Annotated in this window: 208 protein-coding genes and 5 pseudogenes (2 of these 213 only partly in view); 98 read left to right on the top strand and 115 right to left on the bottom strand. The window is 73.0% G+C overall.

Going from position 1 to position 227,957, the window contains the following annotated elements; translation table 11 throughout:
• On the top strand, positions 1–720 hold the 3' portion of the coding sequence (locus IO40_RS0107395) for a hypothetical protein (RefSeq protein ID WP_030409835.1). It extends 183 nt beyond the left edge of the window; the window shows 720 of its 903 coding nt (coding positions 184–903); the start codon falls outside the window, past its left edge; it ends in the stop codon at positions 718–720.
• Between the two features lie 340 nt (positions 721–1,060).
• Here the strand turns inward: IO40_RS0107395 and IO40_RS0107390 are convergent, their stop codons facing one another.
• Positions 1,061–1,720: a hypothetical protein gene (locus IO40_RS0107390; RefSeq protein WP_030409836.1), complete on the bottom strand. Its 660-nt coding sequence runs from the start codon at positions 1,718–1,720 to the stop codon at positions 1,061–1,063.
• A 670-nt stretch (positions 1,721–2,390) separates the two neighbouring features.
• On the opposite strand from IO40_RS0107390, the gene IO40_RS37540 reads away from it, so the two are divergent.
• The 3 genes from IO40_RS37540 to IO40_RS0107375 all read left to right on the top strand — a co-directional run bounded on the left by IO40_RS37540 (position 2,391) and on the right by IO40_RS0107375 (position 3,254).
• A complete protein-coding gene (locus IO40_RS37540; RefSeq protein WP_157846431.1) occupies positions 2,391–2,543 on the top strand; it encodes a hypothetical protein in 153 nt (50 codons plus the stop codon).
• Between the two features lie 82 nt (positions 2,544–2,625).
• Positions 2,626–2,871: a hypothetical protein gene (locus tag IO40_RS0107380; RefSeq protein ID WP_030409837.1), complete on the top strand. Its 246-nt coding sequence runs from the start codon at positions 2,626–2,628 to the stop codon at positions 2,869–2,871.
• 5 nt (positions 2,872–2,876) lie between these two features.
• Positions 2,877–3,254 (top strand): hypothetical protein, encoded by a 378-nt coding sequence (locus tag IO40_RS0107375; protein WP_031175088.1) that lies wholly within the window; start codon positions 2,877–2,879, stop codon positions 3,252–3,254.
• Between the two features lie 317 nt (positions 3,255–3,571).
• On the opposite strand, the gene IO40_RS0107370 is transcribed toward IO40_RS0107375, so the two are convergent.
• Positions 3,572–6,175: a DEAD/DEAH box helicase gene (locus IO40_RS0107370; protein WP_031175087.1), complete on the bottom strand. Its 2,604-nt coding sequence runs from the start codon at positions 6,173–6,175 to the stop codon at positions 3,572–3,574.
• Between the two features lie 394 nt (positions 6,176–6,569).
• On the opposite strand from IO40_RS0107370, the gene IO40_RS0107365 reads away from it, so the two are divergent.
• On the top strand, positions 6,570–6,968 hold the full coding sequence (locus tag IO40_RS0107365; protein ID WP_016471745.1) for a nuclear transport factor 2 family protein: 399 nt from the start codon (positions 6,570–6,572) through the stop codon (positions 6,966–6,968).
• Between the two features lie 61 nt (positions 6,969–7,029).
• Here the strand turns inward: IO40_RS0107365 and IO40_RS0107360 are convergent, their stop codons facing one another.
• Both IO40_RS0107360 and IO40_RS34755 read right to left on the bottom strand, forming a co-directional pair.
• On the bottom strand, positions 7,030–7,620 hold the full coding sequence (locus IO40_RS0107360; protein WP_031175086.1) for a hypothetical protein: 591 nt from the start codon (positions 7,618–7,620) through the stop codon (positions 7,030–7,032).
• Between the two features lies 1 nt (position 7,621).
• Entirely contained in the window at positions 7,622–9,928 is a 2,307-nt protein-coding gene (locus tag IO40_RS34755; protein ID WP_016471743.1) for a DnaB-like helicase C-terminal domain-containing protein, read from the bottom strand.
• A 359-nt stretch (positions 9,929–10,287) separates the two neighbouring features.
• Here IO40_RS34755 and IO40_RS0107350 point away from each other — a divergent pair, with 359 nt between their 5' ends.
• Together IO40_RS0107350 and IO40_RS0107345 are read left to right on the top strand one after the other, a co-directional pair.
• Positions 10,288–10,722, top strand: a complete 435-nt coding sequence (locus IO40_RS0107350) for a hypothetical protein (RefSeq protein WP_031175084.1) — start codon at positions 10,288–10,290, stop codon at positions 10,720–10,722.
• A gap of 111 nt (positions 10,723–10,833) precedes the next feature.
• Positions 10,834–11,805 carry an L-threonylcarbamoyladenylate synthase gene (locus tag IO40_RS0107345; protein ID WP_106963867.1) on the top strand — a complete coding sequence of 324 codons (972 nt, stop codon included), beginning with the start codon at positions 10,834–10,836 and terminating at the stop codon, positions 11,803–11,805.
• 99 nt (positions 11,806–11,904) lie between these two features.
• Here the strand turns inward: IO40_RS0107345 and IO40_RS0107340 are convergent, their stop codons facing one another.
• Positions 11,905–12,546, bottom strand: coding sequence for a carbonic anhydrase (locus IO40_RS0107340; protein ID WP_016471740.1), 642 nt, complete (start codon positions 12,544–12,546; stop codon positions 11,905–11,907).
• A gap of 224 nt (positions 12,547–12,770) precedes the next feature.
• Between IO40_RS0107340 and IO40_RS0107335 the strand changes: the two genes are divergently transcribed.
• The 4 genes from IO40_RS0107335 (at position 12,771) to IO40_RS0107320 (ending at position 15,358) form a co-directional block, all read left to right on the top strand.
• Positions 12,771–13,463, top strand: a complete 693-nt coding sequence (locus IO40_RS0107335) for an HAD family hydrolase (RefSeq protein ID WP_016471739.1) — start codon at positions 12,771–12,773, stop codon at positions 13,461–13,463.
• 25 nt (positions 13,464–13,488) lie between these two features.
• Positions 13,489–13,971, top strand: coding sequence for a GNAT family N-acetyltransferase (locus tag IO40_RS0107330; protein WP_016471738.1), 483 nt, complete (start codon positions 13,489–13,491; stop codon positions 13,969–13,971).
• A gap of 176 nt (positions 13,972–14,147) precedes the next feature.
• Entirely contained in the window at positions 14,148–14,519 is a 372-nt protein-coding gene (locus tag IO40_RS0107325; RefSeq protein WP_051719274.1) for an OsmC family protein, read from the top strand.
• A 119-nt stretch (positions 14,520–14,638) separates the two neighbouring features.
• Entirely contained in the window at positions 14,639–15,358 is a 720-nt protein-coding gene (locus IO40_RS0107320; RefSeq protein ID WP_030407266.1) for an SDR family oxidoreductase, read from the top strand.
• 104 nt (positions 15,359–15,462) lie between these two features.
• On the opposite strand, the gene IO40_RS0107315 is transcribed toward IO40_RS0107320, so the two are convergent.
• From IO40_RS0107315 to IO40_RS0107290, 6 genes are all read right to left on the bottom strand, one after another.
• Positions 15,463–17,094, bottom strand: coding sequence for a gamma-glutamyltransferase (locus tag IO40_RS0107315; protein ID WP_031175082.1), 1,632 nt, complete (start codon positions 17,092–17,094; stop codon positions 15,463–15,465).
• A complete protein-coding gene (locus IO40_RS0107310; protein WP_016471734.1) occupies positions 17,091–18,542 on the bottom strand; it encodes an MFS transporter in 1,452 nt (483 codons plus the stop codon). Before IO40_RS0107310 ends, IO40_RS0107315 begins: the two co-directional genes overlap by 4 nt.
• A gap of 97 nt (positions 18,543–18,639) precedes the next feature.
• Positions 18,640–20,379: a hydantoinase B/oxoprolinase family protein gene (locus IO40_RS0107305; protein ID WP_016471733.1), complete on the bottom strand. Its 1,740-nt coding sequence runs from the start codon at positions 20,377–20,379 to the stop codon at positions 18,640–18,642.
• A 191-nt stretch (positions 20,380–20,570) separates the two neighbouring features.
• A complete protein-coding gene (locus IO40_RS0107300) occupies positions 20,571–22,631 on the bottom strand; it encodes a hydantoinase/oxoprolinase family protein (RefSeq protein WP_016471732.1) in 2,061 nt (686 codons plus the stop codon).
• The gene (locus tag IO40_RS33275; protein WP_016471731.1) at positions 22,628–23,653 is read right to left on the bottom strand and encodes a PfkB family carbohydrate kinase; all 1,026 of its coding nucleotides are present in this window, start codon (positions 23,651–23,653) and stop codon (positions 22,628–22,630) included. Before IO40_RS33275 ends, IO40_RS0107300 begins: the two co-directional genes overlap by 4 nt.
• The gene (locus IO40_RS0107290) at positions 23,653–24,696 is read right to left on the bottom strand and encodes an SIS domain-containing protein (RefSeq protein ID WP_016471730.1); all 1,044 of its coding nucleotides are present in this window, start codon (positions 24,694–24,696) and stop codon (positions 23,653–23,655) included. Before IO40_RS0107290 ends, IO40_RS33275 begins: the two co-directional genes overlap by 1 nt.
• Before the next feature lie 189 nt (positions 24,697–24,885).
• On the opposite strand from IO40_RS0107290, the gene IO40_RS0107285 reads away from it, so the two are divergent.
• The 3 genes from IO40_RS0107285 to IO40_RS33270 all read left to right on the top strand — a co-directional run bounded on the left by IO40_RS0107285 (position 24,886) and on the right by IO40_RS33270 (position 29,973).
• The gene (locus tag IO40_RS0107285; RefSeq protein WP_016471729.1) at positions 24,886–26,508 is read left to right on the top strand and encodes a substrate-binding domain-containing protein; all 1,623 of its coding nucleotides are present in this window, start codon (positions 24,886–24,888) and stop codon (positions 26,506–26,508) included.
• On the top strand, positions 26,505–27,806 hold the full coding sequence (locus IO40_RS0107280) for an NAD(P)/FAD-dependent oxidoreductase (RefSeq protein WP_016471728.1): 1,302 nt from the start codon (positions 26,505–26,507) through the stop codon (positions 27,804–27,806). Before IO40_RS0107285 ends, IO40_RS0107280 begins: the two co-directional genes overlap by 4 nt.
• A gap of 196 nt (positions 27,807–28,002) precedes the next feature.
• Complete coding sequence (locus tag IO40_RS33270) at positions 28,003–29,973, top strand: endo-beta-N-acetylglucosaminidase (RefSeq protein WP_051719273.1); 1,971 nt, start codon at positions 28,003–28,005, stop codon at positions 29,971–29,973.
• A 36-nt stretch (positions 29,974–30,009) separates the two neighbouring features.
• Here the strand turns inward: IO40_RS33270 and IO40_RS0107270 are convergent, their stop codons facing one another.
• The gene (locus tag IO40_RS0107270) at positions 30,010–31,461 is read right to left on the bottom strand and encodes an amidase (protein WP_016471726.1); all 1,452 of its coding nucleotides are present in this window, start codon (positions 31,459–31,461) and stop codon (positions 30,010–30,012) included.
• A 119-nt stretch (positions 31,462–31,580) separates the two neighbouring features.
• On the opposite strand from IO40_RS0107270, the gene IO40_RS0107265 reads away from it, so the two are divergent.
• Positions 31,581–32,207: a TetR/AcrR family transcriptional regulator gene (locus IO40_RS0107265; RefSeq protein ID WP_016471725.1), complete on the top strand. Its 627-nt coding sequence runs from the start codon at positions 31,581–31,583 to the stop codon at positions 32,205–32,207.
• 82 nt (positions 32,208–32,289) lie between these two features.
• On the opposite strand, the gene IO40_RS0107260 is transcribed toward IO40_RS0107265, so the two are convergent.
• Complete coding sequence (locus IO40_RS0107260; protein ID WP_030407274.1) at positions 32,290–33,048, bottom strand: AraC family transcriptional regulator; 759 nt, start codon at positions 33,046–33,048, stop codon at positions 32,290–32,292.
• Between the two features lie 84 nt (positions 33,049–33,132).
• On the opposite strand from IO40_RS0107260, the gene IO40_RS0107255 reads away from it, so the two are divergent.
• Positions 33,133–33,939: a sulfite exporter TauE/SafE family protein gene (locus IO40_RS0107255; protein ID WP_199813903.1), complete on the top strand. Its 807-nt coding sequence runs from the start codon at positions 33,133–33,135 to the stop codon at positions 33,937–33,939.
• A gap of 30 nt (positions 33,940–33,969) precedes the next feature.
• Here the strand turns inward: IO40_RS0107255 and IO40_RS0107250 are convergent, their stop codons facing one another.
• Entirely contained in the window at positions 33,970–34,272 is a 303-nt protein-coding gene (locus IO40_RS0107250; protein ID WP_031175080.1) for a helix-turn-helix transcriptional regulator, read from the bottom strand.
• A 69-nt stretch (positions 34,273–34,341) separates the two neighbouring features.
• On the opposite strand from IO40_RS0107250, the gene map reads away from it, so the two are divergent.
• The gene (map, locus tag IO40_RS0107245) at positions 34,342–35,124 is read left to right on the top strand and encodes a type I methionyl aminopeptidase (protein WP_030407277.1); all 783 of its coding nucleotides are present in this window, start codon (positions 34,342–34,344) and stop codon (positions 35,122–35,124) included.
• Positions 35,125–35,211: 87 nt separating this feature from the next.
• Here the strand turns inward: map and IO40_RS33265 are convergent.
• Positions 35,212–35,975, bottom strand: a pseudogene (locus IO40_RS33265) (SDR family oxidoreductase).
• 148 nt (positions 35,976–36,123) lie between these two features.
• Between IO40_RS33265 and IO40_RS33260 the strand changes: the two are divergent.
• Positions 36,124–36,924, top strand: a pseudogene (locus tag IO40_RS33260) (helix-turn-helix transcriptional regulator).
• 58 nt (positions 36,925–36,982) lie between these two features.
• Here the strand turns inward: IO40_RS33260 and IO40_RS0107230 are convergent.
• From IO40_RS0107230 to IO40_RS0107200, 7 genes are all read right to left on the bottom strand, one after another.
• Positions 36,983–37,558: a hypothetical protein gene (locus IO40_RS0107230; protein ID WP_031175079.1), complete on the bottom strand. Its 576-nt coding sequence runs from the start codon at positions 37,556–37,558 to the stop codon at positions 36,983–36,985.
• The gene (locus IO40_RS0107225; protein ID WP_031175078.1) at positions 37,555–38,934 is read right to left on the bottom strand and encodes a hypothetical protein; all 1,380 of its coding nucleotides are present in this window, start codon (positions 38,932–38,934) and stop codon (positions 37,555–37,557) included. The genes IO40_RS0107230 and IO40_RS0107225 overlap by 4 nt, the downstream gene beginning before the upstream one ends.
• Positions 38,931–39,764, bottom strand: a complete 834-nt coding sequence (locus tag IO40_RS0107220; RefSeq protein ID WP_030407280.1) for an ATP-binding cassette domain-containing protein — start codon at positions 39,762–39,764, stop codon at positions 38,931–38,933. The genes IO40_RS0107225 and IO40_RS0107220 overlap by 4 nt, the downstream gene beginning before the upstream one ends.
• Positions 39,761–40,579, bottom strand: a complete 819-nt coding sequence (locus tag IO40_RS0107215; protein WP_030407281.1) for a zf-HC2 domain-containing protein — start codon at positions 40,577–40,579, stop codon at positions 39,761–39,763. The genes IO40_RS0107220 and IO40_RS0107215 overlap by 4 nt, the downstream gene beginning before the upstream one ends.
• Positions 40,576–41,079, bottom strand: coding sequence for an RNA polymerase sigma factor (locus IO40_RS0107210; protein WP_041968721.1), 504 nt, complete (start codon positions 41,077–41,079; stop codon positions 40,576–40,578). Before IO40_RS0107210 ends, IO40_RS0107215 begins: the two co-directional genes overlap by 4 nt.
• Positions 41,080–41,308: 229 nt before the next feature.
• Positions 41,309–42,238 carry an LLM class F420-dependent oxidoreductase gene (locus tag IO40_RS0107205; protein ID WP_031175077.1) on the bottom strand — a complete coding sequence of 310 codons (930 nt, stop codon included), beginning with the start codon at positions 42,236–42,238 and terminating at the stop codon, positions 41,309–41,311.
• Between the two features lie 107 nt (positions 42,239–42,345).
• Positions 42,346–43,074, bottom strand: coding sequence for an SDR family oxidoreductase (locus IO40_RS0107200; RefSeq protein WP_016471712.1), 729 nt, complete (start codon positions 43,072–43,074; stop codon positions 42,346–42,348).
• Between the two features lie 217 nt (positions 43,075–43,291).
• On the opposite strand from IO40_RS0107200, the gene IO40_RS0107195 reads away from it, so the two are divergent.
• Together IO40_RS0107195 and IO40_RS0107190 are read left to right on the top strand one after the other, a co-directional pair.
• Positions 43,292–43,765: a MarR family winged helix-turn-helix transcriptional regulator gene (locus IO40_RS0107195; protein WP_016471711.1), complete on the top strand. Its 474-nt coding sequence runs from the start codon at positions 43,292–43,294 to the stop codon at positions 43,763–43,765.
• A gap of 372 nt (positions 43,766–44,137) precedes the next feature.
• The gene (locus IO40_RS0107190) at positions 44,138–44,989 is read left to right on the top strand and encodes a CPBP family intramembrane glutamic endopeptidase (protein ID WP_016471710.1); all 852 of its coding nucleotides are present in this window, start codon (positions 44,138–44,140) and stop codon (positions 44,987–44,989) included.
• A gap of 31 nt (positions 44,990–45,020) precedes the next feature.
• On the opposite strand, the pseudogene IO40_RS33255 reads toward IO40_RS0107190, so the two are convergent.
• The 4 genes and pseudogenes from IO40_RS33255 to IO40_RS0107170 form a co-directional block, all read right to left on the bottom strand.
• Positions 45,021–45,622: pseudogene (locus tag IO40_RS33255) on the bottom strand (TetR/AcrR family transcriptional regulator).
• Positions 45,623–45,693: 71 nt separating this feature from the next.
• Complete coding sequence (locus tag IO40_RS0107180) at positions 45,694–46,791, bottom strand: C45 family autoproteolytic acyltransferase/hydrolase (protein ID WP_031175076.1); 1,098 nt, start codon at positions 46,789–46,791, stop codon at positions 45,694–45,696.
• A complete protein-coding gene (locus IO40_RS0107175; RefSeq protein ID WP_016471707.1) occupies positions 46,791–47,006 on the bottom strand; it encodes a hypothetical protein in 216 nt (71 codons plus the stop codon). The genes IO40_RS0107180 and IO40_RS0107175 overlap by 1 nt, the downstream gene beginning before the upstream one ends.
• Positions 46,985–48,427: a purine-cytosine permease family protein gene (locus IO40_RS0107170; RefSeq protein ID WP_016471706.1), complete on the bottom strand. Its 1,443-nt coding sequence runs from the start codon at positions 48,425–48,427 to the stop codon at positions 46,985–46,987. The genes IO40_RS0107175 and IO40_RS0107170 overlap by 22 nt, the downstream gene beginning before the upstream one ends.
• An 86-nt stretch (positions 48,428–48,513) precedes the next feature.
• Here IO40_RS0107170 and IO40_RS0107165 point away from each other — a divergent pair, with 86 nt between their 5' ends.
• Positions 48,514–49,197, top strand: coding sequence for a TetR/AcrR family transcriptional regulator (locus tag IO40_RS0107165; RefSeq protein WP_016471705.1), 684 nt, complete (start codon positions 48,514–48,516; stop codon positions 49,195–49,197).
• A 109-nt stretch (positions 49,198–49,306) separates the two neighbouring features.
• Here IO40_RS0107165 and IO40_RS0107160 read toward each other — a convergent pair whose 3' ends face one another.
• From IO40_RS0107160 to IO40_RS0107130, 7 genes are all read right to left on the bottom strand, one after another.
• The gene (locus IO40_RS0107160; protein WP_031175074.1) at positions 49,307–50,518 is read right to left on the bottom strand and encodes an ATP-grasp domain-containing protein; all 1,212 of its coding nucleotides are present in this window, start codon (positions 50,516–50,518) and stop codon (positions 49,307–49,309) included.
• A complete protein-coding gene (locus IO40_RS0107155) occupies positions 50,515–53,379 on the bottom strand; it encodes an amino acid adenylation domain-containing protein (protein ID WP_031175073.1) in 2,865 nt (954 codons plus the stop codon). The genes IO40_RS0107160 and IO40_RS0107155 overlap by 4 nt, the downstream gene beginning before the upstream one ends.
• Before the next feature lie 59 nt (positions 53,380–53,438).
• On the bottom strand, positions 53,439–54,293 hold the full coding sequence (locus tag IO40_RS0107150; RefSeq protein ID WP_031175072.1) for an SDR family oxidoreductase: 855 nt from the start codon (positions 54,291–54,293) through the stop codon (positions 53,439–53,441).
• Positions 54,290–55,003, bottom strand: a complete 714-nt coding sequence (locus tag IO40_RS0107145) for a thioesterase II family protein (protein ID WP_031175071.1) — start codon at positions 55,001–55,003, stop codon at positions 54,290–54,292. The genes IO40_RS0107150 and IO40_RS0107145 overlap by 4 nt, the downstream gene beginning before the upstream one ends.
• 1 nt (position 55,004) lies before the next feature.
• Positions 55,005–60,026 carry a non-ribosomal peptide synthetase gene (locus IO40_RS34750; RefSeq protein ID WP_051719272.1) on the bottom strand — a complete coding sequence of 1,674 codons (5,022 nt, stop codon included), beginning with the start codon at positions 60,024–60,026 and terminating at the stop codon, positions 55,005–55,007.
• Between the two features lie 236 nt (positions 60,027–60,262).
• Positions 60,263–64,129: a non-ribosomal peptide synthetase gene (locus IO40_RS0107135; protein ID WP_031175069.1), complete on the bottom strand. Its 3,867-nt coding sequence runs from the start codon at positions 64,127–64,129 to the stop codon at positions 60,263–60,265.
• Complete coding sequence (locus tag IO40_RS0107130; RefSeq protein WP_033229114.1) at positions 64,101–65,396, bottom strand: MFS transporter; 1,296 nt, start codon at positions 65,394–65,396, stop codon at positions 64,101–64,103. Before IO40_RS0107130 ends, IO40_RS0107135 begins: the two co-directional genes overlap by 29 nt.
• Positions 65,397–66,686: 1,290 nt before the next feature.
• On the opposite strand from IO40_RS0107130, the gene IO40_RS0107125 reads away from it, so the two are divergent.
• The 4 genes from IO40_RS0107125 to IO40_RS0107110 all read left to right on the top strand — a co-directional run bounded on the left by IO40_RS0107125 (position 66,687) and on the right by IO40_RS0107110 (position 69,703).
• Positions 66,687–67,223, top strand: coding sequence for a hypothetical protein (locus IO40_RS0107125; protein ID WP_016471696.1), 537 nt, complete (start codon positions 66,687–66,689; stop codon positions 67,221–67,223).
• Between the two features lie 246 nt (positions 67,224–67,469).
• Positions 67,470–67,823, top strand: coding sequence for a beta/gamma crystallin domain-containing protein (locus IO40_RS0107120; protein WP_016471695.1), 354 nt, complete (start codon positions 67,470–67,472; stop codon positions 67,821–67,823).
• Positions 67,824–68,017: 194 nt separating this feature from the next.
• Entirely contained in the window at positions 68,018–68,692 is a 675-nt protein-coding gene (locus tag IO40_RS0107115) for a HEAT repeat domain-containing protein (protein WP_031175066.1), read from the top strand.
• Between the two features lie 6 nt (positions 68,693–68,698).
• On the top strand, positions 68,699–69,703 hold the full coding sequence (locus IO40_RS0107110) for a MerR family transcriptional regulator (protein WP_016471693.1): 1,005 nt from the start codon (positions 68,699–68,701) through the stop codon (positions 69,701–69,703).
• A gap of 192 nt (positions 69,704–69,895) precedes the next feature.
• Here IO40_RS0107110 and IO40_RS0107105 read toward each other — a convergent pair whose 3' ends face one another.
• The 5 genes from IO40_RS0107105 to IO40_RS0107085 form a co-directional block, all read right to left on the bottom strand.
• Positions 69,896–70,294 (bottom strand): nitroreductase family protein, encoded by a 399-nt coding sequence (locus IO40_RS0107105; RefSeq protein ID WP_078659731.1) that lies wholly within the window; start codon positions 70,292–70,294, stop codon positions 69,896–69,898.
• Between the two features lie 94 nt (positions 70,295–70,388).
• Positions 70,389–71,195: a YqjF family protein gene (locus tag IO40_RS0107100; RefSeq protein ID WP_041968707.1), complete on the bottom strand. Its 807-nt coding sequence runs from the start codon at positions 71,193–71,195 to the stop codon at positions 70,389–70,391.
• A gap of 357 nt (positions 71,196–71,552) precedes the next feature.
• Positions 71,553–72,320: a DUF732 domain-containing protein gene (locus IO40_RS34745; RefSeq protein WP_016471688.1), complete on the bottom strand. Its 768-nt coding sequence runs from the start codon at positions 72,318–72,320 to the stop codon at positions 71,553–71,555.
• 163 nt (positions 72,321–72,483) lie between these two features.
• On the bottom strand, positions 72,484–73,014 hold the full coding sequence (locus IO40_RS0107090; protein ID WP_016471687.1) for a GNAT family N-acetyltransferase: 531 nt from the start codon (positions 73,012–73,014) through the stop codon (positions 72,484–72,486).
• Between the two features lie 70 nt (positions 73,015–73,084).
• Positions 73,085–73,348, bottom strand: a complete 264-nt coding sequence (locus tag IO40_RS0107085; protein WP_031175062.1) for a HEAT repeat domain-containing protein — start codon at positions 73,346–73,348, stop codon at positions 73,085–73,087.
• A 932-nt stretch (positions 73,349–74,280) separates the two neighbouring features.
• On the opposite strand from IO40_RS0107085, the gene IO40_RS0107080 reads away from it, so the two are divergent.
• The 4 genes from IO40_RS0107080 (at position 74,281) to IO40_RS0107065 (ending at position 80,255) form a co-directional block, all read left to right on the top strand.
• The gene (locus IO40_RS0107080) at positions 74,281–74,655 is read left to right on the top strand and encodes a peptidase inhibitor family I36 protein (protein ID WP_016471685.1); all 375 of its coding nucleotides are present in this window, start codon (positions 74,281–74,283) and stop codon (positions 74,653–74,655) included.
• A 715-nt stretch (positions 74,656–75,370) separates the two neighbouring features.
• Positions 75,371–77,173, top strand: a complete 1,803-nt coding sequence (locus tag IO40_RS0107075) for a thiamine pyrophosphate-dependent enzyme (RefSeq protein WP_016471684.1) — start codon at positions 75,371–75,373, stop codon at positions 77,171–77,173.
• A gap of 246 nt (positions 77,174–77,419) precedes the next feature.
• A complete protein-coding gene (locus IO40_RS0107070) occupies positions 77,420–78,619 on the top strand; it encodes an AAA family ATPase (protein ID WP_016471683.1) in 1,200 nt (399 codons plus the stop codon).
• Positions 78,620–78,638: 19 nt separating this feature from the next.
• On the top strand, positions 78,639–80,255 hold the full coding sequence (locus IO40_RS0107065) for a VWA domain-containing protein (protein ID WP_016471682.1): 1,617 nt from the start codon (positions 78,639–78,641) through the stop codon (positions 80,253–80,255).
• Between the two features lie 270 nt (positions 80,256–80,525).
• Here IO40_RS0107065 and IO40_RS0107060 read toward each other — a convergent pair whose 3' ends face one another.
• The 4 genes from IO40_RS0107060 to IO40_RS0107045 form a co-directional block, all read right to left on the bottom strand.
• The gene (locus IO40_RS0107060) at positions 80,526–81,521 is read right to left on the bottom strand and encodes a hypothetical protein (RefSeq protein WP_031175061.1); all 996 of its coding nucleotides are present in this window, start codon (positions 81,519–81,521) and stop codon (positions 80,526–80,528) included.
• Positions 81,522–81,564: 43 nt separating this feature from the next.
• Positions 81,565–82,530, bottom strand: a complete 966-nt coding sequence (locus tag IO40_RS0107055) for an alpha/beta hydrolase (RefSeq protein WP_016471680.1) — start codon at positions 82,528–82,530, stop codon at positions 81,565–81,567.
• 192 nt (positions 82,531–82,722) lie between these two features.
• Positions 82,723–83,775, bottom strand: coding sequence for an alcohol dehydrogenase catalytic domain-containing protein (locus IO40_RS0107050; protein ID WP_016471679.1), 1,053 nt, complete (start codon positions 83,773–83,775; stop codon positions 82,723–82,725).
• 136 nt (positions 83,776–83,911) lie between these two features.
• A complete protein-coding gene (locus IO40_RS0107045; protein WP_016471678.1) occupies positions 83,912–84,898 on the bottom strand; it encodes an alpha/beta hydrolase in 987 nt (328 codons plus the stop codon).
• Between the two features lie 303 nt (positions 84,899–85,201).
• Here IO40_RS0107045 and IO40_RS0107040 point away from each other — a divergent pair, with 303 nt between their 5' ends.
• Positions 85,202–86,077, top strand: a complete 876-nt coding sequence (locus IO40_RS0107040) for an SDR family oxidoreductase (RefSeq protein WP_031175060.1) — start codon at positions 85,202–85,204, stop codon at positions 86,075–86,077.
• Positions 86,078–86,158: 81 nt separating this feature from the next.
• On the opposite strand, the gene IO40_RS0107035 is transcribed toward IO40_RS0107040, so the two are convergent.
• The 5 genes from IO40_RS0107035 to IO40_RS0107015 all read right to left on the bottom strand — a co-directional run bounded on the left by IO40_RS0107035 (position 86,159) and on the right by IO40_RS0107015 (position 90,881).
• The gene (locus IO40_RS0107035) at positions 86,159–87,373 is read right to left on the bottom strand and encodes an NAD(P)/FAD-dependent oxidoreductase (RefSeq protein WP_031175059.1); all 1,215 of its coding nucleotides are present in this window, start codon (positions 87,371–87,373) and stop codon (positions 86,159–86,161) included.
• The gene (locus IO40_RS0107030; protein WP_031175058.1) at positions 87,370–87,564 is read right to left on the bottom strand and encodes a ferredoxin; all 195 of its coding nucleotides are present in this window, start codon (positions 87,562–87,564) and stop codon (positions 87,370–87,372) included. The genes IO40_RS0107035 and IO40_RS0107030 overlap by 4 nt, the downstream gene beginning before the upstream one ends.
• A gap of 41 nt (positions 87,565–87,605) precedes the next feature.
• Positions 87,606–88,835 carry a cytochrome P450 gene (locus IO40_RS0107025; protein ID WP_016471674.1) on the bottom strand — a complete coding sequence of 410 codons (1,230 nt, stop codon included), beginning with the start codon at positions 88,833–88,835 and terminating at the stop codon, positions 87,606–87,608.
• 98 nt (positions 88,836–88,933) lie between these two features.
• On the bottom strand, positions 88,934–89,590 hold the full coding sequence (locus IO40_RS0107020; RefSeq protein WP_106963866.1) for a TetR/AcrR family transcriptional regulator: 657 nt from the start codon (positions 89,588–89,590) through the stop codon (positions 88,934–88,936).
• A 151-nt stretch (positions 89,591–89,741) separates the two neighbouring features.
• A complete protein-coding gene (locus IO40_RS0107015; protein ID WP_031175057.1) occupies positions 89,742–90,881 on the bottom strand; it encodes an aminopeptidase P family protein in 1,140 nt (379 codons plus the stop codon).
• Positions 90,882–91,238: 357 nt separating this feature from the next.
• On the opposite strand from IO40_RS0107015, the gene IO40_RS37535 reads away from it, so the two are divergent.
• Complete coding sequence (locus IO40_RS37535; protein ID WP_016471671.1) at positions 91,239–91,412, top strand: hypothetical protein; 174 nt, start codon at positions 91,239–91,241, stop codon at positions 91,410–91,412.
• Between the two features lie 142 nt (positions 91,413–91,554).
• Here the strand turns inward: IO40_RS37535 and IO40_RS0107005 are convergent, their stop codons facing one another.
• On the bottom strand, positions 91,555–92,460 hold the full coding sequence (locus tag IO40_RS0107005; RefSeq protein ID WP_031175056.1) for a LysR family transcriptional regulator: 906 nt from the start codon (positions 92,458–92,460) through the stop codon (positions 91,555–91,557).
• Positions 92,461–92,546: 86 nt separating this feature from the next.
• Here IO40_RS0107005 and IO40_RS0107000 point away from each other — a divergent pair, with 86 nt between their 5' ends.
• The gene (locus tag IO40_RS0107000; protein ID WP_016471669.1) at positions 92,547–93,875 is read left to right on the top strand and encodes an aspartate aminotransferase family protein; all 1,329 of its coding nucleotides are present in this window, start codon (positions 92,547–92,549) and stop codon (positions 93,873–93,875) included.
• A 133-nt stretch (positions 93,876–94,008) separates the two neighbouring features.
• Here the strand turns inward: IO40_RS0107000 and IO40_RS33250 are convergent, their stop codons facing one another.
• Positions 94,009–94,782, bottom strand: coding sequence for a methyltransferase domain-containing protein (locus tag IO40_RS33250; RefSeq protein ID WP_051719270.1), 774 nt, complete (start codon positions 94,780–94,782; stop codon positions 94,009–94,011).
• Between the two features lie 122 nt (positions 94,783–94,904).
• The gene (locus IO40_RS0106990; RefSeq protein WP_016471667.1) at positions 94,905–95,291 is read right to left on the bottom strand and encodes a nuclear transport factor 2 family protein; all 387 of its coding nucleotides are present in this window, start codon (positions 95,289–95,291) and stop codon (positions 94,905–94,907) included.
• Positions 95,292–95,606: 315 nt separating this feature from the next.
• Here IO40_RS0106990 and IO40_RS0106985 point away from each other — a divergent pair, with 315 nt between their 5' ends.
• Positions 95,607–95,867 carry a hypothetical protein gene (locus tag IO40_RS0106985; RefSeq protein ID WP_016471666.1) on the top strand — a complete coding sequence of 87 codons (261 nt, stop codon included), beginning with the start codon at positions 95,607–95,609 and terminating at the stop codon, positions 95,865–95,867.
• A 39-nt stretch (positions 95,868–95,906) separates the two neighbouring features.
• Here IO40_RS0106985 and IO40_RS0106980 read toward each other — a convergent pair whose 3' ends face one another.
• Positions 95,907–97,064, bottom strand: a complete 1,158-nt coding sequence (locus IO40_RS0106980) for an FAD-dependent monooxygenase (RefSeq protein WP_031175054.1) — start codon at positions 97,062–97,064, stop codon at positions 95,907–95,909.
• 74 nt (positions 97,065–97,138) lie between these two features.
• Between IO40_RS0106980 and IO40_RS0106975 the strand changes: the two genes are divergently transcribed.
• Positions 97,139–97,696, top strand: coding sequence for a TetR/AcrR family transcriptional regulator (locus IO40_RS0106975; protein WP_031175053.1), 558 nt, complete (start codon positions 97,139–97,141; stop codon positions 97,694–97,696).
• Between the two features lie 124 nt (positions 97,697–97,820).
• Here the strand turns inward: IO40_RS0106975 and IO40_RS0106970 are convergent, their stop codons facing one another.
• Together IO40_RS0106970 and IO40_RS34740 are read right to left on the bottom strand one after the other, a co-directional pair.
• Positions 97,821–98,756, bottom strand: coding sequence for an alpha/beta fold hydrolase (locus tag IO40_RS0106970; RefSeq protein WP_031175052.1), 936 nt, complete (start codon positions 98,754–98,756; stop codon positions 97,821–97,823).
• Positions 98,757–99,008: 252 nt separating this feature from the next.
• On the bottom strand, positions 99,009–100,532 hold the full coding sequence (locus tag IO40_RS34740) for an endonuclease/exonuclease/phosphatase family protein (protein WP_051719269.1): 1,524 nt from the start codon (positions 100,530–100,532) through the stop codon (positions 99,009–99,011).
• A gap of 567 nt (positions 100,533–101,099) precedes the next feature.
• On the opposite strand from IO40_RS34740, the gene IO40_RS0106960 reads away from it, so the two are divergent.
• From IO40_RS0106960 to IO40_RS0106945, 4 genes are all read left to right on the top strand, one after another.
• Positions 101,100–102,374 carry an APC family permease gene (locus IO40_RS0106960; RefSeq protein ID WP_031175050.1) on the top strand — a complete coding sequence of 425 codons (1,275 nt, stop codon included), beginning with the start codon at positions 101,100–101,102 and terminating at the stop codon, positions 102,372–102,374.
• Positions 102,375–102,474: 100 nt separating this feature from the next.
• Entirely contained in the window at positions 102,475–103,305 is an 831-nt protein-coding gene (locus IO40_RS0106955) for an alpha/beta fold hydrolase (protein WP_031175049.1), read from the top strand.
• A 16-nt stretch (positions 103,306–103,321) separates the two neighbouring features.
• Complete coding sequence (locus tag IO40_RS0106950; protein WP_030407330.1) at positions 103,322–104,203, top strand: helix-turn-helix domain-containing protein; 882 nt, start codon at positions 103,322–103,324, stop codon at positions 104,201–104,203.
• A 133-nt stretch (positions 104,204–104,336) separates the two neighbouring features.
• Positions 104,337–105,083, top strand: coding sequence for a class I SAM-dependent methyltransferase (locus IO40_RS0106945; protein WP_031175048.1), 747 nt, complete (start codon positions 104,337–104,339; stop codon positions 105,081–105,083).
• 28 nt (positions 105,084–105,111) lie between these two features.
• Here the strand turns inward: IO40_RS0106945 and IO40_RS33245 are convergent, their stop codons facing one another.
• From IO40_RS33245 to IO40_RS0106925, 4 genes are all read right to left on the bottom strand, one after another.
• On the bottom strand, positions 105,112–105,369 hold the full coding sequence (locus tag IO40_RS33245) for a hypothetical protein (RefSeq protein WP_033229106.1): 258 nt from the start codon (positions 105,367–105,369) through the stop codon (positions 105,112–105,114).
• Between the two features lie 213 nt (positions 105,370–105,582).
• A complete protein-coding gene (locus IO40_RS0106935) occupies positions 105,583–106,458 on the bottom strand; it encodes a LysR family transcriptional regulator (protein WP_016471656.1) in 876 nt (291 codons plus the stop codon).
• Position 106,459: 1 nt separating this feature from the next.
• Positions 106,460–107,659: a low temperature requirement protein A gene (locus tag IO40_RS0106930; RefSeq protein ID WP_030407333.1), complete on the bottom strand. Its 1,200-nt coding sequence runs from the start codon at positions 107,657–107,659 to the stop codon at positions 106,460–106,462.
• A 371-nt stretch (positions 107,660–108,030) separates the two neighbouring features.
• Positions 108,031–108,780, bottom strand: a complete 750-nt coding sequence (locus tag IO40_RS0106925) for an SDR family oxidoreductase (protein ID WP_031175046.1) — start codon at positions 108,778–108,780, stop codon at positions 108,031–108,033.
• Positions 108,781–109,343: 563 nt separating this feature from the next.
• On the opposite strand from IO40_RS0106925, the gene IO40_RS37925 reads away from it, so the two are divergent.
• The 3 genes from IO40_RS37925 (at position 109,344) to IO40_RS0106910 (ending at position 111,978) form a co-directional block, all read left to right on the top strand.
• Positions 109,344–109,517: a hypothetical protein gene (locus IO40_RS37925; protein ID WP_016471653.1), complete on the top strand. Its 174-nt coding sequence runs from the start codon at positions 109,344–109,346 to the stop codon at positions 109,515–109,517.
• 246 nt (positions 109,518–109,763) lie between these two features.
• A complete protein-coding gene (locus tag IO40_RS0106915; protein WP_031175045.1) occupies positions 109,764–110,600 on the top strand; it encodes a restriction endonuclease in 837 nt (278 codons plus the stop codon).
• A gap of 604 nt (positions 110,601–111,204) precedes the next feature.
• Positions 111,205–111,978 (top strand): hypothetical protein, encoded by a 774-nt coding sequence (locus IO40_RS0106910; protein WP_041968709.1) that lies wholly within the window; start codon positions 111,205–111,207, stop codon positions 111,976–111,978.
• A 68-nt stretch (positions 111,979–112,046) separates the two neighbouring features.
• On the opposite strand, the gene IO40_RS0106905 is transcribed toward IO40_RS0106910, so the two are convergent.
• Complete coding sequence (locus tag IO40_RS0106905) at positions 112,047–113,609, bottom strand: FAD-dependent oxidoreductase (RefSeq protein WP_016471649.1); 1,563 nt, start codon at positions 113,607–113,609, stop codon at positions 112,047–112,049.
• Positions 113,610–113,763: 154 nt separating this feature from the next.
• Complete coding sequence (locus IO40_RS0106900; RefSeq protein WP_033229104.1) at positions 113,764–114,966, bottom strand: lycopene cyclase family protein; 1,203 nt, start codon at positions 114,964–114,966, stop codon at positions 113,764–113,766.
• A gap of 710 nt (positions 114,967–115,676) precedes the next feature.
• Here IO40_RS0106900 and crtI point away from each other — a divergent pair.
• The 3 genes from crtI to IO40_RS0106880 are packed head-to-tail and all read left to right on the top strand — an operon-like array spanning position 115,677 to position 119,226.
• Positions 115,677–117,218, top strand: coding sequence for a phytoene desaturase family protein (crtI, locus tag IO40_RS0106890; RefSeq protein WP_016471646.1), 1,542 nt, complete (start codon positions 115,677–115,679; stop codon positions 117,216–117,218).
• Positions 117,215–118,228: a phytoene/squalene synthase family protein gene (locus IO40_RS0106885; protein WP_031175041.1), complete on the top strand. Its 1,014-nt coding sequence runs from the start codon at positions 117,215–117,217 to the stop codon at positions 118,226–118,228. Before crtI ends, IO40_RS0106885 begins: the two co-directional genes overlap by 4 nt.
• Positions 118,225–119,226, top strand: coding sequence for a Rieske (2Fe-2S) protein (locus IO40_RS0106880; RefSeq protein WP_016471644.1), 1,002 nt, complete (start codon positions 118,225–118,227; stop codon positions 119,224–119,226). Before IO40_RS0106885 ends, IO40_RS0106880 begins: the two co-directional genes overlap by 4 nt.
• A gap of 206 nt (positions 119,227–119,432) precedes the next feature.
• Here the strand turns inward: IO40_RS0106880 and IO40_RS0106875 are convergent, their stop codons facing one another.
• The gene (locus IO40_RS0106875) at positions 119,433–121,934 is read right to left on the bottom strand and encodes an ABC transporter permease (protein WP_031175040.1); all 2,502 of its coding nucleotides are present in this window, start codon (positions 121,932–121,934) and stop codon (positions 119,433–119,435) included.
• 401 nt (positions 121,935–122,335) lie between these two features.
• Here IO40_RS0106875 and IO40_RS0106870 point away from each other — a divergent pair, with 401 nt between their 5' ends.
• Both IO40_RS0106870 and IO40_RS0106865 read left to right on the top strand, forming a co-directional pair.
• A complete protein-coding gene (locus IO40_RS0106870) occupies positions 122,336–123,520 on the top strand; it encodes a sensor histidine kinase (protein WP_016471642.1) in 1,185 nt (394 codons plus the stop codon).
• A 34-nt stretch (positions 123,521–123,554) separates the two neighbouring features.
• Positions 123,555–124,337, top strand: coding sequence for a response regulator transcription factor (locus IO40_RS0106865; protein WP_041968685.1), 783 nt, complete (start codon positions 123,555–123,557; stop codon positions 124,335–124,337).
• Here IO40_RS0106865 and IO40_RS0106860 read toward each other — a convergent pair.
• The gene (locus tag IO40_RS0106860) at positions 124,334–125,029 is read right to left on the bottom strand and encodes an ABC transporter ATP-binding protein (RefSeq protein ID WP_016471640.1); all 696 of its coding nucleotides are present in this window, start codon (positions 125,027–125,029) and stop codon (positions 124,334–124,336) included. The genes IO40_RS0106865 and IO40_RS0106860 overlap by 4 nt on opposite strands.
• Positions 125,026–126,153, bottom strand: a complete 1,128-nt coding sequence (locus IO40_RS0106855) for an ABC transporter permease (protein ID WP_031175038.1) — start codon at positions 126,151–126,153, stop codon at positions 125,026–125,028. The genes IO40_RS0106860 and IO40_RS0106855 overlap by 4 nt, the downstream gene beginning before the upstream one ends.
• Before the next feature lie 159 nt (positions 126,154–126,312).
• Between IO40_RS0106855 and IO40_RS0106850 the strand changes: the two genes are divergently transcribed.
• Positions 126,313–126,915, top strand: a complete 603-nt coding sequence (locus tag IO40_RS0106850) for a TetR/AcrR family transcriptional regulator (protein WP_016471638.1) — start codon at positions 126,313–126,315, stop codon at positions 126,913–126,915.
• Positions 126,916–127,043: 128 nt separating this feature from the next.
• On the opposite strand, the gene IO40_RS0106845 is transcribed toward IO40_RS0106850, so the two are convergent.
• Entirely contained in the window at positions 127,044–127,715 is a 672-nt protein-coding gene (locus IO40_RS0106845; RefSeq protein WP_394298477.1) for a chitinase, read from the bottom strand.
• A gap of 314 nt (positions 127,716–128,029) precedes the next feature.
• Between IO40_RS0106845 and IO40_RS0106840 the strand changes: the two genes are divergently transcribed.
• Positions 128,030–129,061 (top strand): LLM class flavin-dependent oxidoreductase, encoded by a 1,032-nt coding sequence (locus IO40_RS0106840; RefSeq protein ID WP_031175037.1) that lies wholly within the window; start codon positions 128,030–128,032, stop codon positions 129,059–129,061.
• Between the two features lie 95 nt (positions 129,062–129,156).
• Here IO40_RS0106840 and IO40_RS0106835 read toward each other — a convergent pair whose 3' ends face one another.
• The 10 genes from IO40_RS0106835 to IO40_RS0106790 all read right to left on the bottom strand — a co-directional run bounded on the left by IO40_RS0106835 (position 129,157) and on the right by IO40_RS0106790 (position 138,661).
• On the bottom strand, positions 129,157–129,876 hold the full coding sequence (locus IO40_RS0106835) for a DUF5701 family protein (protein WP_394298476.1): 720 nt from the start codon (positions 129,874–129,876) through the stop codon (positions 129,157–129,159).
• 324 nt (positions 129,877–130,200) lie between these two features.
• Positions 130,201–131,379, bottom strand: a complete 1,179-nt coding sequence (locus IO40_RS34735) for an RICIN domain-containing protein (protein ID WP_051803433.1) — start codon at positions 131,377–131,379, stop codon at positions 130,201–130,203.
• A gap of 950 nt (positions 131,380–132,329) precedes the next feature.
• Complete coding sequence (locus tag IO40_RS0106825; RefSeq protein ID WP_016471633.1) at positions 132,330–133,676, bottom strand: MFS transporter; 1,347 nt, start codon at positions 133,674–133,676, stop codon at positions 132,330–132,332.
• A 157-nt stretch (positions 133,677–133,833) separates the two neighbouring features.
• A complete protein-coding gene (locus IO40_RS37530) occupies positions 133,834–133,995 on the bottom strand; it encodes a hypothetical protein (RefSeq protein ID WP_157846430.1) in 162 nt (53 codons plus the stop codon).
• Between the two features lie 30 nt (positions 133,996–134,025).
• Complete coding sequence (locus IO40_RS0106815; RefSeq protein WP_016471632.1) at positions 134,026–134,400, bottom strand: hypothetical protein; 375 nt, start codon at positions 134,398–134,400, stop codon at positions 134,026–134,028.
• Positions 134,401–134,553: 153 nt separating this feature from the next.
• Positions 134,554–134,859: an SCO5918 family protein gene (locus IO40_RS0106810; protein ID WP_016471631.1), complete on the bottom strand. Its 306-nt coding sequence runs from the start codon at positions 134,857–134,859 to the stop codon at positions 134,554–134,556.
• Between the two features lie 29 nt (positions 134,860–134,888).
• The gene (locus IO40_RS0106805) at positions 134,889–135,278 is read right to left on the bottom strand and encodes a CBS domain-containing protein (RefSeq protein ID WP_016471630.1); all 390 of its coding nucleotides are present in this window, start codon (positions 135,276–135,278) and stop codon (positions 134,889–134,891) included.
• An 86-nt stretch (positions 135,279–135,364) separates the two neighbouring features.
• Positions 135,365–136,864 carry a DEAD/DEAH box helicase gene (locus IO40_RS0106800; protein ID WP_031175035.1) on the bottom strand — a complete coding sequence of 500 codons (1,500 nt, stop codon included), beginning with the start codon at positions 136,862–136,864 and terminating at the stop codon, positions 135,365–135,367.
• Between the two features lie 368 nt (positions 136,865–137,232).
• On the bottom strand, positions 137,233–137,436 hold the full coding sequence (locus IO40_RS0106795) for a cold-shock protein (RefSeq protein WP_016471628.1): 204 nt from the start codon (positions 137,434–137,436) through the stop codon (positions 137,233–137,235).
• Positions 137,437–137,764: 328 nt separating this feature from the next.
• Entirely contained in the window at positions 137,765–138,661 is an 897-nt protein-coding gene (locus IO40_RS0106790; protein WP_016471627.1) for an MBL fold metallo-hydrolase, read from the bottom strand.
• Positions 138,662–138,950: 289 nt separating this feature from the next.
• Here IO40_RS0106790 and IO40_RS0106785 point away from each other — a divergent pair, with 289 nt between their 5' ends.
• From IO40_RS0106785 to IO40_RS33235, 4 genes are all read left to right on the top strand, one after another.
• Positions 138,951–139,160: a hypothetical protein gene (locus IO40_RS0106785; protein WP_016471626.1), complete on the top strand. Its 210-nt coding sequence runs from the start codon at positions 138,951–138,953 to the stop codon at positions 139,158–139,160.
• On the top strand, positions 139,147–140,538 hold the full coding sequence (locus IO40_RS0106780) for an amidase (RefSeq protein WP_016471625.1): 1,392 nt from the start codon (positions 139,147–139,149) through the stop codon (positions 140,536–140,538). Before IO40_RS0106785 ends, IO40_RS0106780 begins: the two co-directional genes overlap by 14 nt.
• Before the next feature lie 141 nt (positions 140,539–140,679).
• The gene (locus IO40_RS0106775; RefSeq protein WP_016471624.1) at positions 140,680–141,231 is read left to right on the top strand and encodes a TetR/AcrR family transcriptional regulator; all 552 of its coding nucleotides are present in this window, start codon (positions 140,680–140,682) and stop codon (positions 141,229–141,231) included.
• 301 nt (positions 141,232–141,532) lie between these two features.
• Positions 141,533–141,886, top strand: coding sequence for a dihydrofolate reductase family protein (locus IO40_RS33235; protein ID WP_262070656.1), 354 nt, complete (start codon positions 141,533–141,535; stop codon positions 141,884–141,886).
• A 202-nt stretch (positions 141,887–142,088) separates the two neighbouring features.
• Here the strand turns inward: IO40_RS33235 and IO40_RS0106765 are convergent, their stop codons facing one another.
• Positions 142,089–142,589, bottom strand: a complete 501-nt coding sequence (locus tag IO40_RS0106765) for a MarR family winged helix-turn-helix transcriptional regulator (protein ID WP_016471622.1) — start codon at positions 142,587–142,589, stop codon at positions 142,089–142,091.
• 93 nt (positions 142,590–142,682) lie between these two features.
• Between IO40_RS0106765 and IO40_RS0106760 the strand changes: the two genes are divergently transcribed.
• A complete protein-coding gene (locus tag IO40_RS0106760; protein ID WP_016471621.1) occupies positions 142,683–143,132 on the top strand; it encodes an SgcJ/EcaC family oxidoreductase in 450 nt (149 codons plus the stop codon).
• Between the two features lie 199 nt (positions 143,133–143,331).
• Here the strand turns inward: IO40_RS0106760 and IO40_RS0106755 are convergent, their stop codons facing one another.
• Entirely contained in the window at positions 143,332–144,135 is an 804-nt protein-coding gene (locus IO40_RS0106755; RefSeq protein WP_031032217.1) for a sulfite exporter TauE/SafE family protein, read from the bottom strand.
• A gap of 6 nt (positions 144,136–144,141) precedes the next feature.
• Positions 144,142–145,200, bottom strand: a complete 1,059-nt coding sequence (locus IO40_RS0106750; RefSeq protein WP_031032219.1) for a threonine aldolase family protein — start codon at positions 145,198–145,200, stop codon at positions 144,142–144,144.
• A 417-nt stretch (positions 145,201–145,617) separates the two neighbouring features.
• Between IO40_RS0106750 and IO40_RS0106740 the strand changes: the two genes are divergently transcribed.
• Positions 145,618–145,971, top strand: coding sequence for a PadR family transcriptional regulator (locus IO40_RS0106740; RefSeq protein WP_016471617.1), 354 nt, complete (start codon positions 145,618–145,620; stop codon positions 145,969–145,971).
• A complete protein-coding gene (locus tag IO40_RS34730; protein WP_016471616.1) occupies positions 145,968–146,798 on the top strand; it encodes a hypothetical protein in 831 nt (276 codons plus the stop codon). The genes IO40_RS0106740 and IO40_RS34730 overlap by 4 nt, the downstream gene beginning before the upstream one ends.
• A 71-nt stretch (positions 146,799–146,869) precedes the next feature.
• Here IO40_RS34730 and IO40_RS0106730 read toward each other — a convergent pair whose 3' ends face one another.
• The gene (locus IO40_RS0106730) at positions 146,870–147,808 is read right to left on the bottom strand and encodes an alpha/beta hydrolase (protein WP_016471615.1); all 939 of its coding nucleotides are present in this window, start codon (positions 147,806–147,808) and stop codon (positions 146,870–146,872) included.
• 132 nt (positions 147,809–147,940) lie between these two features.
• Between IO40_RS0106730 and IO40_RS0106725 the strand changes: the two genes are divergently transcribed.
• Complete coding sequence (locus tag IO40_RS0106725) at positions 147,941–148,969, top strand: GlxA family transcriptional regulator (protein WP_106963768.1); 1,029 nt, start codon at positions 147,941–147,943, stop codon at positions 148,967–148,969.
• A gap of 69 nt (positions 148,970–149,038) precedes the next feature.
• Here IO40_RS0106725 and IO40_RS0106720 read toward each other — a convergent pair whose 3' ends face one another.
• Entirely contained in the window at positions 149,039–150,148 is a 1,110-nt protein-coding gene (locus IO40_RS0106720) for a helix-turn-helix domain-containing protein (protein ID WP_016471613.1), read from the bottom strand.
• 52 nt (positions 150,149–150,200) lie between these two features.
• Between IO40_RS0106720 and IO40_RS0106715 the strand changes: the two genes are divergently transcribed.
• On the top strand, positions 150,201–150,605 hold the full coding sequence (locus tag IO40_RS0106715; RefSeq protein ID WP_016471612.1) for a cupin domain-containing protein: 405 nt from the start codon (positions 150,201–150,203) through the stop codon (positions 150,603–150,605).
• Between the two features lie 84 nt (positions 150,606–150,689).
• On the top strand, positions 150,690–151,100 hold the full coding sequence (locus IO40_RS0106710) for a GNAT family N-acetyltransferase (protein WP_016471611.1): 411 nt from the start codon (positions 150,690–150,692) through the stop codon (positions 151,098–151,100).
• 31 nt (positions 151,101–151,131) lie between these two features.
• On the opposite strand, the gene IO40_RS0106705 is transcribed toward IO40_RS0106710, so the two are convergent.
• From IO40_RS0106705 to IO40_RS0106690, 4 genes are all read right to left on the bottom strand, one after another.
• Positions 151,132–151,596, bottom strand: a complete 465-nt coding sequence (locus tag IO40_RS0106705; RefSeq protein WP_016471610.1) for a hypothetical protein — start codon at positions 151,594–151,596, stop codon at positions 151,132–151,134.
• On the bottom strand, positions 151,593–152,132 hold the full coding sequence (locus IO40_RS33230; protein ID WP_016471609.1) for a DUF6973 domain-containing protein: 540 nt from the start codon (positions 152,130–152,132) through the stop codon (positions 151,593–151,595). Before IO40_RS33230 ends, IO40_RS0106705 begins: the two co-directional genes overlap by 4 nt.
• Positions 152,133–152,204: 72 nt before the next feature.
• Positions 152,205–153,113, bottom strand: a complete 909-nt coding sequence (gene rbsK / locus IO40_RS0106695) for a ribokinase (RefSeq protein WP_016471608.1) — start codon at positions 153,111–153,113, stop codon at positions 152,205–152,207.
• The gene (locus IO40_RS0106690) at positions 153,110–154,318 is read right to left on the bottom strand and encodes a LacI family DNA-binding transcriptional regulator (RefSeq protein ID WP_234029846.1); all 1,209 of its coding nucleotides are present in this window, start codon (positions 154,316–154,318) and stop codon (positions 153,110–153,112) included. The genes rbsK and IO40_RS0106690 overlap by 4 nt, the downstream gene beginning before the upstream one ends.
• Before the next feature lie 288 nt (positions 154,319–154,606).
• Here IO40_RS0106690 and uriH point away from each other — a divergent pair, with 288 nt between their 5' ends.
• Positions 154,607–155,668, top strand: coding sequence for a uridine-preferring nucleoside hydrolase UriH (gene uriH, locus IO40_RS0106685; RefSeq protein ID WP_016471606.1), 1,062 nt, complete (start codon positions 154,607–154,609; stop codon positions 155,666–155,668).
• A gap of 5 nt (positions 155,669–155,673) precedes the next feature.
• The gene (gene uriT / locus IO40_RS0106680) at positions 155,674–157,110 is read left to right on the top strand and encodes a uridine transporter UriT (protein WP_016471605.1); all 1,437 of its coding nucleotides are present in this window, start codon (positions 155,674–155,676) and stop codon (positions 157,108–157,110) included.
• Positions 157,111–157,243: 133 nt separating this feature from the next.
• Here the strand turns inward: uriT and IO40_RS0106675 are convergent, their stop codons facing one another.
• The 7 genes from IO40_RS0106675 to IO40_RS0106645 all read right to left on the bottom strand — a co-directional run bounded on the left by IO40_RS0106675 (position 157,244) and on the right by IO40_RS0106645 (position 165,979).
• Entirely contained in the window at positions 157,244–157,438 is a 195-nt protein-coding gene (locus tag IO40_RS0106675) for a hypothetical protein (RefSeq protein ID WP_016471604.1), read from the bottom strand.
• Between the two features lie 86 nt (positions 157,439–157,524).
• Positions 157,525–157,899 carry a hypothetical protein gene (locus IO40_RS36810; RefSeq protein ID WP_030407368.1) on the bottom strand — a complete coding sequence of 125 codons (375 nt, stop codon included), beginning with the start codon at positions 157,897–157,899 and terminating at the stop codon, positions 157,525–157,527.
• Positions 157,900–158,309: 410 nt separating this feature from the next.
• Positions 158,310–158,669, bottom strand: a complete 360-nt coding sequence (locus IO40_RS0106665) for a hypothetical protein (RefSeq protein ID WP_016471602.1) — start codon at positions 158,667–158,669, stop codon at positions 158,310–158,312.
• Positions 158,670–158,989: 320 nt separating this feature from the next.
• Positions 158,990–160,909: a DUF2264 domain-containing protein gene (locus tag IO40_RS0106660; protein ID WP_016471601.1), complete on the bottom strand. Its 1,920-nt coding sequence runs from the start codon at positions 160,907–160,909 to the stop codon at positions 158,990–158,992.
• A 26-nt stretch (positions 160,910–160,935) separates the two neighbouring features.
• Positions 160,936–163,365: a polysaccharide lyase 8 family protein gene (locus tag IO40_RS0106655; protein ID WP_016471600.1), complete on the bottom strand. Its 2,430-nt coding sequence runs from the start codon at positions 163,363–163,365 to the stop codon at positions 160,936–160,938.
• A gap of 380 nt (positions 163,366–163,745) precedes the next feature.
• Positions 163,746–164,846 (bottom strand): LacI family DNA-binding transcriptional regulator, encoded by a 1,101-nt coding sequence (locus IO40_RS0106650; RefSeq protein WP_031175033.1) that lies wholly within the window; start codon positions 164,844–164,846, stop codon positions 163,746–163,748.
• A gap of 62 nt (positions 164,847–164,908) precedes the next feature.
• A complete protein-coding gene (locus tag IO40_RS0106645; RefSeq protein WP_016471598.1) occupies positions 164,909–165,979 on the bottom strand; it encodes a hydroxyacid dehydrogenase in 1,071 nt (356 codons plus the stop codon).
• 190 nt (positions 165,980–166,169) lie between these two features.
• Between IO40_RS0106645 and IO40_RS0106640 the strand changes: the two genes are divergently transcribed.
• The 5 genes from IO40_RS0106640 to IO40_RS0106620 all read left to right on the top strand — a co-directional run bounded on the left by IO40_RS0106640 (position 166,170) and on the right by IO40_RS0106620 (position 173,568).
• The gene (locus tag IO40_RS0106640) at positions 166,170–167,162 is read left to right on the top strand and encodes an ABC transporter permease (protein WP_031028443.1); all 993 of its coding nucleotides are present in this window, start codon (positions 166,170–166,172) and stop codon (positions 167,160–167,162) included.
• The gene (locus tag IO40_RS0106635) at positions 167,149–168,132 is read left to right on the top strand and encodes a carbohydrate ABC transporter permease (RefSeq protein WP_415852792.1); all 984 of its coding nucleotides are present in this window, start codon (positions 167,149–167,151) and stop codon (positions 168,130–168,132) included. Before IO40_RS0106640 ends, IO40_RS0106635 begins: the two co-directional genes overlap by 14 nt.
• Before the next feature lie 65 nt (positions 168,133–168,197).
• Positions 168,198–169,877, top strand: a complete 1,680-nt coding sequence (locus tag IO40_RS0106630; RefSeq protein ID WP_031175031.1) for an extracellular solute-binding protein — start codon at positions 168,198–168,200, stop codon at positions 169,875–169,877.
• Positions 169,874–171,358 (top strand): M1 family metallopeptidase, encoded by a 1,485-nt coding sequence (locus IO40_RS0106625; RefSeq protein WP_031175030.1) that lies wholly within the window; start codon positions 169,874–169,876, stop codon positions 171,356–171,358. Before IO40_RS0106630 ends, IO40_RS0106625 begins: the two co-directional genes overlap by 4 nt.
• A complete protein-coding gene (locus tag IO40_RS0106620) occupies positions 171,355–173,568 on the top strand; it encodes a right-handed parallel beta-helix repeat-containing protein (protein ID WP_031175029.1) in 2,214 nt (737 codons plus the stop codon). Before IO40_RS0106625 ends, IO40_RS0106620 begins: the two co-directional genes overlap by 4 nt.
• A 57-nt stretch (positions 173,569–173,625) precedes the next feature.
• Here IO40_RS0106620 and IO40_RS34725 read toward each other — a convergent pair whose 3' ends face one another.
• Complete coding sequence (locus IO40_RS34725; protein ID WP_016471592.1) at positions 173,626–174,429, bottom strand: acetoacetate decarboxylase family protein; 804 nt, start codon at positions 174,427–174,429, stop codon at positions 173,626–173,628.
• Positions 174,430–174,611: 182 nt separating this feature from the next.
• Here IO40_RS34725 and IO40_RS0106610 point away from each other — a divergent pair, with 182 nt between their 5' ends.
• From IO40_RS0106610 to IO40_RS0106595, 4 genes are all read left to right on the top strand, one after another.
• Positions 174,612–175,709 (top strand): DNA polymerase III subunit beta family protein, encoded by a 1,098-nt coding sequence (locus IO40_RS0106610; protein ID WP_016471591.1) that lies wholly within the window; start codon positions 174,612–174,614, stop codon positions 175,707–175,709.
• The gene (locus IO40_RS0106605; RefSeq protein WP_016471590.1) at positions 175,706–176,215 is read left to right on the top strand and encodes a hypothetical protein; all 510 of its coding nucleotides are present in this window, start codon (positions 175,706–175,708) and stop codon (positions 176,213–176,215) included. The genes IO40_RS0106610 and IO40_RS0106605 overlap by 4 nt, the downstream gene beginning before the upstream one ends.
• A gap of 111 nt (positions 176,216–176,326) precedes the next feature.
• Complete coding sequence (locus IO40_RS0106600; RefSeq protein WP_016471589.1) at positions 176,327–176,743, top strand: nitroreductase/quinone reductase family protein; 417 nt, start codon at positions 176,327–176,329, stop codon at positions 176,741–176,743.
• 131 nt (positions 176,744–176,874) lie between these two features.
• The gene (locus IO40_RS0106595) at positions 176,875–177,687 is read left to right on the top strand and encodes a thioesterase family protein (protein ID WP_031175028.1); all 813 of its coding nucleotides are present in this window, start codon (positions 176,875–176,877) and stop codon (positions 177,685–177,687) included.
• A gap of 47 nt (positions 177,688–177,734) precedes the next feature.
• Here IO40_RS0106595 and IO40_RS0106590 read toward each other — a convergent pair whose 3' ends face one another.
• On the bottom strand, positions 177,735–178,460 hold the full coding sequence (locus tag IO40_RS0106590; protein WP_016471587.1) for a TetR/AcrR family transcriptional regulator: 726 nt from the start codon (positions 178,458–178,460) through the stop codon (positions 177,735–177,737).
• A gap of 418 nt (positions 178,461–178,878) precedes the next feature.
• Between IO40_RS0106590 and IO40_RS0106585 the strand changes: the two genes are divergently transcribed.
• The 4 genes from IO40_RS0106585 to IO40_RS0106570 all read left to right on the top strand — a co-directional run bounded on the left by IO40_RS0106585 (position 178,879) and on the right by IO40_RS0106570 (position 181,616).
• On the top strand, positions 178,879–179,085 hold the full coding sequence (locus IO40_RS0106585) for an antitoxin (protein WP_016471586.1): 207 nt from the start codon (positions 178,879–178,881) through the stop codon (positions 179,083–179,085).
• Positions 179,086–179,615: 530 nt separating this feature from the next.
• A complete protein-coding gene (locus IO40_RS0106580; RefSeq protein WP_031175027.1) occupies positions 179,616–179,996 on the top strand; it encodes an RNHCP domain-containing protein in 381 nt (126 codons plus the stop codon).
• A gap of 27 nt (positions 179,997–180,023) precedes the next feature.
• Complete coding sequence (locus IO40_RS0106575; RefSeq protein WP_031175026.1) at positions 180,024–180,449, top strand: RNHCP domain-containing protein; 426 nt, start codon at positions 180,024–180,026, stop codon at positions 180,447–180,449.
• A 321-nt stretch (positions 180,450–180,770) separates the two neighbouring features.
• Complete coding sequence (locus tag IO40_RS0106570) at positions 180,771–181,616, top strand: chitosanase (RefSeq protein WP_016471582.1); 846 nt, start codon at positions 180,771–180,773, stop codon at positions 181,614–181,616.
• Positions 181,617–181,783: 167 nt separating this feature from the next.
• Here the strand turns inward: IO40_RS0106570 and IO40_RS0106565 are convergent, their stop codons facing one another.
• A complete protein-coding gene (locus IO40_RS0106565) occupies positions 181,784–182,176 on the bottom strand; it encodes a peptidase inhibitor family I36 protein (protein ID WP_016471581.1) in 393 nt (130 codons plus the stop codon).
• A 271-nt stretch (positions 182,177–182,447) separates the two neighbouring features.
• Here IO40_RS0106565 and IO40_RS33225 point away from each other — a divergent pair, with 271 nt between their 5' ends.
• Entirely contained in the window at positions 182,448–182,723 is a 276-nt protein-coding gene (locus IO40_RS33225) for a hypothetical protein (protein ID WP_033229657.1), read from the top strand.
• 49 nt (positions 182,724–182,772) lie between these two features.
• Here the strand turns inward: IO40_RS33225 and IO40_RS0106555 are convergent, their stop codons facing one another.
• The 10 genes from IO40_RS0106555 to IO40_RS34720 all read right to left on the bottom strand — a co-directional run bounded on the left by IO40_RS0106555 (position 182,773) and on the right by IO40_RS34720 (position 193,688).
• Entirely contained in the window at positions 182,773–183,279 is a 507-nt protein-coding gene (locus tag IO40_RS0106555) for a phospholipase (protein ID WP_016471579.1), read from the bottom strand.
• Positions 183,280–183,485: 206 nt separating this feature from the next.
• The gene (locus IO40_RS0106550; RefSeq protein ID WP_031175025.1) at positions 183,486–184,676 is read right to left on the bottom strand and encodes a 3-hydroxybenzoate 6-monooxygenase; all 1,191 of its coding nucleotides are present in this window, start codon (positions 184,674–184,676) and stop codon (positions 183,486–183,488) included.
• 99 nt (positions 184,677–184,775) lie between these two features.
• Entirely contained in the window at positions 184,776–185,552 is a 777-nt protein-coding gene (locus IO40_RS0106545) for a 2,3-dihydro-2,3-dihydroxybenzoate dehydrogenase (protein WP_016471577.1), read from the bottom strand.
• A 4-nt stretch (positions 185,553–185,556) separates the two neighbouring features.
• The gene (locus tag IO40_RS0106540) at positions 185,557–186,969 is read right to left on the bottom strand and encodes an FAD-dependent oxidoreductase (protein ID WP_030408597.1); all 1,413 of its coding nucleotides are present in this window, start codon (positions 186,967–186,969) and stop codon (positions 185,557–185,559) included.
• On the bottom strand, positions 186,966–188,852 hold the full coding sequence (gene shc, locus IO40_RS0106535; protein ID WP_016471575.1) for a squalene--hopene cyclase: 1,887 nt from the start codon (positions 188,850–188,852) through the stop codon (positions 186,966–186,968). Before shc ends, IO40_RS0106540 begins: the two co-directional genes overlap by 4 nt.
• Positions 188,839–189,318, bottom strand: a complete 480-nt coding sequence (locus tag IO40_RS0106530; protein WP_016471574.1) for a DUF2834 domain-containing protein — start codon at positions 189,316–189,318, stop codon at positions 188,839–188,841. Before IO40_RS0106530 ends, shc begins: the two co-directional genes overlap by 14 nt.
• Entirely contained in the window at positions 189,315–190,871 is a 1,557-nt protein-coding gene (locus IO40_RS0106525; RefSeq protein ID WP_016471573.1) for a flavin-containing monooxygenase, read from the bottom strand. The genes IO40_RS0106530 and IO40_RS0106525 overlap by 4 nt, the downstream gene beginning before the upstream one ends.
• Positions 190,868–191,758, bottom strand: coding sequence for a 1,4-dihydroxy-2-naphthoate polyprenyltransferase (locus IO40_RS0106520; RefSeq protein ID WP_016471572.1), 891 nt, complete (start codon positions 191,756–191,758; stop codon positions 190,868–190,870). Before IO40_RS0106520 ends, IO40_RS0106525 begins: the two co-directional genes overlap by 4 nt.
• Positions 191,755–192,465: a bifunctional 2-polyprenyl-6-hydroxyphenol methylase/3-demethylubiquinol 3-O-methyltransferase UbiG gene (ubiG, locus tag IO40_RS0106515; protein WP_016471571.1), complete on the bottom strand. Its 711-nt coding sequence runs from the start codon at positions 192,463–192,465 to the stop codon at positions 191,755–191,757. Before ubiG ends, IO40_RS0106520 begins: the two co-directional genes overlap by 4 nt.
• A 134-nt stretch (positions 192,466–192,599) precedes the next feature.
• A complete protein-coding gene (locus tag IO40_RS34720; protein ID WP_078659771.1) occupies positions 192,600–193,688 on the bottom strand; it encodes a polyprenyl synthetase family protein in 1,089 nt (362 codons plus the stop codon).
• A gap of 481 nt (positions 193,689–194,169) precedes the next feature.
• On the opposite strand from IO40_RS34720, the gene IO40_RS0106505 reads away from it, so the two are divergent.
• Complete coding sequence (locus IO40_RS0106505; RefSeq protein ID WP_031175021.1) at positions 194,170–195,540, top strand: cytochrome P450; 1,371 nt, start codon at positions 194,170–194,172, stop codon at positions 195,538–195,540.
• A gap of 160 nt (positions 195,541–195,700) precedes the next feature.
• The gene (locus IO40_RS35600; protein WP_324604518.1) at positions 195,701–195,910 is read left to right on the top strand and encodes an amidohydrolase family protein; all 210 of its coding nucleotides are present in this window, start codon (positions 195,701–195,703) and stop codon (positions 195,908–195,910) included.
• Between the two features lie 48 nt (positions 195,911–195,958).
• On the opposite strand, the gene IO40_RS0106495 is transcribed toward IO40_RS35600, so the two are convergent.
• A complete protein-coding gene (locus IO40_RS0106495) occupies positions 195,959–197,056 on the bottom strand; it encodes a CU044_5270 family protein (protein WP_016471567.1) in 1,098 nt (365 codons plus the stop codon).
• Positions 197,053–197,814: an RNA polymerase sigma factor gene (locus IO40_RS0106490; protein ID WP_016471566.1), complete on the bottom strand. Its 762-nt coding sequence runs from the start codon at positions 197,812–197,814 to the stop codon at positions 197,053–197,055. Before IO40_RS0106490 ends, IO40_RS0106495 begins: the two co-directional genes overlap by 4 nt.
• 329 nt (positions 197,815–198,143) lie before the next feature.
• Here IO40_RS0106490 and guaD point away from each other — a divergent pair, with 329 nt between their 5' ends.
• The 3 genes from guaD (at position 198,144) to IO40_RS0106475 (ending at position 202,076) form a co-directional block, all read left to right on the top strand.
• The gene (gene guaD / locus IO40_RS0106485; protein WP_234336582.1) at positions 198,144–199,607 is read left to right on the top strand and encodes a guanine deaminase; all 1,464 of its coding nucleotides are present in this window, start codon (positions 198,144–198,146) and stop codon (positions 199,605–199,607) included.
• 74 nt (positions 199,608–199,681) lie between these two features.
• Positions 199,682–200,494, top strand: coding sequence for an endonuclease/exonuclease/phosphatase family protein (locus tag IO40_RS0106480; protein ID WP_016471564.1), 813 nt, complete (start codon positions 199,682–199,684; stop codon positions 200,492–200,494).
• Positions 200,495–200,648: 154 nt separating this feature from the next.
• Entirely contained in the window at positions 200,649–202,076 is a 1,428-nt protein-coding gene (locus IO40_RS0106475) for a serine hydrolase domain-containing protein (RefSeq protein WP_041968664.1), read from the top strand.
• A 34-nt stretch (positions 202,077–202,110) separates the two neighbouring features.
• Here IO40_RS0106475 and IO40_RS0106470 read toward each other — a convergent pair whose 3' ends face one another.
• The 3 genes from IO40_RS0106470 to IO40_RS0106460 form a co-directional block, all read right to left on the bottom strand.
• Positions 202,111–202,914, bottom strand: coding sequence for an isocitrate lyase/PEP mutase family protein (locus tag IO40_RS0106470; protein WP_031175018.1), 804 nt, complete (start codon positions 202,912–202,914; stop codon positions 202,111–202,113).
• Positions 202,915–202,987: 73 nt separating this feature from the next.
• Positions 202,988–203,191, bottom strand: a complete 204-nt coding sequence (locus IO40_RS0106465; RefSeq protein WP_016471561.1) for a hypothetical protein — start codon at positions 203,189–203,191, stop codon at positions 202,988–202,990.
• A 179-nt stretch (positions 203,192–203,370) separates the two neighbouring features.
• Complete coding sequence (locus IO40_RS0106460; protein ID WP_016471560.1) at positions 203,371–204,087, bottom strand: TetR/AcrR family transcriptional regulator C-terminal domain-containing protein; 717 nt, start codon at positions 204,085–204,087, stop codon at positions 203,371–203,373.
• 95 nt (positions 204,088–204,182) lie between these two features.
• On the opposite strand from IO40_RS0106460, the gene IO40_RS0106455 reads away from it, so the two are divergent.
• The 3 genes from IO40_RS0106455 to IO40_RS0106445 all read left to right on the top strand — a co-directional run bounded on the left by IO40_RS0106455 (position 204,183) and on the right by IO40_RS0106445 (position 208,378).
• Complete coding sequence (locus IO40_RS0106455; protein ID WP_031175017.1) at positions 204,183–205,886, top strand: CocE/NonD family hydrolase; 1,704 nt, start codon at positions 204,183–204,185, stop codon at positions 205,884–205,886.
• A gap of 261 nt (positions 205,887–206,147) precedes the next feature.
• Positions 206,148–207,629: an NCS1 family nucleobase:cation symporter-1 gene (locus IO40_RS0106450; protein WP_016471558.1), complete on the top strand. Its 1,482-nt coding sequence runs from the start codon at positions 206,148–206,150 to the stop codon at positions 207,627–207,629.
• A gap of 23 nt (positions 207,630–207,652) precedes the next feature.
• Positions 207,653–208,378 (top strand): aspartate/glutamate racemase family protein, encoded by a 726-nt coding sequence (locus IO40_RS0106445; RefSeq protein WP_016471557.1) that lies wholly within the window; start codon positions 207,653–207,655, stop codon positions 208,376–208,378.
• On the opposite strand, the gene IO40_RS0106440 is transcribed toward IO40_RS0106445, so the two are convergent.
• Entirely contained in the window at positions 208,324–209,106 is a 783-nt protein-coding gene (locus IO40_RS0106440; protein ID WP_174500681.1) for an NUDIX domain-containing protein, read from the bottom strand. The two genes, IO40_RS0106445 and IO40_RS0106440, sit on opposite strands and share 55 nt — an antisense overlap.
• Positions 209,107–209,312: 206 nt before the next feature.
• Here IO40_RS0106440 and IO40_RS0106435 point away from each other — a divergent pair, with 206 nt between their 5' ends.
• The 8 genes and pseudogenes from IO40_RS0106435 to IO40_RS0106400 all read left to right on the top strand — a co-directional run bounded on the left by IO40_RS0106435 (position 209,313) and on the right by IO40_RS0106400 (position 215,114).
• Positions 209,313–209,612, top strand: a complete 300-nt coding sequence (locus IO40_RS0106435; RefSeq protein ID WP_016471555.1) for a YiaA/YiaB family inner membrane protein — start codon at positions 209,313–209,315, stop codon at positions 209,610–209,612.
• A 72-nt stretch (positions 209,613–209,684) separates the two neighbouring features.
• The gene (locus tag IO40_RS0106430) at positions 209,685–210,365 is read left to right on the top strand and encodes a hypothetical protein (protein WP_030408580.1); all 681 of its coding nucleotides are present in this window, start codon (positions 209,685–209,687) and stop codon (positions 210,363–210,365) included.
• Positions 210,362–211,072: a hypothetical protein gene (locus tag IO40_RS39650; RefSeq protein ID WP_063830993.1), complete on the top strand. Its 711-nt coding sequence runs from the start codon at positions 210,362–210,364 to the stop codon at positions 211,070–211,072. Before IO40_RS0106430 ends, IO40_RS39650 begins: the two co-directional genes overlap by 4 nt.
• A gap of 23 nt (positions 211,073–211,095) precedes the next feature.
• Positions 211,096–211,981 (top strand): annotated as a pseudogene (locus tag IO40_RS33220) (STAS domain-containing protein).
• The gene (locus tag IO40_RS0106415; RefSeq protein ID WP_016471551.1) at positions 211,978–212,391 is read left to right on the top strand and encodes an STAS domain-containing protein; all 414 of its coding nucleotides are present in this window, start codon (positions 211,978–211,980) and stop codon (positions 212,389–212,391) included. The pseudogene IO40_RS33220 and the gene IO40_RS0106415 overlap by 4 nt, the downstream one beginning before the upstream one ends.
• Positions 212,388–212,591 carry a hypothetical protein gene (locus IO40_RS39645; RefSeq protein WP_324604517.1) on the top strand — a complete coding sequence of 68 codons (204 nt, stop codon included), beginning with the start codon at positions 212,388–212,390 and terminating at the stop codon, positions 212,589–212,591. Before IO40_RS0106415 ends, IO40_RS39645 begins: the two co-directional genes overlap by 4 nt.
• Positions 212,575–213,855, top strand: coding sequence for a PP2C family protein-serine/threonine phosphatase (locus tag IO40_RS0106405; RefSeq protein ID WP_324604516.1), 1,281 nt, complete (start codon positions 212,575–212,577; stop codon positions 213,853–213,855). Before IO40_RS39645 ends, IO40_RS0106405 begins: the two co-directional genes overlap by 17 nt.
• Positions 213,852–215,114 carry a PP2C family protein-serine/threonine phosphatase gene (locus IO40_RS0106400; protein WP_031175013.1) on the top strand — a complete coding sequence of 421 codons (1,263 nt, stop codon included), beginning with the start codon at positions 213,852–213,854 and terminating at the stop codon, positions 215,112–215,114. Before IO40_RS0106405 ends, IO40_RS0106400 begins: the two co-directional genes overlap by 4 nt.
• Positions 215,115–215,501: 387 nt before the next feature.
• On the opposite strand, the pseudogene IO40_RS39640 reads toward IO40_RS0106400, so the two are convergent.
• Both IO40_RS39640 and IO40_RS0106385 read right to left on the bottom strand, forming a co-directional pair.
• A pseudogene (locus IO40_RS39640) lies at positions 215,502–215,726 on the bottom strand (DUF5133 domain-containing protein); the annotation flags it as partial.
• A 100-nt stretch (positions 215,727–215,826) separates the two neighbouring features.
• Positions 215,827–216,645, bottom strand: a complete 819-nt coding sequence (locus IO40_RS0106385; RefSeq protein WP_031175012.1) for a SigB/SigF/SigG family RNA polymerase sigma factor — start codon at positions 216,643–216,645, stop codon at positions 215,827–215,829.
• Between the two features lie 436 nt (positions 216,646–217,081).
• Between IO40_RS0106385 and IO40_RS0106380 the strand changes: the two genes are divergently transcribed.
• The 4 genes from IO40_RS0106380 to IO40_RS0106365 all read left to right on the top strand — a co-directional run bounded on the left by IO40_RS0106380 (position 217,082) and on the right by IO40_RS0106365 (position 218,829).
• Positions 217,082–217,279 carry a DUF5708 family protein gene (locus tag IO40_RS0106380; RefSeq protein ID WP_031175011.1) on the top strand — a complete coding sequence of 66 codons (198 nt, stop codon included), beginning with the start codon at positions 217,082–217,084 and terminating at the stop codon, positions 217,277–217,279.
• 112 nt (positions 217,280–217,391) lie between these two features.
• A complete protein-coding gene (locus tag IO40_RS0106375; protein ID WP_030408573.1) occupies positions 217,392–217,925 on the top strand; it encodes a pyridoxamine 5'-phosphate oxidase family protein in 534 nt (177 codons plus the stop codon).
• A 78-nt stretch (positions 217,926–218,003) separates the two neighbouring features.
• Positions 218,004–218,537, top strand: coding sequence for an AAA family ATPase (locus IO40_RS0106370; RefSeq protein ID WP_016471544.1), 534 nt, complete (start codon positions 218,004–218,006; stop codon positions 218,535–218,537).
• Between the two features lie 31 nt (positions 218,538–218,568).
• Positions 218,569–218,829 carry a DUF6332 family protein gene (locus IO40_RS0106365; protein ID WP_030408572.1) on the top strand — a complete coding sequence of 87 codons (261 nt, stop codon included), beginning with the start codon at positions 218,569–218,571 and terminating at the stop codon, positions 218,827–218,829.
• A gap of 95 nt (positions 218,830–218,924) precedes the next feature.
• Here the strand turns inward: IO40_RS0106365 and IO40_RS38235 are convergent, their stop codons facing one another.
• Positions 218,925–219,296 (bottom strand): hypothetical protein, encoded by a 372-nt coding sequence (locus IO40_RS38235; protein WP_063830992.1) that lies wholly within the window; start codon positions 219,294–219,296, stop codon positions 218,925–218,927.
• Positions 219,297–219,425: 129 nt separating this feature from the next.
• Positions 219,426–220,778, bottom strand: coding sequence for a hypothetical protein (locus IO40_RS39770; protein ID WP_063830991.1), 1,353 nt, complete (start codon positions 220,776–220,778; stop codon positions 219,426–219,428).
• 283 nt (positions 220,779–221,061) lie between these two features.
• On the opposite strand from IO40_RS39770, the gene IO40_RS34715 reads away from it, so the two are divergent.
• From IO40_RS34715 to IO40_RS0106335, 3 genes are read left to right on the top strand one after another with little or no spacing between them, the layout of a single operon-like run.
• Positions 221,062–221,772 (top strand): hypothetical protein, encoded by a 711-nt coding sequence (locus IO40_RS34715; RefSeq protein WP_016471540.1) that lies wholly within the window; start codon positions 221,062–221,064, stop codon positions 221,770–221,772.
• 6 nt (positions 221,773–221,778) lie between these two features.
• The gene (locus tag IO40_RS0106340; protein ID WP_016471539.1) at positions 221,779–222,825 is read left to right on the top strand and encodes an SRPBCC family protein; all 1,047 of its coding nucleotides are present in this window, start codon (positions 221,779–221,781) and stop codon (positions 222,823–222,825) included.
• Positions 222,822–223,658 carry a hypothetical protein gene (locus IO40_RS0106335; RefSeq protein ID WP_016471538.1) on the top strand — a complete coding sequence of 279 codons (837 nt, stop codon included), beginning with the start codon at positions 222,822–222,824 and terminating at the stop codon, positions 223,656–223,658. The genes IO40_RS0106340 and IO40_RS0106335 overlap by 4 nt, the downstream gene beginning before the upstream one ends.
• A gap of 74 nt (positions 223,659–223,732) precedes the next feature.
• On the opposite strand, the gene IO40_RS0106330 is transcribed toward IO40_RS0106335, so the two are convergent.
• The 3 genes from IO40_RS0106330 to IO40_RS0106320 form a co-directional block, all read right to left on the bottom strand.
• Positions 223,733–225,058, bottom strand: a complete 1,326-nt coding sequence (locus IO40_RS0106330; RefSeq protein ID WP_016471537.1) for a PP2C family protein-serine/threonine phosphatase — start codon at positions 225,056–225,058, stop codon at positions 223,733–223,735.
• 192 nt (positions 225,059–225,250) lie between these two features.
• A complete protein-coding gene (locus IO40_RS0106325; RefSeq protein WP_016471536.1) occupies positions 225,251–225,940 on the bottom strand; it encodes an ABC transporter ATP-binding protein in 690 nt (229 codons plus the stop codon).
• Positions 225,937–227,028 (bottom strand): ABC transporter permease, encoded by a 1,092-nt coding sequence (locus tag IO40_RS0106320; protein ID WP_016471535.1) that lies wholly within the window; start codon positions 227,026–227,028, stop codon positions 225,937–225,939. The genes IO40_RS0106325 and IO40_RS0106320 overlap by 4 nt, the downstream gene beginning before the upstream one ends.
• Before the next feature lie 171 nt (positions 227,029–227,199).
• Between IO40_RS0106320 and IO40_RS0106315 the strand changes: the two genes are divergently transcribed.
• Positions 227,200–227,957, top strand: partial view of a sensor histidine kinase gene (locus IO40_RS0106315; RefSeq protein WP_030408566.1) — the 5' portion only. 463 nt of this gene lie beyond the right edge of the window; the window shows 758 of its 1,221 coding nt (coding positions 1–758); the start codon lies at positions 227,200–227,202; the stop codon falls past the right edge of the window.

Below are 227,957 nucleotides of genomic sequence, written 5' to 3'. Positions count from 1 at the left end.
GAATCGGCGCATGCGCTGCTGGGCTGGACACTCGGCATTCCCGTGGAGCGGCTCACTGTGGGAGAGCAGCGTTCCAGGGTCTACGGGGGGATGACGACGCTTCGCGGTGGGAAGAACGCCCAGCTCTATGCCGTGGCGCTCTCCTCGGAGGCCGCAGTCGCGCAAGCCGACTGGTTGGCAGCCCAGGGATACCTGCACCCCGAGCTTCGCGAGTGTATCGAGCAGCTCGGGTCCGTGGGGGACCAGGAGACTGTCGATCGTCTAGCGCGCGATGGCTTCATCGTCGATCGGGACCGAGCGGATTCCGATGCCCGGACAATACTCGCACTGCCCCAGGTGTCATCTGCTGTCCGATCGCTCGCGGCGGTGCTGTTCACCAGGCGTGCCCTGGAGCAGGACGAAGTCGCCTCAGTCCTGCGCGAACACCACCTTGACCGCACTGCCCTTCCGCCGGTGTGGCTCCCCGGGCTGACGCCGGCCGATGCCTCTGATTCCGCCCCGGTGTCTGAAGCCACCCGGCCGCGTCCGGAGCCTACGGATACGGACGAATCACCGGTACCGGCGGTCCCCAGCCACCTGCGCGAAGCCGCGGAACGCATAGTGGCCGAGTCCAAGCGACGAGCGGGGCAGATGCCGCCCGGAATCGCTTCGCGTCCGCAGGGGCCGGCACAGCCGCACCCGCCCGCGCCGGGAACTCCGAGACACGGGTTGCGACGATGAGCTGGACTACGCCGGCGCCGTGGCCCAGCAGTGAAACCCGGGTGCTTCCGGCCGTCCTGGACGACCTGGCGGTTCGCTCGTCGGGGCGCTCATTGCAACAGACTTTCCCGGTCCGAGTCCGCCGACGAACACAGCGTCGCAGGCGTTGTCCCATGGCAGTGGGAGAAGCCGCTGAGGAGCGGGCAGTCGCCGCCATTGAGCTGCAAACCGGACGAGCGTCTCAGTGCAAGAGCACGGCAATGCCTTGCACGCCTATGCGGCACGCGGTAGGGCCCCCACCCCTACCTCTGGCACGGTGCACACCCGCTTTCGTCCTGGCGAGAGAGCAGCAGCGGTGGTGCTAGGGCTCCTGCCCCAGGCCGTTGCGCAGGATCTTTTCCAGTTCGTCGAACTCTGCGGCACCGACCTCGATCCGCACTCGCGTCAGAAGGCCGGATGCGGGGTGCTTCTCCGCGTACAAGCTCACGCCACCCTGGCGCCCTGGAACACGCACCCGCTCGTCCAGCCGTGCCAGCAGGCGGGCCAGGACCGGATAGTGCTGCGCGAACAGCTCTCGCTCTGCGGCTCTCTCGACCTCGTATTGCGCTCGGCGCGCCTCCTCCTGGCGCTGCTTCAGCCGCGTCTCCTCATGGATACGCTCCATCATCTGATGCAGCCGTTCCGGCGTGAACAGAAAACGGACCTGTCTCATCGCCGGGCCAGGCTGCCGCTCCCCGCTCACCTCGTACCGGCCGTGCTTGACCGCACCGTTGACCCACATCTGCGGCACGGCGGCATCCGCAGGCCATGGGAACTCCAGACGCCGTACTGTGTGCGACACCTCCACCAGCCGCCCGTCGGCCACCAGCGCCGCCACGTCCTTGCGTGTCGTGGTGTCGTTGACCTTCAGCGTTCCCGCAACAGACCGGGTGGCCACGCCAACGCTCAGAAGGCTGGTCTCCCGCATTTCAGCCTCGAGCCCGGAGACCGCCGCGACCACGGCGTCCAATCGTTCGTCCATTCCCCATTGCTTCACAGGGCCTGCCTATCATCACGATGCGCCGAAGCGGGAGGCTTTCCGGCTGCCCCGCTGTCGCGACGGGAGCCGTACCACGCCCTCAAGGGCACGCTAGGAAAGGACGCTATGCAGAACACCGCTCACCCGCTCCGGGTCCGACTCTACGGCGGGCGGGCCGTCCACGCCGCCCACAAACTGCCGATCTCCGGCGGCCACGAGACGGCATGTGAGTACTTTATCGACGCACGCGCCTCCAACCACTGGCTAGACAACGACCCCCCTGTCACCTGCGCCCGATGCGAGAAAGTTCTGAAGCGAGAAGCCGTGCGCTGACTCGCCGCCTGTCGCCGAGCGGATTCGGGCACGCGGTACCGGGCCAACTGCCTCGGCGGTGAGCCGAACTAACAGCTCCGGCCAGTGGGACAACGCGCCGTCGGGGCACTCTCCAGATGCCCTGGACGAAGCCGCCGCTGCCCGCTGCCGCGCGGGTTAGGGTTCGGAACATGCCTGTCAACGAGGAACCCCTGCGCCACCGCTCGGCCGAGATGCTGAAAGACCCGCGATACCTCCGGGCCGTGCAAATGGTCGACTCGGAGATCAACCGCTTCCTTCCGGCGGCGGAGTCGCCGAGGGCGGCCCGCTCACCGAAGAGCAGACCCAGACGCTGGCACTGATGTATACGACCTACCACTCCCCGGAGGACTATGTCCGGCGGATCATGGACAGCCCGGATGCCGCAGGCGTCGTGCGCGGCATGCTCGGGGTCGCCTTCGCCGCAGGCTTCCAGGCGGGCGCCAAGTGGTCCGAGGCCGAGCAGAAGCAGTAACCAGTAACGGAAAACACCCAGGTCAGAGCAGGCGTGGCGCAAAGGGTATACCCGTCGGAATACCGGCAGGCATACTGGAAGCATGGAAGACACCAGCGTCAAGATCGACAGGGAAACGGCGGAGCGCCTGCGGGCCCTCGCCGGGCAGCAGCCCCTCAAGCACTTCCTCGCCGAGCTGGCGAGGAAGGAGGAGCACGAGCGGGCACTCGACACCGCGACGGCGTCCTTCCGCCGCGTCATCAGCGAGTCCGGCGTCCTTGACCGGTTCGACGCCGACTTCGGGGGCCTTCCGGAGCCGGCCGAGCACGAGAACCCGCAGGCGGCCTGACCCCTGTGGACCTGCTCATCGACTACCGATGGCTCCTGGCCCGCCAGGAGGACATCCTTCGCACCGATCTCACCGTCAACGACCTCAGCGTGTTCGTCGGGATGGCGGCCCGGCACCGGGTCGATCCGCCGAGGCTCGACCAGGAACATCCGGACGCCTTCTGGCGGGCTGCTGTGTTCCTGGAGGAGTGCGTGATGCTGCGCCCCCTCCCAGCCCGCAACGAGGCGTTCGGCTACGGCGTCGCCATCGCGTATCTGGAGGCGTCCGGCGAACGCGTGGACACCACCTACGAGCTGTGGCGCGACCTGATCAACGAGATCCGTGCCTTCCGGCACGACAGCTACACCATCGCCGAGCGCCTGCGGTCCTGGCGAACACCGTAGATCAGGCCGTCATGCCTGCGGCCGCCACCAGCTCGCGCACGCCCGTCACCCGCGGGTGACGGGACCGGAGGTCGCCGACGATCTGCCGGATTGCGGGCCGGTCGCGGACCTCACCCGGGGAGACGCCTGCCGCCGACAGCAGCTCGGCGGCCGTCTGCTCGGCCTTGCCCCACTGCCACCACGCCCGCCCCAGGTCGGTGTGCTTGTTGGAGAAGATGTCCGCCTCGCCGGGAGTTCCAGCGGCAGTGGTCGCTGTATCCGGCTACCGGCCGGACGCGGGCCGTAGAAGGGGGGTCTGCCGACGAGTCGGCTTCCGGTCACGCCAGCAGCCCGATCTGGTGCACCTCGTGGGCCTGATTGGGGGTGAGCTTGCGCTGTTTGTGACGACTGCGGGTGTTGCTGCGGAAGACGCCCAGCCGGATGTCGTGTGTGTGGCCGTCGGTGTCGGTGACGGTCTCGATGTGGGCCCGGGGAACGCGGAGGTGGCCTTCGCGGGCCTTGAACTGGCGGGCGGCGGCCAGGTTGATCTCCCACCGCGTTGCCCCGGCGGGCACCGCCGGGGCCGCCGCGAGCGCCGGCGGCGGTGCGGGGCGGACCCCCAGGGCGGCGAGGCGCTGTTGCTGGTCTTCGGTGAGGGTGTGCCAGGCGGCGGGCTGTTCGGCGAGCCAGGTGCCGATGTCGTCGCCACCCAGGCTGACGCCGGGTTGGAGTTCGGCGAGGGTGGCCCCTTGGGAGAGGAGCCAGCGGGCTTTGGCCCAGTGGCGTTGCCAGGAGATGGGCCAGGTGGGGTTCCAGTCGGGGTCGATGGCCTCCAGTCGTCGGCGGCGGCTCTCGGCGCGGTCGGGCTTCTTGCCGAGGCCGCCGGGTTTGCGGGCCTGGTGGAGCCTCTCGCCGACCGCCACCCCGGCCAGGACGGCGTCGCGGGGTGCGGCGAGGGTGTGGTGCTCGGCGTGGTAGAGGGCGCACACGTCGAGGAACTCGGTGAACGCCTGGTCGCGTGGGTCGAAGACGAAACCGGTCTCCGCGAGCAGCTCGGTGCGCCAGTCGGCCAGGTCCTCGTTGCGCCAGGCGCGGCGCTGTTCGGCCGCCCACTGCCCCACCGGGTAGGTGATGTTCTGGTCGCCGAGGGGGACGGTCGCGGTGTAGGGGACGTTCGCGTGCCCGTGGGCGGCGGCGAAGGCACGCAGAGCCTCCAGGCCGGTGAGCCAGGCGGTGGACTCGGGGCGCAGCACGCGGGTGCGCACCAGGCGGGCGATCTCCTCGGCATCCCTGCCACGGCGCGAGAAGCGCAACAGCGCCAGTTCGACGCCCTCGCCGGTGGGCTCCGCCTCCTGGTCCTCCTGGTCGTCGTCGGCCGGCCCGCCCTCTGCCTCGGCCGTGGGGGTGTTCGTGTGCTGGCGGGGGTCGCCGGCCGGGTCGGCGGCCAGGACGTCCTCCGGAGCGCCCCTGCGGCGGCCGGACGGCCGCAGCGTCAGGCGCTCCACGATGCGGGGATCGAAGGAGCGCAGCGCCCGCAGGATGGTCACCAGGGGCTCGAACGCGGCCGTGGCGGCCATGTCCCTGCCCTCGTCCTCCTCCGTCAGCAGGACGGGGACGAGCAGGCGTGCCGTCTTTCCCTCGTCCGGCTGCTGCCGCAGCGCGCGGCCGACCGTCTGCACGATGTCCACGGGGCTGCTGCGGACATCCGCGAACAGCACGCCGTCCAGGCCGCAGCGGCCCGTGATGTCGGTGCCTTCACCCAGGAGGCGGCAGGTGGCCAGGATGCGGAACTCCGTCTTACGGCCCTCCGCATCAACCCCGCCGGCGATCTGATCGAGCACGGCACGCCGGTGCGAGGCCGGATGGAGGCCACACAGCCACTCCCCCCACACCTGCCCGGGGAAGCGGCCGGCCGCGCGCAGCTCGGCAGCAGCATCCGGGAGACCACGGGCGAAGGAGAGCGCCTCCTGAGTGCGGGCGTGGAACGACAGCAGGCTCACCACCCCGGCGGTCTCCATGTGGGCGAGAGTGGCCGCGCGGATGGCGCCCAGCCGGGCCCCGCGTCGCTCCTCCAGCGAGGCACCGTCTCCGAGGGGCGCGGGATCGCGGATCTCCAGGACGTCGATCTCGAATCCGGCCAGCACCCCCTCCTCGATGGCCTGCCCGAGCGGGTAGGTGAAGGCGGGTTTCCCGAAGACGGTCTCGTCGTCCATGGAGGCGACCAGCGCCTCGCCCTCCTCGCCACCTGCCGCGGCGGTTTCCCAGATGCGGGGCGTGGCCGTCAGGTACAGGCGGCGGTCGGCCGGGATACGGGTGTTGTCGTGGATGACGGCCCACGGTTTCGACGCCAGTCCGGCGGTACGGTGCGCCTCGTCCACCACCGCCAGGCCGAACCCGCCCAGCTTCTGCCCGAACGCCCCGGCCAGCGCCCGCTGCAGCACCCCGGCGACCGCCCGTTCCTCGGCCGCCTCCTGGTCCTCCTCGTCCTGCTCCGTGTCCCCGGTGGGGCGACGGCCGGGGTTGCCCACCGGGGAGGCATAGGTGGCGAAGACGGTGGCGGGACCGCTGCCGGCCCACAGCGCCAGCCGGAGCGGATTGGTGGTGCAGCGAACGTCCAGTTCGTCAGCCAGGTAGGTGCGCGATTCCGGGTCGCGGTCGAGGGAGCAGACCGCCACCGCCGGGCCGGTCATGCCGTACTGGCGCCACTTGGCCACCGTCTGCGTCAGCAGATCGAGGGTGGGCACCAGCACCAGCACTCGCCCCCGCGGCTCCAGACGGCGCGCCACCTCATACGCGACCAGCGTCTTGCCCGAACCGGGGGCGGCGACCACCTGAGTACGCAGCCCCTCGTCGGGGATACCGCCGGGCGGGGTCTCCAGCGCGAAGACCGCCGCGTCAACGGCTTCCCGCTGCCGGCGCCGCAGCTCCAGCCGCCCGTCCATACTGTGCTCTCCCGTCTCCGCGCTTCCCACCCCCTCACCCAGTGGCGATCAGTCTGTCGGTTCTCGGTCCCCGTCCATGCGCCGATGCTGTCAGCTGCTGCTCATCCGGCGTCTCGTGCCGTCTCCCGCCGTCGCGCCCACCATCCGTCCCAGCTTCCGTGGCGTCTCGTCGGCTCCCGTGTCCGCGCCGAGGTCCTGCCGGCCGGTGGCCGGCGCTGGTGCTCGGCTGAACCGCTGATATACGACATGGCACCGCCTGGGACCGCGCCGGACAAAACCGGGCCCTCGCGGAACATCTGACTCGCGGAAGAACTTCAAGGAGTGTCACGGCGGGGACGACCGATGTCCGCCCTGCCGACCCGCATGCGACATGCCTGACCGAAGGATGAGAACGATGACGAACACAGCGCACGCGACGACGACGCCCGCATGGGTCCTGAAGTTCATGGACGCCATCGACACCCTGGACTTCGATGAGGGCTTCGCGCCGCTCACCGAGGACACCGACATGTTCTTCGGCACCGCTCACGTTCACGGCGTCGAGACCATCAAGGAGTTCTTCGTCAAGATCGACGAACCGCTGGACATCTCCCACGAGGTCCTGGAGTGCTGGACAGCCGACGGCGGTGTCCTCCTGCTGCGGGGAGAGGCCACCATGGCGAAGAAGACCGCGCCCGACCATGTGGTGCGCGCCCCGTTCATGCACATCTTCCGCCTCGCCGACGAGGAGCTGGTCCGCGTCCGGGAACTGCGCATCACCGCATGGCCGTTGGAGACCGACGCGGTGATGTGAATTCCCCGGCATCCGGAACGGCTCTGGTGCCCGGCGCCCAGGCGGAAGAACCCCCATGTGGTCAGGCGGAGAAGCCGACGGAGGTGGCGTACTCGTACTGGCCCCACTGCGAGCCCAGGTCCGACAGTTCGTCGTCCCACGCGTCCGCGAGGGCCTCGTCGTCCCGGGCGGTCCACGCCTGGACGATCCGGTCCCACCTGCGGATCCGCAGTCTGCGGAGGCCCGCCACATCGGTGGCGATGACCCGCTTGCGGGGATCGGCGACCGCGCTCTGGTCCAGCGGCTGGATCTCCACCCGGGTACCGCCCCGCGCGTTGAGCCGCTGCAACAGATGCCGGGACACATTGCGGCGCCGGTAGGCCCGGTACGCCGCATCGATCCGGGCCAGGTTCTCCCGGGTGGGAGTCTGTCTGTGCCGCAGCCAGCGGCGCAGCGTCCCCCGGGCCACCGTGATGCCCGCGTCCCGCATGGCCTGGTAGCCGGCGGGTGAGTTCGTCAGATAGTTCAGCCGGGCGTGCAGCCCTCGGCGGGTGGTGACCGGCGAGCGGATGCCGCCCTCCAGAGCGAGCCGGTCGAGGACCTCGCCTGCGAGAAAGGCGCTCTTGCGGCCCTGGGCGCCGTACAGGCCGAAGTTGTAAGTGCGCTCCGGCACCTCAGTTCACCTCCCGTTCGCGGTAGCTGCCCTCGGCCACCTTCTCCAGCCGGTAGGTCTGCTTGGGCTTGACCTCGGTGACCTCACGCCCTTCGGGGAACAGCGGCGTGTCCTTCCCCACGGCGCGGGCGGTGCGCCAGTCGCCGGCCAGGTGGAGTTCGTCGGTGCCCATCATGCGCACCACGGTGAGGCCGGCCTGACGGGCGGCCCATGCCTTGCGCCACAGGTTGGCGAACGCCTGGGAACGGATGATGTGCATCCAGTCCTGCCGGTAGAGGTCCCGGTTGTAGTTGGACTCGCCCATCGTGGAGACCAGCTTGGAGTACATCGCCTTCACGTACTCGTACGCCACCTCACCCTCCGCCGTCCGGGCGGCCAGGGCGCTGCTGCGCACCTGCACCAGCGCCCTGCGCAGCGTCTCCAGCAGCTGCTCGGTCGAGCCCGAGGTCCAGGACTCGTGGATCAGCGGGCGTTCGCACAGCCCGGCCTTCGGGCCCGAGAGGCGCAGCAGGAGGCGGAGGGTGGATTCGGTGATCCACAGCGGGCCGGGCTCCTCCCGGTCGCCGATCGGGTTCGGAAGGTCGGGGTGCTCCCAGGCGGGCGGAGTGACCAAGTGGACGCCGGAGCGCTTGGTGTCGTGCGCAGGGCCGCCCGCGTCGGGGCCGAGGTGGTGTTCGAGCTGGCCGATCGGCAGGTGGGCTTTCAACGCGCTGAGGTAGGCGCCGTTGATGTCGAGCGCCGTGACGGCCTCGTCGCCGATCCGGTCGAGGATCTGCGGGGGCGCCGTCCAACGGGGGCGGGCCTCCCAGATGTCGTCGGCCTCCTGCCGGCCCAGCTTGCGGAGGATGTCGGGCAGGTCGGGGTAGTTGCGGAAGTCGTACCGCCCTCCGGCCCGGCTCTGTTCCAGCAGATCCATCACGTCGGGGATCGCGGTCTTCCTCAGCTGGTCGACCGCTGCGGCCACTTCTCCCCCGCTCTCGGCGAGGACGGTACGGACCTTGCCCTCGATCCGCTCGACCAGTTCCCCGACCCGGCCGCCGTCCTTGTGCACCGCGGACCCGCCCGGGACGGTCCGGGCCGAGCGGCGTGCGGTGCCGGCGGTGCCACGGCGGGGTACGGACGGCGGCTGACGGCGGGCGGGCGTCGGGCCGGGGGCGGGAGCGGCGGTGTCCGTGCCGGCGGGTGCCGTGGTGGGTCGGGGCAGGGGCTCGGGCGCCGACGCGGGGCCGGGCACGGAGCCGGCGGGGAGGGGCGGCTGGTCGAGGAGGCGCAGGTGCGTCATGTCCAGTCCCACCTCGACCGACGCCAGAGTGCCCAGGTCACGGGCCGTGACGGTGATACGGGCTGCCGCGCCGTCGCCGGGGCGGGTGAGGCGGAAGGCCCGGTCGGCTTCCAGCCGGGCCGTCAGCTGGGCGTCGTCGGTGTCGAGCAGGACGACGACCGCGGCCTGCCGCTCGGCGGCCAGGTGCGCCAGCGTCCGGACGGCGGCCGGGAGGGACCGGCCGGACAGCGGCGTGCCCTCGGCGCGGGTGTGCTGGAGACGGTCGACCACGATCAGGCCGAGGCCGTCGATACGGGCGGCTTCCTCCGCGATGGCCTGCGCGGTCGGCTCCGGTCCGGTGAACGACAAGGGCGCCGCCCGCAGCCGGCCGTCGGCCGCCCTGACGGCGTCCCGCTGCCCGGGGGTGAGGGTGCCCGCGGCGAACCGGGCGTACGGCACGGAGGCTTCGGCGGCGATCAGGCGCCGGGCGGCGACCTGCAACGGCACGCCCGAAAGGGCGTAGAGCACCGGCACCGGCTGCTCCGGGTCGAACGCCGCGGCACGCGCCGCCTGGAGCGGCAGCAGGCTCCCGCCCGCGTTCGGCGGCGCCGCCACCAGCGTGACGCTCCCCCGCGCCAGCCCGCCGCACACCCGGTCCAGGGCCGCGACGCCGGTGGACAGGCCCGTGGTTTCGGGCTCGTCGGCCAGCAGCCCGTCCAGTACGTCGCCCAACCCCGTGAGGCCGGCGGTGTTCTGGGGCCGGGGCCGCTCGTGCCGGGGCGGGGTGTGGCGGGTGACGGCCGCCGCCGGCAGGCCGCCCACCGTCAGCACCTGGGCTCCCTCCTGAGCCGCCGCGACCAGCGCGCCGAGCTCCTGCCGCGCCTTGCTGCTGGACCACACCGGCCCCGCCGGCGTGTCCGCCTCCAGCCGGCGCATCACCGCCGCCTGCCGGTTCCTGGTGTTCTCCAGCACGATCTCCTCGCCGTGCTGGAGACGTTCCACCACTTCGCTCCAGCACTCACGGGCCTGCGAGAGCGTCACGTCCATCTCTGGCCTCCCCGGGTCGGGAGCCATACTAGCGCTGTATGTGCAGTGCAGATGCATGTATGAGACGTATTTGACCAGTGGGTTCGCCCAGTACCGGCATTGTGGACTCTCCCGCGCCTTCCACATGGCCGCAGCGTTCGGGCAGTTGCGCCGGAGGCTGCCGGGGCGCGGTCTCAGCCGATCGAGGGGCCGGTGCCAGCCGGTCAGAACCCGCCGGCACGATTCCGGGCACGGCTCGGCCGCATGACCACGCGGCCGAGCGCACCGTTCCCGCTCCTGCCCTGCCGGGCCGGGCAGGTTCCCGGGCGTGCGCGCTCGGGCCTTTCGCGGCCTTTCCGTTGCTGTCAGCGGATCTGCTGGTGGCGTACGGGCTCGGGGCGCGGCGCTTCGAGGAGCAGCCGTCCGCGGTGGACGCGATGCTCGTGCTGGCCGCCCGCGGACAGCTCGACGCGGCGGGGCTCGGCCGGGACATCGCCGAGCCGGCGGGGCTGCGCCGGCTCAAGCCGAAGCGGGTGGCGGCGGCATTGCGGGAGGCGGCGCGTAGCGGTGCCGGCGGCACGGTGTGGGCGGTGCTGTCGGGCGCCCTGCCCGGGCTCCTGGCGGGAGGGCCCGGCCCCTTCGGCGGCGCCCTGCTCGCGCTCGCGGCCGACTGCGCGGAGCGGTCCGAGGCCCGCGGGGCGACACGAGAGATCGACGAGCCGGCGGCGCGCAAGGGGTCGTCACAGCTGCTCAAGGAGGTTCGTCGGCTCAGGGCGGCGCTGAGCCGCGAGACCCCCGCCGTTCCGGCCACCTGACGCCGGCGCCCGCCGTCCGACCGCACCCGAGGGGGCCGTGGCCGTCCCCGGTGAGGTGCTGCCGGTGCAGGGGACGGGCCGCAGCGGAGCAGTGAGAGAATGGGCAGAGTGATGGCACGAACCACTGACATCCAGAAGGCGGCCGGAGTGCTGCGCGCCGGTGGCCTGGTGGCCCTCCCGACCGAAACCGTCTACGGTCTGGGCGCCAACGCCGAGGACCCCGCCGCGGTCAGGCGAATCTTCGAGGTCAAGGGCCGCCCGCCCTCCCACCCGCTGATCGTCCACATCGGCGATGCGGAGCGGTTGGACGACTGGGTCGAGGACGTACCCAAGACCGCCCGCCTGCTGGCCGAACGCTTCTGGCCGGGGCCGCTGACGCTGGTCCTGCGGCGCGGTCCCCGGGTGCCCCTGGAAGCGACGGGCGGACTGGAGACGGTGGCCGTCCGCGTGCCGGACCACCCTGTGGCGCTCGAACTGCTGTCGGCCTTCGGCGGCGGTGTGACGGCACCGTCGGCGAACCGCTTCGGCTCGGTCAGCCCCACGACGGCGGACCACGTCCGCGCCGAGCTCGGTGACGCCGTCGACTTCGTACTGGACGGCGGTGCCTGCCACGTCGGTGTCGAGTCGACCATCGTGGACGTCACGGGTGACGCCCCCGGCATCCTGCGGCCCGGCGGGGTGACGCGCGAGGACCTGGAGGCGGTGCTGGGCAGCCCGGTCGCGGTCCCCGCCACCAGCACGGTCCGGGTGCCGGGCCAGCACCCCTCGCACTACGCGCCGCGTGCACGAGTCGTCCTCGTCGCGCCCGAAAGGGTCGTCGCCGAGGCCGAACAGGCGCGGGCCGAGGGACACCGGGTGGGTGTGCTCCTTCCCCCCTCCTTCACCGACGCCCCGGCCGGGGCCCACGCCGTGGTGGCGGTCCCCGAGTCGATGGCCGCCTACGCGCGCGGGCTGTACGGGGCCCTGCGCGAGCTCGACCAGCAGGGCTGCGACCTCATCGTCGCCTCCCTGCCGGAGCAGGAGGGGCTGGGGCTGGCGATCGCCAACCGGCTCCGCCGCGCCGCGGGCCCCCGGCCCGCCTGAGGGCAGCAGCACACCGTCCGGTGCCCGGCGGGCCGGACACCGGACGGGACTGCCTGCCTGCGATCGCCGATCACGGTCCGGCGGCGGGCGGCGCTCCGGTCACGCTGCGGAGCCGGCGGTGACGTCGAGGCCCCGGGCCGCCACCACCTGGGCGCTTCCGTCGGCAAGGCGGTAGCACAGGCCCACGACGGCGGCCTTGCCGCTCTCGACCCGCTCGGAGAGGGCCCGGGAGCGGTCCAGCAGCAGGTCGACGGTCTGGCTCACGTGCTCGGCCAGGATCTCGTCGGGCTCCAGGCGGCCCGCGGCCCGCGCCGCGAGCACGCTGGGCGTCACCCGCTCCACGACGTCCCGGACGTACCCGGCCGGTGCCATGCCGTCCTCCAGGGCGGCGCATGCGGCACCCACCGCGCCGCACGAGTCGTGGCCGAGCACCACGACCAGCGGGCAGTCCAGCACCTCCACCCCGTACTCGATGCTGCCCAGCACCTCCGAGCCGGCCACGTGGCCCGCGGTGCGCACCACGAACAGGTCGCCGAGGCCGCGGTCGAAGATGACCTCTGCGGCCAACCGGGAGTCGGAGCACCCGAACAGGACGGCGAACGGCCGCTGGCCCGGTGCGATCTCGGCGCGGCGTGCGGCGTCCTGGTTCGGATGGTCCGGCGTGCCGGCGACGAAGCGCTGGTTGCCGGCGAGCAGCAGCTCGAAGGCTTCCTGGGGAGTCGGGGGCTGGTTTTTGGTCATGTCTGAAGACTACGAGGCCCGCGAGGGCAACGTGCCCGGGCCCCCGCCGAAAGACCCATGGGTTGATCTTGCGTCCCGGCCGGGCAGGGCAAGGACGGGAGCGCGGTCCGCCGGGGCGGCCCGGGCGGGCTGTCAGAGGTACCGCTCCATGGTGGTCTCGGCCGGTGCGGTGCCGGCGACCATGAGGAGGAGCCATTTCCGACACCTCGCACGGCTGTGAGGCGGTGCTGTTCGACCTGGACGGCACCCTGCTCGACCACGATGCCGCGTCCGACGCCGCTGTCGTTGCCACCGTGCACGCGCACGGGCCGCCGGCGAGCACGGGGCCGGCGCAGATCATCCGATGGTGGCGGGAGCTCGAAGCGTCGGCAATGGACCGATGTCTGGCAGGTGCCATCACCTTCCAGGAGCAGCGCCGACTGCGTGTGACAGGACTCGTGGAGCGGTGCGGGGCGGGACAGTGGCCGGAAGAGCGGGCAGATGCCTGGTTCGCGCGCTACCTGGAACGGTACGAAGCCGAGTGGCGCACCTACGCCGATGTCCTGCCCGCACTCAGGTCGCTGGCCCAAAGGTCGGAGCCGCTCGTGCTGGGGGTCGTCACCAACGGGGACGCCGAGCAGCAGCGCCGGAAACTCGCCCGCGTGGGGCTCGCCGAGTGGTTTCCGCACGTCACCGCATCGAGCGAAGTGGGTGCCGCCAAGCCCGATCCCGCTGTCTTCCACGCCGCGTGTGCGGCTTACCGGCTGCGCCCGGCCCAGGTCGTCTACGTGGGAGACCGGTTGAGCACGGACGCCGAAGCCGCCACCGCCGCCGGATTGCGCGGAGTGTGGCTCGACCGCCACGGCACCGCACCTCCCGGAGAACCGACGGTCCCTCGCATCGAGCGCCTGGACGAACTCCCCGCCCTGATTCCGTGACCGGCCGTGCGGCACACTCCACCGCATGGTGAGTTTGCGCATCGTCACGTCGGAGGACTGGCCGTTGTGGCAGGAAGTCCGCCTTGCCGCGCTGACCGATGCCCCGCACGCGTTCAGAGCCCGGCTCGCCGACTGGCACAGGACTGGGCGCCGGCAGTGGCGTGCGCGGCTGGCCGTTCCCGGTTCCTTCAACGTCGTCGCGCTGCGAGGACGCCTGCCTGTCGGCATGGTCAGGGGCGTTTCACACGACGGTGAGACGAGCGAACTGCACTCGTTGTGGGTCAGCCCCGAGGCGCGGGGCGAAGGTGTAGGAGACAGGCTAATCGAAGCGGTCACGGAGTGGGCCCTGGGCGCCGGCTCCACAACGCTGAAGCTCGCCGTGATCCCGGGGAACGAGCCCGCCGTCGCCCTGTACCGGCGGAACGGGTTCGTCATGAGCGAGGAAGACGGGAAACTACTCCCGGACGGTGTCACCAGGGAGCAGGTGATGGCCAAGAGACTGCGCTGAGGCGGTCCGTGGCCCCCCTGTGCGCAGCTTTCTCATGCGGCACCGAAGAGGGGCCGGCAGCCCGCTGGGCCGGTGACTCACACAAACCAGACGTCCCAGTATGCGGAACGGTGTTCTCGCGATGTGGTCCGCTGCGTACGATCTGACGGTCCGGTACTCGCGGGGAGGCGAAGGCGATGGTGGATGCTGCGGCGCTCACGGAGCCCTGGCAGGTCGTCTACAGGACAGGCGGTCACGCGGGTCTCGCCGACACGGTCAACGAAGGCGCCGGCGGTTCGGCGGGGATGCGACCGCACGAACTGCTGGAGGCGTCGCTGGCCACGTGCATGACGATCTCCGCGCGCATGGCACTCGCCGACCTGGGCGTCACCGACGCGGGTGTGAGCGTGCGGGTGCACCTGGAGCGCGAGGAGCCGGCAACGCGGTTCCGCTACGAGCTCCTTCTCGACCCGGCGCTCGAAGCGCACCGGGCCGCGATCGCGGAGCGCATCGCGTGCTCGCCGGTGCGTTCCACGCTGAGCAAGCCGTTGTTCTTCGAACCCGCCTGACCGGCGTCCCGGCAGCCGACGCGACGTTCACGCGGGTGGGCCCCGGAGGCCGGGCCGGTTCGCTCCCTCATACGCTCTGACGAGGTGTGATCCGCGGCCGAAGGAGCGACAGCAGCGTCATGAGCGATACGAAGCGCGTACTGGTCACGGGAGCCAGCAAGGGCATCGGCCTGGCGACGTCCCTGCGGCTCGCGAAGGCGGGGTACGAGGTCGTCGGGGTGGCCCGGCGCGAGCCCGACGACGGGTTCCCCGGCGTCTTCGTCCGGTGCGACCTCTCCGATGTCGAGGACACCGCACGCATGCTGGAGGAGGTGACCCGGGAGCGCCCTGTCTGCCGCGTCGTCAACAACGCGGGCATCGCACAGCCTCAGCCCATCGGGGAGCTCGATCTGGCGACTCTCGGACAGGTCGTGGACCTGAATCTGCGCGCGTCGGTGCAGATCGTCCAGGCGCTCGTGCCGGGCATGCGTGCGCGGCGCTTCGGCCGGATCGTCAACGTCACTTCGCGGGCGGTCTACGGCGCCAGGGACCGCACGGCGTACGCGGCGGCGAAGAGTGCGCTGGTGGGGTGCACCCGTACGTGGGCGCTGGAACTCGCAGCGGACGGCATCACCTCCAACGCCGTCTCGCCGGGCCCCACCGCCACCGAGCTGTTCCGCCGTGCGCGGCCGGTCGGCAGCGAGGGCGAGCGCAAGGCGCTCGCCTCGATCCCGCTGGGACGGCTGGGCAGGCCCGAGGACGTCGCCGCCGCCATCGCCTTCCTGCTGTCCGACGACGCCGGGTTCATCACGGGCCACGTCCTCGACGTCGACGGGGGCAGCAGCCTCGGCGGGCGCTGACCAGCGCCTTCTGGCCCCGGGCGCCGAGGTGGTCCTTGCGGAGCCGACCGTCCGCGGTGGCCGGCCGCTGTTCCGCACTGTCGTCGTCACGGCCGGCCGCTCGCTCATGCTGCTTCCGCCGAACCCACCCTTCGGGGGTCGGCGCAGGCCTGTGCCTCGCCGGTGGCCGGGTCGAGGGTGATGCCTTCGAAGTTGCCGGTCAGCGCGTTCCACGGGTTGACGACGCGGGTCCACAGGCGTTCCCGGCCGGCCCAGGCCCGTATCCGTTCGAGGACGGGTTCGCCGAAGCCGGCCTCCAGCAGGTTGCCGGGCTGCCAGCCGCGGTCCGGGCTGTGGGGCCGGGCTCCGAAGCGGGGGGCGCGTACGGACTGTTCGATCGTCATGCCGAAGTCGAGGATGTTGACGAGGTTCTGCAGGATGTTGGCGACCAGGGAGACCGAGGGCGAGCCGGAGACGAGTACGGGGCGGCCGTCGCGCAGCACCAGGTTGGGCGCGAGGTAGACGCAGGCGCGGTCGCCGGGCTGAGGCATCACCCGCTGGAAGAAGGAACCGCCGCCGGAGAGCTGGAAGCCCTCGCTGAACAGTCCGTTGACGAAGCCGGAGCACATGTGGGAGTGCGTGAGGGAGACGGTGTCCCCGGCGGCGTCGACGACGCTGATGTGAATGGTGCCGGGCGTGGGCGTGGCTGTGGGTGCCGTTCCGGTGGGCGCCGTGGCCAGCAGTGCTGTGCGGGTGCGGGCGTACTCCTTGGACAGCAGCACCTCCAGGCGTTCGCGGTCCTCCTCCAGACCGTGCCGCAGCGGCGGTGCGTAGTAGGCGGTGTTGTGTGCCTGGATGAGCAGCCGCAGCGTCTCGGGGTCCTCGGCGGGCGGTCCCATCCGCGGCAGGTCGACGGTCTCCAGCATGTTGAGCGCGCAGATGAGCTGGACGCCGCCGTCGTCGGGCGGCGGGGAGGCGACGATCTCGGCGCCGCGGTAGGTGCCGCGCACCGGCTCCTGGACGAGGACCCGGTAGGCGGCGAAGTCGCGTTCGTGCAGGACTCCGCCGTCCGCGCGGGCGGTGGCGGCGACCGCGCGGGCGAAGTCGCCGAGGTAGTAGTCCATGCCCTCGTCGCGCAGCCGCTCCAGGGTACGGGCGGCCCGCGGCTGGGTGATGGTCTGGCCGGGTACGGCCAGGTGCCCGTCGGCGAAGAAGACCTCCCTCATCTGCTCGGAGGCGCCGAGGTTGGCCTGTTCGCCGTAGGCGATGCCGTACAGGAAGGGGTTGACCTCGAAGCCATCGGTCGCGGCGGACAGCGCGGGGGCCAGCAGCCGTGCCCGGCCGAGGGTGCCGAAGCGCCGCCGGGCCTCCTCGAAGGCCGGCCACCAGCCGGGGACGGGTACGCCGCGGCCCCGGGTGAGGTCGGCGCCGGAGAAGTCGGGCAGCGGTGCGAGCGGTGCGTTGACGTTGCCGTTCAGATAGTGGACGGCGCCGGTGGCGGCGCTGCGGTGCAGCAGGCTGAGCCCTCCGGTCAGGGAGGTCATGTGCGGTTCGACGATCAGCTGGGTGGCGGCGGCGGTGAGTGCCGCGTCGGTGGCGTTGCCGCCCTCGCGCAGGACGTCGCGGGCCGCGCGGGTGGCCAGCGGGTGGGAGGTGACGACCATGCCGTTGCCGCCCCGTACAGGGGGTTTGGGACCGTAGCGGGCGGCGGGGGCCGGCTCCGGGCTTGCCGTGGAGGCCGGTGGGTGGGTGCTCACTTCTTCTCCGTTCCGGTGGCAGGGCGGGGGTGCCGGGTCTCGCCCGGTGTCCGGCCGGCGGCTTCGCGGGCCTCGTCGATGGATTTCGGCAGCGCGAACGCGGCGACCAGGGCGGAGACCAGGCAGACGGCGGCCATGTACCAGCCGAAGGACACCTCGGTGCCGGTCCTGCCGACGAGCCAGGTGGCCAGCAGGGGTGCGGTTCCGCCCAGCAGTGTGGTGCCGACGTTGTAGTTGAGGGCGGCGGCGGTGCCCCGCACGTGTGCGGGGAAGCTCATCACGTAGGCCGTGGTCAGCGGTGCGCCGACGATGTTGTTGAGGACGGTGAAGACGACGACGGCGAGGAAGGCCAGGACGAACGAGCCGGATTCGATGGCCAGGAACGTCGGCACGGTGAACAGGACGAAGACGCCGTAGCCCCACACGAGCAGCCGGCGTCCGCCGTACCGGTCGGCGCACCTGCCGCCCCAGACGGCCGCCGGGGCGCCCACCACGTAGGTGAGGATCGCGGCCAGCAGCGCCCGGTCCTCGCCGATGCCGTTCTGCACCAGCGCGGTGACGAAATAGCTCTGGATCATGAAGGAGCCGACGCGCTGGCCGGCGCCGAGGCCGATGGCTCGCAGCATGTCCCGCCAGTGGCCGCGTACGGCCTCGGTGAAGGGTGCCTGTTCGGTCCCGCTGTTGCGGGCCTCCTCCAGCGCGCGGCGGTATTCGGGCGCCTCGGTGGTGTGCCGGCGGATGTACAGGGTGACCAGGGACAGCGGGGCTGCCAGGAGGAACAGCAGGCGCCAGCCCCAGGCGTCGAAGGCCGCACCGGGCAGGGTGACGATCAGCAGGTAGGCCAGTACGGAGGCGATCAGCGGGCCGAGCGAGGTGGAGCCGACGCTCCAGCCCGACAGGTAGTTGCGCCGGTGCCGTGGCCCGTGTTCGAGCAGGAAGTTGCTGGCGACCGTGTATTCGGCGCTGGCGCCGAGCCCCTGGACGAGCCGGCAGAGTGCCAGCAGCAGGGGTGCGGCGATGCCGATGGCCGAGTAGGCGGGCAGCAGGCCGATCGCCACGGTGCCCACGGACATCAGGGAGATGGTGACCGTGAGGACGAATTTGTGCCCTTTCAGGTCGGCCACACGTCCCATCAGGGTTCCGCCGACGGGCCGGATCGCGTAGGAGAGGATCAGGCCCAGGTAGGTGGAGATGAGGGCGACGGTCGCGTCGCCCTCGGGGAAGAAGGTGCGCGACATGACCACGGCGAGGATGCCGTAGAGGGCGTTGTCGTACCACTCGACGGCGTTGCCGAGCATGGCCGCCCACAGCACCCGGCGCCAGGGCGGCGCGGTGCCGTCGGGATGCCCCTCGCCGGCGTGGGCGGTCTCCGGGGTGTTCGTGCTGCCGGTTCCCGCTCCGCCGCGGTGAGCGGGCGGCGGAGCCGGGGGTGCGGGGGTGTCCGTCATCGCACACCTCCTCTTCTTCTGTTTCCGTGCGTTGTGCGGGCGTTGTGGTGCGGGGAACTGCCTCTTCGTATCTCGGGGGGCGTTCGGCGTATGGCTGTCAGCCGTCGGTGCCGGGCGCGTGCGTGCCGTAGGCGCGGCGGGCCTCGTCGGGGCTGGTGACGCCCTCACGCACGTCCTGTGCGATCCGGTCGGGTTCGCGCTCGGCCGGGTCGCCGTAGCCGCCGGCGCCCGCGGTGACGACGCTGACCCGGTCGCCGGGGCGCAGCACGGTGTGGCCGCGCACCACCGGGCGGGCGCCTTCGCTCAGTTCGACGCGGGCCGAGCTGCCCGGCAGCCCGCCGAACAGGCCCCACGGCCGGGACCTGAGACGGCTGGTGTCCAGCCAGAACTGCACGCCCTCGTCTTCCTCGGCGCCGGTGCCGTCGGCCTTGCCGTCGTCCGCGCCAGGTGAGGTGCCCTCGACACGGACGGTGCGCCGGATGCCCATGCCGCCGCGGGTGCGGCCGGGGCCTCCGGAGTCGGGCACCAGTTCGTACGCCTCGACGACCAGCGGGTACTCGGTCTCCAGCGCTTCGACCGGCAGATTGGAGGTGTTGGTGACGTGTACCTGCACACCGTCCAGACCGTCCTTGCCGGCGCGGGCGCCGGAGCCGCCGCCGATGGTCTCCAGGTAGACGAAGTAGCGGCCCTTGGCCCGGTCGTAGCCGGAGAAGTGGACGCCGGTGTTGGCGCCGTTGGCGGCGGCCGTTACGCGTCCGGGCACGGCCGGGGCGAGGGCGCCGTGCACCAGGTCCACGACGCGCTGGCAGGTCTCGGTCCTGCCGTTGACGGCGGCCGGCTCCTGGCAGTTGACGATGGTGCCGAGCGGCGCGTCGATCCGGATGGGGCGGTGCAGTCCGGCGTTGGAGGGGATGTCCGGGTCCACGAGGGTCTTCACCGCGTAGTAGACGGTGGCGTGCAGCGCGGTGCGGACCATGTTGACGGAGGCGCGGACCTGTCCGGGGTTGCCGGCGAAGTCGAAGTGGAGTTCGTCCCCCGCCACGGTGATCCGTACCCGCAGTTCGAGTTCGGTCTCCTCCAGCTCGGGGCAGTCGAAGCGGTCGGTGAACTCGTAGGTGCCGTCCGGTACGTCGGCGATGGCGGCGCGGGTGCGGCGTTCGGTGTAGTCGAGCAGGGCGGCTGCCGTGGCGAGCATGGTCTCCCGGCCGTGGCGTGCGACGAGTTCGCCGTAGCGGGCCACCGCGAGGCGGTTGGCGGCCAGCTGGGCCCGGAAGTCGGCGCGGCGCTCGGCCGGCACCTGGCAGTTGGTCAGGACGAGCTGGAAGACGTCGTCGACGATCTCGCCCTCGCGGGCGAAGCGGACCGGCGGGATGCGGATGCCCTCCTGGAAGATGTGGGCGTGGCCGCGGTCGCCGAAGTCCGCGTGGTGGGCGAGGTTGGCCGCCCAGGCGGTGAGCCGCCCGTCCGCGAAGACGGGGGTGACCAGCACCATGTCGGGCAGGTGCGAGCCGCCTCCGGAGTAGGGGTCGTTGCTCAGGAAGGTGTCGCCGGGACGGATGTCCTCGACGGGGAACCGTTCCAGCACCGCCGCGACGACGCCGATGAGCGAGCCGAGGTGGATCGGCGAGGCCTGTTCGGCCTGGGCCAGCATGTGTCCTTCGGCATCGAACAGTCCGGCCGTGCAGTCCCGGCGTTCCTTGATGTTGCTGGAGTAGGCGGCGCGGACCAGGGTTTCGCCCATCTCCTCCACGAGGGAGGACAGGGCCGCGCCCATGACCTCGACCAGGACGGGGTCGGTGGCGGGCGATGCGGGTGATGCGGTGGCGGTGTCGTTCATCGGCTTTCCTCGTGCGGCGGGTCCGCGCGATGGCGGATGCGGGAGGGGGAGGTGAGTCGTGGCGGGTGGTGAGTGGCGGACGGCGGGTCACGGAGAGGGCGCGCGGCGGGCGCGGGCACGGCGGCCCGGTGGGGGACGGCCCGACCGGGGGCCGGCCGGGCCGGGCCCTCCGGGGGCGCGGCGGCAGCCGGTCAGTCGCCCACCGTGATGACGAGGTTGGAGTGGGCGTCCACGGTGAGCTCGTCCCCCGGCAGCAGCACCGTCGTGGTGTCCATCTGCTCGATCACCGCGGGCCCGGTCACCCGGTTGCCGGGCCGCAGGGCGTCACGCCGGTGCACCGGTACGGGGACGAAGCCCTCGCCCGCCAGGTGCATCTCGCGGGTGCCGGTGAGCGAGGCGGAGGCGTCCTCGCCGGCCGCCTCCTGCCGCGGCAGCCGCGCCTGCGGCACCGAGCCGACCGCCTGGAGCCGGACCGTGACGGCCTCGACGGGCTCGCCCGGCGCGTCGTACCCGTACAGCCTGCGGTGCTCGGCGGCGAACGTCTCCAGCAGGGTGTCCAGCGCCGCGGCGTCCAGCGGGCCGCCGGGCACCGGTACCGGGATCTCGTAGTTCTGGCCCGCGTAGCGCAGTTCGGCCGTGCGCTCCGAAGCGCGGTCCGCCTCGGGGATCCGCTCGGCGTCGAACCAGGCGTCCGCCTCCTGCTCCAGCTCCGCCCAGAGCGCGCCGAGCCGGGCCGCCGTCGCCGCGCGCTCCCCGTCGACCCGCTGGATGCGGGTGCGGGAGAAGTCGGCGCGTACGTCGGTCATCAGCAAGCCGAGGGCCGACTGGGCGCCGGGGGTGGGCGGCACCAGCACGGTGCGCATGCCCAGTTCCCTGGCCAGCTGCGAGGCGTGCAGCGGGCCCGCGCCGCCGAACGGCACCAGGGTGTAGTCGCGCGGGTCGTAGCCCCGCTGGACGGAGATGACGCGGATGGCCCGCGCCATGTTGGCGGTGACGACCCGCAGGATGCCGTGGGCGCACTCCTCCACGCCGAGTCCGACGCGCTCGGCGATCCGGGCCACGGCGGCACGGGACGCCTGCTCGTCCACGGGCATCCGGCCGTCCAGCAGGTAGGCCGGGTTGAGGGTGTGGAGCACCACGTCGGCGTCGGTGACGGTCGCCTCGCTGCCCTTGCCGTAGCAGGCGGGGCCCGGGTCGGCGCCCGCGCTGGCCGGGCCGACCTTCAGATGCCCGCCGGCGTCCACCCGGGCCAGCGAGCCGCCGCCCGCGCCGACGGTGTGGATGTCCAGCATGGGTGTGCGTACGGGCCGGCCGTCCAGTTCCATACCGGTGGTCACCTTGGGCACCCCGCCCTGGACGAGGGAGACGTCCGAGGAGGTCCCGCCCATGTCGAAGGTGATGATGTCCGGGTGCCCGGCGGCGGCGCAGATGGCCGCGGCGCCGACCACGCCAGTGCTGGGGCCGGAGAGCACCATGCGCACCGGCAGTTCCTCGGCCGCCTCGAACGGGATGATGCCGCCGTTGGACTGGGTCACGTGCGGCACCGCCCGCAGGCCCCGCTCGGCGAGCCGCTGCCGCAGCTTGGCCAGGTACTCGGCGACGACCGGGCCGACGTAGGCGTTGGTGACGACGGTGGACAGCCGCTCGTACTCGCGGAACTCGGGCAGCACCCGGCTGGAGAGCGAGATGTGCGCGCCGGGCAGTTCCTCGGCGAGGATCTCCCCGATGCGCTGCTCGTGCTCGGGGCGCAGGAAGCTGTAGAGCAGACAGACGGCGACGGCCTCCACCCCGGCCTCGCGCAGGGTGCGGGCCGCGGCCCTGGCCTCGTCCTCGTCCAGCGGCGTCTCGATGCTGCCGTCGTGCCGGACCCGTTCGGTGACCTCCAGCCGCAGATCGCGCGGTGCGAAGGGGGCGGGCTTGTCCGCCTGGAGGTCGTAGAGCCGGGGGCGCCGGCCGCGCCCCAGTTCCAGCAGGTCGCGGAAGCCGCGGGTGGTGACGACACCGGTACGGGCACCGCGGCGGGTGAGCAGGGCGTTGGTGCCGACGGTGGTGCCGTGGGCGAAGTAGCCGACGTCGGCGGGCGTGCGGCCACCGATCTGCTCCAGGATGCGCTCCAGTCCTTCGACGATGGCCAGGCCGGGATCGTCGGGGGTGCTGGAGACCTTCCGCACGTGCAGGGCGCCGGTCTCCTCGTCGAAGGCGACGACGTCGGTGAAGGTGCCGCCGGTGTCGACACCGATGCGCAGAGTCATGCGTTCCTACCTGTCCTTGCCGTACGGCCGCTCGGAGTGCGGCCCTTCTCCCCCGCCGCTGCCCGCGACGGCTCGACACGTGTGTCCGGCCCGCCCCGGGGGTCATCCTCGCCCAGGGCGGGCGCCGGCTCCTCCGGGCCCGGGGCGGGCAGCGGTGCAGGGTGCCCGAACGCGCCGTGGGCCGTGCAGGTCCGCGCCGCCGCCTCGGCCGCCCGGGCCAGGCCCTGCCGGGGATCGCCGCCGGCCGCCAGTGCGGCCAGCAGCGTCCCGATGAAGGCGTCCCCGGCGCCGAGCGTGTCCACGGCCGGGGTGGCGACCGGCGGCTGCCGCCACCAGGAGTCGCCGTCGGTCAGCACCGCGCCGTCGCCGCCCCGGGTCGCCAGCGCCCAGCGCACGCCCTGCCGGACCGCCTGGCGCAGCAGGCCGGCCACTTCGTCCGTGCCCAGCTGTGAGGCGGAGAAGGCGGCGAGGTGCAGATGAGGGTAGAGGGGGGCGGCCCAGGGCTGGTTCCAGTGGTGCGAGAAGTCGAAGGAGACGCGGGTGCGGGCGGCCATGTCTGGCACCTGGCCCGCGAGGGAGCCGCTGTAGGCGGTGTGGACGACGTCCCAGCCGGCGAGCGCGTCGAGCTCTTCCTCGTCGAGGGCGAAGACGGACACGCCGTCGTCGGAGCCCTTGAAGACGCGGTCCCCGCCGACCAGTCCGATCTCCGCCCAGGCGTTGGGGCCGCCTTCCGTACGGACCCGTCCGGTGTCCACGCCTTCGGCGGCCAGCGCCCGGCGCACCACGGCGCCGGCGGTGTCGTCACCGGTCACACCCCAGTAGGCGGCGTCGGCCCCGGCCCGGCGGGCGTGCACCGCGACGTTGACGGCGTTGCCGCCGGGGAACATCAGCCCCAGGTCGGGGTACCGGTCGACGACGTTGTCCCCGATACCGAGCACCCGGGCCGGGCCGGACGGCCGCTCGGCCGGCCTTCCGGAGGGTGCCGGCACGGGCGGCGGGCCGGACGGCGTGGGCGTGGGCATCAGTACGCCACCCGGTACATGTACCGGCGCTGCGCCGTGTTGTGACCGCGCTCGGCGGCGCAGAAGTCCAGCAGCCGGCGGGAGGCGCTGGCCACCGCCAGCGGGCTGATGAGTCCGCGCTGGGCCTCGGGGACTCCGGGGAGGGTGAAGTCCTTGGAGTCGAGCACCGCCCAGGTGTCGTAGTACCGCTCGGCGAAGGTGACCGCCCGCTCCCCCATGGCGCGGGTCTCGTCCTCGCCGTTGAGGATGAGCACCGGGTGCTGGCCGACGATCTCGAAGGGCCCGTGGAAGAAGTCGCCGGCGTTCACCGCGGAGGCGTGCAGCCAGTTCATCTCCTGGAGGTAGCAGGCGGCCAGGGCGTTGGCCGCGCCGAAGTTGGGCCCGGCGCCCAGCACGTACACCAGCCGCGCGTCCCGCCACTGGGCTGCGACCTCGCGGCCGAGCGGGGTGACTTCCTGCTTGGCGGCCGTCAGTGCCCGCGGGATCGCGGCGACGGCCTGCCATGCCTCCTCCGCGTTCGGCAGCGAGCCGGACGCCTCCAGCACCGCGAGTGCGAGCTGGGTGAAGTGGATGGCCTTCGGTTCGGTGACGGTGACGTCGCTGGGGTAGTCGAAGAGCACGTCGGCCTCGTCGGCGAGCGGTGAGCTCTGGCCGGGGACCGAGCGGGCGATGCCGGCGACGGTGGCTCCGGCCTTCTTGGCGAGCCGGACGGCCTCCAGCGTTTCGGGGGTGGCCCCGGAGTGCGAGGAGGCGATGACGAGTGCGCTCTCGTCGAGTCCCGCGAGGTCGCGGTGGATCATCTCCCCGGCCGTCATCCGGTGCGCGGCCGGCGCGTGGGCGTACCGCTCCATGAGGTCCTGGGCGGGGAACGTCGAGTAGTACGAGCCGCCGCAGCCGATGAAGTAGACGGTGCGCAGGCCGCGTTCGACGACGCGGGCGGCGAGCTTTCTGGCGGCTCCGGACTGCGCGACGGTGTGTTCGAGGGTCGGGGTGAGGTCGGCTGCGAGCGGGACGGGGTCGACGGTCACGACGGATGAGGACATGAGGGTCGTTCTCTCCTTGCGGCACGGTGAGCGGTCCGACTGAGAAGGTTCTCAGTCGAACGCTGAGAACCTTCTCAGCGCGGTTAGACTGGCGTCAAGAGGTCTTGGAGGACCGCCGCCGGAATCCCGCGGTGGTCCCGGCCGGGACCCGGCAGACGGTCACCACCACCGGAATCGGGAGAGGCGCGGGTGCGAAACGGTCAAGAGCGGGGCGGACCGCCCAGCATCGTCGAGGTCGCCCGGGCAGCCGGTGTCTCCACCGCGACCGCCGGCCGGGTGCTCGGCGGCTACGGCCAGACCAGCGCCGCCTCCCGCACCAAGGTGGAGGAGGCGGCCCAACGCCTCGGCTACCGCCCCAACGGCCTGGCCCGCAGCCTCATCCACGGCTCCACCGAGACCGTCGGCGTGATCGTCACCGACATCGGCAACTCCTTCTTCGCCAGCGCCGTCCGCGCGGTCACCGACGTCGTACGCGCCGCCGGGTACGAGATCCTGCTCGCCAACACCGACTCCGACCCGGCCGCGGAACAGCGCGCCCTGACGGTCATGTGGGAGAAACGCGTCGACGGGCTGATCATCGCCCCGCAGGGACCCGGCACCGCCGAACGTCTGCGCACCATGGCCGAGGCCGGGCTGCCCACCGTGCTGCTCGACCGGCCCCTCGCCGCCCTCCCCCAGGTCGACCAGGTCACCATCAACAACACCGCCTGCGCCCGCAGCGCCGTCAACCATCTGACGCGGCTGGGACACCGGCGCATCGCCGTCGTCAGCGAGGCCGCCCGCGAGCTGGACCGGCTGCGCGACAAACCCGTACGGGACGGTGACGACGAACGCCCCAGCGCCGCGCGCCTCGTGGGCTACCTCGCCGCGCTGCGCCGCGCCAGCGTGGAACCCGACCCCGCCCTGGTCGTCCACTCCCCCTACGACCGGGACGCCGCCGAGCGCGCCGTGCGGCGGCTGCTGCGCAAGAACCCGGACGTCACGGCGCTGTTCTGCACCGACAACGTGCTCTCCTCCGGTGCCGTGGCCGCTCTCCAGAGCAGCGGGCGGTCCTGCCCGGAGGAGATCTCCCTCGTCGGTTTCGACGACCAGGACTGGACGACGCTGGTCCACCCGCGGCTCACCGTCGTCCGCCAGCCGCGCCGCGAACTGGGCACGGCCGCCGGACGGCGGCTGCTGGAGCGGATGGCGGAGCGGGCCCGGAGCCGCGCGGGAACGACGGCCACGGGACACGACGACGGCAGCGCCGACGGACCGGTGGCGGCGCAGGACGCCGGGCACCGGCACCCGGCGACGGACCGCCCGGCCGGCGAACGCATTGTGCTGCGCGGGCGGCTGATCATCCGCGACTCGACGGGGCCCGCGCCGCGGTCGGCGGAACCGGTGGGGACAGCGGCGGAGGCAGCGGCTGGGGCAACCGCGCGGCCGGCGCGGGAAGCGGCGCGGCCGGCTCGCGAACCGGCGGGGCCGGCACGGGAAGCCGATGGGCCGGCACGCGGATCGGCGGAGCCGGGGCGCGGATCGTCGGGTCCGGCAAGCGAAACGGCGAGGCCGGCACGGGAAGCCGATGGGCCGGCAGACGAACCTGCCGGGGCAGCGCACGGATCGTCGGGTCGGGCGCGCGAAACGGCAAGGCCTGCAGGGGAAACGGCGCCGGCGCACGGGCCGGCAGGGTCGGCACAGGCAGCGGCGGAGCCGGGGCGCGAACCGGCGAGGCCCGCGCCGGATGCGGCGGCGCCGGGGCGCGGACTCGCGGGGCCGGGTGCCGGCCGCCGGGGCGCCGGATCACCGGTCGAGGAGGAGAGCGCGTGAACCGTCCCGCCCGTATCGCCGTCGTCGGTGGTGGCGTACTCGGCGCCGCCCTCGCCCACCGGCTGGTGCGGCACGCCGCGTCCCCGGGTACGGCGGAGAGCCCGGCACCCGGCGTATCCGCCCCGGCCGTCACCCTGCTCGACCGTGCCGAGCCCGGGCACGGTACCTCCCGCTGGAGTCTGGCGTGGCTCAACTCCAACGGGGTGCCCGACCGCGGCTACCACGATCTGCGCACCGCCTCGCTGGACGCCTGGGCGCGGCTGGCCGAGGAGGCGGGCGGCGCGGAATGGTACCGGCCGGTGGGCAACATGCGCTGGGCCGATCCCACGCCGGCCGACCCGGACGACCCCGCCGAAGGCGGGAAGCTCACCGAGCGGGTACAGCGGCTGCGGCGGTGGGGCTACGCCGCCGAACTCGTCCCGGCCGAGCGGATCCCCGCCCTCGAACCGGCCCTGCGGCTGCCACCGGAAGTGCGGGAGGTCGCCTGGTACCCGGAGGAGGGCTATGTGCGCACCGAACGGTGCGTCGCGGCGCTGCTGGCCGGGCTGCGGAAGGCCGGCGGGGACCTTCGCACCGGGAGCGCCGGCCACGTCATCGCCCTGGAACGCGCGGACATCCCGGGCGCGCCCGGCGAGGGGCCCGGTTCCCGGCCCGGCGGCTGGCTCCTGCGCACCGCGGACGGGAGCACCCTGCGGGCGGACGCGGTGGTGTGCTGCGCGGGCCGCTGGACGCCACAGGTGACGGGCCTGGCCGGGACGCCGGTGCCGCTCGTGGAGCCCACGGCGCCCGGCTCACCCGCGCCGGGACTCGTCGTACGGGCCGGACCGGTGGCCACGCCGCTGACCCGCATCGTGCACACGCCGCACGTCCATCTGCGCCCGCACTGCGAGGACGGCGGCGCAACCGTGCACCTGGAGGCGGGTGACGTGCACGTCGGCCTGCACACGCCCGCGGAGGAGCTCGACCGCTGGGCGGAGACCCTGCTGACACGGGCCCGCGCGCTGGTCCCCGGACTGGCCGGGGCCAGGGTGCTGGAGCGCCAGGTGTGCGTACGGCCCCTGCCGCCGGACGGCCGCCCGGTCGTGGGCCGCGTACCCGGCACGGGAGACGGGGCCCGGCAGGGGGCCGAGTCCGCGGACGAGGACGGGAGCCGCACCGACGGCCCGTACGTGGTCGTCACCCACAGCGGTGTCACCCTGGCGGCCGGCCTGGCCGAGATGGTCGCGGCCGAACTGCTCACCGGACGCCCGGAGCCGGCCCTGGAGCCGTACCGTCCCACGCGGCTCCGACGCGACTGAGCGGGCCACCCCGGAAAGACCCGTCCCCGAGGGGCCGAGACGGTGGTGCGGCGACGGCGAGCAAGGCACGAGGATCACCGGGCGCCCGTCGCAGGCACCCCGCATCAGGGTGAACCCCGCGCGTCGGTGGCGGTCGTCGCGGTGCGGCGCCCGTGGGGCTGGTGTGCCGCGACGCCAGCGACGAAAGCAGGGACCGATGCCCTCTGCCACCACGGGCTCCGACCCCCGGGACAAGCCCCCGTACGTCTCCCACTGGCACCCCGGACCCCGCGATGTGCCCGACGGCTCCACGAGCATCCTGGGCTGGTCCCCGGCCACCGATGTCGATGCACAGTTCAACCGCAGCCTCGTCCCGCTGCGTCCGCGCACGTACTCGGCGAAGCTGCGCACCAACAGCAAGGCACGTGGGGGCGAGGGGCGGATCATGTCCTGTGCGGAGTTCTGGACCACGGACAAGAACCCCTCGCAGGGCGTCGACGACCACCGCTACTACGCGTTCAGCCACTGGCAGTACGTGGATGTGCTGGTGTTCTGGGCCGGGGTCGCCAGCGGTGGGCTGATCTGCCCGCCCAACGGGCACATCACCGACGCCGCCCACCGCAACGGCGTCAAGGTGTACGGCAGTGTCTTCTTCCCCCCTCTCCGCGACGGGGGCGAACCGGTGTGGGTCGAGGACTTCGTCCAGCCGGGAGCGAGCACGGGCGAGGAGCGCTACCCGGTGGTGGACAAACTGATCGAGGCTGCCCAGTACTTCGGTTTCGACGGCTGGTTCATCAACTACGAGACACCGACCGACGAGAAGACCGAGGCGGCACTGCGGAACGTCCTCGCCTACGCCCGTGCCCGCTCCGACATCGAATTCACCTGGTACGAGGCTTTCCGCTACGAACTCGCCGACAGCGGCGACGGCAGGAACGAGTTCTGTCTCCAGGACGGGGCGCGGAGGGTCTGCGACTCGATCTTCATCGACTACGGCTGGGACGACAGTTCCATCACGCGTTCGATTACCGTCGCCGAGAAGATCAAACGCGACCGGTACGACGTGTTCTACGGGCTGGAGCTCGTCCGCAAGGTTCCGGAGAACCCCGGCCGGGCACGGCTGGTCTGCCCCGCGAACTCACAGCACCGCGGCTCACTGGCCCTGTTCGCCGCGCACACGGTCTCCAACCAGCCCAAGGAGCCGAAGGACGCCTGGCTCGGGCACTTCTACCGAGCCGAGGCCGACTACTGGACAGGCCCCTGTCACGACCCGTCCGACACCGGCTGGCCCGGCATCGCCGCACACGTCGTCGAGCGCACCACCATCACGTCCCTGCCGTTCGTCACGCACTTCAACGCGGGTCACGGCACGTCCTACCACCACGCCGGTCAGGTCACGCGCCGGGGCGGGAACGGCTGGGCCAACCTCTCGTTGCAGGACGTCCTGCCCACCTACCGCTGGATCATCCGCCCGAGGGGCAACTCCCGTATGGCCGCCTCCTTGTGCTTCGAGGAGGCGTGGGAGGGAGGCTCGTGCCTGCGCCTGACCGGCGCTCTCGCCCCCGAGTTCGACGTCTCCGTACACCTGTACCAGACCCGGCTGACCGCGCCGGCCGGCGCACGCCTGACCGTACGGGCCAAGACCCCGTCCGACCCCAAGTTCAGTCTCCGCGCTCTGGTCGTCCTCGACGGGGACCCGCCCAACACGGTGGAGGTCCCGCTGACCACCACCGACACCGGCGGCTGGAAGACCTACACCGCCGCTCTGCCCCAGCAGGGGGCCGGGACCGTTCTCCAGCTCGGCCTCAAGCTCGCCCTGGACCGCACCGCCAGGACCGACCTCGCCTACGACGTACGGGTCGGCCAACTCGCCCTGCACACCGAAGCCTTCACCGCGCCGGCGGCGCCCACCGCGCTCACGGTGGACCACGCCACCGCCCTGTCCCCCACCAGCAAGGCGCTGCGTCTGTCATGGACGCCTCCCACCCCCGGCGAGGCGGTCCACCACTACGAGGTCCACCGCGGCACGACCGTACTCAGCCATCTGGCCGCCACCCCCAACACGGTCGCCTACCTGGCCCGGCTCGACCGGGAAGGCGATACGACCACCACCCTCACCGTCACCTCCGTCGGCCCGGACGGCACCCACAGCGCCACCGGAGCCACGACGACCGTCGAGTGGGGGTGAGCCGGCGGGTGGCACGTCCTGGCCGGGCGACGGTCGTCAGTGCCCCGTGGGGTTGCCCGCCCACAGCGGCGGGACCCGGTCCGACCAGGGGTGCGCCTGTTCGAGCTGGCCGGCGAGGCGGAAGAGGGTGTCCTCCCGGCCGTAGCCGGCCGCGAACTGCATACCGATCGGCAGCCCCGTCTCCGCATCGGCCGCCAGCGGGACGGACATGGCGGGTGTGCCCGCCACGTTGAACACGGTGGTGAACGGCGACATCTCGAAGATCCGGCGGATCCAGCCGAGGCCGTCCAGCTCTTCGGCGCCCTCGGCATGGGTGCCCAGGGGTACGGGAAGCTCCGGGAGGGTCGGGGTGAGCAGCACGTCGTGGCCGGTGAAGTAGCGTCCCAGGCTGCGGGCGACCCGGTTGCGCAGGGCGAGAGCGGCGACGAACTGGGTGCCGCCGACCTCACGGCCGTAGTGGTAGCTCGCGAGGACCGGCGGCTCCAGTGTGGAGGAGTCGACGGGCCGGCCGGTCGCGGCTGCGAGTTCGTCGATTGACGCGGCGAGGTTCGCCGTCCACTGGTGGGCGCCGGCCAGGACGAACTCGTCCCAGCCGACGCCCAGATCCACCTGGACCTCCTCCACCTGGTGTCCGAGGGAGGCGAGCTGCCGCACGGTGCGGGAGAGGGCCTCGGCCACCGGGGCGGCGGTGCGCAGTCCGCCCCACGCCTGGGCCAGGACGCCGATCCGCAGGGAGCCCGGGTCCCGAGTGACCTCCTCCGCGTACGGGCGTGCGGGCTCCTGGGCCCAGTACGGGTCGCCCGGCTCCGGGCCGCGGATCTGGTCCAGCAGGACGGCGCTGTCGCGGACCGTGCGGCTGATGCCGCCCTGTACGGCGAGGCCGTTGAAGACCTCGTCGAAGTCGGGGCCGGCGGAGACCCGGCCGCGGGTGGGCTTCAGCCCGAAGAGGCCGGTGCAGGCGGCGGGGATGCGCAGCGAGCCCGCGGCGTCGGTGGCGTGCGCGAGCGGCACCACCCCGGCGGCGACGGCGGCGCCCGCTCCCCCGCTGGATCCGCCGGCGCTCCGCTCCAGGTCCCAGGGGTTGCGGGTGGCGCCGTACAGCACCGGTTCCGTGGTGGTGCTGTAGGCCAGCTCCGGTGCGGCGGTGCGGCCGACCGTCACGAGCCCGGCGCGCCGGAAGCGGGTCATCAGGAAGGAGTCGAGGTGGGCGACGTGGCCGGCGGCGAGCCGGCTGCCCAGCTCGGAGCGCCGTCCTGCCATGGAGACGCCTATGTCCTTGATCAGGAAGGGGACTCCGGCCAGTGGTGCGCTGCCCGGGGCCGGTTCGTCCTGGGCCGGCCAGGTCTCCACGACGGCGTTGATCCGCGGGTTGACCCGGCGCACGGCCTCGCGTGCGGCTCCCTCCAGTTCGGCCGGGGTGACCTCCCCCTCGGCCACCAGCTGTGCAAGTCCGACCGCGTCGAACGACGCGTACTCGGCAACGTTCACCGTCACTCCCGAAGGTCGATACCAATGAGTCCCGTGTGATACCGAACGGTATCGCGTGGAACTGCCTGGTACCGTAACAGGCCGGGGAGCCACCACCGACCGGACGTCAGGGAGCAGGGATGACAGCAACCGCCAGCAGGCCGGGCAGGGTGGCGAAGCTGCCGCCCCGGGAACGCATCCTCGACGCGGCGGAAGAGCTCTTCCAGAGCGAGGGGATCCGGCGGGTGAGCGTGCAGGCCATCGCCGAGAAGGCCGAGACCACCAAGATGGCGGTCTACCGGCACTTCGAGACCAAGGACGCGCTGGTCGCGGAGTGGCTGCGCATCCTCGCCGCCGACTACCAGGCGGCCTTCGACCGGGCCGAGGCCGACCACCCGGACCGGCCCAGGGAGCAGATCCTGTCCCTGGCCCGTTTCATCGCGGACGGGCTGCCGGCGCTCTCGTACCGGGGCTGCCCGTTCATCAACTCACTCGCCGAACTCCCCGACCGCGCCCACCCCGCACGGCAGGTGATCGAGCAGCACAAGGCCCTCCAGACCCGGCGCCTGGTGGCCATGTGCACCCGGGCCGGACTGCCCGAGCCGGAGGAGGCCGCGGCCGAGATCACCTTCGTTCTCGAAGGGGCGCAGGTCAGCACGCAGAACGGCAGCATCGACCGCACGGCGGAACGGCTGCTGCGCATCGTCGAGGGGATCATCGACCGGGACCGGCCTTCCCGCGAAGCGTCCGGACCGGGCGCCGACTGACCGTCCCCTCCCGTGCGGGGCGCAGGGCTGTCCGCCCTCCCGTGCGGGGCGCGGGGCAGTCCGCCCCCTCGCCCGGCGCAGGTCACCGTCTCAGGGACGAGGGGGCCACGTCGAAGGCGCGGCCGAAGGCGTAGGTGAACGCCGCGGGGGACGCGTAGCCGAGCAGCGCCGAGACCTCGGTGACGGTCTTGTGGCGCAGCAGCGGGATCGCGGCGAGCAGCCGGGCCTTCGCCCGCCAGGCCGCGGGGCTCATCCCCGTCAGCTCGCGGAAGCGGCGGGTGAAGGCGCGTTCGCTCATCGCGGCGGTGCGCGCCCAGTCCGTGTTGCTCACCGCCACGTCGGGGTGTGCGAGATAGCCGCGGCACAGCCGGGAGAACGGCTCCTCGTGCGGCAGCGCCACATGCAAGGGCACCTCGGTGAGGGTGGCCAGCTCCTCCAGGATCAGGGCCACGAGTGCGCTGTCCCGGCTCCTGTCACCGTAGTCGGCGTCCAGTTCGGCGGCGTCCAGGAGCAGTTCCCGCAGCAGCGGAGCGACCTCGACGACGCGGCAGGTGCCGGGCCACCAGGGCACCGCGGCCGGCTCGATGTAGAGGCTGGAGGTCTGTACGTCCAGCATCCGCACCTGATGGCGGACGCGCGGCGGAATGAGCACGGCGCGCTCGCCGGGCACCGTCCATGCCCCTTCGTCGGTCTCGACGAGCATCGTGCCGGTCGCGGCGTAGAGGAACTGCGCACGCCGGTGCTCGTGCCATACCAGCAGGTAGTCCGGCGGGTAGTCGGTCGCGATCGGCAGCACCTCGGCGGGGAGGTGGTCGAACTCGGCGAGGGAGACGTTGCGCACCAGACCAGCCTACGGCCGTTTCTCGATGGTTTCCGTACGAGATTCGTTTGTCGGCCCGTGGCGTTCTCGACTGCAATGGGTTCGGTGAGTGTCGCTGTTCTTCTTGTCATCGGAATTCTGACCGGCCTGACCACCGTGCTCTTCGGCTTCGGCGGAGGCTTCGTCACCGTCCCCGTCATCTTCTGGGTGGACGCCGCCGCGGGCGCCGCCTCCGCGACCATCGCGGTGGCAACCTCCTCGGTGGTGATGGTCGTCAACGCGGCCGTCGCCACCCTGGCCACACCGCGCACCGTGCTCGCCCGTCTGCGCGGGACCACCCTGCTGCTGGCGCTGCTGGGCGCCGGCGGACTCGTCGGGGCGATCGCCGCGACCTTCGCCCCCGAGTGGATCATCGCCTGGGGCTTCGTCCTCTACCTGGCCGTCACGATCGCCGATGTGCTGGCCCGCCCCGGGTTCCTCCGCCCCGCACCCGACGCCCCCGCCGCACGCGGGAGCGACACGTTCGCCATTCCGGCCGCGTCCGGCGGCCCCATCGGTGCGCTCGCCTCGTTCCTCGGCGTCGGTGGCAGCGTCATGACCGTGCCGCTGCTGCGCCGCTCGGGGCTGCCGATGCAGATCGCGGCAACCCTCGCCAACCCCCTCACGCTGTGCATCAGCCTTCCGGCGTGCGTCGCGTTCCTGGCCGCCAACCACACGGCGGGCACCGGTGCGGGGATGCTCACCGTCGGCTCCGTCGACCTCGGCGCGGCCGGGCTGCTCCTGCTCGGTGCCATCCCGGTCGTCGTCCTCCTGCGCCGCAGGCCGCCGCGCATCCCCGACCGCCTCCACGCGTGGGGGTATGTCGCCCTGCTGGTCCTCGTGCTGGGCACCATGCTGGTCCGGCTCGTATGACGGCGGCCCCCCTCCCCGGCGGGGGAGGTTCTACGAGGCCAGCTTTTCAGGTGCGTCGCGGCCGGCCGCGGCCGGCGCGGCGGCGCCCTCGGGCCTGCTGATCTGGGCCCACACCGCGTCGAGCGAGAGGCCGAGGACATCGGCGATCGCCGCGATGGTCGGGAAGGCGGGCGTGGCGACCCGGCCCGACTCGATCTTTCGGAGGGTCTCCGGTGAGACCTGTGCGGCGAGCGCGACGTCGAGCATCGAGCGCTCTCCTCTGGCGCGACGCAGGAGCGCGCCGAGGCGCTGTCCGCGTTCGACCTCTGCGGGAGTGAGCGGCAACCTGACCATGACGCCGATTCTAGTACCGGTATAGTATGGCCGGTATTGTTATTGGCCACCACCGCAGAAGGACGCTCCGTGATCGAGATTCTGACCCCCACCCAGCTGACCCGCGCGAAAGCCACGGGCGCCCTGGTCGCCGACATCCTGCACACATTGAAGAGCCGCAGCGTCCCCGGCACGAACCTGCTGGAGATCGACCGCTGGGCCAAGGAGATGATCGTCGAGGCGGGAGCGCAGTCCTGCTACGTCGACTACGCGCCCTCCTTCGGCCGCGGGCCGTTCGGCCACTACATCTGCACGGCCGTCAACGACGCCGTGCTGCATGGCCGGCCGCACGACTACACGCTGGCCGACGGCGATCTGCTGACGCTCGACCTCGCCGTCCTCCTGGACGGAGTCGCCGCGGACGCCGCCATCAGCTTCCTCGTGGGCGACGCCAAGCCGCCGGAGAGCGTCGCGTTGATCAGCGCGACCGAGCGCGCGCTGGCCGCGGGGATCGCCGCGGCCGGGCCCGGCGCCCGCATCGGCGACATCTCCCACGCCATCGGCACCGTCCTCAGCGAGGCGGGGTACCCGGTCAACACCGAGTTCGGCGGGCACGGCATCGGCTCGACGATGCACCAGGACCCGCACGTCGCGAACACCGGACGGCCCGGCCGCGGGTACAAACTGCGCCCCGGGCTGTTGCTGGCACTGGAGCCGTGGATCATGGCGGACACCGATGAACTCGTCACCGACCAAGACGGCTGGACGCTGCGCAGTGCGACAGGCTGCCGGACGGCGCACAGCGAGCACACCATCGCCATCACCGACGACGGAGCCGAGATCCTCACCCTGCCGCGGCACGCGCAGCCGTGAGGCCGCCGCCCGTCGCCTCCCGCCCCCGGCGCGACGGCGCGAGCGGGCCTCGCGCCTGCGGCCGGCCGGGGGCGCCGGGCGCCGCTGTCACCGCTGGGCGACGGGGCGGACCACGATCTCGTTGACGTCGACCTGCTCCGGCTGGCCGATCGCGTAGGCGATGGCCTCCGCGATCGACACGGGATCCAGTGCCATGGCGTCACGGCGGGCCAGCATCTCGGCGCGGAAGCCGGGTCGGCGACCGCGTGGACGAAGTCGGTGTGCACGAACCCCGGCGAGACGACGGTGACGCGCAGGTCACCGACCTCCTGCCGCAGCCCTTCGCAGACCGTGCGCACGGCCGTCTTCGTCGCGGCGTACACCGACTGCCGGGGAACGGTACGGTACGCGGCCGTCGACGCCACCGTGACCACGTGGCCCGCCCCCTGCCGGCGGAAGACCGGCAGCGCGGCGGCGATGCCGTACAGGACACCGCGCAGATTGACGTCGATCATCTCGTCCCACTCCTCGACGCGCAGCTCCGCCAGCGGGGAGAGGGGCCCCACACATGCGTTGTTGACGAGCACGTCCAGCCTGCCGAAGGCGTCGAGTGCCGTCTCGACGAGGCGGGCAGGGTCCTCGCGCCGCCGCACATCGGTCGGTACGCCGACGGCGCGGCCCCCGCGTGCGCGGATGTCGGCGGCGAGTCCCCTCACGCGCTCACCGCGGCGGGCGCCGAGGACGACCGCCGCCCCGCGCTCCGCCAGCGCGAGCGCGGTGGCCCGGCCTATGCCGCTGCCGGCGCCGGTGACGGCGACCACCTTGTCGCAGGCCTGCGCTCCTGCCGCGTCCGTCCTTGGGGCTGATTCCACTGTTGCTCCGATGTCTCGTGGTGCCGTGCCGCCGAGGCCACTGGCCGGCGGCCGGGACGATCTCGCGGCGTCCCTGCCCGGAGTCTTCCGCAGGCGCAGCCTGGTATACAGAGCCTGCTTATTCTGGAACCGAAGGTGGCACCGACTCATGCAGCACCCCGAAGACCAGCGTCGTGAACTGGGCTTGTTCCTGCGCAGCCGCAGGGAGCAGATCACCCCCGACCAGGTGGGGCTGCCGCACACCGGCCGGCGCCGCACCCCCGGGCTGCGCCGGGAGGAACTGGCGCTGCTCGCCGGGATCAGCGCCACCTGGTACACGTATCTGGAGCAGGGACGGGACATCCGCGTCTCGGAGCAGGTGCTGGGCTCCCTGGCCTCGGTCTTGCGGCTCGGCCGCCACGAACGGGACCACCTCTTCCGGCTCGCAGGTCACGCACCGGCCGCCCAGCCCGTCGACGACGAGCCCCTCGCCGCGCAGATCGCGGCCGTACCGCGGCTGCTTTAGCCGCAGCCGGCCTACCTCATCGCCGACAACTACGACGTGCTCAGCCGCAACCAGGCGGCCGGGGAACTGTTCCCGGACCTCGACGGCACGGCCGACCGACCCGCGAACTTCCTGCGCTGGACGTTCCTCGAACCCGCGGCCCGCGAGATCGTCGTCGACTGGGAGGTGGAGGCGCGCGGGCTGCTCGCCAGGCTCCGTACGCTGGCGGGACGCCGCCCCGGCGATCCCCGGTTCACGCGGCTGATCGACGAACTGCACGCGAACAGCCCTCACGTGCGGGCCTGGTGGCCGCGGTACGACGTACAGGCCCAGCAGAGCGGGCGGAAACGGCTTCGGCCCCCGGGCCGCGGGATCACCGAGTTCGTCTACACGGCCTTCCATCCCGCGGGGCAGCCGGAACTGACGCTGGTCGTCTACGCGGAGGCCGACTGTCCGGCGTCCTGAGTCCGGCAGCGGGCCCGGTGGCCCCGGCCGAAGGTACGGCAGGGGCCACCGGGCGCCTTCAGCGCCGGGGGCCCGCGAGGGCGTAGGCCGCGGTGCCGGCTGCTGTCAGGGCGGCGGCCGTCCAGGTGCCGGCCGCCGCGCCGGGTGGCAGCACCAGCCAGGCCGCCACCCGCATCGGCAGGCTCTCCGGCGGCGGGAGCAGGAGCGAGAACGAGAGCCAGGCGACCGGCAGCGCCCACGCGAACTGCGCGCCGCACAGGGCGGCTCCGAGCGCGGCGAGTCCCATCAGCCCCGCGCTGTCCCGGACGAGGAACGCGGTGGTGCCCAGGTCGTCACCCATCGTCTGCACCGCCAGCGGCACCGCTGCCACGACGGCTCCCCCGAGCAGCACGTGCGCGGCCCTGCGGGGCGCCCAGCGGATCGCGGCCGTGCGGTCCAGCGCGGTGTCCTGCCCGCCGAGCCCCACGGAGACCGCCGTGGCGCCCGCAGCGAGGGTGAGGGCGGCCAGTTGGGGATCGCCGGACGTCCCGTTGCCGACCCGGCTCGCGGCCCATCCGGCCACCGCGCTGACCACCACGACCGCAAGACATGCGGGCATCTGCCGGGAGCGCGCGTACAGCAGCAGCCATCTCATCGGGACGTACCGCCGGACAGCACGGCGAGCGTGTCTCCCTTGCAGGTCAGCGCTGCCTCGTGCATGGCGGCGATCCGCGAGCGCTGCTCGGCCCGCGGCTGAGCCTTGAGCTTGTCCCACACGGGGCGGGCGATCTCGCGCTGGTCACCCGGCTTGTGGGCGGTGCCGTCGAAGGGTTCGAGTTCGCCGAGGACCCAGCCGGCCGCGATGCTCTGCGTGGCGATGTCGGCCAGCGTGCCGCTCTCGTTCTCGCTGCGGGGGAAGCAGGACGGCGCCATGCCTTCGGCGAGCAGGGCCCTGGTCAGCTCCTGGCCCCGGGCGCCGGCGAGCAGCCCGTCGTCGAATTCGACGAAGACGGTCGTGCGGGACCGCTGCGGTGTGTCGCCGAGTGCCCGCGGCTCGGTGCTCTCGCGGATTCTGTCCGGGGCCCGGTCTCCCAGGGCCTCCTTCATGAGGGCCAGTGCCTTCCTGCCGGGGCCCGCGATGTCGTCGAGCCGTGCCCGGTGTGCCTTCGTCACGCACACCGGCCCCTCGCACACCATGGCCGCGGCGGCTTCGTCGACGACGTACGTGTGGCGCGGGTCGGAGGGCAGGACGAGGAGGGCCAGCACCGCGCCCGTCAGGACGGGTGCCAGGGCGAGCAGCCGGCCGCGCAGGGTGGCGGCGGCCAGCAGGGCGAATCCGCTGGCGGCCAGGCCGAGCAGCCACAGCGTCTGTCCGAGGTGCACCGGGCCGGACAGGGTGAGCAGCGCCTGGCGCATCTGGGAGACCGCCGGGGACAGCAGCGAGAGCCGGTTGGGCACCGAGGGCGTGGGCACGGCCTCGTCGTCGAACGCCCGCAGCAGGTTGACGCACACGAAGGCACCCACAGTCAGTGCGGGAGGGGTGAGCGGGGACGGCAGCGCCCGCCCGACGCCCATCCCCAGTACGGCGCCGGCGGCCAGGGCGAGCGCCCCCACCAGTGAGACAGGCAGCCAGCCCAGGTGCGGGTACGCCGTACCGGCGAGCACCCGCACGCCGCCCGCCCCGACGAGCAGCGCGAAGGCCGCCACGAGGGTGAGCGCCGTGGGGGCGGCCAGTGCGGCGGCCCGGTGCCAGGCGGGCCGCGGCGTGCTGGAGAGCAGCTCGGAGACCTTGGATCGGTGATCGCGCAGCCCCTGGAGCGCGCCCGCTCCCATGGCCAGGGGCCACAGGTAGACCAGCAGGCTGCGGGTCCACATGGCGGTGGACGTCCACTGGTCCGTCCATCGCACGGTCCCCCTGCTCCACGGGCCGGGGATCAGGTACAGGAAGGCGAGCGCCGACACCAGGACGACCGCCCCCGCCCACAGGGCCACGGAGCGCCGCAGTTCGGTTCGCAGCACACGGCTGTTCACCAGGCACCCCCGTTCCGGCCGGGGCCGGCCAGCAGCGCGGAGTAGCCGCGCTCCAGGGGGCTGTCGCCCACGTGCTCGGGGCCGCCGGCAGCCGCGAGTTGCTCCGGGGTGCCCTGGAAGACCAGCCGGCCCTCGGCGAAGAGCACCACGTCGGTGCAGGCGGCGGCGACGTCCTCCACCAGGTGGGTGGAGACGACCACGCAGCTGTCCAGCCCCAGTTCCTGGAGCAGTTCGCGCAGGCGCAGCCGCTGGGCGGGGTCCAGACCCACCGTCGGCTCGTCCAGCAGCAGGACGTCCGGGTCGTTGACGATCGCCTGGGCGATGCCGGCCCGCCGGATCATGCCGCCCGAGAGGGCCTTCATCCGCTCGTCGGCGCGGTCGGCCAGTCCCACGCGTTCCACGGCGCGCTGCACCGCCTCGGGGATCTTCGCCTTGGGCACTTCCTTGAGCCAGGCCATGTACTCGACGAACTCGCGCACGCGGAAGCGTTTGTAGTAGCCGAACTCCTGCGGCAGGTAGCCGATCCGGCGGCGCAGCGCGCGGTGGTCCGCCACGCCGCCCACAGTCTCGCCCAGCAGTTCGAGGCTGCCGGCGGCGGGCCGCAGCACGGTGGCCAGTGCGCGGATGAGGGTGGTCTTGCCCGCTCCGTTGGGGCCGAGGAGGCCGTGGACGCCGGTGCCCAGCGTCAGGTCGAGTCCGTCGACCGCCATCCGCCCTCTGCCGACCCGGACCTTCAGCCCGGTCGTCCTGACCTGCCAGGCGTAGGTCGTGGGCGCGAGGTCGGCCGCGCTCACCGCGCGCGTCATGTGCTGTTCCCTTCCGCTGGTCATCGCTGGTCCCCCAGCACGGTGTACGCGCTCCTCCGGGCGATCACGACGCCGGTGCCGAGCGCGAGGATCAGTGCCCATACCGGCAGACCGTCCGCTTCCAGAGCGGAGCCCGTCCGGCCGGCGGCGAGGGCCGGCGCGGCGATCACCGCGGCCCATACGGCGACGAGCGCGATGGCCGCGCGGGTCACACCGATGAGCCCGCCCAGCGCCAGGGTCGCCGAGGTGAAGGCCAGGCACGGCAGCAGCCACTGGGCCACCATCACGCCTGTCGCCCACCCGGCCGCCAGCAGCACGGGCACGGTCACGGCGAGCACGGACGCGGTGCGGCGCAGCACCAGGCGGAGTCCGGCCCGGGGCGCGGAGGCGGTCAGTTCGTACGCCGGGTCCAGGCCCCGCGACCACGAGGCCGCGACCCCCAGTACGGGCAGGACCGGGGAGAGCAGCAGCACCGGTGACACCTCGCCGAAGCGGGGGCCGCCCAGGTCGAGCAGCAGCGCCAGGAGGGTCACGCTCGCGACCATGGCCAGCCACGGCACCATCACCGGCGTCAGCCAGGCCCGCAGCCACACCGGCCGGTGCCGTCGCCGCGGTGCCGGCTCCGTGGCCGCGAGCTGCGGTTCGAGCGCTGACCACACGGTGTCGAGCAGGTCCGTCACGGCGGGGCCCTGTGCCGCGACGGCGGCCGACAGCCGCTCCCGGCACGCTCCGCACGCCTCCAAGTGCGCCTCCAGCGCCCACGTCTCGTCCGTGGGGATTCCGGTGTCCCCTCGCGCGTATGCGTCGATGAGCCGCATCGACGCGTGCTGCTCGCTCATGTCAGCGCCTTTCGCATCGCGATCCGGGCCCGGCGGGCCCGGGTCTTGACCGTGCCTTCGGGCAGCCCCAGCAGGACGGCGGCCTCCCGTACCGACAGTCCGTCGAGCACCAGGGCCTGCAGCACCTGTCTGAGCTCGGGTGCGAGGCAGCGCAGCGCGTCCCCGACGTCGCCGGAGACGGTCGCCGCGAGTGCTTCGTCCTCTGCCGCCGGTGCCGTGCCGGGGACGGCTGCGGCCACGGGCGGTTCGGCGTGGTGAGCTCTGCGCCGGAAGGCGTCGACGAGGCGGCGTGCCGCGATCGTCCACAGCCAGCCGGCCGCCGATCCGCCCGCCGATGTGCCCGCGAACGCGCCCGCCGCGCGCCATACGGCCAGATACGTTTCCTGCATGACCTCGGCGACGATCTGCTCGTCGGCGCAGCGGCGGCGCAGCCGCACGGCGAGCCACGGTGATGTGCGCCGGTACAGCTCTTCGAACGCGGCACGGTCGCCGCGGGCCACGAGGCGGACGAGACGTTCCTCGTCCACCTGGCCCGGTCCTCTCCTGTCTGATCCCACACCCGCCAGACGCCCGGGCGGGAGCACAGGTTTTCCTTTCTCTGTGATCCGCGCCACACACGCCGGGCGCCCGCCGGAGAGCACCAAGGCCCGGGGCCGGGCCCGGCGGCGGGCGCCGGGGCCGGGCCGACGGCGCCGTCACCGGCCGTGTCACGCGTGAACGGGCCGGTGTTCACATCCCGGCCGCACGCACCTTCTCATACACCTCGGCGGCGACCTCCTTGAGCTCCTGGGCGTCACGCGCGCCCTGCTGGAGGTCGACGATGATCTCGTCGAAGCCGATCGCGGCGTGCGGGGCGAGGTCGTCGACGATCTGGCCGGCGTCGCCCTGGAAGAGGGCACGGTCGCGGCCCTCGTACCGCTCGGGGGTGTAGGCGGTGTTGACCCGCAGCACGGTGCGGATCGGTGCGGTGCGGCCCCGTTCGGCCGCCAGGTCCTGGAGCTGCCGCCACTGTGCGGCCGTCTCCTCGGCGCCCACGGCCAGCGGCTGCCAGCCGTCGGCGTGGTCGACGAGTCTGCGCAGGGCCCGCTGGTTGCCCGCCGCCAGCAGGATCGGGATGGGCCGGACGGGTTTGGGGCCGACCACGGACGGTGCGATCCGGGTGGTGGCTCCCTCGTGGCTCACCGGGTCGGGGCCCCAGACCGCCCGGCAGACCTCGATCACCTCGTCCAGCACCCGGCCGCGCTGCTCGAAGGGCCGCACGCCCGCCGCCGCGTACTCGTCGAGGGACCAGCCCGTGCCGAAGCCCGCGACCACCCGGCCGCCGCTCGCCGCGTCGAGCGTGGCGAGGGACTTGGCGAGCTGGAACGGCAGATGCAGCGGCGCCACCAGGACGGACGTGCCCAGCCGGGCCCGTGTAATGACAGCGGCGGCCAGGGAGAGGGTGACCAGTGGTTCGGCCACGGAACGGTAGCTGTCGGGCCAGGGCCTGCCGGGGATGCCGAACAGTCCCTGGGTCATCGGCCGGGGGAAGAGGGCCCGTTCGTAGACCCACAGGCTCCGGTATCCGATCCGCTCGGCGGTGCGTGCCACCTCGGGCACGTCCCTGCCGACGTCGTACTGGTGGTTCTGGGGAAGGCCGAGGCCGAGTGGCACGGTCACGATGCACGAGCTCCTCACATGGTGGGGGATGGGGCGTTCCACGGGCGTGTGCCGGGGCGCCGGGACGGCCGGCCCGTGGGCTTCGCGGCGGCCGGCGCCCGGGGCCGCTAGCGCTGTCCGGCCGGGCGGATGACGAGTTCGTTGACGTCGACGTCGGACGGCTGGCCGATGGCGTAGGAGACGGCTGCCGCGATCGCGTCGGCGGGGATGGGCGCCTCGCGGTAGACGCGGATGGCCTCCCTGGTGGCCGGTTCGGTGATCGTGCCGGCGATCTCGGACTCGACGATCCCCGGGGAGACGGTGGTGACGCGGATGCTCGGGTCGGCTTCCAGGCGCAGGCCCTCGGTGATGGCCCAGGCGGCGTACTTGGTGGCGCAGTAGACGACGCCCATGGGCATGACTTCGTGGGCCCCGACGGAGGCGATGGTGACGAAGTGGCCGGCGCCCCGGCGCTGGAAGTGCGGCAGCGCGGCGGCGATGCCGTGCAGCAGACCGCGGATGTTGACGTCGATGGTCCGGTCCCACTCGTCGGTCAGGAGCGCGTCCAGCCGGGAGAGGGGACCGGTCCCGGCGTTGTTGACGAACACGTCGATGTGGCCGTGCCGCTCCACGGCCATGTCGGCGAAGGCGGTGACGTTTGCCGGGTCGGTCACATCCAGGCGGTGCGCCTCGGCGCTGCCGCCCGCGTCCCGGATCTCGCCGGCCAGTGCGGCGAGGCGGCCGGTACGGCGGGCGCCGAGGACGACGTGGTGCCCCTCGCGGCCGAGACGCAGTGCGGTGGCGCGCCCGATACCGCTGCTCGCGCCGGTGATCAGTACCACTTTCGGGTCAGTCATGGAGTTCCCCTGCCGTTGCTTGACGGGATGTCAGGCCATGCACTGCACTTGCCGCGCCGCGGCGGTGTTTGCGCCGCGACCCTGCGCTTCGGCGCCCCTCGGGGCCGTCGGCGCGGCGATTGGTGACGTGTCACCTACCTGCCGCGAACGATACATGACGCATCACCTACCCGCCACGGTCGTGGGTGACATATCACCTAACTGCTAGGCTGGCCGCGTGGCCGAGCCGAACGAGACCCCCTGGCTGAACGACGACGAACAGCGCATGTGGCGGGAGTGGCTGCACCTCGACGCGGAGCTGCTGGCAACGCTCAACCGCGAGATGCAGGCCGAGGCCGGGCTGTCCAACCCGGACTACCAAGTGCTCGCCGTACTGTCCGAATCCCCCGAAGGGCGCGTCCGGATCTCCGACCTGGCGGCGTCGCTGCAGTGGGAACGCAGCCGGGTGTCCCACCACGTCGCCCGGATGGAGAAACGGGAACTCGTCTCGCGGCTGGAGTGCCCGGACGACGGCCGCGGCGCCTTCGTCCGCATCACCGGGACGGGACAGACCGCCATCGAGCGGGCCGCGCCGGGCCATGTCCGTGCCGTACGGCGCCTGGTCTTCGACGCGCTCACCCCGGAAGAGGTGGCCCGGCTCGGCGAGATCTTCCACCGGCTGCGGTCCCGCATCGGCCTGTCCGCCGAATGAGACGGCACGGACGCTGAGGCCGCCCCGGCCTCAGCTCCCGTCCCGCCACTCCCCCCGGGGCTCACTCCGCCGGTGCAAAACGGCACTCGCCGGCTCCTTCCGGTCCCACGCACGAGAGACGCCTCGGACCTGCCGGGCCGCCCTACAGGGCAGCCGGTACGCGCTCGGCGGCAGTTTCGCGTACAGCCTGCTGTACCCGAAGTGGGGGGCGCACTGCAATGCGCCCGAAAACAGCGGGTGATGTGCTGAGGCACCTGGCGACAGCTTCAGCGAAGGAGAAATGCGGTGTCCGCGCATCACCCCACCCACGCGATACCCCCGGCTTCCGGGAACGCCCCTGCGGAACACGACCGGAAGACGGAGAAAAGCAGAATGCGGGCCTCCGTGCGGCGGCGGCCCCTGTCATGGTTCTTCACGCTCGCTTTCGCCCTCAGCTGGGCGGCCTGGACCCCTTACATCCTGTCCGGGAACGGGACGGGCGTATGGCACTTCACCTTTCCCGGCGGCCAGTTGGGAAGCCAGCTGCTCGGCGTGCTACCCGGCGCCTATCTCGGTCCCATCGCATCCGCCCTGCTGGTCACCACGGTGACCGAGGGACGTCACGGTCTGCGGGTGTGGCGGAGCCGGATGACCCGCTTCCGTGTCGGCTGGGGCTGGTACGCGGTCGTCATCGTCTCGGTCCCGGCCGCGCTGGCGCTGGCCACCAGCGCGGTGACCGGCCAGGAGCCGGTGATGCCGCCTGCCGCGGTGCTCGCCGTCTATCTGCCGGGACTCGTCCTGCAAATGGTCACCACCGGGCTCGCGGAGGAGCCCGGGTGGCGGGAATTCGCCATGCCCCGGATGCAGCGCCGCCACGGGCCGGTGACGGCGACCCTGATCGTCGGTGTGCTGTGGGGGATTTGGCACCTGCCGCTCTTCCTGACCGACTGGGGCGGCGGATCGCTCAACGGGGGCGTCAAGCCGGTGGAATTCGTCGTCACCGTCGTCGCCTTCAGTTTCGTGATGACCTATGTGTTCAACCGGTCCGGTGAGAGCATGCCGCTGGTCATGCTCCTGCACACCAGCGTGAACAATTTCAACAGCGTGGCCTGGTCGGAGATGTTCCCGTCGGTCGACCCCGGGAACATCGACCACGCCTTCCTGCTCGGTTCCGCGACAGCGGCCCTCGTACTGCTGGCGGTCACCCGTGGCCGCCTCGGACTCCGCCCCGCGCAAGAGGCGTGAACCGCGGCCGGCCGGGAGACGGCCGGCCCGGTCACAACTGGTCCAGCAGACGGGCCGCCATGGCGCGGGCACGCCGCAGACGGGTGGCGTCACCCTCCGGACCGGCGCGCGTGACCGCGCCCTCCAGCAGGAAGGCCAGGTGCTCCGCCGTGGTCCGGGCGGTGTCGGGCCGGTCGGGCAGCAGCTCGGCGAGGTGCCCGGCCGGCAGATGCTCGACCTCCTCCTCGTGCCGGCGCACCAAGGCTCTCCCCTCGTCACCGTCGGGCAGTTCCGCGGCGGCGTTGAGCAGCCCGCACCCGCGGAAGCCGGTCCCGCCGGCGGACGCGGCGCTGTCGAGATAGCTGCCGAAGACGGCCAGCACGCCGTCGCGGGGCGTTTTGGCCCGCTGGAGACGGGAGCGGTACTGAGCCAGCCACTTCTCGTGCCGCATCTCCAGGTATGCCCGGACGAGGTCCGCTTTGAGGAGAAGTTGTTGTAGAGGCTCATCTTCGCCACGCCGGCCTCGGCGGTGATCGTGTCGATACCGGTCGCCGTCACGCCGTCGGTGGAGAAGCGCCGCTCCGCTGCGGCCAGCACCCGCTCGCGGGCCGGCCGCCGCCTCCCGGTCTCCGGCGTTCGCTGTGCCCCGCTCATCGGTCACAATCACGATCCTCTCGTGGCCGACGGCCTGGGTGTGCTGTCCGGGCAGCACACCCAGGCGCGGCTCAGGGTGCCGCCGTCAGGACGCGCCAGTCGGTGGTGCCGAGGTCCGCGGGCGTGCCGTCGAGCACGCGGGCCGTGCGGGTGGCCGGCTCCAGGGTGACCGTGGCGAGACCGGCCCAGTGCCGGCCGAGCGGCGCGGAAGGGTCCGGAAGGCAGGTGACCGGGGGCTCACCCGGCCCGGTGACCAGCAGTGACACCAATGCGTCGGTGTCGTCGGGGAGTTCCGGTGAGCCGGCCAGCCGGGCGGCGACGAAGTCGCGGCGCGCGCACGAGTCCGGCTGGTAGAGCCAGGACTTCTCCCCGGGCGTGAGGGAGGGGGTGAGGAAGTGGTTGGTGCGCAGCAGCATGCCGCGCCCGTCCGGGCGCATCTCGTGCACGCCGACGGGGCTGAGGTCCAGGAGCACCGCGTCCCCCGCCGCGTCGAAGAGGGCGAAGGAGCCGGAGGAGGTGAGCGGGGCGGAGCGGACGAGGGCGACGGCTTCGGCGACGCTGCCGGCTTCGGACAGGACCACGGCGGCGAGAACGTGCACGGGAACGCCCTCGGCGACGTCCTGTACGTGGCCGAGGATGTTGAAGTGCAGGGCGAGCCCCGCGCTGTTGACGCCGATCTTGCCGAGGATGCCGTGTTCGGTGAGGGCGGCGACGGCGTGCCGGCCGCCGCTGGATTCCAGGGTGTGCCAGTGGTCGACCAGTTCGACGTGCCAGTCCCAGGTCTGGGTGCCGAAGGTGCGGCCGTCGGGGTGCCGCCTCACGAGGGTGGTGCATTCGCCGGGCGGGACGGCGCTGGAGCGGGCCAGGATCTCGGTGCGGGCGTTGAGGGCTCCGACCTGCCACTCCTCGACTCCGGCTCCGTGTGCGATGCCGGCGATCTCGGCGCGGGACGCCGGGTGGAAGCCGGCGATCACGTCGAGGGTGCGTTCGGCGTCGTCCCGTACGCGGCCCGGGGTGATGCCGCCGAGGGCGAACAGCCGGCCGTAGACGTCGAGGGCGGCGGGAATGCCGTCGCGCAGCCGCTCGCCGCGGGCCACGCCGCGCGCGTACGGGTCGGTGGCCGAGACGGTGATGTGGAGGCGGTGGCCGGGGCGGGGAATGGTGGGCATCAGCTGTTCCTTGCGGGGTGGAGTCGGACGTCGCCGCCGAGGACGGTGGCGCCGGGGAACTCGTGGACGACGGTGGCGGGTCCGCGCAGGGCCGCGGTCTCGTCGGCGGTGCCCACGGCGGCGCTCCGGCCGTCCGTGACGGCAAGGGCCTGACCGGGCCGGTCGCGGCCCAGCGTCTCGATGTGCCGGGCGGTCAGGAGGAGATCGGCGTGCACGGGGTCCTGCCTTCCGGGTCGTGGTCGGTGGAACCGACGGTACGCAGGATCCGGGCGAGCCCCCAGTAGACGAGGGCGGCGACGCCCATACCGGCCGGAATGGCAAGGTCCGTACCGGCCGCGGCGGTGGCGGCCGGACCGGTCCAGAAGGTGGTGCTCGCCCACATCAGCGAGGCGAGGCCGCCGGTGACCAGGGCGAGGATGCCCGGCCAGTGGACGCCGCCGCGGTACCAGAACGGGCCGCCGCGCTGCTGCTGGAGCAGTTGCTCGCCGTGGTACCGGTTGCGGCGCAGGGCCAGGTCGGTGACGGCCACCGCCATGGCCGGGCCGGTGATCACGACGACGAGCTGGAGCATCGTGTTGACGCTGGTGAGGAAGTCGAAGACGAGGATGGCGTAGAGCGTCATCGCGGTACCGAGGGTGCCGATCACCAGGACCGCGGGGATGCGGGCGAGCTTCACCCCCACCGACTGGATGGAGAGGCCGGCGCTGTACGCCGTCATCCCGTTGTTGGCGACGGCGTTGAAGACGACGGCGAGCACGAAGAACGGGACGAACCAAGCCGGCAGGACCGACTCCAGCGCCGCCTGCGGGTCGGACATGTCCAGGCCGGTGGCCGCCAGCGCGCCCACCGAGGTGAAGACGACACCCGGCAGGTAGGCGCCGAACGCCGTCCACCCGGCCACGGCCGCGACGGAGCTGCCGCGGGGCAGGTAACGGGCCAGGTCGGGGCTGTTGTTGTAGGAGAGCGCGGTCGACCCGATGAGGGTGAAGCCGCCGCTGAGTGCGGCGACGAGCGAGGTGCCGTGCAGCGGTGCGGCTGTGGTGTGCGTCCAGTCGGCCGAGGCGAGCACGTAGCCGGTCACGACGACGAACACGACGGTGAGCAGGACGCTCAGCGCGGCGTAGAGGCGGACGATGGTGGCGTGGCCGTAGATCGCGACGAGCAGGGTGACGGCTGCGATCAGGCAGATGACCAGGGCGTCCAGCGGTGAGGAGTCGGGCAGACCCCACTGCCTGGCCAGGCCGATGCCGGCGACCGAGGCGGCCGACCAGTTGAGCGCCAGATAGGCGGAGGCGATCAGCCAGCCGGTCACCACGAGGACGCATTTGTTGCCGAGCACTCCGTAGAAGGCCCGGGAGATGACCGAGCCGCTCGTTCCGGCGGCGGGGCCCCTCGCGGCCAGGATGCCGGTGCGTATCCACAGCAGGTTGCCGGTCAGGATGACGCCGATCGCCTGGGCCAGGGAGAGTCCCGTGAGGATCAGCGAGGCGCCGATGGCGAAGCTCAGATAGCTGACGTTGGGCGCGGCCCAGACGGCGAAGAGCTGGCGGGGTCGTCCGGAGCGCTCCTGGTCGGTGACGAGGTCGATGCCCCGTGTCTCCGGCTGACCTGCACGTGCTGTCTGCTGTGTGGTCATCGTGGCCTCTCGGACGAAGGTGACCCCACCTTATTGGCTGGTTGCCCAGTTAGCTGTTGGGCGCCAATCCAATAGAGTCCGGGTGTATGACGTCAAGACTTCGGCACGAGGAACACGGCGAACACGAGGACCGGCCCAAGCGGATCCGGAAGCCGCCGCAGGAACGCCGTGCGGAGATCGTGCGGACCGCGGCCCGGGTCGCCCTCGCGGAAGGGCTGGAGCTGATCACGCTGCGCCGCATCGCGGAGGAACTGGGGGTGCGGCCCTCACTGATCGGCCACTACTTCCCCGCGGCCGACGATCTGGTCGCCGAGGCGTTCACGCACGCCGCGACGGTGGAGCGGGACTCACTGCTGCCGCACACGGAGCAACCGCTGCCGCCGCTCGACCGGCTCGCGCTCTTCCTCGTCCGGCTCACCGGCGGCGACTACGACGACCTCAGCCGGCTGTGGCTCAACGCCCGCCACCTCAGCCGGTTCAAGGAACCGCTGCGCCGGGCCCTCGCCGCACAGGAGGCGCTGAACCGCGGCGCGCTGGCCGCGCTGATCGAGGAGGGCGGACTCGCCGCACAGGACCCGCTCCGGGCGGCGCTGCACATCCTCATGGCCGTCGACGGCATGGGAACGTACAGCAACACCGGCACCGGGGAGGGCGAACCGCTCCCGGGCGGCCTGCTGGTGGGCGAGCTGGTCCTCGAGACGGCGGAGTCCCGGCTGGGACTGGCGCCCGGCACCCTGCGCGAGAGGGCACGGGCGAACGGGGTGGGGTGACGGTGCGCCACCCCGGAAGAACGACGGCGGACACGGCGGCGGGCCCCGAATCGGCATCACCGGGGCCCGCCGTCGTCCGGCCGCCGCGGTCCCGGCAGCCGGAGGGGTGTCACAGGAGGCGCAGCACCTCCAGACGCACCGCCTGCGCCGCCTTCTCCAGCTCGGCGCGGCAGGCGTCCGGCGTCCCGGCCACGGCCGTGATCAGCGCGTAGCGGCCGGAGACGTGGCCGCGCGGCGGCAGCCGCAACTCCTGGCCGGGCAGGGCGATCGGCGCGGCTTCGACGACGGACGCCGGCAGGGCGCGCGCGTCGATCCGCACGGTACGGGCGAGACAGTCCGCCTCCGGATACAGGAACCGTACGGCCGCCGCCCGGTGCCGCCCGGGGCGGATGTCCGGTGGGCCACCGCAGGCCAGGCGGGCGGCGGCCAGCGCCGCGTCGGTCCCCAGCGCCAGCCGGCCGATGTCGGGGATGCGGTCGCCCCCGATCCGCGCGTTGATCTCGACCACCTTCGGTCCGTCCGCGGTCAGCCGCAGTTCGGTGTGCGTCCAGCCGGTGGTGAACCCGACGGCCTCGTGAGCACGTTCGACCACGTCCCGGACCGCGGGATCGTCCTGGAGCGGGTCGGCGGCGTCCACGAGATGGCCGGTCTCCTCGAAGTACGGGGCGAAGCCGCACTCCTTGCGGGCGGTGAAGGCGGGTGTCATCCGGCCTTGGTACCAAACGGCGTCCACGCTGATCTCCGGCCCGTCCAGATACTCCTCGACCAGGACGTCACCGGGTGCCACCTCCACCGCGCCGGGTGCGGTGGCACCGCGGGCCAGCCGGAAGGCGCGGGCCAGCCCGTCCGGCGCTGCCACCCGCACCACGCCCGTACTGGCGTTGAGGGCCCGGGGCTTGAGGACGAGCGGGTAGCCCACCTGTGCCGCCGCGGCCCGCGCCTGGGGCAGCGAGGAGACGGCGACCGACCGGGCCTGCGGCACCCCGGCCGCGGCCAGGGCCTCACGGGTGGCCCGCTTGTCCCGGCAGGCCAGCGCCGCCTGCGGCGGGGTACCGGGCAGACCGAGCAGCGCGGCCAGTTCCGCCGTCTGCACCACCCGGGTGTCGTCCCAGGTCAGCACCCCTTCGACGGGCAGCCCCCGGACCGCGCGGGCCATCGCGGCGACATCGGCGGTGTCCACCGCGGTGTGCCCGGACAGATACGGCGTCTCCCAGGTGGGCCCGCGTTCGGCGAGCAGATGGACGTCGTACTCCTGGGCGACCGGACGCAGCAGGTATTCGCGGTAGACCTGGGAGCCGGCGCCCACCAGCAGGAGCGTCATGCGGGCACCTCCTGCCGCGCCAGGACGGGGGCGAGCTGCCGCACGGTGCGGTGCAGGTACAGCTGCGGCAGGGGGAATCCGGGCAGCCCCGCGGCCTTGAGCGCGGCCAGCAGCCGTACGCCGAGCAGGGAGTTGCCGCCCAGGGAGAAGAAGTCGTCGTCCAGTCCGACCCGGAAGCCGAAGACCTTCTCCCACACGGTGCGCAGCCGGGACTCGACGTCGTCCGCTTCCGGTTCCGGCCCGGCCCGGCCCGCCCCGGCGGGGCCGCCCGTCAGGGGGAGCGGCAGCCGGCCGGTGTCCACATTGCCGTTGGGGGTCAGCGGCAGTGCGGGCAGCGCCGTCACGGTGGCGGGCACCATGTGCTCGGGCAGGAAGCGTGCGGCGTGCTGCCGTACCCGCGCGGTCCCGTCCTCGGTGCGGTCCTCGGAGCCGTCTGCGCCATGCGGCAGGTGCGCGGCGTCCGTACCGAGGACCACATAGGCGTCCAGCCGCGCCCCGGCGCTGTCGCCGTCCTGGCCCTGCCGCAGGACGACGGCCGCGGCGGTGACCCCGGGCGCCTCCAGCAGGCGGGAGCGGATCTCGTCCAGTTCGATGCGGAACCCGCGGAGCTTGATCTGGTTGTCCAGCCGCCCCAGGTGTTCGAGGCGGCCGTCGGGCAGCAGTCTGCCCCGGTCGCCGCTGCGGTACATCGGTCCGGGCGCGTGGGGGTCGGGCAGGAACCGCTGGGCGGTCAGTTCGGGCCGGTTGAGGTAGTGCCCCGCCACACCGGCCCCGCCGACGTGGATTTCGCCGGCGACGCCGGGCGGCAGCGGGCGGCCGTCCGGGTCGAGGACGTACAGGTGCCAGCCCGGCAGCGGCCGGCCCACCGACCGGGAGGCGGCCAGTGCCTCGCGGCGGGTGACGGTCTGGGCCGTGACGTGGACCGTCGTCTCCGTGATTCCGAACATGTTGACGAGGCGGCATTCCCGCTCGGGGTGCTGGTCCAGCCAGAACCGCAGCGGACGGGTGTCCAGCGGCTCGCCGCCGAAGACGACCAGCCGCACCGCCCCCGCGACGCGGCGCTCCCGGTCCGCCGCCATCAGCTGCGCGAAGGCACTGGGGGTCTGGCTGACCACCGTGACCTGCTCGCTCTCCAGCAGGGCGGCGAACTGGGCCGGGTCGCGGGACGCCCAGTAGGGCACCACCACCAGCCGGCCGCCCGTCATCAGGCAGCCCCAGATCTCCCAGACGGAGAAGTCGAACGCGCTGGAGTGGAAGAGGGTCCACACATCCCGCCCACCGAGGCGGAAGTCCTCCTCGGTGGCGGCCAGCAGGGCGGCGACGTTGCGGTGCGGCACCACGACACCCTTGGGGCGGCCGGTCGAGCCGGAGGTGTAGATGACGTACGCCGCATCGTCCGCGGACAGCCCCGCCGGGGCGGGCTGCGGCAACGCCACCGGACGGTCGAGCGCGGCGGGGCTCACCAGCCGCAGTCCGTCGCGTTCGGGCACGCCGCCGGCTTCGGTGACGACGAGGGACAGGCCGGCGTCCTCGGTGGTGTAGGCCAGCCGCTCGGCCGGGTAGGCGGGGTCCATCGGTACGTAGGCGGCTCCGGCCTTGAGCACTGCGAGCAGGGTCACCACCAGGTCCGCCGACCTGTCCAGGCACACGCCCACCCGGTCGCCGGGGGCCACCCCCAGCTCGCGCAGGCGGGCGGCGAACCGGGCCGCGCGCCCGTCCAGTTCGCGGTAGGTCAGCCGGATCTCGCCGAAACAGACGGCGGGGGCGTCCGGAGTCGTGGCGGCGCGGCGGCCGACGGTCTCCTCGATCCGCTCGCCGGGCACCGCCGGCCGGCGCCCCAGTCCGCCGAGCCGGGCCAGCGCCGCCCGCTGCTCCTCGTCGAAGAGTGGCAACTCCCCCACCGGGGTGGCCGGGTCGGCGGTCAGCAGCGCCCGGTGTGCGGTCGCCAGCATGCCGGTGAACCACTCCACCGCCGCGTCCCCGAACGCCGCGTGCCGGTACGCGCACCGGCCCTCCAGCACGGTGGAGCCGTCGTCGGCGATGTGCAGCGACAGCGCGTGAGGCGGGTCCAGGAACGGGCGGGCGGCGAAGGGTTCGGCCTTCACCCCGTCCCCGGTGATGACGTCGGCGGTCCGGGTGGTCAGCAGACCGACGAGGGGGCCGTCGTCGGCGGGACGGGCCCCTGCGACCTGCTCCAGGTACGCCGTCACGCTCTGTGCTCCGTCCGCGGAGAACGCCACCGCGGTACCGGCCTCGGCGCCGACCACCACCTGGGACTGTCCTGTGCAGCGGGCGAGTACCAGGCCCAGTGCCGCCCGGAGAGTGAGCTGTGCGGGGGCGGGTCCGCCGGCCGGCACCGTGAACCGGTGCCGGCCCACGGTGGCGGCACCCTCGGTGCCCAGCCCCCAGTCGGGGGCCGGGAGGCGGTCGAGTTCCGCGAGGGCCGCCCGCAGCCGCTCCGCACGGTCGGCGGTTCGCGCCTGCGGCGGCTGCCCGCCGGGCGCGTCGGCTCCGGGCAGTCCGTCCGCAGCGGGCGGGTGCTCGCCGAGCAACTGCCGTACCAATACGTAGGGTTCGGGCAGTACCGCCTGGTGGGCGACCACGATCAGATCGCTCGTCCCGTCCGCGTACCGCAGCAGCACGGCCCGCAGTCCGGGCCCGGAGCGCGGATCGGCCGGCCGGGACAGTTCCCTCTCGCGCCGGGCCGTGGCGCGCGGACCGTCCGCCGCCTCGTCGAAGTCCTCCACCCACAGCCGGGCTCCGCCGCCCCGGCTCTCCAGCCGGGCCCGCAACCGCTCGGTGTCGGCGCCCTTGTGCAGCCGCACGGCCAGCGCCTGGCACAGTCGGCCGGTTCCGTCCATGGTCCTTCCCTCCCCGCTCTCCCCGTCTCCCCCGTGAGGCGGGGGTGTGCCGTCGCCGCTCACCGGCTGGTGAACCCGCCGTCGACGGTGACCGTGGACCCGGTCACCTGGCGGGATGCGTCGGAGCCCAGCCACACCGCGGCGCCCGCCACGTCCTCCGGTTCGATCAGCCGGTTCATCGGCTGCGCCGCCACGAACGTCTCCTCGTGCTCGGCCACCGGCACGTCGAGGGAGCGGGCGATCTCGCTGAGCATGACGCCCTCGGCAGCCTCGTCGTCCCGTACCGAGCCGGGGCACAGCGCGTTGACCCGCACCCCGAACGGCGCCAGGTCCAGTGCCGCCGATTTGGTCAGCCCGACGAGTGCGTGCTTGGCCGTCACATATCCGGCGAAGTGCCGGTAGCCGACCAGGCCCGCGGTGGACGAGACATTGATGACGCTGCCGCCGCGCTGCCGGGTCAGCGCCGCGCCCACCGCGCGGATCATCCGCCAGGCACCCGACACGTCGACGTCCAGCATCAGCTCCCATTCGTCCGGCGTGATGTCGTGCACGGTCTTGCCGGACGGCGCGGCGATGCCCGCGTTGTTGATCACGACGTCGATGCGGCCGAACCGGTCCAGCGCCGCCGCCACGACCGCGTGCACCGCGTCCAGGTCGCGTACGTCCGCCTCGGCGGTGGTCACCACCGCCGTGTCCGCTCCCGCCTCCCGGCACAGCTGAGCGGTGTGGGCCAGCTGGCCTGCCGTGCCCAGCGGGTAGGGGACGCCCGGCAGGTCGCGGGCGATGTCGGTGAGCATCAGGTCGGCCCCGGCGCGGGCGTACGCCAGCGCGCACGCCCGGCCGATGCCGCGGGCCGCCCCCGTGATGACGGCCGCCTTGCCCGCCAGGGGCGGGGCGCCGAGCAGCTGTGTCATCTGCCCGCCCCCTGACCGGCCAGTTCCGCTTCGAGCAGCCGCATCAGTCCGGCCGGGTCGTCCACCAGGTACATGTGGCCGCCGGGGAGTTCGACCTGACGGCAGCCGCCGGTGGTGGCGGCCTCCCACTCGGCGGCCTGCTGCCGGGAGACCAGTTCGTCGTCCTCGCCGCGTACGGAGACGAGGGGAACGGCCAGCGGCTTCTCGGACGGCGACCGGTAGTTCTCGTGCATCTCCACATCGGCCCGCAGCGGCGGCAGCAGCATCTCGCGCAGCTCCGGGTGTTCGAGGGCCGGGTGGCTGTAGCCGGCGAACTCGCGCACCTGGCGCAGGAACTCCTCGTCGGTCAGCCCGGTGGCGCGGGTCTCCCGCTGTGTCCAGGGGCCGGGTGAGCCGCTGACGACGAGGGTGACCAGTTCGGGCCGGCCGAGCCCGGCGATGCGGTGGGCCGTCTCGTAGGCGAGCACGGCGCCCAGGCTGTGGCCGAAGAGCGCCACGGCGGGGTGTCCGGCCACCAGGTCGAGCACCTCGGGCAGCAGGCCGTCCACCGCGGCCGTCACCTCGGTGTGCAGCGGCTCGCCGAACCTCTCCTCCCGGCCGGGGAGCTGCACGGGGAGGATCCGCACGGTGTCGCTGCCGTACTCCTGGCAGCGGCGGTAAACGGAGGCACCGGCCCCGGCGAACGGGAAGCAGAGCACAGGGATCGGCATGTCAGTCCTCCAGTCCGGCGGCGGACGTCCACGCCCGCTCGATCAGTTCGGCCGTGGCGGCCGGGTTGCCGCGCACGAAGTAGTGGCCGCCGGAGGCGAGCCGGTGGAAGCGGACGGTGGTGGCCACCCGCTCCCAGCAGCGGTACTCGTCGGCGGCGTGGGCCAGGCCCTTGTCGTCGTCGGCGACGACGACGGTGAAGGGCGCCTCGATCCGCCACCCGGGATCCTGTTCGGTCAGCCCGATGAAGTACCGGTAGCCGCCGCACACGTCGTGCCGGAACAGGTCGCCGGTGAAGGCGGTGTAGCGGTGGTCGAGGCCGTCCAGTTCGGAGTAGCCGGTCTCCTCGACCATGTAGGAGATGATCTCCTCGTCCGTCCAGCTCTCGATCATCTCGATCGACTCGCGCATGTCCGGGGCCGGCGGCAGCAGCTTGGAGCCGATGAAGACCTCCCGCAGGTCGAAGCCGCGCTCCTCCAGCACCCGGGCCAGCTCGACCGTGACGGCCGCGCCGCCGCAGTGCCCCCACAGGATCAGCGGCAGGTCGGCCTTCGCCTCGATCTCGGCGACCACCCGCTCGACGGTCTGAGTCACGTCGGTGAACGGGCCCGGACGGCTGGGGCTGTGCCCCGGCGGTTCCAGCCCGAGCACCATCAGGTCCGGGTCGCGCTTCTCGATCTCCTCCGCCAGCGGTTTGAAGTTGACCGGGTGCCCGCACGGGTACGGCACGCAGATGACGGCGGCCCGCGCGTCCCGGCCGGCCGAGGTGAGCAGGTGGAGCAGTTCCTCGTCCTCCTCCCCGCGGCCGTCGACCAGGGCGGCCAGCTCCTCCAGCCGGGGCACGCGGGTCAGATCGGTGAGGGTGACCAGCCCGTCCAGTTCCAGCACGACGCGCAGCGCCGAGAGGGAGTTGCCGCCCAGCGCGAAGAAGTCGTCCCCGTCGCCGATCTCCCCGTCGGGCAGATCCAGCACGTGCTGCCAGACGGTGCGGATCCGCTCGACGGTGGCCCGCGAGGCGGTGCCGCCGGGCGCGGGAGCGGCGCCGGACTGCTCGGGCAGCGGCGCGGTGCCCAGCAGCGCGAGGTCCGCGTCGTCCAGCAGCCGGTGCGCCTCGTGCGGGGCGTCGGGCTCGCTCGCCATCAGCTCCAGCACGCGGACGAAGTAGCCGCCGATCCGGTCGATCTGCGCCTCGTCGTACAGGTGCGTGTGGTAGTGCAGGCACAGCTGCACCTCGTCGTCGGCGAAGTGCCGGGAGAACTCGGTGCGGAAGGGGAACTCCGTCTCGGAGTCCACGCGCATCTGGAGCATGGAGAACTCGGGCAGTTCGCGCAGGTTCTTCAGCAGGTAGAAGTGCGTGAAGTTGAAGGTGGTGGAGAACAGCTGCCGCTGGGTGGCCAGGTCCTGCTTCATCTGCGCCATCGGGTACCGCCGGTGCGGCAGCAGCTCCAGTTCGGCGCGGTAGACGCGCCGCACCAGATCGGCCCAGCTGCCGCCGGCCACCTCGATCTGGAACGGCACCGTGTTCAGGTGCAGGCCCAGCGTCGTCTCCGCGTCGGGCAACTCGGGCCGGCCGCTGTGTTCGTAGCCGGTCATCACGGCCGGCTGCCCGCTCACCAGGCTCAGCACCTTCATGTGCGCTGCCAGCAGCACGTCCTTGAACGGCACCGACAGGGCGTCCGCCGTGGCCTCGATGCGCTGGGTGAGACCCGCGGGCAGCGGCACGTCCCGCAGTACGACGCGGAAGTCGTCGGTGGGGACCGCGTCCGGCCGCGGCGGTACGTCAGCCGGACGCGCGTCGGCCAGCACCGTGCGCCAGAACTCGCCGGACCGCTCGTTGCGCAGTGCCTCGGTCTCCAGCCCGACGAAGTTGCGCAGGTGGTTGTCGACGGCGGGCCGTGCGGTCCGACGGCCCTCGCGCACCTGGTGGTACAGCTCGAACAGCTGGGTGTGCAGCAGCGAGATGGACCAGCCGTCCAGCGCGGAGTTGTGCTGGCTGACCGTGTACCGGTACAGCTCGTCGCCCAGGATCTGCACATGCAGGGTGACCAGTCCGCCCTCTTCCCACACGAAGCGGCGGGCCTTCTCCGCGGCCAGCCACTCCTCGTGCCAGGCCGCCTGTCCCGCCTCGTCCAGGTGCCGCAGGTCGGTCACGGTCAGCGGCGGCGGCACCCGGCGGTGCACGATCTGGAGGAATTCGCTGTACCCGGTCAGGTGGTAGGTGGTGCGCAGGATCGGGTGCCGCAGCGTCAGCAGCCGTACGGCCTCGGTGAAGGCGGCGGTGTCGAAGGCGCCGGTGACGGTGTAGCTGAGGACGTCGTGGTACTGGCCCAGTCCGCCGGTGATCTCCGTCTGGAAGATCAGCCCGGCCTGGAGCATCGAGAGCGGGTAGGCGTCCTCCGCGTCGTCGGGCAGCAGCGCCCGGTCCTGGTCCGAGACCAGCTCGAAGGGCCGGAAGGCGCCGCGGGCCGCCACGTCCTCCTCCGCCTTTCCCGCGCCGGCCGTCTCCTCCATCGACGCCACCAGCTGGGCGATGGTCTGGTGCCTGAACAGCTGCTGGAAGGTGAAGTCCAGTCCCGCCTCACGGGCCTTGGCCAGCACGGAGACGAAGTGGATGGAGTTGCCGCCCAGCGCGAAGAAGTTGTCCTTCACCCCCACCCGCTCGCAGCCGAGCACCTGGCGCCAGATCCCGGCCAGGGTCTCCTCGCGCGGGTTGCGCGGCTCCACGTGTGCGGGCGCCTTCTTGCGCAGGGCCTCCGGGCGGCGCAGGGCGGCGCGGTCGAGTTTGCCGTTGGGCGTCAGCGGCAGCTCGTCGACGGCGACGAGCCGGCCGGGCACCATGTAGCCGGGCAGGGCCGCCGCCACATGCTCCTTCAGCTCCGCCTCGGTGGCCTCGCCGGTCAGCACGGCGAAGCCGCGCAGCGACGTCTGCCAGCCGTCGTCCACGGCGACGACGGCGGCGTCCCGCACCCGGGGGTGGGTGCGCAGCCGCTCCTCGATCTCCCCCGGCTCGACGCGGAACCCGCGTACCTTCACCTGCTCGTCGATGCGGCCCAGGTACTCCAGGGCACCATCGGGCAGCCGGCGCACCAGGTCCCCGGTGCGGTAGAGCCGTTCCTCACCGGTGGCCTCGCGCACCGCCTCGCCGGTCACGAACCGCTGGGCGGTCAGCTCCGGCCGGCCCAGATAGCCGCGGGCCACGCCCGTACCGGCGATGTGCAGTTCGCCGGGAACGCCGACGGGTGCCTGCCGTCCACCGCCGTCCAGCACGTACAGCCGGAGGTTGTCGATGGGCAGCCCGATGGGCAGCCGCGCGCGGTCGCCGAGTCCTTCGACGGGCTGGTGGGAGACGTCGACGGTCGCCTCGGTGGGCCCGTACAGATTGACCAGACGGGCGTGCGGGACGAGCCGCGCGAAGCCGTCGGCCTGCGCGGGCGCCAGGGCCTCGCCGCTGGTGAAGACCTGCCGCAGCGACCGCGTGGCCTCCCCGCCGCCGAACCGGTCGAGGTGGCCGAGGAACATGCCCAGCATCGACGGCACGAAGTGCGTGGTGGTCACCCGGTGCCGGCCGAGTGCCGCGAGCAGCGCCGCCGGGTCCTTCTCCGTGCCGGGGGCGGGCAGCGCCAGCGCCGCGCCGGCCAGGGACCACCAGAACAGCTCCCATACGGACACGTCGAAGGAGATGGACGTCTTCTGCAGGACGACGTCCTGGGCTCCGAGCGGATAGGCCCGCTGCATCCACTGGAGCCGGTTGACGGCGCTGCGGTGCTCGACCAGCACTCCCTTGGGCCGCCCCGTCGAGCCGGAGGTGTAGATGACGTAGGCGACGTCCCCCGCGCCCGCCGTCTCGTCCACCGGGTCCGTACGGTCCGCGTACGACGCCGTCTCGTCCAGGTCGAGGGCCGGCCTGCCGTCCACCAGTGCGCCGAACCGGGCCTGGTGCAGCACCAGTCGTGCACCGCTGTCGGCCAGCAGGTGGTCGATCCGGGCCTGCGGGTACGACGGGTCGATGGGCAGGTAGGCGCCGCCGGCCTTCAGCACGGCGAGCAGGGCCGTCATCATCTCCGGCGACCGCTCGGTGACCAGCGCGACGATCGAGCCGGGGCCCACGCCCCGCTCCCGCAGGGTGTGCGCCAGCCGGTTGGCGCGTGCGTCGAGCGCGGCGTAGGTGACGGTGTCCTCGTCGGCGAGCAGCGCCGGGGCGTCAGGCGTGCGGGCCGCCTGGGCGGCGAACAGGCCGTGCAGGGTGGCGTCCTGGTCGAAGGGCCGCGCGGTGTCGTTGGCCGTCTGGACGATCCGCTCGTCGTCCGTGCTCCACAAAGGGAGGCCGGACAGTTGCCGGTCGGGTTCCTCGGTGGCTCCCTCCAGCAGCCGGCGGAAGTGGGCGCCGAGGTGGGCGAGGGAGCTTTCGGCGAAGCGGTGCCGGTCGAAGGAGAAGGCGGCCGTCAGCTCCTCATCGTCCGTCCGGGAGACGGTGAGCATCACACCGGATGCGGTGAAACCGGCCTCGTGGTGCCCGTCGAGCGCCAGTCCGGTCTCCAGGACGCCGGTCACATCCAGTTCACGGGCGAGCGCCGCCACATCGCAGTCCTGGTTGCGCTCCGCCTCCTGGACGGCGGCGCCGACCCGGACCAGCAGTTCGCGCAGGCAGCCGCGCGGATCGACGGAGACGGGCAGCGGTCCGTCGGCGAACCCCGGCGCGGCACCCCGCTTCGGCAGGGCGACGGTCACCTCCTCCCGGCCCGTGCACCGGCCCAGCAGTGCGGCCAGGGCGGAGGTGAGGAGGACGGCCAGCATCTCGGGGCGGTTGCGGCTGATGCGGTCGAGCCGCTCGGTGAGGTCCGCGCCGAGCGGCACGGTGAGGGCGCCGCGCTCGGGCGGCACCGGGTCGGTGTGGTCATGGCCGGCGGGTGGCCGGAAGTCGGGCAGGAACCCGCACGTCTCCGCGAGCGAGGCCAACCGGGATCGCCAGTACACGGCCTGCGGTGACGGTGCGGAGCGTGCTGCGTCGGAGTCGAGCAGTTGCATGGATGTCTCCTGCACGGTGCGGTGAGAGGTCGAGCGAGGTGTGGAGTGACGTCGGACAGGGCGGTGTGCGGTGGACAGGACGGTGTGCGGTGGACAGGACGGTGTGCGGTGGACAGGACGGTGTGCGGTGGACAGGACGGTGTGCGGCCGGAGTCGTGGTGGCGTCCGGCTCGCGGGACGCGGCCGTCGCCCGTGCCGCGCCGTCGCCGGCGGAGCGCGGGCCGGTGACGGCCGGGTCACAGGTCGAAGTCGAAGCTCGCGTCCGGTTCCGGCGCGGCTTGCGGTCCGGGTACCGGCCGCGCCGGGGGCCGGGCGAGGCCGGGCAGCAGGGTGCCGAGCGTGGCCGAGGGGTCGGCGCACAGCGCGTCCAGCAGCGTGGTGAAGGTGGCGAACCAGCCCTCGACGGTCCGGTGCCGCAGCAGCCCGGATGCGTACTGCCAGGCGATCCGCAGGGTGCCGGCGTCCTCGTGGATCTGCATGTTGAGGTCGAAGACGGCCTGGCCGGTCTGCTCCAGCCGCAGCGGCACCCTGGCGCCGTGGAAGTCGACGGACAGATAGCGCCCGCTGTGCAGGGCGATGAGCGCGTCGAACACGGGGGTGCGGCTGTAGTCCCTCACCGGCGCGGCCAGTGCCACCAGGTCCTCGAACGGGAAGTCCTGGTGGGCGAAGGCGCCCTCCGCGGCCTCGGCGGTACGGCGCAGGAACGTGCCGTAGTCCAGGCCGGGTTCGACCGCCGTGCGCAGGCACACCGTGTTGGCGCACATGCCCACCGTGCCCTCCAGCCCCGGCACCGTACGGCCGGAGACGGGCACGCCCACGGTCACGTCCGTGCTGCCCTTGAGTGCGGCCAGCAGCAGGCTGTGGGCGGAGGAGAGGACGGCGAAGAGCGTCACGCCGTGCTCACGGGCCACCGCGCGCAGCCGCGCTGTCCGCGTCTGTCCCAGATCGCCGGTGACGACGCCGCCGTCGAGCGGGCGCAGCGGCGGGCGGGGCATGTCGGTGGGCAGGTCCGCCGGGTCGGGCGGGGTGGCGAACACCTGCTCCCAGTAGGGGCGTTGGGCCTCGCGGAGGGCTGCGCCCCGCTCCCCCGCCAGCCAGTGGGCGTAGTCGCGGTACTGGAGCGGCGGCGGCTGGGCGTCCTGGCCCGCGTACAGTGCGGCGAGGTCGGCGAAGAGCGGCGCCAGCGAGTAGCCGTCGACCACGATGTGGTGCAGGTCGAGGCGGAGCGTCACCTGTGCCGCCGTGCGGTGGATCCCGGCCCTCCACAGCGGCGCCTTCCCCAGGTCGAAGGGGCGCACGAAGTCCCGTACCGGTCCGGGCGGGCCGTCGCCGATCAGCACCGGTACCCGCACGGTGGGCTCGACGCGCTGCCGGATCTCCCCGTCCTCGGCGACGAAGCGGGTGCGCAGCGCGTCGTGCCGTGCGGCGAGCTGCTGGAGTGCGTCGGCCAGCCGGTGCGGCTCGGTGTCGGCGGGCAGGGCCAGGGTGACGGGCACGTTGTAGGTGACCGCGCTCTCGTCCTTCAGCTGCTCGAAGTAGACCTGCCGCTGCTGGGGCGTGAGCGGATGGGTGGACTGCCGGGGTGCCGCAGGGACGGTGCTGCCCTGGTAGGGCGGGGCAGCACGCAGCCGCGCGGCGAGCCGGGCGAGCGTGCCGTCGGCCAGGACGGCGCTGACGGGGCACTCGCGGCCGAGGCGCTGCCGCACGCCGGCGGCCAGCAGCGTCGCGGTGAGGGAGTCCGCTCCCAGGTCCCGCAGATCGTGGGCGGTACCGACACCGCTGATGCCCAGCGCTTTCTCGGCCAGTTGCACGAGAACGGCTTCGGTCTCGTCGCGGGGCGGCACGTAGGAGGCCCGGTCCAGCAGGTGTGCCCCGTCCGGGTCGGGCAGCCGGGAGCGGTCCACCTTGCCGTTGTGGTTGAGCGGCAGCGCGGTCAGCGGCACCAGGAAGGCGGGGACCATGTGGTCGGGCAGCGCCGAGGCGAGGGCGGCCCGCAGGTCCTCCGGCGCGGGCGCGGACGTCCCCGTGTGCTCGTCCGCACGGCCGCCGGGGTGTCCCGTGTAGTAGCCGCACAGGTGTTTCTCGCTGCGGCCGGGGCGGGACCGGGCCACGACGACGGCCTCGGCGACGCCGGGGTGCCGGGTCATGGCCTTCTCGATCTCGGCCGGTTCGATCCGGAAGCCGCGTACCTTCACCTGGTGGTCGCGCCGGCCGAGGAACTCCAGCACCCCGTCGGGCCGCCAGCGCGCCAGGTCGCCGCTGCGGTAGAGCCGCGGACCGCCGGCCGTCCCTCCCCCGGCGGCTCCGGGGCGGGGGTGCGGTTCCGCTTGCGGTTCCGGTTCCTGGGCCGCGTCCGCGAACGAGTCACGGACCGCGCCCGCGAACGGGTCCGGGACGAAGCGTTCGGCGGTCAGTTCCGGCCGGCCCAGGTAGCCGCGGGCGACCCCCGCGCCGCCCAGGTACAGCTCGCCGGGCACCCCCACCGGGCAGGGGCGGCCGTCCTCGTCCAGCACGTAGGCGGTCGAGTTGGCGATGGGCCGGCCGATCGGGATGCGGTCGAGGTCGGCACGGGTGATCCGGTGCGTGACGGAGAAGGTGGTGTTCTCCGTGGGCCCGTAGCCGTTGACCACGGCCAGCCCGGGGCAGGCGTCCATGGCCTTGGCCACGTGCACGGGCGAGAGTGCGTCCCCGCCGACGACCAGTTCCCGCAGCGTGGCGAAGGCGCCCGGGTCCTGCTCCACCAGCTGGTTGAACAGCGGGGAGGTCAGCCACAGCGTGGTGATGCCCTGCCGGGTCAGCTCGCGGCCCAGCGCGTGGGCGTCCAGCACGGTGTCGCTGTCCGTCAGGTGTACCCGTCCGCCGTTGAGCAGTGGTCCCCACAGCTCGAAGGTGCTGGCGTCGAAGGCGACCGAACCGGTGGGCATGACGGCCATGTCCGGGCCGAAGCGCACGTAGGAGGCGCCGCACACCAGCCGTACGACGTTGCCGTGCGTCACCTCGACGCCCTTGGGGGTGCCGGTGGTGCCGGACGTGTAGCAGACGTACGCGAGGTCACCGGGTGCGCCGGCACCGTCCGGGTGCGGAGCGGCGGCTGCGGCTCCCGGTTCCATGGCGTCGAGCACCGTGCCGGAGAACGCGAAGTCCCCTGCCGTACTCACTGATACGACCAGGTGGGCGGCATCCGAGTCGGCGAGCAGCCATCGGGTGCGCTCTGCCGGGTGGTCCGGTTCCAGCGCGAGATAGGCGCAGCCCGCCTTGAGGATGCCCAGCGCCCCGACGATCAGGGCCGGGGTGCGTCCGGTCCGCAGCCCGACGCGGTCGCCGGGACGGGCGCCCGAGGCCCGCAGCGCTGCGGCCAGACGGTCGCTCCGCTCGTCGAGTTCGGCGTAGCTCAGCGTCGTCCCGCGCCAGGTGACGGCCGGGGCGGACGGGGCGCGGCGGGCCTGCCGCGCGAACAGTCCGTGCACTGTGGCCAGGGCGGGGAGTGGCCGTGCCGTGTCGTTGAACGTCCGCAGCACGAGCTCGCGTTCACCGGCCCCCAGCAGGTCGGCCTCCCGCACCGCGGCGTGCGGCTGGTCCGCCAGGAAGGCGGCGGCCAGCCGGAGGTGGCGGCCCAGGCGTTCGGCCGTCTCCTCGGTGAAGAGCGCGGTGCGGCAGCCCAGCAGCAGGTCCGCGCCGTCCTGGGCCACGACGAGGTCCCAGGTGCCGGTCTCGGGCAGCGGCCGGTCGGTGAACAGCACTCCCCGGCCCGTCGGGGTGCCGTGGGGCACCACCGCACCGGTGCGGGCGAGCAGGGCGGCGGACGGCTCCTCGGGCACGACGGTGAGGGCGAGGACGCCGGCTGCGCCGTCGGTGAGGTCCGCGTCGATCAGCAGGCGGCGCTGCCCGGTCCAGCGGTGCAGCACCAGGGCGAGGGCCGCGAGAGATGTGGTACCCGCCGCGCCGGCGAGTCGCAGTCGGCCGACCGGTCCGGCCGAGGACTCGACGGTGCGGGGCCGGTCGGTGACGAGGAGGACGGGTCCGGCGTCCTCCGCGGGGCCGCCCGGGGAGGACGGGCCGGAGGACCGGCCGGTCTCAGGACGCGGCGGGAACGGTCTCGGCATCGGGGTCGGAACCCCGCTCGGTGCGCTGGTCATCGGCTGCTGTCACCCCCAGTCTGAAGGGAGTGCGGCGGAAGAGGACGACGGTCAGCAGGCCCGGTGCGGTGGCCAGGGCCGCGACGCTGAAGATGAGCGCGTTGTAGTTGCCGCCGCTCAGCAGCATGCCGCCCAGTGCGGAGCCGGCGGGCAGCGCACCGGCCATGACCGTACGCATCAGCGTCATGGCCCGGCCGCGCATCTCGTTGGGCACCCGTGTCATGCGCACCACGCCGCCGAGCACCGTCATCGGCGCGGACAGGATGCCGTTGAGCGCGAGTCCGAGGAGGATCCAGGGCAGGGCGGTCGGGATGAGGAAGAACAGCACGGCGCCGGAGAGGAGTTGCAGGACGCCGATGCGCAGCATCTGCTTCTCCGACGTCTCCACGGCCCCGGACACCAGCGAGCCGATCAACTCGCCCGCCGCCATCACCGCGAGCATCAGGCCCAGCACGCCGGGACCGCTGTGGAACTCGTACTTGGCGAGCCAGGGGATCGCCACCACGAGCGCACCGGCGGAGACGTTGAAGGCACCGAACGAGAGGGTGAGCACGAGCAGGAAGCGGTCCCGCACGATGAGCAGGAACACCGGGGCCCAGCCGGGTTTGACGGCCTTGGCGTCGCTGTCGCCGGACGGCTCCGGCTCGGGCCGCGCGAGGGGCGCTTTGATCCGGTGGATGAGGAAGGCGAACAGCAGATACGTCGCGGCGTCGAGCAGGAGCACGTTGGGGGCGCCGAACGCCGTGATGAGTCCCGCGCCGATGGCCGGGCCCAGTACGTTGGCGGCCCCCATCGCGGTGGCCTCCAGCCCGGAGGCCGCCTGCAACTTCTCCGCGGGGACCAGTTCGGGCAGTACGGCGGGGGTGCCCGCCAGGGGAATGATCTTCAACAGCCCGTAGACCAGGGCGACCACGTACAGGTGCCAGACGGCGAGCGCGCCGGTGACGGCCAGCAGCGGGATGAGCGCCACGACAACGCCGCGGAACACCGAGTCGTAGATGAACAGCTTGCGCCGGGAGAACCGGTCGAGCAGCGGGCCGACGACGGCACCGCCGAGGATCACCGGCAAGGTGAGACAGACCCCCAGGACACCCAGCCCGGCCGCGCCCGCCTTGTCGAGCGTGATCCAGGCGAGGGCGGCGTACGTCGCGCCGTCCCCGAGAAGGTTGAGCACCAAGGCTGACCACAGGAGACGGTAGTCCCCTATGCGCAAAAGATTCAGATACGCTTTCACATTCACACCGCTCGGTAGGCCGGAATGGGCAGCAGAAGCAGACGGCCGGGCGCGGTTCGCACGCCGGGCCGTATGACCAGTGCGGAAGAAATACGCCGGAGCGGACCTGACCACGCAGCACGCATGCGGGCGCGGCCGGCCGACGGTTCACGGCGTCAGGTGAATGAATTATCGATCGATCGGTTCCCCGGCCCCTCAGGACACAGGTCTCCCCCGTGGATGTCCCCCAAGAAATTGCCCCCGTGTAGATGCGCCCGCCGAAGTGGGGCGCTTTTGCGACGCCTGTTCTAGCAGGTTGCCCAGGGGTGGTCAATCATGATCTTGCAGTGGAAATTGGCCTGTTCCGGACTTGTAGCTACATGATCAGCGAGAAGCCGCAGACGGGGACGGGTGAGCAGCACATCCGCCTGTTCACGGAATCCCTCACTCCAACCACTGCCGACAGACCGGAATCCGCCACTTCGCCGCACGCATCACCTCGAGCTTGTTCGACAACGTGTCATCGAGACCCGAACGAACGCTGGAGCAGCCCCTGGCGCCACCACTTCCGGAACCCTCACTCCCGGATGGCCGCCGATGCCGGCCCCGGGGCGGACGCAACGGGACTGCGAAGCGCCTGCGTGCTCGGACTCGCACTCAGCAAGACCCCCTCGTCGAACCGCACACTGGCCTCGCGCCTCAAGCGCGATCACGGCTCCGCACAAAGGCCGCCTGCAAGGAGAACAGCGCCTCGCGCACACACGGAAAACCGCACGGCATGGCAGCCGGGACAATGGCCCGTGAAAATCAGTCAGCCACTCTTCCCAGAAGACGGAAACCGTAAAAGACTGCCCGGCCGTGACGCCGGTCCGCCCACATGGGAGAACAACGGTCGGCTCACCGCAAAAATCCGGCTCACAGGCGCGTACGGAGAATGCGCGCGGCCCCGAAGGACCGTCGCTCGACCTCCACTCCGGTTGAGGTGGTGGGTTGCTCGCGTCATTCCGGCGGCCGGAGGCACCACCGAGAACCTCGGCGAGGAGGACCTGGGCCACCGGCGGCGGCTGGAAGCGTTCGCCCGGCTCCGGCCATGACGGAAACCGGTGCGGCCCTTTCTGCGGCGCTCCACAGCACACCGGATTCGCCCACGGGTACGACGGATCGAACGTGAGCGCCACTGGTGGACATGCACGGAGCCTGCCCGTCTCCCGCGGCTGCCCGGATGGCCACAAGCCGCCCTCCCCGGGCCCGGTGGTCGTCTACTGTCGGACGCGCCGTGCCGTCCCTCGCGCCCTTCCGAGGAGGAAACCCGTGTCCTCGCCCTACGGCCCCCAGCACGCTCCCGCCGGCGATGTGGGCACCGCCCTCATGATGATCGACTCCCGGCTGAGAAGCATCCGCGAGGGCACGACCGAGACGGACGCCGAACAGCAGGAACTCATCGAGCACTTCGCAGCGTCACTGGACCGCCAGGGGGCGCATGACGTGCTCAACGGCACCTGCACGCTCATCTACATGTTCATGATGTGGCTGCGGGAGGCGCACGAGGACCACGGCAAGGACGTCATCGAGTACGTGGTGCCCAGCCTCGTGGCCACGATGCGCATGATGCCCAAGAGCGTCCGTCCGGAAGCAGTTCCCACCATGGCCGGCCTGGTCATCGCCGCGGGAACCGGCCTGAGCCCCAACCTGTGGCGGGAACAGTACGGGGACTGGACACGGGAGGAGATGACCCCGCTGGAGGTCACCGCCTTCCTGCTCGCGGAGCACATCAACCGGATCACCGACGACCCCGATTTCGCCACCCGCATGGTCACCCGGGCTCTCACCACCGCGGAGGAGGACTGACGTACAGCGCCCTGCGCGACGTCGGTGCCGTCCCGCGGTTCCCCCGCAGTTCCCCGCCCTTCCGCCCGCACGTAGCCCGGTGGGCCGGGTGTTCGACAAATGCGGACGGTATGAGTTCACGTGCCGTTGATTCACTCGCCGGGGTGACTGAGAAAAGATGACGTCCCTCGTAAGCTCCTGGCTCGGCAGCAACCCACTCATGGTGGAACTGAGTTCTTGGTTCCCCCTCGGAATCCAGGGGAAATTGTGACGTCCAAATTGCAGAACGCCGCACGTACCGTTGCGGCGTCGCTCGCGGCTGCCGCCGCATTCACCCTGTTCGTACCGACCGGCACGGCCGCCGCCATCGACCACGTCACCTGCAATCCCGGTGCGGGATACCTGAAAATCTGGTCGCATCTCAACGGCCGTGACAGCGTGGACTGCTATGCGAACCGCGGAAAGACCAACTTCGGCGGTTGGTGGGTCGACAAGATCTCCACAGGGAACAACGACGTGAAGTACTACGACGCCAACGGGGACGTCGTGAAAATCAACCGGCACAAGGTCATCTCGTTCCCGAACCGTCCGCCGAAGGTCAAGGCGATCGAAATTCTGTAAGCCGCCTGCCGGCGGCCGGAACATGCACGTCCCGACGGCTTCCGCCCGCCCTGGGAGCCGGGTGTCCTGATCGGCCGCTCACTCGCCGGCGCTCCCGCCGCGAGTGGGCGGCCTTCGCCGTGCGGGGAGCCCCCGCTTGACCTTGACACGGTGACAAGCCCTTCGCTGGTCCCGAGGAGGTGGTCCCGGTGACCATGGCGGACCAGGACGCGGAACAGGACACGGACGCGGTGCGGGCTCTTCGGGGGCTCCAGGACAGCCGCGCCTCGGTACGGCTGAGGGCGGCACTGGCCGTCGGCTCGGAGCCCGACCCCCGGTTGATCGGCGAACTCGTCGGACGCTGCGCCCTCGAGCCCGACTTCTCGGTGCGGGAGATGCTGACATGGGCGCTCACCCGCCACCCCGCGCCGCTCACGCTCCCGCACCTGCTCGATGCGGTCCGCTCGGAGCATGCGCAGGCGCGCAGCCAGGCGTTGCACACACTGTCCAAGATCGGCGACCGGCGGGCGTGGCCGGCGATCACACGGTCGCTGCTGACCGACGCCGACGACGAGGTGGCACGGAGCGCGTGGCGGGCGGCGGTCGTGCTCGTACCCGAGGACGAAGCGCCCGCCCTCGCGGCGGTGTTGGCCTCGCAGCTCGGACGCGGCGGACGCGAGGTGCAGCTGAGCCTCAGCCGGGCGCTGATCGCACTCGGCGATGCCATGCTGCCGGCCGTGCATACTGCCGAGAGCGATCCGGACCCGCGCGTGCGCGCGCACGCGCTCGCCACGGAGCAGTTGTCGCACGACCCGGACACCGGGTTCGATTTCGCGGTCGAGGAGGCGAAGCGCATCGTGGCTCTCGGCACAACCGGCCAGGAGGAATGACAGACGGTGCTGATCGGAGAGGTGGCACGACGGTCCGGGGTCAGTGCCCGCATGCTCAGACACTACGAATCGCTCGGCCTGGTGCGGCCGACGGCCCGTACCGGCTCCGGCTACCGGGAGTACTCCGCCGAGGACATCCGGCGCGTCTTCCACATCGAGAGCCTGCGGTCGTTGGGGCTCTCGCTGCGCGAGGTCAAACGCGCGCTGGAGGATCCCGGCTTCAGACCCTCGGAACTCGTCGACGACCTCATCCGTCAGACCCGGGAGCGCATCGCGGAGGAGACGGAGCTGCTCACCCGGCTTCGTCGGATCGGCGCCGCGGAACCCGCCGGCTGGGAGGATGTGCTCCGTTCCGTCGCGCTCCTCCAGGCGCTGAGGTCGAAGAGCGCGGGCAAGCGCCAGCGCGCGGCCCTGTCCTCGGCCGGGGAGGTGCCGGTGCCGGTGGAGGCGCTGGTGGAGGCGGTGCTGCGGGAGACGGACCCGAACGTCGCCGGGGCCCTCCGCTGGGCGCTGGCCCGGTCGGGTGACAGCGGACTGCCACTGCTGGCGGAGGGCTTGCGCTCGCCGCTGGCCGAGGTCCGGCGACGAGCCGTCCGGTCCGTCACCGAGATCCCGGGCGGTGCGGCGACCGCACTGCTGCGGGAAGCGCTCGCGCACCACGACACCGTGGTGCGCGGACAGGCGGCGTTGGCGCTCGGGTCCCGCGGGGTGACCGACGCAGTGCCGACGCTCGTGGACATGGTGGCCGGGCAGACGCAGGACGTCGATGCGGCGGACGTGTTGAGCGCGCTGGCATGTCGCCCCGCGATGGCGGAGCCGATCGCCACCAGGCTCGTCGACCGCCTCGCCCAGGCCACCGTGGGAGTCTCCGCACGCCGACGGCTGACACAGGCGCTCGGTGACATCCCCGGAGCCATCACGTCCCGGGCGCTCGAAGAGCTGTCACGGGACGAGGACCGCGGCGTCGCGCTGACAGCGACGTACCTTCTCGCGCTCCGCGACGAACGATGACGACGGCGCTCCCCCGCGAGCGCCTTCCCAAGTGCACCTACCCGGGGGCGCCGCATCGCCCCGGGCGTGCACCCCGGCGGGCACCGGAGCGTCGCGGGAGACCTCGGGCCGGTGCTCCGGTCACCGTCAGACCGGCCCAGGGCGGCGCGGCGAGCGTGACGCGTCAGTGCGGCGCATCCCCCGGGCGGAACCTCACCACTGCGGCCTCCGCCTCTCCGCCGTGCCGTGCCCGCGAGTGGCCGGGCCGTCGCCCTTCCGCGCCGGGGCGGCGCCACGGTGGCGCTGTGCGGCACGGCCCGCGTCGAACTGGGCGTCCTCCCCGCCCGTCTCCTCGTCGACGCCCAGGGCGATCACCACGGGTGCCGTCGCCAGGTGTGCGGCGTAGGCGCCCAGGCCCGCGAGTTGCCGCCGCACGGCCCGGCTGCGCACCACCACGAACCGCCACGGCTGCCGGTTACGGGCCGAGCCGGTCCAGCGTCCGGCCTCCAGCACGTGGTGCAGCTGTTCCTCGGCGACCGGTTCCCCGGTGAACCACCGGTGCGCCCTCATGGCCGTCAGCGACGAGACATCGGGGCGAAGCATTCTGTCCATGAGGGCGTCCTTGGCACGCGTACGGCTGGGTACCAGGGCGCCGCGGCCGGTCGCGCCGGGCCGGCCCCGGCACCCGTCTGCTCACCCGATGCTCTCAGGGCGTCCCGCCCCCGGCCGGCCGGGGCCGCTCGTCCCGCAGGCGTCGCGCCCTTGCCGTGCCGGGTGGGCGTGAGAACCGTACTGCCACTCCCGGGGAGTACAGCACGCTCACCGGCTCCCCGGCCGGGGCGGGCAGACCCGCCGCGGCAATGAGGTTCTCCTCGCAGTGGAGGAGTTCGGCCCGGTGCAGCGCCCAGCGCGGGTGAACGTTGGGAAGGTAGGCCGAACGCCCGAAGAACAGGCTGTGCATGCCCCAGCGGGCGGTCAGGAAATGCTCCAGCTCGGAAGGCTCCTCCACCGGGCGGCCGATCCGGACGGCGATCCGGCTGTAGGCACCTCGCGGGCCGGGCCAGCGGCGGCGACTGGTGTAGACGACCGTGTCGCCCCGGCGCCGCACCCGCATCCTCGACCACAGGTACGGGAGACGGAAGGCGACCCGTCCGACGGCCACGGGGAGCAGCCTGGACGCGTCGAGGGAACGGAAGACCACTCCGCGCCGGCCGTGCGCGTCCACGGAGTACAGACGGACGTTGGTCTCCGGGAACGAACCGAGGTAGGGAATGCCGGGAAGGCCGAGCCATCCCACACGGTGCATCCGGAAGGCCACGAGCCCGACGTAGGTCGTGCCGTCCACGGTGTCCGGCCGCGTCCCGGCGGGCAGCAGCGGCGCGGCCTCGGCCGGGTCGACGGCCCAGTGGAGGAACGTCAGATCGAGCCAGGACTGGGTGAGCAGAGGACGGCCCGCAGCGTGCGGAGGCTCGGCCGTTATCGGTTCGGGACGCACTTCCGGCGGAAACGGCACCGCGACAGTATGCCAGCCCCAACCCCCGCGAAACGGCTCCGCCGGCTCCGCCCCTCCGCCTGCCGGGCCCGACCTCCGGAGGGCCCGGCAGCCACCCGTCACAGGCCGGACGGCACCCGTCACAGGCCGGCCGGCACCCGGAACGGAACCGGCCGGCAGGGGGGCGGACCGCCGCTGCCCGGCACCGGCACCCGCACCCGCACCCGCACCCGCGTCAGGAGTGCCGGGACGTCACCGGGACAGGAACCCGCACGCGGAAGGTGCCGCGGCCCGCGCACGCGCCTCCGTCACCGGCACTGGGACCCGACCGGGTACTGGCGGCAAGCGGCAGCACGGCCGTGTTCCACGGTTACGCGGTCACGGCTCGGGGCACAGGGTCTTGCGCAGCACTGCGTTCAGCCGGCCGCCTTGGGCCTCGGTGAGCGGATGCGCGCCGTCGCCGAACCGCTGGGCGGCGAGACGGTCCAGGCCGGTGCTGCCCCTGCCCAGCGCCGCGCACTGATTGCGGCCCGCGTCGACGGCCTTGTCCGGCTCGGCCGCGAGTGCCGGAACGATCTCACGCACGGCGTCGAGGTAGGCAGTACGTGCCGCACCGGTCGGCTTCGGCGGGATGCCGGCCGCCTTCTCCGCGGCGGCCCGGTCACCCTCGTCGCTGCCGATGGGCACGGGATCGGGACATTCGACGGCAAGCCCGGGCTCACCGCCGTAGAGGCGTGCGGCACGCTCGTCCTCGCGCCACTCCCCGCGGCAGACGACGACGGCGGCGTCCTCGGAGCGGACGACGCCGACGCTCACCGCGCGGGGCCCGTCGATCTTCTCGGCGTAGTCGCGTATGGCCGCCTCGGCGGCCTCGGGTCTGGCCTTGGGCATCAGCAGGTCGGCCTTCCCCGTCTTGCCGCCCATGTTCTCTCTGATCACCTTGTACTCCGGCACCGTGGTGGGCCGTGCTCGCGGTTCACGCTCACCGGTGCTGCCGGCGCCCGTGTCGTCGTCGGTGCCGACTGCGATGGCAGCGATGACGACGACGGGGACGCCCAGGATGAAGAGCGGCTTGTGCACGCGCTTGGCCGGACGTGCCGCCCGGTGGCGGTGGGGCTGGGGGCGGGGTTGGTGCTGGGGATGCATACGCGTGGGCTCCAGGAGTCGAACGGGCCGGGGGTGGCAGGTGTTTCGACTACTGGAACACACAGACGGTTGTACTGCGAACGCGTGCTGTCACGAGTGTCAGGACGGGCATGCCGCAGCGCCGACCGCGCTCGCGGCCCTTCGGGAAGGTGAGACCCGGTCGTCACTCGACGCGCCGGGCCAGCACCTGGCCCGGCCAGTCTCCGTGCAGGAAGGTGTCGGTGCGCACGAAGCCGTTGCGCTCGTAGTACGCGACCAGTGCGCCCCCGCCGCCCGCCCAGCAGTCGACCCGCAGCAGGCCGACCCTGGCATGCCGGGTCTGTTCGACGGCGTGCGCCAGGAGGGCCGCTCCGACACCGAGGCCGGCATGGCGCCGGTCGGAGACGAGCAGCCGTACGTACCGCTCGGGTTCCCCCGCCGGGGCGATCGGCATGCTCGGGTCGGGCCCGAGGCCCAGTACCAGCGCTCCGACCGGCGAGCCGTCCAGCTCCGCGACGAAGGGCGAGTTCTCCGAGGTGTACCGCCGCACCCGCTGCGGCCCGTCCGGCTTCCGGGAGAACGGCGTGGTACCCCACTGCTCGGTGTTCCCGCGCGCGTTCATCCAGGCCACCGCGCCGTCGAGCATGTCGAGGACGGCCTGCGCGTCGGCGGGTCCACCCGGCCTGATCCGTATGGTTCCTGCGGTGTCCTCCATGACGGCAGCTTAGGCGCTGCTTCTTGTGGCGGGCCCTTCATGGAGAGCTGGCTACCGGGGGCTCCGCTCATCACTTCCCCACAGAAAGCCCGTCCAGGAGAATCTGCGCATTCTTCCTCACATGGGCGGCGGGGTCGCTGTCGCGGAGATCCCTGACGAGGTCGACGAGTCCTGGATATGGGAAGTAACCGGTAGCAATGATCACCGACTGGCGAATTCCTGCGTCAGGGTCGCGTACGAGGTCCCGGAACGACTGCGTGATCCGCTCGCCGTCTCCTTCGCCGGCGGCGAGTGCTGCCGCATAGATGCAGATCAGCTTCTCGCCCCCGGGCACGCACCCTCTCCAGCTCGCCCAACGCCTCCGATATGGACCAGAGTTCGCAGTCCTGCCGGATATGCTCTGCTACCTCTCGGCTGCCGGGACCGCGCAGCGTGAAGTATCGAGTGCCGATATGACGGTCGTCGACTTGGTGAATCTCGGTCCGGCGATCACTTGTGACCCAGATGTCGATGCTGGCCCCCGCCTCCGCTTTCTGATGGTGCTGCAGAATCCAGCCGCGTTGCATGGAGACGAAGTCGACATCGTCCGATGTGAACCTGGCTTTGATCACGATTCGCTTGACAAAATCCGTCATTCCGGGCGCCTTCTCGTTATCCGGGGAAGGGCGAGGGCGTTCGTCCGGTGGCCCGGCCCGTCACAGCCCGCGCGTTGTTCCAAGCCTGCTCGTCCCCCGTCGACGGGGAGGAGGGACCGGCCTGGCCCCTTCTCAGGAGCTTGACAGAAGTCGTTGAGCACGTGAGCGCCCGGACTTCCGCCTCGTCGGCGTGGTCGCCGGGAAGCGACAGCCGCGGCCGTGGGCAGCTCGGATGGCTGTGACCGCTGATCGAGCGGTTGCCACCGGAGCCAAGCCCGAAGTGCCTCCAGCCGGCCGCTGGAATGCCGGACCGCCGGGCCCTGTGCTGGACGCTGCTCGTGCTCCACACCGGCATCCGAGGGGAGTTCCTGCCGCAGGGTGGCTCTGCTCCATGTGTGGTGCGTCACAACCGCTTGAACCTCCAGTACGGGGGAGCTCTTAGCGTACGAAGCGCAGATCCCCTGCGGCATCGGCCCGCAGCAGCTTGCCGCTGATGTCGAGGGGCGTGGTAGCGGCAACCGTCGCCGCCACAAGCGGACGGGGCTGCGGAGCGCGTGCCTCAGTGACTGCTCGGCCCGTCTTCGACGGCCTCGTTCAGCCGAATCCGCCCTGTCTGACCGAAGGAGAAGTCTTGACCGCGATACGCAAGGTTCTGATGACGGCCGCGGCGCTGGCCGGCACCGTAGTCGCCGCACAGTCGGCCTCCGCCCAGCCTCTCCCGGACTCGTCCGCCGACTCTCCTCGGGTGACGGCCAGCAGCTGGCACGCCTTCGGTTCCACGGGCTTCGAAGGACTGGACCAGTGGTTCTCCGGCGAGATCGGTGAGTGCAAGTACGTCGGCAACGGCTGGAACGACAGGATCCGGTCCGCGCGCACCGAGGTCCCCACCCGCCGGGTGGAGCTGTGGGACAACGCCGACTGCACCGGAGGGTCGATCACCATCGACGGCTCCGGCTACGGCAGCATCGGCCCGTGGGTCAGTGCCTACCGCGTCGTCAGCAACTAGTACGACGGCCGAGGTGCGAGACCCGGTGACGGCGATGCCGGACGTCCGGCGGCGTCACAAGCTCTGAAGTCGCCCGAACGGGACGGTACGGGTGTCCCTCGCCCGGACCGGCGGCCGGATCCGGCTTCCGTCTCGCCACGGCGCACGCCGTGGCGCACCGGCTGAGGGAGGACGGCGTCCGGGGAACGGCTGCGGTGGCCGCTCCCCGGACAGCCGGCCCGGGCTTCTGCCAACTGGCCCCGGACGGACTCGGTGCTCGGAGCGCCTCCGTCGCCGCTACGGACGCAAGCCGGAACAGTTCCTCGCCTCCATCCCGTTCCAGGAACGAGTGGGCCCGCCTCGCTTCTCACGCCGTGCCGAACCCTGCCTCCGCGAGCGAGGGCGGAGATTCTTCGGCCGGTGCGCGGCCCACGAGTCGGCGCCCGGCCGCTTCGGTGAGCCGGCGGCAGCCTCTCCGGCGGCGTAGGCCCGCATGCCCTGTTGCTGCGCACGTGTGACAGTCGGACAAGAACAGCGCGTCCGCCCGGGTGAGCCGGCCGCCGGGGCGCGGGACATCCGGTGTTCCTGCCCGGCGGGGCGGCGCCGCTCGTGCGAAGGTGAGGGCCGTTCGTACGCCTTTCCGAAACGGCCATGACTCCGAAGGCGGCACGCGCGAGGTGCCGGGCGCTCCACACCTCAGCGGCCCTTGTTCCGCGTCCCTGGGAGGAGCACAGGTATGTCCGAGGACGGTTCTCCCCGAACGACGTCCGATCTCGTCGTCGAACGTCTGCTTGATTGGGGGATCGACACCTGCTTCGGTCTGTGCGGGGACCAGATCAACGGATTCTTCGAAGCGCTGCGCACCCATCCCCGGATGCGTTTCGTCCACGTGCGGCACGAGGAGAACGCCGCCCTCGCGTGCGTGGGCTACGCCAAGTTCACCGGCCGTCCGGCCGTCTGCGTGGCCACTGCGGGGCCCGGGGCGATCCATCTGCTCAACGGCGTCTACGACGCCCGGATCGACGGTGTCCCGCTCCTTGCGATCACCGGTCTCTCCTACCACGACACCGTCGGCACCCACCTCCTCCAGGACGTGCCCCCCGACCGGCTCTTCGACCAGGCCTGCCTCTACAACGAACGGATCATGGGGCCGGCGCACGCCGTCACGGCGACCGATCTCGCCGTGCGCAGCGCCCTGATGAACCGCACGCCCTCCCATCTGGCCATCCCCATCGACGTCCAGTCCTGGACCGAGGACACCCGCTCCCCCAAGAACACGCCGGGTCACACCTCGCTGGCGGCGCAGCCCTTCACCGTCCGCCCGCCGCACGAGCAGCTACGCGCCGCCGCCGACGTACTGGCAGGCTGCGAGCGCATCGCCATCTGTGCGGGAGCCGGGGCGCGAGGTGCCGGCGAAGAACTGGAAGAGGTCGCCGAGACGCTGGGCGCGCCGATCGTGAAGGCCGGGCTGGGCAAGGACTGCGTACCGGACGACAGCCCGTACACCACCGGCGGTATGGGGCTGATCGGCACACGCGCCAGCCATCAGGTGTTCGAGGACTGCGACGGCTTCCTCATCGTCGGTTCGTCCACGCCGTACCACGAGTTCTGGCCCGCGCCCGGGCAGGCGCGAGCGGTGCAGATCGACGTCAACGCCGACCGCATCGCCCTGCGGTACCCCGTCGAGGTCGGGCTCGTCGGAGACGCCGGCACCACGCTGCGGGCGCTGCTGCCGCTGCTGGAAAGGAAGAGCGACCGCGGCTTTCTGGAGCGCGCCCAGCGGGCCACCGCGGAGTGGTGGGAGCTGCTGCGGCAGCAGGGCACCGACGGGAGTGCCGTTCCCATGCGTCCGCAGACCGTCACCTGGCAGCTTTCCGAGGTGCTGCCGGACGGCGCCATCGTCACCGGTGACGCCGGCAGTGTCACCGCCTGGTCGAACAGGCTGCGGTTGCGGCGCGGCATGCGGTACTCCTTCTCCGGCACCCTGTGCAGCATGGGGGCCGCCTTGCCGTACGCCATCGGCGCCCAGATCGCCCACCCCGACCGGCCCGTCATCGCCTTCACGGGGGACGGCAGCATGACTATGGGCATGGGGGAACTGGCCTCCCTGGCGCAGCACGGGCTGCCGGTGAAGGTGATCGTGCTGCGGAACGACTCCCTCTCTCTGGAGGTCTGGGAGCAGAACGCGCTGCTCGGCAATCCGCAGACGGCCTGCGATCTGCATCCGGTCGACTTCTGCAAAGTCGCCGAGGCGTGCGGTCTGGCCGCCTACCGCATCGACCGCGCGGACCACGCCCGTGACGTGCTGGCCGAAGCGCTGGCGCACGAGGGGCCCGCCGTCGTCGAGGCCGTCGTCGATCCGCACGAGTCGCCGTTCGGGGAGACGCTGCTCCCCTCCCATGCGCAGCACATCGTCACGGCCTACCGGCGCGGTGAGCGCGACCGTGCCCGTATGGCCGGCAACCTGCTGGAGCCCGCCCGGCTGAGGATGTCCCCCGCCGTGCGGGACCACCAGGAGGAACTGTCCCGGTTCCGCTGAGCGACGGTCCATGCTCGGAAGAGGGCGGTCCGCTTTGGAGTGCGCGCGGGTTCTGCGGAAGAATCGAAGATCGACGAGGGCCCGGCGTGCTGCCGCCGCACACCTGTCGGCGCAGGGCCGCCTCCGAGAACGACCGCGTCACCGTGTCCCCTCAGCCGTGTGCCACGCCGTCGTGACCTCGGAGGGGGGAGGGAGATGGGGCCTGCTCGCCGGCCCGGCAGGGGCGTCCCGGACGAGGAGTTGAGCATGGGCGCACACGATGCGCAGGACACGGCCAAGAGGCTGCGCGCGATCGGCGACGAGTTGTCCGACCGTTTCTACGAACGGGCCGATGTGGTGCGGACGCTGGTGGTGACGCTGCTGGCCGGGCAGCACTCGCTGGTCCTCGGCCCGCCCGGGACGGCCAAGTCGGAGATGGCCCGCGAGCTGACCGCCAGAGTCGAGGGGGCCTCCTACTGGGAGATCCTGCTGTCGAAGTTCACCGCGCCGACCCGGATGTTCGGGCCGATAGACGTCGCCGCTCTGGCGCGGGGCGAGTACCGCCAGGTATACGACGGACGGGCCACGACCGCGCACGTCGCCTTCATCGACGAGATCTTCAAATGTTCCACGGCCGCGCTCAACGAGACGCTGGGCTACCTCAACGAGCGGATCTACCACCCCGAGAACGGCGGCGCGCCGATCCGCTGCCCGCTGATCGGCGCCATCACGGCGAGCAACGAGCTGCCCGGCGGGGAGGACTCGGCCGCGATCTACGACCGTCTGCTGGTACGCATCGAGGTCGGCTACCTGGCGGATCCAGCGAACTTCGCCGCGCTCGTCCGCTCCGCCGTCAGCCGGCCCGTGGAGCCGGCACGGACCACGGTCGAACTGGCCGCGCTGCAGGACGCCGTGACCGGGAGCGTCCCTGCCGTGGAGGTCCCGGACACGATCGTGGACGCGCTGTGCACCCTGCGGGCCGCCCTGCGCCGCAAGGAACTGATCGCCTCCGACCGCCGCTGGCGGCAGGCGGTGGGCCTCCTCCAGGCGTCCGCGTACCTCGACGGCCGCCCCGCGGTCGCCGAGTCGGATCTGTCGGTGCTGACCCACGTCCTGTGGAACTCCCCGGCCGAACGCCCGACCGTCGAGCGGGAAGTGCTGCAACTGGTCAACCCCGACGCCAGGGAGGCCCTCGACCTCGCCGATGTCGTCGACGAGCTGGAGGCACAGCTCGACGCCATGGCCGGGCAGTCCCGTGAGGCGCTGAGCGAGTGGGTCATCAAGCAGGCCCACAACAAGCTCGCCACGGCGGGGAAGCGGCTGGAGCAGCTGCGTGCCGAGGCGGCGACGGCCGGCCGCTCCACCGCCGCCATAGAGCGCGTCGCCGGCCGCCAGCGCGCTGTGCGTGCCCGTGTCCTCACCGAGGCCCTCGGCGTGGACGCGAGCATGGTGGAGGCCCAGCTGTGACACCGGGGGGAACGGAATCGTGGGCGCACCGGTGAGCAGGCTGGAGGAGCTGGCGGGCCCGGCCGGGAAGTGGCTGGGTCTGTCGGCGGCGCCCGCGGGGTACACCGCGGTCGTGGTCGCGGACCGGTTCGACCGGATCACCTGGCGCGACACCTACGAGCAGTCGGCCGGACTGCGCGAGCTCGCCGAGGAACTGGCCGGGCGTCACGAGAGCGCCGCCGACCTGCTGACCGACGCGTTCCTGGCGGCGTACAAGACCGGTCCGCGGCTGCGCGAGCCCGCGCAGATGGATCCCTCGCGGCTGGTCAACCACCAGGTCATCACGTCGCTGACGGAGTCGTGGGAGTTCGCCGAGCTGCACCGGGAGACGGCCGGGGACCCCTATGCCGCCGCGATGGCCGTGCTCGCCCAGGCCGGAGCGGTGCGCCGGCTGCTGGACCGGTCGCGGGACGCCCAGGAACGGGGCCGGCAGGCGAAGCAGGCCCGGCAGGCGGCGCTGGACGCGGCGACCGCCGTGGGCGAGGCGCTCCGGCAGGCCGCGGACGCGGCGGGCGAGGACGGTACCGTGCCGTCCGCCGCCGCGGAGGCCGTGCGCGGGGCGGTCGACGCCGCGGAGACGGCCGAGGCGGCGGCGCGGCAGGCGGCCGGGGACGCCGCGCAGGCCACCGCGGCGGCGGCTGCCGGGATCCGTGCGTCCGTACGAAGCGCGGCAGCGAAGGCGGCGTCGGCCGCGCGGCGGGAGGCCGCGCTGATGCGGACGTGGGGCGTGAGTCCAGGCGAGCTGGAACGGCTGCCGTTCGACCAGCGTGCCCGCCTCGCCGAACGGCTGCGCACCGGCCGGCTCGCCCAGTGGGCCGAGCTGATCGGCCGGTTCCGGCAGCTGGCCCGCGGCGAGCGCGCCCGCAGGGTGGAGAACGCCACCGGGGAGCTGGTCGGTGTCACGCTCGGCGACGACCTGTCCCGCGTCATCCCCTCCGAGCTGGCCCATCTCGGTCTGCCCGAGCTGCGTGCGGTCTTCGCCGCCCGGTTCGCCGCCGGCGAGCTGATGCTCTACGACACGCGGGGCGAGGAGAACAGCGGCCGGGGCGCCGTCATCGCCTGCGTGGACACCTCGCATTCCATGTACGAGGCGGGGCCCGGCGGGGTCACCCGGGAGGCGTGGGCCAAGGCGTGCGCCCTGGCGCTGCTGGACCAGGCCCGCCACGCGAAGCGTGACTTCGTGGGCATCCTGTTCTCCTCCGCCGACCGGCTGAAGGTCTTCCGTTTCCCGGCCGACCGGCCCGCCGGCATCGTCCAGGCCCTCGATTTCGCGGAGACCTTCCTCGGCGGCGGCACCAGCTACCAGACGCCGCTGTCAGTGGCCGGGCAGCTGCTGAGGGAGGAGTTCGACGACGCGGCCCGCGCACGCGGCGACATCGTGCTGATCACCGACGACGAGTGCGGCGTCACCGACGAGTGGCTGCGCGGCTGGGAGGAGACCAAGCGGCTGCTGGGCTTCAGGGTCTTCGGCGTCGCCGTGGGCGCCCCGGACGCGGCCGGGGCCGGCTCGGTCCTGGAGACCCTGTGCGACGACCTGCGCTCGGTGGAGGACCTCACCGACGTCCAGGCAGCCGCCGGCCTCTTCCGGGACATTTGACGTACGAGACATGTGACGTACGGATGCCGCCGTGTCCCGGCTGACGTGCTGTGCAGTGGGGCAGGGAGGGTGCACGGCGGCATCCCGGGGACGCCGCCGGAACCTCGGGCCTGCGGCGGGCGGGTCACGTTTCACGGGCTCCGTCTAACGGCCGCGGTTGCGCGGTGGTCGCGTCGGTGGTGGCGCGCTGCCCCGCGCGCCGGTGCCAGGCGGAAAGCGGGAGCGGGCACAGAGCGGGAGCAGGCCGGGCCATGAGCCCGGCATGACCGGCTACGCCGGCCCGGCGGGCGCCGGGGCGGCCGGAGCGGTGAGGCGTTGCAGCAGCGCCGCGGCGATGTACCGCATCCGGCCGGCGTTGGTGCGGGGGTCGTAGCCCAGGGTGTGCGTCAGCGCTTCGTGGCGTGCTTGCACGGTGGAGTGGTGCATGCCCAGTGCGACGGCGGCGGAGCGGATGCTGTCGGCTTCCACCAGCGTGCGGAGCACTTCCGCGGAACGCGCATCGAGCCCGGCCAGAGCGCGCACGTCCTCGTGCGGGTGCTGCGGGTCGTACGCCTGGGCGAGCAGGAGCATCGCTCCGAGCTCGGTCGCGTCGACAGCCGGTACGGATTCGTCCGTCAACCGCAGCGCGATGATCGCCGCGTCCCAGGATTCGGGGGCCCGGTCGGCGCGTACCCAGGTTCCGAACCCGACCGGTTCCGGAGGGTCGAGCTTGCCGAAGACATCGAGTGTCGCCCGCAGCAGCCCGTATCTGGTCGGCACGATCGCGGAGGGTGCGCCGGTCTCGGCGGTGTCGGCGGCGGTGGCCAGGATCCGTACCGGCGTCGCCGGATCGAGCCGGTGCCTGGCGAGATGCGTGACCCGCTCGGCGACCGGACGGGCCGGATCGATGACCACCTCGAAGCCGCCCTCGGGACGGCGGCGCCCCTCGATCAGCTCGACGCCCAGCGCGAGGCGCTCCACGATCATCGCGTCGTGGGGCCCCGGCTCCCCGTCCCTCTCCAGCCACACCGTCCAGTCGCCGTGGGACATCTCAGGGGAACGACGGGTTTCGCCGGCCGCCGTGACCGGATGCCCGTCGGGGTCGCGCCGGCTCACGCGCCCCCGGACCTCGGCACCCGCGACCGTCCCGGAAAGGACCGCGGCGCCCCGCAGGAGCCCGTCGAGCCCGGCGCCCCGGGTGATGAGGACGTCGAAGTACGACACGATCCGCAGGGTCTCGCTCGCCTCCGGGTCGAGTGCGCTGAGCCGACCGACCAAATGGTGCAATTGCGCTCCTTTGCTCCTCTTCGGCAGTGTATCGAGCGCCGGGTCATGCCCCCAGAGTGCGGGCCACCCAAGCGTTGCGGGCGGCCGTCATGGCGTGCGCGAGCGCGGTGTGCGGCGCGGTCAGGTCGAACCCGTGGAAGCCGCCGGGCCAGATGTGCAGTTCGGCCTGCACTCCCGCGTGCCAGAGGGCTGTCGCGTAGGCGACATCCTCGTCCCGGAAGACCTCGGCCGAGCCGCAGTCGATGAAAGCGGGCGGCAGCCCCGTCAAGTCGGTCGCACGGGCGGGCGCGGCGTAGACCGACACGTCGTCGGTGCCGCGCCGCTCCCCCAGCAGCGCGGTCCAGCCCATGACATTGCTCCCGCGGTCCCAGACGCCGACGCCGTCGAACTGGGCCGAGGAGACCGTCCGGTCCCTGTCGTCGAGCATCGGATACATGAGGACCTGGCCGATGAGGTCCGGTCCCTGCCGGTCGCGTGCCATCAGTGCGGTGCCGGCGGCCAGACCACCGCCTGCGCTCTGACCGGCGATGAGCAGCCGGTCGGGATCCATGCCGATTTCCCGGGCGTGCTCGGCCGTCCACACGAGACCCGCGTAGCAGTCCTCGACCGGATAGGGATCGGGGTACTCGGGGGCGAGCCGGTAGTCGACGGTGACCAGGACGGCATCGTGCTCGACGACCCACGGGAGGGCCTGGGCCAGGCCGGAGAACCGGTCGCCGGAGACCATGCCGCCGCCGTGCGTGTGGTAGATCCCCGGCCCGAGCCCCTGACGGTCCTCGCGGGCGATCACCGAGACGGTGATCTCGTCGCCCAGATGTCCCGGGACCGCCACGTCCCGCCGGGTCAGGCCTGAAGCCTTGAGCATCTCGTCGGTGACCTCCGCCGGTGCTGCCTGACGCATGCCGGGGATCATCTCCGCGGTCATGGTCGGCGGTATCCGATCCGCTAGGACCGCGAGCACGGCCTCCAGCTCCGGGTCGAACGGGGGACGGGAAACGCTGCTGGACATGGGGGCTCCTTCTTCCGCACCGCGTGGTCGCGGCGTGTGTCAATCGTGCTGGGCGGGCCGCCTCGCGGGGAACCGCCGGACGCCGCTGTCCCGGCCGGTGTCCTCCGCCGTTCGCGCGGCCCGGGCCGCGGAGAGGGCGCAGGCCGGTACGGGCAGGTTCCGGGCCCGCCCGTACCGGAGCGTCCGGGACGCTCAGCCGAGGCGCAGGAGGGTCTTCCCGCCGACGCCGCGGCGCAGCGAGTGGAGAGCGTCGACGATGCCTTCCAGCGGCACCTCCTTCACCCAGCCGGTGGTGTCGTAGAACCCGTCGGCCATGGCGGCGATGACCGCGTCGAACTCCTCGGGGCGGTAGCCGACCGCGCCCACGATCTCGGTCTCCCCCATCATGAGCTGCGTGGGCTGGAAGTCCATCGTGTGCTCGTGCAGCGCGGCGACCACCAGGCGACCGCCGGGCACCAGACCCGCCACGGCCGAGGAGACCGCCGCGCCCGCGCCGGCGGCGTCCACCGCGACGTCCACGCCGTCACCGCCGGTGAGCGAGGTGACAGCAGTCGCGAGATCCTCGTTCACCGGGTCGACAACCCTGGCGCCCAGCGCGGCCATGAGCGCGCGACGGTCCGCGCTCGGCTCGGACACCAGTACCTTCTCCACTCCACGGGCCTTGAACGCGAACCAGGCGCCGATACCGACCGGCCCGGCTCCCGCGACGAGCGCGCTGCCGCCCGGTTCCGCACCACTGCGCGCGGCAGCGTGCCAGCCCACCGCCATCGGCTCGACCAGCGCACCCATCCGCAGATCCACACCGTCCGGCAGTACGTGCGCCTTCGACGCGTCGCACACGGTGAACTCCGACAGACCGCCGCCCTCCGCGTTCGACCCGAGCGAGCCCATCAGCCTGCACGAGAAGGGCAGGCCCTTGCGGCAGGCGGCGCACTTGCCGCAGGAGACCGCCAGCGGGAAGACGGCACAGCGGTCGCCGACCTGCACATCCGTCACGCCCTCGCCGACCTCGACGACGGTGCCGGAGAACTCGTGACCGAGAATCTGCGGAAGAGTGGCCCCGGTCAGGGGGTGCGGCTCGTCCAGCGGGAACGGCAGCGACTCGGGGTAGAAGAAGAAATGAAGGTCGGAGCCGCAGATCCCGGCGAACGCGTTGCGCAGCTTGACCTGCCCCGGGCCGGGACTGGGCTCCGGCACCTCCTCGATGCGGAGGTCTTCCTTGCCGTAGAAACGTGCTGCCTTCATCCTCTTCCTTCAGCTTCTCGTTGGAAGCCACCGCCCTTCGGTGGCCGTTTCCTCCGGCGCCGACACTCCTGTCATGCGCCGGAAATGTGCGGCTTCGGCGCTCGGGCCCGTAACCGGCGCCAAGTGCCCACCCCGCCTACCGCCGCCCGCCGGTGTCCGGGAGCCGGGCGCCGAGGGTGCGCGCGACCCATCCGTTCCGCGCCGCGATCGCCGCCCGTGCGATACCGGATTCCGGCGCGACCATGTCGAATCCGTGGAAGCCACCGGGCCAGACGTGCAGCTCGGCCTGGACGCCGGAGTGCCAGAGCGCTGTCGCGTACGCGACGTCCTCGTCCCGGAAGACCTCGGCCGAGCCGCAGTCGATGAAAGCGGGCGGCAGCCCCGTCAAGTCGGTCGCACGGGCCGGCGCGGCGTAGACCGACACCCTGTCGGTACCGCGCCGCTCCCCCAGCAGCGCGTCCCACCCCGTCCGGTTGCTCTCCCGGACCCAGAGGCCGGCGTTCTCGTACTGTGCGCTGGAGACGGTGCGGTCCCGGTCGTCCAGCATCGGGCACATCAGCACCTGGCCGATGAGCCCGGGCCCGTTGCGGTCACGGGCCAGGAGGGCGGTGCCCGCGGCGAGCCCTCCCCCGGCGCTGGCGCCGGCGATGAGCAGCTTGCCGGGGTCGATGCCGAGTTCGGCGGCGTGCTCGGCCGTCCACACGAGACCCGCGTAGCAGTCCTCGACCGGGTACGGGTCGGGGAACTCGGGCGCGAGCCGGTACTCCACGGTCACGGCCACGGCGTCGTGCTCCACGATCCACGGCAGGATCTGGCCCACCCCGGTCATACGCTCACCGGCGATCATCCCGCCGCCGTGGATGTGATAGATGCCCGGGCCCGCGCCGGTGTGGCCGGAACGGGCGATCACGCTGGCGACGAGTTCCGCGCCTTGATGGCTGCGGACGGTCACGTCCCGGCGCGTGACCCCGACGGCGAGCAGAGCCTCGTCGGAGAGAACGGGCAACGGGGCCCGGCGCAGGGCCGGGATCGACCCGGGAGTGACCGCCGGGATCTGTTCCGCAAGGGCGGCCAGCGCCGCCTCGACCTCCGGGTCGAACGGCGGCCGTGAGTACTTGAGCATCGTCGGGATTCCCTCGGTATCTGTCACGTGCATCCGGGCGGGGCCCAGCAAATGGTCCGACGGCAAAACCGGCCGGTGGCACCGCCGGGCGAGGCGGATATCAGGCAGTTCCCCCGCCATTCGCGCGCCGTGCTGCCGCCCGGAGCCGGGCGCGGGGAGCGGTCACCTCGCCGGGCGCGTGAACGGCGGGCCGGGCGGCCGGTATCCGCCGCGAACGGCGGTGTCGCCGGGTGCCGGCCCCGGTCCACCGTGAGCGCAGTCCGCCGCGGACCGAAGCGGCGATGCAAGAGCGAGGAGAGACGTATGAACTGGCCGGCCGGGGAAGCCGCGTTCGTCACAGGCGCGGCATCGGGGATCGGCCTCGGCGTCAGCCGGGCACTCATCGCCGCGGGGGCCAAGGTGGCGCTCGCCGACATCGATGAGGAGCGGCTCGCCGAGGTCGCCGAGGAGCTGACCGCAGCCGGTGGCGTCGTGACGGCCGTTCCACTCGATGTGAGTGATGCCGGCAGCTGGACCGCCGCTGCCGACCGGGCCGAGGAGGCGCTCGGGCCGGTCTCGATCCTGTGCAACAACGCCGGCGTGAACGGGGGCGGGCCGATCGACGAGACACCACTGGAGGTCTGGCGCTGGGTCTTCTCGGTCAACATCGAGGGCCAGTTCAGCGGGGTCTCGACGTTCCTCCCCCGGTTCAAACGGCACGGCCGCCGGGCGCACATCATGAACACCGCCTCGATGGCGGGCATCGTCCCGATGATCCACGTGGGCGCCTACGCCTCGTCGAAGTTCGCCAGTGTGGGGTTCTCGATGGTGCTCAGGGACGAGCTGAGGGAAACCGGCATCGGGGTCTCCCTGCTCGTCCCGGGCACCGTGGCCACCCGTATCACCACCACCGCCGCCCGAGCCGAGGCGGAACTGCTCGGGCGGGAGGTGAAGGCCGAGGCAGTGGCCGCGAACAACGCGATGCTGGCCCAGGGCGCCGATCCGGACCGTGTCGGTGAACAGGTACTCGAAGCCATGCGGGAACGGCAGTTCCTGATCGTCACCCACCGCGACTTCGAACCGCTCGTCGGCCGCGTGCACGCCGAGATCGAGCGGGCCTTCCACGAGTTCGACGGCCGGCACGGGCCGGACGCGGCAGCACAGCTGCTGCTGCAGGGCCGGAACCCGGTCTCGTCGTAGCGACGCCTCCCGCCCGGGCAGGGCCGCACGGCTCCCGTACGAAAGACGCGTACGGGAGCCGTGCGGCGGGGTGTCCTGCGGTCAGGCGACGAGCGAGTCGGCGGGCGACCGCCACTGGGTGCGGGCCGCGATGGCGGCCCGCCACCGGCGGAGGGCCTTCGGCGGCATGCCGACGGCGAGAGCGCCGGTGAGGGCGGGGCCCGTGCGGTAGGCCACGAGGAAACGGCCGTCCGCCGGGTCGCCCTCCACGACCTGTGCCTCGTCGTGGCCGCGCAGGCAGCCGTACGCCTGGATCCTCGTGCCGTGCTGGTCGGACCAGAAGTACGGCACCGGGGCGAATGGTGCGGCCCGCTCGGGGTGCAGCAGGTTGCGGGCGGCGGCCATGCCCTGTTCCGCGGCGTTGGTGCGGTGCTCGACGCGCATGTCGGTGCCGAAGAGCGGATTGTGCCAGCGGGCCACGTCGCCTGCCGCGTACACGTCCGGGGCGGCGGCGCTGTACTCGTCGCACAGCACCCCGTCGAAGAGCCGCAGTCCGCTGTCCCGGAGCCAGGCGGTGTTGGGTTCGGAGCCGATCGCGACGAGCACGTCGTCGGCCGGAAGCAGGGTGCCGTCGGCCAGGCGGACGCCTGTGGCCCGGCCGCCGGCGGTGACGATGCCGGTGACCTCGGTGCCCAGCCGCAGGTCCACGCCGTTGTCGCGGTGCAGCCGCGTCAGAAAGGCGCCGGCGTCCGGCCCGACGAGATGGGCGAGGGGGGTGGGTGCGGGTTCGACGAGGGTCACGGCCACATCGAGGGTGCGGGCGGCTGCGGCGACCTCCGATCCGAGGAACCCGGCGCCCACCACGACGAGTCGGCGTCCTGCGGTCAGCCGCTGCCGCAGGGCCAGGGCGTCGGGGAGGTCGCGCAGGACGTGTACGCCGGGGGTGCCGCACCAGGGCAGCCGCCGTGGCCGGACCCCGGTGGCGACGATCAGGGCGTCGTAGCCGGTCTCGGTGCCGTCGGCGAGTGTGACAGTGCGGGCGGCCGGGCTCAGTGCGGCTGCCGCCGTGCCCAGCCTCAGTTCGAGATCGAGGGCATCGATATCTTCCGGCCGGCGCAGTGCCGTGCGTTCGGCCGGCCAGGTTCCGGTGAGGACCTGTTTGGACAGCGGCGGCCGGTCGTAGGGAAGGTGCGGTTCGCGGCCGATGAGGGTGAGGGCGCCTTCGAATCCTTCCCGGCGCAGGGTCTCGGCGGCCGAGAGCCCGGCTGCCGAGGCCCCCGCTATCACGATGCGGCGCAGCGGCCGGCGGTCCGTCATTTGTCCGCCAGCCGGATGGCCGCGGCCGGGCAGATCGCCGCGGCTTCGCGTACGTCGTCGTGCGTGCTCTCCTCTGGGTGGTCGTCGAGCACGACGACGATGCCGTCGTCGTCCTGGTCGAAGACGTCGGGGGCCGCCAGGACGCACTGTCCGGACGCGACGCACTTGGGCTGGTCGGCTTCCACACGCATGGGTTTCCTCGATTCCGGCAGTGGGGTCGCGGTCTTGTGGGTCACCAGGTGACGGGGAGTTCGTAGACCCCGTAGACGATGCCGTCGTGCTTGAAGCGCACCTCGTCGAAGTCGGTGGCCAGCCGAAGGGTGGGGATACGGCGGTAGAGGGTGCTGTAGACGACCTGGAGTTCGACGCGGGCGAGCGGCTGGCCGAGGCACTGGTGCACGCCGTAGCCGAAGGCGACGTGGCGGCGGGCGGGGCGGGTGAGGTCGAGCCGGTCGGGGTCGGGGAAGGCGTCCGGGTCGCGGTTGGCGATGTCGTTGGCGAAGATGATCCCTTCGCCGGCGCGGATGGTCTCGCCGCCGATCTCGATGTCCGCCAGCGCCACACGGCGGCGCCCGGAGTGGGTGATGTTCAAGTAGCGCAGGAGTTCCTCGACGGCGCCGGCCACCGCCTTGGGGTCGTCCGTCTCGCGCAGGAGGGCCAGTTGGCCGGGGTTGCGCAGCAGGGCGAGAGTGCCTAGAGCGATCATGTTCGCGGTGGTCTCGTGGCCCGCGCCGAGCAGCAGGGTGCCCATGCGGGCGGCCTCGTGCCGTGTCATCTCGCCGGTGGCCACCCGTTCCGTGGCGAGCGCGGACAGCATGTCGCCGGCGGGATGGGCGAGTTTGTCGGCGAGGAGTTCGTCCAGGTAGTCGGTGAGCGCCTTGTTGGCCGCCGCCACTTCCTCCGGCGTCGAGGTCCGGCGGACTATGACCTTGGTGTGGCGCTGGAAGAAGTCGTGCTTCTCATAAGGGACGCCGAGCAGTTCGCAGATGACGAGGCTGGGCACCGGCAGTGCGAACTGCTCGACGAGGTCGACCGGTTTGGGGCCGGCGAGCATGGTGTCGATCAGGTCGTCGACGATCTGCTGGACGGACGGCCGCAGGGCCTCCACCTTCTTGATCGCGAACGGTGCCGTCACCATGCGGCGGAGCCGGGCGTGTTCGGGGTCGTCCATGGTCAGGAAGGTCTGGGCGGCCGGGTCGCTGCCCTGCATCGCGGCGGAGCGGTGCGGATAGCCCTCGCGGGTCGAGTCGGCGCTGACACGGGGGTCGTTGAGCAGGGCGCGTACGTCTTCGTGGCGGGTGATGAGCCATGGCTGGGTGCCGTCCCAGATCCGCACGCGGGAGACGGGCTTTTCGGTCTGGAGGGTACGGAGGACGGGAGGCGGGTCGAAGGGGCATCCGGCTGCCCTGGGCGCGGGGTATGCGGGCAGTCCGGCTGCGGTGTCCGCCACTGTCTCGGTCATGCATGCCTCCATGGCAGAGGAATTGCGACCCCCGTTTACTAACACCGTTAGGTGCCCTGGGCAACCATGCGACCGGAGAAGGGGATTCCGCACGGGGGTTATCCGGCCAACGCCAGCTTCAGAAGGTCGTCCGCCATCTCCTGCATGGCGTGCCGGTCCGTCTCGAACGGTGTGGACATGGCCATCGCCACCACTCCGTGCAGGGAGAACCACAGCAGCCAGGCGACCCGCTGGTCGTCGCGGCCCTCACCCTCCATGTCGCCGGCCCGCTTCTCGTCGCGGCCCTCACCACCGCCACCCCGGCAGGCCGCCACCGCCTCCAGCCACACCTGGGAGACCAGGAACAGCGGATGGGAGGCCATCTCCTCGCGGGAGCGGAGGGTCCTCTCGATACCGAACATCAACCGGTAGAGCTTCGGGTTGTCCAGCGCCAGCTGGCAGTACCGGCGGGTCATGGCCTGCAGTCCGGCCCGCGGCCCGTTCGCGGCCTCGCCCTCCCTGGCCTCCCGCAACTCGGTGGCCAGCCGCTCGTACGCCCGCTGCGTGACCGTCGCCACCAGCTCAGCGCGGTCGGCGAAGTGCAGATAGATGCTGGGTGCCGAGATGCCGACCTCGCGGGCCACCGCGCGGAGGGAGAGGTCGCCCTCCCGGCCGGACTCCGTCAGCAGACGCGCGGCAGCCGCCAGGATCTCGTCACGCAGCGCGCCGCCCTCTCCCCACCGGCTCGGTGTACGGCGCTTGAACCCGTCAGCCACCACAACCCCCTCATGACGCTGGAGCCAACCGGCTCATTGTGGCCTGAACTTATCGTTCCGGCCCGAGGGGCCGCCATGCCGGGCCCGCCCGCAGGACGTGCCCGGCGGCGGGGGCGCGGGACGGCGGCCCGGCCCCCGGGAGGCGCCGGCGTCAGGGCAGGACGACCAGTTCACGGTCCGTCAGGTTGAGCCGTTCCCCTCCGGTCGCGGTGCAGACCACGATGTCCTCGATGCGGGCGCCGTACCTGTCGGGCAGGTAGATCCCGGGTTCGACGGAGAAGGTCATGCCCTCGGCCAGCGGCAGCCGGTTGCCCGCGACGATGTAGGGCTCCTCGTGGGTTTCCAGTCCGATGCCGTGGCCGGTGCGGTGGATGAAGCGGGAGCCGTACCCGGCCTCCGCGATGAGGTCACGCCCGACGGCGTCCAGCTCCTCCGCGGTGATGCCCGGGCGCACCGCCTCGGTCTGGGCCCGCTGGGCGCGCAGCAGTACGTCGTGGAGCCGCCGGAACTCCTCGGGGGGCTCGCCCACCGCGTAGACGCGGGTCGAGTCGGAGCAGTAGCCCTCCGGGGTGGTACCGCCGATGTCGACCACCACCGGGTCACCGGGCTGGATCACGCGGTCGGACAGCTCGTGGTGGGGACTGGCGCCGTTGGGTCCTGAGCCGACGATGACGAAGTCGGCGCGGGCATGTCCTTCCTCGGTGATGGCCGCGGCGATGTCCCGTCCCACCTCTCGCTCGGTACGGCCGGCCCGCAGCCACTCCCCCATGCGGGCGTGCACTCGGTCGATGGCGGCCCCGGCCCGGCGCAGGGCGTCCACCTCCTGCGGCGTCTTGCGGATCCTCAGCTCGTTGAGCACCGTCCCGGCCAGCTCCTGCCGGGATTCGGGGAGCACGCGGCGGAAGGCGAGGAGCTTCTCCGCCCACATGTGGTTGTCGACGCCGACCCGGGCGGGCGGGGCGGGCAGCCGGCCGGCGATGAGGGCGTAGGGGTCGTCGGTCTCCTCCCAGGCGACCAGGTCCAGATCCAGTCCGCCGGCGGGTGAGGCCGCCGCGGCGGGCTCCTCCAGCGCCGGGACCAGGAGGAAGGGGCGGCCGTCCGCGGGGAGCACCAGGCAGGTCAGCCGCTCCAGCTGCAAGGCGTCGTAACCGGTCAGATACCGCAGATCGGCACCGGGTGAGATCAGCAGGGCGTCGAGGTCGGCGCGTGCCGCGGCGGCCCGGGCGCGGTCGAGCCGGTCGGCCGGGTAGAGGTCCTGGCCGGGCTCGTGGGCGGGCTTCCCGTCGTGCATCAGGTTCCTCCGCGTTTCCTGTGCGGCCCGTGGGCCGGATCCGACTGCCGCATAGGCGGCACCGTCGGTGCAGCCTATGCCCTGCGGCCGGCGCGTGAGGTGTCCCGGAAAGCCGGCTCGCTCCGCGGGTCAGGGCCGGCGGCTTCCCCTGGGTCCCTCCCGCGCGGGGCGGCGCGGCCGACGTTTCGGAACGTGCCAACCGGTTACGCCGACAGGCACCGGCGCACGGGAGGTCCGCACCGCGCCGACGGGCCCGGCCGGGGCGGGCAGGTTCCGCTGCTCCGGACCGGGCGGCGCGGTGCGGTGCGGCTCGTGCGCAGGTGCGGGACCGCCGAGTGGCCAGGAAGGAGCAGGTGCATGAGCCGGAACGGCGACAAGCCACGTACGGCCCTCGAGGAGACGGAGGAGGAAGCGCGGCAGGCGCTCACCTCGGTCGGCGAGGAGGACGAGTCGCGGACCGGCGAGGCCGGTGACGCGCTCAAGCCGGACCTGGAGGCGCAGGAGCAGGCCTCCGGGGAACCCTCCGACTGACGCGTCCGGCGCTTCGGCCGCTCACCCGGACCCGCACGGGCCGGGACGGCGCCGCGCAGGCCAAGGCGGTGCCGCGCGCGGTGGCGGCCGGAGCGCGGCGCCGGAGCGCGGTCAAGGGCGCGCGGTGGCGCGCTCTTCGGCGTCACGCTCCGACGGGCGGCTCCGGACGGTGCCGCAGCGCGTCCAGTACCGCGCGCACGGCCGCGCGGGGCGGTGAACCACGGCGGACCGCGGCGGTGATCGTACGGGTGACCGGGTTCGACAGTTCCCGGGTCAGGACGCGGTAGCGGCCGAGGTCGACCGCCAGTCCGGGCAGCAGGGCGATGGACAGCCCGGCCTCGACGTGCTGCAGCGTCATCATGTAGTTGCTGAACCTGCACACGATGTGGGGCTCGAACCCCGCCTGGCGGCACAGTCGCAGCGCCAGGTTGGCCATGTACGACTGCGGCTTGTCGAACGACCAGGAGGCGTCGGTGCAGGACGCCAGGTCCACGGTGCCGCGTTTGGCCGCGGGATGGCCGGGCGGGACCACCAGGAGAACGGGGTCCGTGGCGAGCGGCACGAGGTCGATGTCCGGCCCCAGCGGCAGCTCGTCGAAGTCCGTGGTCGTGATGATGAGATCCACGTCGCCCACCCGCAGTGCGGGGATGCTCTCGTGCGGCTCCAGCTCCAGCAGTTCGACATCGAGCTTGGGGTGTTCGCGGGTCAGACGGGTCACCGCGGGCACGGCCATGGTGTGGATCGCGCTCTGGAAGGCGCCGAGCCGCACCCGTCCGGCCGGCTCCGCCCCGAAGCCCCGCAGCTCCGCCTCGACGCCGGCCATGTGGTCGAGGATGGTGCGCGCCCGGCGCGCCAGGATCAGCCCGGCGGGGGTCAGCCGCACCCGGCGGCCCGTCCGTTCCAGCAGCTGTGTGCCCGTCTCGGTCTCCAGTGTGGCGAGCTGCTGGGACACGTTCGACGGGCTCAGGTTGGCCGCCTCGGCGACCGCGCGGACCGTGCCGAGCGTGTCGAGCCGGCTGAGCAGCTGAAGCCTCCAGGGGTTCATCATGCGCTCATTATTGTGCGGTTTCACCGCACAGAAGTTCCGGAAATGTGAGATGGACGCGTTCTTCAGGCCCGTCCTACGGTCGGATCATGACTGTTTCGACCACCGCGCCGTCGGCGACAGCAGCTCTGTGGGCCGACGCCGAGCGGCACCTCGTCCGTTACGGAGGCGCCTTCACCCCCGAGATCATCGACCGTGCCGCCGGGAGCTACGTGTTCACCGCGGACGGCCGGAAGGTCCTCGACTTCACCTCCGGACAGATGAGCGCGATCCTCGGGCACTCGCACCCGGAGATCGTGGATACGGTGCGGCAGCAGATCGCCTCGCTGGACCATCTCTACAGCGGCATGCTCAGCCCGCCTGTCGTCGGTCTCGCCCGGCGGCTGGCCGGCACCCTGCCCGCACCGCTGGAGAAGGCGCTCCTGCTGACGACCGGCGCCGAGTCGAACGAAGCCGCACTCCGGATGGCGAAACTCGTCACCGGCAAACACGAGGTCGTCTCCTTCGCGCGGTCCTGGCACGGTATGACGCAGGCCGCCGCGTCCGCCACCTACAGCGCGGGACGCAAGGGGTACGGTCCCGGAGCGCCCGGCAACTTCGCCATCCCCGTGCCCAACACCTACCGGCCGGACTTCACCACGGCCGACGGCTGCCTGGACTGGCGCCGCCAGCTGGACTTCGCCTTCGACCTGATCGACGCCCAGTCGACCGGCAGCCTGGCCGCGTGCCTCGTGGAACCGATCCTCAGCTCCGGCGGGATCATCGAGCCGCCCGCCGGGTACTTCGCCGCCCTGCGCGAGAAGTGCCGTGAACGCGGCATGCTGCTCATCCTCGACGAGGCGCAGACCGGACTGTGCCGCACCGGCACCTGGTACGCGTTCGAGCGTGACGGTGTCGTCCCCGACATCCTCACCCTGTCCAAGACGCTCGGCGCCGGACTCCCCCTGGCAGCGGTGATCACCAGCGAGGAGATCGAACAGGAGGCGCACGAGCGCGGTTTCCTGTTCTTCACCACCCACGTCGCCGACCCGCTGGTGGCCGCTGTCGGAAACACCGTCCTCGACGTACTGACCCGGGACCGGCTGGACGAGCGGGCACGGGCGCTCGGTGAGTTCCTCCGCGACGGGCTGACCGAGATGGCCGGGCGCCACCCGGTCGTCGGCGACATCCGCGGCCGGGGACTGCTCGCCGGTCTCGAACTCGTCGTCGACCGCGCGACGAAGCGGACCTCCGACGAGTTGGGCGCCCTGGTCACCCGACGCTGCCTGGAACTCGGCCTGCACATGAACATCGTCCAGCTGCCCGGTATGGGCGGCACCTTCCGGATCGCACCGCCGCTGACCGCCACCGAGGAGGAGCTGTCGCTCGGCCTGTCGATCCTGGACCAGGCGCTCGGCGAGGCGTGCGCCGCGCTGTGAACCCGGCGCGCCGGAAACGGTGTGTCAGGCCGGCTCGGCGCACGGGTTCCGGCAGCCCACGGGGTGATCCCCGGGGACGGGGCCGCCCGGTGCGCCGGGCGCCGCGGCGGCGAAGCGAGGCGCCCGGCCGGTGTCACGCGGTGCCGGCGACCGGCAGCAGCTCGTACAACCGGTGCTCGACGGGGTCGTCGATGCCGTCGCCGGGCGTGCCCCTGCCGCGGTCCGTCAGTTCGGCGCGGAAGCCGTGTGCGGCGGCCAGGGAGTGCAGCGCTTCCTCGTCCGAGATGTCACCGAGGCCGAGGAACAGCCGCCCGCCGGGCGCCAGATGACGGCGTGCGCCGGCGAGATAGGTGCGGCAGCAGTAGTGGCCGACGTCCTCCACGCCCCTGGCGTAGGAGCTGGGCGGCGGCGAGCCCTCGGGCAGGCTCACATAGGGAAGTGCCCAGAAGACGAGGTCGAACGGCCCGTCGTCCGGTCCGAGCGCGTCGAAGACATCGCCGGTCTTGGCCCGCACCTGCGGGGTCCGGTGCCGCCGGGCGTTGCGCCTGGTGGCGACGACGGCGTGCGGTTCGACGTCCACCGCGAGCACGTCCGCGCACCCGGCCCGCGCCGCGTACACCGCCGTGACGCCGGCTCCGCAGCCCACTTCGAGGAAGGTTCCGCCTCTGGGGTAGGGCAGGCGCTGGGCGAAGAAGGCGGTGGCGTAGGACGTGGTCGGCAGAAAGACCCCCGGTGCGAAATCCCAGGTCTCCCCGAGGTAGCTGAAGGTGCCGATGGCCTCCGCCTCTGCGATCCGCTCACGGGCCGCGGCGTCCGGCCACTCCGGAACCTGCCCGGTGTCGGTGCCGCTGTCGGCGCGGGGCTGCGGGGTGCGGCCCGGGCCACCGCGTGTCACGGGGTCGGTCATGGAGTCCTCCTTCCGGGCGCGGGCGCGTACGGACGCGCCCGCGCCCGGAGCATCCCCGGCCCGAAGACGCGGCACATGTTGTGAGCACGTAAACCATGCGTCTTGATGAACGGGCCGTCGGCTCAGACGAAGAAGGCGTTCATGCCGGGCACGTCGGACAGATAGGTCTCGATCTGCGCGATCTTTCCGTCGCGCAGCCGGCAGACGGTGGACAGGTACTCATCCAGCCGGACCTCGCCCCGCTGCGCCGTGTTGTGCAGGGAGAGGGCCATGTTCTCGCGGCTGACCAGGATGTGCAGCAGTTCGAAGCGGAGACCGTAGGAGGCGATCTTCCTCGCCCGCTCGACGACCGCGTCGGCGCCGTCGGCCGTGCCGGAGATGGTGTTGTCGCCCGGCAGCGTCCAGGTGGCGTCGTCGGTGAGCAGCGTGCGGATGCCGTCCCAGTCGCCGGCGGCGAGGAAGGCGTGGAACTTCCGGCCGAGTTCGTGGGCGGTCTCGTACGTGGACATGGTCCCTCCCGGGAGCACTTAAAGCGATGATCTCTGCCTTAAGACTCTAGGCGGCCGACAACTAAAGCGCAAATCACTGCTTTAAGCTGGTGTGCCCGCCCCCGGACGGCCCGGGCCCGGGGGCGGGGGGGCTCGCCGGGAGCGCCCGGCGCCGACTGCCCGCGAAGGGAAGAAGCCGCGGAGTGCCGTGAACCTTTCCGGCCGGCCGGGCATCGAACGCCGTGGCAGGAGCCCGCAGCGGCCCCGCGCCCACCACCCCGCCGTGACACCGAGCCGTCCGGACGGCTCCCGGACGCGTACGCGCGAGAGGAACACGTGCTCAAGTTCAAACACGCCGCGCTCGTCGGCGCCGGTCTCCTCGGCGCCGGCGTCGTCGCCTTCTCCGGCGATACCGCCGGGGCCGCGCGGGCCCTGCCCGACCCCGGGCACTACATGGTCGGCGACACCTACAAGGAGCCCAGCGGGGACCAGTGTATGGCGGACGGCCATGCGTGGCCCGTCAAGGAGTTCGCCTGCACAGGCCCCTACCCGGACGGGTCGTGGGCGCTCACCGTCACCGCCGTCGAGTCCCGGTAGGAGCAGGCCCCCCGCGCCCCGCCGGCGCGCGGGGCCGGGTCAGCCCAAAACCGGTGGCGTCCAGTCGGCATGCCGCAGGATGCCGCGGATCGTCGCACGGGAAGGAGCCAGCCGCAGCGCGGTGTTGCGTGCGGCGACGGCCAGCGGATGGCTCAGCTGCTGCCCCATGCGGCCGGCCTGCCGCGCGGCGCGGGCGACGGCCTGGCTGCGCGGGCGGCGCTCCGCGTCGTAACGGGCCAGCCCGGACTCGACGGTGGGTTCGGCGGCGAGTGCCGCCGCGAGGGTGGCCGCGTCCTCCAGTGCCTGGCAGGCACCCTGGCCGAGGTTCGGGGTCATCGCGTGGGCCGCGTCGCCCAGCAGTGCGATCCGGCCCGCGGTGAAGGCGGGCAGCGGGGTCACCAGTTCGTGGATGTCGTGGTGCAGGACGGCTTCCGGCCGGGTCGCGGCCAGCAGGCGGGGGATGGGATCGTGCCAGGCGGCGAAGCGACGGCGCAGCCTGGCCAGGGGGTCCGCGTGCCGTACGCCGGGCGGCGAGTTGAGTACGGCGTGCCACTCCGCCCGGTCGTCGGGCAGGGCGATGTGCCCGAACTCCGCGCCGTTTCCCCATGTGAGGGCGAAGTCCATGTCCAGCCCGACCGCCTCCTCGGTGATGGCGCGCAGGACGGTCGAGCCGCTGTGCACAGGGCCCGGATGGCGGGGGAAGAGCTGGGCGCGCAGACGGCTGTTCACGCCGTCGGCGGCGACGACCAGATCCGCGTCGAGCGCACCCTCCTTGAGCGTCACCCGCACGCGTCCGGCGCCGGCGGGGCCGGCGGACACCGCTTCGATGCCGATCGCCAGAGCGCCTTCCGGCAGTGCGGAACGCAGCAGCCGGTGCAGCTCGGCCCGGGTGATGCCGACGATCGGGGTACCCAGCTCGCGCTCCAGCACGGCTCCGTCCATCCGGGCCAGCCAGCCCCCGCCGGGGGTCCGGGTGCCGCCGGTGTACTGGGGGCGTGAGGCCGCGCGCACCGCCTCGCCGACGCCGAGGGTGTCGAGGGCACGGATGCCGTTGGCGTGCAGGGAGATGGCCGCTCCCACATCGGCGAGGACCGGTGCGCGTTCGACGACTGTCACCTCCCAGCCGGTCCTGTGCAGTCCGATCGCGGCGGCCAGCCCGCCGATGCCTCCGCCGACCACTACCGCGGTACCGCCCATTCCGGCCCCCTCACTCGCTTCTACAGATGTAGAAGGAGCGTACTCCTGCCCCTCTACAGGTGTAGAAAGGGGGGATGCCCACCGACCGACGCACCCTCCTGGCCGACGCGGCCGTCGACGTGCTCGCCCAGTCCGGGTTCCGCGGACTGACCCATCGCGCGGTGGACCGGGCGGCGAATCTGCCTCCCGGCACCACCTCCGCCTACTACCGCACCCGGCAAGCACTGCTCACCGCCCTGGTCCGGCGCCTGGTCGCGCTCGACCAGGCAGAGCTCCAGGACATCGGTGAGCGGACACCCGCACCGCGGAACGCCGAAGAACTGACGGCCGGGATCGCCGCCTTCGCCGGGCAGCGGCTCACGGGCGAGGGCCGGCGCCGCTCGCTGGCGCGGTACGCCTGCGCCATCGAGAGCGTGCACCATCCGGAGCTGCGGGAGATCCTCGTCCCGCGCGAGAACGCCGCGCACCGGGCCGTGCGCGACTTCCTGGCCGCGCAGGGCGTCGCAGACGCCGAAGCCCGCACCGTCACCTTGCTGACCTGTGTCGACGGCCTGGTGTTCGACCGTCTGGTGAGTGGAGGGACCGTCTCGGACCACGAGATCCGGGGCCTGGTGACCGCCGCACTGCGCTGAGGGCACCCGCCGGCCCCCAGCGCCTCGCGGAGCGAGCGCATCGCCCGGAGGGCCGCGGAGCACCCACGACGGGTCCGGCCGCGCGGTGGAGAGTTGCCGCCCCGCACGAACAGGGCGCGGGCCGCTACGGCCGGGGCCGGGCGTGGCGGGCGGTGAACGCGAGGATGTGAGCCGCCACTTCCCGCGGCCGTTCGAAGAGCATGGCGTGTGTGGCGTCGATCCCCTCGACCGTGATGTGCGGCTGTTCCCCGGCCAACCGGCTCAGGTCCCGCTCCAGCCCCCGGGCGTAGGCCGCCATCAGTTCGTCGAACCACGGCAGGCCGGGAGTGGGCGGGTTGGGGCGGGTCGCCCGGCAGATCAGCAGCGGCCCGGTGACCCGCCGGTAGAGGGCGAACAGGTCGAGCTCGTCCATGGCGCGCAGCATCTGCACCGCCGGCCCGCGCTCGGGCCGCAGGCAGCGCATACCGTCCTCGCGCACGGCGAGCGCCCTGCGCGACGCCGCGTCGAACAGGTCGGCGGATATGCCCAGGTTCTCGGCAGTGGCGGCCTGCTGGGCGAGCAATGCCTCCATCTCCGCCTCCGGGAGCGCCCGGCCGGCCGCCTGGGCGGCGAACCCCCGGACCTCGGCGAGTCTCCGCTCGACGTACTCGGGGTCCAGCCCGGCGTACTGGTGCGGCTGCCCGTACCCGTGGCCGTCGAGGTTGACGGCGGCGGGCGTCTCCGGGTGTTCGGCGGCGTACGCGGCGGCGAGCATGCCACCGAGCGAATGGCCGGCCAGGACGGCGTGCGGGATGCCGAGGGCGTCCAGCACCGCCGCGATGTCGTCGAGGACCTCGGGGAACGTCCACGGGCCGGTCCCGGAACGGCCGTGCGCCCGCAGGTCCATCGCCACGACGCGGTGCCGCGCGGTCAGCTGCGGGGCGACGGCCGCCCAGTCGGCGAGCGTCCGGCCGGCGCCGTGCAGCAGGAGCAGCGGCGGACCGTCGCCGCCGTGGTCGCGTACGGCGAGTTCCACGCCGTCACGGGTGAGGGAACGCTCGTCGGAATGCGAGGCAGGCAAGGCGGTTCTCCGTTCCGGGATCGGGGATGCGTCTCACCGTAAGACCTGCCGGAGGCGGACAAGATCGTGCACAAGGAGGGTGTGCCGGGGGGCCGCCGCGACGCATAATGGATCCACGGGGACCGCGCCGGGCCTCCTCCCCGGGCTCGGGACGACGGGCAGGCGGCAATGCCCGCAGCACAGCCGGACCCTTCCCTCCCCTCCCTTCACCGACCGGGAGCGAGCAGCCTCGGGCGACTCCCCCGTGCCGCATCACCGCCCGCGCAGCTCGTAGGTGGTGAGCACGGCGGCGTGGTCGGAGGGCCAGGTGTTGTAGCGGTAGCGGGGGTGGTGCTGCCAGGCCGGGTGTTCCTCGGCCGGGGCGGGGCAGCCGGTCACCAGGGTGCGGGAGTCCAGTGCGCGGAGGCGGGACCCTTTGTGGAAGATGAAGTCGATACGGTCCTGCGGCTCGACGCGTTGCAGCCCCTCCCGCCACAGGGTGACCGGTGACCAGGTCAGGCCCGGGTCGGCGGTGGGCTCGGGGTGGACGGCGCGGTAGGAGTCGGTGAAGCCGGCGTCCTCCAGGAGCTGGGTGACCGGCCAGTTGAAGGGCGGCGTGGAGACCTCACTGGTCCAGTCGAGGTGCGAGGGGCTGTTGAAGTCACCGATGACGAGGACCGGTTCCTCCTCCGCGCGGGCCAGATAGGGGGCAAGCGGGGCGAGGATGTGCTTCTCCATCTCCTCGGCCCGGTCGGAGTCGCACTCCTGCTGACGGACGGCGGCGGTGAAGCGGCGGGTGCCGGGCGGCGCCTTGTCGGGGCCGTAGGAGGTGTGGTCGAGGTGGACGGTGACCACCTGCACGGTCAGCGCGCCGACGGTCACGGCGGTGCGGAGGTAATGCTCGTGGAAACCACTGGCCTCGGGGTCGATGGGGTGACGTGAGAGGAGACCGACGTCCTTGTCGTGGACCGGATCGTCGTGCAGACGCGGGTACTCGTGGTAGTACCAGCCCAGCCGTTCGGCGAGGCGTCGCACGGTGCCCGGCTCCTGGTAGCGGTGCACTTCCTGGAGGGCCACCAGGTCGACGTCCTGCTCCAGCAGGGCACGCAGGACCTTGTCCTCCCCGTTGAGGACGCACGTGGCGTCGTACCACATGTTCCAGGTGGCCACCCGCAGCCGCTCGGCGACCGGGTCGCTCTCGCCGCGTACGGGTACGGTCACGGCGATGGTGGCCCCGGGCCCCTCCGGGTCGTCGACGGTGCGGGCGGCGACGACGAGATGTCCGTACCGGCCCGCCGTCGCGGCGGGGGCCACCCCGGTCACCTTGCCCGAGGGCGAGACCGTCAGCCAGTCGTCGCCGCTGTGCCCGGTCAGGGTGACGGGCCGGCCGAAGGTGCGCAGCAGTCCGAGGAGCGGCACACAGACCGGCTGTCCGGGGATGACGCCGGCGGTGGTGAGGGAACTCGGCACGAAGTACGGGTCGGCGGTCAGTTCGAACGGCAGAGGTTCGGTCAGATCGGTGACGGCCTGGCCGGGTGCGCCCGCGCCGTCGGCCCCGCCGGGGCCGGGGAGTCGACCGACCTCCTGGAGCGTGAGGGTGTAGCGGCCGGGTGAGACGGCGTCGTCCTCGTCCGGGTCGGTGGACAGTCCGGAGAACCACACCACCCCGGCGGTCCCGGGGGCGTACTCGGAGGTGACCGGTTCCTCGTCCCCGCGCTCGACGCGGTGGAGGGCGACGCGGTTGTTGCCCGGCACCTCGACCTCGTAGAAGACGGGGATGTCCGCTCCGGGTCGCACCGGCTCGCTCGTGTAAAGACTGATCCGGTTCGGCATCATGCCGCCCCGGAAGGGCCGTCGAGGGATTGCGCGGCCGGCAGGGCCGCTCCCCCTCGGGTCTCGTGGTCGGGCTCGTTGTGCAACGCGCTCCCCTTCCTTCCGGAGACGCCCCCAGCGGCGTTCTGCGGGGCCCGGCGGCGGGACGCCCCCGGTACCGGGCGGCACGAGGGGGCATGCCCCGCGGCTGCCACGGCCGTGCGGGCGGTACGAGAGCGTGAGCCGATCGGGGGACGGCGTGTGGCACCTGGCGTCCCAGAGGGGGACCCGGTGCCGGGTGGGACCTCCCGCGACGAAGCCCGGCGGAGGCGGGGCGGCCGGGCTGTGGGGCACACAGCACGGGGCTGCCGGGCCAGGGGCCCCGCCTCCCGGTGCTCTGCCGCGGCCAGGCCTGAGCCGTCGACGACGCCGCAGCCTCGGTCCACCTCTCCGCGCGGCGCCGGAGGCCGCGAGAGTGCGCGGGGTTGCTCTATCGTCTGGCGGCGTCGGAGTCCGTGAAACCGGCGGCAGTGGCCGCCCGAGGGGGTACCCGTGAGCGAACCGTCGGCCGCCGGCGGTGGTCCGGACGCGTTGCGGCGCCGGCTCGGACTGACGGACGCCGTCGTGATCGGCATGGGCTCGATGATCGGCGCGGGCATCTTCGCCGCGCTCGCACCGGCGGCTGCTGCGGCCGGGCCCGCGCTGCTGCTCGGACTGGCCCTGGCCGCCGTGGTCGCGTACTGCAACGCGACGTCCTCCGCCCGGCTCGCCGCCCGCTACCCGGCCTCCGGCGGGACCTACCTCTACGGGCGTGAACGGCTCGGCGACTTCTGGGGCTTCCTGGCCGGCTGGGGGTTCGTGGTCGGCAAGACGGCCTCCTGCGCGGCGATGGCGCTCACCGTCGGCTCCTACGTCCGGCCGGACCAGGCCCACCTGGTCGCTGTCGCGGCGGTGGTGGCACTGACCGCCGTCAACTACGCGGGGGTGCACAAGTCGGCGCTGCTGACCCGCGCCATCGTGGCGGTCGTACTGGCCGTGCTCGCCGCCGTGGTCGTCGCCGCCCTCCTCTCCGGACGTGCCGAGGCCGCACGGCTGCACCCGGGACCGGGCCTCTCCTTCGCCGGGGTGCTCCAGGCGGCGGGGCTGCTGTTCTTCGCGTTCGCCGGGTACGCGCGGATCGCCACCCTCGGCGAAGAGGTCCGGGAGCCCGCCCGGACCATCCCCCGGGCGATCGCCCTCGCGCTCGGGATCACCCTGGCCGTCTACGCGGCCGTCGCCCTCACCGTGCTGGCGGTGCTGGACGCCGATCACCTCGCCGGCGCCGCGGCACCGCTGTCGGACGCCGCGCGGGCCGCCGGCGCCGGCGGGCTCGCGCCCGTCGTACGGGCCGGCGCCGCGGTGGCCGCGCTCGGCTCGCTGCTGGCGCTGGTCCTCGGTGTCTCCCGCACCGTTCTCGCGATGGCCCGCGACCGGCACCTGCCCCACGCTCTGGCCGCCGTCCACCCCCGCCACCGGGTGCCGCACCGGGCGGAGCTCGCGGTCGGCGCCGTGGTGGCCGTGGTGGTGATGACGGCGGACGTACGTGACGCGATCGGCTTCTCCTCCTTCGGCGTACTGATCTACTACGCCGTCGCCAACGCCTCGGCCTGGACGCTCACCCCCGAAGAGGGCCGCCCCCACCGGCTGGTGCCGGCCGTCGGACTGGCCGGCTGCCTCGCGCTGGCCTTCGCCCTGCCGCCGTCCTCCGTCGTCGCCGGGGCCGCGGTGCTGGCGGTCGGCGCCGCCATCCACGGAGCACGCCGCGCGACGGCCGCCCGCAGGCACTGAAGCACGGCGCGGCGCCGGTCCGGCCCGCACCAGGCGGGAGCAGCCGCCCGGCGACATTCGTACAAGACAGGCTCCGGGCAGCCTGCGCATGATGCCCCGCATGGGCGGAAACGACGTTGAGCACTCGCACGGCATGCATGTGGTCCACGACGGCGCACGGCAGGCGCCCCCTTTGCTGCTCGTGCACGGATCGGGCGCCTCGGGCGGCTCCTGGGCCCCGATGGTCCCGGCACTCGCCGGCCACCGTCATGTCATCCGGATCGACCTCCCCGGCTGCGGCCACTCCCCGCCCGCGCCGCCGTACGACGTGCCCGTGCAAGCGGCCCGGGTGGCCGCGCTCCTGGACGACCTGGGGCTTCGTCACATCGCCGCGGCCGGGCACTCCAGCGGCGGCTACGTCCTCACGGCGCTGGCCGAGCAGCGCCCCGATCTGGTCGGCTCGCTCACGCTGATCAGCACCGGGCCCGCTCTCGACGCGTTCCTGCCGCAGCCGGCCGTGCTGCGGGCGCTGCTGGAACCGCCGCTCGGGCCGCTCCTGTGGCCGCTGCGTACGGACTCGATGATCCGCAAAGCGATCAGGGCGACGGCTGCTCGTCCGGTCGACGTCCCGGACGAACTGGTCGCCGGGGTCCGCAGCATCTCGTACCGGACCTTCCGGGCGATGGATCGGCGGACCACCGCGTACGTCGCCGAGCGGAGCGTGCCCGAACGTCTCGCCGCACTCCGGCTCCCGCTGCTGGTGATCTTCGGTGCCGCCGACCCCCGCTGGGAACCGTCCTCGGCGCACCGGTACGAGCGGGTGCCCGACGCCCGGGTCGAGCTGCTGCCCGGCGTCGGACACCTGCCCCTGCTCGAAGCCCCCGAGGCGACCGGTGAACTGCTGCTCGGCTTCACGGCGGCGGACGCCGGCGCCCCGCCCGTGCTCCCCTGAGGACTAGGGTGGTCGTATGCGGTCGGCCCGAAGACCAACCGGAACACTGGACTGGGCGTTGTGGGACATCGCGACCCCGCGTCCGCCGTGCCGGCTGCCGGGTGTCGGCATGGCCGGTTTCCGCCCGCGGGTTCACACGTCGGCGGACATCGCCATGATCGCGCACCCCTCCCTCACCCTTCTCGTGGACATGAGTGACGAAGGAAGCCTCCTCCACGACGCCCACGGCCGGCGCGGGCGCGGCAGCGTCGTCGCCGGGCTCCTCCCCGGCGCGCTCCGGGCGAGCGGCCGGGTCGGCGAAGTCCTCCAGATCAGGCTGGACCCGGTCGCGGCGGCCGTACTGCTCAGGGCGTCGCCCGATCTGTGCGGGACGGTGGTGCCCCTGGAGGAGGTGTGGGGCCGCGACGCCGGACAGGCCGAGGAGCGCCTGCGCGCCGCCGCCTCGTGGGACGAACGGTTCGCGGCGGTGGTGGACATCCTCGGCCGACGGCTGACAGAACCGCCCGCCGCACGCTCCCCGGTGGACGGTGAAGTGGCCCACGCCTGGCGGCGGATACGCGCGAGCCGGGGGCGGATACGCGTCGACAGCCTGGCGGACGAGGTCGGGTGGAGCCGCAAACGGCTCTCGGCCCGCTTCCGGTCCCAACTGGGCATCGCCCCCAAACGCGCCGCCCGCCTGGTGCGCTTCGACCATGCCGCCCACCTTCTCGCGGCGGGTCTCGGCGCGGTCGACGTCGCCGCCGCGAGCGGCTACGTCGACCAGTCCCATCTCGCGCACGAGGTCAAGGAGTTCACCGGTTTCACGCCCACGGCGGTGGCCGCCGCGCCGTGGCTCGCGATCGACGACATCGCGTGGCCCGCGTCGTCGCCGTCCCGGAGCCCGGGGACGCGCGGATGAGCCGACCGGTCCCGGAGGAGGGAACGTCCAGCGGGCGGCAGTCTCGGTCCGGTGACGCCGCCGGCGCGGAGGAATGCGGCCTGGAAGGACTTTTCTCCAAGACAGCCGCGGCGCGGTTCACGACACTGCGGATATGTCCAACGACTCGGATGACTTCCCGCCGCCGCCCGCCCGGCGACCGCGGTACGGCGTCGACGCCCCGGCCTTCCCCGCGGTGACCGGCGCGGCCGGCCTCGCCTGCGGGCTGGCCGCCGGCCGCAGACGGCCCGGAAGCAACGCGGTGCTCGCAGCCGCGACGGTGCTGCTCGCCCACACCGGCGTCTACCTCCACACCACGCTCCGCGGCAAGTTGCGGGTCTGGGAACGAGAACTGGGCCGGGCCGGCCTCAAGGGCGACGAGCGGCTGCTCGACATGGGATGCGGTCGCGGCGCGGTACTGATCGAGGCGGCGCGGCGGCTGCCGAGGGGGCGGGCCGTCGGCGTGGACCTGTGGTCCGGCAAGGACCAGAGCGGCAACCGGCCGGAGGTCACACTCGCCAACGCCGCTGCGGCGGGCGTCGCCGACCGGGTGGAGGTGCACACGGCCGACGTGACGGCGCTCCCGTTCCCCGACGACTCCTTCGACATCGTGACGAGCGCGCTGGCGCTCCACAACATCCCCTCGCGGGAAGGCCAGTACCGTGCGCTGGACGAGGCCGTACGTGTGCTGCGTCCGGGCGGACAGCTGCTCGTCGCCGACTTCTGGTTCGCCGCCAGGAAGTACGCCGCCCACCTCGAAGAAGGCACACTGCGCGGGCTCGGCCCCGGTTACTGGTACGGAAGCCCGCTGCTCGGCATCACGTTGCTGCATGCCGTGAAGGGCGGGAGACGGCGAGGGTGAGCAACCCGGTGCAGGGCCGCAAGGGTGCTCACATGGAGGCGACCACCACGACCCAGAGCAAGAAGAGCACCGGGGTACCGCCCGTGACCAGGCCGATGAGGCACTTGCCGCGGTTCAGCCGGGTGCGCAGCCCCATGACGGCGAGGGTGACGCCGAGGCTGCCGCACAGCAGCGAGACGCCGAAACCGGGCGGGAAGACCGCGCTGAGCAGGGAGATGATGCCGAGGACGAGTGAGACGGGCCCGTAGAGGGAGGCGGGGCTGTCCTTGGCTCCGGCGTCGGTCATGGCGGCCCCCTCGCTGTCGATGCTCGTCCTGCGGCGTCCCTACCCCGGAAGCGCACCTCGTGCTCCTCCCGGGCCGACCCGTTCTTCCGAAGGCCGGGAGCGGTGACGCTCTCGGACACCGGGGATTCCGGCGGGCCCGCGTGCTGTGTCGGTGCCGAGGCGCGAGGCCGAAATGGCCGGTCGTCCTTCGGCTGCCGAGTGCAGGGTTCGTCCTCACACCGCCATGTGGGCGAGGAAGGTGGTGCGGCTGGGGCAGGTGGTGTGAGGAAGGTAGAGCGCGTGGAGCGGGGCGTGGATGGGGGGCTCGAGGGTCAGGACGTGCGCCTTGCCGCCTGCGGCGGTGCCGGGTGGAGTGGTGACGAAGGCGATGTGCCGGGTGTCGATGACGGCAGTGATGGGGGGTGTGCCCTGACGGGCGGTGCGTTCGGTGTGCGGTTCGAACCCGGCCTGGCGGCAGTGGCCGATGAGGAGGTCGGTGTAGTTGGAGCGGCCGGGGGTGCCCCAGACCACGAACGTCTCGTCGGCGAGTTCCGGCAGGGTCACGGTGGACCGGGACGCGAGGGGATGCTCGGAGGAGACGGCGATGTGCAGACGCTGGTGGCCCAGGGTGGTGCGGGCCAGGCCGTGCGCGGGTGTGATTCCCCGGCACAGGCCGATGTCGAGGTCACCGGCGAGGAGGGCGGCGGTCAGCTCGGACGGGTAGCGCTGATGGATCTCCGGGGTGATGTCGGGGTGGGTGTCCGTCACCGGGGCGAGGAGGCCGACGAGTTCGTCGCCGGTGACGGCGGGGGTGTAGCCGATGCGGAGCGCCTGGGTCTCGCCGCGTCCGATACGCCGGGCACGGTCCAGGGCCGCCCGGGTCATGCCGTTGAGGACACGGGCGTCTTCGAGCAGGGCCGCCCCCGCGGGCAGAACGGTCACTCCGGAGCTGCCGCGTTCGAGCAGCGGGACGCCGACCTCGCGTTCGAGGACGCGGATGGACGTGGAGAGGGCCTGCTGCGACAGGTGGAGCCGGGCGGCGGCACGGGTGAGGCTGCCTTCCTCGGCGACGGCGATCAGGTGATCGAGTTTGTTCAGGTCCAGTCGCACCTCAATGCCCCTCGGCTCGCCGGCGGACGGTGAAGAGGTTGGCGGCCAGCGTGGCGGCCACGGCCAGGCCCATGCCCAGTACCGCTCCCCCGATGCCGAGCGCGGGTGCACTCAGCCCCAGTACCAGCACCACGAGTGCACCGCCACCCACCAGCAGGGCATGCCCCACCGCTCCGGTACGGGTGATCCTGTGCAGCGCGCCCAGCATCAAAAGCGTGATCACCACGGGGAGGGCGACCGCCGGACCGGCCCCCCGGACGGGCAGATGTCCGTGGTGTTCGACGGCGTCCAGAGCCGCCTCCAGGCCCGCGCCGATCGCGGCCAGCGCGGCGAAGACGACATAGTGGCCGTATCCCCACACCAGGGCGGTGCGCAGGGTGGTCAGCCCCGCCTCGCTGCCGGTGAAGTAGATCCACCACAGCGCGAACACCAGCAGCAGGCCGCCGATCGCGATCAGGAGAACCGGGGCGGACAGACCGCGGCCGGCCACGGCGGAGTGGACGGCGGCCAGGGAGCCGAGGATGACCTCTCCGAGGACGATGATGGTGAAGAGGCTGTAGCGCTCGGCGATGTGCCCGGGATGCCAGCCGGTGGGGCTGCCCCGGTACTCGGCCCAGGCCGGCACGGCAAGCTCGGCGGCGACCAGCACCAGGAAGGTGACCCACGCCCAGGCGCCCGGTGCCCACAGCCGGGCGACCCAGCCCAGCTGCACCACGGTGATGCCGACGGCGTAGCGCAGCGCGCCACCGCGGCCCTCGGGATGTTCGACGGCAGCGCGCACCCACTGCGCGACCATCGCGACCCGCATCACGATGTAGCCGGCCACCACGAGTGCGAAGTCACCGCGCTCGAACACCGCGGACACACCTGCGGCCAGCACGAGGACGCCGGCCATCTGCAGCAGAGTCAGCAGCCGGTAGGGCGCATCGTCGGTGTCGTAGGCGGAGGCGAACCAGGTGAAGTTCATCCACGCCCACCAGATCGCGAAGAACACTGCCGCGTAGGCGGCCAGCCCAGAGCCGACGTGGCCTTCGGCGAGGGCGTGGTGGAACTGGGAGGCGGCCTGGGAGACGGCAACCACGAAGGTCAGGTCGAACAGCAGCTCCAGGGGTGTCGAGGCCCGGTGCTCCTCCCCCGGGTCCCGCCCGCGCATCGCCCGACGCAGCGGTCCGGTCGAAGTGGCGTCAGCCTGCCCGCTCATCACGTCTTCCTTCCGCACCCGGTAGGTGTCACTGGCCGGTCCCATCATTCCCGTCCGCCCGCGGCACGCCGGGCACAGACACCGAGCAGGCCGGACTTCCCGGACGGCGACGGCGGCCTGCCCGGCGTCGCCGTTGTGCTGTCCTCGGCCCTCGGCACCCGTCGGCAGGGGTTCCTCCTCCATGCCACCGCCCGCGGGGTCTCGCGCTCCGCCAAGAGGGCGGGGCCCTGTCGGTGCCGTCGTCGGACATGGGGTGGCGGCCTCCCCGGACGGCGCGGCGAGCAGGACGCCGGTGCCGCCGGGTTGACGCCACGAGCGCAGGCGGGGCCCGGCCGTGCCGTGGCCGGCAGGGCCCCTTCGGACGGGCGCGGTCAGCGGGTGGTGTAGCCGCCGTTGGGGAACATCGTCTGACCGGTGAACCACCAGCCCTCAGTGGCCAGGAACCTGATGACCGGGACAATGTCCTCAATGTGGGTGAGTTGGTTGCCCATCGCCTGCGACTTGTGGAACTCCACCCGCTCCGGGGTCTCCTGCGGGTAGAAGAACGGAGTGTCCATCGGCCCCGGGGCCACCGTGTTCACGGAGATCCCGCGGTCGGCGAACTCCTTGGCCGCCGCCCGGGTGAAGTGCTCCAGTGGTGCCTTGCCTCCGGCGTAGGTGGAGTAGCCGTCGGTGAAGGCGGCGAGCAGCGACGTGCCCAGGCTGATGATCTTGCCGTGGTCGTTCAGCCGGCGCCCGGCCTCCTGGATGAAGAAGTACGCCGCCTTGGCGTTGATGCCGAACATGCGGTCGTACTCTTCCTCGGTGGTCTCCAGGATCGGCTTGCGCAGCACCATCCCCGTGGTGTTGACCGCCACGTCGGCGCCGCCGTAGGTGTCCACCGCCGTGTCGAAGAGCCGCCGTACGTCGGCGACCTTGGTCAGGTCTCCCTGGACGGAAACGGCCTGCCCTCCGGCCTCCTGGATGGCCTGCACCGTCTGCTCCGCGTCGCTCGCGGAGCTGTGATAGTGCACGACCACCTTCGCGCCGGACTCCGCGAACGTCCTGCTGAGCAACCCGCCCAGGTTCTTCTCACCACCGGCGACGACGGCGACCTTGTCCCGCAGCGTGTTCTCGGCCATGCTCCGCTCCCTCACGTTCTTACCGGTGATCGGCTCGATCTCGTACCGAGGACGAGCCTAGGGGGACATTCCGGTCATCAGGTAACAGAACTTTCGGGTCGCCCCACAAACAACGTCGGTACCCCGGCCGGGGGAAGCAGCCTGCGCTGAGCACGGCGGCCGGTTCCGTGACCGGTCCGGGCCTGTCCAGGTCCGGGGTGGACCCGCACACCCGCCGTGGGTCCGAGTCGCGTGACGGTGGGGCAACGACAACGTTCCGGTATCGACCCTGGTCACAGCCGCGGCGCAGCCGGTGCCGTGGGCTGTCGCAGGAGAGTCACACTCCGCACGCGCCGTCGCTTTCTGCGGTCGCACGGAGCGCGGGCCTCGCCGAAGCCGGGACCGGGCCGGCGGGACGAACGCCGGACCTGGCCGTGGCCGTCGTGCGGTGGTGCGGGCCTCGCCTGCGCCGTTTGCCACAGCCGGGTGGTTCACCCGGTTACTGCGGGGAACTCTGGGCCGTGAGTGAAGCCCGGGCGGCGGGTGTCCCCCGCGGCAGGGCAGCCCCCGAAAAGGAAGTGACGATGACCGTTCCGGAAGAAGGCCGCCCGAAGACCGGGACCACGGATCAAGTGATCAAGGAGACCGAGGACTCGGAGGACCAGCCCGGACCCCGCACCGGCGCCACCCTGCGGGAGGCCTTCGAGGAGGCCGACGTTCGCCCGGAGGATTTCGAAGAGGGATCTTCCGGGGAATGACACCCGGACCTGGGTCCCGGCCTGACCCCAGTGGGGCCGGGGCCCAGGAGCGGCATGCAGTGGTGAGCGAAGTCCGCGACGCCTTCCCGCACATCCCGTCCCTGTGGGCCGCCTATCTGCACGCCGGGGCATGACGCGTGCGTGAGCGGGGCGTCCCTCCACGACCGCGGTCGACGATCTTTCTCCTTCCGTGGGTACCCGCAGCCGGGTGATCTTCGTTGCCCGCTGTTCAGGGAGGTACCCGGTATGAGCCAACGCGCGCGCCCCGGTCGGCGCGCGGCAGGCGAGCGACGCTTCGACCTGCGCACGACCGCGCTGTTCTTCCTGCTGCTCGCGATCCTGCTGTGCGTCCTGGGTTTCTTGGCCCGCACCGCCGTGCGGCTGGCCGAGCAACGGCCACTGTGGGCCGCTGCACTTGCGGTGCTCGCTGTCGGGGTGGCGCTGCTGTTCAGGTCGAGGTGGCGCCGCTTCTCCGCGGCACGGTATGCGCGCCGGACGGCCGAGGTGCTGGAGGAGGCGGCCGAGGAGGCGTCCGACAGCCTCCGCACCGATCCCGCGGACGAGGCGGAGCCGGCCAGCGGTACGGACGGCCCGGGTGCCGGCGGCGCCGCACCACCGGCACCGCACGGGCACGGTGGCCGGAGCACGGCTCCCCTGCCGCCCGTGGCCGACTGCGCCGCCGAACTCGACCCGGACGGCTTCGAACAGGCCGTGGCCGGGCTGTGTGCCCGGGACGACTGCCGTGCCGTCGAAGTCGTCGGAGGCGCGGGCGATCTCGGCGCGGACGTCACCGCCGTCACGCCTGACGGGCGGCGGCTGGTCATCCAGTGCAAGCGTTACACCGAGGGCAACAAGGTCGGCTCGCAGGACGTGCAGCGCTTCGGCGGGACCTGCTTCACCGTCCACGGGGCCGATGTCGCGGTGGTCGTCACCACCAGCGGCTTCACCGCGCCGGCTCTCGCGTACGCGCACGAGTGCGGGATCGTCTGCGTGAACGGACAGGAGCTGGAGGAGTGGCGCCGCGGCACGGGTCCGGGCCCCTGGGAGCGGGCGGAGATCGCGACCGACCCGGCGGCGTTCTGAGCGGGATGCCCGGAGGGGAGCAGCAGGGGTCGGTGCGGCAGCTCCGTCGGCGTAAGTCGCCTGCGTGGAGGCCGGTTACACTCACGCACCATGCGTGGACACAGGCACCACATACAACTCGCGGCCCTTGCCCTCGCCCTGACCGCGACGCTCACCGGCTGTGGCGGTGAGGGAGGTTCCTCGGGCGACGGTGACGGCTCGGGCGGCAACGGCCCGAAGGAGAAGAAGGCCGGACGAAGCGGCACATCGCAGAACGCCGGAGCGTTCTCGCGCAAGGGGGTCCTCGTACGGGCCTGGTGCACCGTGCCCGCCGACAACCCGGCCCAAGTGGTCGTCGAGGCGTGGGACCCCGCCTCCTGGAAGCAGGTGGCCACCAGGACCTTCACGCTGCCGGCGCAGACCGTGCTCACCGAGGACAACGAGGTGCGGACGCCGCTTGGCGAGCTGTGCAAGGACGGCATGCCCGACCCGTCCGGCATGGCCGACGAGGACGAGGGGCCGAACGCCTTCGCGGAGCCGCGCCTGCGGCAGATCTTCGACGACGACTACTCCCACATCGCCGTCGTGTCTCAGGGACTCCGAGACGGAGGGCACACGGGCCGCGGTGGTGACGCCGAAAGGCCGGACGACGATGGTCAACCGGTCGAAGAAGTCGGACTTCGCGGACGCCCCGGCCGAGCAGCACCCGGTGTTCGCACCGGGCAGCGGCGGGGACGAGGTCTGGTACATGACCAAGGGAGAGAACGACAAAGTGCCGCGGATCTTCAGCAGCACTTTGTCGGGGCCGAAAGCCGGTGTCCCGTCCGCCCACGGGCAGGGCGACACCCTCTCGGTGCAGCGGCCCGGCTTCACGCTGGCGGGCGAGCCCGCGAGCGCCCTCACCGCGGCCGTACTGCGGCCCAGCCCCGACGGGCGCAAGGCCGCGGGCTTCCACGAGTTGCAGGGCATGAACGTCGTCGACGTCCCCCGGCGCCCGACGACCCAGCGCGACGACGACGCACCCCTCATGCCGCTGCCCAGCAGTTGCATGCCGTGGGGCTGGACGGACAACACCACCGTTCTGTGCGGCGAACGCGAGATGACGGAGGACGACCCGGCCAGGAAGAACAATTTCTGGACGGTCGACACCACCCGGCTGCGCCGCGACGAGGAACCGCCCGAGAGCGCCACGAGCGAGCCGATCCTGCCGAGGACCAGTCGGGACAACACGCTGCGGGCGCTCTCCGCCGACGGCCGGCAGATGATCATCACTTCGCGTCAGGGTTCCCGGGTGGAGCACTTCCGCGTCGCGACGGAGCCGGGATCGGCCCCGGAGAAGATCAAGGCCGCGGGCGTGGACGACGCGCTGCGCAACGGCTTCGTACTGGAGTGGCGCTGACGTAGGGCCGGTCGGTGTGGTGCGGCGGACCGCGGGGGTGGCGCCGCACCGGCCGGCCGCACCGGCGCTCATCCGGTGCGGCCGGCCCGCGCCGCCCACCGTGCGAGCGCTCCGCGGCCCCGGCCGGGCACCGTCCGCAGGGGGTGGCCGCGCAGTCCCCACCCGGCCAGCAGGGTGTTGGCGGCGAGGAAACCGCTGGTGGCCGCGCGTTCCATCAGCGCCACCGGAAGGCCGGTGCGCACGGTGTCCCCCGCGACGACCAGGCCGGGGCTGGGCGTCGGCACCGTCGGCCGGTCCGGGTGACCGCCCACCGGGAAGAGGGGGCAGTCGGCCCGCCATTCGTGGCGGGCGTCCAGCACGCGGGCCCGGCGGGTCTCGGGGTAGACACGGTGCAGTTCGCCGAGAAGCTCCTTCTGCCGGATGTCCCGTTCGGTGTCGTCCGGGAGCGCGTAGGCGTGCAGTTCGAGCACCGAGCCGCCGGTGCGCGCGGCCCAGCGGGCGGCCTCGCCCTCCCAGCGGTCCAGCACACTGACGTTGTCCAGGGGGCCGTAGCCGCTGGTGCCCAGGAAGCCCGGCCGGTCCGGGCGCACGGGCCGGTCCAGCCACAGCCGGGAGACCAGGAAGGGCGGCGCCGTGCGCAGCCGCGCGATCCGCCCTCTCCACTCCGCGTCGCCGAGGCTCCCGGAGACGGCCACGAGGTCCCGCAGGGCCCGCGGGTCCAGGGCCAGCACCACGGCGTCGTACGGCTCTTCACCGTCATCCGCTGCCACGGTGAACCCGCCGGCGGGCAGCGCGGTGACGCCCTCGACCGGGACGAGGGTGCGCAGTTCGGCGCCCAGGCCGGTCAGGTACGCGGCCAGCGGGTCCCACAGGGCCTGCGGGAACGGCTCGTCCGGCACGTCGAAGAGCAGTCCCTCGGCCGAGCCGAGGAAGTAGATGTGGAACATGAGCGCCATCTCGGCGGCGGACAGCTCCCCGGGGTCCGCGAAGAAGCTGCGGGAGAAGACCTCGAAGGCCAGATGCCGTGCCGCCGCGGGGAAGCGGATGGCCTCCAGCAGGTCGTGGGCGCTGAGCCGGTCGTACCGGTGGTAGACCTCGGGCACCCTCACGTCGAGCAGCGGCAGCGCGGCACGGGCGTTGATCCGGGCCAGGTCCCGCAGCCGGAAGGAGGGGCTCGTCGCGACGAACGCGAGCGCGCTCAGCGGCGGGGTGCGCGGGATGTGCCGGAAGCTGTCGTGGCCGCCGTCGGCGTGCCGCAGGGGATAGTCGGGCAGCGCGGTCAGCCGGGACAGCGCCGGATCGGTGCGGCGCAGCAGGGCCCGCAGGTTGTAGTACTGGCGGAAGAAGGCGTGGAATCCGCGGCTCATCGTCACCGTGCTGCCGTCGGCCAGCCGGGTGGGCCGGCCCGCCAGCCGGCCGCCGAGCACCGGCTCCCGCTCGTACAGAGTGACCCGTACGCCCCGCTCTGCCAGTGCGGTGGCGGCGGTCAGCCCGGCGATGCCGCCGCCGACGACAGCGGCGCGCGGCGGGGCCGTCGCATCGGCCCGCGGGGCTCCGGGCGGCGCGGGCAGCGACTGGGCGAGCCGGTCGAGACCGCGGCCGGGTGCCCGCGGGCGGCTGATGGGGGTCATGGTCGCTCCTCGACGGTCCTGACGGGGATGGCGCGGCGGAGGTGGTGCGGCCGGGGCCGGCCCGGCGGCGTGCCGTGGCCACGGGCCGGCCGGGCGCAGGCGTCGGCCAAGCCGGTGTCGTACGTCGTCGGCATCGGTTGCGCTCCATCGGAGCTCAGGCGGCCGGCGGGCTGCGGCGCGGGGTGAGGGGGAGGCCGAGTGCGGCGGCGAGTATCGCGGCGACAGGCACGTGCGCACCGATGGCGAGGTCCTGCGGCAGGCTGGTGCGGCCGTCGAGGAAGCGCAGCAGGCGGACGGCGGGCACCCGCGTGAACAGGCGGGTGAAGAAGTCCGGGCCGTCGATCCGGCCGCTGTCGAGGGCGTGCAGCAGTACCGCGTCCATCAGCCGGGAGCGGGCGGAGTGGGGCCGCGGGGGCAACGGGTGCCGGCCGGTGTGCAGCGCCGCGGCCACGGCCTGCGTCTGCCGCTGCACGGCGCTGAACGTATAGCCGGTCGCGGGCCGGGTCGCCCCGGCGCAGGCGCCGATCCGGAAGACGCCCGGCGCGCTGTGCCGGGGGAAGACCGCGTCCGTCATCGGGATGACGCCCTGCTCGCTCCCGGTGACCTCGTAGTCGTCCGGTTCCAGGCCCAGCACCTGCCCGGTGTACTGCCGCAGGGCACGCTCGTACTCCGCGCGGCCCAGCACGCGGCGGGAGAACTCCGTGTACTCCACCAGCGCCTCGTGCTTGCTGCACGGCAGGAGGTAGCCGAAGGACAGGCCGTGCGAGGGCTGCCGGGTACGGAAGTCCATCAGTTCCACCGTCTCCGGGTCGAAGACGGGCCGCCGGGAGCGCACGAACCAGCCGCGGAAGTGCTGGAGCAGCGTCGTCCGCGCGGGCGGGAGACGCCCTGGCGGGCGCGAGTCGAACACCCAGCGGGCGCGGACGGCGAGCCTGGTGCCGTCCGCGCGGTGCGCCCGTACGACGGCGCCGTGCGGTACCGGCTCGACCGCGTCGACGACCGCCTCGATACGCGCCACGTCACTGCTCCCGGCGATCCTGCGGTCGGCCAGCGCCTCGAAACGGTGGGAGGGCAGCATCTTGTAGCGCAGCGGCGCGATACCGGCCGTCACGGCGGTGCCGTCGGCCGGGCGTACGCGCAGCCGCTCCCAGCTGGCGGCCAGCGCCTCGTCGTAGAGGCCGCCGCGCCCTTCCCAGAAGCACCAGGTGCGCGGAACGGCCCGGAAGGGGCCCGGTGGTGCCGCGAGCAGCACCGTGCGCAGCCGGCGGGCTCCCTCTGGCGGCGCGGCCAGCCGCAGCGCCAGCGACAGCCCGGCGGCCCCCGCCCCCACGACGGCGACGTCGGCGTCCAGCTGCACGGCGGCTGCTCCCTTCCGCTGGGCCGGCGCGTGGGTACGGACACCACGCCGACGGGGACGCGCGTCCCGGGACGGCGCGTCCCTCAAGTCTCACGGCCGCGCGGCCGGCGAGGGGGCAGGCCCGGCCGTGCGTGTCGGGCGCCGGACGGCCCGGGGTGGCCGCGGCTCCACCGAACGGCGCATCCGCACGGGCGCCGCACGCGGAATGAGTCTGGAGGTATGTGATGTCACCACGGTGAGAGGACAGTCATGCGCTCCAGCCAGGCGGCCTTCCGGAACATGCCCGCGCGGAACGGCCGGTGCGGCCGGCCGCACACGCGCCGCGCCGTACCGTACGGCGGCCCGGCGCCCGGCACGGTGCCGGCAGCGGCCGACGGGAGGCGGCCCGGGCGGGCAGGGCGGGACGGCTGCGGCCGGCTGCGCGGCGGCCCCCGGACGGCGGGCAGTGCGCCGCTGCGCCCCGCGCCCTGGAGCGGTTCCGTCCGCCCCGCCGCCTCGCGGACGGCGCCCGGCCCCGTCCGGTGCCGTCCCTCCGCGCGGAGCACGGCTCTCCGGCGCCGTGTTCCGCCTTGCCTGCTGCGCGCCGCCGCCCCCGGAACGCCGCCGGCTCCCGGGCCCGTACAAGCCGGCTCGCCGCCGCCCTCCTCCGCGCCGTCCCGCTCCGTGCCGTCCGCCGCCGGGCAGGCCGTCAACCGGGCGGAGGGGGGCCGGTGACCCGGGCGTTGCGGGGGCCGAGCGACCATGTCGTGGTCGTCGGCGCGGGCCTCGCCGGCCTGTCGGCCGCTCTGCACCTGCTCGGCGCGGGCCGCCGGGTCACGGTCGTCGAACGCGATGCGGCCCCCGGGGGCCGCGCGGGCCGTCTCGTACGCGGCGGCTACCTCATCGACACCGGGCCCACGGTGCTGACGATGCCCGAGATCGCCGACGAGGCGTTCGCCGCCGTCGGCGAGTCGCTGTCCGACCGCGTGGACCTGATCCCGCTGCACCCGGCCTACCGGGCCTGCTTCGCCGACGGCTCCCGGCTCGACGTGCACACCGATGCCGACGCCATGGAAGCCGAAGTGGAGCGGTTCGCCGGACCCGCGGAGGCGGCGGGGTACCGCAGGCTGCGCCACTGGCTGGGACAGCTGTACCGGGTGGAGCGGCAGCGCTTCGTCGACGCCGACTTCGACGGCTGGTGGCACCTGCTCACGCCCGATCTGGTGCGGCTCGCCGCCCTCGGCGGCTTCGGCCGCTGGGAGGCCGGCGTCGCCCGCCACCTGCGCGACGAACGGCTGCGCCGCGTCTTCACCTTCCAGGCCCTGTACGCGGGGGTGCCCCCGGCGCGCGCCCTGGCCGCGTACGCGGTGATCGCCTACATGGACACCGTCGCCGGGGTGTACTTCCCGCGCGGCGGCATGCACGCCCTGCCGCGGGCGATGGCCGAGGCGGCGGCAGCGGCGGGCGCGGCGTTCCGCTTCCGCTCCCCGGTCACCCGGCTCGAACGCTCCGGCGACCGCGTGACCGCCGTGCTCACCCCGCACGAGCGCATCCCGTGCGACGCGGTCGTCCTCACCCCCGAGCTGCCGGTGGCCTACCGGCTGCTGGGCCGCGCGCCCCGCCGCCCGGCACGGCTGCGCCACTCCCCCTCCGCGGTGGTGCTGCACGCCGGCTGCGACCGCACCTGGCCCCAACTCGCCCACCACACCCTCTCCTTCGGCCGGGCCTGGCGGCGCACCTTCGAGGAGGTGACCCGCACCGGTGCGCTGATGAGCGACCCCTCCCTGCTGATCACCCGGCCCACGGCCACCGACCCCTCCCTCGCCCCGCCGGGCCGCCATCTGCACTACGTCCTGGCGCCCTGCCCCCACACCGGCATCGGCCCCGGCCCCGCCGACTGGCGCGCTTACGCCCCGCGCTACCGCGACGCGCTGCTGCGCGAGCTGGACCGGCGAGGGCTGGCCGGGATCGCCTCGGCAATCGACGAGGAATGCCTGGTGACACCGGCCGACTGGACGGAGCTGGGGCACTCGGCCGGCACCCCGTTCTCCGTCGCCCACACCTTCGGCCAGACCGGTCCCTTCCGTCCCCGCAATCTGGTACGCGGCACCGCCAACGCCGTTCTCGCCGGCTGCGGCACCACCCCGGGCGTGGGAGTGCCTCCCGTACTGCTGTCGGGGAAACTGGCCGCCGCCCGCATCACCGGCGTCCCCCCGACGGGCGCCCCAGGGAGCGCGCGGAGACGGCGCAGCGCGGCGGGAGCACCGCTGTGACCGCCCGGGAGCTGGACGCGGCGGGCATCGTGAACCCGTATCTGCGTGCTGCCTACGCCCGTTGCCGGGAGCTGAACGCACGGCACGGCCGGACGTACTTCCTCGCCACACGTCTGCTCACCCCCGACCGCCGTCCCGCCGTGCACGCCCTGTACGGCTTCGCCCGCTGGGCCGACGACATCGTCGACTCCCTCGACAGCGGCACCGGCCCCGGCGAACGGGCCGACGCCCTCGACCGGTTGAGCACCGCACTCGCGCGGTGTCTGGCAGGCGGCGGCGACGGCGGTCAGCCGGTGGTCGCGGCGCTCGCCGACACCGCCCGCCGATACGCCCTCGACCACGGTCTGTTCGCCGACTTCCTCACCTCCATGCGCAGCGATCTGGAGGTCACCCGGTACGCGGGCTACGAGGAGCTGCGTGCCTACATGCACGGCTCCGCCGCCGTGATCGGCCTTCAGATGCTGCCGGTGCTCGGCACCGTCACCCCCCGGGAGGAGGCCGCACCCCACGCGGCCGAACTCGGCGTCGCCTTCCAGCTCACCAACTTCCTGCGGGACGTGGGAGAGGACCTCGACCGGGGCCGGGTCTATCTGCCGGAGGACCTGCTGGCCGCCCACCGTGTGCACCGGGATCTGCTGCGCCACTGCCGGGACACCGGCCGCACCGACCGCCGGGTCGTCGCGGCGCTGAGGGAGTTCGAGGCGCTCACCCGCCGCTCCTACCGGCGTGCCGAGCCCGGCATCCCGATGCTGGCGCCGGTCTCCCGGCCCTGCATCCGTACCGCTTTCGTGCTCTACGGCGGCATCCTGGACGCGGTCGCGGCCACCGGGTACGCGGTGCTGCACCGCCGCGCCGCGGTCCGCCGGCGGCGCAGGGCGCTGGTCGCCGCGGACGGCCTGGTGCGGGTGACCGCCGCCCGGATGACGGCCCGCTGTCTGCGCGGCGGCACGTCGCCGGCCGCCTCGCCGGCCGCGGGGAGTGCGCGCGCCCGTCCCGAGGAGGCGGCATGACGCGCCCCCTGCGCGGGCGTCCGCCGCTGCGCCTGCGCCGGGCGCCCGTCCGCTGGGAGCACCAGCGCCCCACATGGCGCGAGGCCAAGCCCGGTGTGATCGCGGAGGCGCTCGGCCGGGCCCGCAGCCGCCCGTCCGGGAACTGGTACGTCGTCGGCGCCACCCGCGACCTGCGCGACGACCGGCCCCTCGCACGCACCGTCGCGGGCCGCGAGGTCGTGCTGTGGCGCAATGCCGCAGGCCGTCTCGTCGCAGGGCCCGGGGTCTGTCCGCACCTGGGCGCTCCGCTGGGGGACAGCCCGGTGCGGTGCGGCACCCTGGTGTGCCACTGGCACGGGCTGGCCCTGACCGGTGCGCCGTCGGCCGGGTGGCGGCCGTTCCCGGCCCACGACGACGGGGTGCTGGTGTGGGTGCGGCTCGACGAGGCCGGGAGGGAGGAGCCGACGGACCGCCCGCCGGTGCCCGTACGTCCGGCGCCTGCCGGTGCGTTGACTGCCGTGTACACCGGGCTCGGCACCTGCGAGCCGGAGGACGTCGTCGCCAACCGTCTGGACCCGTGGCACGGTGCCTGGTTCCATCCGTACGCGTTCGTCGACCTGACCGTGGTGGGCAGCCCGGGCTCCGGCGGCGAGGACGACTCCTTCACCGTCGACGTGTCCTTCAGGGTCGCCGGCCGGTTCGTCGTCCCGGTGCGGGCCGTCTTCACCGCACCTGGACCGCGGACGGTGCTCATGCGGATCACCGAAGGAGAGGGCGTGGGTTCCGTGGTGGAGACGCACGCCACGCCGGTGGGGGCCGACACGGCCGGCAGACCGCGCACCGCCGTGGTGGAGGCCGTCGTCGCCACCTCGGAGCGGCCCGGATTCGCTGCGGCCCGCCGCGCCGCGCCGCTGCTCCGCCCTGTGATGCGGGCCGTCTCGGGCCGGTTGTGGCGCGACGATCTGGCCTACGCGGAGCGCCGCTGGGTGCTGCGCGCCACGGGCCGCTTCCCGGGCTGAGGCCGCCCGGCGGACGAGCGCCCCGGCTCCCCGTGCCGGGCCCGTGTTCGGCGCGCCGTGGCCGTGGGTCCGGCGGCGGGCCCGGGCCGCACGCACGGCTGGGGGCCTTGCCTGACGCTCGGCCCCTGGCCCCATGTCCCGCCCCCGCCGGCTCCCGGCCGGGGCGGGAGGGGGCCGCTTTCTGTTTCACCCGGCGGCGTTCCGTTTCACTCCGCGGCGATGGCCCGCAGCATCGGGATGCGGGCCGCCCGCCTGGCGGGGACGACGGCGGCCAGGACCCCGATCACGGCGGTGGCGGCGACGCAGGCGCCCAGCTGCGGCCACGGGAGGACGAGGGCCACCCCGTCCTGGCTCAGCACCGCCGCCGTTCCGATGGCGCCGCCCGCCACAAGGCCGAGGGCGGAGCCGAGCGCGGCGATGAGGACCGCTTCGATCCGCAGCAGCGAGCCGACGTCGCGGCGGTCGAGTCCGACGGCCCGCAACAGGCCGATCTCCCGGACGCGTTCGTGCACGGCCATGCCCATCGTGTTGACCACGCCGAGCGCGCCGATGACGACGGTGATGCTGAGCAGCGCGTACACCTGGGTCAGGAACGGGGCGGTGCCGGCCGCGGCCTCGGCCCGTACGTCGGCGCGGTTCTGCACCAGCAGCGCGGGGTTGTCGAGCGCCGCGCGGATCTTCTCGCGTACGGCGTCGGTGCGGCCGGGAGCGGTGTCGATGAGGACTGATTCGATGCGGGGGCCGTCCTCGGCGGCGGTGGGGCGGGGCAGCCGGTCTGCGCTCACCAGCGCGGGGGTCAGGTCGTCGGGGCCGTCGAAGAGGGCGACGACGGGCAGGGATGTCCGCTTTCCGGCGCCGCCGAAGGTGCCGGTGACACGGCTGCCGAGTCGCCAGCCGTGTTCCCGCGCGAGGCCGGCGGTGACCGCGATGCCGTGGTCGAGCCGGCCGAGGGAACCCGCGCGGACGGTCAGCGGCGCCAGTTGCCGAATGGTGCCGGGGTCGACGCCGGTGACCGGCAGGTCGTGGTCGCCGGCGTGGAGTGTCGCGCGGACGACGGGGCTGACGGAGTCGGCGCCGGCCACCGCCTTCACCCGGGCCGGGGTGTCTCCGGCGATCTCGCCGAAGTCGACGGCGGTCACCCGCAGGTCGGAGGTCAGCCGGGCGGCGGCCTCCTGCTCCTCGTGGTGGTTGACCGCACCGATGGCCATGGTGAGCGCGCTGACCATGGCGAGGCCGATCATCAAGGTGGTGGCGGTCGCGGCGGTGCGCCGCGGATTGCGGCGGGCGTTCTCCACCGCGAGGGTGCCGCGGACGCCCGCCAGGCGCGTCAGCGGCGCCCTGAGCGGAGCGGTGACGGCGAGGGCGAGCAGCGGCGCGAGCAGGATGAGCCCCAGCAGCAGGACGGGGACGGCGACGAACAGGGTGTTCTCGTCCTCCGTGGCGACGGCGAGCAGCACGGCGCCCGCCGCGGTGACCAGGAGTCCGGTGATGCCGCGGCGGCGCAACGGCGCGGGTGCGGGCGGCTCCCCGGTGCGCAGCGCGGCGACGGGCGGTACGGCGCCGGCGCGCCTGGCGGGCAGGTAGGCGGACAGCACGGTGACGCCGATACCGACCCCGAACGCGGCGAGCGGGGCGCTGACCGAGTCCAGCCGCAGGGGCACGGCCGGTCCGCCACCGCCGCTGACGCCGAAGAATGTGTTGAGCACGGCGGCGACGCCGATGCCCAGCGCGTAGCCGAGGACGGAGGCGACGGCGCCGACGAGGGCCGCTTCGGTGAGCACTTGCCGGCTCACCTGGCGGCGTGTGGCGCCGACGGCGCGCAGCAGGGCGTGTTCGCGGGCGCGGGCGGCGCTGAGCATGGTGAAGGTGGTGGCGACCAGGAACGTCGAGACGAAGAGGGCGACGCCTGCGAATCCCAGCAGCAGCGTGGTGCGTTTGTCGTCGCCGCTCAGTGCGGTGGCGGCGGCGTCCAGTTCGGCCCGGGTGCGGACCTCGGCGCCCCGGGGCAGCAGCGCGGAGGCACGTTCGGCGAGTGCGGTCTCGGTGGTGCCGTCGGCGGCGGTGAGGGTGAGCGCGGTGTAGGTGCCGGGTGCGGGTGCGAACCAGCGCTGCGCGGTGTGCCGGTCGAAGGCGGTGAGGGTCCCGCCGGTGACCGTGCGGGCGTCGTCGGTGCGGAAGACACCGACGAGCCGGACGGTGCGGGCGGTGCCGCCCGCGACCACGCGCACCCGGTCGCCGACCCGGTGTCCGGCGCGTTCGGCGGCATGCCGGTCGACGGCGATCTCCCCGCCGGTGCGGGGACCGCGCCCCTCGGTCAGCGGGTAGCGCGGGTCGGTGCCGTCCGGGCCGGGGTCCCAGTTGACGCCGAGGGCCTGCTGCTGCGCCCCGACGAGGGAGCCGTCCGCGCCGACGAGATGGGCGCGGCCCTCGACGGTGCCGCGTGCGGCGGCGGCACCGGGCAGGGCGCGCAGCTTGCGCAGCAGCGCGTCGTCGAGCCGCAGGGGACGGTGGCCAAAGGAGCCGCCCGGGGTGATGACGACGGAGATGCCGGCCTGGGAGCCGGTCCGGGCCCGGCCCAGGGCTTCGGCGGCGGACTGGCTGTAGAGCAGGGCGCCCGTCACGAAGGCGACACCGAGCACGACGGCGAGGCCGGGCAGCAGGAAGCGGAGTCGGTGGGCGACGAGGGTGCGCAGTGCGGTGCGGATCATCGGTCCTTCGCAGGGGGACGTGTCGGACAGGGGCGGTGAGCGGCCGTGGGGGGCGCCGAAGGGGCGTGAGGGTGCCGGGCCGGAGGCGGGCCTGCCGGGGAAGCGGGTCAGACGGCGGCGCGGGGAACGTGTCCGCCGTTCGGCCCGGGAGCAGGGGGGCCGGTGGGGTGCGTCACGTCGCTCCGTGCCGTTCGCGGATCCGCCGCCCGGTGGGCGTCGGGGCCCGGCGGGGTACGGGGCGCGGCGTGCAGGCCGCGCCGGAGACGATCCTGCTGGGTGCGCGGGGTGCGGCGGATCGGCCGGAATGCCGAATCCCGACGGCCTCCGGCCCGGTCGGCCGCCGCTCGCCTCGGCCGAACGGCTGAGGCGGACGGGACGCCGGTGCCGTAGCGTGACCTGGCATGATCTCCGCTTTCGGCACCCGTTCCCGCCCCCGGCAGGTGTTGCTCGCCGTGGCCGGTGCGGTACTCGGCACACTCGCCGTCCTGGAGGGGCTCAACGCCCCGCTCGGGCCCGTGGCGCTGCTGACGGCGGGCTCCGGTCTGCTGTGCGTGGGCACGCTGCTCGTCGCGGACCGTCCGCTGCCGCGCCGGGTGGTGTGGGCGGCTGCGGCCTCGGGCCTGGTGACGGTGGTGGGTGCGCTGGTGGCACAGCGCGCGGAGAACACCCCGGGCGGGGTGGAGACCGGAGCACTGCTGTGTCTGATCGCCTGCGTGGTGCGGCGGTGCCCGCCACGGCAGGCGGTGGCGCTGAGCGCCGTGCTCGCCGCGGTCGTGGTGGCGCTCCCGCTGCGCCTTGAGGCCCGGGACAGCATCACGCTGGGGGTCATGGTGGTGCTCGCCTGCTTCGCCGTGCCGCTGATGGTGGCGCTCGGACTCTGTCTGCGGCTGCGGGACACCTTGCGGGTCCGGGAGCGGGAGGCCGTCCTGCGGGAGCAGCGGCTGGAGTACGCGCGGGACCTGCACGACTTCGTCGCCCACCACGTCACCGCGATCGTCGCGCGGACACGGGCCGCACGCTTCGCCGCCGGGGCGGGGAAGGCCCCGTCCGCCCAGGATCTGGACCGGATGCTCGCCCAGATCGAGGAGGCCGGCTCCCAGGCGCTCGGCTCGATGCGGTCGATGGTCTCCTCACTGCGGGACACCTCCGCGCCTGCTCCGACGCGTCCGCCGGGTGACCTGCGCTCGCTGCGGGAACTGGCCGACGAGTTCGCCGCGACCGGACTGCGGCCCGAGGTCGCGCTGGATCCCCGGCTGACGGACCGGCCGCTGCCCCCGCAGGTGCACAGCACCGTGCACCGGGTGGTGCAGGAAGCGCTCACGAACGTGCGCCGGCACGCGGCCGGCGCCGAACGCGTGAAGGTCCGGGTGGCGCTGCGGCCGGACGGGAAGCTGGAGGCGGAGGTGACCGACGACGGGGGTGCGCCGGCGGCTGCCGCCCCGGCGGACGGTGCCGGCTTCGGGCTGGTCGGACTGACCGAACGCGTCGAGGAGGCCGGCGGCACCCTCACGGCGGGACCGCGGCCGGGGGGCGGCTGGCGCGTGCTGGCCGTCCTGCCGTCACGGACCGCCGCTCCGCCGGCCTGAAGGGCGGCCCCGTGCCCCTGCGATCATGTCCGGCATGACGATCCGCGTTCTCATCGCCGACGACCAGGAGATGGTCCGCGCCGCGTTCCGCATGATCCTCGACTCCCAGCCGGACCTGTGCGTCGTCGCGGAGGCGGCGGACGGCGCGGCGGCCGTCGAGCAGGCCCGCGCACTGCGCCCCGACGTGTGCCTGCTCGACATCCGGATGCCGGTCCTGGACGGGCTGGAGGCCACCCGGCTGCTGGCCGGCCCGGAGGTGGGCGACCCGCTGAAGGTGCTGATCGCCACCACCTTCGACCTCGACGAGTACGTGTACCGCGCGCTGCGCAACGGTGCTTGCGGGTTCCTGCTCAAGGACGGTGCGCCGGCGCTGCTGACCGAGGCAGTGCGGGCCGCCGCGGCCGGCAACGCGATGATCTCGCCCGCGGTCACTGTGCGGCTGCTGGCCCGGATGACGCAGGGCGACGACGGCTCCGCGGCGCGGCGCCCGGACGCGGGAGCCGCCCCCGCCGGGGGCGGGCGGGGGCGGGGGCGCGGCGGCCCCGGCGGTCTGCCGGAGCCGCTGACCCAGCGGGAGCTGGAGGTGACACGGCTGGTGGCACGCGGACGTACCAATGAGGAACTCGCCGCCGAGCTGTACGTCTCCCTCTCGACGGTGAAGACGCACCTGGGCAACGTCCAGCGCAAGCTCGCCGCCAGGAACCGGGTCGAGATCGCCGCCTGGGCGTGGGAGCACGGCCTGTGCGCCCCCGACCGGGACGAGGCCGCGTCGCCCCGGTCCGCACCCGGTGCGGGCGGGGACCCGCGGGACGGTTAGCCGCCGTCCCTGCCACCACGCGCCTGGCCGGGGACGGTGTGGTGCAGCATGTCGACGGTCGCGTCCGCCGCGCCGGTGACCACCGGGTCGTGGGTGGCGACGACGGTGACACAGCCGTACCGGTGCGTGGTCCGGGCGATCAGAGCGGTCAGGTCCGCGGCGCGGTTCCGGTCGACGGCGGCGGTCGGTTCGTCCACGAGGAGCAGTTCGGGTTCCATGAGCAGCGCGCGGGCCAGGGCGACACGTTGGCGTTCGCCGCCGGAGAGCTGGTCGGGACGGTGCCGCAGCCGGTGTTCGAGCCCCACCTCGGTGAGCAGTTCCCGCGCACGGTCGCGCACGGCGCGGCTCTTCCGGCCGGCGAGGGAGGCGGCGGCCAGAAGCTGTTCCTCCGCGGTGAGCCCCGTCAGCAGATTGCCGCTCTGGAACATGTAGCCGATGCGTTCCCTGCGGGCCCGGGCACAGTCGCGGTCGGTGAGGGCGGCCAGGTCGGTCTCGCCGAGGAGGGCCTGGCCCGTGTCGGGGCGCAGCAGCGCACCGGCGACGGCGAGCAGGGTGGACTTGCCGGAGCCGGAGGGGCCGACGAGCGCGGTGAGGACACCCGGCCGGAAGTCGGCGGTGAGGTGGTGCAGGGCGGTGGTGCGGGACTCGCCGCGGCCCAGGGTGACGGTGATGTCGTGGAGGTGGAGGCTCATCGTCCGGCTCCCAGCATGGTCATCGGGTCGACGGTGGTGACGCGCCGCAGGGTGAGGGCCGAGCCGGCGAGGCCGACGAGGGCGACGGCTGCCATGGTGGCGCCGAGCGTGCCGGCGGGGAGGCTGAAGGGGACCTGTTCACCGACCAGCAGTCCGACGGCTGAGGCGAGTGCCGCCCCGACGGCGGTGCCGGCCCCGACGACCACGGCGGCCTGGGCGAGCGTGTGGCCGAGGAGGCGGCGGCGGGAGGCGCCCATGGCACGCAGCAGGGCGAGTTCCGGGGTGCGCTGGATGGTCCAGACGGCGAAGAACGCGCCGACGACGAGCGGGGCGATGAGGAAGAGGAAGGTCTGGATCGAGTTCATCGTCAGCCGCTCGCCCTTGTAGCCGGGAGCCGCGGCGAAGGCGTCCTCCAGCGAGACGGTCGCGGTGCCGTGCCGGTGGTCGGCGGCGGCGAGCTGCGCGGGACTGGTGTCCGCGGGGAGCCGCAGGGCCACGGCGCTGTACTGGTGCGGCAGGTCACCGGGGCGTGTGGTGGCGCCGGGGGTGGTGAAACGGATCCGGCGCCAGGTGTCGGTCGTGACGTAGGCGGCGGCCACGTGCCCGTAGGAGGAGCGGCCGGTGACGCCGACGACGCGGAGGCGGACGCCGAGCCGGTCGATGGTGAGGGTGTCGCCGATGCGGACACCGTCGTCGAGGAGCCCGCGGGAGACGACGACGCCGTCCGGTCCGGCCGCCTCCAGGGACCTGCCCTGCTCCGCGCCGGGGTCGGTGAAGGCGCCGGGCTCGACGCCGAAGGCAGCGAGGTCCACCTCGGCGCCGCGGTCGGTGGTGCCGCGGGTGAGGGAAACACCCAGTGGTGTGGCCTCGGTGTCCTTCTCCGCGCGCCATCCGGCGGCGGTCCGCCGGTCGACCAGTCCGCGGGCGAACTGGTCGGAGTCGGTGCCGGCGGAGAAGGCGATGTGGGTGGCGGGCAGCCGGCGCAGGGCGGAGACGGTGTCGTCCCCGAGGCCGGTGGTGAATCCGGAGACGATGCCGACGAGCGCGGCGACGAGGACGACGACGCTGCCCATCAGCAGGAAGCGGCCACGGGCCGCCTTGAGTTCCAGCAGGGCGAGGAACACGAGGTTCCTTTCGAAGTTGGGGACGGTGCGTCCCCAACATAGAAGATGGCGACGCACCGTCCCCAAGTGGGGGTCGCCGGGACGAGGCGGCCGGGGCCTTGTGGCGGTGCGCGGGCACCGCGCTCGGGTGCGCGGCCGACGGCTTCTAGACTGGGCCCCGTGCCGAAGATCCACGCTGCGTCGGTTGCCGACCACCGCGCCCAGCAGCGTGCCGCCCTGCTCGAAGCGGCGCGGGAACTGCTCGCGGAGGGCGACGCCGCCAAGGTGACCTTCGCGGAGATCGCCCGCCGTACGGGGCTGGCCCGCAACAGCGTGTACAAGTACTTCCCCGACCGCGGCCACCTGCTCACCGAGGTGGTCCGCGAGGCGGCACCCCGCTGGACCCGGCACATCCAAACCGCCCTCGCCGCCGCCGGCGACGCCCCCGAGGACCGGGTCGCCGCCTATGTCACGGCCCAGCTGATGATGGTGCGCGACGGCGAGCACCGCATCGCCCGCGCGACGGCCGACGAACAGGACGCGGCGGCTCTGCGCGAGGGCGCAAAGGCGGCACACCGCGCACTGCTCGATCCACTGGTGGCCGCCCTGCGCGACCTCGGCGACGAGGATCCGGCTTTGACAGCGCGGTTTCTGCAGGGGTTCGTCAACGCCGCCACCACCGCGCTGGAGGCCGGGGGCGACTACGAGGCTGTCAGGGACCGCGCCGTGCGACTCGCCGTCGCGGCCCTGGGAGGGCTTGCACCCAAGGCGCAGCCGGGCTGAGCCCCGGGAGTGCACCCGTACGGACGGGGCCGCGGCACACCCCCTCCGGGGGAAACGCCACACAACAGCGCACGGGGGCGGGGCCTGCCGGCTCCGCCCCCGTGCGGGGCTGGGTGTGCGGGCGCACCTCAGCAGCTGAGGTTGTCCCCCGTGGTGGTGCCGAGGATCTGGGTGAAGCGCTTGAAGTTGTCGATCCGGCTCTGCACCTGGCCGGGGTTGCCGCCGTTGCACTCCAGGGTGCCGTTGATGGCACGGATGGTCTCACCGAAGCCGGCGCCCGTGACGATGGCGTTGTGGGGGGTCATCGTGCCCGGTCCCTGCTGCGTGTTCCAGTACCACAGGCCGGTCTTCCAGGCCACGGCCGGGTCGTTCTCGACCTTGAAGGGGTCGTTCAGCAGGTCGATGCCGAGGGCGTCACCGGCCGCCTTGTAGTTGAAGTTCCAGCTCAGCTGGATGGGGCCGCGCCCGTAGTAGGCGTCCTGCCCGGCGGGGCAGCCGTAGGGCTGGGAGGCGTCGCAGTAGTGCGGGTAGTTGGCCTCGTTCTGTTCCTTGATGTATTTGAGGCCGCCGGTCTCGTGGCTGACGTTGGCCAGGAAGGCCGCGGCCTCCCGCTTCTGCATGGCCTCGTCACCCGTGGTGGCGAACTCCGGGTAGGCGTCGAGCGCCTGGGTGAGCCCGGCGTACGTGTAGAAGGGGTTCCGGTCCGGGAACATCTGGTTGAACTGGGCCTCACTGACGACGAACGCCGCCTTGGACTTCGCGCCCGCCTTCGCGGGGCTCGCCTGAGAAGTCATGGGCATGCCAAACCACAGACCGAGACCGACGACGAATGCGGTCAGCACGGCCAGGATGCGCTTTCTCGACATCGCGAGTGCTCCTCGATGTGGGGGGTGAATGAGCCGCACTCAACCGTATGGTCTGTACCAAGTCAAGGGTCTATACCAGAGAGACCGGCCTGCGGACTGAGCCCGCGCCCCCGCGCGAACGTCCGTACATGCAGGGCAGGTTGAACACTTGACGCCCGGCAGCCGACCGTGGAGCGGAGCGGCACCGTCCACCCGCTCGGCATCAACAACGGCCCGCAGCATCGAACTTGTGAGCCTATGCTGACGCCATGATCGACGTACCTCTCTCGGCGCTCGAAGTCGCCATGGTCCAGACAGGCACCCGGGCCGTGGACACGCTCCGGGACACAGTGCCCTTCGCACAGGAACTCGAACGGCTGGGCTATCACCGGATCTGGTACGCCGAGCACCACCACTCCCCCGCGATCGGCGCCTTCCCCCCGGTCGTCCTAATCGCGCACGCCGCCGCCTCGACCTCCGCGATCCGCCTCGGCTCGGGCGGGGTGCTGGCCCCCAACCACTCCCCCCTCATCCTCGCCGAGCAGTTCGGCACCCTGGCGGCGCTCCACCCGGACCGGGTGGATCTCGGCATCGGGCGCGGCCCCGGCACCCTCGACGAGGACATCGCCCGGGCGCTGCGCCGTGGGGGCGAGCCGACGACGGAGACCGGTTACCGGGACGACGTGGCCGCCACCTTGTCCTTCCTCGTCGAGGAAGTCGCACTCGGTTTCCTGCCGGAGCCGTGGCTGCTGGCCTCCAGCCCCGCGGGGGTGACGCTCGCCGCGCAACTGGGCCTGCCGATGGCCGTCGCCCACCACATCCGCCCGGACAACACCCCTGCGACGGTGGAGCGTTACCGGGAAGCGTTCACTCCGTCCCGTTGGTGCGAGCGCCCCCGGGTGCTGGTGTGCGTGGAGACGGTGTGCGCCGAGACGGAGGAGGAAGCCGTATGGCACGCCGGACCGATGAACGTGGTCAAGGCGGGGCTGCTCAAGGGGCTGAGTGAGACCGCCTTCCCGACGCCCGCCGAGGCGGCGGCCCACTCCTTCACACCGGAGGAGGAGAGGGCACTGGCCGGCTTCCGCGCCCAGCAAGCCGTCGGCACGCCGGAGACCGTCGTCGACCGGCTGGGCCGCCTGGCAAGCGCGACCGGAGCGGACGAACTCATGCTCACCACACCGGTCTACGACTTCCGCGACCGCGTGCGCTCCTACGAACTCGTACGGCAGCACTCCGGCTCCGCAGCGCACCCCCTCCGGAAAACCGCGGAGCCCGCCCAGGAAACCGCGGGCCCCGCCTAGCAAAACCGTCCCACGCCGGGCGGGGCGGGGCGAGGCCCGACGCAGAGCCCCGTCTCCAGGGTCCGCCGCCGGTGCCCCGCCCGCCCCCGGGCCCCTCAGAGGGTGCCGGGGCGGCGTCCCGTCGCCGAGGCGAAGCCCAGCCAGGTGTGCCGGTTGCCCGCCCAGCACCAGCCCACCTTGGGGGCTTTGCGGCGCTCACGGCCGTCCCGCCCCGTGCCGTTGCTGATCCAGAGGGCGGGCGTGCGGGAGTCCAGCGTGCCGTCGGGCTTGCGCAGCCGCGAACCAATGGTCATGAAGCAGCGGTTGCGCTCCAGGGCCGCGGGCTGCTGGAGCACCCAGTGGATGCCCTCGGTGAGCAGCAACGGGGTGCGCGCTTCCGCGGTGAGGGCGGGCAGGGCTTCGTCCGGGCTCCAGTTGGCCATCCGGTCGCCGCGGTCGACGCCGGTGATGAGGTGGAGCGGCGAGTCGGGCACCGCGACCGATTCGAGCGGGGCGAACTCGTCGACGTCGAGCATGTCGGTGACGACGAAGCCGGGCTTGCCGTCGCGGCGGAGCAGCGGGGCGAGGGCGGAGGCCGGCGCCCTGTCGGGGTGGACGGCGAGCAGGACGCCGCCGTCCTCGTCGCCGGCCGGGTCCCCCGCGGCGTCGGCGAAGGCACGCAGCTCGGCGGCGGGCAGCCCCGCGATCTCATGCACCCCCAGCTCGATCAGCCGCTCGGCCTGCGTGCTCAGCGCCGGAAGAGCGGGAACGGCGGTCACGGCGGGCACGGCGGAGGGGACGGAGGTGGTGGATGTGGTGGAAGTGGTGTCGGGCAACGTTGCTCCCATGGGACGGAACGGCCAGGCCCCCACGCAACGAGGCGGCCCGCCCGAATGTTCCCGTCGGCCGCCGGTCCCCGCCCGCGTCCCACGTCACGTACGGCCGCCGGTCAGCCGTCCCGGAGCATCCGGGCAGCCGGGCACTCGGACACTTGACCACCCGAACACTCGGAATGCCCGGAACATCAGCCCTCCGGCGGCACCTTCGGCACCGGCCACAGCGGCCATAGCGGCCACACCGGCCATAGCGGCCGTGCCGACGGTACCGCCGGACGGCTGAGCGGTCCGCGGCGGTCGGAGCCTGTCAGGTCCTCTCCTCGGTCAGTCGAGCTTCCACGCGTGGTCGTCCTCGGGGTTGCAGTCCGCCAGCCCCAGGTGCGCGTCACGCCCGCCGCTGCCGAAGGTCTCGCCCCACACGTCCAGACACCGGTCGCTGCTCTTGGCGTTGCGGATCCAGTACGTCCCGTCGCCCTGGCCGTCGAGCCACCACAGCTGGTTGTCCGCGTTCGTCGCGTCGCAGTTCCCCTCCGTGACGGCCGTGGGGCCCGGAGCGTCGCCCTTGCCGGCCGCGTCCATGCACAGGCCGTCCTTCTCGTTCTTGATGACGAAGAGGTTGGCGCCGCCGGGTCCGCCTCCCTTGTTGCTCACCTCGAAGTCCCAGACCTGGTTGTCGCCCGCGGACTTCTCGCAGTCGAACTGGTTGACGGGGCCGCCGGCCTGGCCCTTGCCGTAGCCGGGCACATCCGCGCACAGACCGGTCAGCACGTTCCGCAGCATCACGTGCTTGGAGTTCGACGGGTCCGCCGCCACCAGCAGCTTCCGAGGGGTGGCCCTCTTCTTGACCTCGGTGCCCTCGGGGACGCTCATCTTCTGCACGGGCGCGCCCTCACCGGCCCCGCCGTCCTCGTTCCTCTCCGACGCCGGGGCGTCCGCGCTCCGGGACTTCTTCTCGTCGCTGTCGGAGGACGAGACGGATTCCCCGACGACCGCACCGTCTTCGCCGGACCCGCCGTCCTCGCCGGTGCCGCCGTTCTCGCCGGTGCCGCCGTCCTCGTCCTGCTGCGCTGCGGACGAGTCCGCTGCCGGGGTGTCCGCCCTGCCGGCCCCCTTGTCGGCGCCGTCCGAGGAAGGCACCGAATCCCCGACGACCGCGTCCTCACGGGACCCGCCCTTGTCACCCCGCTCGGACCCGGATGCGTCCGGGCCTCCGGAGCCCTTGCCGTCACCTGGGGAGGGCACCGGTATCTCGGGGACGTAGGTCCCCGGGTTGTGGTGCTCGCTCTCCTTCGGCATCGTCACGCCTGACGCGGTCTCGGAAACCTCCTTCTCCCGGTCGTCGTCGTGCGTCCCCATGACGAGGAACGGGACCGCGATCATGAGCGCCCCCGCGATCCCCGCGCCGGCGAGCAGCGCCTTGGAGGGACGGCCCGAGGGAGGCTGCTCCCCGACGCCCTGCGCAGCACCCGACCGGGCCGGCGGATTGCCTCCCGCTCCCGCCACCGCAACACTGCCGAGCCCGGTTCTCCCCCGCCCGGAGAGGGCGGAGTCGGCGGCGGGCACAGGAGTGGCGGCCGTGGCCGGCGCCGGGGCGGCAGTCGCGGTCGGCGCAGGGGCGGCAGTCGCGGTCGGCGCCGGGGCGGCGGCTACGGTGGCGGCCCGCGGAGAGACGCGGGAAACCTCTGCCTCCCCTCCCCCGTTGTCGGCCCCGGACGCGCCCGGCTCCCGCGGCTCCCGCCGCGCTTCCGTCTCCTCCGGCTGCACGGCCGGAACGGCGGAGGTGGCCGGTGCGACAGGAGCGGCCGGGACCGGCCGGGTCGGCCTCGGCCGCAGAGCCTCCAGGTCTCCGGCGACCCGGGGCGCGGTGACAGCGCGACGCACGGCGGGGGCTACAGGGCCCGCGTTTTCCTCGTGACGAGGCATGTTCTCTCCGTTCGAAGCTGCGATCGGGCAGTCGTCGGCCGGCCGCTGCGCGGCGGGGCGGACGGGACAGCGGACAGCCCTGGCCGTCGGAGTTCTGGAGCGGCGGGCCTGCCCCGCTGCCGGGGTGTGCTCGGACCTCCGCACCGCCACCGAGCCGGGCCGCGGGCCGGGCGTCTCACGCGCCGGCTCCACTCCGCACGGAGAACAAGTACGTCCGCGGGCCTGCCGCTTCCGGCGGCAGGACCACGGACGTGGCAGGCGGCGCGGCGTCCCGAGCAGGGTCCGACGCACCGGCTGTCCCCCCAACGGGGGCCGGACGTGCGCGATCCGCCCGCTGTCTCGGGAGCTCACTCATACGCCTGCCGCCTGGCGAAGTCGAAGTGGAAGGAGGGGCCGGAGAGTTGGCAGCTTACAGCGAAAATATTTCCGAAGGAGGAGGGAGAGGGGACGGTCTTCTTCCGGAAAGGCGAAATCCGGCCGCCCCACCCACCGTCCGGCTTCCTGCCTCCGGAACGCCCCCTCACGCCCCCTCAGCCGAGTTCGCGCGACCGCGTCTCGGGCAGAGCCAGCACGCACAGCAGGGAGACCACGGCCATGGCCGAGACGTACCAGCCCACCGCGCTCGAACCGTACGAGGACTGGAGGTCGGTGGCCACCAGGGGCGCCACCGCCCCGCCGAGCACTCCGCCGAGGTTGTAGGCGAACGAGGCGCCCGAGTACCGCACCCGGGCGCTGAACAGCTCCGGAAGGTAGGCGCCCATGGGCCCGTAGACCACGCCCATGCAGAACAGCGTGCCGCCCAGGGCGAGGGCGATCAGCACCGGCCGTTCGGTGTCCAGCAGGGGGAAGAGGACCAGCCCCCAGACGACGGCGAGTCCGCAGCCGGTGAGAACGAGGCGGCGACGGCCGCGTGCGTCGGAGCGGGTGGCCGCGAACCAGGTGCCGACGGCGAGGAAGAGGCAGGCGACCATCGACAGGGCGAGCATGGTGCTGCGTGGCACGCCGAGCCCTTGGGTGGCGTAGTTCAGACAGTAGGTGGTGGCGGTGTAGAAGAGGCCGTAGGCGACGATCATGCCGCCGGCCCCCAGCAGGGTCTCCCGCCAGTGGGTCCGGAAGACCTCGACGGCCGGTGCCTTGCTCTCTTCCTGCTCCGCCATCACACGCCGGAAGACCGGCGTCTCGCTGATCCGCAGCCGGACGAACAGCCCCACGGCGACCAGCGCGAACGACAGCAGGAAGGGCACCCGCCAACCCCAGGAGCGGAACGCCGCGTCGTCGAGACCGGCGGAGAGGGCCCAGAAGATGCCGGTGGCGGCGAAGAAGCCGACGGAGGGGCCGAGTTGCGGGAAGGCGGCGAACAGGCCGCGGCGTTTTTCGGGCGCGTGCTCCACGGCCAGCAGCGCGGCACCGCCCCATTCGCCGCCCAGCCCGATACCCTGGAGGAAGCGGAGCAGGACGAGCAGCAGCGGCGCCCAGACGCCGAGGGTGGCGTAGCCGGGCAGCAGCCCGACGAACGCGGTGGAGAGCCCCATCAGCAGCAGCGATGCCACCAGCACCGACTTGCGGCCGACCCGGTCACCGAAGTGTCCGAAAATCAGCGAGCCGAGCGGGCGTGCGACGAAGGCCACCGCGTAGGTGGAGAAGGCCGCCAGCGTGGCGGTGAGGGGGGCGAGGTTGGGGAAGAAGGCGCTGTCGAGGACGAGGGCTGCGGCGGTGCCGTAGGCGTAGAAGTCGTAGAACTCGATGGCCGTGCCGATGAAGCTGGCGACGGCGACCCGGCGCATGCTCTCCGGGCTGCCGCTCTGCTCACCGCCGGGCGCGGCACCCGCACCGGTGCCGGCGTCGTCCGCGTCGGTGCCGGCGTCACTCGCGGTCACGCCGGTGCTGCTCGCGTCCGTGCCGCCGGGCTCGGGGAGGACGGTCTCCCGGGCGCTTTCGCCGGGTGTTCCACCGCCCTGCGGCCCCGGCTCGTTCGTTTTCGCTGGTCCTGCTTGCTGGCTCACAGGCGCACTGTTCCGGCAGGGCGGGCGTCAGTCAATAGACGGAAGACGGCGTCTCGTTCAGCGAGACGGCACTGGTCGTCACCGTCGTCGCACCGGCCGTCGCCGCCGCGCCCGGCAGCCCGGCAGCCCGGCAGCCCGTCAGCAGCATGGCGCCGGCCCGCGTGGGGACGCGGGCCGGCGCCGTCGCCGTCACTCCCCCGCCGCTGGGGGCGGAGGAGACGGCTCACTGGTCGGAGTAGCTGAGGTCGCCCATCGTCCAGGCGCTCACGTCCTTGATGGCGATGCGGTACATCCCGCCGGTCTCGGGGATGCCCACCTGGCCCTGGAGGATCCTGGCCACGTGGAAGTGCAGGTAGGCGGGCGGGTCTGTCTGCTGGGGTCCTGAGCCCTCGGGAGCGGCCATGAAGGTGTCCGCGAACGGGACGAGGCGGTCCGAGTCCCGGAGGACCTCGGCGACCCGCTGGCGCCACATCGCTTCGGGGGCCAGTCGGCCGGTGATGACAGCTCCGTGCACCACGACGGTGAGGGGCATCTGATTGGTGTGCTCCGACTCCACCTTGGCGGCGATGTCAACGAGCAGCTCATCAGCGTTCGGCATGACCGCTGATGCTATACGGCCACCTGCCCGGACCGCGACGGGCGGGGCCCCGTGCCGTCCCGTGTGGGGGCGCAGCCCCGCCCGTACGGCCCCTTCCCCGGAGCCCCCGGAGCCCCCGGAGCCGGTCGGGCCCCAGGGTCTCCGGGCCGGGCGTCAGGGGCGCGGCACGGTGCCCAGCAGGGCCGTCGCCTCCTGGAGCGGGGTGAGCGGGACCGATGCCGCTGCCGCGGCGTCGTGGCAGGTGAAACCGAGACGGGTCAGCGCCCGGCTCACCTCACCGACGGAGAAGTCGCGGCGGTCCAGTCCGGTGACGGCTTCACCGACCTGTTTGACGGGGTAGGTGCGACGGCCGACCGTCACGGTCGCCCCGGAGGCGGGTTCGGGCTTGACGCCCTTCATCGCCGCCAGCACGTCGCTCTTGAAGAGGTAGAAGGGGGAATGGGCGATGACGCAGCGCATAGTGCCTCAGCAGGGTCGGAGGGGAGAACTCATGAGGTGAGGGCGAGGACGCCCAGGGTGTAGCCGTACTCGTCGACGATGGGCGACACCTCCAGCGTCCGCCCTCTCATGGCGGCTTCAGCGTCGCTGAGCCGCGCCGCGGGGAGGGTGAACGGTCCCCGGTCGAGCGGGAGGTCCCGCAGCCGGGTGCCGTCGGTGTACCAGGTACCGCCCCGGTGGGCGGCGAGCTGTTCGCGGGTCACCAGGCCGGAGCAGCGCCCGTCCGCGTCCTGGAGGACCAGGTGCGGGACGCGGGCGCTGCGCAGGACGGACAGCGCCACGTCGACCGGCATGTGGTCGTCGACCTGGAGTCCGGGTTCGTCCATCGCGTCGCGGGCGGTCAGGGGTGCGCTGGGCGCCGGTGAGGGAGCGGGCGTCAAAGGGTCTCCTCTGCGTTGCGGGCCCGCGCGGCGCACGGGCTTGCGGGGCCCGGGCGGCGCGCTCGGCCCCGGGTGCCGGGCGGCGGCTATGCGGCGCGGCGGGTGGCGGTCCGGTTCCCCCTGCGGGGCCGGCTGCGCCGCCCGCGCCGGGAGGGGCCGGTGCCGGCCGGGCGGTCGGCGGCGGGTGCGGTGAGGGTGACGGGGACGCCCGGGGGTTCCTGGGCGCCCGTGATGCGGTGCAGCGCGTCCTCGCCCGAGCGGACCCGGGTGATCTGCGGCCTGATGCCCGCATCGGCCATGAGACGGTCCACGTCGCGGCGCTGATCGGGCAGTACGAGGGTGACGACGGTGCCGGATTCGCCGGCCCGGGCGGTGCGTCCGCCGCGGTGGAGGTAGTCCTTGTGGTCGCCGGGCGGGTCGACGTTGACGACCAGATCGAGGTTGTCGACGTGAATACCGCGGGCGGCGACGTTCGTGGCCACCAGGACGGTGGCGTGGCCGGTCTTGAACTGGGCGAGGGTGCGGTTGCGCTGCGCCTGCGACTTGCCTCCGTGGAGGGCCGAGGCACGCACCCCGACGGCCAGGAGGTTGCGGGTCAGCCGGTCCACGGCGTGCTTGGTGTCCAGGAACATGATCACGCGTCCGTCGCGGGCGGCGATGCGTGTGGTGGTGGCCTGTTTGTCGTCGCCGTGCACGTGCAGCAGGTGGTGTTCCATCGTGGTGACGGCACCGGCGGGCGGATCGACGGAGTGGACCACCGGATCGGTCAGATAGCGGCGGACCAGGAGGTTGACGTTCCGGTCGAGGGTGGCGGAGAAGAGCAGCCGCTGCCCGTCCGGGCGCACCTGGTCGAGGAGGTGCGTCACCTGGGGCATGAAGCCCATGTCGGCCATCTGGTCGGCCTCGTCCAAAACGGTGACGGCCACCTGGTCGAGCCGGCAGTCGCCCCGGTCGAGGAGGTCCTTGAGCCGGCCGGGTGTCGCGACGACGACCTCGACGCCGCCGCGCAGTGCGTTCGCCTGACGGCCGATCGACAGTCCGCCGACCACGGAGGTCAGCCGCAGCCGCAGCGCACGGGCGTACGGGGTGAGCGCGTCGGTGACCTGCTGGGCGAGTTCCCGGGTGGGGACGAGCACGAGGGCCAGCGGCTGCCGGGGCTCGGCCCGCCGCCCGGCGGTGCGGGCCAGCAGCGCCAGCCCGAAGGCGAGTGTCTTGCCCGAGCCGGTGCGCCCGCGGCCCAGCACGTCGCGGCCGGCCAGCGAGTTGGGCAGCGTCGCCGCCTGGATGGGGAAGGGCACGGTCATGCCCTCGGTGCGGAGCGTGGCCGCCAGCGGATCGGGCAGGGCCAGTTCGGCGAAGCTCTCGACGGCCGGCAGCGCTGGCGTCGTGGTGGCCGGCAGGGCGAACTCGCCCTGCGAACCGGGCCGCTTCTTGCCACTCCCCTGCCGTCCGACCGTGGTCGAACGCGGCGGGGCGCCCTTGCGGCCGTTCCCTCGTGCACGGCCGCGGCTGCCGCGGCTGGGCGCACCGGAGGAACCGGCACCGGAGCGGTGGGAGTTGTCATGCGAACGGATGGTGCGGTTCATGCAGAACCTTCCTCGATGCGGCACGTATCGAGGAATGCGTCCCGGCGGTGGTGAAACCGCTCGGGGATTCGCAAGAACGAGCCGGAGAAACAGACGTGCGGAGCCGGCCGGTCGGTCGAGAGCCGGCTCGTCGGAAAAGCGCCGGAGTCCGAGCAGCGGAGAACAGCTCGCCACGGCGGGCCGGAATCGTGTCCGGCCGGGAAAGAAGGGATACCGGCAGCGCCTCGCCGCTGTGCGGTGGGCGACGACGCTGCCGAGTGCTCGCCGCCGGGCCCGCAGCGGCGGGCGCCGTCGTGCGGCGGGGGAACGGATCGGGGGCACGGACCACTGCGGGTCCGGGCTGTGCGGTGCGCGTCGACTCGGATCGCTCAGGCGGGAACGATGTTCTCCGCCTGCAAGCCCTTGGGGCCCCGTGTGACGTCGAAGTTCACCTTCTGGCCTTCGAGAAGCTCGCGGAAGCCGGTGGTGGCGATGTTCGAGTAGTGGGCGAACACGTCAGCGCCGCCGTCTTCCTGCTCGATGAAACCGAAGCCCTTTTCCGCGTTGAACCACTTCACAGTGCCAGATGCCATACAAGGAACTCCCTCGGGGGCAGTGTCCGGAGTCCGCACCTTGCGGGCCCGGAGTCGCTGCGATGATTTCCCCCACCGGAGAATCCGGAATTGAAAGGCGCTCTCGTCGGTGAGTGACGGAAGAGCGACGGAGATCCTCGGGAACCACAACTGCAACTGCCACCCACCGTAGCACGGTCGAGCCGCAGAGTGCGATATGTTCGCAGGTCGCCCACCGCGGGTGAACGGGCGGCTGCTCATGGCGTGAATTTCCGCCGCGACGACGGTCCGGGGATGCCCGGACGGGCCCGGAGCGCGTGGCGCGCCACGGGCTCGTCCAGGCGGTCCGTCAGGCCGCGGGGACGGGCAGCAGCCGGTAGGCGGAGCCGTCGGCGACGACACGGCCGGCGGTGGGCGGCGCGAAGTGGGTGCCCAGGACCAGGGTGTCCGTGCCGGCGAGGGAGCCGAGCAGCGACCGGCGCGTGGCCTCGGACCGCTCGGGGTCGATGTCGACGCACGCGCCGATCCCCGGCCGGGCGAACTGGACCGGGTGGTGGACGCAGTCCCCGGTGATCAGCGCGGTCTCGCCGCCACTGGTCAGTTCGACGGCGAGGTGACCGGGGGTGTGGCCCGGGGTGGGCAGCAGGCGCAGACCGGGAGCGATCTCGGTGCCCTCGGCAGGGACGTCGACCAGGTCGAGCAGCCCGGCCTCCTCGACCGGGAGGACCGAGTCCTCGAACATCATCCGGCGCGCGTCCTCCATGGCGTACCCGGCCCAGAACTCCCGTTCGGTGCGGGAGGTGAGGTAGCGGGCCCGGGGGAAGGTGGGGACCCACACGCCGTTCTCCTCGCGGGTGTTCCAGCCGACGTGGTCGGCGTGCAGGTGGGTGAGGACGACCAGATCGACGGACTCCGGGGGGAAGCCGGCGGCGGTGAGCCTCTCCAGGTAGTCGGTGCGCAGGTTGTGCCAGGCGGGATTGGCCCGGGTCTTGCCGTTGCCGATGCCGGTGTCGACCAGGACGCGCAGCCCGCCGGCGGTGAAGGCGAAGCTGTGGCTGTCGATGCGCAGGACGCCCTCGTCGTCGGCGAAGTGGGGGCGCAGCCAGTCCTGGCCGGCCACCACGTCGGGGGTGGCGTCGGGCAGCAGCCAGGGGCCGGTGGCGGGCGGCAGGAGGGTTTCGTCGATGCGGTGGACGGTGATGTCGCCCACGGCCCAGGAGGGGATGGTGGCCGGCGTGGCGCTCATGGTGGGTCGGCTCCTTGGTGCGGTGTCGGTTTCGTGCGGTGCCGTGTGCCTCGGCAGGTGGTCGTACGCGACTGGTGCGGGCGGGGTGCGCTGCCGGGGGGGCGGCGGATGAGGCCGCCGCCCCCGCGGAAGTGCGTCCGGTCGGGGCGCCACCCCGCTAAACGCAATCCGTTTGCGTTAAGTGCACACTAGGCCCTACGGTGGTCTTAACGCAAACAGATTGCGTTTACGCCTCGCGGTGTCACCCGACCCGCTGCCTCCCTCCACCACAGACAGAAAGCCGACATCCATGTCCGCCGACGTACTCCCGGCCCCGGAAGCCGCCCGCTGGGCGGCCCGGGCCGGTCTTCTCCTGCCGGCCGAGCGCCATGCCGCGGTCGCGGCCACCGCCCACCACATCCACTCCGTGGTCGCAGTCCTGCGGGAACTGGACTTCGGCGACACCCCGCCCGCCACCGCCTACCACCCCGGAGGGGAGCACCGCAGTGCAGCCCAGTGACCTGTCTCTCGCCGCCGCGGCGGAAGCGATCCGCACCCGAACCCTGTCCCCCGTCGAACTGGTCGACTCGGTGCTCGCCCGTATCGAACAGGTCGAGCCGCGCCTGAAGGCGTACGTGACCGTCACCGCCGACGCGGCGCGCCGTGCCGCGCGCACAGCCGGTGACGAGATCGCAGCCGGCCACTACCGGGGCCCGCTCCACGGCATCCCCATGGGGCTCAAGGACATGATCGACGCCGAGGGCACGGCCACTTCGGCGAGCTCCCAGGTCCGCGCGGGCCACGTCGCGGCGGCCGACAGCACCGTCGCCGCCCGGATGGCCGCGGCCGGTGCCGTGCTGCTCGGCAAGACCCACACCCACGAGTTCGCCTACGGGCTGACCACGCCGCAGACGCACAACGCCTGGGACCCGGACCGCGTCGCCGGGGGCTCCAGCGGCGGGTCCGCGGTCGCCGTCGCCGCGGGTGCCGCCACCTTCGCGCTGGGCACCGACACCGGCGGCTCGATCCGGGTCCCGGCAGCGCTCAACGGCGTCGTCGGTCTCAAGCCCACCTACGGACTCGTCCCCCGGCACGGTGTGACGTCCCTGTCGTGGTCGCTGGACCACGTCGGCCCGCTCACCCGCACCGTCGAGGACGCCGGGCTGGTGCTGTCCGCGCTGGCCGGGCACGATCCCCGCGACCCGGCCTCCCTCGACATGCCGGCCGGCGACTACCGGCCGGGTGACGGCACGGACCTGACCGGGCTGCGCGTCGGCGTTCCGCGCACCTACTACTTCGACCACGTCGACCCCGAGGTCGAGGCCGCCGTACGGCAGGCCGTCGAACAGCTCCGGTCCCTGGGCGCGCACCCGGTCGAGGTCGACATCCCCATGACCCGCTACGTCCAGGCCACCCAGTGGGGGCTGATGGTGCCGGAGGCGACCGCCTACCACGAACGGACGCTGCGCGCGGTCCCCGATCTGTACCAGGCCGACGTGCGCATCCTCCTGGAGGCCGGCGAGTTGATGCCCGCCGGTGACTACCTGCGCGCCCAGCGTTCCCGGACGCTGATGCAGCAGGAGTGGGCCCGCCTGCTGGAGGAGGTCGACGTCGTGGCCGCCCCGACGGTCCCGGTCACCGCGGTGAAGGCCGACGAGGAGACGGTCACCTGGCCCGACGGCACGGTCGAGGCCGTCTCCGACGCCTACGTCCGCCTGTCGGCCCCCGCCAACATCACCGGCGTGCCGGCCCTGTCCGTCCCGGCCGGCCACGACGCGGCGGGCCTGCCCATCGGACTGCAACTGCTCGCCCGTCCCCTCGCGGAGCGGCTGCTCCTGCGCGTCGGCCACGCCTACGAGCAGACCCGGCCCGCCCGCGCGCTGGCGCCGGCCGCCTGAGACACGGGCGGGGACGGGACCCACCGCGGTCCCGTCCCCGCCCGCGTGCCGTACGGTCCCGGCCTGCCGTGCGACTCGGCGGCACCCGTCCCAGGGGCCCGCGCCTGCACAGACGCAAGAAATTCGCTTTAAGGTGGGAGCATGAGCAGGCAGATGGTGCGCCCCGGCGGGCGCAGCGCCCGGGTCCAGGAAGCCGTGCACACCGCCGTCAAGGAACTCGCCGCGGAGGTGGGCCGGGACGCGCTGACCGTGCCGCTGATCGCCCAGCGTGCGGGCGTCACCCCCTCCACGGTCTACCGCCGCTGGGGAGACCTCCAGGTCCTGCTGTCGGACGTCGCCGTCGAACGGCTGCGCCCGGACACCGAACCGGAGGACCACGGCGATCTCGCCTCCGACATGGCCGCCTGGGCGGAGCAGTTCCTGGACGAGATGTCCTCACCCTCCGGCCGCGCCTACATCCGCGACGCCCTCCTCGGTGACCCCGACGGCAACAACGCGGGCCAGTGCTCGACGTACGCCGCGGAACAGGTCGAGACCATCCGCATCCGCGCCGCCGAGCGCGGCGAGGACGCCCCGGACACCGAGACCGTCCTGGACCACGTCGTCGCGCCCATCATGTACCGCATCCTCTTCCGCCCCCAGGGGCTCTCCCCCGCGTACGCCCGCCGGCTCGTCGCCGACATGCTCGGCTGAGCCCGGGCGGCGGTCACCCGGCGGCGGGGCAAGTGGCCGGGCTCACATGCGCGTGGCGGGGCACCGCCGATGAGTTCCGGGCCGTGGGCCGGTCCTTCCGGGGTCTTGATCATTCGTCTTGATCGCTGGAAGGAGACGAGATGGACCACGGTCCGGTCCCGCCGCGCGGCCCGCAGCAGGTGTTCGCGTTCCTGTTCTGCTCCCTCGGCGGCTGTCACGAAGGCCCGCGCGGGGAGTTGGACTGGGGGGCTCCACGACGAGGAGTTCTTCGACTGGAACCTGCGGCAGACCCGCGAGGTGGGTGCACTGCTGCTGGGCCGGCGCACCCACGAACACTTCGCCGAGGCGTGGCCCTCACTCGAAACCGCCCACCGAACGGCTGCCCGAGGCCACGGCCTTCATGAACGCGGTGCCCAGGACAGTGGTGACAGGGAGCGGCCGGGTCACCCCCTGGGAGGGCGCCCGCGTCACCGACGGCAGCGATCTGGCGGCCGACATGGCCCGGCTGCGGGCCGCTACCGAGGGTGACATCGCGGTCTTCGGCAGTTCCTCCCTCACCGTGACCCTGCTGGAGCAGGGACTGATGGACGAGCTGCGCACCCTGCTGCACCCCGTGGTGCTGAGCGCGGCGGCCGGAGTCTCTTCGCCGGTCTGAAGGACCGCCTCGACCTGGCGGCGGGGGCGGTGACCGCGTTCCGCTCGGGCAACGTCTGCTGCGCTACCGGCCTTGCGGCCCGGCCGGGACCCGCTAGGGCGGGGCGGCAGGCCCCACTTGCCCGCCAGGCGGACCCGCTCGCCGGGCTGGTGGCCCGCCCCGGCTATGCGCGGGCGTTACCTAACCGCCGGCCGGCCGGCGCTCACCCTTCCCGGCCGGCCTTGGCTTGCTTCGCCCGCCGGGCGGACGCGGCCTTGCGGATCTCTTCCGTGGCGGCCCGGAACGCCGGCGCGGCGTGGGCGAAGTAGTCGAAGAGCACGCGCCGTTGCTCGGGTGTGTAGCGCGCGAGCACCTCGGCGATGTGGCGGCGGGCCGGCTCCACGGTCTCCTCGATACGGCCGAGCGCGTCGGGGACGGGTTCCACGATCACGCGCCGCCGGTCCGCGGGATCGGCCGTGCGGCGCGCGTAGCCGGCGCGTTCGAGACGGTCGATGAGGCGGGTGGTGGCACCCGTGGTGAGGCCGGTCCTGGCGGACAGCTCGCCCGAGGTGAGGCGGCCCTCGAAGGAGATCAGGCTGAGCGCGTACCACTCCGAGGCGTGCAGCCCGGCGGCCTCCGCGCTCGCCATGCCCTGAAGCCCCACCGCGTCCAGATACTGGCGGAAGACCACGTGCTCGTCGTCGCTGCCTGCGGGGTTTGCCATCTCCGGGGTCACCTCGTAACTTATTAACTGCACGCATGCAGATACTGCGTCGAGACAGATTCTTCCCGCATTCTAGCGAGCGAGGAGCCCGCCATGCCGACCGACCACGACACCGCGGCCGTCACCGCTGTCCTGCGCGAGCTGACCGATGCCTGGGCCCGCCACGACGCCCAGGCGTACGGAGACCTGTTCACCGAGGACGCCACCTGCGTCACGTTCGTCGGGACCGTCTACAGCGGGCGCCGCGACATCGTCGAGAGCCACCGGACGCTGTTCGAGAAGATGCTGAAGGGCACGCGGCTCGCGGACGAGGTCCTCGACATCCGTTTCTACGGTCCGGACGTGGCCGTCGTGAACGGCCGCGGTGACAGTTACAAGGGCAAGCGCCCGGACAAGCTCAGCAAGGTGCAGACCTACACCCTCGTCCGGGAGAGCGGCGGGCAGTGGCGGATTGCCGCCTTCCAGAACACCAAGCGCAAGCCGCTGATGGAATCCCTCTCCTACAAGGTCGCCCCCGGCCTGATCCCGGCCGCCGAGCGGTGAGACCGCGGCGCGCCGGGTGAGGCCGCGGGGGCGGAGCCATCGGCCACACGGGGGGCCGAAGGCCCGGGAAGGAAGACGGCGGGCCCGGGGAAACCCTCGTCCGCCGGTGCGGTGCACGGCGCCGCACCGGCGGACAGGGACAGCCGGCGACAAGGGCCGGGCCGCGGACGGGCGTCAGGCCACGGGGGCCGGGCGGGGGTCAGGCCACGGAGAGTTTCCAGACCACGCTGACGATCAGCCCGGACACCACGGCGAGGAACACCTTGCGGACGAAGGCGGAGCCGCGCCTCATGGCCACCGAGGCCCCCAGAATGCCGCCGGCCAGATTGCAGACGGCCATGACCGCGCCGAGCCCCCACAGCACCTTGCCCGCGGAGACGAAGAACACCAGCGCGCCGAGATTGGCGGCGATGTTGACCACCTTGGCCACGGCGGACGCCCGCAGGAAGGCGTAGCCGACGACCCCGACGAGGAGGAACACCAGGAAGGATCCGGTACCCGGCGGGCCCAGACCGTCCCAGAAGCCGATCGCCGCGCCGCCCGCCGCCATGGCGAGCAGTTCGCCGCGCCCGGTGAAGCGCCGGTCCTCCTCGACGCCGAACTCCGGCTTGCGCCACGTGTAGAGGCCGACGACGACCAGGGCGCACAGGACGACGACGTTGAGGGCGGAGGCGGGGAGCGCGGAGGCGACGGCCGCTCCGGCGACCGAGGCGGGGAACGTCGTGGCGGCCATCTGTCCGACGGCCCGCCAGTCGAGCGGTGTCCGGCGGGCGAAGGTGACGGCCGCGGCCGAAGTCCCCACGAGGCCGACCAGTTTGCTGGTGGCCAGCGAGTACACGACCGCGCCGCCGGGGTTGACCAGGAGCATGGCGGGCAGTTGCAGCAGACCGCCACCGCCGACGATGGCGTCCACGGCACCGGCCACGAACGCCGTCACGCACAGGAACAGCAGCGCCGCGAGGGCGATGTCACCGAAGCCCGGCCAGTCGACCGGTGACCACATCCGCCCTCACCCCGCGGTGAGGGCGCCGCGCCGCTCGGCCACCCGGTGCAGCCGCCGGACGGCCTCGCGAACGGTGTTCTCCTCGACCCCGAGCCGGGTGACGAGACGTACCCGGGTGTCCGTCCAGCGTGCGACCTGCACGCCGGCCTCGGCTGCTGCCTTCGCGAACTCGGCGGCGTGCAGACCGGTGCCGGAGATGTCCGCGAGGACCATGTTGGTCTCGGGTTCGGGCGCGGTGAAGCCCGGGTGTTCGACGAGGAGATCCCGCAACAGGCGGGCGTGCATGTGGTCCTCGGCGAGACGGTCGACGTTGTTTTCGAGTGCGTGGAGCGCCGCGGCGGCCATGAACCCCGACTGGTGGAGTCCGCCGCCGTACCACAGACGGTAGGTGGCGGCCTGCTCGATGAGGTCGGCCGGGCCCGCCAGCACGCTGCCGAACGGTGCGCCGAGGGCCTTGGCGAAGGAGACCGCGACGGTGTCCACGGTGGCGGCGTACTCCGCCATGGACGTACCGGTGGCCACGCTCGCGTTGGGCAGCCGGGCCCCGTCCATGTGCGTCGGCAGGCCCCTGCGGAGCGACGCCGCGCGCAGGGCGGCCAGGTCGTCGACCCGCACGACGGAACCGCCGAAGTAGTTGACGGTGTTCTCCACCCACACCAGGGAGGGCGCGGAGGTGAGCCGCACCCGGCGCTTGCGGTCCACCGCGGCGTCCAGGAGGGCGGGGGTGAGCACCCCGTCGGGGCTGTCCACCGGGTTGAGCACGACACCGGACAGGTCGGCGGTGGCGGCGCTCTCGAAGAAGTTGAGGTGGTACTTGGTGTCCGTGATGACCTCGCTGCCGCGCCGGGTGTGGCCGCGGAGGGCGAGCTGATTGCTGAGGGTGCCGCTGGCGGTGAAGAGCGCGGCCTCCTTGCCGAGCAGTTCGGCGCAGTGGCTCTCCAGCCGCCGGGTCGTCGGGTCGCCGCCGTACAGGTCGTCCCCCACCTCCGCGTCCGCCATGACGCGGCGCATCTCGGGGGTGATGACGCTGAGGGTGTCGCTGCGCAGATCGATCGGTGCCGGCACGGCTGTCCTCTCGGTTGTCGTAGCTCCGGTGAACGAACGAGCGAGCGTGCCCGGGTACGGTAGCGACTGCCGCCGGTAACGGAAAGATGTTTCCACATACTGGATACCCAGCCTCCGCGGCGACCGCGCGAAGGGGTCACCGCGGCGAGGCGGCCGGAGGGTGGCCGAACCGCGGTTCCGCGGCGAGGAATTCGCTGCCCTGCCGGAGGACCGGGCCGCCCGGTTGGAGCCGCTTTCCGTCATCGGCACCCAGCGGTCACCCGAGACGGACGAGCCTGCGCGGCTGCACCTCTGGAGCCCCTCCCCCACCCCGCCCAGGCTCGCCCTTCATACGTTTCCCACCTGACCATGTTTTCCTTCATGGGCTGCTGTTTCCCGAACCCTTCATAGTCAGGTGAGCTATGTATAGTGACGCTCATGACTGACCGCAAGAGGTCCATGCAGGAACCCACCCTGCTCATCCTGACGGCCCTGGCCGACGCCCCACGGCACGGCTACGCCCTCTCCCGGGAGATCGTCGCCATCTCCGAGGGCAGGGTGCGGCTGCGCACGGGCACGCTCTACGGCACCCTGGAACGGCTCCAGGCGGAGAACCTGATCGAGGTCTTCGCCGAAGAACGCGTCGAGGGACGGCTGCGCCGTACGTACACGCTGACGCGGGCCGGCCGGGAAGCCCTCCAGGCCGAGGTCCGGCGTCTGACCGCCACCGCCCGCGAGGCGACCCGGCGCCTGAAGGCGTCCGCCGCCGGTCCCGCGGGAGCCACCGCATGACCCCGCCCCACGCCGCAGCGCCGCGTGCCCTCTCCCTCTATCCGCGGCGCTACCGCGAGGCGTACGGCGCGGAGATCCACGAGATGTACCAGGACGCGGTCCGGGGAGCGGGCCGGTGGGCCCGCTGCCGGGAAGAGCTCGACATCGCCGCGCACGCCCTGCGCCTTCGCACCCGGACCGGACCCGGCCACCCCCTCGGACGGTTCGCCCTCGCCGCCGCGCCCTACGCGCTGGCCGCCGCGGCGGCCCTGGCAGCCGTCCGCCTCCTCTTCCTCGTCGTCGGGACGGGGGACGCGGCGGACGCGTCCCCCGTGCTGCGCGCAGGCGCTCCCACCTGCGTGCTCACCCTGGCGGCAGCCGCCTCCGCCGCCCTGGGGCGCTGGCCGGGCGTGCGGGCCTGCGCGGCGTTGGGCCTCCTGGCGGCGGCAGCGCTGCCGGGGACGGACGCGCGCTTCCTGCCGCTGCTGGCGGTTCTCGTCCTGCTGCCCCCGGGTGCCACGCCCGCGCGTGCGGACCGCCGGCTCGCCGTCGTCCTGGGCCTGGCCCTGGGGCTGCCGTGGCTGCCGCTCGCCACCGCCGGTCTCGCCGTCGCCGCCGGATACGGCATGATCGGCGCGCTGGCTCCCACCGTGGTCGTCCTCGTGATCCGGAGCGCCGCGAAGGACGGCGGTGCCCGGCACGCCCTCGCGATCCTCCTGGCCACGGCGCCCTGGACACTGGCGACCGCCACCACTCCCGTCGGGGCGGCGGTCGCCCTCGTCCCGCTGGTCCTGGCGTACGGCCTCGGCGCCACCGTGCGCGCCGGACGCCGCCGCGTCAGGGCCTGAACCCCGCACGGCCTGCTCCCGGTGACCTCACGTCATCGGGGGCAGGCCGCGCTGCGTACTGTCCGGGCCCGTCAGGGGTGGAGAGCCTCGCGCAGGGCGCGTACCTGGTCGGCGAGGTTGCGTTCGCTGACACGGGCCTGGGGGAAGAGGAGGTCGAAGCCGTGGACCGCGCCGGGGACCTGCACGAGTTCGGTGGTGACACCGGCGGCGGACAGCCGCGCGGCGTAGTGGCGGCCCTCGTCGCGGAGCGGGTCGATCTCCGCCACGGCGATGTAGGTGGGCGGCAGTCCGCTCAGGTCGGCGGCGCGGATCGGGAAGGCGTACGGGTCGGCGTGGCTGTCCTTCGCGTAGTACCGCACGGCCAGTTCCAGCGCGCCCCGGTTGAGGACCGGGGTGTCGGTGAACTCCCGCGCCGAGTCAGTGGTCAGGCCGGCGTCCACGCCCGGGTAGGTCAGCGACTGGAAGAGCAGGCGCGGGCCCGCCTGGTCGCGGGCGCGCAGCACGGTGGAGGCGGCGATGTTCCCGCCGGCGCTGCCGCCGGCCACCGCGATGCGTGAGGGGTCCCCGCCGAGTTCGGCGGAGTTGGCGGCGATCCAGGCGAGGGCGGCGTAGGCGTCGTCGGCCGCGGCAGGGAAGGGATGTTCGGGGGCGAGGCGGTAGTCGACGGAGACGACGACGGCCCGGGCGTCGCGGGCGTAGCGCAGGGAACGTCCCTCCTCGGCCTCGGGAGATCCGTAGGTGTAGGCGCCGCCGTGCACGTAGAGGATCATCGGCAGGACTTCGGGGGTGCCGGGCCGGTAGACGCGCAGCCGCAGTTGTCCTCCGGGGCCGGGTATGTACAGATCCCGTACCGCGACCTGGTCGTCGACGGGGGTGTCGGGGCGTGCGCGCAGGAGTGCGTAACGCTCAGGGTCGGCGAGGACCGCGTCCAGGCCGTGGACGGGGAAGACACCGGTATCGGCGGTCTCCAGCAGGGTCTGGATCTCGGGATCGACAGCGGGAACGGACATGGCTGGACGGCCACCTTCCAGGTGTGAACCGGGTGTTGCGCCCGGTGCTGATGTGCGGAACTGATCTCAGTCTCCGCCGGTCGCCAGCGGCACAGAAGTGGCCCGGGGGCCACTATGTGCAACCATCGGGCCATGACAGTTGCGACACCCCACCACGTGGCCGTCCTCGCCCTCGCCCCGGTCGTGGCCTTCGATCTGAGCATTCCGGCCCAGATGCTCGCCGGGGTCGAGACCCGCACGGGAGAGGCGGCGTACGAGGTGCGCACCCTCACCCCGGACGGCTCCCCGGTGCCCACGGTGAACGGGTACGGCGTCACGCCCCAGGGCGACCTCTCCCTGCTGGAGCACGCCGACACGGTGATCGTCGCGGGGACCCGCTGCCCGGAGGTGGTCGAGGACGGAGCGGTGGATCCCCGTGTCGCGGAGGCCTTGCGCGCGGCCCGGCAGCGCGCCCGGCTGGTGTCCCTGTGCACCGGCTCTTTCGTCCTCGCCGCCGCCGGCCTGCTGGAGGGCGGCCGGGCCGCGACCCACTGGCGCTACGCGCAGCAGTTCCGGCGGCTCTTCCCCACCGTGGAACTCGACACCAACCCGCTGTACGTCGCCGACCGCGGCATCCTGACCTCGGCCGGCGGAGCCGCGGCCATCGATCTGTGCCTGCACCTGGTCCGGGAGGACCACGGCAGCTCCGTGGCGAACCGTGTGGCCCGGTACAACGTGGTCGCGCCCATGCGGGACGGCGGACAGGCCCAGTACATCGAGCACCCGGTCGCGGAGGACGCGGGGACCTCGACGGCCGGGGCACGGGCACTGATGACGGAGCACCTCGACCGGCGGTTGTCCCTCAAGGATCTCGCCGCGCACTGCCACATGAGCGTACGGACCTTCACCCGGCGGTTCCGGCAGGAGACCGGGCTCTCCCCCGCCGCGTGGCTCACCGCGGCCCGGCTCCGGCACGCGCGGCATCTGCTGGAGTCGACCGAACTCCCCGTCGACGACATCGCCGCCAGGACCGGCCTGGGAAGCGGCACCAACCTGCGCCAGCACATGCGGGACACCCTGGACACCACCCCCTCCGCCTACCGCAAGACGTTCCGCGCGGCCACCACCGCCTGCCCACCTCCCCGCTCCGGGGACCAGCGTCTCCGGCCCGCCGTCGGGTGACGTCCTCAGGGCACCCTGCGGCAGCCGGGCCCGGATCACCGGGGCGGCGGCCCCGGACGGTGCTCGGGGCTACGCGCCGCCCTGCCCCGGCCGTACGAGGACAGGGCCTTGCCGGCCGCCGGACGGACCCCCGCCGCCGCGCGGGTCACCGGGTTCCGGCAGTTCGACGCGGCCGAAGTGCTTCCGATAGGCCGAAGGACTCAGACCCGTCTCCCGGCGGAGGCGGGCACGGAGATTGGCGGCCGTGCCCAGCCCGCTGGCCCGGGCGACGACGTCCAGCCGCTCCTCCCCGCGTTCGATCAGCCGGCAGGCCAGCGCCACCCGTTCGCCGACGAGCCAGGCGAGCGGTGTGGTGCCGAGCTGGGCGCGGAACCGGCGGTGGAGCGTCGCCGTGCTGACGGCCGCCCGCGCGGCGAGGTCGGCCACGGTGAGCGGGTCGGCCAGCCGCTCCTGGGCCCACGCCAGTACGGGTGCGAGGGACTCCTCGGGCACGGGCGGTACGGGCCGCTCCACGAACTGCCGCTGGCCGCCGTCCCGGTGGGCGGCGAAGACGAGCCGTCTGCTGACCGCGTTGGCCACCTCCGCGCCGTGGTCGCGGCGTACCACGTGCAAGCCCAGGTCGAGCGCGGCGGCGCTGCCCGCCGCCGTGAGGATGTCGCCGTCGTCGACGAACAGCACGTCGGGTTCCAGACGCACGTCGGGGAAGCGGGCGCGGAACCGGTTCGCCCACTGCCAGTGCGCGGTGGCCCGCCGTCCGCGCAGCACCCCGGCCTCGGCGAGGGTGAAGGCGCCGCTGCAGAATCCCAGGAGGCGGGTGCCGCGGGCGTGCGCACGGCGGATGGCCTCCAGCACGGCCGGGCGGCGGGGTACCTCGGTGTCGGGACGGTTCGGCACGATGAGGGTGTCCGCCCGCTCCGCCGCCTCCAGACCTGCGACGCCGGTGAGGGTGAAGAACCCGTCCCGCATCAGGGTGCGGGGCTCGGGCGAGCACAGGGTGAAGTCGTACAGGTCCCGCCCGAGCTCGGGTCTGTGCAGACCGAAGACCTCGGTGGCGCAGCCGAGTTCGAACGGGTTGGAGTTCTCGTCGACGATGACGACGACACAGTGCAGGCCGGTGGCGGGCTGCGGGCGGGGCCGGCCGTGGGAGGGGGACGGTGAATGCGAGGATCCTTGCGGCATGTGCGATGTCTAGCACTCGCCGGGGCCCGGCGCCACGGCCGACGATGGACGCATGAGCAACCAGCCCATTGATCTGCACCGGGCCCTGGCCTCCTTCGACGCCCTATGGAGCCCCCGGATCGTCACCCGCGTCAACGACTACGACGCGCGCATCGCCAAGGTCCGAGGCGAGCACGTCTGGCATGTGCACGAGCACACGGACGAGTTCTTCCTCGTCCTCGACGGCGAGCTGTCCATCGCCTTGCGTCAGGACGACGGGGAGCGCACGGTGACGCTGCCCGCCGGCACCGTCTTCACTGTCCCGCGCGGCGTCGAGCACAAACCCGCCTCCGAGAACGGGGCCGCCATCCTGCTGTTCGAGCCGACCGGCACCCTGTCGGTCGGCGACCGGCACGACGAGGTGCCCGGCCATGTGGATGCCACGACCGGCCACGCGCTGGGCCCGGCACCGGACTGAGGCAGGGCACCTGGCCCGAACCCGCGGGGTCCCCTTTCCCGTTACTGAGTTGGTGTGCGGCAGCCGGTCGGCGATGCTGGCGGGATGGACGAAACGATCACTTGCACCTGGCGCGACCCCCTTACCGACGAGGAGATGGTCGGCCTCGTCAGATCGCACGGCGGCGACGCCGTCGCCGGCTGGTGGGACAAGGTCAGAACGCACAGCCTCGGCTGGGTGGCGGCCCGCGACGGCGACGGACTTCTCGTCGGATTCGTGAACGTGGCCTGGGACGGCCAGGACCACGCCTTCCTGCTCGACACCAAGACCCGCGGCTCACACCAGCACCGCGGCATCGGCACAGCGGTCGTCCAAGTGGCGGCGGCCCACGCGCGCGCCGCGGGCTGCGAATGGCTGCACGTCGACTTCGAACCGCACCTGCGCGACTTCTACTTCACCGCCTGCGGCTTCCGGCCGACCGACGCGGGACTGATCCACCTGCACTCCACGCCCTGACACACGGCCGGCCATGGGGTCCCGCTGCGCCTCACTCCTCGGACAGCCGCAGCAGGGTGTTGCGGGAGCGCGTCTGCGGCTTGAGCACCGTGCCGGGGCCCCAGCTCCTCCTGCCGTCGGTGACCAACAGGTCCGGGAGCACCGAGACGGCCTTCGAGACCTTCCCGTTGTACTCGAACACCAGGAGATTGCCCGCGTCGTAGTAGAACTTGTCGCCGAGGACGGGCTCGCCCACGGCCCTCTCCACCTGCCGCGCCGACGCGCCCTCACTGAAGACATGCACCTTCTCCCAGGCGAAATCCGTCAGATCGGCGAGCTTCGCCGTACCGCCGCGCCGGCTCAACTCACGGATGTCGTCCGAGAGTGCCTCGTCATGGGTGACACCACCTCCGCCCACGCCCGCTTCGTACGCCTCACTCACCTGGTTCCCCGTTTCCGCGCACGCCGTGCACAGCAGCAGGACGGCGACGCCCGCCGCGACCGTTCCGCGCCTCAACTTCCGCTCCCCGCTCCGCTTCTTCTGCCGCTGCCCGAGCCGCCGCTGTCCGCCCAGCCCGACACCGCCTCCCGGTCCTCCTCGGGTGCGGGCAGCACCGGATCCCCGGTTCCGCCGGGGCCGACCTGATCGCTGAAGACCAGACGGCCCCCGCCCTTGGGTATGACGACCATCTCGCCGTCCCGTACGGCCTTCTCCACGAGGTCGGCCAGTTCCTCCTCGCCCGCGTCGGGATGTTCTCGCGCGATCCGTCTGCCGACCTCGTTGTTGTGCAGGTCCATCGCCTCGCGCTCGGGGTTGTTGCCCGGGATGGCCTCGTGGGCGTAGGTGTATTTCTCGGTCCACTCGGCGCCGTACTTCTTGGTCATCAGCGCGTTCCAGCAGGCGTGCCGGAAAGCGTCGTTGTGGTCGTCGTTCCGGTCATCGGTCTCGAACCGGCCGTCGGCGGTGGCAAAGGCGTCGTCCCGGATGTTCTTGAAGTCCCGCAGTCCCGTCAGGCCCAGTCGTCCCGTACGCCTAGCCGCAGTTGCGCGCACACGGTATCCCACCCCGGGGTGGCCGCCCGCGCCGATGTGGCCGTACCGAACGGCGGGGGAACCGGTGGCGTTTCAGGCAGGCGGGTTGCCCGCGAGCAGGGCCTCGGCCTCCTCGCGGCGGGCCAGCGACGGCTGGGCCCCGGGCCGGGTGGTGCTGACGGCCGCCGCCGCGGCGGCGAACCGGGCGGCGTCCTCCAGCGGGCGGCCCTCGGCCAGGGCGACGGCAAGGGCTCCGCAGAAGGAGTCGCCCGCCGCCGTGGTGTCCAAGGCCGTCACCGGGAAGGCCGGGATGTGCAGGTGGGCGGAGCCCTCGCACAGCAGGACGCCGTCGCCGCCGAGGGTGACGACGACGGCTGCGGCGCCCCGCAGCCGTCGTGCCGCCGACGCGACCTCGTCCAGCGTCACGGGTTCCGTGGCGAGTCCGGCGAGTGCGCCCAGTTCGGTGCGGTTGGGCACCAGCAGGTCGACCCCGGAGGGGATCTCGGCGCCCGGGACGGCGGGCGCCGGATTGTACAGGACGGTGCCGCCGGACAGCCGTGCGGCCTCGTGGTTGGCCTCGTCCGGCACTTCCTGCTGGAGCACGGTGACCCGCGCCCGGCCGAGGGTGTCCGCCGCGGCGGCGCAGTCGGCCGCGGTGAGGCGGGCGTTGGCGCCGGGGCTGACGATGATGGTGTTCTCGCCCTGGGGGCTGACGGCGATGAGCGCGCGGCCGGTGGGGGTGGCGGGGGTCCGCCTCACGTGACCGACGTCCACGCCCTGGTCGCGGGCGGCGCGCAGCATCACCTCGGCGGCGTCGTCGTCGCCGACCCGGCCGACGAACGCCACCTCGCCGCCGAGCCGTGCCGCGGCCACCGCCTGGTTGGCCCCCTTGCCGCCGGGGTGCTGGGCGATGTCCCCGCCCAGCACCGTCTCGCCCGGCACCGGGTGGTGCGGTACGGAGGTGACGAGATCGAGATTGAGACTTCCGACGACTGCGATCACTGGGCTGCCTTCGTGCTGTTCGGGATGAGGGGTGCGGTCGGGGAGACGGCGGAGCGCGGCGCGGGGGTGCCGGCCGGGCCGGATCGGGCGCCGTGCCGGGTGCCGGAGGGGGCCGGGGCGGTGTCGGGCACCGTGGAGGCACGGACGACGAGGTGCGGTGCGAGCCGCACGGCGTGCCGGGCCACCGGCGTGCCGGGGGAGCGCGGGGCGGCGTCCTGCGGGCTGCCGTCGCAGACGGGCGCCCCGGCGCCGTCGAGTCCGCGTTCCAGCAGCCGTACCGCCTCGACCGCGATGTCCCGTACCGGCTGCCGCACCGTGGTGACGGCCGGGTCGGCGAGGTCGGCGGGCGGTACGTCGTCGAAGCCGGTCACGGCGACCTGGCCGGGTACGTCGACGCCGAGTTGCCGCAGCCGCTGGATGACGCCGAGTGCGATGAGGTCGTTGCCGCAGACCACGGCGTCCGGAGGCCGGCGATCGCCGCGATCCCGCTCGTCCCAGAGCCGGTCGACGGCCTCGCGGCCCCAGGCGGCGGAGAAGTCGCCGAGGGCGAGCAGCGGCGGTTCCCCGGGGGTGAGTGCGCTGACGCCCGCCTCGTAGGCGGCGCGGCGTTCCGCGGCGGCCGAGGCGGTGCCGTCGGCGCCGATGTAGCAGGGCCGGCGGCGGCCTCGCGCGGCGAGGTGGTCGAGCACGAGCGCCATTCCGGCGGCGTTGTCGACGGCGACGAGGTCGGCGACGCCGGGCCCGCAGCTGCGGTCGAGCAGGACGAGGGGGACGCGTGCGGCGGCTGCGGCGACGGCGGGCCGGCTGCGGTGTTCGTCGACGGGGACCACGAGCAGCGCGTCGACCTGCCGGGCCAGCAGGGCTTCGATCCGGGCGGCTTCCTTGTCCGGGTCGTCGTCGCAGTCGACGAGCAGTACGGCCCGTCCGCGCTCGTCCAGGACGTGGGTCAGCTCCCTGACGAGCGTCGGGTAGAAGGGGTTGGTGATCTGGGGGAGGACGAGTCCGACGGTGGCGGTGCTCCTGCTGCGCAGGGCCCGCGCGACCTGGTTGGGCCGGTAGCCGAGGCGTTCGGCGGCCTCGCGGACCCGGCGGGCGGTGCCGGCGCCGACGGGCCGTGAGGCGGACAGCACGCGGGAGACGGTGGAGACGGAGTAGCCGGAGGCGCGCGCCACATCGCGCAGTGTGATGTCGGAGCCAGGGGTCACGGCGGCCACCACTTCTTCGTCGGAGTCCGGCCCGGTCCTGTCCCGTTCTCTCCCGGCGGCGGACCGAAGCTCGGCAAACGTTATCAGCCGCATTCTGCCCCTCCCAGACCCCCTTGTACCGATGTGACGTAGTCCTCCATTGACATCCGGAAGGGCCCTGCGCAGAGTCTTGGGAGAACGTTTTCCCACCGCGTCCCGTCGCCCCCGCCACACAGCCCCCGCCTCCCGCCGCACTGCCGCCCGAGGCGGCGGCCGGAGCGACGGGAGGGCTGAGCAAAGGGGCTCTTCGTGGCCAGAAAGATCATCCTCGACTGCGACCCGGGGCACGACGACGCGATCGCGATGTTGCTCGCCCACGGCAACCCGGATGTCGAGCTGGTCGCCGTCACCACCGTCGTCGGCAACCAGACGCTGGAGAAGGTGACGCGCAACGCGCTCGCCGTGGCCCGGATCGCGGGCATCACCGGTGTCCCGTTCGCGGCCGGCTGCCCCCGGCCGCTGGTCCGCGAGATCGAGACGGCACCGGACATCCACGGCGAGACCGGCCTGGACGGCCCCGAACTCCCCGAGCCCGCGTTCGACGTGGACGAGCGGCACGCCGTGGACCTGATCATCGACACCGTCATGGCCCACGAGCCCGGCGAGATCACCCTCGTCCCGACTGCGGGGCTCACCAACATCGCGCTGGCCGTCCGCAAGGAACCACGGATCGCCGAACGGGTGCGCGAGGTCGTCCTGATGGGCGGCGGCTACCACCAGGGCAACTGGAGCCCGGTGGCCGAGTTCAACATCGTCATCGACCCGGAGGCCGCGCACATCGTCTTCAACGAGCGCTGGCCGGTCACCATGGTCGGCCTCGACCTGACCCACCAGGCCCTGGCCACCCCCGAGGTGACCGGGCGGATCGCGAAACTGGGCACCCGCCCGGCGGCCTTCGTCAACGAACTGCTGGACTTCTTCGGCGCCACCTACCTGGAGAACCAGGGCTTCGCCCACCCGCCCGTGCACGATCCGTGCGCCGTGGCCTACGTCATCGACCCGGATGTGATGACGGTGCGCAAGGCCCCCGTCGACATCGAACTGCGCGGCGGACTGACGCTCGGCATGACGGTCGCCGACTTCCGCGCCCCGGCCCCCGCCGACTGCCACACCCAGGTCGCCGTCGACCTCGACCACGCCCGCTTCTGGGACCTGGTCATCGACGCACTGGAGCGGATCGGCGAGGGCGGCGGCGCCGAAGCGACACGGTCGGCCGCGCAGGACGCCTCCGGCACGGTCGGCGCGGCTGCCGAGGCCGCCGAAGAGGCGACGAGCAGCACGGCGGCCCCTGCCGCCGGCGAGCGGGCGTGACGGGCATGACCGGCCTCTCCCCCACCGCCACCGGGGGCCATCTGCGCCAGGGCCGTCCGGTGCGGATCGGCGTGCTGATGACCGCGCTGCTCGTGGCCTGCTTCGCCTTCCAGCTCAACGCGAGCATGCTCAGCCCGGCTCTCAGCAGCATGGAACGCTCCCTGCACGCGAGTTCGGCCGAGATCGGGATGACGCAGACGGCGTTCTTCACCTCCGCCGCGCTCTTCTCCCTCTTCCTGCCGCGCCTCGGCGACCTCATCGGCCGCCGCAAGGTGCTCGCGGGCATGCTGGCGCTGATGGCCGTGGGCTGCGTCGTCGCCGCGCTGGCCAACAGCGTGCCGATGCTGTTCGCCGGCCGCGTCATCCAGGGCGTCTCCGGGCCCACTGTGCCGCTGTGCCTGATCATGCTGCGGGTCGAGGTCACCGAACCCAAGAAGTACGGCACCCTGCTCGGTGTCATCACGGCCGTCAACGGCGGTATCGCCGGCGTCGATTCGCTCGCCGGCGGCTACCTCGCCGACCACCACGGTTTCGCCGCCGTCTTCTGGGCGATGGCGCTGGTCGCCGCCCTCGGCACCGTTCTGGTCGCGGCACTGGCGCCCGAGTCGCGCGCCGCCTCCGGCACCCGTATGGACTGGCCGGGCGTCGTCCTGCTCGTCGTCTCCGTGGGCGCCATGCTCATCGCGCTGAACGAGGCGGGCAAGCTGGGTGCGGCGAACTGGCCGCTGGTGGGCGGACTCGTCGTGGTCTCCGCACTGGCCTTCGCCCTCTTCTGGCGCGTCCAGGACCGTGGCACCCACCCGCTGGTGGCCACCCGCCATCTGCGCCGCCGGGCCACCTGGGCGACCCTGCTGACCACGGTGCTCACCATGACCGGCGTCTTCGCCGTGATGAACGGCCTGCTGCCCGCCTTCGCGCAGGACGCCGATGCCGGGTTCGGCATGTCGGCCGAGCAGTCCGCGTGGTGGACCCTCACCCCGTACGCACTGGCCGGGCTGGCCATGGGCCCGCTCGCCGGCCGGCTGGCCGCCACTCACGGCTACGGCCGCATCCTGCGCGCCGGGCTGATCGGCGCCGCCGGCACGGTCGTGCTGATGCTGCTCACTCTCGACGTGCACTCGCGCTGGCTGCTGCTGGCGGCCTCCGTCCTGGTCGGTGTGGCGTACGCGGGAGTGGCCAACATCGTCCTCAACGGGCTGGGCATCGTGCATTCGCCGCGGGAGAACCCCGGCTTCCTGCCGGGCCTCAACGCGGGTGCGTTCAACCTCGGTTCGGGCCTGAGCTTCGCGGTGATCTACGCCGTGCAGACGGCGGCGCTGCCGAAGGACGCCGCCTCCCCCACCGGTTACGCGGCGGGCATGATCGCCGGAGTGGTCCTCCTCGCCGTCGCGTTCGCGACCTCGTTCCTCATCCCGAAACCGGTGGCCGCCGAAGCGGAATGACGCCCGGCACCCAGCCCCTGTCCGGCCGCCCCCGTACGAGCCACCGGCTTGTACGGGGGCGGTTTCGCGTGCGGGGGGCGCACCCCGCCGTGCCCGCACGCCGGCCGGGGCCGGTGTGCGGGCGGTGCCGGGTCTACCCGGCGGCCGACCGGGGGTGCCGGAGCCGGCGGGCGATCTCGCGCCAGCGGGCGCGGCGGCGTTCCGGCACCGCGGGTTCGGCCCGGGGCGGCTCGGCGGGTTCCCGGGGTGCGGGCGGGGCGGGTTTCGTCGTACGGCCGGCTTCGGCGCGTGCCAGGGCGGCGATGGCGCGGAAAGGATCTGTAGGCATGGCTCTCCTGCGGCAAGAGGTACGGGACCGGGCAGCCTCCGGCCGCGGCGCACGGAGTCGTGGTGCCGCGGCCGGGGCGGAACCGATCAGCAGCGCAGGATCTGCCGCTGGGCCGCCGGCGGACGACAGTTGTCCGTCACACCGGTGCACGGGCCTGTCGCAGCCGCGGCGCCGGACGGGGAGCCGCCGACGGCCGGGGACGCGACCGCGGGCAGCAGCGTGTGGCACAGCGTGCGGTGGGCGGTGGTGGCGCCGGGGCACGCCTGGGCCGAGGGGTCGTGTCCGGGGAGCCGGTCGCGGGCCGGGCCGGCCATCGCTTCCTGGGGGCAGGGCGCCGCGGTGACGGCCACGCCGGGGGCGCTGACGGCGGAGTCGGCCGGTTCCACGGCCGTCGGTGGTGTGCTGTCGAGGACCAGCAGGGTGAGCAGTACGGCGAGGGCCGCGGTGAGGAAGGCCGTCACCGTGCGCGGGCGGTCCGGCGGCCTCGGACACACCGCGGATGGCGTACGAAGGGGCATCGGTGTCCGCCTCCCGCCGTCCCGGGTCGTTCCTTCTCCCTAGAGGATCGGCACCGGGCCCGCGGTGCATGGCCGCGATCCCTCGTATGAGGGGCAGGTTTCACCTGTGCTGATGAAAGCGCGGAGTTCAGGTGTGCGCGGGACCGGCCGGTGGCGGACGGGTGCCGCGGAAGGGGCATGCGTTCGGCGGCTGCCGGGGCGGCCGGCGTACGGCGAGGGCCCGGCTCCCTGTCCCGACAGGCGTCCGGCCGGGGCCTGTGACAGGTCCCGGCCGGCGGGGTGCACGCGGCACGCCCGGAGGCGGCCCCGGCGGCGGGGCGGCGTTCAGCGGGCGGGCGGTGTGCGGTGAGGGGTCAGGCGCGGCGGCAGTTCTCCCCGCGGACCCAGTTGGGTGTGTTGGCGTAACCGGAGGCACGTCCGGGCCGGGCCTTGCACAGGACCCGGAGGCGCTTGTCGCGGGTCTCGATGACGAAGTCGCCACGGATCGTGCCGTGCCGGGGAGCGTTGAACGCCCGGCACCTGCTGCTGCCCACCGCCGCGCTCTCGTCCCGCTCCAGCCTGTCGCAGACGTAGCCGCGGCGCGGCGCGCGGTCGGTGTCGGAGCCGCTGCCGGCGAGTGCCGCCGCCGGAATGATGCCCACCAGTGCGGTCGCCGCCGCCGTGGCGGCCACCGTCACCGCGCGTACTGAGCGGAGGGTTTTCCGCTTCGTCATGGCTGTGTCCTTTCGAACGGCCCGGCCCGCTCCCCCGTCCCCCGGAGGAACTTCGGGGCGTGTGCGGACCGTGCGTCACGGCCGCACATGGTGCGGCCATAGGTTTCCCCCGCGCGCCGGGGACCGGTCCGCAGGTCACTCCTGGGCGAACGCACACCACACGGGCGGGTTCTTCCGGGTGTTCGCAGTTCCGAAGACCACAGAACCGTTCGGACCACGCCCCGGCCGGCTGTTCGGCCCCTGGTCCGCCATGTGCCGGTCCCCTCGCTGTCGAACGGCACGGGCCTCGGGTTCCGCCCGCGCCCCGGCGCCCGTGTGCGTCACGGGGTGTGCCGGCCGCCTGCGGGGTCGGGCCGCAGGACGGTGCCGTCGGCGAAGCGGATCTCCACTCCGTCCTCGCCGGCGGAGGCGGTGACGGCCTCGCGGAGTGCGCGGGGGTCCACGGTGTCGCGCGAGAGCACCGTCAGGCAGATGTGGGTGGTCGTCCCGCCGGGGTGGGCGGCCAGGGTCAGCGAGGGCACGGCCGAGTGCGGTCCGCAGGCGTTGGCGTGGGTCTCGTGCAGGACCGAGGCACCGTCCTCGTCCCAGCCGTGCAGAGCGATCACGGCGCTGGTCAACCCGTCCGCCGTGCGGGCCAGGGCCCAGCCCTCCCCGGTCGCGGCCTGCTGCCGCCGGTGGTGTGCGACCGCGTACCCGGTCTCCCGGACGGCCACCCCGGCGGGGGCCTGGACGTGGTGGACGCGGACCTCCCAGGGCCCGTGCACGAGGGAGACCGTCTCGATGCGGAATGTCCCCGGCTGGCCGGGCAGTTCGGCCTCGTACCAGGAGGCTGCCCGGCCGTCGCCGCATCCGAGGGGATGGATGCGGCGGCGCCGGGAGACGGTGCCGTCCGGTGCCACCAGCGCCAGATGGTTGTCGGCCCGCCGCCTGGCGTGCGGCGCGGACTGGGGCGCCGTGGCCGTCGAATAGGCGAAGGCGGCGTAGTGCGGGTCGTCCTCGCCGGCGCCCTCGGGCGGCTGGTGGTCGCTCCCGTGGTTGACGAGGCGGACGATGCCGTCGTGCCGGGTGCTGTGCAGCAGCCAGCCCGGTGCCGGGAGCGCCACGCACCGGTCGGCCTCCTCGACAGGCATGAGGACTTCCCTGTCCGTCCACACCGGGTGGTCGGCGGGCAGCAGCAGCCCCAGGAAGCCCTTGCTCGCCCAGTACGGCGAGGCCGGGCCGGAGTAGGGCTGGGTGGTGGGCAGATGTGTGCCGTACCAGCCGAGCGGCAGCAGCCCGCGCTCGTCGGGCGCGCCGCGCTCCACGAAGTGCCGCAGCGTTCCCGAGGCGATCCGGCGGGTGAGGCCCGGCGGCAGCGGGGTGCAGTCCGCGAGCGCCCCCATCCACAGGGGTGCCAGGACGGCGAAGCGGTAGGTGAGGGAGCGTCCTTGGTGGACGGGGGCCCCGTCGGCGCCGAAGAAGTGCGGGTAGGTGGTGAGGTAGGCGCTCAGCCGCTGCCGGTAGACCTCGCCGCGGCCACCGTCGCCGCCGTCGGTGGCCGCGGCCATCCTGGACCACAGGAGCGGGTACAGGTGCATGGCCCAGCCGATGTAGTAGTCGAAGTTGCGGCCGTCGCCGTCGGTGTACCAGCCGTCGCCGGCGTACCAGTCCTCGATCCGGTCCAGGCCGCCCTCGATGTCCTCCTTGCGGTGGGGGGCGCCGACGGAGGCGAGGAACTGCTCGGAGACGACCTGGAAGAGCCGCCAGTTGTTGTCCCAGGTGCGGCGGCCGACGAAGCCCGAGAGCCAGTCGACGATCCGCTCCCGTACCCGGTCCTCCAGCTTCTCCCACACCCAGGGGCGGGTCTCGTGCAGGGCGACGGCGATCGAGGCGGCCTCCACCATCTGCTGCGAGCAGTCGGTGAGCGCGGGCCACGCCTCGTTGCCGGACGGGTCGGTGCCCGCGGCGAGCCCCGCGGCGTACCGTTCGATCAGTTCCGGCGCCACCTCGCCCCGGGCGCCTGCGATGCGGAAGGCGGCCAGCAGGAAGGTGCGGGCGAAGCCCTCCAGTCCGTCGCTGACGACGCCGGACCAGCTCGCCCGGCCGGGCAGCCGGTACTGGGCGAGCCCCGGGGTGGCGTAGGGCAGGCACCCGTCCAGCAACCGGTCGGCGACCGCCTCCCAGTGGGCGCGGGTCCAGCCGGTGCGGGGTGAGCGGACACGGTCGGTCGGCGGCAGCGGGAGGTGGGGCGGTACGGGCATGGCGGTGCCTTTCGGGGGTTGCGGCGTCAGGCAAGCCGGGCGTGATGGGTGTGGCCTCGGGAGCCGCCGACCGCGACGGTGACGGCCGGACGAGGCCCCGTCGTGACGGTCACGGTCTCGTCGTGGCTGACGACGGACCGTGCGGGGAAGGGCAGTCGGACGGTGACCCGTTCCGCGGTGCGCCCCGGATCGGCCACGGCGACCGTGGTGTGCCGGCCGCGGCGGCGCACCAGCACCGAGGCCGGGCCGTCGGCGTGGAGGCCGGCCACGCTGCCGGCCTGCCAGAAGTGCGCCGCGAGGAGTCCGTCCCGGCGGGAGACCACCGCCTGGACGGCGGGCGAGTCGGCGAGGACGCGTACGGGCCACGAGGCCGCCCAGCCGGCGGTCCGTGCCGCGGAGGCGCCGGGCAGCAGCACATAGGCGTAGGAGGCGCCGGACGGCGCGGTGCCGTGGTCCAGCCAGAGGGTGAGGTAGCGGCGGGTGAGCGGGGTGGTGCTGCCGCCGGTGTCGGCGCCGGTGTTGATGCCGCGCCAGGTTCCGGTGCGTGCTTCGCGCAGTGCGCTCAGGCGGGCGCCGCCGGGGAAGACGTACCCGCCGACGCCCTCCAGGTGCGCCCAGCCGGCCCGGCGGAAGGTGTGCGACCAGCCCGGGGCGCGGGGCATGCGGGCACCGTCGACGCGCAGACGGGGGGTGCCGTGCGCGTGGAGGTTGCGGTTCTCCACGACGGTCTCGACGGTGCGCTGCTCGTCGGCTCGGATGTCCGCGCCGAGCGCGACGACGGCGTCGTCCAGGAAGAACCACGCCTTGCTGGCACGGAGGGTGCTGCCGGCTCCGGCCAGTCGCATGGCGGCCACGCCGTAGCGGTCCTCCAGCACGGCGCCGCCCGCCACGTGGTTGGGCGGCCGGTGGAGGCCGGTGCCGTCGCCGGTGCCCGCGTCCGCGCGAGGCCGGACCTGGACCGTCGTGCCCGGCAGCCGGTAGGGGTCCACGGTCGGCCAGAAGCCGTCGCCGAACTGGTCCGCATCGTCCTCCGTGTACAGGTACGTCATGCCGTCGCCGGTGTACCAGCCGTGCAGGTTCTCGCCGTTGCCGGCCTCGTAGGCCGCGATGCGCCGGGAGGAGAGGGAGAGGGCCAGCGCCCAGCGGGGACGGCGGTGGACCACCCGGTCCATGTCGGCGAAGACGAAGTGCCGGTCGGGCCGTCCCGCGGGGCGCACCTCGTCGTCGGCCAGCAGCTTGCCGGCGCGGACCGCCTGGGGGACATCGGCCGCGGTGAAGTAGGACCGGGTGCGGTCGCGCTCGATCCATCCCTTCACGAGGGAGCGCCACCGGTCGCGGCGCTCGGCGGGTGCGCTCTCGGCCAGCAGCAGGATGCCGGAGAGCGCGGCGGCGCCGGCGGTGCGGTCGCTCTCCCGTTCACGGGAGACGGCACGACCGCGGACGGCGTCGGCCATCGGTCCGTCGAGGACGAACGGGGCGAAGCTCCGCTCCACCGCCTCGTGCACCACCTCGATGCCGGGGTCGGTGACGGCCCAGGGGGAGCCGGCGAGCAGGGCGGCGGCGTGCGCGACAGCGCTCAGCAGGACGGTGCCGTAGGAGCCGGTGTAGGCCACGGCGTCGTGCTGGACGAAAGAGCCGTCGGCGTAGAAGCCGTCGCCGGAGGTGACGTACCTGAAGAGGCTGTTGCGTCCGTCGTCCCGGATGTCGGAGAGGCCGTCACGGGCGGAGGCGAGTTTGGTGCCGGAGCGGCCGAGCAGTCCGCGCAGGGCGACGATCACGCATTTGTCGGCGCGGTTGGCTCCGGTCTCGGCGAGGGAGGGGAGGTTGGTGCGGCGGTCCGGATCGGGGCAGAAGCGGTCCACGGCGGCCAGGTACCGGGCCAGTTCGTCGTCGGGCAGCCGGCCGCGCAGCAGCACGCAGGTGTCCAGCAGGGCCCGGGGGGCGCCGATCTCCCAGAACCACCAGTTGCCGCTCTCCCGGGCGTCGGCGTGGTAGGCGTTCCGGTCCAGGAAACGGAGGGCGCCGGTGAGGGCGTCCGCAGCCTGGGGGGAGTCGCTGAGCGTGGTGCCCGGGGTGGCCCAGGCGGTGGCGAGGGTGCGCAGCCGGGTGTAGCTCTGACCGAAGTTGCCCGGTGTGGTGACCGGGGTGAGGTCGCTCCACAGCGCGGTGCGGGAGGGGCTGCGGTCGAGCTGTTCCCACAGGGCGGTGGCGGTGGAGTCGAGCCGGTGCAGGGCGGCGGCGACACCGGTGTCGCCGGGTTCCACGCCGTCGCCGGTCAGCAGGCGGGCGGCACGGTCGAGCAGGGTGTCGTACTCGTCCGCGGGCGGGCTGGTGCCGGCGGCCGGCCCGGAGGCGGCCCGGGCGTCCGCGGCGGGGGCCGCGAACGGGAGCAGGGCCGCTGCCGGGGCCGCGGCGAGGAGGGAGCGTCTGGCGAGGTGGGGGCGGGGGTTGTCCATTGCCGGTCCTCTCCCGTGTCGGTCGGGTGGGCGGGCTCGTGGTGCGCGCGCTCGGCTGCGGAAGCGAGGGGGACGGGGGCGGTTACGGAGGCGGGGATGCCGGGGCCGGGTGTGGGGACGGGATACGTGGAGGGGATACGGGGGGCGGTTGCGCCGGCGGGGTGCCGGGAAGCGGAGGCGGGGTGCGGGGGCGGTCACGGAGGCAGGGGCGGGGGTCGGCGGTGCGGGTGGCCGGGGCGGGTGCGGCCCCGGTGTACGGCTCGGTGACGGGGTGGGCCCCGCAGCGCGAGCATGTAAGCGCTTGCTGCCCGATGGCAAGAGGCTGACGGCGTGTTTCTGTTTTCCGGCGGAGACGGCGCGGCGCCGAGGGCGGTAAGCGGTCACTTCCTGCCGCGGCGGGGACGGCGCGGCGCCACGGAGTCCCGCACCACGATGTGGGTGCCGAGCCGCACCACTCCCGTCGCCGTCTCCCGCCAGGCGTCCGCGTCCTCGTCGCCGAGCGCGGTCCGCACGGCCTGCCGCCCCAGTTCCTCCAGGGGCACGTGCACCGTCGTCAGCCGGGGGCGCATCTCCTGTGCGACCGGTACGTCGTCGTACCCCACCAGGGAGATGTCCTGCGGCACCCGCAGTCCGGCCTCCTCCAGGGCCTGGGCCGCCCCCGCCGCGACGATGTCGTTGGCGGCGAACACGGCGGTGAAGCGCACCTTCTGCGCCAGCAGTTCGGCCATCCGACGGCTGCCGAAGGCGCGGCTGAACGCGCCGGGCTGTTCCAGTTGCGGGTCCGGCTCGATGCCGCGCAGCTCCAGCGCCCGCCGGTGCCCCGCGAGCCGGTCGCGGGTGGTGGACAGCCCGGGCGGGCCGCCCAGGTAGAGGATGCGCTCGTGTCCCTGGGTCAGCAGATGGTCGGTGAGGGCGAAGGCGCCGCCCTCGTTGTCGTACTCGACCGAGACCGTGGGAACCCGCTCCCCCAGCGGCGGGCGCCCGCACAGCACCAGTTTGGAGCCGTCGGCGTCCAGTTCGCGGGCGCGCCGGGCGAGTTCGGCGGTGTAGGCGCGGTCGGCGACGCTGCCGCCCACCACGATCACCGCGTCGGCGCGGCGCTCGTGCATCAGCTCGACGAAGGCCAGCTCCCGCTGGGGGTCTCCCTGGGTGCAGCACACCAGGCAGAGCCGGTCGCCGCGGGAGGCTTCCCGTTCCACTCCGCGCGCGATGTAGGCGTAGAACGGGTCCACGACATCGTTGACGATGATGCCGACCGTCCGTCCGGACATCCCCGCCAGTGCGCGGGCGTGCGCGTTGACGACGTATCCCAGTTCCCGGATCGCCTTCTCGACGCGTTCGCGCGTGGCGGCGGCGACCGGGTAGTTGCGGTTCAGCACCCGGGAGACGGTCGCGGTCGACACCCCCGCACGGCGTGCCACGTCGCTGACCGTGGATCGGCGCTGTCCGTCCGTCTCCGTGCCGCCGCTGCGCCGCCCCATCCGGTCCTTCCCCTCCGTGCCGTCCCGTGGCGCAGAGCTTATGTCCCGCAGTGCGCGCGGTGTCATGCGAGGCGCTCCAGTTCGGCCGCGCGCACCGGGTGGGCGAACGGCTCGCCCCGCGCGAAGCGGGCCAGCTCCTCGACGGCCAGCGTGCCGAGTCTGGCCGTCTCGTTGCCCTGTGCTCCGGCCAGATGCGGGGTGAGCAGGACGTTCGGCAGCTCCCACAGCGGGTGGCCGGCGGGGAGGGGTTCGGGGTCGGTGACGTCGAGCACGGCGTCGAGCCGCCCGCTGACCAGGTGTCCGGTGAGGGCCTCGGTGTCGACGAGGGCGCCGCGCGCGGTGTTGACGAGCAGGGTGCCGGGCCGCATCAGTCCGATGCGCCGGGCGTCGAGCAGGTGGTGGGTGGCGGGGGTCTGGGGTGCGTGGAGGGTCACCACGTCGCTGGTGACCAGCAGGGTGTCCAGGTCGAGGAGGGTGGCTCCCAGCTGCCGGGCCTCTTCGGCGGTCACGTACGGGTCGTACAGGGTGATCTCGACGTCGAGGGCGGCGAGCAGGGCGATGACGCGGCGTCCGGTCCGGGAGCCGCCGACGACGCCGACGGTCAGGCCGTGGGTGCCGAGCCAGTGCCGGCGGTCCAGGTCGGTGGCCGTGCGGTGGGTGCGGCGGGTGCGGTAGAGGTGTGCGAGGGGGAAGGCCCGTTTGGCGCCCATGATGACGGCGGCGAGGGTGAACTCGGCCACGGGCAGCGCGTTCGCGGCGGCTGCGGACGAGACGGCGATGCCCTGTTCGAAAACGTCCGGGCGGAGGAAGGTCTTGACCGTGCCGGCGGCGTGGACGACGGCGCGCAGCGCGGGGGCGTGTGCCAGCACCGAGGCGTCGACGGGCGGGCATCCCCAGCCGGTGAGCAGGACCTCGCTGCGGGCGAGCGCCGCGCGCGCCGGCGCGGAGGTGAACTCGGTGACGGGGGCGGGGGCCACCAGGTCGGCGGTCTCTTCGAGGAGGGACCGGCCGGCCGGCGGGAAGAGCCGGTCCGGCAGGTCGGGGGCCATTGCCAGCAGGGTGCGCGGCCGGCGGGAGGGCTGCGCCGGGGTGTCCGCACCGGTGTGAGCCGGCGCCTCGTCGGTAGTGCGCACCTTGCCTCCGGACAGTAAACGCATTCTATGGACTGACGGCAAAGCTAGGGAGTGCCTGAGCTGCCGTCAAGCGCGCGACCTGGGGCGGGCGGAGAGGCTGGCTACACATGTCTTGACGCCGTTCGTAAGCGGTTACTACGTTGCGGGCGCAGTAGGCCGCGTGGCATCGCCCAGCCGACAGGACCGCATCATGGCTGACTCAGCTCCCCCGCTCCCGCTGGACCCCCCGCAGCACAACGCCCGAAGACCGCCCGCCCCCGGCCGCCGCACGAGCCTGGGGCAGCGGATCAGACGGGACAAGGTGATGCTGCTGCTCGCCCTGCCGGGGCTGCTCTACTTCGTCGTCTTCCACTACGTGCCGCTGCTGGGCTACATGGTGGCCTTCCAGGACTACCAGCCCTATCTCGGCTACATGCACAGCGCCTGGTCCGGCATCACCAACTTCACCGCCGCCTTCTCGCAGCCCGCCTTCTGGTCCGCCACAGCCAACACGCTGGAGATCGCGGTCATCCAGCTGGTGTTCTTCTTCCCCGTGCCGATCGCCCTGGCCCTGCTGCTCAACAGCGTCGTGAGCGACCGCGTCCGTCGCTTCGTGCAGAGCGTGGTCTATCTGCCGCACTTCATCGGCTGGGTCATCATCGTCTCGGTCTTCCAGCAGATCCTCGGCGGCGCCGGTCTGCTCCCCGACCTCCTCGGCTCTCTCGGGCTGCCGCGCTACGACATGATGAGCGACCCGGACGCCTTTCCCTGGCTGCTGACCCTCCAGCTCGTCTGGAAGGACGCCGGCTGGGGCACCATCATCATCCTCGCGGCGCTGCTCAACATCGACCGGCAGAGTTACGAGGCCGCCGCGCTCGACGGAGCCGGGCCGGCCCGCAGGCTGTGGCACGTCACGCTGCCCGGTCTGGCGCCGGTGATCATCCTGTTGCTGATCCTCAACCTCGGACAGGTCCTGTCCGTCGGCTTCGAACAGATCCTGCTCCAGCGGGACGCGGTCGGCCCCGGCGCCGGCGAGGTCCTCGACACCTACGTCTACTTCCACGGCATCCGGGACAACGACTGGGGTGTCGCCGCCGCCGTGGGGCTCGTCAAGGCGGTCCTGGGCACCGCGCTGGTCCTGGGCGCCAACAAATTCGCCCACCGTCTCGGCCACGAAGGGGTGTACCGCGGTGCTGACCGCTGACAAGCCGGCCGGCCCGGTCCCCCCGGCCGCCGGCACCGAACCGCAGGGACCCGCCCGGGTGCGTGCCGTGCCCGCCCGCCGGAAGAAGACGGCGGACCGGCCGCCCTGGCTGGAGCCGCCCAGGAAGACCACCGTGGCGGCCAGGGCCCTGGCCCTCACCGTCGTCGTCCTCGTCGTCGCCTACCCGCTGCTGGGCGTCATCGGGACGAGCTTCGCCTCGCAGACCGACATCGTCAAAAGCACCGGGCTCGTCCTGTGGCCCGACCACCCCACCCTGGAGGCGTACCGCACCATCTTCACCGGCGGTGTGGTCCTGCGGGCCCTGCTGGTGAGCATCGCCGTCACGGTGCTCGGCACCGCCGCCAGTCTGCTGGTCACCATCGGCATGGCCTACGGGCTGTCCCGGCGGGAGGTCACCGGGTCCCGATTCATGCTGCTGACGGCCCTGTTCACGATGCTGTTCAACCCGGGCATCATCCCGAACTTCCTGCTCGTCAACGAACTCGGACTGTACGACACCTACGCCGCGCTCGTACTGCCCACCCTGGTCAGCGCGTTCAATCTGGTGGTGCTGCGCTCGTTCTTCATGAACCTGCCCGAGGAACTCCTCGACGCGGCACGGGTGGACGGTGCGGGCGATCTGCGCATCCTGCTGCGCGTCGTGCTGCCGCTGTCCAAGGCGGTGCTGGCCGTGATCAGCCTCTTCTACGCGGTCACCTACTGGAACGCGTTCTTCAACGCGCTGCTGTACCTCGACGACGCCGAGAAGTGGCCGATCCCGCTGGTGCTGCGCACCTTCGTCCTCCAGGGCCAGAGCCTGGGCGGCACGGCCCTCGGGGAGAGCACCGCGCCCCAGCAGTCCGTACAGATGGCCGTGCTGGTCGTCGCCGTCGTCCCGATCCTGCTCGTCTGCCCCTTCCTCCAGCGCTACTTCACCAAAGGGGTGCTCACCGGGGCCGTCAAGGGCTGAGCAGCGCCCGTACGTCCCTCTTTCCCTGCCCGCTCCTCCACCCCGCTCACCAAGGAGTTCCCACGGTGCCGCCTCCCACTGAGTCCCCGATCGGCCGAAGAGCGCTCCTGCGTACGGGAGCCGGCCTGACCGCGGCCCTGGCCGCCGGCCCGCTGCTGACCGCGTGCGGGGACGGGGGCACGGCCGCCCGGCCCGGCATCAGGAGCGAAAAGCTGCTGCCCTCGACCACCGTGCGGAACGCCGGGGTAGAACCGGACCTGCCGGGCACCGCCGAGGGCGTGCCGCCGGGGTTCTTCCGCTACCCCGCCAAGCCCCGGCGGTCCGTCGAGGGCCGTCCCCTCGCCGGGGCGGAGCCCGTCTCGGCGGTCATGGAGACCTTCGCCCCTCCCCCGGCGGGGCGCGACAGGAACGCCGCATGGCAGGCGATCGAGCGGAGGCTCGGCGGCACCGTCGACCTGACGGCGGTACCGGCCGACGACTATCCCAGCAAGTTCTCCACCATGATCGCCGCCAACCACCTCCCCGACCTGTTCATGTACCCGGAGACGGGCGGGGTCGACAACATGGCCGGTTTCCTCGACGCCACCTGCGCCGACCTCACGCCTTTCCTGGCGGGCGACAGAATCCGCAGGTATCCGAACCTCGCCGCCGTCCCGAAGGACGCCTGGCGGAAGGCCGTCTACAACGGGAAGCTCTACGGCATCCCGATCACCAGGGGGATCACGGGCGGAGCCGGCTTCTACCGGCACGACCTGTTCGCCGAGGCCGGGGTCACGGACCTGGACCAGATCACCGGCCTGGACCGGTTCGTGGAACTGTGCAAGGAGCTGACCCGGCCCGCCGAGGACCGGTACGCGATCATGGCGAGCGTCACCAATCTGCTCGCCATGTCGGCCGGGGCGCCGTATCTGTGGCGGATGGACACCAGGACGGGCAGGTTCACCGCCGATCTGGAGACCGACGAGTACCGGTTCGCCGTCGAGACCGCCCGCAAGCTCCAGCAGGCCGGCTGCTTCTACCCCGGCTCACTCGGTATGAGCGGCGCCCAGAAGGCCCGCTACACCGACATGTTCAAGAACGGCAAGGCCGCCTACGTCTACGACGGCATGCCGCCCTATCTGACGCCCGGCACCGGCTACGTCGCCACGATGGCCGCGGTCGACAAGAAGTACGACCCGCGCCCCATGGTCCCCTTCGGCCCCGAGGCCGTCGCCTGGACGGACAACCTCAGTCTGTCCACCACCTTCGTCAAGAAGGCGCCGGCCTCGCGTGTCGAGCAACTGCTGGCTCTGGCCGACTTCGTGGCGGCGCCCTTCGGCAGCGAGGAGTACACGCTCATCAACTACGGAGTCGAGGGCACCGACTTCACCCGTGACGGGAAGGGCAACCCGGTCCTCACCGAACGGGGCACGCAGGATGTCGCCGCCCCGTGGAAGATGCTCGCCTCCACCGTCCCCGCCGTCTTCAGCGCGGAGTCCGCAGCGGGGGTGCGTCACGTCCACGCCGCGTACACGAAGCTGATCCCGATGCTCGCCACGGACCCCGCCCTCACCGTCTTCTCCCCCACCTGGGAGGCGAAGGGCACCGGCAGCCTGCACACGCTCAAACAGGACGGGCTCAAGGACATCGTCTCCGGCCGCGAACCGATGTCCGCCTACGACGACCTGGTCAAGGAGTACCTGGCCAGGGGAGCGGAGAAGGCCCGCGCGGAATTCGAGGAAGCCCTCCAGAAGGGGAAGCGATGAACCGGCGCCCCACCAGCAGACGCTCCGCCCTGCGCCTGGGCGGCACCGCACTCGCCGCCGCGGGCGCACCCGTTCTCGGCGTTCCCGCCCCCGGCCCGTCCGCCGAGGCCGCGGGCCGCCGCCCGGCACCGGGCTCCCCCGGGCTCGGCGACCCGCTCTTCCCGACGCTGGGCAACGGCGGCTACCAAGTCGCCCACTACGACCTCACCTTCGACTTCACCCCGGTGACCTACGACTACACCGGCCGCGTGGTGCTCCACGCCCGCGCGCAGCAGGACCTGTCCGCCTTCAACCTGGACACCGACGGTCACACCATCGACTCCGTCACCGTCGACGGGCGCGCCGCCGGCTGGGCCCTGTCCCCGGGCGGGAGCGGACAGGAGCTGACCGTCACCCCCGCCCGGCCGCTGCGCCGCTCCGATGCCTTCACCGTCACGGTCCGCCACCACGGCAACGGCAAGGCACCGCGCTCGGGCCTGACGGGGTGGAGGTTCGGCTCGGACGGCGGCTTCGCCTGCGCCGCCCAGGCGTCCCGCGCCGACACCTTCTTCCCCTGCAACGACCACCCCTCCGACAAGGCGACCTGGACCTTCCACCTCAGCGCCCCCGAGGGATACGTCGCCGCCGCCAACGGCGAACTGCTGCGCAGGACCCGGCGCGCGGACGGCTCCACCGTCTGGCACTTCGCCCTGCGCGAGCGGATGGCCACCGAACTCGTGGGCATCGCGGTGGTGCGGGGCACCTATCTGTACGGCAGCAGCCACCGCGGTCTGCCCCTGCGGCACATCGTTCCGCGAGGGCAGGAGGACAGATACCGGCCCGTCGTCGACCGCACCGCCGACCATCTCGCCTGGCTGGAGGCGAAGTTCGGGCGCTATCCGTTCTCCGTCTACGGCTGCCACATCTACGACGGCTACTCAGACGCCCTGGAGAACCAGACGCTCAGCCTCTTCTCCACCGACTGGTTCACCCCCGACGCGGCGGGCCGGCCCCGCTACGAGACGACGATGGTGCACGAGCTGGTGCACCAGTGGTACGGCGACTCGGTCACACCCGCCGACTGGCAGCAGGCGTGGCTGAACGAGGGCCCCGCCGTCCACTACGCCGCGCTCTACGGCGAGGAGCGGGGCTGGTCGGTCCTGGACGACAAGATGAGGGCCGCCTATGCGGGGCTCGACAAGATCCGCGCCCAGGACGGCCCGCCGGGACGCCCCCGGGAGCTGGGCGGCACCAACATCTACGACGGCGGCGCCCTGGTGCTGTACGCCCTGCGCCTGCGGATCGGCGACAAACGGTTCGACCATGTGATGCGGCTGTGGCCGGAGCGCTTCAAGGACCGCAATGTGACCAGCGAGGACTTCATCCGGCACGCCGTACGGGTCACGGGCGACCGCTCCCTGCACGGCTTCCTGCGCGACTGGCTCTTCGGCGCCGTCAACCCGCCCATGCCCGGCCGCCCCGACTGGAGGGCAGACACATGAAACACCCCGGAAGAGCGGTATACGGCACGCTCCCGGCAGCCCTGGCCGCCGTGCTGCTGTGCCTGATGTGCCTGCCGCCTGCCCAGGCCGCGCCCGGCCCCCGCACCCTGTACGCCGCACCGGACGGGCACGGTGATGCCTGCACCGTGGCCCGGCCGTGCTCCCTGGACGGCGCGCGGGACGCGGCCAGGGCCGTGACCGGCCGCTCCGTCCGCGTCCTGCTGGCCTCGGGCACGTACCCGCGCGAGAAACCCCTGCGCCTGGACGAGCGGGACTCGGGGCACGACGGCCGCACCGTCACCTGGGCGGCGGCCCCCGGCGCCCGGCCCGTCCTCTCCGGCGGCCGGACGCTGGGAGGCTGGTCGCCGAACCCGGACGGCACCTGGAGCGCCGGTGTGCCCGAGGGGGTCACCCCGCGCCAGCTGTTCGTGGACGGCGAGCGGGCCGTTCGGGCACGCGGCGGAGAGTGCCCGGCCACGGTGTGCGACGCGACCAAGGCGGGGATGACCGGCGCCCGGGCCACCGGTATCGCCGGCTGGCGCCGCCCCACCGACGCCGAAGCCGTCATCAAGATCCGCTGGCGCGCCTACCACTGCCGCATCACGGGCGTCAGCGGTGACACCCTCACCTTCGCCCGCCCCTGCTGGACCAACTCGGCCGCCGGCACCGGACGCACCGGGCCGTCCTGGGACAGCACCACCGTCGACTCGGCACGCTACAGCGGCGTCGCCTTCTTCCAGAACGCCCGGGAACTCCTCGACGACCCGGGTGAGTTCGTCTGGGACTCGGCGGCACGCACGGTCACCTACCTGCCGCGCGAGGGCGAGGACATGCGCCGCGCCCACGTCGTCACCCCGCACACCGAGCACCTCCTCGTGCTCGACGGCGCGCACGACGTGACCGTCCGGGGCATCGGCTTCGCCCACGCCGCCTACCGGCAGCCCGGCACCGACGAGGGGTACGCCGGCACCCAGGCGGGCTTCACCCTCACCGGTGCGGACGGCCCCGAGGACCACGCCGGCCGGTATTACACCAAGCCCGCCGCGGCCCTCGTCGTCCGCGGCGGTCGGAACGTCACCGTCGACCGTGCCCGCTTCGCCCACCTCGGCGGAGCCGGCGCCGTCCTGGAAGCCGGCACCAAGGACTCCTCCGTCACCCGGTCCTCCTTCACCGATCTGTCCTCCGGCGCGCTCTACGTGGGGGACACCGAGCCGCGGCCGGCCCCGGCTCTGGCGGGCGAGCGCAACACGGTCGCCCGCAACACCATCCGTCACACCGGCGTGGAGTACACCGACGCGGTCGGCATCTGGGCCGGCTACGAGGCCGGACTGACCGTCGACCACAACACCCTCGACCACCTGCCGTACTCCGGCATCTCGGTCGGCTGGGGCTGGAACCAGCCGGAGGCCCGGCACTCCGTCCTCCGCGACAACGCGATCACCCACAACCGCATCACCCACGTCATGGAGGTCGCCCGGGCCCAGCACGACGGCGGCGCCGTCTACACCCAGGGCGCCCAGCCGGGAACCGTCGTCTCCGGGAACTACCTCAACCGCTCCGGCCACGGCAACACCGAACGCGACGGCAACGGCATCTACCTCGACGAACAGAGCAGCCACATCCTCGTCGAGAAGAACGTCGTCACCCGCGTCGGATACAAGTGGGTCTCGAACTGGGCCGACTACGGCATCGAGAACACCGTCCGCGGCAACTGGACGGACACCCGGGCGCCCGCCCTCGGCGGCCGGGGCTCGGTCATGACCGGCAACCACACCGGTCTGGACGCACTCCCCGCGGCGGCCCTGCGCACCGCCGCCACGGCCGGCGCCCACCGCGCACCCGCCGAAGTGCTGCGCCGCGATCTGGCACGCCACGGCACTCCCGGCCAGTCGTCCACCGACGGCCCCGCCACCGCGGCCCTCGCCACCGACGGCGACATCACGACGGACACCCGCACGCTGTCGGCGCCGGGCTCCTGGTGGCGCGTCGATCTCGGCCGGCCGCGCCGCATCGGCCAGATCGAGATCTGGAACGACGCCTCGATGACGACAGCGGATTTCGACGTCATCACGGACACCGGCACGGTGCACGTCGAGGGAGGGGCGCTGCGGCCCACGGTGATCGACCTGAAGGCCCGGACCCGTCATGTGACGGTCAAGCTCACCGGTACCGGCCGCGTGGGCCTCTCCCAAGTCCTCGTCCACCCCTAGTACCGCAACGGTGACTGCCATGGCTGTTGACCGCCGCCCGCGCACCACGGGCCGGGCTCACGGCGGCGGGCCTCCACCGTCGGCGGTGCCCACGGTGGCGGTGAAGTCGTGCAGTGTGGCGGCGGCGAGCGGGCGCCGGCCGGCGAGGTAGCCCAGGGGGCCGTCCGGCGCCGCGGCCAGCCGGGCCCGGGCCAGACAGACAGTGCCGCTCAGCCGCATCGGCACGGCGCACGCCCCGTCCCCGTACGGCTGCACCAGACGGGAGCCCAGCCGCAGCCGCACCGGGAACCGCAGCACGTCACGCTGTACGACGCCCACCCGCCCGCTCGACGCCTCCGCCGCCCACCGCCCGGTGTCCTCGGCCGGGCCCGCGTCCGGCACGCCCGTCGCGGGCGGCGCGGGCGGCACGCCCGGCGCGGGCGGCCACGGTCCGGCATGTCCGTCCGGTGCGCCGCCCGGTGACACCGGCGACGCCAGACCGGTGAAGAGGCCGGGGCGCCGCGTCCGTCCGCGGTGACGGCCGGTGGCGAAGGCGAAGACGGCGGGCTGCTTGGGGATGCCCCACAGCTCCCGTCCGCCGGCCAGCGACCGGTCGTCGTCCACCCACGCCTCCACGGCGCAGCCGGCCGGCCCGTGCCCGTCCCGGACCGCCAGGGCGACCAGCAGTTCGCGGTAGGCCAGGGTGCCGCCGTGCCGGTAGTCCACCCAGAACGTCACCACCACGCGGCGTTCCCGCCACCCCAGCGGCCGGACACCGGGCGGCAGCCGCCAGCCGGGCAGCCGCCGGGCGGGCACCTGCCACAGTGCCACGTACATCTGCCCCCGCAGCCGCCACGGCTGCGGAGGGAACGTCTCGCTCATCCGCTCCTCTTCCCCTCGCCCCCGCTTCGGCCTGCCGTGTGCGGCAAGGACCCGCCCCCATGGTCCCCGCCCGCCGCCGCCGCGCCGGGTACCCGGGCGTGGCCGCACAAGGCGTGCCGCCCCTGGGCCGCCGCGCCCGGCCCGGTTGACCTTCGAGCTGGTTGAAGGCCCAGGATGACGGCGTGCCCCGTACCGACTTGATGCCGATCGGCGACTTCGCCCGACGCAGTGGTCTGACCCCCAGCGCGCTGCGGTTCTACGCCGACTCCGGGCTGCTGCGCCCCGCCGAGGTCGACCCCGCCTCCGGTTACCGCTACTACAGTCCCGCCCAGGTGGCCCGCGCCATCGCGCTCCGCCGGCTGCGGGAGACCGCCATGCCCCTCAGTACGGTGGCGAAGGTTCTCGACGCCGGGCCCGAGGAGGCGTCCCGGCTGATCGGCGAGCACGTCGCCCGCGTCCAGGGCGATGCGGCGGCGGCACGGCGGAAGGCCGCCGCCGTCACGTCCTTGCTCACGGGTGCGCCGAGCCGGCCGGTCGCCGTGGTGAAGGGCCCGGTGCTGGCCGACGCCGCCGAACAGGTCCTCACCGCGACGGCCCGCGAGCCCGGCCTCCCCGTACTGGGCGGTCTGCGTATCGAGGCGACCGGTGAGGCGGTGACGCTGACGGCGACCGACCGCTACCGGCTCTCGACCAGAACGCTGGTGCCCGTGGAGCCGCCCGCAGCCGACTGGGCCGGCACGGTCCACGGCGACGAACTGCGGGCCGCCGTCGCCGAGATGCGCCGCGGCGCGCTCGTGCACATCGACGCGACCCCGCACGGCGTCCGCCTCCGGGCGGCGGGCCGCGAGGACCAGCACTGCCGGCTGCTGTCCGAGACGTTCCCCGACCACCGGCTGATGCTCACCTCGCTGCCCGAGGTCACCACCCGGGCGACGGTGGCGAAGGACGCGTTCCTGCACGTGCTGGAGGAACAGCCCGGCGCACGGATCGTCCTGCGTCTGACCGACGGCGGCAGCGAGGTCCGCTCCGCCGGAAACGAGGGCTCCGCGCGCGCACTGGCGGCCACGGTGACGGGGCAGCCCCTCTCGCTGCTCTTCGACGTGACCACCCTGTACCCGGCCGTCAGCACGGCCGTCGGCCCCGACCTGATGCTCGATCTGCGGGGGCCCGGCCGGCCCGTCACGTTCCGCTCCGCCGACCGCGGCGACCTCACCACGCTGGCCATGCCGGTCAGGGCCGGCCACCCTGCCTGCCAACGACACGACCAAGGGACTCCATGACCACCGCCTCCGCCGGAACCGATCCGACCATGGACGCCATCGGCCGCGCCGTCGCCGAAGGGCACGCGGGCCGCGTCGACTCCGCCCGGCGCCGCCTCACGGACCTGTGGTCCACGATCGGCGCCGCCGGCGACCCGCTGCACCGCTGCACCCTCGCCCACTATCTGGCGGACCTCCACGAGGACGCCGCGCAGGCCCTCGTCTGGGACGTACGGGCCCTGGACGCCGCCGACGCGCTGACCGAAGAGCGCGTCCGCCGGCACCACGCCGGGCTGCACGTCGCCGGTTTCCACCCGTCCCTGCACCTCAACCTCGCCGACGACCTCCGCAGGCTCGGCTCCTTCGAGGCCGCCGCCCGGCACATCGAGGCCGCCGGCGAGCACGCCCCCGATCTGCCCGAGGGCCCCTACGGGGACGGGATCCGCAGCGCCGTCGCGGAGGTGGCCGAGGCCATCGCCGCCCGGGACACCCGCAAGCGGGCTTCGGCCCCGGGCCCCGCGATGTGAGGGGATGGCACACTCTCTGCCAACCGCCCTCGCCGGACCCGGGAGGGCGGGCGGACGGGGCCGGCAGCCCGGGCGACGGGACGGCCGGCGGAAGGGAAACGGGGGACGAGGATGCCGAACGATGGCGGGTCGGGCAGCTGGAGGTTCCGTGCGGTCACGGCGCTCCAGCGGCGGATCGTCAACCCGGTCACGAGGCGACTGCCGGGGCAGATCCTGCTGGAGACGACCGGGCGCAGGACGGGGCTGCCCCGCCGGACACCGGTCGGCGGACGCCGGGAGGGCCGGCGGTTCTGGCTGGTGGCCGAGCACGGGAACCGCGCGCAGTACATCCGCAACATCCACGCCGACCCGCGTGTCCGGGTGCGGCTGCGGGGCCGCTGGTACACCGGGACCGCACAGCCGCTCCCCGAGGACGACGCACGCGCCAGGCTGCGGTCGCTGCCGTTCCTCAACAGCGCCGTCGTACGGGCGGTCGGCACCGAGTTGCTGACCGTCCGGGTGGACCTGGACGACGAGACCGGGAGTTGAGGACGGAAACCGAGGCCGGGGTCCTCACCCCCGGCGCCCTCGCCGGATGCACCTGCCACGGACATGGCGGCGGCCTCTAGATTGGCCCCGGCAGTGATCCGATCTTCGTTAGTCCGCCGAGGGGTGACCCGTTGAACGCCAGCGCACCGGCTTCCGCCTGTTTCTTCGAGCGCATCGATGAGTACCGCTACAAGCCCACGGCCCATGTCGGGGGCGCGTGGAACACCGAGGAACAGCACTTCAGTCCGCTCGGCGGCCTGATCGTCCACGCGATCGAGCGGTACCGGGCGGACCGCCCGGACGCCTCGGAGCTGGTGATGAGCCGGATCAGCTTCGACATCCTCGGGCGTCTGGCCACCGACGAGTGCGAGGTCCGGGTGGAGACGGTACGGCCCGGGCGGACCATCGAACTCGTCGAGGCGACCGTGCTGATAGCCGGCCGGCCGGTGGTACGGGCCCGCGCCTGGTTCCTGGCGTCCCTGGACACCGGCGCGGTGGCCGGGGGCGGCGCCGTCCCGCTCACGCCGCCCGGGGCCCTCGACACCTGGGACATGACCTCGGTGTGGCCCGGCGGGTACATCGCCACCCTGGACATGCGCCCGCTCGCCCCGCCGCAGCCGGGGCGCACCACCACCTGGGTCTCCACGGACGTCGGACTCGTCGGCGGCGAGGAGGCCGGCCCGCTGGCGTCGTACGTGGCGCTGGTCGACACCGCGAACGGCATCGCCGTACGGCAGCCGCCCACCGCGTGGATGTTCCCCAACGTGGATCTGACGATCCATCTGCACCGGCAGCCCGAGGGCCGCTGGACGGGGCTGGACACCACGGTCGTCTTCGGCCCCACCGGTCAGGGCATCACCAGCACCGTGCTGCACGACCTCACCGGCCCGGTCGGACACGCACAGCAGATCCTCACCGTGCGGCCCCAGCCGGGCAACGACTGACCGGCGGGGCACGGGCGGCTTGGAGCGGCAGGTGCGCGGACGGCGGCTCAGGACCGAGTCCGCCGGGCGTCCGCCGGCCGGGGGTCCTCGGGCAGCGGCGTGCGGGCCATGCCGTCGAGGAGCATGCGGAAGAACCAGCCGCGCCGCTGCTCCGGCGTGCCGGACAGCAGTTGTCCGGCACGCCCGGCCAGGTGCGGGTGGTCGGCCGGGGACGCACCGCGCAGCGCGTCGGTCAGCGCGTTCCACTCCGCGTCGGCCCCGGGCCGGGACGCCGCGCCGTGCGCGGAGTGCTCGGCCGTGACGGCGGTGGCCACCAGAAGGAGCGGATCGACCCCCCAGGCGGCCCGGTCGTCGGGGACGCCCCCTTCGTGGAGCAGCCGCAGCAGGGCTTGCAGCAGGTTGAGGTAGTTCGGCCCCGACGGGCGGACGACGACCGCGGTGCGGGCCAGCCCGGGGTGCTCGCTCAGGACGCCCATGTAGGAGACGAGCACGGCCTCCAGCCGCTGCCGCCAGTCACCGTCCCGGGTCGCGGGGCTCAGATCGACGTCCCCCAGCAGCTCGTCCAGCACGGCGGCGTGCAGTTCGTCCGTGTTGGCCACGTAGACGTACAGCGAGGCGGGGCCGGTGTCGAGCTCTTTCGCCAGCCGCCGCATGGTGACCCGCTGGAGCCCCTCGGCCCGCACGAGCCGGACGGCGGTGGAGACGATCCCTTCCCGGGTGAGGGCGGGTTTGGCGGGGCGTTCCCGGCGGCTGCGGGGGCGGGCGTCAGGCATGCGTCCACGCTAGCGAACACGTTCGTCGCAGGCCAGTCGGCCGGAGGGGTCCCGGGTGGCGACCGCGTACGGTCACGATCCCGCCGCGCCCCCGCCGTCCTCCGGCAACGCCTTGAGCCGGGCGAGGACGCGGCGATCCATCGGTCACCCGACCTTTCGCTGGTGTCCCGGTAGCCCCTGGCCCACGAGGGCAGATCGACCGGGCCGGAGGCGTAGGCGTGGACGTCCTCGGCCCGGCGGTCGATGCGGATGCGCCGATGGCGGGACGCGATGCTGTCCATGGCGGCGACGGCAACGAGGGCCCGCCGCCCGTCTCTTGGGCGAATCGGCCATGCCCTCAGCCGATGCGATCATGGTGCCGAGCGGCGTACGCCACGTGTACGCCGCCCCACGCAACGCACAACACAAGAGGACACGCATGTTCGACAAGCTGAAGGGTCTCAAGGAGAAGGCCGAGGAGATCGTGGAGGCCCACGGCGACAAGATCTCCGACGGGCTGGAGAAGGTCGGCGATCTCATCGACGACAAGACCGGCGGCAAGCACAGCGGCACGATCGACACCGCCGTCGACAAGGCCCAGGACTTCGTCGAAAAGCTGGGCGACAAGGCCGACAAGAAGGACTGAGCGCCGGCCGGTCCGGGCGGCCCGCGCCCCTTGCGCCGCCCGGACCGCTGTGGCACGGGCCGCGCACCCGGACCGAGTCCGCCACGCGGCCCGGCGGCCCTGGCGGGTGCGGTACCGGCCGGTCCGGGGCGCGCGGGGCGTCCGGCAGCCCGCGGGCCCCGGCGGGCGACACACAACAGGCGACGGGCTGCGGGCTGCGGGCTGCGGGCTGCGGGGCGAGAAAAACCGGTGGCAGGCGCGCTGCCGCTCCGCTAGCTTTCCTTCCGCCGACTTCCGATCGCTTTTCGGGCTCTGCCCTAGAGAGGGTGTTTTATGCACCGGCCCGCGCCGAGCGCGCCTCGACGCACCGCGTAACCCCTGCGCCGATTCCGCCGCGTCCCGCGCGGCGGACGGGGCGGACGACCGGTGCCCCAGCCCGCCCGCACCCTCCGCGCCCTGCGGCCGGACGGTGCGTGTGCCGTTGGCCTCTCGCGAGGTCCGCTCGGCCGACTCCTGCTGTCATCGTTCCTCTTTCAGCAAGGAGCCCCCGGGTGTCCAGCAACCATGCTCAGCCGAGCAACCCCGACAACTCTCTGAAGATCGACACATTCACGTGCGTGTGGTGCGGCCTGACCGTCAGCACGCTGGCGGCCGACGGCAGACGGCGCAACCACTGCCCGTCCTGTCTGCACTCCCGGCACGTACTCGACCAGGCCGAAGGCGGCCCGAGCGAGTGCCGCTCCCGGATGACACCGATCTCCATAGCCGTCCTGCGGAACGGCGACTGGATGGTCATCCACCGGTGCGTACGCTGCGACACGCTCACCTCGAACCCGGTGTGCACCGACGACAACCAGCTGATCCTGATGCGGATGGCGGTCCGCCCGCTGGCGCAGCCGCCGTTCCCGCTCGAAGCGTTCGGTGACCTGTGACGGGCGCCCGGGGAGAGGAGATCCGCCATGCCACGGCGTAAGCCCGCATCCTCACGCTCCGGCGGACGGCGGGAGCAGCGGCACAAGGACGTGCTCCACGGGCAGGGGCAGCATCGTTCCCAGCCGTTCCGGTGCGTCGGCTGCCGCCTCGATGTGCCCGGTTCCGCACCGGGTACGGCACACCGCAATCACTGTCCGAACTGTCTGGCCAGTCTCCATGTGGACCGCCGCGTCCCGGGGGACCGTGCCGCGTCCTGCCGGGGGCGCATGGAGGCACTGAGCATGTCGGTGCGGCCGGACGGTGAGTGGCTGATCGTCCACCATTGCCTGTCGTGCGGCGCGTTGAGTGCCAACCGCATCGCCGGGGACGACAACGCCCTGGCCCTGATGCGGCTGGCGCTGCGGCCACTGCGGGACAGCAAGGTGGCCGGCAGCGCACTGCTGGCGCTGTGAGGGTGCCCCCGGCCGCGCGCCGGGGAACCGTCCTTGACAGCGAGGTCATTTGACCGAGGGGCCGTCGCGGGCCGGTGACCGGTCCGCGGCGGCCCTTCGGCGTTGCACGGCGGCGGATCTTCCCGGTGCTGACGGGCCTCCCCGGTGCTGACGGGCCTCCCCGGTGTTTGCGGTCTGCAGGGCGGTGCGGTAAGCGGTGGCCGGATCGGCGCACGGCGGGTGTCCGGGACGGCCGCCCTCTGGTAGGAAACTTTCCTGAGAACCTGTCGGCGCCATTCCGTTCCGATTCGGCCACCCCCCGATCACCCCAGGAGAGTTCGGATGTCATCGTTCGACAGCACGTCACGTCCCGGCAGCCTCCGCCGTCGTACCGCCCTCGCGTTCCTGGGGGCCTCCCTGACGGCGGTGCCCCTGCTGAGCGCCGCTCATCCCCCGGCGGCCTCGGCGGCCGGCAAGGGGGCCGGTCTGGACGATCCCGCGAAGAAGGAGATCGCCATGCAGCTGGTCTCCAGCGCGGAGAACTCGTCGCTGGACTGGAAGGCGCAGTACAAGTACATCGAGGACATAGGCGACGGCCGGGGCTACACCGCGGGCATCATCGGGTTCTGCTCCGGCACGGGCGACATGCTCGATCTGGTGGAGCTGTACACGGACCGCAAGCCGGGCAATGTGCTGGCCGAATATCTGCCCGCGCTGCGCAGGGTGAACGGCTCGGACTCGCACGAAGGGCTCGACCCGCACTACCCGGACGACTGGCGTACGGCCGCCCGCGACAAGGCCTTCCAGCAGGCCCAGAACGACGAGCGGGACCGCGTGTACTTCGATCCCGCGGTGAAGCAGGGCAAAGCCGACGGGCTGCGGGCCCTGGGCCAGTTCGCCTACTACGACGCGCTGGTGATGCACGGCGGCGGGGACGATGCCACCAGCTTCGGCAGCATCCGCAAGCGCGCGCTGCGCCGGGCGAAGCCTCCGGCCGCGGGCGGCGACGAGAAGACGTATCTGAACGCCTTCCTCGACGCCCGGGTGTGGGCCATGGAGCAGGAGGAGGCGCACAGCGACACCAGCCGGGTCGAGACCGCGCAGCGGGTCTTCCTGCGCGAGGGGAACTTCGCTCTCGAACCGCCGCTGGACTGGAAGGTCTACGGCGACAGCTACCACATCGACTGACGCCGGTCCGCCCCGGCGGGTCCGCCGGGTGCTCACCACGGGCGGCCGTGGTGAGCACCGGCGGCGCCGCGGCGTCCGCCGCTTCCGCACGGACACGGGGAAGCGGCGGACGTGGTGCAGCGTGCGACGGCAGGTGCGGGAGGGCCGGACGCCCCCGCTCGCCGGGCCTACTGCGGTTTGAAGGAGCGGATCTGGTAGTTGCCCTGGAGGTTGCCGCCCTTGCCGGCCGGGGTGGAGCCGACGCGGTTGTGGAAGTTGGTCTGCGTGTAGTACTGGACCCGGTGCCCGGTGCTGTTCCACACCGACCGCACGTTGTGTCCCCTGCGGATGAAGGAGCAGTCGTCCGCGGTGTTGGCCTTGCTCCGCTGTTTCCACTGGCAGCGGGTCCCCTGGCCGTTCCAGCCGCTGTAGATGCAGAAGTGCCCCGGGCTGCAGTTGTAGGCCGCCGCCTCCTGGGGCGCCGCCTGCCTGGGCGTCTGGGGGGCCGTTGCCTGAGCGGGTGCGGTACCGAGAACGGAGGCCACCGCGACGGCGGCGATGGCGAACGAACGAATACGCATGGCGTGCTTTCCCCTTTTCCGTACGGGCGCTCCCCTGCACGGCCTGACCGCTTCTCGGGCAAGCACGTGGGATCGCCCGCTGCACAGCAAGCCACGGCGCCTCGGGAGTGGCCAAGTGGCGGGGGACCAAACCGCCCTTTAGGGGGAAATGCCACCGGCTGCGGTCCGGCGGCGGAAAGGGTGGGCCGTCCAGGTGCATTCCGCGGGGCGTCCGCCCGGCGAGCGGCGGTGGCCGGGGCGCCGGGCGGCGGCGTCTTCGTACAGTCACCGCGTGGATCGCGACTCCGCACGGCCCGGCGGGCCTCGCCCCGCGGTCTACCGTGTCACCTGCCGTTTCCGGCCGGACGGGCCGGTCAACAGCGGCTGGTGGGCCGACCGGGCGACGGCCGAGCTGCGGTACCGCGAGTGGGTCGGCCTCTACGGCAGTGGTCCGGGGACCGTCATCACTCTCGCCCGGGTCACCGGTCAGACGGTCGAGGTGCTGCGCTCCTGGCCGCCGGGACCGGCCCGGGGGGCCGGGGCGGCCCCCGGGCCGGATGCGCGGTGAGGCCCGGACCCCGGGTAGGGGCGTTGGGTGCCGGGGCTGCGTGGGTGGCTCAGCGCCCGCCGGCCGCGGCGGCCTGGGGTGCGGCGGCCCGGTCGGCGCCCTTGAGGCCGAAGATGTCGACGGCGTGGTAGTAGGTCCACGCGGTCGAGTTGCAGGCGGTGCGGGAGGCGCCCGAGTAGCGGCTGCACACGCGTTTGAGGTCCTCGTAGAACGCCGAGTCGATGCGGGCCTTGTTCGCGGAGAAGGCACCGATCGCCTTGTAGTTGCGGTAGCCGAAGTCGTGGCGGGCGCAGGCGGTCTGGAAGGGGAAGCCGAAGGGGTTGTCGGGCGACGAACTGCAGTAGTCGGTCGACCAGTCGAAGCCGTAGGCGGCCCATTGCCCCTGGTTCTGACGGGCGGTGTTCCAGGCGTTGTAGCTGGAGGCGCTGGTCTGCGTCCAGGAGCTGAGCACTTGGAGCTTGTCGGCGGGTGCCGCCGAGGCGGAGCCGGCCGGGACGAGCGTCGCCGGGAGCGCCAGGGCGGCTGCGGCGAGGGGGAGGGCGTAGCGGCGGCGCATGGGAGACCTCCGAGCGTGGGGCCGGAAAACCCGCGGGATGCGCGGGGGTTCCAGCTTGACCGGCCTCACTCATCTTGAACAGGGCATGCCAACCGGATCTCGAGTCGCCCTCAACCGTCCGGCGAGCCGACCGGGGCGGGCACCGCTCCCGGAGGCCGGCGCCCAGGTCCGCGCGGCCCGTCACGGCCCGCCGGCGGGCCGCCGCTTCAGCCGGCTGCCGCCCGGAGGAAGTCCTGGGCGCCGTGCAGCCAGGACACCTTGTCGTACAGGTCCTCCTCGGTGAGGGCGCCCAGCATCGCGTCGCGGGCCGCCGCCTCCTCCCCCGCCGGGTGGTAGAGCCTGCTGCCCATCTCGCGGGCCAGGAGCTGGGCGCGCGCGGTGCGCTCGCGGCGGACGGCGTTGTACCGCGCCAGGCGCTGCGCCACGTCGTCGCCGGCGCCGGCGAGCAGGTCCCCCAGCACGACGGCGTCCTCCAGCGCCTGGCAGGCGCCCTGTGCCGCGTACTGGAGCATCGGATGGGCGGCGTCGCCCATCAGTGTGACCCTGCCGTCGGTCCACACCTCGACCGGGTCGCGGTCGCACAGCACCCATTGCCGCCACTCCTCGCCCAGTTCCAGCAGCAGCCGGGCGGTGTCCCCCAGTCCGGGGAAGCGGGCGAGCACGACGGCGCGCGGAGTGGGGCGTCCCGCGACGGGCTCTCGGGCGCCGTCGTCGAGGGTCGCGGCCAGGTTGAGGTGGTCGCCGCCGCCGATGATGTAGTGCACGAAGTGCCAGGAGGGGCCGGCCCACAGGGTCACCGCGTTCCAGCGCAGCCGGCGGGGCACCTTCGCGATGGGTATCACCGAGCGGTAGATGGTGTGCCCGCAGACGCGGGGCGCACCGTCGCCCACCAGTTGCGCGCGGACGGTGGAGCGGATGCCGTCGGCGCCCACGAGCAGGTCGCCGGTGCGGGTGCGGCCGTCGGCCGTGACGACGGTCACCTGTGCGGCATCCTGCGTGTACCGCTGTACGGCCGCGTCCGCCACCAGTTCGATGCGCTCGCCGGCCCGGCAGGCGGCGAGCAGCGGCGCGTGGAGGTCCCGGCGGTGCACGACGGCGTACGGGTTGCCGAAGCGGCGCCGGTACGGTCCGGTGACCGGCATGGCGACGATCTTCTGGCTCGTGGTGCCGTCCATCAGCCTCAGCTCGTCGACGAACACCGCACGCTCCCGCACCTGGCGGCCGACACCCAGCAGGTCGAGGGCGTGGAAGCCGTTGGGGGCCAGCTGGATGCCCGCGCCGATCTCGCCGAACGTCTGCTGGCGTTCGAGGACGGTGACGCGGTGGCCGTGCCGGGCCAGGGCGAGGGCGGTGGCGAGACCGCCGATGCCGCCGCCCGCGACGAGTGCGTGTGCCATGGCGCTGCGTGTCCCTTCTCGGCCGCTGCCGCCGGTCTCCGGATCGGGGTCGTCGGTTCTCGCGTGCGGGGCGGACGGTGGGCGGTTGGGGCCGGCCCCTCACATCGCGGCGCCCAGCGTCGCCCCGCCGTCGACGGTGAGCGTGTGCAGGGTGATGTGGGCCGCCTCGTCCGAGAGCAGGAAGCGCACGGCGTGGGCCACGTCGCCGGGGCGGGCGACCTTGCCGAGCGGGATGCCGGTGCGGTGGGCGGCGGGGTCCCCGGCGACGGAGGCGGCGGTCGCGGTGCCGTCGGCGTGCATCCCGTGCAGCATCGGGGTGTCGGTGGAGCCGGGGGCGACGACGTTGCAGCGGATGCGGTGCCGGGCGACCTCCAGGCCGAGGCACTTGGTGAAGGCGGTCGCCGCCGCTTTGGACGCCGCGTAGGCGGACATCCGCATCCGGGCGGTGCCGGCCGCGTTCGAGGCGACGGTGACGAGGGCTCCGGAGCGGCGGGGGATCATCCGGTTCACGACGGCGCGGGACATCAGGAAGACGCCCGTGGTGTTGACGGCGAAGGTGGCGTGCCAGTCCTGCTCGCCCATGTGCGCCGCCTCGGTGAGGCGGAGGACTCCGGCCGCGTTCACCAGCTGCTCGACGGGCCCCCTCTCGCGCTCGACGGCGGCCACCACGTGTTCGGTCTCCGCGGCCGAGGTGACGTCGGCCGGGTACGCGTGCACGGGCAGCCCTTCGGCGGCGAGCGCGGCCACCGTGGCCGTCAGCCGGCCGGTGTCCCGGTCCACGGCGGCGACCGTGGTGCCGCTCGCGGCGAGCAGGCGGGTCACGGCCGCGCCGATGCCGCCGGCGGCTCCGGTCACCAGGGCGATCCTGTCACGCACGCGGTCATCTCCCTCGGGTGCGGGTGGTCAGCGACCGGACGGCCGCGGCGAGCGGGGCGAGCGCCGTACGCAGGAGGCGCGCGGCGGAGGGGCTGATGTCGCCGATGGGCTCGATCCGTACCGGAGGTGCCTCGGGCCGCAGTGCGCGGCGGACCGACTCGGCGGCCGTCAGTCCGGAACGCACGGCGCTCTCCATGCCGGCCACGCCGGGCGGGGCGGCGCAGTGGTCGCCGGCGATGTGGACGTTGGCCAGTGCGGTGGCGCTGTGCGGGCGGAAGCGGGCCGAGCCCGGTCCGGGGGCGAAGAACGGCGCCGCGAAGTGCGGCTGGTAGCAGACGTGTTCGATGTCGTCCCAGGTGAGGTCGGGAAGGTAGGTGGACAGCTCGTCCACCAGCACCTTGACCGCCTCTGTCTCGGACAGTTCCGCGAGCCGGCAGACGCGTCCGACGACGCAGTTGAGGACGGTGACCTCGTGACCGCGCCACGCCCGTCCCACGTCCAGGAGCGTCAGCGCGTGCGGTGAACCGACCAGGCGGACGTGTTCGTCGGGCAGCTGCGGCAGGCGCCTGCGCAGATACAGGTGGAGCGCGCCGAGCGGACGGGAGGTCAGCTCGGTCACCCCGTGCGGGGGCCGCAGCGCGCCGGTGACCTCGCCGCCCAGCGCGGACAGGCGCCCGTGCGGCAGCGCCAGGACGACGTGGCCGCCGGCCTCCTCGGTGACGGTGGCTCCGTCGGCGCCGCGCACGGTCAGGGTCTCCAGCCGGTCGCCGGAGACGGTCACCGCGGTCAGTTCGCTGCCGGTGCGCACCTCGACGCCGTCGGCCTCCAGCCGTTCGCGGAAGGGGCCGATGAACCACCGCTCCAAATCGCCGCGGGGCATCCGCACCGGGCCGGGGTGGCGGGCGAACGCCGCGATGCTGCCGCGGAATCCGGCGGCGGAGACGGCGGGGCTCTCCGCCGCGCTGGAGGCGACGAAGAGGTGCTCGATGTCGGCGATCGCCGCCTCGGTCAGGTACCAGCGGCTGTGCAGGAAGTCGTGGAGGGACTCGTCACGCGGGCCGTACCGCTGGGAGAGCAGGTCGATCACCCCGTAGTAGAACAGCAGGCGGTCGGCGGCCGGGGTGACCGCCGTGCGGAAGGCGGGGAACTCGCCGGGCAGCAACTGGTGGAAGTTCCTGGCCTTGCGCAGGTTGCGCTCGATGCCCAGCTCCCGCACCAGCCGCAGGGTGTTGCGGTACCAGGCGGGGAAGATGTGCACCCCGTGGTCCTCCGTCCGGCCCTCGATGACGCGTGAGCCGGCCATGCCGCCGAGTCCGGGCGCCGCCTCCAGCAGCCGTACGGGGAGTCCGAGTCCGCGCAGTGTCCAGGCCGCCGTCATCCCCGCGAGACCGCCTCCGACCACGGTGACGCTGCTCATCGCGGCTCCGTCCCGGTGACGGCGGCCCGGTAGGCCGACATCGCCATGACGGGGTAGATGAGGCGCAGCAGGCTGTCGCGCCAGTAGAGGCCGTCGTGGTGCACCACCCACGTGTGCCACGGTTCGGCCCAGTCGCCGTCGTCCTGCTGGGTGCGGACCAGGAAGTCCAGCCCCGCGCGGACGGACGCGCTCCCGGCCCGCCCGCCGGCGATGAGGGCGAGCAGCGCCCAGGCCGTCTGTGAGGGGGTGCTGGTGCCCTTGCCGATCCAGGCCGGGTCGTGCAGCGCGCGGATGTCCTCGCCCCAGCCGCCGTCGTCCCGCTGGTGGGCGACGAGCCAGTCGCAGGCCCTGCGCACCGCCGGGTCGTTGCCGGGGATCCCGCAGGCGGTCAGGCCGGTGACGGCGGCACTGGTGCCGTGCAGGTGGTAGCAGGCCCACCAGCCGGGCCAGGAGCCGTCGGGCCGCTGGTTGCGGCGCAGCCACGCGATGCCGCGGCGGGCCGCGGCCGTTCCGGCCCTGCCGTCGGCGCCCAGCGCCTCCAGCACGTGGCCGGTGATGTCGGCGGACGGCGCCTCCAGGAAGCCGATCCTGGCGAGCTTGTCGCGTCCCGGGAGCCGCCAGCGCAGCGGTTCGAAGGCGGCCCAGCCGCCGTCCTCGCCCTGCTGGGACAGCAGCCACCGGCCGGCCCGCTCGCAGGCGGCGTCCACGTCCGGGTCGCTGCCGCGCGGGTGGACGCGGCGCAGCGCGGCCACGGCGAACGCGGTGTCGTCGGCGTCGGGGTTGGCGTTGTTGGTGAACTCGTAGGGCCAGCCGCCTGGTTGCGGGTCGTCGGTCAGCACGGCCCAGTCGCCGAGTTCGGTCACTTGGTTGTCGAGCAGCCAGCGCACCGCCGGCCGGGCAGCCTCCTCCGCGTCGGGACCGCCCGCCATGGCGCTGGCCGAGAGGGCCAGCGCGGTGTCCATCACCACGGAGGTCCACATCTCGATACGGCGGTGCCCGTCCTTGTGCACCACGTACCTGTCCAGCCCCGCCATGGCCGCCTCGACCACCGGGTGGTCCTGCCCGTATCCGGCCGCGTCGAGACCCATGACGACGTTGGCGGTCTGCGGCCAGTTGCCGCCCCAGCTGCCGTCCCGCTCCTGGGTCCGCACCAGCCACCGCGTCGCCTTGCGGACCGCCCGGCGGCGCAGTGGCCGCACCGGGTGCCGTGCGTACCAGTGGCTGAGGGTGGTGGCGCAGCGCACCAGCGGCGACCGGGGCAGCCGCCGGGCGCCGGGCCGGGCGAGCAGTTCGCGGATGCCGAAGCCGGTGGGCACCACGGGGCGGCGGGCCATGAAGAGGCTGTTGGCGACGAGGATGCCGCGGGCGGCGGCGCCGACCTGGTAGATGTTCCCCGGGAACGAGGGGGGCAGCAGGACGATCTCGGGCGGGATCAGCGGGATGTCGCGCCAGGGCCACAGCCCGATGAGGGCCAGCCACGCGAGCATGAGCAGGTTGTCGACGGCCTCGACGCCCCCGTTGCCGCGGATGGAGGCGGCTGCCGCACGCATCTCGGGTTCGTCGGGGGTGTGGCCGGCCAGCCGCAGGGCGACGTAGCAGAAGACCGACAGCAGGAGTTCGTCGGGGCCCTCGTGGTAGGAGGCCCAGCCGCCGGTGGAGGTCTGTTCGCTCAGGATCGTCCGGGCGGCGGCGGCCACCGTCTCGTCGGGCGGCAGCCGCAGATAGTGCCGCAGGATGACCTCGCCGGACTCGCCGATCAGGCTGGTCTCGAAGTCCCCCTTCCAGTAGCCGGTGGCGTCCTGGCCGCGGCGCAGCGCTTCGGCGGCCAGGGCCAGGGACTTCTCGACGCCCGCGACGGACCCGGCGGCATCAGTGGTGGTCATCGCTTCCCCTCGTGGGTGCGTGGCTGGTCGTCAGGGCGGTGCGGGGTGCGGCGTGCTCGGTGCGGCGGGCGGCGATGCGCAGTTGGCGGACGTACATGAACAGGCAGAAGCTGACGATCAGCGCCAGCACCGGGGCGCCGACGATGTACGCCCACACGTGCCGGATCCCGTACCGCCGCGCCTCGACGGTCATGTAGGCGCCGAGCAGCGCCCAGATGAGCACCAGGTCGGCGTAGATGAACTGGGAGGCCAGGTTTCCCGTCGCGTCGCGCAGGAAGTTCCCGATCACGCCGATGGGTCCGGCCCCGGCGTTGCGGACGACGAAGGCGACGGCCAGCGTCCCCATGACGAGGCAGCCGCCTATCGCGGACAGTCCGTAGAGCGTGCACAGGGCGCGGTCCTCGCCCCGCACGTCGCGCAGTCGCATGGCATCGGCCTCCCAGGTGGCCGGACGTCCTTCGGTCATGTGGCGGCTCCGGAGGCGGCCCGGTCGTAGCGGTAGTCGTCGAGGTCGAAGTGCCTGGCGCGCCAGGCGGCCTCGTAGGTCGACGCCGGGCGGACGGCGGGTGCGTCGCCGCGCTCGTCGAAGTAGTAGCTGTTCGTGCCCCGGCAACTGGGGTGGACGAACACCGTGTTCCGCTGGCGGCGCAGCGCCCTGCGGAAGGACCTGTCGTGTTTCTCGGGCCGGACGACGGCCTGTGTGGCGCCGCGCCGCCGGGTCTCCCCGATGACCCGCAGTGCGTGGGTGACCTGGTAGTCGATCATCCCGAACCAGGAGCCGCCGGTGAAGGAGTACGGCCCGACGATGAACCACAGGTTCGGGTAGCCCTTGACCGCGGTGCCCTCGTAGGTCTGGAAGCGTTCGGTGCGCCAGAACTCCTTCAGGTCCCGGCCGCCCGGTCCGTACAGCGGGAAGGGCGGCAGATTGTCCAGGACGTGGAAGCCGGTGGCGAGGACGAGGACGTCGCAGCCGTGCTCCTCGCCGTCCGCCGTGCGGATGCCCGTCTCGGTGACGCACTCGATGGGCTCGGTCATCAGCCGCACGTTGTCGCGGGTGAACGTGCGGTAGTAGCCCTTGCCGAACGACGGCCGCTTGCAGCCCAGCCGGTAGGCGGGGGCGAGTTTGTCCATCAGCTCGCGGTCGCCGCCGACCTGGCTGCGCAGATAGAGCCGCGCGAACGCCTCCCCGGCCCGCACCAGGAACGGGAAGCGCCGGTAGTGGATCATCGCGATGACGAAGCTGAGCTCGGTCACGGTGTCGGTGAGCAGCCGCACGGTGCGCTGGGTCCACGGAGCGGCCCCGAACATCCTGCGGACCGGCTCGGGGACCGGGACGTCCGGTTTCGGGAAGACCCAGGTGGGCGTGCGCTGGTGGACGTGGAGCCGTTCGACCGACGGTGCGATCTCGGGCACCAGCTGGATCGCGGAGGCGCCGGTGCCGATCACCGCGACGCGCCGGCCCGCCAGTTCCAGTGACGGGTCCCACCGGGCGGTGTGCACGAGGTCGCCCGCGAAACGGTCGAGCCCCTCGATGTCGGGCGTCCTGGGTTTGGTGAGCCAGCCGGTGGCACAGATGACGAAGCGCGCCGTGCGGCAGGTGCCGTCCGCGGAGAAGACCTGCCAGAGGTGCCGCGTCTCGTCGTACACCGCGCGCACCACCCGGGCGCCGAGCCGCAGGTGGGGACGGAGCCCGTAGGCGCGCACGCAGTGGTCGGCGTACGCCTTGAGCTCTTCGCCGGGCGGGAACGCGCGCGACCAGCCGGCGAAGGGTTCGAAGGCGAAGGAGTAGGAGAAGGCGCTGATGTCCACGGCGATGCCGGGGTAGCGGTTGGCGTGCCAGGAGCCGCCCACGTCGTCCTGCTCGTCCAGTACCAGGAAGTCGTCGATGCCGGCCCGCAGCAGTCCGATCGCGGTGCCGATGCCGGAGAACCCGGCGCCGATCACCAGGACTTCGTGGTCCGGGCCCGCCACCCCGCCGCTGCCCCGGCCGGCTGTGGCGTGCGTCCCGGGGCCGGTCACAGCGCGAGCCCGATCGCCAGCAGGGCCCCGAAGACGAGCAGCAGCACGCAGGTGTGCTCCAGGGCGGGCACCAGTTCGCTGCCGCGCGCTCCGCCCAGTACCCGGCGCAGCGGGAGGACGGCGGCGGGCAGGGCGCCGAGCACCAGCAGCGCCCAGGGCCGGGCGGCGGCCAGCAGCAGCGCGGAGACGAAGGCGACGGTGACGGTGAGCGTGTAGTAGACGCGGGTGCGCCGGTCGCCGAGGCGGACGGCGACGGTGATCTTCCCGGCGGCGGTGTCGGTCGGTATGTCGCGCAGGTTGTTCGTCGTCAGCAGGGCGCAGGCGAGCAGGCCGATGGGCAGGGAGGCGGCGAGGGCGATCCAGGGCACCCGGCCGAGCTGGATGTGGACGGTGGCGCAGACGGCGATGACGCCGTGGTAGAGGAAGATGCTGACGTCGCCCAGCGAGCGGTAGCCGTACGGCCTGGACCCGCCGGTGTAGTACCAGCCGCCGAGCGCGCACACCGCGGCGAGCGCCAGCAGCCACCAGGAGACGGTCACGGCCAGCACCACGGCGGAGAGCACCGCGACGCCGTACAGCGCCAGGCCGGAGCGGAGGACCTGGCGGGGTGAGGCCCGTCCGGAGCCGACGAGCCGGACCGGGCCCACCCTGTGGTCGTCGGCGCCGCGCACCCCGTCGCTGTAGTCGTTGAAGAAGTTGGTGCCCAGGACGAAACCGAGCGCGAACACCAGCGTCAGGGCGGCACGCCACCAGCTGAAGTGCCCCAGCGACGAGGCGGTCGCCCAGCCCACCACCAGGGGTGCCAGGGTGACGGGCAGGGTTTTGAGCCGGGCGCCGACCAGCCAGTTGCGCACCGCGCCGGCGGCCGGCCGCACGGTGGCGGTCACCTCTTCCTCCCCACGCCGAGGAACAGCACGCCGGTGGAGGCGGTGGGGACCATGCGGACCTCCTCGCGTCTGCGGGCCAGATAGCGCAGCCCGTCGCCGAAGTGCGGGCGCAGGCCGTGCAGCCGCAGCTCGACGCCCTGCGCGCGTGCGGTGCGCAGCAGCCGCTGCCGGTTGACGAACAGCCGGTGGTCGTGGGTGCCGCGGGGCGGCCGGCCGGGCAGGGGTGCGTTCTCGGCGAGGGTGATGGCGACGAACCGCGCCGTGCGGGTGTCGGCGATGGTGTCGAGGACGAGGGTGCCGCCGGGGCGCAGCACCCGGCAGGCCTCCGCCACGACGGCGAAGGGGTCCGGCACGTGTTCGAGGCACTGTCCTGCCGTGACGACGTCGAACGACGCGTCGGCGAACGGGAGCCGGGCGATGTCCGCGCGGGCGACCGCGTCGAATCCGTGCCGCAGCGCCTCCCGCAGCGACAGCGCAGACAGGTCCACACCGACGACGCGGTATCCCTTGCCGGCCAGGTGGGGGCCGAACAGCCCGCCCCCGCAGGCCACATCGAGGAGCCGGGCACCCTCGTGGGGGGCGGCGGGTACGAAGCCGGCGCGGGCGCGGGCGATCCAGCCCAGGGGGGCGAGGGGGCCCCTGGGGTCCCACCAGGTGTGGGCCAGACTGTCGTAATCGGCGATGAAATCACTTCGGATTTCCGGCACAGAACACCCCACGTGAATACCGTGAATGCACCCGAGTCAATTCCGTCCACCGGCCGCGGGACCGGCCGCGTGGCGCGGTTGTCTCATGTCGTCGGATTTCTCATGTCGTCAGTTTCCTTGTGTCGTCGGATTTCTCATGTGGTCGACGGCAGGCGGTCGGGTGCGGGTTGCACGATGTCCCGCAGCGCTTTGAGTGCCGGATGCTGGGAGGCGAATGCACTGACGAGGTCGCGCAGGCACTGTTTCACCACCGCGGCGTGCCGCGCGGTGGCGGGATGGGATTCCACGACGGAAAGGGCGTCGGTGATGTAACGCTGGGCCACGGCGGCGGCCCGGCTGACCGCCCCGGATTCCTGTGCCGCCGCGATGATCTGCCGGCAGCGCTCGGCGGACAGCGGCTGACTGCGCAGCACCGGGAGGAGTCGTTCCCGCTCCGCTTCGACGGCGTAGATCACCGGGAGGGTGTAGACGCCGTTGAGGATGTCCTTCGCGGGCTGCTTCCCCGTCTCCCTGCTGCAGATGTCGAGGATGTCGTCCCAGATCTGGAACGCCATGCCGAGGTTGTGGCCGAAGGTCTCCAGCGTCTGGCGGGCATCCTGGTCCGCCCCCGTCTGGAGGGCGCCCATCGTGGCGGCCGTCCGCAGCAGACGGGCGGTCTTGCCCGAGATGGCCGCGAAGTAGTCGTCCTCGCTGCGCAGCGGGTCGTGGAGCTGCATGGACTCCAGCATCTGGCCCACGCACAGGTCCACCAGCGTCTCGGCCATGGCCGTCATCCGGGACGCGCCGAGGGCCGCCGCCGACTGCATGCAGCGGGCGAGGAGGTAGTCACCGGTCAGCAGTGCGACGGCGTCGCCGTACCGCGCGTTCACGCTGGGCCTGCCGCGCCGCACCTGTGCCTCGTCGATCAGGTCGTCGTGGTGGAGCGTGGCGATGTGCAGGATTTCGACGACGGCGGCGCCTTCGATGACGCGCCGGTGCGTGACGAGGCGTTCTTCCTCCTCCAGGAGATACGAGGAGAGCAGGACGAGAGTGGGCCGCAGCAGCCGTCCAGTGTTCTCCACCGCATACAGAATGGGTTCCTGTATGCGTTCGTGCGGTGGAACGGTCAGGGAACGCAGTGATTTCCTGACGCGGGCCAGGTCTTCACCCAGTCGCTTCTGGAGCCGGATTGTTTCTCCGTCGCGCGGAGATCGGTCCGTGACAGCAGCTGAAGTTTCCTTCATTCATGCGTCCTTCCCCCGTGACCTCTCCCAGGCCGCCAAACAGATTATGGGGGTCCTGGTGGTCGCACCAGACTCGCAGCCGGCTGGAAAACGAAGGAGGAGGACTTTCCGCATCCGGTCTCACCGTTAGCACGGCCGATTCCGGCATAACCGGCGAACGGAATGATCCGCTACACAGTGCGTTACTTGCCGCCGATGCAGGTGTGACTCACCTCACAACGCCGGTCGAACGGGGCCGTGCCGGAAGCCCGGCGTGTGCCGGTCGGCGGCATGGACGCCGCGCCGCCCGCTCCCTACAGTGAGGGATCACCGAGCACCGCCGGGCGCCCGGGCGTTCCCCGGCCACCGCCGGGCCGGCCGGCTCTTCTCCCCGCGCTCCGGCCCCTGTTCCACGATCTCTCTCCCGGCATACGAACCCGTCGCACCGGCGGCGGCCGGTGTCCCGTGCGGCCCCTGGGGCCGAGAACGAGGAGTTGGTGACATGGAGAGCGTCCTCCCGGTGCCCTGGGCCCCCGGCGCCAAGCCCGTGGTGGGCCATCTGCCGGAGTTCCTGCGCGCGCCCCTGGCATTCCTGCGCGGACTGCCCGAGCACGGCCCGCTGGTGGAGATCCGCCTCGCTCACAAACCCGTCGTCGTGGTGTGCGACCCGGAACTGACCCGCACGGTCCTGCTGCACGACCGCGTCTTCGACAAGGGCGGCCCCCTCTTCGAGCGGCTGCGGGAAGCCGGCGGGCAGGGCCTCGCCACCTGCCCGGCCGCCGAGCACCGCCGGCAGCGCCGGCTGATGCAGCCGGCCTTCCACCAGGCCCGGTTCCCCCACTACGCGCGCATCATGACCGAACGCATCAGTGCCGTCGTCGGCGGCTGGCAGGACGGCCGGACGCTCGACCTCGCGGTGGAGGCCCGCAACATCACCGCCGACATCGTGCTGTCCACGGTGTTCGGGACCAGTCTGGACCCCGGTCTCCACAAGCGGCTGGCCGCCGACTTCGACACGCTCCTGGCCGGCTTCACCCGGCACAGCCTGCTGCCCCGGCCGCTGCGCAAGGTGCCCACGCCGGGCAACGTCCGCTACGAGGAAGCCACCCGCCGGGTACGCCGGTCCATGGCGGACCTCACCGCCGCGTACCGCGAACGCGCGGCGGACGGGGACGGTGAGGAGACCAGTCTGCTGTCGATGCTCATCGCCGCACGGGACCCGGAGAGCGACACCCCCGCGCTGACCGACGACGAACTGGTGGACCAGGCCGTCACCATGTACTCGGCCGGGACGGAGACGACGGCCGGCGCGGTCAACTGGGGGCTGTACCTGGCCGCCACCCATCCGGCCGTCCATGCCCGGCTGACGGCCGAGGTGAACGAGGTGCTCGGCGGACGGACCGCCGGCTGGGACGATCTGCCCCGGCTCACCTACACCCGGCAGGTGTTCACCGAGGCGCTGCGGATGTATCCGCCGGGCTGGTTCCTCACCCGGCAGACCGAGACGGACACCCGGCTGGGCGGCTACCCCCTCCCCAAGGGCACCACCCTCGCCTACAGCCCCTACCTCATCAGTCATCTGCCCGACCTCTACCCGGACCCGCAGCGCTTCGACCCCGACCGCTGGGACGCGCACGGTGCCGGCGGTACCAGGCCGCAGATCCCCGTCACCGTCTTCGGCGGCGGCGCCCGCAAGTGCATCGGCGACGAGTTCTCCCAGATCGAGGGCGTACTGCTGCTCGCCTCCCTGCTCAGCCACTGGCGCATCCATCTGCACCGCGACAGCCTCTCCGTGCCCCGGCTCCCCCAACTCACCCTCAACCCCGGCCGGATGAGGGTAACCCTCACCGCACACGTGCGGGAGACCGTGTAGCCCGGCAGCCGGAACGGCACCCCACCGCACCGGGGCCACCGCCCCACCCGGTGCCTCCCGGCGGCCCCCGTCGCGTTCCCCGACTGGCGGCAGGGTATCGCCACCATGCTCACCCGTCAGACACGCAGCGGCCGGGTCAGCGGGCCCGACCAGCGCCGGTCTGGACGAGGCTCTGCGCACCTACACCGCCGACGCCGCCTGGCAGGACTTCGCCGACGACTGGAAGGGCTCGCTGGAGGTGGGCAAGGCCGCCGATCTGTGCGTGCTGGGCGGCGATCTGCTCCACACCGCCCCGCACGACATCCCCTCCCCTCCCGTCACCCTCACCGTGTTCGACGGCCGTGTGGTCCACGAGGCCGACGAGGGGTGAGGGCGACGGGGCCGGCGGGGCGGGCCGCCAGGGTCCGGCCCGCCCCTGTCAGCCGTGCCGGGTGCGGTCGCCGTCGGGGCGCTGCCGGTAGCCGTCGACGACACCGCGCCGCAGGACGGCCGTCTCCTCCAGAACGGTGCCCTTCTTGCCCGCCTTCGTGTCCTTCGACAGCCTGCTCAACTCCCCCAGATAGGCGAGGCTGCGCTTGTCGAAGATCCACGACGTGGCCGTCGCCGCCTTCTTGTCGACGCGGGTGACGGCGATGCCGTGCCGGCCCGCCGCGTCGACCGCGTCCTCGGTCCGGGTCACCCCCGGGATCCGGGCCGCGGCCCGGTAGAGGGCGGAGGCCGTCTCGGGCGGCATCACCGTCTCGCCGAGCAGCCTCCCGATGAGCTCGAAGACGGCCTGGTCCCGCTCCTGGCCCTCGCCCGGCTCGGCCAGGCCGTCGAGCTTGCGCAGGAGGGCGTCCGGGTCGGTGGGCAGTGTGGCCAGCCACCGGTACGTGGGCCGGTCGACCCCTTCCCGCACGCCCGGGGAGCCGGGCGGCACCATCTCGGTGAGGGGCGCCCAGGCGCCGTCCTCGTGGATGAGGCCCAGCTTCTCGACCGGTCCACGACGCTGGGACATCCACACCTCACGCTCGTGCAGCTCACCAGGCTCGAAGGTGCCGTCCGGGCGGCCCTCGGCACCGGCCGTCAGGCTCTTGACGTACACGAGCTGACCGTCACGCACCGGTGCCACGTCCTTCTCGGCGGCGGCGTTGGCGATCCGGTCGAGGAGCGCCCCGGCCGCGCCGTGCCCGGCCCGGGCCGGACCGGAGCCGTCGTCCCCGTTTCCGCCGGTGACCAGGCCGACGGTGAGCGCCCCGGCGAGGGCGAGAGCCGCCGCGGGCAGCCACAGGGTCGAGCGGCGCAGCGGCAGGCGGCGGGTGCGGGCGGGTGCGGGGTCCGCGGCGGGTGCGGTGCCGGTGTCCCCGTCATGGTCGATGAATCGCATCAGGCGGTCCTTGTGATAGCGGTGGGCCGCAGGAGGCAGATCCCGTTCGGCCGGGGCCGGGAGCATCTCGGCCAGGTCCGCGGTCAGGCGGCGGTCGTCTCCCGTCTCGTCGTGCCGGGCCCCGACGGGCCCGGATCCGGCGGCGGTCATCGGGTTCCCTCCTGCAACTCGTTGAAGGGCAGGGCCGCGAACGCGGCCTCGCCCTGTACCTCTCCGCGGCTCTGCCGCGGTTCCCGCTCCGCACCTTCCTGTTCACCGCTCCCGCGGCGGGCACGCCCGCCACGGGAGCGGCCGGACCCGCGCGTGGGGACCGTCGTCGGCGCGTCCCCGCCACAGCCGTCGGCGGCGGGTGCGCCCGGGCCGGGCGCGAGTTGCTGGTCGGTCAGCCGGCGGAGCCGGGTGCGGGCCCGCGAGAGCCGCGACCGCACCGTGCCGACGGGAACACCGAGCGCCTCCGCGGCCTGGGCGTAGTCCATGCCCGACCACACGCACAGCGCCAGCACCTCGCGCTCGCCGCGCCGCAGTCCGCCGAACGCCCGCCGTACCGCGGCCAGGGTCCGTTCGTCGTCGACGCGGCCCGCCGTCTCCTCCGCGAAGTCCGGCACCGGGTCCGGGGCGGGCCGGCGTGCCAGGAAGGACAGCCGCCGCCCGGTGCCCCGGTTGGCGTTGCGGGCCTTGTTCGTGGCGATGCCCAGCAGCCAGGGCTTCAGGTCGCCGCCGTCCGGCTCCAGCCGCTCACGGGACCGCCAGGAGTCGAGAAAGGTCTCCGACATGACTTCCTCGGCCACCGACCAGTCCCCGGTCATCCGGTAGGCGTGGTTGTACACCGCCCGCGCATACCTCTCGTACAGTTCCGCGAACGCCGCACGTTCTCCCGCCCGCACACGCGCCCGTAGCTCCTCGCTCATCGTTTCCACCTCATGTACGGGGCTGTCCGCACCGCGGGAGCCGTTCCCGTGAGATGCGCCACAGCCGTCCGGCGCGGTACCCCGGGCCGGTGAGGGGCGTCCCCCGTCGGCTCCGGCCGGCCGCAGGGCGCGGGCGCGGCCCTGGGGGTGCCCGGCGAAGAATCTCAGGCGCCCGCACCTCACCGTGCCGTCGGGGTGCGGATGCGGGGTGCCGGGAGAGGGGCGGGAGCGCCGGGCGGAATCGTCGTTCGCCCTGTTCGAGTGGTCAGCGGTACGGCCCCGGGGCGCGTTGCGCCGAGGCCCGCACGCGGGCGCCCCATACTCGCCAAATGATCCGAGATGCCAGTGCGGCCGTCGGTGTGCGACGGCGCAGCGTCATGACAGGTCTGGGCCTGACCGCCGCCTCCTCGTGGGCGGGGACGGGACCGGCCGCAGCCTCCGCCACGGGCGATTCCGCCGGGAGCGGGACCGGCCGGGGCCGGGTGCACCTGGTACGGGGCACCCTGCTGCACTTCCTCGACGACCCCGGCGACCCGCCCGACCCGCAGGCCTGGCAGCTGTTCGAGGACGGCGTACTGGCGATCGGGCACGACGGCCGCGTGGTGTGGGCGGGACCGGCCCGCCGGGTGCCGGACCGGCTGCGCGCGGGGGCGACGCACACCGACCACAGAGGCAAGCTGATCGTGCCCGGTTTCGTGGACACCCACGTGCACTCCAGCCAGGTGGACGTCATCGCCTCCTACGGTGAACAGCTCCTCCCCTGGCTGAACACCTACGTCTTCCCCGCGGAGGCCCGGTTCGCCGATCCGGAGCACGCCCGCACGACGAGCGGTTTCTTCCTGGACCGGCTGCTCGCCGCGGGCACGACGACCGCCAGCGTCCACCCCACCGTGCACCCGGTCTCCGTGGACGCCTTCTTCGCGGAGGCCGCCGACCGCGACCTGCGCATGCTGTGCGGCAAGGTCCTCATGGACCGGGAGCCGTACGCCCCCTCCTATCTGCGCGACCGCTCGGTGGACGACGCGGAGCGGGCCACCCGCGAGTTGATCGACCGCTGGCACGGAAAGGGCCGCCTCGGCTACAGCGTCACCCCGCGGTTCGCGCCCACCTCCACCAAGCGGATGCTGGCCATGGTCGGCCGTCTGCTGCGCGAGCGTGGCGACCTGTGGCTCCAGACGCACCTGGCGGAGAACAAGGACGAGGTGGCGCTCGTGAAGCGGCTGTTCGGCGGCCGTTCCTACGTCGACGTCTACGACCGGTACGGGCTGGTGACCGGCAAGTCGCTGTTCGCGCACGGCGTCCACATCGACGCCGCCGACCGCCGCCGGCTGGCCTTGGCCGGCTCGGCCCTCGGTTTCTTCCCCACCTCCAACCTCTTCCTCGGCAGCGGCCTGTTCGACCTGCACGCCGCCCGCCGGCACAAGGTGAAGACCGGCATGGGCACGGACGTCGGCGGGGGCACCAGCTACTCGATCCTGCGGACCCTCGGCGAGGGGTACAAGGTGACCGCCCTGCGGGGACGGCGGCTGTCCGCGTACGCGGGCTTCTACCTCGCCACGCTCGGCGGCGCCCGTGCCCTCGGGCTGGACAGCCACATCGGCAACTTCACCCCCGGCAAGGAAGCCGACTTCACCGTCCTGGACTGGGCCGCCACCCCCACCCTCGCCCGCCGTACGGAGGTGGCCGAAACCTTCGCGGAACGCCTCTTCGCCCTCATGATGCTCGGCGACGAACAAGCCGTCGCGGCCACCTACGTCAAGGGGCGCCGGGTTCCCACGCGGGACGGTGGTTAGTGCGTGTGCCGGGGCGGGTGCGGAACCCGGTGGCGGTTCGCCGGCGCGGGTGCTGAGCGAGTCAGCATGGACCCATGCGATTCGTGACACTCAACACCTGGGGCATGCGCGGTGAGTGGAAGGAGCGCGAGGCCCGGTTCCGGGAGCGCGTCGAGCAGCTCGCGCCGGACATCCTGACGCTTCAGGAGACGGTGCACGCGCCCGGGAACCAACAGGCTCGCAGGTTGCTGGGGGACGGGTTCCACATCGCCGAGGCGCGGGAACGGGAGCCGGGACGCGTGGGCGCACCTCCGGGGCAGGGGATCAGCACCGCTTCACGGTGGCCCGTCGGGCGAGTCTTCGAGGTGGACCTCAACCTCACGGAGCGCACCGGTGATTTCGCCTGTACGTGCCTCGTCACCGAAATCCTCGCCCCGCAGCCGCTCGGCAGGATCTGGGTGGCCAACCACTTCCCCGACTACCAGCTGGACCATGAGCGCGAGCGCCGCCTCCAGGCGGCGGCGGTGGCACGCCAGCTGGAGGAGATCGTGGCGGCCTCTCCCGGCCACGTCGTCATCGCGGGCGACATGGACGCCGACGCCGGCGCGGACAGCATCCGTTTCCTCACCGGCCGGCACGTCGTCGACGACTTCAGCGTCTGCTACCGGGACGCATGGGAAGCGGTGCACCCCCATGAACGGCTGACGACGTACTCGCCGTCGAATCCCCACCAGCGGGACCCCGACTGGCCGTTCCGCGGCATCGACCACGTCATGGTGCGCTGCGCGGTGGCGGGGCCGACGCTGCTGGCGACGTCGTGCATGCGGGTGTTCGACCGCGGGCCGGACACCGTCAGCGACCACTACGGCCTCGCCGTCGACTACGAGGTGGCTCCCTCGTCGTCCTGACGGAGCGCGGCGGGCCCGGAACGCCGGCAGGCGTGGTGCCGAGGCAGCCGTGGGCCTGCGCCCTCGGGGCGTGATGCGACCGGCCGTGCACGGTGCTGCGGCGCGGGGTGAAACCCCTGGCCGGGAGGGGTCCGCGTGGGGTGGACTGTGGGCCATGACGAAGCCGCACGAAGTCTTGGCCGCCCGCCCACCGCGCCCGCACCGCCCCTCCGAGGGACTGCTTCCCGCCACCCGCCGGGCGCTGGTGCACCGGATCGCCACCGCGCAGGCACAGGGCCGGGCGCCCTCTTTGGTGGCAGCGGTGGTCCGGGGCGGCGAACTCGTCTGGGCGGGGTCACGGACCTGCGCGGACGGGCACGGCCCGGACGAGAACGTGCAGTACCGCATCGGGTCGATCACCAAGACGTTCACCGCCGTACTGATCATGCGACTGCGCGACGAGGGACTGCTGGATCTGTCGGACGAGCTGGAGCAGCATCTGCCGGGCACCGGCGTCGGCCGGCTGACGATCGCTCAGCTGCTGTCCCACACCGGGGGCCTCGCCGCGGAGACCCCCGGCCCCTGGTGGGAGCGGAGCCCCGCCACCCTGCGGCCCCGGCTGTCCGACGTGCTGGGTGACGAGCCGCTCAAGCACCCCGCCGGGCGCCGCCACCACTACTCCAACCCCGGTTACACCCTGCTGGGCTCGCTGGTGGAGGCGGTGCGCGGGGCACCCTGGCAGGAGGTGCTGCGCCGCGAAGTGCTCGATCCGCTCGGGCTGCACCGCACCGGGCCCGCTCCGCGGGAACCGCACGCCGAGGGCTGGGCCGTGCACCCGTGGGCGGACGTGCTGCTGCCGGAGCCGGCGCAGGACCTCGGCCTGATGGCGCCCGCGGGACAACTGTGGTCCACCACCGCGGACCTGGCCCGGTTCGCCGCCTTCCTGCTGCGCGGCGACGACCGGGTGCTGGCCGCCGAGTCCGTGCGCGAGATGCGGTCCCCCGCGGCGCCGGCGGCGGACGGCGACTGGGAGAGCGGCTACGGACTCGGGGTGGCCCTCGCACGGCGCGAGGGACTCGGCCTGTTCGGGCACTCGGGGTCCTTGCCCGGTTTCCTGGCGGCGCTGTGGGTCTGCGAGGCGGAGGACCTCGCGGCGGTCGTCCTCGCCAACTGCACCTCGGGGCCCCGCGTGGAGACGGTGGCCGGCGATCTGATCCGGCTCGTCGCGGACGCGGAGCCCCGTATCCCCGAACCTTGGCGGCCACTGACCGAGGTGGATGCGGCCGTACTGGAACTGACGGGGCCCTGGTACTGGGGCACGCAGGTGGTGGAGGTACGGCTCCAGGCCGCCGGCGCGCTGCTGCTGGGGCCGCTGTCCGGCGGCGGGCGGCGCTCCCGGTTCCGCGCCGAGGACGACGGCACCTGGACCGGGCTCGACGGCTACTACGCGGGGGAACGACTGCGCGCGGTACGGCGCCCGGACGGCACGGTCAGCCATCTGGACCTGGGTTCCTTCGTCTTCACCCGCGAACCGTACGACGCGCAGGCGCCGGTGCCCGGCGGGGTGGACCCCCGCGGCTGGCGGCCCCTCCCCCAGCCGTGACGCACCCGTGTGGTGCCGGCCGCCGTGCGGTGCCCTACCCGGGGGTGCCGGTGCGGCGCGTGGCGAGCGCCTGCACCTGCGCGTAGGTGAGGGCGGCGGGTGCCGCCGCAGGGTGGTGGCCGTCGCGCAGGCCGGTCGCGGTGGCGACGGCCGCCGCGAGCGCCCGGCGGTAGAGGAGCGAGCCGAGGCTGACCCGGCTCACCCCGAGCCGGGCCAGGTCGGTGAGGGAGGGCCCGCCCGGGGTGTGGAGGACGTTGAGCGGGACGGTGAGGGACGCCGTCAGCGCGGCGATGCCCGCCGGGTCGGACAGCCCCGGTACGAACACCCCGTCGGCCCCGGCCCGGGTGTAGCGGGCCAGGCGTGCGGCCGTCCGCTCCCGCTGCTGCCCCAGCCAGTGGGTGTCGGTGCGGGCGTTGACGAACAGCCCGGGCACGGCGTGCTTGACCGCGGCGATCTTCGCGGCGTGCAGTGCGGCCGGGGCGAGGGTGCCGTCCGGGCGGCCGTCCTCCAGGTTGATCCCGACGGCGCCGGCCTCGTGGAGCCGGCGGGCCAGCAGGGCGACCTGGGCCGGGTCGTCGCTGAAGCCGCTCTCGGCGTCGACGGTCAGCAGGAAGGGGCCGTCGCCGAGCCGGCGGGCCAGCTCCAGGGTCGTTCCCGCGGTCGCCGCCGCTCCGTCGGGCAGGCCGGCGGCGGCTGCCACCCCGAGGCTGGTGGTGCCGATCGCCGGGAAGCCCGCTGCGGCCAGCGCGGTCGCGGAGGCGCAGTCCCAGGCGTTGGGCAGCAGCAGGGGGCTCTCCTGGCGGTGCAGGCGGACGAAGCGGTCGAAGGCGCGGCTCATGGCCCCGACGCTACGAGCGGAACGTTTCGGTGGCGGCCGAAGCATCGTCCGGGGGCCGCGGAACAGGTCCGTCTCAGGCCGCGTCGCGGTGCCGCCCCGGTATGGCGGCGGCCTTCCGGCCGTCCGCGCCCCGCCCGCCGTTCACGAGCCTCAGATGCCGTTGGGTGCGCGCGTGGCGTGGTGGGCCGGGACCGTGCAGCAGACGCTCTTCCAGGTGGTCCATGGCGAAGAGCAGCACCCACAGGGCCGGCAGCAGCACGAGCGCGACGACGATCACAACGATGCATCCCTCGATATGACGACCGTGTGCGGGTGCCCGCAGTCGCCGCTGTCCATGGGCGGCCGTACGTGAAGATTGGGTGACCGCGCGGCGGGCCGTCTCCGGGCAGCCTCGGCAGGGGCGGCCGGGCGCGGCTTCGCGGAGGTCGCCGGCCGGTCCGCCCGCCTTGGGCGGGCTCAGTCCGTGGCGAGGCCGTCGATGAGGCGGTCGAGGAAGCGGGAGAAGGTGGCGTCCGGGGTCAGGGGGCGGCCGGGGGCGGCGAGGGCGGCGGCGAGTTCGGGGTGGTGGCCGTCCGCGGCGACGGCGGCCAGATAGCGGGCTTCGGCCGCGGCCCGCTCGGGAGACCTGGTGACGGTGGTCCGGGCGGTCTCGTGGGCGACGTGTCCGGCCACGAACGCCGTGAGCTGCGCGAAGACCTCCAGCCTGGCCGCGCCGTCCAGCCCGGTGGGCCGCAGCGCGGCGAGGGCGCGTTCCACGAAGGCGAGGGCGTTGGGGCCGGGCGTGTGGTGGGTGGCCAGGGCGGCGGGCAGCCAGGGGTGCCGCAGCATGAGGGCGCGCTGGAGGTGGGCGAGGGCCCGCAGATCGGCGCGCCAGTCGCCGGTGGGCGGTGCGCCGCTGGGGAGTTCGCCGCTGACGTGGTCGACCATCAGCTCCAGGAGCGTGTCCTTGTCGGGGGCGTAGCTGTAGAGCGACATGACGCCGGCGCCGACCTGGGCGGCGACCCGCCGCATGGTGACCGCTTCGATCCCTTCGGCGTCGGCCAGGGCGACGGCTGCCGCCGTGATCGCTTCGCGGGTGAAGGCGGGTTTGCGTCCCCGGCGGGGCCGGGCGGGGCGCAGCCAGAGCTGTTCGGGGTCGATGCCCGTGGGAGCGGGCCCGCTGTCGCGCGGCACGGTGTGGTCTTCCCTTCCTGATCGGCGGCGGTGCTTGCGGGAGTCATCCAAGCACCCTCTATTCTCGTACGCCGTACGGAGGTGAGAGGGGAACCATGTCAGCGCACACCACCGCCTCCGGATCCACCTGGGCGCCGTCCTCCCGCAAGCCACCCCTGCGGGCGCGGCTGCTGCGGGCGAGCTGGCGCGGCCTGCCGGCCAAGCGCCACGACATCGGCTGGGAGCCGGGCCTCGTGGTGCCGGCCGCCGACGGCAGTCCGTTGGTGACCGACCACTACTTCCCGCGTGCCGAGGGCGACTTCCCCACGCTGCTGGTGCGCTCGCCGTACGGCAGGGGCCTGCCCTGGTCGCCGATGTACGGCGTGCTCTTCGCCGAGCAGGGCTTCCACGTGGTGCTGCAGAGCTGCCGCGGCACCGGCGGCTCGGGCGGCACGTTCCACCTGTGGCGCAACGAGTCCTCCGACGCGCAGGCCACCGTCGCCTGGCTGCGCGAACAGCCCTGGTTCGACGGGAAGCTGGGCACAGTGGGCCCCAGCTACCTCGGCTACGTGCAGTGGGCGCTGGCCCGCGAGGCACCACCGGAGCTGAAGGCGATGGCCGTACAGGTGGGGCTGCACGACCCGTACGCGCTGTTCTACGAGGACGGCGCCCTCCGGCTGGACAACAGCCTGGCCGTCGGGGCCGGTATGACCTACCAGCACCAGGGCACCGGGCCGTTCCTGCGCGCGATGCTGCGCCTGCGGCGGCGGGTGCGCACCGCTGTCGGCACCCGCCCGCTGCGCGACGGGTACGCCCCCGCGCTCGGCGGCGGCATACCGTGGCTCGACGAGGTGCTCGCCCACCCGGACGCCCGGGACGCGTACTGGCAGGGCGCCGACCCGGGCGAGGCCGCGGCACGGCGGACCGTACCGACGAGTCTGGTGACCGGGTGGCACGACGCCCTGGTCGACCAGGCCTTCGTCCAGTACGCCAGGCTCCGCGCGGCCGGCTGCGAGACCGCCCTGCTCGTCGGCCCCTGGGACCACACCTCCGCACTGCAACAGGGCTGGCCCGAGGTGTTCACCGAGAGCCTCGCCTGGCTGCGCGCACACCTGTGCGCCGACCCTTCCGGACTGCGGCCCACCGACGTACGCATCCATGTGGGCGGCGGCCAGGGCACCTGGCGGGACCTCGACGCGTGGCCGGGGCAGCCCGCTGTCACCTCGTGGTTCCCCGCTTCGGGCGGGTACCTCACCCGGCAGCCGCCCACGGACTCCGCGCCGTTGGCGTCCTTCCGCTACGACCCCGCCGACCCCACCCCGTCCGTCGGCGGGCCGCTGCTCTCGGGTGCGGCCGGGTCCCGCGACAACACCGCACTGGAGGCCCGCGAGGACGTGCTGACCTTCACCGGTCCGCCGCTGTCGGAGCCGGTGGAGGTCGTCGGTCCCGTCAGCGCGCACCTGCGCGTACACGCTGACACCGGGTACGCCGACGTCTTCACCCGGCTGTGCGACGTGGACCCGCAGGGCCGTTCCGTCAACGTTTGCGACGGACTGGGCCGGCTGCGCCCTCAGGACGGGCGGACCGCACGGCTCACCGTGCCCATGAGCGCCACCGCCCACCGGTTCGCGGCCGGGCACCGTATCCGCTGGCAGATCAGCGGGGGCGCCCATCCGCGGTATGCGCCGCACCCGGGCACGGACGCCGCACGCGTCGACGCCACCGAGTTCACACCGGTCCGGCTGACGCTGCACGCCGATTCGGCCCTGCTGCTCCCGCAGGGAGCCGAGGACGGACAGGAGGTGACCGCTGCCCCGTGACTTCCCCGGGACCGTGCTCGTGGTGACGGGCGCCCGCTCCGCTTCCGGCAAAGGGGGCGCACCGGCCAGTCGCCTCCACTCTTGATCGAAAGCGCCCTTTCCTGCGGAAAGGGCGCTTTGCTCATCCGCTCAAGTCGTCGCTTCCCAACTCTTGACGGTGCTGTTGGGAGAAAACTACGTTCTGGCGTGCGGAATCGCGCTTCCGTTTCGTGGAAAGCTCTGAACGTTCCCCGCCCCGCCCTCCCTTCCCCCGGAGCCCCTATGACCGCCGTGGATGAGCGAGCGTCCGTGGACACCAGCGGCACCGCCAGCTCTGGTCTCTACACCTACGACCTCGCCCCGACGAAGAAGGAAGGGCGCCGCTGGGGCGCCTACAACGTCTTCACGCTCTGGGCCAACGACGTGCACAGCCTCGGCAACTACGCCTTCGCCATCGGGCTGTTCGCCCTCGGACTCAACGTCTGGGGCATCCTGGCGGCGTTCGCGCTCGCCTCGGTCCTGCTCTTCCTCCTGCTGACCCTGTCCGGGTTCATGGGGCACAAGACGGGCGTCCCCTTCCCCGTCATGAGCCGTATAGCGTTCGGCGTCAACGGCGCGAAGATCCCCGCCGGGGTCCGGGGCGCCGTCGCCATCGCCTGGTTCGGCATCCAGACGTATCTGGCCTCGTCCGTGCTGAGCACCCTGCTGACGGCGATGTTCCCTAGCCTGCGCGCGCTCGACACCAACTCCGTGCTCGGCCAGTCGACACTCGGCTGGATCACCTTCCTCGCCCTGTGGGCCCTCCAAGTGGTCATCGTCAGCTACGGGATGCAGATGATCCGGCGCTACATGGCGTTCGCCGCGCCCACCACGCTGATCACCATGTGCGCCCTCGCGGCCTGGATGTTCTTCCGGGCCGACGGCTCGATCTCCTGGTCCACCGACACCCCGCTGACCGGCGGCGCGATGTGGCTCCAGATCCTCCAGGGCGCGGCACTGTGGGTGGTGGTCTACGGGACGTTCGTGCTCAACTTCTGCGACTTCACCCGGTCGGCGAAGAGCCGCGGCGCCATCGTCCGCGGCAATGTGATCGGCATCCCGGTGAACATGCTCTTCTTCGCCGTCATCGTCGCGGTGCTCAGCGGGGCGCAGTTCAAGCTGGACGGCCGAGTCATCACCAGTCCCACGGACATCGTCCGCACCGTCCCGAACATGTTCCTGCTGGCCGTCGCCTCACTCGCCCTGATCGCCCTCACCGTGGCGGTGAATCTGCTGGCCAACTTCGTCGCGCCCATCTACGCGCTGGTCAACTTCTTCCCGCGCACGCTCAACTTCCGCAGGGCCGGCCTGGTCAGCGCCGTACTGGGGCTGGTGATCCTGCCCTGGAACCTCTACGACAACCCGGTCGTCGTCAACTACTTCCTCGGCGGACTCGGTGCCCTCCTCGGCCCCCTCTTCGGCGTGATCATGGCGGACTACTGGCTGCTGCGCAGGGCCAGGATCAACGTGCCCGACCTCTACACCGAGGACGCGCAGGGCGAGTACCACTACCGCCGGGGCTACAACCCGCGCGCCGTCGCCGCCTTCGCGCCCAGCGCCGCAGCCGCCGTCGTCATCGCCCTGGTGCCCGCCTTCGGTGCCGTGGCCGGGTTCTCCTGGTTCATCGGCGCCCTCCTCGCCGCCGCGCTGTACGCGCTGATCGCGGACCGCGCCACTCCCATCCGTGACGTGGACGGCGAATCCATCGCCGTCGCCGCCGAATGACCCCTCCAGCAGAAAGCCCGGCCATGCGCATCCTCGTCGTCAACGTCAACACCACCGAGTCGATCACCGAGTCGATCGGCCGTCAGGCAGCCGGTGCCGCGGCGCCCGGTACCGAGATCGTGCCGCTGACCCCCGCCTTCGGTGCCGAATCCGTCGAGGGCAACTACGAGAGCTATCTGGCCGCCGTCGCCGTGATGGAGACGGTCCGCGCCTACCCGGAGCCGTTCGACGCGGTCATCCAGGCCGGCTACGGCGAGCACGGGCGGGAGGGTCTCCAGGAACTCCTCGACGTCCCGGTGGTCGACATCACCGAAGCCGCCGCGAGCACCGCCCAGTTCCTCGGCCGCTCCTACTCCGTGGTCACCAGTCTCGACCGCACCGTCCCGCTGATCGAGGAACGCCTCCACAGCGCGGGGCTCGGCGCCCGGTGCGCCTCCGTGCGCGCCAGCGGGCTGGCCGTGCTCGATCTGGAACGTGACGAGAAGGCCGCCGTGGACGCCATCGCCGAGCAGGCGGCCCGCGCGGTGACCGACGACCGCGCGGAGGTGATCTGCCTGGGCTGCGGCGGCATGTCCGGCCTGACCGAACGCGTCGTCGAGCGCACGGGTGTCCCGGTCGTCGACGGGGTGACCGCCGCGGTGAAGATCGCGGAATCCCTTGTGGCCCTCGGCCTGACCACCTCGAAAGTCCGCACCTACGCCCCGCCCCGGCCCAAGAAGTTCCGCAACTGGCCCTCCCCCGCCCGCTGAGGCGCGGCCCAGCGGGCGACGAGCTGCGGTACGTAGTCGGCCTGCGGGCCCAGCCCGTGCAACTCCGCCGCCGAGCGGACGAACGCGAGCCGGTCCAGTTCGGGCTCGTCCCCGCGGGCCGCGTGCGCGGCGAGCAGGCCGCGGTGGCGGGAGCGGACCAGGGCGGCGGGCAGCCGCGGCGCGAGGAAGTGCAGGCCCACCTTCCCGTACTCGCCGCGGGTGACAGCGTGGAGCGTCAGACCACCGGGCTCGGCACCGGCGCCCGTCTCCTCGGCGAGTTCCCGCGCGGCGTGCCGGCGCAGCGCGGCCTCGTCGAGCAGCCGCCCGGCGGTCCCCGGCGGTTCCGCCGAGCCGCCCGGGAGGCCCCAGCGCCCGGGGCCCGCCGTGGTCGCCGACCCCCGGCCCACCACCAGCCCCTCGTCCGTGGGCTGCAGCACCGTGACGAACACCGGGGAGGGCACCCAGGAGCCGGGGGCGCGGAGAAGCCGCAGGGCGCGGTGGCGGTAGGTGGCGCGGACCCACCGCAGCTCCAGGACGCCGGGCCGTGGCCGGTGCAGTCCCGTGCAGGCCACCAGAGGCCCGTCGAAGAGGTGCGGGTTGCCGGCGACGGCCTGAGCCCAGAGGCGGTCGACAGCCTGCTGTTCCTCCGGTGTCACCCGCAGGCTGCCGGCTTCCACGAGCCGTACCCGCCGCACGTCCAGGAACTCCACCGGGCCCCGTGTCGTCAAGCGCCGCCGGTTCACCGTCTCACCGTCCGTCTCACCGCTTCCCGGTGCGGGCTCCCGCGACCGCGGCCCTCACCGCTCCTTCGACGGCCCGAGACTATGCCGCCGGTCGCGGGCGGGCGGAACAGCGCACCGGCAAGGCTGCCGACGGGCGAATTCTGAGTACCCGTACCCATGTGCCGGACGCGGCCGGGAGGCACTCTCACGGTATGGCTGATATGACTCCTTCCGTCCAACGCCCCACCACCACGGCGTTCTTCGTGCAGTCGGCCGTCGCCTTCGGGGTGGCGCTGCTCGCACTGCTGGTCGGCATCGCGAGACTGCCCGTGGGCCAGTGGGAGCGCGGATTCCTCGGACTCGGACTGATCTTCGTCGTCTCCTCCGCCTTCACCCTCTCCAAGTGCGTACGCGACCGGCAGGAGGCGGCGGAGGTGACGAACAAGGTCGACAAGGCACGGATCGACAAACTGCTCACCGAGGTGGACCCGTTCGGCGCGGGCAAGCCCTGAACGGCGCCGCGCCCCGGGGCGAGTTGCCCTCGGGCACTGCCCGCCCCGGGACGGCGGTGTGAGACTGCGGTCATGACCCCTCATCTCGTCTCCGTCATCGGCAGCAGCCCGGGAGTCTGCAAATCGACGCTCTGCCGGGCGCTGGGCGGGTGGCTGTCCGCCACGGGCGCCTCCGTCGACCAGTTCGCGAAGGCGGACATCCTCACCCGCGAGGAATTCCGGCCCGTCGCCCAGGAGTTCGCCGACGGATCCGCCGCCGTACGGCCCGAGACGCTGACCGCGGACGTGCGCGCCTACGTCGCCGCATCGACGGCGGCCGGAAGGGACTACCTGGTCACCGACGCGCTGCTGCCCTTCATTCCGTCGCCGGTCGCCTGGGGGCACGACGAGAGGGCGCTGTTTTCCTTCGTGGACGGGCTGTCACGCGTGCTCGGACCGGTGCCGGTCACCGTCGTGTACGTGCACGACGATCCGGCCGCCGCGCTGCGGCGCGCGGTCGCCCGGGAGGGCGCCGGCTGGGAGGACTGGTACATCCGCAAGCTCGCCGGCTCACCCGGCACCCGGAGCGTGCGCGACCTTCCCTCCGCCGCCGCCCGTCTGCGCGCCGAGGCGGAGCCGACCCGCCGCCTCCTCACCCGTGCCCCCTGGCACGTGGTGACGGTCGATGTGGGCACGCTCGACACCGAGCAGACCTTCGCCTCGGCCCGCGACCGCCTCCCGGACCGGCTCGGACCGAGCACCTGCCCCGCGTGAACGCCGGCGACCGGTACACGGACCGCGCCCTTGCCGGCCGGCACGAGGCGGCCCGCGGGGACGGCGGGCGCGAGCCACAGGACGTGGACGCAGCGGCGGCCGGGGACGCGGACACCGGGGCCGACGGCGGATACGTCCGCTTCCAGGCGGTCACGCCGAACACCCGGGGGCACTTCACGGGCGTCTTCGGCCTCGTCAACAATCTCGGCCGCGCCGGGCTGCTCACCCTGGAGGAGGAGCGTTTCCGGCGTTCCGTCAACGCGTGGTACGACGCGGTCTGCCCGAACCCCTCGGACGCGGACCCCACCGTCTACGACCCGGCCCTGCATCCGCACGCCGCCGCATGGTTCAAGGCGACCGCCGTGCACCTCGTGGCGCGGGTGGGCGGCTATCTGGGGATCCTCGCCGCACACGGAGTGGACTGTCACATGCTGCACTCCCGTGACCCGGGCCACATCCTGTACGAGGACGGCTTCCAGATCGTCGTCGTCCCGTACCCCCACAATCCGAACGCAGGTGCGGATCGGTCACTGGCGAGAGCGATCCGTGGAGGGCCCGGGGGGAAGGGCCGGATGGCAGGCGGGCAGGCAGGGCAGGAGCGCAGGGAGGCCGGGCGGGACGGGCCTGCGAACCGGCCGGTCAGGGAGGTGGGTACGATCGGTCCGGTCACGAACCGCAGTACCGGCCCGGCGGCGAACGTCACGTAACGCAAAGGGGAAGGCACACCCAGATGACTGCCAGTAAGCCGACCGCACGCGCTCGACTGACGCAGGCGCTGGCCCAGCGGCAGGCGGAGACAGCCGACCGGTGGGTGCAGTTGCAGCGCGAGCGGGAGCAGTACGGCCGGAGCGCAGCCGAGGATGAGCTGCGCGAGGAGGCCGACGGCCTGGTGGCCGCGCTCGGCGAGGGCCTGGCCGGGGACCTCCCCATAGACCGGATCGTCAGCGAGTCCCCCCCCCCCCCCGCTGCGCGAGGCCGTGTGCGAGCTGTCGCTGCGGCGGGCCCGGGCGGGCACGCCGCCGACGGCCACGGCGCTGGCGGTGCTCTCCCTCAAGGAGGCGCTGCTGGAGGCGGTCCAGGACCAGGACCTGGCCACCGGCGAGCTGTTCGAGCTGGCGCTGATGGTCAACCATCTGCTGGACGCGGCGGGTGCCCTGTCCTTCGAGACCTACGTCCAGGGCCGTGAGGAGATCATCCGGCGGCAGAGCCGGCAGTTGCTCGAACTGTCGACCCCGGTCGTGCAGCTGTGGCGGAAGGTGCTGGCGGTGCCGCTGATCGGCAACCTGGACACCGCGCGCAGCCAGGTGGTGATGGAGAACCTGCTGGAGGGCATCCAGACGCACGAGGCGTCGGTCGCCATCATCGACATCACCGGTGTGCCCACCGTCGACACCTCCGTGGCGCAGCACCTGATCCAGACCGTCAAGGCCGTGCGACTGATGGGCGCCGACTGCGTGATCAGCGGTGTCCGGCCGGGCATCGCGCAGACCATCGTCCAGCTGGGTATCGATCTGTCGGACATCCTCACCCGGGCCACCCTGGCCGACGCCCTGGCGACGGCCATGCGGCTCACGGGCGATGCCGACGACACGCCGGAGGTGCCGAAGCTGCCGTGACTCTCCCGGACACCAACCACGCGAACGAGAGCGCCACCGTGCCGATCCTGCGGCTCGGTGACACCCTGGTCACCGGCCTGCTGAACGAACTGGACGACAAGCAGGCCACCGCGCTGGCGGAGGAGCTGACGGCCCGCATCGCCGAGGACAGGGCGCGCGGCGTGCTCCTGGACATCTCCCGGCTGGAGATCATCGACTCCTTCGTGGCCCGGGCGCTGATGGAGCTGAGCACGATGGCGCAACTGCTGGGCGCCCGCGTCATCGTCGCCGGCATGCGGCCCTCCGTGGCCATCACCCTGGTGGAACTCGGTATCGAGCTGACAGGAGTGGAGACCGCCTTGAACGCCGAAGAGGGCATGTCCGCCTTGGGCTGGCACCGGACCCGCGACGGCCGGGGTTCCGGGGAGTGATCTCGGGCACACGCTCCGGCGGGCGTTCGTCCTCGTCCGCCGCGGCGCAGCAGACGGCCCGGCAGTTCCCGCCGGGGGGTTCGCACGAGTATCCGGTGCGCACCGAGGACGACCTCCTGACGGTCCGGCACGCCGTCCGTGCCGCGTCACAGGAGCTGGGTTTCAGCCTGGTCGACCCGGGTGGTGACGGCGGCGAGTGAACTGGCCCGCAACGCGCTCATCCACGGAGGCGGCGGTGCCCTGTTCATCGAGCCGGTACGGGAGATCACCGGCACCGGTCTGCGGCTGGTCGTCAAGGACGACGGTCCCGGCATCAAGGACGTCGAGGGCGCGCTGACGGACGGGCTTCACCACCGGGGCGGGCCTGGGACACGGGCTGGGCGGCGCGCAGCGTCTCATGCACAGCTTCGAGGTGCACACCGCGCCGGGCGCCGGGACGACGATCACTGCCGTGCGGTGGCTCGACCGATGACGTCCGAGGCGTGGGACAGGCCGGTGACCGTGGAGACGCGCATCGACCACTACAGCGCCGTGCACCTGGCCGCCACCCGGGCCCGCTCCCTCGGCACGCGCTGCGGGCTGGGCGGCTCCCTGCCCGACCAGGCGGCGGCCGTCGCCAGCGAACTGGCCAGCAACCTGGACAAGTACGCGCGGGAGGGCAGCGTCTACCTCCAGGCCCTGCCGCTGGGCGAGGGGCTGGAGATAGTGGCGGTGGACCGAGGCCCGGGAATGGCCGACCCGCGACGCTGCCTGACCGACGGCTACACGACGGCGGGCTCGCTCGGCACCGGGCTGGGTGCCGTCCAGCGCATCGCCACCGACTTCCGGATCAACTCGACGGTCCCGGACGGCACGGTGGCCGCCGCCCGTATCACCGGCGGCCAGCACAGGCCCCTGCCCTCCGGCGCCGGAATGGTGTGCCTGCCGGCCGCGGGCGAGGACGTCTGCGGGGACTCCGCGGCGATCCACGAGAACGGGCACATACGCACGGCCCTGGTCATCGACGGCCTCGGGCACGGTGAAGCCGCCGGCCGGGGACTGCGCGTTTTCCACGACCACTGCGACGACCCCCTCGAGCAGATCATGCAACGTATGCATCACGCTCTGCGGCACACCCGCGGTGCCGCCGTAGGACTTGTGCGGATCGCCCCGGGCACGGCCGACTTCTGCGCCGTCGGCAACATCCGGCTGTGCGTGCTCTCGCCGCAGCGCCCCCACCGTCAACTGGACGGCCGGCCGGGCATCGTCGGCTGGAACCTGCCGACCGTGCAGACGCGCACGGCCACCGTGGCCGCCGACGAGACGACCGTGCTGTACTCGGACGGCATCGAGGCCCGCTGGGCGCGGCAGCCCTCGGCGTACTTCCTGGGGCTGCCCGCCGAAGTGCTGCCGGTCGCCCTCGGCCACCGGCACCGCCGGCTGCGGGACGACGCCACCGCCGTGAGCCTCGCGGGGGTGGCATGAACGTCCACGAGAGCGGACTGGCCACGCTCGCCCACGTCCGGCAGGCCGTGCGGCGGCTCGCCGACAGCCACGGCCTGCCCACGCCCGTCCGCGGCCGTCTGGTGCTCTCCGTGAGCCAGGTGGCCCGCCCCCTGCTGGCGCGCGGGACCGGTCTCGGGCTGCGGGCCACCCGCGTCCCGGCCACCGGAGCGGACGAGGACGGCACCGGGGAACTGGTGGTGACCCTCACCACCGACGCCCCGGCGCCGGGCACGCCCACGGACCGCGGCGCGCTGCCGCTGCCCGCGCAGCGCGGCGGCGACGGGGAGACCGTCTGGCGGCTGCCGCTGCCCGGCCCCGCCGCGCCCCCCACGGCCGGCGGCGGGGAGGACGACGGTGACGAGGCGGCCACCGAGGCGGAGATGCGGGCCCTGCTCGCGGAGATCGACGACCTCACCGCGAGCCACCAGCGGCTGACCGACGAACTGGCCGAGACCAACAGCGGCGTCCTGGCCCTGTACGTGCAGCTGGAGGAGCGGGACGAGCAACTGCGCCGCGCCCACGGCCAGACGCTCCGCGAGCTGGAGGACGCGCTGCGTCCCGCGCCGCCGCACGTACCCGGTGTGGAGCTGGCCGTGCACTACGCACCGGCCGACACCGACGCCCCCACGGGCGGCGACCTGTACGACTGGTTCACCCTTCCCGACGGCACGGTGCACATCACCGTCGTGGACGCGCTCGGCCACGGCGTACGCAGTACCCGCAGCGCGCTGAACGTCACCCACGCGGTGCGCACGCTGGCGCTGGAGGGGCACCACCCGAAGAACATCGTCGAACGGGTCAGCGAGATCCTGCGGGGCATCGACCCGCAGCTGATGGCCACCTTGCTGCTGGCCCGTCTCAACCCCGCGACGGGAGAACTGCTGCTGGCCAACGGCAGCCATCCGCCGGCCCTGCTGGTCCGCGCCGACGGGCGCAGCGAGTACCTGGAGGTCCCCGGCCGCGGGATCGGCTTCCCGATGCCCGGCAGCGAAGAAGTGCTTCCCGCCCGGCTGGGTCCGGGAGACCTGCTCGTGCTGTACACCGACGGTCTCACCGAGAGCCGCCGCGACCCGCTGGAGGGCGAGCGGCGCCTCGCCGCCTCGGCCCGCCGGCATGCGACGGCCGCCATCACGGACATCCCCGAAGCCATCGCCGGGGACATGCACACCCGCATCCTCCACCGGGACGACACCCTCGCCCTGGCGGTACGCCTCACCCGCGAGGAGAAGCAGCGGTGAGCCGCCCCGGGTGGAGGGGGCTCCCCCCGGGGCGGCTCACCACGGCGTGAGGGGGGCCGGCCCGTCAGCCGGCGGAGGCGGCACCCGTCCCTCCGGAGGCACGGCGTTCCACCGGCCGTCCGGCCGCCGGACGGGTGGCGGCGGCCGGACGGGAGCGCCGGGCGGCCTGCGGCGGCCGGTGCCCGATGGCCCGTGCCGCCGATACGCGGACGGTCAGCCAGGGCTTGCGCACCAGGCGGCGCACGGCTAGGCGACCGAGGCGGACGGCGCCGCCGGGTCGGTGCCGGCCGTGCCGGTTCCGGCGTCCGCGGCCTGCCGCACATGATCGGCGGCGGGGGCGGCCGGTGCGGCGTTCGCCTCGGTCGGCGCCTGCCCCGGGGCGTTCCGCGCCGTCAGGAGGGAGTCGTCCTCGGGCCGGGCGCCGGGCAGCCGGTGCCGGGCGGCGACCAGCGCCGCGTCGACGTCGCGGGTGCCCGTCGAGACGCACAGGGTGTAGGCCACGTCGTTCATGCGCTGCCGCACCTCGGGGGAACCGTCCTGCGCGTGCAGTACCCGCAGCGTTTCGTACTGCTCGACGAGGTCGCGGAGAACGGCGGGGTGGGCCATCAACATGCGGCGTCCTTTCTCGGGTTCGCGGGCCGCGGCGGTCGGGGGACGGTGAGCGGGACGCGCCGCGGGCCGAAGGGGTCGGTGAGGAGTTCGGTGGGGGACGTCAGGCGGTCCCGGCATGAGCCGGCTCGCGCTCGACCTGGCGGCGGACCCGCTCGCAGGTACGGGACAGCAGCCGTGAGACGTGCATCTGCGAGATGCCCAGCTCCTCGCCGATGCGGGACTGCGTCATACCGCGGAAGAACCGCAGGTACAGCACCTTGCGCTGGCGCTCGGGCAGTTCGCGCAGACACGGTTTGACCGCTTCCCGGGCCACCACGGCGTCGAAACCGGCATCCGTCTCGCCGAGGGTGTCGGCGAGCGAGAACGCCTCGTCCGGCGCGGTGAGGGAGGCGTCCAGGGACAGGGCGCGGAAGCTCTCCGTGGCCTCCAGCCCGGCCTTGACGTCCTCCTGGGACAGCCCGGTCAGCTCGGCGATCCGCTCGGGCGTCACACTCTGGCCGCTGCCGGTGTCCTCCAGCGCGCGGACGGCCGAGCGCACCTTGTTCCGCAGTTCCTGGACCCGGCGCGGTACGTGCACCTCCCAGGCGCGGTCCCGGAAGTGGCGGCGTATCTCGCCGGTGATCGTGGGCACGGCGAACGGCTCGAAGGCGGTGCCCTGCGCGGGATCGAAGCGGTTGACGGCCTTCACCAGTCCGAGCGCCGCCACCTGCTCCAGATCCTCCAGCGCCTCTCCGCGGTTGCGGTACTTGGCCGCGAGCCGGTGGGCCATCGGCAGCCAGGCCGCCACCAGCCGGCCGCGCAGCTCCTCCCGCTCAGGGCCCTGCGGCAGGGCTGCCAGCCGCTCGAAGTCCGCGGCCGTGTCGGGCGCGTCGTGGTGGCTGTGACGGTTGCGCTGGGGCCGGTACCGAACGGCGCACATAGGATCTGACTCCTCCCCGGTGTCTCGACATCGCACGGCGGTGGGAGAAGCGGCTGTGGGACAGGCGTCGCGGGCTGTCGCGGGCTTCTCCTCCGCGTCTGTGCCTGTCCTCCCAAGCACGTGACCGCCTTGTATCCGGCGCCCTCACCGGCAAACCTCACAGGCACCCCACAGGTGTATGCATGGGTGCCGCAGCGCGGCGGTGCGAGCCGGCTGACCCGGCGTCAGGGAACGGGCGGGGATCGCGTGCCCCGGTGTGGGGAGGAGCCGTACCCCCGTCGGGGTCCGCCGAACGATGCAGTACCGGCTCCTGCGCGAAGCGGACGAGAGCCCGTCCGGCGCCTTTTAGAGTGAGACCCGCCCCCGGCAGCCCCCTCTGCGTCCTACCGGCAGGCACCGCGGGGGGCCGGTGTGTGCCCCCGCCAAGGAGTCGACGGTGCGTCGCGCGAGCAAGAACCTGATCGAGGGAAGCGTCACCTTTCTGGTCGGCCTGGCCCTCAAACTGTTCGCCGGGGACGTCGAGACCCCGGTCGTCACCCTGACGAAGGCCGGCGTCGTCCTCATGTGCATCGGCGGCATCCAGGTGGCCTCGGGCCTCCTCCGCGCGAAACGCGAGCCCACCGCCAGGACATGACGGCCCCCGGACATGTGGGGTACGGCCGGCCGACGCGCGATGGGGCGGCCCTGCGGGCCGGGTCCGCTTTGTGCCGGAATCATAGGGCGGAGGACACCGAGAGGACTCCGTGATGACGGCACACACACCGCCGCTGGAGCCGCACACCGAACTGGACGCGCGCTACAGCTCCCCCGACGCGACCGCCACACCATGGACCGAGGCCGTCTCCTGCCTGGAACGGGCCGAGATCTTCTGGCTCTCGACGGTGCGTCAGGACGGCCGCCCCCATGTCACCCCGGTGATGACGGTGTGGACCGACGGGGCGCTCCACTTCACCACCGGCGAGCGGGAACGCAAGGTCCTCAACATCACCGGCAACCCGCAGGTGGCCCTCACCACCGGGACGAACACCTACGGCGAGGGCTGCGATCTGGTCGTCGAGGGCGAGGCAGTGCGGGTCACCGACGAGGGGCGGCTGGCGGCACTGGCCACCCTGTGGGAGGCCAAGTACGGCAGCGAGTGGCACTTCGACGTCCACGAGGAAGCCTTCCGCTCCCCCGCCCACGACATCCGCTCCCTCGTCTTCCGGGTCGTGCCGCGCACCGCGTTCGGCTTCGGCAGGGGCGCCCGTTTCAGCCAGACCCGCTGGCACTTCACCCGGTGACCGCGCCGGCCGCGGTGGCCGGGCGGGGGTGCGGAATACCGTTCGCCCGGACCCGCCGCGCGCTGGCAGGCTGCCGCCATGGATCACGCGGAGGCGCTGCTCATCGGAGGACGCGCGGGAGTCGGCAAGACGACGGTGGCGTGGGAGGTTTCCGCGCTGCTGCGCGCCGCGGCCGTTGCGCACGTGGTACTCGAAGGCGACTACCTGGGCCAAGCACACCCGGCGCCGGACGGCGACCCGGACCGGGCCCGGCTGACCGAGGACAATCTGACGGGCCTGTGGGCGAACTTCGCCCGGCGTGGCCACCGTCGGCTCGTCTACACCAACACGGTGAGCGTACTGCCCGAGACGGCAGGCATGTTCGAGCGCGCCATGGGAGCGGACGTACGTCTCATACGGGTGCTGCTGACCGCCTCGGACTCCACGGCCCGCGACCGGCTGACGGGCCGTGAACTCGGCTCCGAGCTGGAACAGGAGATCGCCGGCAGCGTGCGCAAGGCGCGACTGCTGGACGCGCGTGCACCGGCGGACACCGTACGGGTGCCCACCGACGGCAGGTCGGTGGCCGCCATCGCCCGCGAGACGGTGGCCGTCACCGGCTGGCGAGGATGACGTGCGCCGTGCCGGTACCGATAATCCCGGTATGAGAAATGGTCCCCGCAGCCAGGCCGAACGTGACGCACTCACCGTGGAGATCGGCTACGCGCTGCTCAGTGCCGGGCTGCTCGCCGCTTTGGTGTTCGCCGCGATCGCGAGTCCCGCCGTCGTGTGGGAACTCCCCTCCCGCGCCGTTCACGCACTGCTGCTCGCGGGCGCGGTGACGGCCGGGCTGCTCGCGGTGGTACGGATCGTCCGGGTGCTGCGGCGGTACGCGCGCCGGGAGGGCCGGGCGCGGGAGGCATGACGGCGACCGGGCGTGACGGGCCCGGGGATGCGGCGGCCCCGCGGGGGCGGCCCGGTACGTGCCGGTGTGGGAGAGGGTCCCCGTCCGGCGCGGTGTCATGAGGGGGGCCGCCGCGTGCCGCCGTTCCCGTCTCCGTCTCCGTCGTCGTCTTCGTATCCGTCTTCGTCTTCGTCTTCGTCCGGATCGTCTTCTCGCCTCGCGTGCTTCTCCGGCTCGCGTTCCCGCCCGTCGCGGGTTTCCCTCCCGGGTTCTTCCGTCTCGTGCGTCTCCCGCGATTCCTCCTCGTCGCCGGTGAGCTCCGAGGCGAGTGCGTAGTCGACCTGGACATCCTCGTACCGCTCCCCGGGGCGCACGGGCGCGGGCAGACCGGTGCGGGTGCTGCGCGAGACCGAGCGCCGGCCCGGAGTGCCGTGAAAGGCGACCTCGGTCTGCGGCGCCGAGCGGAAACGGAGACTGTCCGCACGCACCGACGCGCCGAAGGCGATGTCGGGCTCCCCCTCCCCTTGCGGGTCCCCCTCCCCCTGCGACTCACGTTCCTCCCGCGGCTCACGCCGGCCGGTGTCCTCCCGCGCAACGGGGGCCGCGGACTCATCTGTTCAGGGCGGCTCCTGGTGGCGGTCCTCCGTCCGGCGGCCGTTCGAGCGGGAGCCCCGCTCCGCGTCACGCCTGCCCTGCCCTTGCGCCTGGTCGTCGGCCCGGTCGCCCGTCTGCCCTCCGGATTCGGCCGGCTCCTCGCCGGTCCCGGAGTTGTCGCCGCCGCCCTTTCCGGCTTCGCGGACCGTCTCCCCCACGGCCTCGGAAGTGCGCTCACCTGCTTTGCCGACGGCCTCGCCGGCTGCCCCGCCCGCGCGCCCGGCGGTTTCCCCCGCGCCCTTCCCGACATCCTCCACCGCTTCCCCGGCGCCCTGGCCGGCTCCCCGCACGGCGCCGCCCGCGCCCTCGACAGCCTCTCCCGCACCACGGCCGACGCCTTCCGCGGCCCCACCGGCACCACGGCCGACGCCTTCCGCGGCCTCGCCCGCGCCACGGCCCGCACCCTCGACCGCGCCGCCCGCACCGCGCCCGGCCTCCTGCACCGCGCCGCCCGCGCCCTTCCCGACGCCCTCCGCCGCGCCACCGGCACCGCGTCCCACGTCCTGCACCGCACCACCGGCGCCCTGGCCCACACCCTGTACGGCACCGCCCGCTCCCTGGCCGACCCCCTGCACGGCACCGCCCGCTCCCTGGCCGACCCCCTGCACAGCGCCGCCCGCGCCCTGGCCCACGTCCTGTACCGCACCACCGGCGCCACGGCCCACGTCCTGCACCGCACCGCCCGCACCGCGGCCCACGTCCTGCACCGCACCGCCCGCGCCCCGACCCAGTTCCTGAACGGCACCGCGGGCTCCCGAGCCGATGTCCTCGACGGCCCCGCCCGCACCTCGCCCCAACTCGCCGACGGCGTGTCCGGCCCCGCCGCCGACCTCCCGCAGAGCGGAACCGGCCCCGCTGGTGATCTGCTCCAGGATCTGCGGATTGCGGTCGATGGTGCGCAGTACCCGGTCGATGATCCGGGCGACGTTGTCGAGCCGGACCTTCAGCAGCGCCTGGGCCTCCACGCCCTTGATCTCCAGCTGCACCCGTCCCAGGCTGACGTCCGCGCCCACATTGAGCCGGAGCAGATCCAGCACCTCGGCCTGCAACGAGACCCGTGCCCGGAGGTCCTCCACCTCCAGATTGATCTCGTCGACCTTGACCTGCGGCACGTCGAGGAGCACATCGGGGCTCCGGCCCGGCGCCTCCGCGGGAACGATCTCCCCCTCGGAGATCTCCTGCTCGTCGGGCCGCCCCTTCCCCGCCTCCCGCTGCTGGTCCGGCCGCCGCTGATCCGACCCCCGCTGGTCCGGGCCCTGCTCCCCGTCGTCCCATTCCTCGACGTAGTCGTCTTTGCCGCGGTAGTCCTCGTCCATGACGTGGCCTCGCTGTCCTGGGCCAGGCATCGCCCCGGCTGCCCACAAACGGTCCGTATCACCGTAAAACGGATGAACGGAATTGTCGCCGCGTACCGGGCGGACGGAGGTATCCGGGCAGGCGCGGCGTCCGGGCGGCGACGCCGGTACCCGTCCGGCCCTCTCCGGAATGCGCCCGGCGCGGTGCCGCGCACACACTGTGTCCACGGCTGAACAGGGCGAATTGCGGCCCTGGTCGGAGGTTGCCGTACGGGACCCAGCAGACCGAGCCCAGGGACCAGTCATGAACGACAGTCAGAAGACGACCGTCCTCGCCGCGGTCGTCGGCGGCTATCTCCTCGGCCGCACCAAAAAGGCGAAATTCGCCCTCACCGTAGGTTCACTGGTGGCCGGGCGCCGTCTCGGCGTCGCCCCGCAGGAACTGCTCGGCAGTGGCCTGAAGAAGCTCACCGAGACGCCCCAGTTCGAGGAACTGAGCAGCCAGGTGAAGGAACAGTTGATGTCGGCCGCCCGCACGGCTGCCGTGTCCTTGGCCAACCGCCGTATCTCCTCGCTGAGCAGCACTCTTCGCGACCGCACCGACCGCCTCGGTGAGCTCGCCAAGCCGGGAGGGGAGCAGAACGGGGGCGGAGGCGGAGACGGGGACGAGGAAGGCGGCAGCCGCGAGCAGGAGGAAGGCGCCCAGGAAGGCCGGGACGAGGCCGACCAGGACCGCGGGGACGGGGAGGGCGGCGAAGACGGCGGGGACGGCAGGGATGGTGGGGACGACGGACAGGCCGCAGGCGACGCGGGAGGCGAGCGCAGTCAGGAGCCGGAGGAGCGGCGGGAGCCGCGACACCGGCAGCAGTCGCGGGAGTCGTCCGCACGGAAGCGGGGGGTGGCCCGCGAGGCGGCGGCGCGCAGCGCGTCGCCCTCCGCCGGCCGTCCGCACCGGAAACCGGTTTCCGGCAGCGCCGCCAAGAGGTCCGCCGACCGATCCGCCCGCAGGAGGTAGTCCGCCATGCCCCAGCAGCACACCAACGACGGTGGCTCCCCGCTGGACCAACTGCGGGACGACCTTCTGGAGTATCTGACCGCGGCCGGCAAGCATCTGGTGGGCAAGGCCACCGACCGGCTCACCCAGATCGCCGGACAGGACGGACCGGGGGAGTCGAACGGCGGCGGGGCGCTCGCCAAGACGGCGGCCCGCACCGTCAAGGGCGACAACCCCGCCAAGGCCCTCGTCGCGGAGAAGGCCAAGAGCGCCAAGGACAAGGTGACCGAGAAGGCCAAGGGCGCGGTGGGAATGGGCGACGGGGGCGGCAGCAAGCCGGGGGACCTCAAGGCCATCAACATCATCGAGCACGTCGACATCGGCCGGCCGCTGCGGGTGGTCTACAACCACTTCACGCAGTTCGAGGACTTCGGCGGCTTCATGAACGGCGTCAGCAGCGTCTCCCGCGACGAGGAGGACGAGACCAAGACCACCTGGAAAGTGCGGGTCTGGCCGTCCACCCGCAGCTACGAGGCGACGGTCTCCGAGCAGATCCCCGACCAGCGGATCGTGTGGTCCTCCGAGGGGTCGAAGGGCACGACGAGCGGTGCGGTGAGTTTCCACCGGCTGGACGAGAACCTGACGCGGGTCGCGGTGGTCGTCGAGTACTACCCGTCCGGATTCTTCGAGAAGACCGGCAACATCTGGCGGGCGCAGGGCAGACGGCTCCGCCTGGACCTCAAGCACTTCCAGCGGTACGTGACGCTCCAGTCGGAGGAGGTGGACGGCTGGCGCGGCGAGATCCGCGACGGCGAGGTCGTCCGCAGCCACGACGAGGTCGTCGAGGAGGAGAAGCGGGACGAGGAGGAGTCGCGGAAGGACGAGGGGCGGGACGGCGCGGAGGAGAACGGGGACGGCGGAGACGGCGGGGAGCAGGAGCCGGAGGAGAACGAGGGAGACGACGAGGGCGGCGAAGGCGAAGGGGCCCAGGGTGACGAGGAGGGGGACGACGGAGAGGGCGGCGGCCGTGGCGACGAGCGCGGCTCACGGCGCCGCGGGCGGGGCGAACGGTGACGGACAGACCGTCGGCCGCCGTGGTCACCGGCTTGCTGGGCGGCTACCTCCTCGGCCGCGGCGGGAAGGCGAAGGCCGCACTCGCCCTGGCGGCTTTGCTGACCCGCGCCGTGCGGGGCGGCCACCGGCAGGGCGGGGACGGCGCCGGCGAGGAGGAGGCACCCGCCACCTCACGCGAGCAGCCGGAAGAAGGTCCGTCACCCGCGGAGGGGCAGCCGACGGACGAACATCCGGCGCCCGAAGAGAAGGCGGAACCCTCCCGCGAAAAACCGGAAAAGGGCCCCTCCCCCGCGGACGAACAGCCGGCGGACGAACAACCGGCAACCGAAGAGAAGGCGGAAACCTCCCGCGAACGCGGCCGGCCCGCGCCCGAGGAACGGGAGCCGTCACCCGGCGAGGGGAAGGCCCCAGCAGGGCCGGAGTCCGCACCCGGCGAGGAGAAGGCCCCAGCAGGACAGGAACCCGCGCCCAGCGAGCAGGAGACCCCAGCAGGACAGGAACCCGCGCCCGGCGAGCAGGAGGCTGCCCCGCGTCGGCGGGAGGAGCCGCCGCGCGGTGCGGAGCCCTCCCCCGGCCGGGCGGAGCCGCCTGCCCGTCAGGACGAGGCGGCGCCCGGTGGGCAGGGGGGCCGGCCGCAGGAGGAGGCGGCGCCGCGCCGGCAAGCGGCGGCTCCCCGTCGGACGGGCGAGCCGGTTCCGGCAGGGCAGCAGCTTCCCGCGCCGCAGGAGGAGGACGTGCCGCGGCTGCGGAAGCCGCGTCCGCCCCGGCGTCCGAAGCCGCCGCTGCGGCCGGGCGGTGGACTTACGTCCCGTGACGTGCCGCCCGGCGCCTGACCGGCGGGTCCGGTGGACCGCCCGTCCGAAGAGGGGCACTCGCGCTCACCGTTCGGTGAGAGGGACGCCCCTGCCTACTCCTCCGCGGGCTGGGTCTCGGGCATGTCGGGGATGCCGACCTTGTCCTTGGTCTCCTCCTCCGGCAGTCCCGCCGCGCCGTGCCACTCGGCCAGTACGACGGTCGCGTCGTCCCGCAACTGTCCCTTGTGGTAGGCCAGGTGGTGGCGGATGAGCCGGCGCAGCGTCTCGGGTACGGGCAGCTCGTCGGCCTGGTGGCGCAGGAGGAAGTCGATGAAGCGCTGGAGGCCGAACTCCTCGCCCTCCGGGTTGCGGGCCTCGGTGACGCCGTCGGTGTAGAGCAGCAGCCGGTCACCGGGTTCGAGCTGTTTGTGGCAGAGGGTGTCGGGGTGTCCGAGGCCGGCGCCGATGGGCGGGGCCGTCGGTCCGTCGAGGTGGACGGGGGATCGTCCGCGCACCACGACGAGATGGGGGTGCCCGCAGTTGAGCCAGTCCAGTTCCCCGGTGGTCACGTCGAGTTCGGCGAGGATGCCGGTGACGAAGCGGTCACCGGAGAACTGTTCCACCAGGACCTCTTCGACGGCCGCCGCGGTGCTGGCCAGGTCGCTGCCTTCGCGGCGGGCGTTGCGGGCGGTGGAGAGCGCCAGGTTGGCGGTCACCCCGGCGGCGGTGTCGTGTCCCATCGCGTCGAAGAGCGAGAGCTGGGCGATGCGGCCGTCGAAGGCGTAGTCGTAGACATCTCCGCTGACTTGGTAGGCGGGCTCCATCAGGGCGCTGATCATGAGGCTGTCGGTGGCGAAGGTGCGGGAGGGCATGAGGCGCCATTCCATCTCGGTCGCCACGTCCATGCGCCGTCGGCGCACCAGCCGGCTGTAGGAGTCGCTCAGCCCGCGCTTGCTGACGATCATGAGGGCCACCAGTGCGGCGAGCCGCCGCATGTCGAGCTGGGCGGCCTCGTCGGCGTCGGGTGCGGTGATGCGCATGACGCCCAGCCGGTCGGTGCCGTCGACCAGTGGCACCCACCAGTGGTCGTGGTCGCCGGGTCCGGCGGGCAGGACCTCGCCGTGCTGGAAGGCCCGCCCGGCGACGGTGCCCTCGACCCGGAACTCGCCGTGCCGCAGCCCGGTGCCCCCGGCGGGCGGGGGGTGCGGGACCAGCGGGGTGAACAGGTCCTGTTGCAGGTCCACGAGGTAGACGGTGATGTCGGTCAGGCCGACGCGGGCGGCTTCCTCGTTCAACCGTTCCGGAAGCTGTTCGAGCGTGGAGAAGTGGCTGGCGCTGATGAGCGCGCCCAGCATGGCGGACCGCTCGGTCGCGCTTTCCGGGAAGTGCTCCTCCGGCCGTACGCCGTGGTCAGTGGTCGCGCGGTCGTCGAGGCTCATGCAGTCTCCCAGGAGAGAGGACCGGCGGCTGAGCGGTCGTGCGTCGACGGTGGCGCACGGCCCGCGGCACCACCCCACCGGTCCCCCGGAACGGTGGGGATAAACGCGAGGGTCCCGCCCGGCGGGCGGCACCCGGCGACCGCGTGCACTGCTCGTCGCGCCGGCTCACCGTGCACTGCTCGTCGCGCCGGCTCACCGTGCAGTGTCCGCGGCGGGGGCGCCGAGGCGGCCGTCGTGGACCTCCACGACACGGTCGACGGCGGTCAGGTACGCCCGGTCGTGGGTGACCAGCAAGGTGGCGGTGCCCTGCTGGTGGGTGAGGCGGGTGAGCAGGTCGAGCACGGCGGCGCCCCGCGTGTGGTCGAGGGCGCTGGTGGGCTCGTCGACCAGGAGCACGGTGGGCTCGTTCATGAGGGCCCGCGCGATGTTGACGCGCTGGCGCTGGCCGCCGGACAGCTGGTGGGGGCGGCGGTGGGCCTGGCCGGCCAGGCCGACGGCGTCCAGCAGCGTCAGGGCCCGGGAGCGGGCGCGGGCCGGGGAGCGGCCGTCGATCCCGGCCATGACCTGCAACTGTTCGGCGGCGGTGAGCGACGGCAGCAGGCTGGGCTGCTGGAAGACGATGCCGATCCGCTGCCGGCGCAGTGCGGCGGTCTCCCTCCGGCTCATTCCCGTGGTGCGGGTGCCGTCCACGGTGACGGTGCCGGAGTCGGGAGTGATGAGGGTGGCGGCGACGGCGAGGAGGCTGGACTTGCCGGAGCCGGACGGTCCGACGACGGCGGTGACACTGCCGTCGGGCACCGTGAGGCTGACCCGGTCCAGGGCTTTGAGCCGGGTGTCGCCGTCGGGGTAGGTGAGGGTGACGTCGGACAGGTCGAGGCTCATCGGGCGCTCCCCAGTGCGGTCAGCGGGTCGACGGAGGTGATGCGGCGGACGGACAGGGCGGCCCCGAGGGCGCCGAGGAGGACCATGACGGCGGCGGGGACCAGGACGGTGGCGGGGGTCAGCAGGAACGGGACGGCCGAGCCGGACAGGGCGGCGCCCAGGCCGGCCGCGGCGGCGGTGCCGAGGAGGGTGCCGCCCGCCAGCAGGACGACGGCCTGGCCGAGGGCGTCGCGCAGCAGGTGAGCGGTGGAGGCGCCCAGTGCCTTGAGCACGGCGATGTCGGCGCTGCGCTGGATGGTCCACACGGTGAAGAACGCGCCGATGACGAGCGCGGAGATGACGAACAGGAAGCCGCGCATCAGTTGCAGCGAACCGTTCTCCGAGGTGTAGGAGCCGATGGCGGACAGCGAGTCCTGCTTGCCGACCGTCGTGGTGCCCGCGGCCCGGTCGGCGGCTCGGATGTCCACGCCGGGTGCGGTCCGCAGGGCGATGACGGTGGCGGTGGGGCCGTCGGCCCGTCCCGGCGCGGGCGGAGCGGTCCGCTGCCAGGTGGCCAGGCTGGTGTAGACGACCGGGGTGTGGCTGAAGAAGGCTTCCCCGCCGACGGCGGCCACCGTCACCTCGTGCCCGGCGAGGGAGACGGTGTCGCCGCGGCGGACGCCCAGCTCGTCGGCGGCGGGACGGGAGAGAACCGCCGTGCCGTCGGTGATTCGTCCGCTGTCCGGGGCCGGCCCGGAGCCCGGACGGACACCGAAGACGGAGACGCCGGCGCTGGTGCCGCCCGCGGTGGCCTTGGTGGTGGTGATGCCCAGTGGTTCGGCGCGCTCGACTCCCGGTGTCCGCGCCCAGCGCCGCCACTGGTCGCGGGTGACGGTGGAGTCGGAGTAGGAGGGTGCGCGGCCGTCGCCGGGGGCGTTGAAGGCGATCCTGTCGGCCGGCAGGCCGGTGATCGCGGAGATGTTCTGCTGCCCCAGTCCGGCCGTCAGCCCGGACAGCAGTCCGACCAGCAGGGTGATGAGCACGATGACGGTTCCCATGAGGGCGAACCGCCCCTTGGCGAACCGCAGGTCTCTCCAGGCGACGAACACAGCTGTGACTGCCCTTTCGTTCGGCGGACACGGTGACGCCCCCACCGTCGCCGCCGTACCGGGCCGGAGGCATCGCGCGAGGGAGGGCACTTCGCGGGCCGAAAGGCGGCGGCCGGGTTCTCACTTTCGATGGAGGGCGGCGGCCGGGTCTCCTCGTAGGCTGGAGTGATCGTGAACGAGCTGACCCCCACTACCCGTGCGCTGGCCTGGTGCCTGCATCTGCTCGTCGTCGGGCTGGCCGGCCTGGCGGCCGTGCGGTCCGTGACGGATCACGCGCCGGGTGCGCCGGCTGTCGTCGCGGTGGCCGCCGCGCTGGTCGTGGTCTACGCGGTGGGTCCGCTGCTGCCGGTGATCCGCCGCTCCCGCCGGGCCGCCGCCTGCTGGCTGGCGGGGGTGGGCGCCGTGTGGCTGGGGCTGCTGGCGCTGACGGCCGACGGGGTGTGGGTGGCCTTCCCGCTGTACTTCCTGCTGCTGCATCTGCTGCCGCGGCGCAGCGGGCTGTTCGCGGTCGCGGCCACCGCGCTCGCGGCGATCACGGCCTTCGCCGCCCACCAGGAGACCCTCACGGTGGCCGTCGTCGTCGGACCGGCACTGGGCGCGGCGGTGGCCGTGGCCGTCGTACGGGGTTACCAGGCGCTGTACCGGGAGAGCGAGCGGCGCCGGCGGCTGATCGAGGAGCTGACCGCCACCCGCGCCGATCTGGCCGCGGCCCAGCACGCGGCGGGTGTGCTGGAGGAGCGGGAGCGTCTCGCGAGGGAGATCCACGACACCCTGGCGCAGGGCCTCTCCAGCATCCAGTTGCTGCTGCGGGCGGCCGAGCGGGCCCTGCCGGGCCGGCCCGAGGCCGCCGCCGGGCACGTCGGCCGGGCCCGGCAGGCCGCCGTGGACAATCTCGCCGAGGCGCGCCGCTTCGTCGCCGCGCTCGCCCC

The sequence above is a fragment of the Streptomyces albus subsp. albus genome (assembly GCF_000725885.1).
GTDB lineage: Bacteria > Actinomycetota > Actinomycetes > Streptomycetales > Streptomycetaceae > Streptomyces > Streptomyces albus.
This window is presented reverse-complemented; position numbering and strand designations above follow the sequence as displayed.

Coding starts and splice junctions, on each gene's coding strand:
- IO40_RS0107390 (WP_030409836.1), bottom strand. CDS start 1,720: ATGGACGAACGATTGGACGCCGTGGTCGCGGCGGTCTCCGGGCTCGAG.
- IO40_RS37540 (WP_157846431.1), top strand. CDS start 2,391: ATGTATACGACCTACCACTCCCCGGAGGACTATGTCCGGCGGATCATG.
- IO40_RS0107380 (WP_030409837.1), top strand. CDS start 2,626: ATGGAAGACACCAGCGTCAAGATCGACAGGGAAACGGCGGAGCGCCTG.
- IO40_RS0107370 (WP_031175087.1), bottom strand. CDS start 6,175: ATGGACGGGCGGCTGGAGCTGCGGCGCCGGCAGCGGGAAGCCGTTGAC.
- IO40_RS0107365 (WP_016471745.1), top strand. CDS start 6,570: ATGACGAACACAGCGCACGCGACGACGACGCCCGCATGGGTCCTGAAG.
- IO40_RS34755 (WP_016471743.1), bottom strand. CDS start 9,928: ATGGACGTGACGCTCTCGCAGGCCCGTGAGTGCTGGAGCGAAGTGGTG.
- IO40_RS0107345 (WP_106963867.1), top strand. CDS start 10,834: ATGGCACGAACCACTGACATCCAGAAGGCGGCCGGAGTGCTGCGCGCC.
- IO40_RS0107340 (WP_016471740.1), bottom strand. CDS start 12,546: ATGACCAAAAACCAGCCCCCGACTCCCCAGGAAGCCTTCGAGCTGCTG.
- IO40_RS0107330 (WP_016471738.1), top strand. CDS start 13,489: ATGGTGAGTTTGCGCATCGTCACGTCGGAGGACTGGCCGTTGTGGCAG.
- IO40_RS0107325 (WP_051719274.1), top strand. CDS start 14,148: ATGGTGGATGCTGCGGCGCTCACGGAGCCCTGGCAGGTCGTCTACAGG.
- IO40_RS0107320 (WP_030407266.1), top strand. CDS start 14,639: ATGAGCGATACGAAGCGCGTACTGGTCACGGGAGCCAGCAAGGGCATC.
- IO40_RS0107310 (WP_016471734.1), bottom strand. CDS start 18,542: ATGACGGACACCCCCGCACCCCCGGCTCCGCCGCCCGCTCACCGCGGC.
- IO40_RS0107305 (WP_016471733.1), bottom strand. CDS start 20,379: ATGAACGACACCGCCACCGCATCACCCGCATCGCCCGCCACCGACCCC.
- IO40_RS0107300 (WP_016471732.1), bottom strand. CDS start 22,631: ATGACTCTGCGCATCGGTGTCGACACCGGCGGCACCTTCACCGACGTC.
- IO40_RS33275 (WP_016471731.1), bottom strand. CDS start 23,653: ATGCCCACGCCCACGCCGTCCGGCCCGCCGCCCGTGCCGGCACCCTCC.
- IO40_RS0107290 (WP_016471730.1), bottom strand. CDS start 24,696: ATGTCCTCATCCGTCGTGACCGTCGACCCCGTCCCGCTCGCAGCCGAC.
- IO40_RS33270 (WP_051719273.1), top strand. CDS start 28,003: ATGCCCTCTGCCACCACGGGCTCCGACCCCCGGGACAAGCCCCCGTAC.
- IO40_RS0107265 (WP_016471725.1), top strand. CDS start 31,581: ATGACAGCAACCGCCAGCAGGCCGGGCAGGGTGGCGAAGCTGCCGCCC.
- IO40_RS0107250 (WP_031175080.1), bottom strand. CDS start 34,272: ATGGTCAGGTTGCCGCTCACTCCCGCAGAGGTCGAACGCGGACAGCGC.
- IO40_RS0107230 (WP_031175079.1), bottom strand. CDS start 37,558: ATGAGATGGCTGCTGCTGTACGCGCGCTCCCGGCAGATGCCCGCATGT.
- IO40_RS0107220 (WP_030407280.1), bottom strand. CDS start 39,764: ATGACCAGCGGAAGGGAACAGCACATGACGCGCGCGGTGAGCGCGGCC.
- IO40_RS0107215 (WP_030407281.1), bottom strand. CDS start 40,579: ATGAGCGAGCAGCACGCGTCGATGCGGCTCATCGACGCATACGCGCGA.
- IO40_RS0107200 (WP_016471712.1), bottom strand. CDS start 43,074: ATGACTGACCCGAAAGTGGTACTGATCACCGGCGCGAGCAGCGGTATC.
- IO40_RS0107190 (WP_016471710.1), top strand. CDS start 44,138: ATGCGGGCCTCCGTGCGGCGGCGGCCCCTGTCATGGTTCTTCACGCTC.
- IO40_RS0107180 (WP_031175076.1), bottom strand. CDS start 46,791: ATGCCCACCATTCCCCGCCCCGGCCACCGCCTCCACATCACCGTCTCG.
- IO40_RS0107170 (WP_016471706.1), bottom strand. CDS start 48,427: ATGACCACACAGCAGACAGCACGTGCAGGTCAGCCGGAGACACGGGGC.
- IO40_RS0107165 (WP_016471705.1), top strand. CDS start 48,514: ATGACGTCAAGACTTCGGCACGAGGAACACGGCGAACACGAGGACCGG.
- IO40_RS0107160 (WP_031175074.1), bottom strand. CDS start 50,518: ATGACGCTCCTGCTGGTGGGCGCCGGCTCCCAGGTCTACCGCGAATAC.
- IO40_RS0107155 (WP_031175073.1), bottom strand. CDS start 53,379: ATGGACGGAACCGGCCGACTGTGCCAGGCGCTGGCCGTGCGGCTGCAC.
- IO40_RS0107150 (WP_031175072.1), bottom strand. CDS start 54,293: ATGACACAGCTGCTCGGCGCCCCGCCCCTGGCGGGCAAGGCGGCCGTC.
- IO40_RS0107145 (WP_031175071.1), bottom strand. CDS start 55,003: ATGCCGATCCCTGTGCTCTGCTTCCCGTTCGCCGGGGCCGGTGCCTCC.
- IO40_RS34750 (WP_051719272.1), bottom strand. CDS start 60,026: ATGCAACTGCTCGACTCCGACGCAGCACGCTCCGCACCGTCACCGCAG.
- IO40_RS0107135 (WP_031175069.1), bottom strand. CDS start 64,129: ATGCCGAGACCGTTCCCGCCGCGTCCTGAGACCGGCCGGTCCTCCGGC.
- IO40_RS0107115 (WP_031175066.1), top strand. CDS start 68,018: ATGGCGGACCAGGACGCGGAACAGGACACGGACGCGGTGCGGGCTCTT.
- IO40_RS0107105 (WP_078659731.1), bottom strand. CDS start 70,294: ATGGACAGAATGCTTCGCCCCGATGTCTCGTCGCTGACGGCCATGAGG.
- IO40_RS34745 (WP_016471688.1), bottom strand. CDS start 72,320: ATGCATCCCCAGCACCAACCCCGCCCCCAGCCCCACCGCCACCGGGCG.
- IO40_RS0107090 (WP_016471687.1), bottom strand. CDS start 73,014: ATGGAGGACACCGCAGGAACCATACGGATCAGGCCGGGTGGACCCGCC.
- IO40_RS0107075 (WP_016471684.1), top strand. CDS start 75,371: ATGTCCGAGGACGGTTCTCCCCGAACGACGTCCGATCTCGTCGTCGAA.
- IO40_RS0107070 (WP_016471683.1), top strand. CDS start 77,420: ATGGGCGCACACGATGCGCAGGACACGGCCAAGAGGCTGCGCGCGATC.
- IO40_RS0107055 (WP_016471680.1), bottom strand. CDS start 82,530: ATGTCCAGCAGCGTTTCCCGTCCCCCGTTCGACCCGGAGCTGGAGGCC.
- IO40_RS0107050 (WP_016471679.1), bottom strand. CDS start 83,775: ATGAAGGCAGCACGTTTCTACGGCAAGGAAGACCTCCGCATCGAGGAG.
- IO40_RS0107045 (WP_016471678.1), bottom strand. CDS start 84,898: ATGCTCAAGTACTCACGGCCGCCGTTCGACCCGGAGGTCGAGGCGGCG.
- IO40_RS0107040 (WP_031175060.1), top strand. CDS start 85,202: ATGAACTGGCCGGCCGGGGAAGCCGCGTTCGTCACAGGCGCGGCATCG.
- IO40_RS0107035 (WP_031175059.1), bottom strand. CDS start 87,373: ATGACGGACCGCCGGCCGCTGCGCCGCATCGTGATAGCGGGGGCCTCG.
- IO40_RS0107030 (WP_031175058.1), bottom strand. CDS start 87,564: ATGCGTGTGGAAGCCGACCAGCCCAAGTGCGTCGCGTCCGGACAGTGC.
- IO40_RS0107025 (WP_016471674.1), bottom strand. CDS start 88,835: ATGACCGAGACAGTGGCGGACACCGCAGCCGGACTGCCCGCATACCCC.
- IO40_RS0107015 (WP_031175057.1), bottom strand. CDS start 90,881: ATGCACGACGGGAAGCCCGCCCACGAGCCCGGCCAGGACCTCTACCCG.
- IO40_RS37535 (WP_016471671.1), top strand. CDS start 91,239: ATGAGCCGGAACGGCGACAAGCCACGTACGGCCCTCGAGGAGACGGAG.
- IO40_RS0107005 (WP_031175056.1), bottom strand. CDS start 92,460: ATGATGAACCCCTGGAGGCTTCAGCTGCTCAGCCGGCTCGACACGCTC.
- IO40_RS0107000 (WP_016471669.1), top strand. CDS start 92,547: ATGACTGTTTCGACCACCGCGCCGTCGGCGACAGCAGCTCTGTGGGCC.
- IO40_RS33250 (WP_051719270.1), bottom strand. CDS start 94,782: ATGACCGACCCCGTGACACGCGGTGGCCCGGGCCGCACCCCGCAGCCC.
- IO40_RS0106990 (WP_016471667.1), bottom strand. CDS start 95,291: ATGTCCACGTACGAGACCGCCCACGAACTCGGCCGGAAGTTCCACGCC.
- IO40_RS0106980 (WP_031175054.1), bottom strand. CDS start 97,064: ATGGGCGGTACCGCGGTAGTGGTCGGCGGAGGCATCGGCGGGCTGGCC.
- IO40_RS0106975 (WP_031175053.1), top strand. CDS start 97,139: ATGCCCACCGACCGACGCACCCTCCTGGCCGACGCGGCCGTCGACGTG.
- IO40_RS0106955 (WP_031175049.1), top strand. CDS start 102,475: ATGGGCGGAAACGACGTTGAGCACTCGCACGGCATGCATGTGGTCCAC.
- IO40_RS0106950 (WP_030407330.1), top strand. CDS start 103,322: ATGCGGTCGGCCCGAAGACCAACCGGAACACTGGACTGGGCGTTGTGG.
- IO40_RS0106945 (WP_031175048.1), top strand. CDS start 104,337: ATGTCCAACGACTCGGATGACTTCCCGCCGCCGCCCGCCCGGCGACCG.
- IO40_RS33245 (WP_033229106.1), bottom strand. CDS start 105,369: ATGACCGACGCCGGAGCCAAGGACAGCCCCGCCTCCCTCTACGGGCCC.
- IO40_RS0106930 (WP_030407333.1), bottom strand. CDS start 107,659: ATGAGCGGGCAGGCTGACGCCACTTCGACCGGACCGCTGCGTCGGGCG.
- IO40_RS0106925 (WP_031175046.1), bottom strand. CDS start 108,780: ATGGCCGAGAACACGCTGCGGGACAAGGTCGCCGTCGTCGCCGGTGGT.
- IO40_RS37925 (WP_016471653.1), top strand. CDS start 109,344: ATGACCGTTCCGGAAGAAGGCCGCCCGAAGACCGGGACCACGGATCAA.
- IO40_RS0106915 (WP_031175045.1), top strand. CDS start 109,764: ATGAGCCAACGCGCGCGCCCCGGTCGGCGCGCGGCAGGCGAGCGACGC.
- IO40_RS0106905 (WP_016471649.1), bottom strand. CDS start 113,609: ATGACCCCCATCAGCCGCCCGCGGGCACCCGGCCGCGGTCTCGACCGG.
- IO40_RS0106880 (WP_016471644.1), top strand. CDS start 118,225: ATGACGCGCCCCCTGCGCGGGCGTCCGCCGCTGCGCCTGCGCCGGGCG.
- IO40_RS0106875 (WP_031175040.1), bottom strand. CDS start 121,934: ATGATCCGCACCGCACTGCGCACCCTCGTCGCCCACCGACTCCGCTTC.
- IO40_RS0106870 (WP_016471642.1), top strand. CDS start 122,336: ATGATCTCCGCTTTCGGCACCCGTTCCCGCCCCCGGCAGGTGTTGCTC.
- IO40_RS0106865 (WP_041968685.1), top strand. CDS start 123,555: ATGACGATCCGCGTTCTCATCGCCGACGACCAGGAGATGGTCCGCGCC.
- IO40_RS0106860 (WP_016471640.1), bottom strand. CDS start 125,029: ATGAGCCTCCACCTCCACGACATCACCGTCACCCTGGGCCGCGGCGAG.
- IO40_RS0106845 (WP_394298477.1), bottom strand. CDS start 127,715: ATGCCCATGACTTCTCAGGCGAGCCCCGCGAAGGCGGGCGCGAAGTCC.
- IO40_RS0106840 (WP_031175037.1), top strand. CDS start 128,030: ATGATCGACGTACCTCTCTCGGCGCTCGAAGTCGCCATGGTCCAGACA.
- IO40_RS0106815 (WP_016471632.1), bottom strand. CDS start 134,400: ATGCCGAACGCTGATGAGCTGCTCGTTGACATCGCCGCCAAGGTGGAG.
- IO40_RS0106810 (WP_016471631.1), bottom strand. CDS start 134,859: ATGCGCTGCGTCATCGCCCATTCCCCCTTCTACCTCTTCAAGAGCGAC.
- IO40_RS0106800 (WP_031175035.1), bottom strand. CDS start 136,864: ATGAACCGCACCATCCGTTCGCATGACAACTCCCACCGCTCCGGTGCC.
- IO40_RS0106795 (WP_016471628.1), bottom strand. CDS start 137,436: ATGGCATCTGGCACTGTGAAGTGGTTCAACGCGGAAAAGGGCTTCGGT.
- IO40_RS0106790 (WP_016471627.1), bottom strand. CDS start 138,661: ATGAGCGCCACGCCGGCCACCATCCCCTCCTGGGCCGTGGGCGACATC.
- IO40_RS0106785 (WP_016471626.1), top strand. CDS start 138,951: ATGTCCGCCGACGTACTCCCGGCCCCGGAAGCCGCCCGCTGGGCGGCC.
- IO40_RS0106775 (WP_016471624.1), top strand. CDS start 140,680: ATGAGCAGGCAGATGGTGCGCCCCGGCGGGCGCAGCGCCCGGGTCCAG.
- IO40_RS0106765 (WP_016471622.1), bottom strand. CDS start 142,589: ATGGCAAACCCCGCAGGCAGCGACGACGAGCACGTGGTCTTCCGCCAG.
- IO40_RS0106760 (WP_016471621.1), top strand. CDS start 142,683: ATGCCGACCGACCACGACACCGCGGCCGTCACCGCTGTCCTGCGCGAG.
- IO40_RS0106755 (WP_031032217.1), bottom strand. CDS start 144,135: ATGTGGTCACCGGTCGACTGGCCGGGCTTCGGTGACATCGCCCTCGCG.
- IO40_RS0106740 (WP_016471617.1), top strand. CDS start 145,618: ATGACTGACCGCAAGAGGTCCATGCAGGAACCCACCCTGCTCATCCTG.
- IO40_RS34730 (WP_016471616.1), top strand. CDS start 145,968: ATGACCCCGCCCCACGCCGCAGCGCCGCGTGCCCTCTCCCTCTATCCG.
- IO40_RS0106730 (WP_016471615.1), bottom strand. CDS start 147,808: ATGTCCGTTCCCGCTGTCGATCCCGAGATCCAGACCCTGCTGGAGACC.
- IO40_RS0106725 (WP_106963768.1), top strand. CDS start 147,941: ATGACAGTTGCGACACCCCACCACGTGGCCGTCCTCGCCCTCGCCCCG.
- IO40_RS0106720 (WP_016471613.1), bottom strand. CDS start 150,148: ATGCCGCAAGGATCCTCGCATTCACCGTCCCCCTCCCACGGCCGGCCC.
- IO40_RS0106715 (WP_016471612.1), top strand. CDS start 150,201: ATGAGCAACCAGCCCATTGATCTGCACCGGGCCCTGGCCTCCTTCGAC.
- IO40_RS0106710 (WP_016471611.1), top strand. CDS start 150,690: ATGGACGAAACGATCACTTGCACCTGGCGCGACCCCCTTACCGACGAG.
- uriT (WP_016471605.1), top strand. CDS start 155,674: ATGACCGGCCTCTCCCCCACCGCCACCGGGGGCCATCTGCGCCAGGGC.
- IO40_RS0106675 (WP_016471604.1), bottom strand. CDS start 157,438: ATGCCTACAGATCCTTTCCGCGCCATCGCCGCCCTGGCACGCGCCGAA.
- IO40_RS0106665 (WP_016471602.1), bottom strand. CDS start 158,669: ATGACGAAGCGGAAAACCCTCCGCTCAGTACGCGCGGTGACGGTGGCC.
- IO40_RS0106660 (WP_016471601.1), bottom strand. CDS start 160,909: ATGCCCGTACCGCCCCACCTCCCGCTGCCGCCGACCGACCGTGTCCGC.
- IO40_RS0106655 (WP_016471600.1), bottom strand. CDS start 163,365: ATGGACAACCCCCGCCCCCACCTCGCCAGACGCTCCCTCCTCGCCGCG.
- IO40_RS0106650 (WP_031175033.1), bottom strand. CDS start 164,846: ATGGGGCGGCGCAGCGGCGGCACGGAGACGGACGGACAGCGCCGATCC.
- IO40_RS0106640 (WP_031028443.1), top strand. CDS start 166,170: ATGGCTGACTCAGCTCCCCCGCTCCCGCTGGACCCCCCGCAGCACAAC.
- IO40_RS0106625 (WP_031175030.1), top strand. CDS start 169,874: ATGAACCGGCGCCCCACCAGCAGACGCTCCGCCCTGCGCCTGGGCGGC.
- IO40_RS0106620 (WP_031175029.1), top strand. CDS start 171,355: ATGAAACACCCCGGAAGAGCGGTATACGGCACGCTCCCGGCAGCCCTG.
- IO40_RS34725 (WP_016471592.1), bottom strand. CDS start 174,429: ATGAGCGAGACGTTCCCTCCGCAGCCGTGGCGGCTGCGGGGGCAGATG.
- IO40_RS0106605 (WP_016471590.1), top strand. CDS start 175,706: ATGACCACCGCCTCCGCCGGAACCGATCCGACCATGGACGCCATCGGC.
- IO40_RS0106600 (WP_016471589.1), top strand. CDS start 176,327: ATGCCGAACGATGGCGGGTCGGGCAGCTGGAGGTTCCGTGCGGTCACG.
- IO40_RS0106590 (WP_016471587.1), bottom strand. CDS start 178,460: ATGCCTGACGCCCGCCCCCGCAGCCGCCGGGAACGCCCCGCCAAACCC.
- IO40_RS0106585 (WP_016471586.1), top strand. CDS start 178,879: ATGTTCGACAAGCTGAAGGGTCTCAAGGAGAAGGCCGAGGAGATCGTG.
- IO40_RS0106575 (WP_031175026.1), top strand. CDS start 180,024: ATGCCACGGCGTAAGCCCGCATCCTCACGCTCCGGCGGACGGCGGGAG.
- IO40_RS0106570 (WP_016471582.1), top strand. CDS start 180,771: ATGTCATCGTTCGACAGCACGTCACGTCCCGGCAGCCTCCGCCGTCGT.
- IO40_RS0106565 (WP_016471581.1), bottom strand. CDS start 182,176: ATGCGTATTCGTTCGTTCGCCATCGCCGCCGTCGCGGTGGCCTCCGTT.
- IO40_RS0106555 (WP_016471579.1), bottom strand. CDS start 183,279: ATGCGCCGCCGCTACGCCCTCCCCCTCGCCGCAGCCGCCCTGGCGCTC.
- IO40_RS0106550 (WP_031175025.1), bottom strand. CDS start 184,676: ATGGCACACGCACTCGTCGCGGGCGGCGGCATCGGCGGTCTCGCCACC.
- IO40_RS0106540 (WP_030408597.1), bottom strand. CDS start 186,969: ATGAGCAGCGTCACCGTGGTCGGAGGCGGTCTCGCGGGGATGACGGCG.
- shc (WP_016471575.1), bottom strand. CDS start 188,852: ATGACCACCACTGATGCCGCCGGGTCCGTCGCGGGCGTCGAGAAGTCC.
- IO40_RS0106530 (WP_016471574.1), bottom strand. CDS start 189,318: ATGACCGAAGGACGTCCGGCCACCTGGGAGGCCGATGCCATGCGACTG.
- IO40_RS34720 (WP_078659771.1), bottom strand. CDS start 193,688: ATGAAGGAAACTTCAGCTGCTGTCACGGACCGATCTCCGCGCGACGGA.
- IO40_RS0106505 (WP_031175021.1), top strand. CDS start 194,170: ATGGAGAGCGTCCTCCCGGTGCCCTGGGCCCCCGGCGCCAAGCCCGTG.
- IO40_RS0106495 (WP_016471567.1), bottom strand. CDS start 197,056: ATGACCGCCGCCGGATCCGGGCCCGTCGGGGCCCGGCACGACGAGACG.
- IO40_RS0106490 (WP_016471566.1), bottom strand. CDS start 197,814: ATGAGCGAGGAGCTACGGGCGCGTGTGCGGGCGGGAGAACGTGCGGCG.
- guaD (WP_234336582.1), top strand. CDS start 198,144: ATGATCCGAGATGCCAGTGCGGCCGTCGGTGTGCGACGGCGCAGCGTC.
- IO40_RS0106480 (WP_016471564.1), top strand. CDS start 199,682: ATGCGATTCGTGACACTCAACACCTGGGGCATGCGCGGTGAGTGGAAG.
- IO40_RS0106475 (WP_041968664.1), top strand. CDS start 200,649: ATGACGAAGCCGCACGAAGTCTTGGCCGCCCGCCCACCGCGCCCGCAC.
- IO40_RS0106470 (WP_031175018.1), bottom strand. CDS start 202,914: ATGAGCCGCGCCTTCGACCGCTTCGTCCGCCTGCACCGCCAGGAGAGC.
- IO40_RS0106455 (WP_031175017.1), top strand. CDS start 204,183: ATGTCAGCGCACACCACCGCCTCCGGATCCACCTGGGCGCCGTCCTCC.
- IO40_RS0106450 (WP_016471558.1), top strand. CDS start 206,148: ATGACCGCCGTGGATGAGCGAGCGTCCGTGGACACCAGCGGCACCGCC.
- IO40_RS0106445 (WP_016471557.1), top strand. CDS start 207,653: ATGCGCATCCTCGTCGTCAACGTCAACACCACCGAGTCGATCACCGAG.
- IO40_RS0106435 (WP_016471555.1), top strand. CDS start 209,313: ATGGCTGATATGACTCCTTCCGTCCAACGCCCCACCACCACGGCGTTC.
- IO40_RS0106430 (WP_030408580.1), top strand. CDS start 209,685: ATGACCCCTCATCTCGTCTCCGTCATCGGCAGCAGCCCGGGAGTCTGC.
- IO40_RS0106400 (WP_031175013.1), top strand. CDS start 213,852: ATGAACGTCCACGAGAGCGGACTGGCCACGCTCGCCCACGTCCGGCAG.
- IO40_RS0106385 (WP_031175012.1), bottom strand. CDS start 216,645: ATGTGCGCCGTTCGGTACCGGCCCCAGCGCAACCGTCACAGCCACCAC.
- IO40_RS0106375 (WP_030408573.1), top strand. CDS start 217,392: ATGACGGCACACACACCGCCGCTGGAGCCGCACACCGAACTGGACGCG.
- IO40_RS0106370 (WP_016471544.1), top strand. CDS start 218,004: ATGGATCACGCGGAGGCGCTGCTCATCGGAGGACGCGCGGGAGTCGGC.
- IO40_RS0106365 (WP_030408572.1), top strand. CDS start 218,569: ATGAGAAATGGTCCCCGCAGCCAGGCCGAACGTGACGCACTCACCGTG.
- IO40_RS39770 (WP_063830991.1), bottom strand. CDS start 220,778: ATGGACGAGGACTACCGCGGCAAAGACGACTACGTCGAGGAATGGGAC.
- IO40_RS34715 (WP_016471540.1), top strand. CDS start 221,062: ATGAACGACAGTCAGAAGACGACCGTCCTCGCCGCGGTCGTCGGCGGC.
- IO40_RS0106340 (WP_016471539.1), top strand. CDS start 221,779: ATGCCCCAGCAGCACACCAACGACGGTGGCTCCCCGCTGGACCAACTG.
- IO40_RS0106330 (WP_016471537.1), bottom strand. CDS start 225,058: ATGAGCCTCGACGACCGCGCGACCACTGACCACGGCGTACGGCCGGAG.
- IO40_RS0106325 (WP_016471536.1), bottom strand. CDS start 225,940: ATGAGCCTCGACCTGTCCGACGTCACCCTCACCTACCCCGACGGCGAC.